Genomic DNA, 230,686 nt, shown 5'->3' with positions numbered 1-230,686 from the left:
TTAGTGCGCATTCTTTTTACGCAGTTAAAATTTATTTTGAAAATATTGACCCGATAATCTCTCCCAGCTTAACAAGTCCTAAAAATGGAAGTAAAATAATTCCTCCAATGAGCAAATAAAGCCCTACATTACTAAAAAAGCTATCTTTAGATTCTGTATAATTTCCTTTTTCTCTTTGCTTTCTTTTAAAATCAGGAATATGCTTTGTTTTCTTAAAACTGTCAGTTTCCAGTTCCTTCAGAATATTTTTTGCGTATTCCGAAAGCTGAGTTTTATCTCCCCGAAAAACAATATCTTTTAAAATAGCATTTCCGGAATTGCTTAATGAATTCCTGTACATTTCAACTGCTTCTTTCATGTCGAAATTCTGAGGTTCAGATAAGATCCAAAACTTTCCGGCTTCATCTTTAAATCCTGAATCATAGTAAATCTTAGCCAGTTTCTCTCTCAAAGAAAGATCGTCGGGAAACTCATTGATCAGATTTCGAAGTCTGTCGCAGGCTTTTTTCTTTCTTCCCGCCTTAAGATCCTGTTCAATTCTGTAAAAAATAGTTCCCATTATTTATAATTATTCATTTGTTCGTTTTGCCTTGAAGCAAAAGAACCAAAAGTTCAAGACTTGGAAATTCCGGCTAAAAATAATCTACACTCTCTAAAAATTCTAAAACTTGCGCGAATTTATTATTTGTTCTTCGGTTCTGAATTTGTGTCGCGCTTCAAACAGTAGAATTTTCTTAATGTTCGTACAGTTTATTTTCTTAACGCCTACATTTCCCAGGTCGTTTTTTACTATTAATCTTTTTTTGTCATTGCGAGGAGCGTAGCGACGAAGCAATCTTTAGCTATTTGAATAACATTTCATTAAAGTTTGGAATTACTTTTTTAGCTAAATTTAATACTTCTTGATTTTGTTCTCTAATATAAGTTTGCTTTAATATGTCTGTTAAAAAGTTATTCAAATCATCTGTTATTTTAAAGAATTCAATAATCATTTCCCCTGTTTTATCTCCATCAAATTTAATTATTGTATTATAGTATAAATCTACATTATCACTAATATGGCCACTAATATTGTTTCTAATTGTTTTCATATCCGTTTCATATCTATACTCTTTCTTAAAAATCTTAATTGAATTATTAATATTTACAAAACTTTCTTTAAGATGAATAAGAGCTTTCTCGGAAAGTATATTCAAGAATTCTCTATATTTATTAAATGTTTTAAAACTTTCAAAAATAGTTAAGTAAACATTTTTAATTACATAAATCTTCTCCCAATTATTTGAAGCATTATAAAGCATTTTGCTAGATACAGCCAAATCGAGAGTAGCAATAGCGAACAATGAAACTACATCATTTATTTTCTTTACTAAGTCAAAACCATCTAAACACATCTCAATATTATTCGTATCAAAATGTATTTTTACACAATCAATTATTTTGTTTACTTTTCTTGCTGTATCTAACACACCTGTGAAAACAGTAACAGTAGAATCTGCAGAATCATTAAAGTTTTTACCTATGATTTTCATACTAATTATTTTTGTTTCGTTTTCTTTCCTAGCCCCGATTGCAACGACATCCTTTTGTGTAGCAAAGCGGAACAAAAGATATAGTGGAAAGCGGGATTAAGCTCCTGAAAATAATGGTTATCAGTTTTTTATTTTAAAAGCAGTGCCTTTTACAGCACTACTTTTTTTATCATTTCTACAGCAGATTTTTTGTCTTCCAAAGCGTTCAGTACATCGAAAATTTTGTCGGACCAACCTGCGATAAGGTATACATCGTTTTGTCTGATATCCAAAGGCTGTCTTCCGTAACCCGCCAAGTCAAAAATATACAATTTTGCATTTGGGTGAAAACTTTTGTATTGATTCCAAGAATCTTCGAAAGAATTTCGGGTTCCGTTGCTGTTCCAAAGCTGAGTATCGGTGAAAATCATTACTTTATCCACTTTTTCGCGTCTGTTCAGCAAATCTTCGATGACCAGATAACCGTTAGTAGAGTAACCTACTTCACCTTCTCTTTTATAGAATGCATCCACGTTTCTCAGGATACCGTTTTTAGGCATCGGAACTCTTTTCCATGTGTCACCGAATATTCCTGAAACCACATTTTTGCACTGCGACTGCAACATCATCGACATTAACAGACCAATATCGTACAGCAAAACTTTAGATCTTGGAGAAACCGGCTGTTGCATTGAAGCGGAAACGTCTGCCGCGATCACCACCGAAGTATCGAATCCAAAACCTTTGATATTTTTGGCACTCACCAAAACCGCATCTTCCAATGCTTCGAGAATTGATGATAGATAGGGCGATTTCATACTCTTCAGTTCTCTGTACGCCGACAAGAATCTGAAAGGCAGCTGTTTTGAATTTCTCACGGCTTTTTCATCCGAAAGATAGCTGCAAACTTTCTGCATCGCATCCGAAGAAACGTTGGCTTCCAGAATATTTCTGAGGTTTCGCAAAGTTGCCATATAGCCCAGTTTGTTACTGAAAATCAGTTCTTCCCATTTGTTTTTGAAGGCTGCTTTTCTTTCGGCATCATCGGCAAATTTTGTCTGTCCCAAAACGGAAAGTTCAACTTCCCAAGTGTATGGAGTTTCCAAAGAATCGTTGACGATTTTGTTGAAAATTGCCTGTTGGTTTTCATCTTTTGCTTTCGGGTGAACCAAAAACAAAGCATCTTTCAAGGTTACTTCTGCTTTTCTGTTGTATTTGGCAAACTGGTATTCATCAAATTTATTGAATGATTTTACCAGACCTTTCTGAATTTGCTTTGACAGCTTGTTGAGTTTTTTAAGATCTGTTCTTTCGTTTGCCAATTGGTAATACGCCAGCAATTCTGTGATTTCATCCGCTCTCTGAATAACTCCGTCGATGGTTCTGCTTACCAAGTCTGTACCTGAAGTCTGCTTTGCCAATTCGGTTGTCAAAACCAACGGAATGGAACGCAGGTACATATCTTTTCTTGCATAAACTGCCAATTTTGCAACGAATTCCGGATCATTTTTCTGAATCAGGGACTGAATTCTTGTGAGTCTTTCATTTCCTTTTTCATAGGTTGTATTGGATAATCCTGTTGTAACAACAGCACTGTATAGTTCTTCTGCAGGTGTCATGGTATAAGCTTTTGCACCTTCGTAGTTCGTTACTACTTTATTCTCTTTTCTTAAAAAATTAAATTTCATGGTTACTGCTTTTTTGTTAAACATTTCAGAGGATTATCACTTTCTCCCTGATTTCTGATGCAAAGTAAGGATGCTATTGCGCGATGTTTTTGCGTAGTATAATTTTTTTTGAAAAAATTTTTATTTAAACACTAATTGCACGAATTCTTGCAGTAATAAAAACAGATTTTTTATTCTGAAATCTCAGAACTCGTTTTAAAATAGATTCTTCATTCCGCCTTGCTTCATTCAGAATGACAAACATAACGCTGAACCAACAACAATCGACAATTAACATTTAACAGGCAACCAATAACCAGCAACAATCAGCCAAAAGAAAAAATCTATTATGCATTTTATATAAAGGAATTAATAATGAAGAGTTTTTGGAAATACGTTTTCTAGATTTGTTTCATTAAAATTTTAAACTCATGATTAAAGGATTGTACGAAACTCATGTTCAGGTGAGTGATCTGGAAAATGCAATAAAATTCTATACTGAAATTTTAGGATTGGAATTTGCCCACCAAGAAGAAAATCGAAGAATTGCTTTTTTGTGGATCGGAAAAAACAAGGAATCCATGTTGGGATTATGGGAGCAGAAGGAACATCTGCAAACAAGGCATTTTGCTTTTACCGTCGACAAAGAAGATATTCTGAATTATTCTGTCGAATTTCTGAAAAATAAAAACCTGAAACCTTACAATTTTCTGAAAGACGGCATTGAAAAGCCGATGGTTTTTGCATGGATGCCTGCTTTAGCCATTTATTTTAATGATCCGGATGGAAATCAGCTGGAATTTATCTCGGTTTTGGAGGGTGACGGAAAACCGGAGCTGGGTGTGCTTTCTTATGAGGAGTGGATGGAGAGGAAATAAAACTGTTTTATTTTCACACAGATTTCTCAGATGTATACAAATCCGATTAAAGAAAATAGATTAAATTTCATTAAAATCAGTGTTATCTGCAAAATCAGCAAGAGAAAAAAATTATTAATTGTCTATAAAAAACAAGACAGGCTTTGTATTCACAAAACCCGTCTCTATCATAAAAGTTATTAGTTTCTATTTTGTGAAGATTTCTTTCAGTTGAGAAACAATGTTGCTGTTTCCGGAAACGGTAATATCTCCAATCTTGTCGGCGATTTTCTCCATATATTCCATTTCTTTCAGCTTCCAAAGGACTTCGTTTTCTTCCATTAATTTCGCGGTATTCAGCAAGCTTCTTGTGGAAGCGGTTTCTTCACGTCTCATGATGCTGTTTGCCTGAGCTTTTTTCTCGGCAATCAAAACCTGATTCATGATTTCCTTTATTTCTCCTGTCAAGATCACATCTCTGATTCCCGCATCGGAAGCTTTCAAACCTAAATCTTCGGCTTTGTTTCCAAGATTTTCAAGGATTTCTTTTCCTACAGAATCTTTTTTCAACAATAATTCATCCAATGTTAAAGCTCCAACGAATTCACGCAAAGCCAACTGCATCAGAATATATAATTGCTTATCATATTCTTTATTTTCCATCAACGCTTTTTCGATGTTTTCCACCTGAAAACGCACATAGAAATTAATACGCAGCATCGCTTTATCTTTGGTCAACAATTCCTGACCTGCAATTTCCATTTGCTGCATCCTCATATCTGCCGATTTTACTTCGATGGAAGTTTCGTTGTTCCAGAAGTAGTATGTTCCGGCTTCAAGAACTTTGGTTAATTTTCCGTCAATTAACAGTAATCCTCTATGCTGATTGGATACAATAAATTTTCTTACATAATTTCTCAATCTTACATTTTCCAAGAGAGTCTTCGAAATATCTTCTGTAATTTCAACTTTCATCAAATTCACTTTCTGGAACTCTCTGTCTGCGATATCTACCCAAAATGCATACTGACCTACGTTTAATACATCTTTTAAACTTCCGTTTTCATATAGCAAAATAATTTCTCCGTCTTTTACCTCTACAATTTTCAAAAAATCTTTAAGCGGTTCAGATTTTATCAAAACAGTTCCGTTTTCATGGGATCCGAACTGTGATTTTAATTCATAGTTTGGATCTACAATTTTAACTTCAACAGAAGATTCATTATTCCAGAAAGAGTAAAGACCACTTTCCAAAACCTTACTCAGTTTTCCGTCAATTAATAGCAGACCTTTATAGTGAGAAGGCACAACAAATTTTCTAATCAGGCTTTTTAATTTCATATTTTCCAAAACTGTCTTGGAAATTTCTTGTGGAATCTCAACTTTAGTCAAGTCGATTTTTTGAAACTCTCTGTCCAAGATTGCTTTCCAGAATGCATATTGACCAATATTCAAAACGTCTTTGAAAATTCCGTTTTCGTACATCAGAACAATCTCTCCTTCTTTTACTTCAACGATTTCCAATAACGATTTCAGGTTTTCATTTTTCAACAAAAGATGAAGATCAGTATCAGAATTAAACAAAGATTTCATATCATAAATCTTTACAGACTTATTTCCAAAAATCCAGAAATTACCTTCTTTCAAAATATCGATCAGATATCCGTTTTTAAAAACCAAACCTGTTTCGTATGCTTTAATTTGTACATTTTTTATCATCTTCTTACTATTTTAATGGTTACTATTTCAATTAAAAGGAAAATCCGGAATCTCTTCTTCCAAAAACGGCGGAAGGAAAGCAATTCAGAAAAATTCATCGAGTTTGGAATTTTATTTTTCAAACTCATTTTCTAAATATTCAGATTTTGGGCGTGTCCCTCGTCTTGGCTTTACCAAAAGCCCGGGTCGCTACGTCCTCTTCTACTCCTCGTTCATCGCTTGCGCTCTTCACTGCGGGGTATCCGCTACCATCGCTCACGCGGAAAACCGTCCTTTTTAGAAAATTCATTTCAAAAATTATTCATTCTTCATCTCCATTTCATTCTCAGAAAACATCTTTTCTTGCTGGCTTTTTCAAAATGTTGATTGAACAACTGAAAAAATTCCAGACTTTTCCATGAACATTTTTAATGAGAACGTTCAAACTCGCTAAAAAAAAAATAGATTTTGAGTCTATTTCATCTACATTAAAAGTGTAGTGCTCTAACCGGACTGAGCTACCTCATTTGAAGTGAGGGTGGGAGTCGAACCCACGCTTAAAATGCTATTACTCTAACCTGACTGAGTTATATTTCCCCTAAGGAAATAGAAGGATTCGAACCTCCGACCCATAGCGCATGGCAGAAGTTTTCTGGAAAACTCCTCAAACCTTCAGGTCAAGCTGAACAGAACGAAATCATGTTTCTCAACAAATTCTTCTGCAATGGTGATATACCGAAACACCCAACAAGACCTGCCTGATATTTTGACTAAAATCTGTTTTTCAAAATTTTAGTGTTGTTTCATTTTGATGATGCAAAGTAAAAGGGGTATTGCGCAATGATTTTGCGTTGTAGAAAATTTGTAATATTTTTTGTCATCGCGAACTGAAAGTGAAGCAATCTGTCTTTTTATTGAGATTGCTTTACTTCGACAGGCTCAGCACAGGCTTACTTCGCTTCTTGCAATGACAGGTATGGAAATAAGAAACTCCCTTTTTAAAAGGAAGTCGTCGTTACATTTTTAGATTACTAAATTGTTACATTAATACTGTTGCAGGCACCAATGCAAAATTTTTGCAATATTTTTAGCATCATCTACACCTCTGTGATGGGTTCCTTCAAGTGTAAGATTTAATTCGCCTAAAGCTCTTGCCATTCCGACGCTTTTACGAATCGTGGGATGCAGTTCTCCAAATAAGGTTTTCACATTGATGTGGTCATCGCTCAAAGGATAATCCACTTTGAATCTTCTTGCCTGATTTTGAAGCATATTCAGATCGTAGTTTCCGTAACTTGCCCAGGTCAGATCTTCAGAATCGTATTCTGCTCTCAGAATATCTAAAGCATCTTCTAACAAAACGCCTTCGTCATCAAGCATCTGCTGTGTAATGGAAGTCAGTTCCGTACAGAACGGACTTACTTTCGAGTATTGAGGTTTTATTAAAATTCCCTCATTTTTGGAAATTTTTCCGGTTTTTGCATCCATGATACACACTCCGATTTCTATGATTTCGCTTTCCTGTCCTCTAGGCGGTCGGTCTTCCCAACAGGTGGCTTCGAGGTCTATAATTAATATGTTGTCTGTTGTTTTCATTGTTTAAAAATTTATTGTTTGGGCTGGAAGTTTGAAGCTGGAGGCTAGAAGAGAATTACATACTGTAAAACTTCCCGCTTCCATCATCCATCTTCCTTACCAAATTATTTCCCCAAAATTTCTCTTAAAATTCTGGCGGCGTTGTAAGCATCGTCTGCTCCGCTGTGATGATTTCCTTCAAAATCCATGTTCATATAATTCAGAGCTCTTTTCAAACCCATCATTTTATGATGTCCTATATATTTTTTGAATTGAAACATCACATTGATGTAGTTTTCGGAAAAAGGATTTTCGATACCGAGATAATCACACTGTTCCATGATCTGCTCTTTATCAAAGTTTCCAAAACCTGCCCAAGTAAGCTGAACTGAATGATATTCATCTCTTATTTTTCGCAGGCTTCTTCGAAATAAATTCCTTTCTCTTCGATAAGTTGCGGAGTAATTCCTGTAAGTTCTGTACAAAATTTATTGATTTTAGATCTTTCGGGAATTATAAATGCTTCGTTTTTTGGAAATTTCCTGCGTTGTTCTGTTTAATTCGCAAATTCCTATTTCTATAATATCGGTTTTTTGGCCGGCGGGAATTCTGTCATTTTCCCAACACGTAGCTTCCAAATCGATAATTACAATTTCGTTTGTTGTTTTCATGATTTTGATTTTAGGTTGGAAGATGGGAGCAGGAAGATGGAAGTTTCACACTATGAAAATACTTCCAGCCCCCAGCTTCAGACTCCCAACTTTTTAATTTCTCGGTGCAAACGGCGGTGTCCATTTTTTCCTTTTCATGATTTCCTTTACTTCCTCGTAAGAAACCGGATAAAAATTATGGCAATCTACTCCTACATCGAAGCTCAGAGCCATTTCATCGTCGGGTAATGTTCCGTGCGAATGACCGTAAAGCTGCCAAACGCCACGGTGTGAGCCGTTCCATGTTCTCATGGCGTAATGAAAAAGGATAATTTTCTGTTTGCCGTTGCTGTTTTCAGGCTCATCAATTTTCAGTTCGTGATAATCTCTGATGGAAGCAAATCGTTTTGGATAGGTCAACGCTGCACCTTCATGGTTGCCTTTTATCAAATGAATGTTTCCATTTAATCGGTCAAGAATTTCTTTCGTGAAATCCGGTTTGCCTAAACTCATATCACCTAAATGATAAACGGTGTCATCTTTACCGATCTTCTCATTCCATCTTTTGATGAGTTCTTCGTTCATGTGTTCCAAAGACTCAAAAGGTCTTTCGGAGAATTTTATAATGTTTTCGTGACCAAAATGATGGTCTGCTGTGAAAAATATGTTTGGTTTCATTTTTTTAATTGTTTGTTTTTAACTACAATATTTCACTATTTCCTCTGTCATTCTGAACGGAGCGAAGTGGAGTGAAGAATCTCTAAAATCTTTATATGAGATTCTTTGAACTTCGTTCGCATCCTTTTAGGCTGTGTCAGAATGACAAACTTGCTGATTAAAATTGCAGTTTTAGTTTAATAATATTAATTCGTTAAGGTTTCATCACCATCCACAGATCTTTGAAATCTGGAATGTGAGTTGTAATCAATGATGAGTTGTATCCGGAACTTTCTTTTACTTCACGGGAACCCCATTCACCACGCTGTCTGTAAGGAATTACTTCTGCCCAGACTGCTTTTGACGGATCTATCGCCAATAAAGCTGCCACAGTATCATGAAGTGCCTTTTCTTTGAGTTCCACTGCTTTAAGAAATAGCTTCAATCCTTTATTTTCATTTCGAAAAGGAATCAGGATTTCTGCATCTTTCTTTGTAAAAACAGCAGCGTGACAAACATTTTTGCTGATCATCCGTCTTTCGGTTATGGGTATTGAAAGCAGCTTTTCAGCAGCCAATGGATTTCCATTCAGATTGAATGTCGCACAGGTAATTTTTCCGTCAAATTTTTCCAGTCGATGTTCTTTTGGGACAATATTGTCGCCTGCAAAACCACCCTGACAAAACCAGCGATCGAAGAAAACTCCGGTTTCCCACAATGAATGCGGATTTGTAAGTGCTGCTCCCGTCAGTAAAGTACAATCAGGAAATTGATGGAGTGTTTCAGCCATAATGTTTGCTGCCGTATCATTCGCTTCTGAATCTTCAAATTTTCCGATCCAGTCTTGGTAAAAACCCGAAACACGGCTCGCCGAAGATTTTGGAGTTCCTGCACCGACGCGGACATCTTCCCTATCCAGAATTTGCAGAACACGTTTTACAAATCCTATCTGATCTTTTCCTCCCGGATGTACGGATACGCTTGCGAGATGAACCTTGGGATGCGTTGCCAAAACAGCCAACGTCATCGAATCATCAGGATCAGCCGTTTCCATATCGAAATGAAAAGGTAATTTATTTTGCATGATTATTTTTAGTTTTTTAATTTTAATTGAATAAATAATTTTAATTAACCTCAGCTCGGGATAAGAAATAAACTTAAATACCTGATTTATAAAATCATATTAATTTATCGCAAAGAAAAACAAAAGATTTTTTTTACTTATTGAAAGTTTACAAGCTAAACAAAGGCACTTCGTTTATTTAAAAAAGACAAAAATGGTATTACTTTGATAAGTTTTACGCCTTTGTATATCTTAAAAGCTGAATTCTTAATAATTGAAACTCTTTGTTTTACCTTGCGTTTAAGAAGACTTATCACGAACTCAGGTCAATTAATTTCCCTGAAATGCTTTATAAAAAGCGGTTTCAATTTCCAGTTGATCGCTTTCGACATATCGTCTTGAAAAGTGAATAGGAACGGCTTCTTTTACTTCACATTCTTTCATGATTTTACCGGATGCAGAAGCAAAACTGTGATGGTTGATCTTTGCAAATTCCTGATCTTCATCTTTGTAAAAAGTTTCGATGTACACCATATCCGCTTCCCTGAAAACTGTTTTGATCTTTTCATAATTGTCCTCGCAGACTGCGTGATCCATGATTACGCCTAGTTTATATCCTTTGTTTCGAGTCAGAAAGTGAAATAAACCGGAGGCTTTATAAATTGTTCCTTCGATTTCAATTTCTTTGTCGGAATCGTTGTTTTCAAAAGCTTTCTTCAGTTCGCTGATCCATTTTCCTTTTTTGAATTCTAAACCGTTTTCATTAAAAGTCACTGAATCTTTTTCCCTGAATAAATACGCGATAGAATCTGTTTTGTGATCCAAAATTGCAAAATCAACATTCACATATTTGTCTTCAAAAAGGAAATTCTGAGTTTCTATCAATTCCAGATTCCAATGTGGAGGACGAATTTTGTAGACATTAATTTCTTCTTTAGAAACGATTTCTCTAATCTCATATTCAATCGCATTTTCATCAATTAAATTCCAAGTGTAAGATTTTAACCTTGCTTCAATCTGCTGATGAATATTTTTCGGTCCGCAAATCACGATTTTCTCACCACTTCCAATCTGATGTCTGAAAATTCCGTCGAAATTGGAAAAGTGATCAATGTGAGTATGACTTATGAATATCGCTGAAACCGACTGTACTTCTTTTACCGTCAGTAAACTCGCTTCACCACAATCGCACAGATAATGCTTTGCTGAATTGGGTACTTTTATTAATATACTGATGTCTTCTTTTAATAGACTTTTTATTTCTGCCTGTAACATTTTTTCTAATTTTTTTTTGATTATCCGTTATCAATCATAATACTTGATTTTAACGCTAAGCACGCAAAGATTTTTTATAAACAAACTGTTTTTAAGGTTCGCAGAGGCGTTAAAACTTAACCAAGATCGCAGAGGTTTTTATTATGACAAATTAAAGACAATCAGATTTTTTTAACAATAATTAATTATTTCTGCTGTCATTCTGAATGGAACTAAGTGGAGTGAAGAATCTCTAAAAAAATATTGTGTAGATTCTCTGAACTTCGTTCGCATCCTTTCAGGCTGTGTCAGAATGACAAACTTTCTGCATATTAGTCAGATCAGTTTATGGTTCAATTTAACACGTAAAAAGTTCCGGTAAATATATTACCGAAACTTCATCTTTATTAAACAATAAGTTCTTTTACTGATATTCTTCGTACACCAAAATCAGATTTTCTGATTTTGCACATACGATTGTCAGCAGTATGATGGAAAACAATACCCTCCATATCATTTTCGGGATTGCTCAAAAAGCTCTTGATAAATTCAAAGTCCAGACTTTCTAAACTAAGAATATTTTTGCCATGTTTTACCAATAAATGACCTTTAATATTCTCAGGATTTCCTTGTATCTTTTCACCAATGAGTTCGTAGGTTCCATCTTCCACCCTGCCCAATTCAGCCAAAGCACTGAAACCTTCCCAGAAGTATTGATCTTCTTTTTTATCAATATCACACGCTACCCAATGCGGATGATGACCTGTAATAAGATCTGCTTCCTGACACGGAATTGCGCCTGCAGGAGCTGTTTTTCCTTTTTTGGCATCGTATCTTTTGTATAATTTACCGTTGATTACTGCACATGCAGAACCATCAAACTTTTGTGTAGCAATAGCTTTCCCATCAAAAACCCAGTTGTTTTCAGGATTAATTTCGTTAATAACTCTTCCTAAATTATGTATATCTTTTTTGAATAATGTACTTATCTTTTTCATTTTTAATAGTTTTAATCACAAAAGTTTTATTCATCAGCATAACTCTCAAAACTATACTTTTGTGGAAATTAATTCTTCTTTTACGATGTCAATCACTAAAGAATTCAGTTTTTTATTGATTCTTTTCTGTTCTTCTTTCTCAATGGTTTCGAAAACTTTCGGAAAATCTTTTTCAAAATCTTCTAAAATATCCTGCGCAAAAAGACCAATGACTTTACCAACCATTTTGGGTTCAAATTCGCCAATTTTGCTGACCACGTTGTTTAACCTGTTTACTGTTGCATATTTTTGAATTTCTTCCCAGATATTATGAGCTTTTTCGCTAAAGCTGATTTGCTTTTGAACGGTTTTTTCCTGTTTTCTTACCACTTTAGATTTCTCGATCCATTTTTCATTTTTATTTTTCAAAATGACTCTTGAGCCGTTTCCAAAATATCTGGTTTTCAAAGTTTTCAAAATGGTTCCCTCACACATATTGTTATCGATTTCAGGAAGCCCAAGCCAGCCCGGAATTTTAGAATCGAAAACATTCGGAAACTTCAAAGCATCTTCCAAAGTTCCCTGAAAAAGAATTTTTGCATAGAAAAATCCGGTTTCTTCGAAAATTTCATTCACCACATCGGTATCCAGATAAGTAGTTCCGTTCAATTTAATGTCGAATGCGTAAAATTCGTTGTGAGGTGCATATTCAACACCTTTCTGCACTTTTACCGCATCTTTTATGGGTTCCACTTGTTTGTGTTTGTAACCTCCACCGAACAATTCACCGTAGATTACGACCGTCTCTACATCCGGATGAATATTTTTCACTTTTTCGAATACTTCGATGACGTTTTTTCTGTAACGTTCTAAAATCTGATGTGCGTTGAAGAATTTTTCATCCTTTTCGATGAAAGCGGTTCTCTTCCCGATTTTAATTTCCTTTCCATCGGTAAAGAAAGAGAAATTAGCACCGTGAACTTTCTCCTGCACGATGAAAACCTCATCCCCAAAACCCTGAATCCTGATCTGATCGATTACCCGGGTCTGGTAAGCGTTTTCTATTGAGTTATATGTTTTGAAAATCATTTTTTTAATTTTTAGTTTGTTTTTACTTAAACCTCACAGGTTTTGAAAACCTGTGAGGTTTCACTACTGTCTGAAAAAGACAATCCAAGCATTCAAATCGCTTCTAATTCATTATTTTTCATCTGAGTAAGGTGTCGCTGAGCATGAAGCGAAAGGAAATAAATGTACTCGTACACATTGATTTTCCCCAGTTCATTTACTGTCATTGTCGTTTTGCAGAGAAGACCTTCCCCGTTTTTCATCAGGTCTAAATAACTTAAGCATTGATGATATTGCTGAGTAATTAAACTTCTTATTTCAGTTAAATTTAATTCTCCTTTCGGCTCCATATGTTCTGGTCTTATCCATTCAAAAGCTCCATATTCACCTACTTTTTCAAACTTTTCCTGATTGAAACGGTAATTTTTTATTTCAAGATTCAAATCAAGATGCAGATAATTCCGCATTGCTTTTTTTGAGCCCTTTTCAATGAGTATCAACAGATAAAAGTTCGTGAGATAAATATGTTCTAAAATCTGCTGAACTGTCCAACCTCCATTTGAAGGTTGAAAATTCAACGTTTTATTGTCTTTATGAAACCATTTATCAACCTCATAAAAACTGAGTTTTAAATGCGTTTTTATGTCCTGAATGAATCTGAAAATATCCATTATAAATTTTTAAAGTTTTTTAAAAGGCTTTCAATATTTTCTTTTCCGACAGGATTCATGGAATGGCAATAGAACTGTGGCAAATCCAAATAATTATCCATGCAATATTCTACCAGCCATTTTGCACAATCGTAGCCTGTTTTTTCAACAAATTCCTGAGAATGGGGCTTCAAATAATGTTCATCGGCAAGATCGTGGTCAAAAGAGATCATTTCCGGAAGTCCTTTTTCCAAAATCCTGTTGACAAACTGTTTGTAATTCCGAACGATATGCCAGTCTTTTCTGAGGAAAATATCCTGCTTGGTATAATGATATGCTTCAATCGGATATCTTATATCATCCAGAAACAGTAATCTTTTTGTTATTTCCATTGCTTATTTTTTAATTCGAAAAGTAAATATTCAAAGCTTTGATAATACTTTTCACGTTTGTATTCGGATAAAATCCGGAACTGTTGATGCAGTTGATTTCAACAATCTTCCATCCTTCATCTGTGAAGCAAATATCCATTACAAAAGCTTCTTCCAGATTGAAAAGCTGAATCATTTCATTGGCGAAATTCAATCCTTCTTCTGAAACTTTTTCCTCAAAAGGAGCATGATCATTTAATTTATAATATCCTGCATCAATAATCTGTCCGCCAACAATCCAAAGTCTTGCTTCTTTTATTGTTCGTTTTGCTTCAGAAATCTGAACCAAAGAATCTTCTGTAATTCTGTTGGTTTGATTTTGCAATGCTTCAAAAGCAAAATCTTTCCATTCCGTTTCGTTGAAGACTTTTCCTGTAAAAATTTTCGCTTCATTGTAAGGTTTGATGAATTTGAGTTCATCTTTTTTCCAAATCAATTCTTCTGAAATTTTATGAACGGAAACTTTGTGATTAAGAAGGTTTTCACCATAATATTTGGAATACACTTCATACAAATGATTACCTCCGTAAAAAGAACCTGGAAACCAATCTGTATTTTGCTTTGCCAATCTTGCAATCGTCACCGAACCGTATACGAAAACATCTTTTCTGTCTGTTTCGAAGTCAATTTTTTGTGCGGTTGGAGGAATATTAATTACGCTGTAATCAATATTTAATTCGTCCAAAGCATCAAAAATTCTGTAATGATCGGGATCTAAATATATATTAGCCTGAACTAAAAAATACATGATTATTAATTTTTTAAGGTTCTTTTATTTGTTTTTTACAATACCCGCCAATTCCAGTTTTGCATCTTCAGGAAATCCTGAAAGTCCGGGAATATCGTTGTATTCTACAATTATTTTTTCTCCGTTTTCTGTTTCCAGAATATCAATGGCAATAATATCTGCATTGATATTTTCCTGTAACAGTTTTATTTTTTCTATCCATTCTTTTTCGGGCTCGATGAGTTGATATTCCTGAGTTAAAGAATTGGCTTTCCAATATTTACCTTTTCTTTTCATTGCCCAGACTTTATCATTGACAGCCAGATAACGGATATCATATTGATAATCAATAAATTTCTCTGTCGTCACATAATCCTGATGAATAAAGAGTAAATCTTTCAGTTCTTCCCATTGTTCTTCGGTTGAAACCAGACTTTTTCCATATCCACCATGATGATTTCCAACTTTAACCACGAAAGGAAACTGCATTTCCAGATTTTTCAATTGAGTTGTATTAGTTGCTACATTAAAATCAATCACAGGTAATCCAAGCTTTTTTAATCTGTTTAACATGGATAATCTGTCGTAACCTATTAATAATGTCGAAGCTGAATTCACGCATGGAATTCCTGAATATTCAATCAATTCCAAAATATTTCTGTGTTTTGCTTCAGGATTGATCGCTCCCAATCTCCAAAAAATAACATCCGGTTTGCAGACTCCATTCTCATCAATAACATACAGTTCAGCATTTTTTACGATAAATTCTGAGGTCTGAACTTTTTTCTGAACCACATCAAATCCTGCAAAATAATCCTGCCAGTATTTTTCTCCGTTGATGATTAAAATTGTTTTCATTTTTTATTTGTTATTACTTTAAACCTCACAGGTTTTGAAAACCTGTGAGGTTTCTGAAAGCTTTAAAATAAATGTAGAAAATTAAAAACTCTAATTTCCATACATCCCGCTTCCAGCTATTTCATCACACCATCATATCAGCACAATTGGAACTTGCGAAGGCGTAAGGTTTTGCTTTAAACACATACCCCATTCCCAGAATATATCCCATTGCGTCTCTTAAGGCAACATTGGATTTGAAATCCGGATCGGTGTTAATGTCTGCGTGTACCTCCATTTCCACTCCATAAGCATCCAGAACAGCGCAAATGGCGTAAGCAATTTCTACGGATTTGTTCACCTCGTTCAGCATACGTTCTTTGATACTGATAGTCTGTATTTCTCTTTCTTTTCTGATAAAGGTAAACGCTCCTTTTCCCTCACGAATAAACACTACTGCCGTAGCATAATTAATGGCATTCCCGTATACATGGGAATCTGAACCTACACAAACCTTCAGTCGGTGTCCATTTGCCTGTTCGCGGATGATGGCTTCTTCTACCAGTTGTTTGATAGAGTTTTGGAAAATTTTCCCTGTCATGTTCTGCCATACTTGTTGTTGCGTTTCCATTTTTTCTACATGTTTTTTGTTTTGTTTAAATTTTAATAATTACGTCAATTGTAAATTGTAAATTCATTGTATTGTCAATTTAAAATTCACTTGTGAAGCAAATTCACCATTGACCATTAACATTCCTGCACTCCAAACCGGACTCGAACCAATACCATCAGTTTTGGAGACTGAGATGCTGCCATTACACCATCGGAGTAGTTTTTGTTGATTCATCAGGACTCGAACCTGAACAACAAGAGTCAAAGTCTTGTGTGCTGACCAATTACACTATGAATCAGTTTTATAAGTAATGAGTAATAGGTAATTAGTAATTTTTTTTGCACATAATTCATTACTTATTGCACATTACTTATTACTGATATCTCGTGGAACAGACAGGAATCGAACCTGTACCTTTAGTTTTTCAGACTAACGTGCAGACCTGCTACACCACTCTTCCCAATTTTATAGATAATGAGTAATTGGTAATAAGTAATATTTTTTGCCTGCAATTTATTACCCATTGCTTATTACCGATTACTTATATTCTGTACGGGAAGAGGGATTCGAACCCCCAAAACCTTGAGCCTAAATCAAGTGTGTCTGCCAATTCCACCATTCCCGCGGATTTCATTAGTAATGAGTAATTGGTAATCAGTAATAAAAATTATCTTCTATAAATTTATAATTCGTATTAACCTTAAATAATTACTCATTGCTAATTACTTATTACTTATATTTTTAGGTCCGAGAAAAGCCTGCCTATATTTATAAACTATGCCTGTAATGTTTTTTTAAAGATCTTCTGCGCTCGACAAACCTTTCTCTTTCCATTTAACCTATTTCTTTGTGAATTGTCAATCGTCAATTTACTTCGTAGTCAATTCTTAAAATTCACTTGTGGAGCAAAATTCACCATTCACCTATTCACTTTTCTGTACTCTATAAGGGAATCGAACCCTTGTTTTCTGCTCGAAAGGCAGGCGTCCTGAACCGTTAGACGAATAGAGCGTTTTTGTTGTGAATTGTGAATAGTCAATTTCTTTGCAGTCAATTCTTAAAATTCACTTGCGGAGCAAAACTCACCATTCACCTTTTCACTTTCCTGTACTCTATAAGGGAATCGAACCCTTGTTTTCTGCTCGAAAGGCAGGCGTCCTGAACCGTTAGACGAATAGAGCGTTTTTGTTGTGAATCATTAATCGTCAATTTTACTTCGTAGTCAATTTTTAAGATTCACTTGCAAAGCAAAAATTCACCATTCACTTTTCTTTGACCATCTGACCAGGAGTCGAACCTGAACAACAAGAGTACATTTCCTGCATGCTGCCATTACATTATCAGCGGTTTGGTGGAAGTAGCAGGATTCGAACCTACTCAGCAATAAAGCAACAGATTTACAGTCTGCCCCGACTCTCCAGCTTCGGCGTACTTCCCTTTTTTCGTGAGTAATAAGTAATTGGTAATGAGTAATATTTTCCAACTAACTTTTTAATCTTTAATTTTTGAAGAAAAACAAAGCCTGTCTTAATTTTTAGTTTGATGTAAGAACTCCTGCGCTCGACAAACTTTTTCTTTTTCTTCGGAACTAATCTCATTTTAGTTATTTGAGATGGTTATGGGGTTGTTCATAACCATTTTTATTCTTTTTTATCTGAATTCACGAATGTTTCACATTTCAAACCCACTCAGCTTACGCAACGGTTTTGCAGACCGCCCCGACTCTTCCACTTCGGCGAACCATCGTTTTTATGAGTAATCAGTAATGAGTAATTTCCCAATATTCTGATTATTCTTTTTATTTAAATTTTCATTAAAAAATAAAGTCTGTCTTATTTTTTTGTTTGATATAAGAACTTCTGCGCTTTGACAAACTTTATTTTCTCTAAAAATTTATATTATGTCACAACTTTTTTCATCTATTTTCAGTTGAGTTAAGAAAAAGCCTGTCTATATTATATCGTGTTTTTTTGGCTAAAGATCTTCTTCTCTCGACAAGCCTTTTCTTTTTCTCTTTGAAACAATTAACTTAGTTTGAATTGTGAATAGTCAATTATCAATTCGCTTTGCTTGTCAATTTTAAAATTCACTTACGAAGTAAATTCACCATTGACTATTCACTTTTCTGTACTCCATAAGGGAATCGAACCCTTGTCGTTCGGTAGAAAGCCGAATGCACTAACCTCTATGCTAATGGAGCAAACTGTCTGGAAAGCAGGGTTCGAACCTGCGACCTCCCGCGTCCAAGGCGGGTAAACAACCACCGTTATCTTTCCAGTTTTGCAGATTCACTTTCATTTTCTTTTCCGGGAGACAGCCGGAGCAGAAGTTTTCCGTGAATCTTTGCGGTCTATGCGAGAATCGAACTCGCAGTGCCCGAGAGACAGTCGGGAAGGTTAACCATTACCTCAATAGACCTTTTGTGATTCCGAGAGGATTCGAACCTCTATATTTGGTTTAGAAGACCAACATTCTATCCTGTTGAATTACGGAACCTTTTTGTAATCCCAGAAAGATTTGAACTTTCAACCCCCGATTTAAAAGACCGGTGCTCTAACCATTTGAGCTATGAGATTATTTTTTTATGTTGTGAATGGTCAATGATCAATTGGCAATTTGCTTTGCTTGTCAATTTTAAATTCACTTGAAACAAAATTCACATTTGACTATTCACTTTTTGTAATCCCAGAAGGACTCGAACCTTCAGCCTTTGGTTTCGTAGACCAACGCTCTATCCAATTGAGCCATGAGATTGTTTTTATATTTTGTGAATGGTCAATCGTCAATTCGTCTTGCTTGTCAATTTTGAATTCACTTGAAATAAAATTCACTATTGACTATTCACTTTTTTGGGGTATCTCCGGGGATCGAACCCTGTTCTCCGGTGCCACAAACCGACGCTTTACCAAATAAGCTAGAGAAACCATACAACCATAAAAAAAGCGCCTCTTTTCGGGAGGCGCTTTATATTTCTGGACGTGTCAGTTCATTAGCTGACCCATTTATATAAGCACCTTTTTCCCACAAATTCACTATCAAGAAGAATAACACAAGCATATCTTTGCCCCATCGGTTCTGTACCGTGTTGTCCTGAATATGAATTAGATATGTTATGTAATTGTTTCATTTTATTCTTGTTGTTTTAAAAATGTTTTTTGAAAGGCTTGAAAACCTGTTGCTTTCAATTTTCGGTTGCAAAGTAAATATGATTTTTTTTAACTCGCAAATTTATTTTTCATTTAAATGTTTGAAAATCAATTCATTATGTGGTAATTTTAGAATAGAGAATTTCCGTCCGCAATACTTTGCAGATGTCTCAAATACCTAAATGACTGTCTCTCATCGGGTTACTGATCACGCTTTATTTTCTTATTAATTGTTCATTTGTTATTAAATAATTTTCATTTTTATGGTTATTTTTTTTCATTCTAAATAATTTCTGCTCTAAAAACACAAAAAACGCCTCGGTAATCGAGGCGTTTTTGCAGTATTTTGATAAAATTTTTACGGTTTTACAGTAAATAATTTTCAAAGCAAGCACATTTCGCCTCATAAGATATCATCCATTCATATCCAAACGATCCCTTTAGTACAGGGCGATCGCATAGATTTAAACTGATATGTGCTCTTTGTATTGTCATTATTTTATGGTTGCAAAGATAAATCTTTTTATTAAAAGTTTTTTATTTTGTCATTGCGAACTGAAAGTGAAGCAATCTATATGATATCATTTTTACTTTGAGATTGCTTCGTCGCCTTGCTCCTCGCAATGACAAACAAATCAATTCCTGAATATCCTGTTCCTCCCCGTCTTATATCTGGAAATATCTTTCAAAATCACTTCATCATCCGGATTGAAATGCTTCAGTTCATTGACGATTTCTGAGCGGGTTGCTACTTTTTCGGCGATGATTTCGTAGGCGATATTTCTTGTGGTCGATTGAAGTTTCGGATCTTTTTTAAATTCGTGTTTCATAGCTTCAAGATAAGTAATCTTTTTCTCCGAAGGCGTTTTCTGATAAAGTTCCTGAATCTGCTGATCGAGTTTTTTCACATCAAAAATATTGGCAAAATAATTATTGAGACAGTTAAAAGCATCACGGTCTTCTTCCCAGCCTTTCAGCAGAATTTTCTGGGCTTCTTCGGGCAATTCCATTTTTTTACGGTAAATTAAAGAACCTTTTACCATCTGATTATTGTTTACATAATCGTCCACCACCATCTGATAATAGATATTGGCATTTTTGGCATCATTCATTTTCCTGTACAGATCGCCTACTTTTTCTTTCTGTTCGAGTTCTTTGTATAAATCGATTGCTTTTTTATACTGCTTTGCTTTTTCGTAGCAGTTTGCGGCTTCCGATTTATTCTTCAGTTTTTTAAGATAAATTACTGCGGCTTCATTGTATAAACCTCCATCTTCCAGTGTTTTTGCCCCGCGATAGTAATCTTTCATCAAGTTCATGTATACTTTTGCCGCTCTTTTATAATCTTTTTCGCTGATGTATTTCTGAGCCAGTTCTTCGTATTTATTCCTGATCTTATCGAAAAGGGATGCTTCCAGATAAAAATTTCCCCCTCCGTTCCTGCCTTTTCCCGAAGAGTTGTTTTCTTTTTCCTTTTTTTCCAACTGCATGAGTACCACAAAAATGATGAACGCAACAATGGCAAAAATCACTAGAGTTCCCACCACACTCCAAAAACTCTGATGGAAAAGCTGCGCCAGAATTCCGATTATTTTGATGATGGCGAGAATGAAAAATGCCGCCATAAATTTGTCTGTAAATTTCTGTCTATTCATCCTTATCAGATTTTAAAATGGTTTCATCTTCGCTGAAAAGACGGTAAAGAAGCAATACGATGCCGATAATAAGAATCCATACGAACCAGTTGTACCCGAACATTTCGATCAGCGGATAGAAAATATACGCCAACATGGCAACCAGAATAATCATTAGGAAAATCTTGGTTCCCGCCGGAACATTTTCGCCGCCTATATTCAGTGATTTTCTATTGACGAAAAAAGAATACAGTCCTACCGCACCTGTCATGGCAACAATCAGCCAGAAAATCTCAGCAAAAGAGGTTCTTTTTTCTTCCGGATTACTTTTTTCAGCGTTCAGTGTCGAAATAGCAGGCGGAGTCTGTGGAAGTTCTTTCGTTCCGTACAGCCTTCCCAATGAATCTTCTACCAAAATGGCTTTCTTTTTCATAATGGTTTTTACAACTCCTTCATCGGCAGGTTTCCCTGAACCTGATTTTTGAATGGAATCTTTAATTTTCTCTCTGATTTTTTCTTCATTCTGAGCCAGATATTTTACAATTTTCTTTCGGTACACTCTTTTTAATGAATCGGTTGCCGCATCTGTTTTGTCATTCAGCTTAAAAATATCATTCTGAATTTTATCAAGCGGTCTTCCTCCATTCTTGAGATATTCCTGATAACTTTTTTCACCCGGTTTGCTCATGCTTAAAGAGGCACTCATATGTTCTTTCATCAGTTCTCTCCGCTTTTTTCCGTACATGGAGTCGATTTTCATATCAATATCGGTAACTCCTGATTTGTACGCCACTACGGGAGCCATCATTGTTTTATCCGGAGTCTGAACTTTACCTGAAGAAATGGATTGCGATTCTTTAGCTCCATCTTTATTAAGATTCATAAAAACCCGGGCTAAGCCGATCATTAAAAGGACAACCCAGAATACCCAACGGTAATTTCTACCGGAAGATTTTCCGTTAAAATCGTCTTCATCTTTTTTACCAAAGAGTTTTTCGAGCCATGAATTTTTAAATTTAAAAATTCCGAAACCATCACCTCTCGAAGTTCCCATAATATCCAACGGAACGCCAAGTTCTACTGCTCTGTCAGGATATTTTTCGATATATTTTAGATATTTTTCGATTTCCTTTTTATTTCCCGTCATCACCTTTTTCATGTCAAAGGGAAGGTTTTTCATCCATTCTTCTTCGGTTTGCGGTTTTTCGAGAGATTCCAGAACTTTTTCATCGTCCATTTCAACGGTAAAACTTTCGATTTTCTGAGGAATCTGAACGCCTTTCGATGGCTTTCTTACTTTATCTTCCGAGATTTCCGGATTCTGAATGATGGAGATCCAGTCGATTTCTTCATTCAATTTAACCAAACCAAATTCGGGGTGCATGATGAGATATTCCGCATCGATATTCTGCCACTCTTCAGGATTTACTTTCGGATAAAAGACCGTATTTTCAGGAATGAAAAATCTATTATCGACGCATTGAAAATAAGAATTTCTGCCAATTTCGTTCGGAGCAAGATTTTTAAACACCAAAAAACATCCGTATAAAATATTCGGTTCTGTGGAAGGAATCGGGAACGACTGAACTTCATGTAAGTCTATTCCTAATATTTCCATCTCATAAAGCCATACAAGCGGTGAAGAACCTTTGATTAAAAGTCCTTTTTTGGGGTAGTTATTTTTCGGAAAAGGTTTAATTCTAAGTTCCATATTCCCAAATTTGATCTATAAACCGTTCCATATATTCAACATACATTTCTTTCATCGTTCGCACTTTCAAAAGTGTATTCTGTGGCAGATAGTATTCTGAGCCTCCGAATTCCGTGTTGGTTGCCAACGCCAGATTTCCATATTCTGTGGAAGGAATATAAAATTCGGGGATATTTTTGTTGCTGCTTTTAAAAGTCAATATTCCGCGATTGTCCGTAATAATTTCGCTTCCGTCTGAAAAGGTAAATTTATTTTTATTCTGCTCCGCACAGATTTCCAGCGGATAATTATTTCTGTAAAACGTGATGGAATCTTCGTTATATAATTTGTTTAATTCGTTATTTGAAATGACTAGCTTTTTTTCTGTATTGATTCCGATATTGTGGAAATTATTCAGGATTTTTAATCCACTGTGGATTAATTTGTTAAGTTCAGATCCAACTCTTAAATTATTTTTATAAATTTCTTTCTCATTCACAAATGCCTCTTCAAAACTAACATTTCCATCTATAGCAATTTTATTGCTGTAAGGAATATCATCCAAATGCAGATAAAAACTTTTATTAAAGTATATAAGTTGACTTTTAATAGGTATATTTCTTCCTGTCAAATTCAGCTCAGAATATTCTTTAGTATTTAAATTTAATTTGGAAATCAGCTTTTTATCGGGTTGATACTGGCATAAAATAAAGTCTCCCTGCTTATTTTTCGCCAACGCAAACTGACCTTTTGGCTTTACGGAAATATCATCAATTAAAATTTCGCAGCCATGATGCGTTTTATACGTGTCATAATAATTGCGGTTGTAATAATTGTCTGAAAGATAGGTTCTCAGCAACTGTTTTTTATTGCTTAAAATAAAAAATTCCCCTTCATACAAAAAGGTTGCGATTTTATTGATTGGCGCAGGAAACAAAATCGGATAATTGAAAGGAACATTTGCTTTTTTGCCGTTTCCTGAAAATTTACTTTCCCTTCTCTGTCTTCGTTCCGGCGGGTTTGCCCACAGTTCCTGCAACGGAAGCATAATTTTCTGGATGTGCTTTCTTGTTCCTTTATGATATTTGTAAAAGTTCAGCTCACCGTTTGCAGAAGTCGTCACCAAAAATTTCAGGCGGTCTCTGTTTTCTTGAATGATTTTCTGAAGATTTTGATGGCTTAAGTTTTCCTGATTCGTGATGAAAAAAACTTCCAGATCTTTTTCTTTATGTTCTTTATTAAAAAACTTTTCAAGTGCGCCTGAAACTTCCAGAACCGGACTTACATGATTGAGATTTTCCACTACTTCATCCACATTATCCAGAGATATCGGGATGATATTCTGTCCCAATGCAAAAACTTTGCATTCTGAAAGTGCTTTCGGATGTTTGATGACCGCAATTGCCGATGCAAACGCCAAAACTTTCGGGGTTCCCCAGTTTTTCAGAGAAGTATCAATTAAAATAATTCTTTCAAAAATATTTTCTTCGGGCGGAATTTCTCTTTGGATAAACAACGCTTCATTGTTCGCAACACGGTTCATGAAAATGTCGTCTTCATTGGCAAATTCAGACAAAAGCATTCTGTGAAGTTCACCTTTATTCGTCATATCCGAGATTCCTCCAATCGGCTGTTCTCCGGGCGAAAGATGACGCATAGGGATTTTCAGACCGCTCCAGATCCTTTTAATTAAACTTCCGACCTGAAACGTTTTCGGCTCTTCAATGAGTTCCTGAATAAAATCTTTATCGGTTTCAACGGTGGTTTCTTCTTCCACCACTTCATCTTCCAATTCCGAAATATCTGTGAAACCTTTCATGGCATTGATGATGGATTTTCTAGTCGGAAATTTATTCTGAAGAAGCGCTAAAGTTTTAATATCTCTGTTAACCGCAATGGAAGTCAGAGGCTTTTTAACAGCAGCTTCGCCGATGATGTGAGGCTTAGTTTCAAATATTTTTAAGATTAACCCTGAATTTACCGAGGAAACCCGATTGTGACTGTCTTTAAAAATGGTCTGTAAAAGAATGATTTTATTCTGTCCCCGCTTTAAAGAACTTCCGATACTGCTCAGATTTTCTAAAAATTTAATGGCAAGATCTACATCGGATTCATTTTCAGCAAAACCATCTTTCTGTCTGTTCAGATAATAAAAAACGCCGTCTAAGTTTAAGTAGCCATCATGAAGCGCATACAAAACAAGCAATAAAGAACCGAAAGGCGGAAGACCCTGTTCTTTAAGTTCCTTAAGAATTTCCATTACGTAAGGTCTGTACGCAATTGCGCCTACATTCGGAATCGAAATAAGGTTGTTTTCATTATATCGGGTGTCGTCCGGAACATCTTCATCGGTTGTCCACTCCCAGAAATAATTGATATATGATTGGAAATATGCAATTATATCCATTCCTGTGATTTTTCGGTCAGTCGGAAAGAGCTTACGGATAATTTGCGGAAATCTTCTTTATTTAGGTAAAGAACATTTCCGTTTTCGTTCCATAAAAGCCACTGATCGCGACCTGCGTTATATTTTCTCTGTAATAAAGAGCTCATGTTTTTAAATTCAAAATCGTACCCTGTCGGTAAAAGATGCCCGTCTTTTGACCAAAATGTTTTTCCCGGAAAACTTAATAAAGGTTTTCCGATAAACAAAGCATTGTCATTAATCACCATCCAGTTGATTTTCTCCAGCTTAAATTTCGGCAGTGTGATTAAGGTTTCCCTGATTTCTTTTATTGAGCATAACAACGCTGTTGCGGGATGCTCTTCTTCGCTCGGTTTCAGTTTAATTTCAATTTTTCCATCAATTCCGAAAAAATTATTATTGAATGACGGGAAAGTTAATCGCAAAGCTTTATCAATGGGAGTCCAAAGCAAAGCCGTTCTCATTTTTTTGCTGGGAACCAAAGCGTCTTTCCGGAATAAAAGTCCGTCTCTTAATTCGTACAGCAGGAAATTCGGCAACTGTTGAATTTCAGTGGAAACTGACTGTTCATCGGTGAAACCTTTCAGCCAGATCACATCTTCCTCCAAAGCGATCTGAACATTTTTCCAGTCGCGGATGGAGCCCAGAACATCTTCCTCTGCACGCGGAATTTCTGCCCAGAATTCTTTTAGACCGTTTGAAGAATCTTTTGCCATAGACTTTCAATTTCCTGTTGAATGTACTGTTTCTGCTCCGGATTTCTGATCCACTCGCATCGCGTCTGAAGGTATCTTAGTTTATCTTTAATGACATTCTGCTCTTCAAAACTTAAAGAACCCTGATTCCATTTTTCGACTAAGATTTTTACGTCTTTCATCACTTCTTCCGGATTCGGGGTTTTGTTTTGCAATGCCTGCGGATGAGACTTCGGATGTTCATCTTTTTCAATCGTTCTGTTGATGATTCCTTCGAGAATTTCAATCTGTTCTTCGGTATCCCAAATATGTTTCAGCACCCATAAATCTGATAAAATGGCTTCGTTTCTGCCACAAATTAAAGCACTTGCCGCGATAAGGTTCTGCAATTTTACGGCTCTACGGTCGGAAATAGCAATTCCTGTATTTCGCAGACTGATGATGGTGTTTAAATAGACTTCGTAAATAGGTCTTAAATCAACAGTTTTACACAAATCCTGAAGTTCTTTTATTTCGTGGGAGAGAATTTCGGGAGTTTCTGTTTCCAGATTATTTTCCAGTTTTCTTCCTGCTAAAAGCACCTGATGAAGAAGGTCGGGATGAACATAATCTACATTAATTCTGATAAGAAAACGGTCGAACAACGCATTCAAAGCTTCGTCTTCGGGAAGAACGTTACTCGCTCCCACGAACATGAGTGCAGGAAGGTGTTTGGTTTCTTTTCCTCTTTTAAAAATCTTTTCATTTAAAGCCATCAAAAGGGAATTCAGAATGGCTGAATTGGCATTGAAGATCTCATCCAGAAAAACCATGGATGCTTCGGGCATCATTCCTTCGGTATTGGTTAATAATTCTCCTTCTTTTAATTTTCTGATATCAAAAGGACCGAAAATTTCGTTCGGCTCGGTGAAACGGGTTAATAAATATTCGAAGTTTTTTCCGTCTTTCACGGTTTTTGCCAACGTTCTTACAATGGCAGATTTTGCGGTTCCGGGAGGTCCGTACAAAAAGGCGTTTTCTCTTGCCAGAAGACAGATTCCCAATAAATCGACGACATCGTTTTTTCCGACAAAGGTTTCTTTGACGTGGTTAAGAACGGTGTTTAATTTTTCTATATTCTGAGTCATTTGTTTTTATGTTATAATTTTTGACTTCTTTTTTTAATCGCAATTGTTTTTTAACGCAAAGTCCACAAAGTTTATTTTGAATACTAACTGTTTTTAAGTTCGCAAAGGCGTTCTACTTAGCAAAGGAAACAAAGATCTTTTTAAGTTCGCAAAGGTACTTCGACAAGCTCAGTATAAACTATTCATTTAACAAAGCGAGCAAAGGTCTAAATTTATTGTTATTTTTCTTTCTTGACGAAAATTATTGTTTTTTTGAACTGTTTTTTTAACACAACGTCCACAAAGTTTTTATTTACTTTCTATATATTTTAACCATTAAGATTTATTAAGGGTTTAAGATTAGTTAAGAGAAATAAATTTCTTAAGCTTGACTTTAATTTGCTTGCAAATTCTTAATTCGTCTTAACTTCTTACCTATTCTTAATGGTTTAATTTTTTGCGTGATTTTAGGTTTTTTAACGCAAAGACCGCAAAGTTTATTTAACTACTAACTGTTTTAAGTTCGCAAAGGTACTTTGACAAGCTCAGTATAAACTATTCACTTAACGAAGGAAACAAAGTTTTTATTTACTTTCTATATATTTTAACCGTTAAGATTTATTAAGGGTTTAAGATTAGTTAAGAGAATAAATTTCTTAAGCTTGCCTATAAACTATCCACTTAACAAAGCGAGCAAAGGTTTAAATTTATTGTTATTTTTCTTCAAAGTAAAAGGTTTTAGTTTTATTTAATAAAAAATCTTAGCAGGAAAAAGTAGATAAACTGGCTTATGGTCATTGCAAGTAAAATATCAATATAAAATGATAGCGGAAACATAAAAAAAGTCAGATCATATACAAAATAAAGCACAATCAGAATACCTATACTTATAAATCCCAAATATTTCCAAAGTGATGATATTGAATTTAACAGCAAAGAAATAATCATCAGCAATAAAACAACAAAGCACAGAAAAAATACTCTTCCATACATCTGATAATTTTTTGCAACAACAGGAATCAGTTGATTATAATCTATCTTTTTCGTAATCAGTTCATAAGCAATTACTACAATCTCTCTGCAAATTTTAACAGGATTATATCCCAAAATTAAAGCTACCGAAAAAAGAACAAAAACAAGTAAAGCATGATAGATATAATTAAGTTTATTTGACCTTTTCCGGGCATTTTTTAAGATCTCTTCATCATCCAGATTCTCTTCATCTTTAAATTCTATCGAACTTCCGGGAATATATCCGAAATTGATTTTAATGCCATTCTTTAAGGTGTAACTGTATAAAGGTTTACCAAAATGCATCAACATAGAAATCCCTTTTATGTCTTTCTTCAATAAAAATTTATTGATATAGTACGGAATAACACAGAATAAAAACATATAGGAAGCAATAAGAATTCCTGTTATAAGTGCCGAGTTTATTTCCATATTCAGTTTTTATTAAAAAAATTCCACCAGCTTTTCTTTTTTGGCTTTTCTGTTTTTTCTTCTTCTTTTTCTGCCTCTGCATTTCTTTTGTTGAATGAAAAAGCAATTCTGCGGTAAGGAACAGAAATATCGAAGTAAACATTGGAACCATCATCAAGCGTCAGAACATCCATTATTTTATCTTCTCCTTTAACGAGCCTCTGCATCGTATCTTCTTTATTGAAGTGATACCTTATGAGATCTCTTTCATCAGAAATTCTCGTAACAATGTAAGGTGAATCTTCTGTACCGTCACCGGTTTTTTCGATACATTCAAAAATGATCTTTGCAATGGACATTTCAATGTTCATTGCTTTTTCGTCGCCCAGTTCTTTATAGGCGAAAAATTTAAAGATATGAACACTCGGACTGAGCAAAATATTCACATTTACATATTTTACGACTTCCTGAAATTTTCCTTCATTTAATAATTTCTGAATATTTCCTGTATCTTCGGAATAAGGATCATATTCCGGATCGTTGATTACGAGTTCTCTACATTTCAGAAAAGTTTCACTGGTAGGATCGCTTAAAAATTCAAATACTTTTTCGTAGGTTTCCATTTATTGGTTATTGTTTTTTTGTCTTTTTGAAAAAACATTGTTTTTAACACAAAGTCCACAAAGTTTTTTTATCAACTAACTGTTTTTAAGTTCACAAAGGTACTTCGACAAGCTCAGTATAAACTATTCACTTAGCAAAGTCCACAAAGTTTTTATTTACTTTCTATATATTTTAACCATTAAGATTGATTAAGGGTTTAAGATTAGTTAAGAGAAATAAATTTCTTAAGCTTGCCTTTAATTTGCTTGCAAATTCTTAATTCGTCTTAACTTCTTACCTATTCTTAATTGTTTAATTTTTTGCGGTAATTTTAGGTTTTTAACGCAAAGTCTGCAAAGTTTTTTTTAAATATTTACTGTTTTTAAGTCGCAAAGGCATTTCACTTAACAAAGTAAATAAAGATTTATAATTAATTTATTTAATAAAAAATCTTAATGATAAAAAATATAAAAACCCGCTTACGGTAATTGATATCAGTAAATCTATATAAAAGCTAATAGGCAGTTCAAAATATTTGAGACCCATTACAACATAAGATCCTAAAATCAAAAACATGACCAGTATATTGGTAAAGACCGAAAATGGGGCTAATGCCAAAAGAAATGATACAAAAACAAAATACGTCATTGCCGCAAAAAACAGATAAAAATACTTCCCATACGTTATATATTGGCTGTTTACCATTGCTTTAAATTCTGAGAAACTCTGCTTTCCCGCTATAAGATCATAAAAATTTTCTATCAAATCTGTGAAAATAGTTATCGGGTTATATCCATACATGAGGCTTACAAAGCTTCCGACTACAATAATTAAAACCATTGTGACCACCTGCAACAAAGATATATTTTTAGCAAAATTTCTGAAATATCTTTTTCCTTCAGGAGAATCTAATGAAAAATCTTCAAGATGGAATTTAAGACCATAATTAAAAGGAATATAACCAAAGTTTATTTTTACTCCGTTTTTTAGGCTGTAGGAATAAAGAGGTTTACCGAATGTTGAAAATACGTGCACTTCATCTACTTTCAGCTTTAAAAATCTGCTGCTCAAATAATAAGCAAAAATGCAGAACAGAAAACCGTAAGTCGAAAAAATGATGCCGAGAGTGAAAGCTGTATTTATTTCCATATTTAGTTTTTACTTAAAAAATTCCACCAGCTTTTCTTTTTCGGCTTTTCTGCTTTTTTTCCTTCCGATTTTTCTTTATCCAAGAGAAATTTAGACCTCTTGTAAGCATCAGTAATATCAAAATACAATTCAGAACCGTCTTCAAGAGTTAATACATCTAAATATTTATCTTCATGCTGAATTAATCTTTTCTGAAGATATTTTTTGCTTAAACGAAGCTCCAGAAGGTCATCTTCATCGGAAGCCCTGATAACAATATAAGGATTTTCTATAGTTCCGTCTCCTGTTTTTTCTATACAATTCAGAATATTATGACAGATAAATACTATACTTTCTGCGGCTTTTGTATTTCCTATCTCATTTAAAGAAATAAATTTTAAAAAATGTGCTCTTGGACTTAATAAAACATTAATGGTAACGTAATAATTCAATTTATCATATTCCTTATTTTCATATAGCTTTTTCATGATTTCCAAATCATCAGAATCAGGATCGTAATCTGGATTAGTGATAATCAATTCTCTGTGTTTTAAAAAATTTTCCTTTGTAGGATCTGCTACAAAATCAAATACAGTCTTTTCTCTCATTCTCTTAGGTTATTGTTTTTTAGTTTTTTCTAAAGAGTTTCTGGTTTATCGTTTCTTTTTAAACGCAGAATCCGTAAAATTTTAATGATCCATTGTTTTTAATTCTTTCCAAAATACATCTTTATGTAAGCCAAATTCGGCAATCAGCAGATTATTGATGTAAGGAATTTCTGCAAGCCGATAGGATTTTTTTTCTACAATTCTTTCCAGATAGAGCTTTCGGTAGGTTTTGTCCTTTAATTCTTCTTCCCAGTTGATGTCTTCGAGATCGAGATCAAATCCTACTGCTGAATAATGGAACTGTTTTAAAATATTTTCCAGCATTTTCACCAAAGGATCTTCCGGATCTGAAACCTGTAAAGCAGAAACAATCTGTGGTAAAAACCGGAGTGATAAATCTGCGGACAAGATGCCTGAAACATCTCTTTTCCCTTTGAAAGACGGAATCAGTTTATTTAAATCTTTAGCCGTATTTTCTCTTATTAAATGAAGCTGCGCGCTGTGATAGACTATTTTGGCAGCCCAGACTGCTGTTTCTGTATCGCAGACAAGTGTGTCGGATAAAAATTCAAGCCTTTCTTTCTCAAACTCAGCCTGAAAATAATCTGCGGCATCCTGCTCTTCTTTTTTGGAAATTTCATGAATATCTGAAAAAATGGTGATGCATTCTTCTTTTCGAAGCAGAAATAAAGTGTCTAAAAAAGCTGATTTTTTTTCCATCATTTAACAAAAATAAAAAATATTCTTTTCGAATTGAAAATTTTGAAGGTAAGTTGATTATAAATCTTTAATTAAAAAACCATTGTTCAAGGATTAAGAAATCACAATTTTATATCTTTGCCCTTTCAAATAAAAAATTATGAGTATCCACATCAGTGCAAAAAAAGGAGAAATTGCTAAAGTTGTTTTACAACCCGGAGATCCGCTGCGTGCGAAATACATTGCGGAAAACTTTTTGGAAGATGCTAAACTGGTAAGCCAGACCAGAGGAATTTTATATTACACCGGGTTATACAAAGGGAAAGAAATCTCTGTTGGAGCAAGCGGAATGGGCTTTCCAAGCATCGGAATTTACTCTTTTGAACTTTTTACAGAGTATGATGTAGATACGATCATCAGAATCGGAACCTGCGGTGCGTATACCACAGACCTGAAAGTGTATGACCTCCTGAATGTGGAAAATGCAGCCAGTGAAAGCACCTACGCAAAATTCGCATGGGGAATTGAAGAGGAAAGCATTTCTCATCAGGGAAATATCTTCAATACGATCAACGAAACGGCAAAAGAAATGTCTTTAACGGCAAAAGCGACGAACATCCACAGCAGCGATATTTTTTACAGAAAAGATCCTGCAATTCCAGCAATTGCTACAAAATACAACTGTCCGGCGGTAGAAATGGAAGCTTTCGGATTGTTTGCCAATGCTAAACATTTAGGAAAAAATGCGGCAACGATTCTTACGGTTTCGGATATTATTCCTACCCACGAAAATATTTCGGCAGACCAGAGAGAAAAGGCTTTGAAACCAATGATTGAGCTTGCTTTGGAAGCAGGGATTAAGAGTTTGTAATCATTATCGATCATCCAAAATAAAAAGAGTTTTACATCATCTGTAGAACTCTTTTTTTATATCCTGAAAAAATTACGGACGACTTCCGTGGTTTCATCTGCGACTTCTGCTATGCTGATTTTCTTCAGATGGGCAATCGTCTGTGCTACATACGGTAAAAAGGAAGGTTCATTTCTGCGGTTCTGCATTCTCGGCATATTTTTCGGCAGCATAAAAGGCGCATCGGTTTCAATCATCATTCGGTCGAGTGGAACGTATTTTATAACTTCTTCCAAATGTTTAAACCTGTTCTGATCGCTGATGGCTCCCGTAAATCCTAAATAAAAGCCTTTATCCAGATATATTTTGGCTTCCTGTAAAGTTCCTGTGAAACAATGTACCACGGCTTTTGGAAGTTGAGACAAATATTCATCCGTTATTTCATTAAATCTTTTGAAGGCAGATCTTTCATGAAGAAAAAGCGGTTTATTCACTTCTATGGATAATTCAAGCTGGGCGCGGTAACATTTTTCCTGAACTGGTCTTGGTGAAAAATCCCTGTCGAAATCCAGTCCACATTCTCCTACGGAAACAACGTGGTCTTGTTTTAATAATGTTTTTAATGCAGAAATGCTTTCGCTGTTGAAAGATTTTGCATCATGAGGATGAATTCCTGCCGTTGAAAACAGAATCTCGGGATAATCTTCTGCAATTTCCGCAGATTCTTGGCTTCCGCGAACGCTCGTTCCTGTAAGAATCATCTGCTCTACTCCATTGTCGAGTGCGCGGTTGATTATTTCTTCCTGTTCGTCATAAAATTGTTTATTGGTTAAGTTTATACCAATGTCGATTAATGTGTTCATTTCTTTATTAAATTTAGTTTTATTGGATATATTTCTTTTGCCTTGAAGCAAAAGAAACAAAAATTCAAGACCTGGAATCTGAATGCTAAAAATTAATAATGTTCTCTAAAAATTCTAAACTCGCGCGAATTTCACATTTGTCCTTCGGTTCTAAATATCTCCCGCGCTCAAACAGTAGAATTTTTTTGACGTTCACATGATTAATTTTCTTAACGCTTCAGCTTCCTATGTCGGCTTAATGAAATAAAATCTGCGTCATCCGCAAAATCTGCGAGAGAAAAAGATTAATCATAAAATGTTTTTAAAATTTAAAAAACAGAAACAGGCAGGAATTGAACCTGCAACTCATCTTAGAATGATGCGCTTTTCCCTTAAACTACTGCTTCCGTATGAAAATTTAAGCGTTTATAATATCTTCAATCATCATTTTTAATTCAGGAAGTGCTTTTGAACTGCTTTCCTGTACTGAAAATAATGTTTTGCTTCCTTTTAAAATATAATCAAAATACGTATCGCTCTCAGGATTGATCAGGACGATCCATTTTGCACGTATTTTTACCGTTTCCACAATGTTTACAGGCAAAGCTGTTGATCCTGAAGTTCCGACTACAAATAAAATATCTGTATGGTCTGCAATGTTGTACGCTGTATCGAAATGATAGTATTTTTCATTATAACTTTCATCAAACCACAAAGTATGGGGACGAAGCCAGTTTCCGCACTTTTTACATTTCAGATCGTCGATATCATCTGCCGTTAAATCTTCGGTATACTCTTTAAACTTAATATTTTCAGGAAAATCGAAAGGTTCGCTGCATTCTTTTGAGCAACGGACTTTCTGCTTGCTTCCATGAATTTCATAGACATTCTGCGTTCCCGATCTTTGGTGAAGCCCGTCAACATTTTGAGTAATTAGCTTAAATCTTTCACCTAAAAGTTTTTCAATTTCCGTGATCGCCAAATGTCCCGGATTAGGTTTTGCTTCGGCAATCATTTTCTTCCAGAACAGATTGTACTGCCATACTTCTTCCTGATTCTGGCTGAAATATTTATACGTCCCGAATTCTTCCGGACGGTGATATTTTGTTCCTTTAATCCAGATTCCGTCGATCGAGCGGTAAGTCGGAAGTCCGCTTTCCGCAGAAATTCCGGCTCCGGTAAGGAAAGTAATGTATCCTTGTTTTTCTTTAAGGATTGTATTTAATGTTTCTTTTAATTCTTTCATGGTTTTTAATTTTTAAGGGAAACAGGCAAGATTTGAACTCGCATTTTCTCTGGGTTTGAGATATTTTTCCATTTAAATTACTGCTTCCATTTTAGGAGTATAGTAGGATTGAACCTGCAAACTTTTAGTGAAGTCAATGTTCTTACCAATCAGAACGATGTACTCATTGTGAAATGGGCAGGATTCGAACCTGCAGCCTCTGACTTGGAAGGTCAGCGCTCTTCCCTTGAGCTACCATTTCCGTTTTGGGAGACAAGCAGGACTCGAACCCGCAACTCATTTTAGAAGAATGTATTTTTCCATTTTTATTACTATTGTCTCCATTTTGGGAGCGCAGCAGGACTTGAACCTGAATTTCCGGCACGATAAGCCGGTGTCCTTCCATTTAGACGATGCGCTCTTAGAAACGTGCGGGATTCGAACCCGCAACATCTAACTTGGAGGGTTAGAGCTCTTCCATTGAGCTACCGTTTCTGTTTGGGGAGATAAGCAGGATTTGAACCTGCATCCATTCCGTGCAGGGAATAAATTTTTCCGATTAAACTATTATCTCCGTTTTGGAAAGCGTGTGGGACTCGAACCCACGACCTCCGCCGCGACATGGCGGTATTCTTCCTGCTGAACTCACGCTTTCTATTTGGAAACTCAACAGGACTCGAACCTGTAACTTTACATAGTAGATGCAATGTTTTTCCAGTTATAACTATGAGTTTCTTTCTAAAAAGTACAGGATTCGAACCCGTGACTTTCTGGGTGTCACCAGATGCTCTTCCTCTGAGCTAACTTTTTATATTTTACCAGTCATTAATTTTATAATTTTTCAATAAAACTCCGCTGAAATAATTTCCGTTGATTCCTTCCACAATCGGATGCAGAATTCTCGCGGCTCCGTCCACAGAATCCAATGGCGGAATGTATCCCTGCTCAAACTGTTTCTTTCTTAAACTTTCCTTCGCACCTGTAGAAATCCATCCTACATCTACTGCCGTCATATAAATCTGATCTTTTTCAAATTCTTTAGCAGAAGTAAGCGTCATCATATTCAAAGCTGCTTTCGTCATATTGGTATGCGGATGAAACATTGTTTTGTTGTTATAGCTGAAAATACCTTCTGAAGATGTTACATTAACGATGAATTTTTCTTTGAAAGAAGAAGCCTTCATTAAAGGTTTTAATTCTTTGATCAGGAAATACGGCGCCATGTGATTGATTAAATTCACCTCAACCAATTCGTACATCGAAATTTCTTCCAGTGTGGAATTCCAGCTTGTTTTATCCCGATTATCCACCGGTTGTCCGAAACGCGTTAAAGCGACATTTGTTTCTTCATTCTGCGCATATTCCAGTTTACCGACCTCTGCGGAAATGGGGGTTGCGTTCGGAATCAATTTATGATTGTTTTTAAACTCAACGAGCATTTCGTTTTCACGTCTGATGATCGGAAGGTAATACTGATCGGGATATTTAATCGTCTGTGCCGCATTATTGATGAGAATATCGAGCGTTTCAAATTTCGACTGATAAAAATCTATAAATTCCTGAATTGCCTTCAAATTTCTCAGATCGAGACCATACACCCAAAGTCTGTCTTTCCATTCTTCATAATCTGCTTCCTGCTGCAAAGTTTCCAGTGCCAAAGCCGGAAAACGGGTCGTCAAAACCAAATTGGCACCATTTCTCAGGAGCTTTAAAGCGGTTGCGAAACCTACCTTTACACGTCCTCCGGTTAAGATGACATTCCGTCCCGTTAAATCTGCCGAAAGAAAACGTTTTTCATAATTTTCATCCGCACATTTTGGGCATAATCTGGTGTAAAAGGAATGGGCGTACTGATAACTCTGGTTACAGCAGTAGCAGTTTTTGGGAATCTGTAATCTGGTGAGTTGGGTATCATTTTTTTCATCATCATAAAAAGCAGAAACTCCCGCCAAAGCTTTTTTCATCAGTACCGATTCTGAATTAATTTCAAGATCGTGCGTTTTCATCTGAGAATAACTTTCCAGACGGTTTTGCTTTTTGGCGTTCTTATGAATTTTCGTGATCAACCCAGAAAAAGTTTGATTGTCCGGATTTAGAAATGGCTCATCTTTCAGGGCTTTTAATACCTTGAGACATGATTCCCATTCGTTTTGCGTAAAGTTTTGGTTAGAAAAATCCATTGCTTTTTATTTTACGCTTACAAAATTATCTGCGTAATGCGCAATGTTTTTACGTAGAGATAAAAATTTTTAAAACATTAAGTTTTTTTAAATTCTGATTATCCGTAATATGCTATAACTAAATGTTGTTTGCTGTAATCATTATTTTTTTACCACAACGTACACTAAGGTTATCCACAAAGCTCACAACTATTGTGTTCCTTGTGAAACCTTTGGTGTTCTTCGTGGTTAAAATTCAAGTATGCTAAATAACGGATATTCAATTCTAAATAGATATGTTCAGTTAAGATTAAATCATTTTGATTTTAAGGTTTATAGTAAGAGACTTAATGACATATTAAATGATTCAAAAACTTATTGTAAAGAGTTTTCATCATTAATAAAAAACTCCAGAAAGCCGATCAAATGTTTTCCGCCGTGGCTCCATCGGATTCCGTGACCTTCTTTTTCTCTGACTTCAAAAACCAGTTCGTGTTTATAATGAAAGAAAACATTCCACCATGTGGTGTGGTCGAGAATGTAATTGATTTTCTCCATCACTTTTTGCTGCTTCTGCTGATTATTTCCTTTTACTTCGCCCCAGAAATCATCATTCAGCCGACCGACGTGTTTTTCCCACGCTCGCTGTGCGATGGTAATTTCGCTGTTGAAAGGTTTTTCACAGGCTTCGATCAGTAAATTTCTTAAAGGCGGAATTGCGTTTTCATCACGAAGACTTGCCGAAGTCAACCGTTGTCCTAAAATATTCAGCCAATGTTCGAAAGGAATTTCTTGCAATTGTTTTGCTTTAACGTCATCAGGATTTTCAGATTCAAAAACAGAGATGAATAATTTAAAACTTTCATCACGGTCGATTTTAATTTCTTCATTAAAATACGGCAGATCCCAATCTAAAACCTGATTTTTAAATTTCTGAATGTTTTTCTGTAAATTTTCAAGATGTTCTTCGGCTAGAATGGCGTGATATTTTTCTTTCCATTCCGCAGAAAATAATGATGTATATTTTTGAAATGATTGCATGGTTTCTAATTTTAAACACTAATAACACGGATGTTTCTCACAAATATCACAAATAATTTATTTATGCAATTTATGTTTACCCAAACACGAATAACACTAATATTTTTCACAAATATCACAATAAATTATTCGTGCTTTGTAGTGTTAATATTTGTGCAATTTGTGTTTACTCAAACACTAATGTTTTCGCAAATAGCACAATAAATTATTTGTGATTTTTAGTGTTTTTATTTGTGCAATTTGTGTTTACTTAAACTCGAATAATACTAATGTATCCGCAAATATCACAATAAATTATTTGTGCTTTGTAGTGTTAATATTTGTGCAATTTGTGTTTACTCAAACACTAATGTTTTCGCAAATAGCACAATAAATTATTTGTGATTTTTAGTGTTTTTATTTGTGCAATTTGTGTTTACTTAAACACGAATAACACTAATGTTTTTCACAAATATCACAATAAATTATTTATGTTTTTAGTGTTAATATTTGTTCCATTTGTGTTTTATATAGCATTTGTGTTTAAATCAACACATTTTAATAACATTAGCCGAAAGGTTTGCTTCCTGAATTAAATATTCGATGAGATTGAACCAGTTTTTGCAGTGATCCAGAATCCATGCATCTGAAGAAATCACAATTTCAGCATTTTCTGCTAAAAATTTATCGGGATTAAATTCCAGTTCAACGTTCCAGTTGAGGTTATTTTCAATGGCAAAATCCAGAATGATCTGCTTGATTCTTCCGCTGTTTGACACTGGTTTGTCGAAAATCCAGATCAGCTTTTCTGCATGAGATTTATGAAAAAATGAAGCAACAAGTTCAATGGCTTCCTGCGTCTGATTTACTCTTTTATAGGTTCCGAAAACACCGGAAAGATCGCGGAAACAGCCATCTGTTCCTTCAAAAATATAAGCTCCGGAAAGAAGACTTTCCAGTAAAATCAGGACATTGAAACCATCGAGATATATTGTTTTGGCTTTTAATTCAGAAATTTCCAGCTGTTTAGATTTTCTGTTCTGAAGCTGAGTTTCTGAAGCGGAAGCGCCTCGAACTGCCTGAATCTGTCTTGTTTTAAGGCGGTAATGATTTCCCGCCAGTTCCGACGAAGCTTTTTCAGCATAATTCCGGCTTAATAAATACTGCATATCCTGCACTGCCGATTTCATTTTCTCAAGCTGTTTTGCGGAACCGAATAAGGTATCGTCGCCCGTATTTTTTCCCCGATTTCTGTTGTTCATGTTTAGATCTAAAAGTTATTTTTCAGCGTAATTATAATAATTTGCTTCAGAATCGAAGATAACAAGAACATTTTCTTTTACTCCGTAAGTTGCCGTGTCGCTTATATAATCAAAACTTTCCGGTAAAGTTTCACCATTGGTTTTTAACAGATTGTATTTGTTGTCTTTTTTAAATACTCCAATAATTTTAGCCTGATAAGCAGGAGTAATACATTCGAGTGGTGTTGAAAGAATTAAGTTGAGTTTATTATTTTCATAGGTATAATAATTCCACTTACTGTTTTCGTATAACATGACATAATTTCCTATAAATTTTGCGTGTTCAAATTTTATTTTAAGAATCTCAGTCCCATCAGGCAGATAAAGACCATATTTATTTTTCTTTTTTAAAATCAGTAAGTCCTGATTTGTACTTTTATATATCAAATCCTTTTTAGAAATAATAGAATCTACATCTGTTTTAAAAACCGGTCCTTTATTTACCTCAATCAAGTTATATTTCCCGTTTGGGCTTTTTGATATAAAATAATCGGGCGTTGCGGGCTCTCCGCAGTAAATAGAAGATTCCCGGAAAATTCCGTTTCTTACATCATATCTGGTGACCTCATCAAATACTGCATATTTTTCATAAGAAGTCAATTTAACCGGATAGGAAGATAAAGAGTAAAAAATAAATCTTCCGCTCCGATCAATCAATCCCCATCGGTTTTTATACTTTACAACGGCAGTTTTTCCGACAAAAGGATAAGCCATTTCAAATCCGTAGGGAAATATTTTTTGCCTGGTTTTACTATTATAAAAATAAAATTCACGGGAACTGTCACCAGAATAATCATATAAATTACTGACAAAAACCGTATCATTATCAGTCATCCAAACGAAATTATCCAGCAGGTAAAGATCTATTTTATCTTTAAATTCAGAAATTGAATTCTGCGAGAAAAGGCTTCCCGAAAAGAATAATAAAATGAGAACAGTATATGATATTTTCCTTTGCAAATTCATGGTTATAAGAATATTTTTTACAAATTACAAAACTGTCTCAATTAACAATACAAAGCTGAAATTATTTATACTTGTTGTTGTTACAAAAAAATCTTAAGAAAACTAAACCGAACAATAGCGGAAATACGTTTTATTTTATGCAAATCTACTCTTTTCAACTTAAGCGCACTGCTTTTTAATACAAATAAAATCAGCCATTTAAGCAGACCTCTTTTTTAAAATGACAGTTCTTCGTTATAATATCATTACAATTGCTTTCTAATCTGCATAATTTGATTAAATTTACCTCAATAAGGTATTTCGTTTTGAAATACACGATTATCCTGAAAAAAGTTTTTATGAATAAAAAAAATGCCACGATATACGATATTTCGAAGAAGCTAAATGTAAGTGTGGCAACGGTTTCCAGAGCATTGAACGATCATCCGAGAATAAGTGAGGCAACGAAGGAACTGGTAAGAAAAACTGCCAAAGAGATGAACTATAAGCAGAACAATCTTGCCAAAGCCTTAAAAAGTGGTGAAACGAAGAATGTAGGAATCATCGTACCTTTCGTAAATACCAATTTTTTCTCTTCCGTGATCCGCGGAATTGAGGAAGAACTTTCCCCTTTCGGATATCATGTCATCATCTGCCAAAGTCATGAGGATGTTAACATCGAGAAAAGACAGCTTAATACGCTGCTGAATGCACAGGTGGACGGAATTTTCATCTCGGTTTCCAAAACCACGGTAAATACAGAACATATCCAAAGTATTCTGGATACTTCCAATACACCGATTATCTTTTTCGACCGTAAAAAAGACATTTCAGGAATCAGCACTGTAACAATTGACGATTATCGCGGCGGGTATCTTGCGACAGAACATCTTATAAAAGAGGGCTATAAAAATATCTGCCATTTCGCCGGCGACCTGAATCTTGAAATTTACCAGAATCGTCTGAACGGCTACAAACAGGCTCTTACGGATCATGATTTTAAGGTGAAGGAAGAAAATATCGTGATTACGGAAAGTTCTGTGGATGCAGGAATTGATGCTATAAAAAAACTATGGGACAGAAAATCTGTTCCCGATGCCATTTTTTCGTCCAGTGATTTTGCTGCGTTGGGAGCCTGTCAGGAACTTAAAAAACGGAACATCAAAATTCCTCAGGAAGTTGCCGTTATTGGTTTTTCGAATGAGCCTTTCACCCAGTTTATGGAGCTTCCGATCAGTTCTGTAGACCAGACTCCGGTCATGATGGGGAAAATGGCAGGACAGGTTTTTATCGAAAGTGTAAAGGAAAACAGCTTTGGTGTTTCCATCGAGAAAAAAGTGGTACTGGCTCCTCAGCTTCATATCAGGAAATCTTCGAAGAGGAAGTAAAAAATGATATGATTTTCCTAAATAACCGTTCTTTCGTAAAAAATAAAGGGACTATTCATCAATCAGTAATTCCGTCTTTTTTATAACGTTTCGCAGGTGTTCTTCATGTGTATCTGCCCAATTGCCCAAAGCTGCAATTACCGGAATTAAAGTCTTCCCGAATTCTGTAAGTGAATATTCAACCTTTGGAGGAACAACCGGATAGATCATTTTGGAAACCAACTCATGATCTTCCAGCTCTTTCAGCTGAATATTCAGAACTCTTCTGGAAGCATCGGGAATTTTACGCTGCAGTTCGCTTGGGCGCTTATAACCTTCGTTAATGAACCACAGCAAACGGATTTTCCATTTCCCGTAAAGCACTTCGCCGATCAGATCCAGACCGCAATTAAGATTCAGTGGAATTTTTCTTTCTCTCATATAACAAATTTAGATGAATGTACCAAAACATACAATAGGGGAAAAATTTATCCCTATATGAATCGGTTTTCCGTACTTGTACAAACTGTTTTTATCCCTCAATTTTGTCCTATAAATCATTCTTAAAAATGGAACAATTTAATTTCAACAACGAGTTATCCGGCAGGACTGCATTGGTAACGGGAGGCACAAAAGGAGCCGGAAAAGCTATTGCAGAAAGACTTTTGCAGGCAGGTGCAACGGTTATCATCACCGCAAGAAATGCACCGGAGGAAGAAAACAGCCATCTGCATTTCATTCCTTCAGATTTAAGCAAACCGGAAGGGATACAGAAAGTAATCACGGAAGTGCTTTCAGCTTACGGAAAGCTGGATATTCTTATTAACAACCTTGGCGGTTCATCTACACCGGCAGGCGGTTTTGCCGCATTATCCGACGAAGACTGGGAGTCTACTTTTCAGGCCAATCTCTTTGCTCCTGTACGTCTGGACAGAGGATTTTTACCGCAGATGATCGAGAGAAAAAGCGGTGTTATTATCCACATCGCATCCATTCAGGGTAAACTGCCGCTTTATGATTCCACTTTGCCTTACGCAGCTGCAAAAGCAGGATTGAGAAACTACAGTAAAAGTTTATCAAACGAAGTGACTCCTAAAGGTGTTCGTGTACTGACGGTTTCTCCGGGCTGGATCAATACAACAGCATCGGAAGCATGGCTGGGTGAAATTGCAAGAAACTCAAACAGTACTGTAGAGGAAGCACAGCAAAGCGTAATGGATGCCTTTGGCGGCATTCCTTTCGGAAGACCTGCCGAACCGAAAGAAGTGGCAGAACTGGTGGGTTTTCTGGTATCACCAAGAGCCCGTTATTTAACAGGAACCGAATTTGTAATCGATGGCGGTACGATACCTACAGTTTAATCATCTAAAAAAATAATACAATGAATTTACCAAAAGTAATAACAGATCTTGTAGAGGCACAGAATAATTTCGACAGCCTTGCTTATGCCGAGTGTTTCTCTGAAACAGCAGTAGTTTTTGACGAAGGAAAAACACATACGGGAAAAAAAGAAATTCAGGAATGGATAAAAGAAGCCAATGAAAAATACCAGTCTGTAATGGCTCCTGTAGCCTATTCTGAGACCGAAGAAATCCTGAAAGCTGAGGTGTCCGGTAATTTTCCGGGCAGCCCGATTGTTTTATCCTATCATTTGAAATTGGAGGACGAACTTATTCAGTCTCTAAACATCACCGGCTGATTATTGGCAGCTGAAAAAAGTTTCAAAAAGTTCAGGCTGAAGTGTATGCTTCAGCTTTTGCGGTCTGAAAGATTTTCTAATTAAGTTTGTCTAAACTCATTTTAGATGTAACCGCGAAAAAGACAAAAGACTTTATTGGATTTATTTAAAGTATTTCAAACGTCTTCGAAGATTTTTTCTCTTTGAAGACTTTTGAACTTATATGTTCTTTTTTCCATTTAAGCAGTAAACTTAGACCCCTAAAGTGTTACAATCTTTTGCCTCTTTTTCGGTAAAAAAGTTTAGACAAGTTTACTATTTAAATCAACTGTAGTACACTAAAAATATGTGGCGCATGAATAAAAATACAGTGAGCAATTACAAAAATATAGTGAGCAATAACAAAAATATACTGCGCTGAACTAAAAATACGCTGCGCTAAAGTAAAAATGTCGAGAACTCGAATAAAAATATAGTGAGCAACAACAAAAATACAGTGAGCAATGATAAAAATATACTGCGCTGAACTAAAAATACGCTGTACTAAAGTAAAAATGCCGAGAGCCAGAATAAAAATTGAAAGAAGTATCATAAAACGGCATTGAGTATTCTAAAAAAACTTCTGTTGTAAGAAAAAAATAAAGAGCCACATCGATTATGCAATGTATTTTAATGAATAGGATGTTTAAAGTAAAAAGAGGTTGCTCCTTTAGGAGCAGAATCTGTGTAGAAATAAGAATAAATTCGTCAATCAATCCATAGGATTGATATCTTAAATACGATAAATTTTCTAAAGATAGCGTTCCTGCGGAACGCAGAATGCCTTGCGAATATGTTTTCTACACAGATAAAACTCTATAGAGTTTTCTAGCATTTTACTTTAAACAACTTTGAAAATAAAAAGATATGCGAAAAACGTTTTTATGGCAAAAATTGTCTGGAAAAAATGCAGAAAAAATTATTACAAAATAATATATTTATCGCCCCGATGTTACTGTATATTTGGTTATTTTTAACGAAATTATTTTTCGGTTTATACATTATATAATACCAGAAATCAGCCTTTAATTAAAACCATGAACGACCTCGAAACTATTATAAGCAAATTAGAGAATACTCTCAACATCAAATTTGATAAAGTAGAGAAAGAAGATGAAAATTCTTGCTATATTTCAAGCAAATTAAATTATTTATCTCTTTCAAACCTGCATTTTGAAGATTTCTCCGCACTCGAACCTGTTTTTGAAACACTTTATACACTGATATTAACAGAATGTTCTATTGCCAATGCCAACGATATGCATCGCATGAAAAAACTGGAAACCCTTGTTCTGAAAAAATGTTCAATTTCAATGGAAGAAACTTTTGATCCGGACGTATCTAAAGCTAATACAACTAAGGGGAATTTTGAAAGTATATATCTGGAAGATATGGATGTTCCGCATCCAGGATTTTTCTTACCTGTTTCCAAATATCTTCATGATATTACATTTACAGAATGTACCGTCAGCAATGTTTACGAATTAAATCTTTTTCCTTCCTTATATTACTTAAATATAAATAATAGTCAGTTTATTACGTCTGAAAACGACATTCAATATAAGCAGGATTCCATAAAAAAACTCAATTGGCTGACATTTGAAAATATGAAATTGAAAAACTTCGATTCGTATCTTCCTGTGTTGAAAGAAATAACTGTTTTAAAATTATACGACTGCGAACTGGACAGCTTAAAAAACATCAGTCAGTTTCCACATCTGAAAAGGCTTCATCTTGATCCTGAATTAAAAATCAATGATCCCAATTCTGAATATGATAATTCAAAACAGTTTAAACTTAAAGAATGCATTATTCAGTCATTTGTATCATTTTATGACTGGACTCCGGATGTGGTACAGCCTGATTTTGATGCAAAACTGCTCCTTTCTGCAGCCCCTTATCTCCGAAATCTGACAGTAGAAGGATACAAACTGATCAATACAGATTATCTGAAACATTTGCCAAAGTTAAATCAACTCAATTTTGAAAAATGCACCGTAGATCTGGAAGATTATTTATCTGTGGCACCACAAATTAAGCGGATTTATTTTAATACTTCCGAAATAAAAAATCAGTACGCTTTCAAATATTTTACAAAACTCGAAAAGATAACAGTTTCAGTAGATCGTCCTGAAGATCGAAATTTAATAGATCTTGAGAAGCTTTTGCCTTTAAAAGAAAGTTTAAAGAAAATTATTCTTTGGAATACTGAGGTCATTCAGAACATTGATCAGATAACAAATTTTACTACATTAGAAGAGCTTGATATCAGCGCTGAATCTGTAGAATTTGCACGGAAAATACTGTCTATGGAATCTCTTAAAAATCTGGACCTGAATATTTATATTAAAGAACAGGAAACTGAAATTACTGAGCCCATTATTCTGGATTTGCACCATCTGAAAAACGTGGAAAAATTACATTTGGGTACCGTTGGAGATTTTTATTTTAAAAATCAGCCAAAAAATCCAATCTGAAAAGTTTAATAAAAAAACCGCCTCATGGAAATGAGACGGCTTCCTTTCAGATTTTTAAAAGTTTCCAAACTCTCTATACATAAATGGCTCCCAACAACTAATTTGTTATTATTGCATAATTAGTTTAGATTGGTCATTGGATAGAGCCCCTTTCTCATACTTACTCAAAAGAGGGAGCAGCTTCTACATCAACCAATTATACGATAAATTATTTATTCAATTTAGATTTAATCAATTCTATTTCTTTCTTAAGACTGGAAATTTCTGAATTTTGATTTTCAATTACTTTCTGCTGATCCTGAACTGCCTTTACCAATAAAGGAGTAAGCTTTCCATAATCTACCTGCCAAGGATTTGTCTGGGCATCTTCTCCTCCTACAGTTACTGCATTAGGAAATATTTTATATAAATCCTGAGCAATAAATCCTGTTACTTTTGTCTTAGTGTTGTCTGCTTTATAGTTGTAATCTTTTACCGAAATTTTCATCAGATCAGTTATACCTACGTCTGTGTTTTTAATATTTTCTTTGAGTCTCAAATCGGAAGTTGTATTGAAAGCAACAGCTGTTGTTGATGTAGGAGTTATACTTCCCTGAACGGTTGTTCCGTTTTTCATTGCTATAAAGGCGTTGTTAATCCCCGTAGAACCGTTAGTTTTAACCAATAAGATATTGGCATTGTCATTTCTCTGGCTGTTTATCCATCCGTTTCCAATTTCAGTAACATCTTCACTACAATTTCCATCCCATGTATGCCCCGTGTAATTTCCACTGGAACTAATACCAAATGCTCCTTTTACGTTTATATCTAATGAATTTGTAGTTGTAACCGTTCTTAATCCTATAGGTCCTGATCCTACAGCAGCATTAACAAGAAATGGTTCTGCAGTTGTGTTTCCTATTTCAAATCTTGCACTACCTTGATTGTACCACAGGTAGGTTTTTTTTGCACCAGCAGCATTTAAGAAATTAACATAAGAACCTCCGCTATCTGCACCTAATTGTACTCGTTGATCTAATGAACCAGACGCATTTTCTAATCCGATTTGAGCCATTGTAGAGACATCCAGCTGTGATTGCGGATTAACCAAACCTACCCCTACATTTGCAGTAGTACCTGCATTAATTACAGTCTTGGTTCCCATTCCATTGATGTTAAATCTACTGTTGGTATTATCCCAAGAAAGATTTGATTTTACAGTGGATTCATCAGTATAAAAATCAAACCATGCTCCTCCGGAAGAATCGGCATTTGTATAAGTGTGCGCTCCCGAACCTAATCCAAAACGTGCATCTCCACCTACATGCAACTGTGTCTGTGGTGTAGCGTAACCAACTCCTACATTTGCTTTTGTATTTCCTGCATTAATTGTGGTTACAGTTCCCATACCATTGATATTAAATCTACTATTCGTATTATCCCATGCAAGATTTGATTTTACAGTAGATTCATTCGCATAAAAATCAAACCATGCTCCTCCGGAAGAGTCAGCATTTGTATAAGTGTGCGCTCCCGAACCTAATCCAAAACGTGCATCTCCGCCTACATGCAACTGTGTCTGTGGTGTAGCGTAACCAACTCCTACATTTGCTTTTGTATTTCCTGCATTAATTGTGGTTACAGTTCCCATACCATTGATATTAAATCTACTATTCGTATTATCCCATGCAAGATTTGATTTTACAGTAGATTCATTCGCATAAAAATCAAACCATGCTCCTCCGGAAGAGTCAGCATTTGTATAAGTATGAGCTCCCGATTCTATTCCAAAACGAGCATCTCCTACTACATGCATTTGAGCTGTCGGCAGTATAGTTCCCACCCCCACTTTACCTTTAGTGGTACCTGCATTAATTGCAGTAACTGTTCCCATACCATTTACGGTAAATACATTTTGAGTAGGATTCCAGTTTAAGTTAGCTTTTGGAGTTGTAGTGCTTGTTCCATCGAAAAAGTCCATCCAAGTCCATCCTGTCGCGCCGGTTCCTGAAGCTCCCAAGTCGATATGTGCAGCCGAAGGTGATCCTTCTGTAATTTTTCCTGTTCTGTAAATAGCGGTTGTTTTATTACTTCCTGCGTCTGTATTTGTTCCGGAAAGATTCCATTCTGTTGATGTAGGAGCTATATAACTTACATAATTATTTTGTGCAGCATTATAGGTCCATGTTGTGCCATCTGTATTATTTATATAAATGTTGGTAGGGTCTAGAGGCACGTTGGGATTGTAAGTTGCTCCAGAAAACGCATTCGGACTGCTAAGTCCTGATCCCAATCCTGCAACATTAATAACGTCCCCCGTTAAAGAACTGCTACTGTTGTTGGATAAAACTACCCATTTTGTTCCATCCCAGTAATAAAATCCTTTACTATAGGCGGGAGTAGTAGTTGTCTGTGTTAAATACACCAACTGACCGTTGACAGATCCAGAAGTAGCCAGTGAATTTACGCGGGGTACCAATATACCATCTGTAGCCGTAACCGAACCATTATGATTTTTAGCTCTCACATCTAATGTTGCTTCAGGAGTCGGGGTGTTAATTCCTACCTGACTAAAACTCATGGTATAAAAAAATACACCAGATAAAACAAGTAATCTATTTTTCATAGCAAGTTCTTTTAATTTGTTAGTTTGATTATACTGTAAAATCTGTTACTATTTTCAGCATATAATCTTAAATATCGTTTCTTTTTCAAGAACAAAGTTATCGTGATTTATAAATCAATATCCATGATAAATAATCAAATTCCGAAAAACAATAAAAAAAAATAAAAGAATGAAAATCATATATATACAGCAATCATTTTCGGAAATTAACAAATGAGAATGATAATCCAATTTTTATAATTTATTTGAAGTTGTTTAAACTTATTTAGAGAAAAAAAAGTTCCGAGAAAATTAGTAATTTTGGATTGCAATTAAAAAGACCTAATAATCTGGAACATTAGCAGAGATAAAATAGAGAAGTGGATTTTACCCCATTTAAGCAAAGGAAAAAGAGGGCTTTCACGAAGTTTGATCAGTGAAAATAATTCAAACCATTATAAAAACGGCTGAAAACCGGCTGTCAGTGGAGAGAAATTAGACTATTTTCGGGGAAGAAAAAATAAGCTGACAAAATTAATAAATAGAGCAAGGACGACAGTTTCAGGAATATTTGGGCTCAGCTTTTGAGTCGCAATAAAAGGTTGTTGATATGTCGTGCGTTCAACCCGACGGAGACCAAACCCATTGCAGAATGGGCGGAGAATCAACAGGGTATCAAAGCAGGAAGTCTGCGAAAACCTGCGATATGATTTTTCTTTGCGACAATCATGGTCAAATGCTTTCGGTGGGAGATCTCCTAGAAATGGCAATCATCACGATATGAAATAGAAAACATTATGGGCGAGATCATTGAAATTTTTTCCTAAGCGGAAATCTCTCATAAAGGTCTTTTTTTGAATGCAGATTTGGGATTTGACTGTGAAAATTTAAGTCAAAAATTAAAAGTGGAGGAAATAATTGGTAATATCAAAACCAATCCCCGCAACGGAAAAACAGTAGATAATAATCATTATTTTGATGAAAAATTGTACGAAAGCAGATCTAAGCAAATGCTTGGCTAGACGGCTTCAAGACTTTGCTGATAAGATTTGAAACACTAGATATTATCTAGAAGAATCTGTACTTTTTGGCATTTTCCTTAAGACTAATCAAAAAGTTAAAAGCTTAAACAACTTCCTTGCATATTCTGAAATTTATCTTCTTTTTTCAGTCCTCACTGATTTTAATATTCAAAATATGAATAGCTAACTTTTATCAATTCATCTTGATAAAAACGAAGTATAATTATAAAAAGTCCCTTTTGATTATTTTGTACTTCATAAATCCATTCATTAGTATGTTTTTTTAATAAGTTATAATCCCTGAAGAACTTCACTGCTTCTGACTTAGTTTTACCAATTAGATCTTCATAATTATTAAGAACATCTTGAACAAGATATTTTTTCTCACCTATATGAACATTCAATATGTGTTCGTCATTCTGGAATAACATGATAATATTTAAAATTTTATCAAAAAAACTCATCAATTTATATTATTTTTTTTTTACAGAAACAATATATTTTTTCTTTGCTTTCTTTAGAGCCTGTTTAATTTTTTTTCAATAAAAGTTTTATAGCCGATAATTTGACCATGTTTTCTAATGTTTCCATTAAGAACTCATAATTTCTAGACAATCTTCTGTTATTATCAAACCATGCAAATGTGCGCTCTACAATATATCTTTTATGAACAGGCTTAAAGCCTGGCTTTCTCTCGTCTGAACGCATGATAACCTTATAAGATACCCAAATTTTTCTTTACAGCCTCTATAAACTCTCCTCTGTAACCGTCATCAGCGAGAATAACTTTTACAGGACTTAAAAAAGTAAGACAGGCTTCTCATTAATAATTCCACCGTTTTACCGTCATAAACATTGGCTACATTTACCATTATTGCTAATAGAAATCCGTTTCTGTCTACCACTATATACCGTTTAATTGACTTCGTCGAATCTTCGATTTCCTTTTACTATTTTGTTCCCGTCAAATCCGTTTAATGAACGGTTATTTCCCCATTTTGCACTTTGGCTGTCCATGATCCCTAAGCTTGGGGCTCTGTTTTGACCTTTGTTTAAACGTATTTTTCCTCGTATTTGAGCTAGCAATAAATCAAAATCTTCAGCATCAGACCATTTATTGTAATAGTAGTAAACCAACTACCATTTGAGAAAATCATTAGGCATCATACGCCATTGGCAAACTGTTTTTATGACATATAATAACGCATTCCAAATCACCATAAGAGAATATTTTCTTTTTCACTCTTTCAGATTCGTCGTTTTCTTTATATTGCCATTGGCTTTCTGTTAAATCGGTTGGGTACATTTTATTTTTTTCAAATATCCAACCTCGGAAAGCCTTTTAAAAAAATTTTTCATTAAAATTTAAACATGCTCTTAGTTTTACGTTAAAAAACTTCAAGGAGTTAATATTTTACATAAGAAAAATTTTTTTCCATTTGGTAATCGTATTTCTGCTTAGGTTGAAATGATTTGCAAGCTGAGAATTATTCAGTTTATTTTTTTTCTGATAACTTAGAATTTGAAAAATTGTTTCTTCATCATATGACTTGTGAAGTTGATTTCCGTTCTCATCAAGTGAGTTGCTAGATTTAAAGATTTTTTGATTGAGATGAATAATATCTAAGGCAGATACGAATTCTTTTTTAAAGAAATAATCGTAATCCTTTTTCTTTTCGGGAAATTTTTTTTCTATCAGATCCAGATAGATTTTCTTGTAATCAGGTTTTAATTTTTCCATAAAATGTTTTTAACTTAATTTTAGAAACTATATTGTCCTTAAAAAATATAATCAGTACGTATTTTGATCCCAACCATCCGGTTTTAATAATATAGGTCCAGACATTGGCGGGATAATAGTTAAATTCCTGTCCGAAATCCTTGATCAGCTGTATTTTGTCCTTCCCTAAAAGATGTTTGTAATCATTATTTTTCATGACCTTAACTGTTTGTTGCAAAGGAAAGATTAATTTCTTTCTTCTATTTTACCGGCAATATTGTACTTACTGATCCATTTATGCAGGGTAGTCTTAGGAATTCTGTAGTCTTCAATTATCTGCTTTTGGGTTTTCTCATTATTTTCCAACAGCTCCAATATAAAACCTATTAGTTCTTTGGTGTAAATATTTTTTCTAAATTGGGGAACAAGACTTTCCTTTTTTCTGTTTTTATTTTTGTTAAGTCTTTCCTGTGGTGAAAATAATATGAGGTGCTGCGTATATACACGAAAGAAATCATAATCTAAAATTTTACACCATTTGAGTAAAATTTCACAATCAATACTTTTCGCTTTGTACATTTCATTCACTTCCTTTTCTGTGCATTGGAAGAATTTGCAGATACGCATTATTTCGATATTTTTTTCATCAACCCTTATCTTAACTAAAGAGCCGATATGTATATCTTTAAAATCAATATTCATTTATAAAACATTTAAATCTCATTCTTATAAAACAACTTATTATTCTGAATTTTAACCACTCACTAGCTTTTTGTTCTAAAGCAAATATATAAGCAATGACCAATCAAAACAGACCTTTCTGTAGTTACAATCTGATAATAAAACATAATTTTTAACAACCTGTTTTCCAATTATTTATTACTCTCAAATTCAGAAAACGATTAGAATACTGTCATTTTAAAATAAAATTAGCGGGTTGAATTCAACCCGCTAAAATAAATTTAATCATTTGCGAAATTAGAATCTATTGGAATTTTTAGTTACCAGAAGTCTGTGTAATTTTTATATATGCTTTTGTAAAACCACAAACACCATTAGTACACGTAGTTGTATTCATGTTAGATGTATTGTTGAACAAACCTAACATAATTTCAGCCTGATACATAGTTCTATCATTTGGATCTGTGTTGGTCCACGTATATCTTCTGTGTTCTATATTGGAGCCATCCGCAATACCAAAATCTCCCCAAGGATTAACAAAATCTGTTACAAGACTACCCTGTAGTGTAAAATCATTCATTCCTGAATTAGTGGTACCACACCATTTTCCTAATGCATCTGTTGGAAATGTGGCAACATTTTTAGCATAAACTAATATAGCTCCCGACCCACTATTGTTATAATATTTTGCATCATGATTCCATGTTAAGCTAGATAATGCTGTATTGGGTCTTATTTGTACACTTACATTCCCCGGGATACCATTATAGATATCCCAGACTCTTATGGAATATTTACCATCCGGTGTAGTCGCCATAATGCCATAACCTGTTCTAGGGTCATCCATTTTAACCAATGGTCCCATTACGGCAGATTCTGTAATGGTTGCCTGAGAGCTGTTTCCTACTGTTATTGTACAGCTTTGTGATGCTGTTAAAAAAGGTACGGAAGAACTATTGATAGAAATTGAAGTTTCTGTAGGAGATGAAACGGTAGGTGTTCCGCTTACATTGAAGACTAAATTTCCTGTTCCTGCCTGTAACTGACCTCCCTGCAAAGTAAATGTTAGTCCGTTCACAGTCTGTGGAGTTCCGTTAGAATAAGATCCTCCGTTTCCTCCTGCGTATGGAATTGTAAGCAATCCATTAAATGGTGTCCCTGCTGTATATGCTTTTGGGGTTAATATAGCACCTAAGCAATTTACGCTAGCGACAGATGGTGAAATCAATGTTGAGTTATCTATACTTCTCCACTCTGTACCATTCCAGTACAAATATCCTTTAGTAGAGAGTCCTGCATTAGTTCCGGTATTGTAAACTAAAAGACCTGTTTTCGGCGAAGGTATAGTAACCACATCTGTATTAGAAGTTAATGCAACTTGAGGTGTAAGCATTCCTTTATTGGCAACTGAAGACATATCCAAAATTGAAGAAGCATTTGCAGAGGTAGCTGTGCCAATAACTACAGGTTTTGTAGATAAAACGGCTGTTCCACCGGAATTGTCTACCCAAACATCAGGAGTTGTATCGCTTAGAAAAACTCCTGTGCCAGAGGAAAGGTTTACCCATGAGGAACCATCCCAATAATAAAATCCTTGTGCATAAGTAGGAGATGAAGTATCTGCTATAAGATAGACTAATTGTCCATTTACTGTTCCATTAGCAACCAGTGAATTTACTCTGGGAACAAGTAAACCGTCTTTGGCGGTTACCGCTCCTAAATGATTTTTGCCTCTTAAATCCAATGTGGCTTCTGGATTATTTGTGTTAATTCCTACCTGCGAAAACATTACGGAACTAGCAATTAGAGAGCAGTAAATAAGTATTTTTTTCATAACTCGTTTGTTTAAAGATTTTTTTATTAAAGAATTTCTAAATTGTATTTTAATGGGTTAAGTATTTGTTAACTGTGCAAAGGTATTGGAATGAACAAATCAAAATACAAAATATGCAATCATAATACGATATTAGCTAATACACTCCAATCTACTGTAAGCCAATTCTTTAAAATACTTAAATTCGGATATTGGCTACCATAACAATGAAAAAAACATTATTAAATATAAGAAACTGACAAGTAGATTATTTAAGGAACAGTAATTATTTATTTATAATTTACAGTCTTTAGAAATTATCTTCATTAATTTCTGAAAATTCTATGTGATATTTGATATATATTTCAATTTTTTAGTTAAAATAATTGAAATTGTATAAATTAAATTATTAATTGTATTTTTATTTATTAATTTAGCTACGTTTTAATTTATTTTTTAAAAAAATAACAAATCAATAAATTGTACCAATCCTGTTCTAATGAAAGAGAGAGAAATTAATGCGAAAATAAATCAGATAAAGAAAGAACTTATTTCAAAATATATTCTTTTTTTATCATTTATCTTTTTAATATTTTCTTTAATATATACATTTTTTATAAAAGACAAATTCTTAGCATATTATATCTCTATAGGATTTCTTTTTTTAATCTATACTTGGAATATCATTAGAACAAGGTTTTCCATTGAAAAAACTGTCCATAACTTTTTTATACTTTATCCTTTATATGTTTCTTATCTTATTTTAAGATACTGGGAAGTAACTATGGTAAATTTTCTATATATTATTATTATTCCTTTAGGAGCATTTGTATTTTTTGGACGTAGAGAAATAATAGCATATACTATTTATGCATTTTCTATTATTGTAATACTTTTTGTTATTGTGCATGCTTCCCTTATAGAGATAGTACATTATAAAAGACAATCATTTACAGATATTACGGATCTTATTGTTATTGTATTTAATATGCTCACCATTACATTGGCACTGTATTACAAAGATAAAATCAGAACGTTGCGTTCTATGGCAGAGATTGCTAAAGTTAAAGAAGCTATTATCGTTTCTGACATATTCGATCAAAAATCAATTGAACGTTATGAAGAGTTGTTTGCAAAAATTGAGCAGACTATAAATTTAAATGGTCATTTTAAAGATCCTGATTTCAATCTTACCGACTTGTCTTCTAAAATGAAGATTAATAACGGATATCTCTCCAAGGCTATTAGGCATAAAGGTTTTACCAATTTTAACCATTATCTGAATTACCATAGGATTGACTTTGCAAAAAAACTTATTGCAGAAGCGGATTTAAAAAAGATTACAATTATGTATATCTATTCAGAAGCAGGATTTGGCAGCCAGTCTACGTTTAACCGTGTATTTAAAAATATTGAAGGAATTACACCTTCGCAGTATATCGATAAGATTGTTAAAGAGAGCGAAAACTAAAATTTGACTATCTTTCTGAACCTCTCTATCATCTTATTAGTGGTGGCAATAGCTCAGACTTTTCTGCATTTAGGAAGCCAGAATACAGCTCCGGGGAGTAAAAGACAGAACTGTCTTTCTATTCAGGTTGACTAAACTTTTTGCATAGCCCCCAACTTTTGAGCTTGATCCGATATATTTTTGTTTATCAAACAGTTACGAACAAAAAAAGTCGCCAATTTGGCGACTTGTCAGTTGGGTGGTCCCACCTGGGCTCGAACCAGGGACCACCTGATTATGAGACGATTATATATATTTTTCAATCTTTTACATTTATTTGTATTCATCTATTTTTCAGTAATTTAATAATAAATAAAACTCTTAACCTTTTTCATTTATTATTATTGTTCTTCAATGATTAAATCTAATTGTTGCAGTAATGTTGCAGCGAAAATAATTACTCTCTCGGTACTAATGTAAACTTGCAAAATCTGCAATTTTTGCAATACTATAATAATCCATCATCAGCAAAACTCATATAGTCTTCCTTTGTAATTATGATACTATCAAACAAAGTAATATCCATAAGCTTACAGCTCTCGTTTAATTTCTTTACAATGTTCAAATCTGCTGAACTTGGTTTTAAATTTCCACTTGGATGGTTATGAACCATTATAATTCCAGTAGCCATACATTTCAGTGCTACAGACAAAATAATTCTGACATCCACTAAGCTACTTGTCATTCCTCCTTTGGATAAATTATAAATTCCTAAAACATGGCTTGAATTATTAAGCAAAATTACTTTTACTTCTTCCTGCATTTGTATTGTTTCTTCATTCCAAAACTTTCTTATAATTTGAACAGCATCAAAGCTTGTAGTAATCTTTGAACTTACCATTTTGTTAGGTTTATAAGAAACCTGGATTTCAGAAACTTCTGATATAGTATTATTCATTTTTCTTTAGTTTAATTGTTTTGTAATAGTTTATTCTGATACATCAAAACAGTGAATTTCGTATCTTTCCTTAAAATCAACATCATATATTCAGGTAATTCGATATCCTGTATCTCTTCTAATTTCTGTTTTAAAAAACCTGCGATGTTACCTGGATATAGAAATTCAACTCTCATCAACATATCTGCATTAAAATATAACAGAATATGCTTTGTTCTTTGCTCTAAAATCTTATTGACCTCGCCGAAATATTCATAAGGTTCTAATGCCAAATCATTCTCAATAAATTCATAAGGTGGAATTGAAATAAGGTCAAATTCATAATCTGCATACTCACTGTCAAGTTTAAAAATTAAGTAATCATAAATATCTTTTTTCATTAATGTAAGGGTATAAAAAAAACCACCTCTTAGGTGGCTATTAATCAATTTTAGGAATAGGAATCATAGGTATAATTATCTTCTGCATTTCCTCTTCTATTTCTTTTAGTTTTTCTGGATAAACTTTTCTCTCATAAAAAAGCATTTTAAATGCTTCATCAAAATCAATAAGGTTTTCATAATATTTTCTGTCAATACAAACTCCGAATTCTCCTATTGGCGAGTTTCCAAAATGTGGATGAATTACCTCATCTTCATCAACTGAATAATCCAAATGGTCATAATAGAAAATAGCCAGTTTGTTGTAGCCAATATCAAAGTACTTTATCAACCAATTTTTTAGAAGTACATCATTATTACTAAAAGTATTGTATTCTTCAAGTGCAATTTTACAGATAGAATCTAACTCCTGTATTTTTACACCATATTCAACTTCTTCGTAAAAGTTCGTAAAATACCTATATCTCTTAGTACAATAATCGACTTCTTGTAAACAGTCATAAGGCAAACCATTAGCTTTCCATTGCTGACATTGCTCACAAAGATTCTCGGAATAATTTTTAACTTCTTTGTATAAATCGTTGTATTCATACAGCCAAAATGCAACCTTTTGTAATGTAAAAGGATTGTCGTTAAGTTCTTTTAGATGTTCGAGAGAATTAGGTATTTTTTCTTCCATATCTTAATTAGATATTATCTGATAGAGTTTTTGATTTTTTATCAAAATACAAGTAACTTGATGAGAAAGAGATTACTAATATTAAGAGTAAAGGTAAATATTGATAAACACGTCGAGTATCATAATCTTTAATATTATTTTCAGCTTGCTCCTTTCGGAAATCATAATTTTCTGAATATCCATCATCACCATTTTCCATAACAGTACCAAGCTTTAAATCCTTTTTCTTCTCTCTAAGAATCCATTCTTTCTTATCAAGTTTCAAAAGATTCTCGTCCTCATCCTTACTTAATTCCCATGAGCTTTTTGATGTTTTCCTATCCTGGTAGAAGTAATCAACTCTGCTAAAAATAAATGTAAAACAAAAAGTTATTACACTTGCAACAAGAAGTGATTTAATAATTTTTTTCATACTAATAATAATTATTATTGATGTTTAAGGCTAATTAATCAATTAGTTACTGATAGTCATTTGGTAAAATCTCAAAATCCAAAAGCGGTTTATCATTTTTATCAACAAGGAAGTATTGAAATGTAATATTTTCATGAACAAATGACTTATTCTTAGGATTATGCTTCGCCATATTAATAACATTTTGTTTCCATTGATTCTCATAGTTCTCAATTTCATTTTTAGATATATTATTAATGTCATAATCAGTTTTGTAAAAATACTTTACTTTTTTTCCTGCTAACTCTACATTATTTAAAGTCATTCCTTCTCCTGTTTTTAGAGGTAAATCTAATTTTGTCTGTTCTACAGTCATCATGACATCATAATATTCATCTTTAACTTCACTTTCAATTATTTTGGTAATAATATTTATAGCTATTAATATTAGAATAACAGTACCAATTGTAATAAGTATTTTCTTCATTTAATTAGTTTTTTAAATTTTTTCAAATATAGTAAAGTTATCATTTGCGATAACCACAAGATTGTATTTTATCTCCACTTTTGGCTATTAATCTAAAACGTGGATAAAAAAGAGTATCAAGTTGCAATAGGTAAGCGTATAAAACAACTTAGAGAAAAGAAAAATATTTCTCAAGTTGAATTAGCGGCTTTATGTAACTTTGAAAAGTCTAATATGTCCAGGTTAGAAGCTGGGAATACCAATCCTACTGCATATACTTTGCACATTATTGCTCAGAAGTTAGAAATTGAAACCTTTGAGATTCTAAAGTTTAAAACTCTATCCGAATAAGTTTTAGCTATTTATACATATCCTTCATTCAAACCTGGATAAGGGAAATCGTGTATTTTGTTGTTTTTAAAGTAACCATGCATCTTTACTCTTCAGGTACCCTCAAGTAAGGCTGAATAAAATTTAAGATATTCCGCATCAACCTGGAGTTGAATATCATCTTTCCAGGTACAGTAAAATCTTAATGCACATTTTTTCCTTACACTATATTATATAAAAGGAAATTTTGTGCAGCTAATAAATAAAAATGTCCAAATTTTACCTGAACCTATATATGATTCTACAGTAAAATTTGGATATTTTAGGAAATTTAATCAACCATTGATAAGTTACCTGGAGCTGAATATACTTTAGAAGTAGTAAGTTCTTCTGCTCTGTAAACATATCTGTGAGATAGTGTAATGATTTCTCCCGTATCTTGAATAGTGTACTCATAAGGCTCACATTCTTCTTTTACAATTGAACCAGGAAATTCTGAGCCAATTAAAGATTTACAGGTTTCTTCATCAAATGTTGATGTAATGGTGGCTTTCTTGGAAGTGGCATAATACATTCCTGTAGTTTTGCTTAATACCATTTCAATACCTCCTGAAACTTCAAGTACAAAGAATTCTTTGTTCTCTGCTACTCTTCTTTTGTAATTGATAATTCTTACCATTGTTTTTAATTTTTGAGTTAGAAATAACACCTCAAGAATTTGAAATTAAACAGCACAAATAAACCCAGCTTTCAACTTGAATTTATAATTGTTCCTGTAAATTTTTTGTTTTCTTATAAAGGTGCGGGGAATCTTCTTTTCCTGAAGATAGGTGGGGGCTGTTTAGCAAGGGAGTTTGTGAATGAATAATTTTTTTAAAAAATTTTTTTTATCGAAAATTCTGTAAATTAGCAATAAACATAACTAATGGCTAAAATAATCAGCCCTCAGCATATAACAGGGGAAAAGGGAGTTGTCAAATTTGCTTCCTTTTGTGTCAATCATTCTCCGTATTTAATTTTTAGAGAAGAATCAAAAAATGATTTTGGTATTGATGGTGAAGTAGAATTAAGCTCAATTAATAATGATAATAAAATTGAAGCAACAGGACAAATTTTAAAGATTCAGTTGAAATCAACAGTTAATGGTGGAAGCTACATAACAGAAGACAAGCCAGATTCTTTTAAATTTATAGCAAACTCTAATGACATTGAATATTGGAATAAGCACTTACTGCCTGTAATTTTGGTTGTATATATTGAAAAAGAAGATAAGTTATTTGCTAAAACAATAGATAAGACTTTAGCATCAAGTAAGACTAATGTTAAAATTATCTTTGATAAGAAAACAAATCTATTAATTGAAAAACAATCAAATTTCAATGAAACTATTAATCAGAATTTTGTTGATAGAATTCAATTTGGAGTAAAAGAAAAAATATTTACAAATATCTTCACAATAGACTTCCCAAAGTTTATTTATAAATATGACTGCAAGTTCAAAAACAATAAAGCTATTTATGAGATTTTAAATGACGAAGGAATTGATTTTCCTAAATTTACTATCAAATCAAATTTTCTTTACACTTTCACAGATTTAAAAATAATATCACCAACTATTCTCGATAAAATTCTTAAAAATAGAAAGGCAATTGAAACTAATCTTCCTTTAAAATTTATTCAATCAAAGAAAGATCATAGAAATATCATTATAGAAATTATTAACTCCCATCTTAAAAACTTTTTTTACAAAAAGAGGATTAGCTATTATCAAGAGCACAACAGATTTTATTTCTCGCTAATAAATAAAAACCCTTTAAAAACCAAAGTTAAGTCTGAGAATAAATCAACAGAAGTTTATGAGCAAATTTCATATTCAACTAAAGGTAAGCTTTATCAAAGAAGTGTTGTAAGCAAATACTATTACTTTGATACCTTCTTTTTCAAACATATCGGTTTTCAAATAAAGTATGAATGGTTTGATAATTTTTTAGTGTTAATAATAGAACCTAAATATCATTATTCGCAGGATGGTAAAATACCACTGGACAATCCAAAAAGAATTACAAGACTCAATAATCAAATTAAAGTTTCGGAGAGAAATGCACATTATAATAACCACATTACTTCACTCACAAATTATTTAGGTGGTAATTATTGGAAATCCACTGATGGTTTTGAAGAAATCGGATTTAAAAGGAAATTTTTTGATGTAAATTTTGGAATTAGAGAACTGAACCCTAAAAAGGTTTTTGATGAAGAAACGCAACAATTATCATTATTTGACTGATGGAAATACAATACTTAAAAGAACCACTAATTGAATTTGCAGAAGATTTTTTATGTGAAGACCCCAAAAAAGGTATTGAAGCTATGGGATTTTATTCTATAAGTAATAAATCACATAAATCGCAAATACAATATTCTGTAATTGGAACTAAAAAACAAATTAGTGATTATAAAAATTGGATTGAAAAATTTAGTAAGCCGATAGAATCTACTATTAATTATAAGTTAAGCTCTTTGAAGGTTAATACTGATGATAGCGATGATGAAACCTTAGAAATTGAATCCTTTTTCGGAGAAGAGGATTTTGAAGGAAATTATATTGAAGATTTAGACAGTGGTGATATTATAAACAAGAAAGCAAATCCTGATTTTCCTGGCTTTAATTCTGATTCATGTTTTCAATGTGAGTTTCTAAATGATGGTGATGACTATGTTATTAATTCAAAAAATATTACAGAAATTTTAGACTCTGATAAAAAGCAGATTCAAAAACTCATCGATATTTCTGAATTATATACTAAATGCTACCTGGAACTAATAGAAAATTCTACAGGAAGACCTGATATAATTATAGTATTAATTGGTAAAGATGTTTTCAAGAAAATTGGAGCGTTTACATTAGGGAATGTCTTCCATAATCTACGAAGAAAAGTAAAAGCTGATATATTAGCTACAGATAAAAATATACCTATTCAGATAATATTAGAAGAGACAATTGATGGAACTAAAAAAAGTTTACAAGACTTATCAATGATTGCATGGAACTATTGTGTAGCTCAATACTATAAAACTGCAAATTGTACACCATGGACAATAAAGGATATAGATGCAGACACTTGCTATTTAGGTATAAGTTTTCACAAGATTAATGAAAATGGAAACAATCATTTGAGGTCAAGTATTGCTCAAGCATTTAATAAGGATGGTAAGGGATTAGTTTTTACTGGTAAACAATTTGAATGGAGAAGTGAAAAAACAAGAGTTAGCACTCCACACCTTAAATATGATTATGCAAAAGAACTAATCATAAACGTTCTAAATCAATATAAACTCATAAATAAGCATACGCCAAAGAGAGTTGTAATACATAAAACCTCAGATTTTTGGGATGCTTACATTAATTCTGACTATAATGAACTCGATGGTATTATAGATGGAATAAAAGAAGTACTTGGAGATAATGTTGAATATGATTTGGTTACTATCAAAAGTTCACAATTAAGACTTTTAAGAAATAGTGACTATCCTGTATTGCGGGGTACGCTTTTAAAAGTTAGTAATGAAAAAGCTTACTTATATACCAATGGATTTATTCCATATTATGATACCTATCCAGGTGCTTATGTGCCCATGCCTCTTTCTATCGAAAACATTGGGGAAACACCTATTGTGGATATTTGCAAAGAGATTTTAGCATTAACAAAGATGAATTTCAATAATTGTAGCTATTGTGATGGATTACCAATTACTATTCAATTCTCGAAAAAAGTTGGTGAAATCATACAGTACTTCCCCAAAGACATTGAAAATCCACCAAACAAATATTTTTTTTACATGTAGATTATGAAGAGATTTATTACTTATTTTGATTTATTAGGATATAGAAATTTCTTAACTAATAATGATTCTGAATTACATCATAGAGTTATTACGCAAATGTATACACAAATTGATAGTGCACTTAATGAAACAGGAAAATATAAACAACTCCCAAATGGAGTTTTTGTAAACGATTTAACCAATAAGAAAGTTTCTTTTGCTAATTATTCAGACACGATAATACTTTGGACAGAAAGTGATTCCCAAGAAGAATTTGATTCAATTTTAAATGCAACTTATGAATGTAATTGGAGAATGAATGGTTTTCATTTTCCCGTAAGAGGTGTTTTAATATATGATGAATTGTTTGATATGAACTATTCTGGTAAAGAAGGTGGATATCATATTAATACTTTTTATGGTAAAGGGCTAATTAATGCACATGATAAAGCAGAATCTCAGCAATGGGCGGGAATGTTTTTAGATAAATCCGTATTTGATAAAGTTAAACTTGACGATAATGTAAGGAATAAATGCATCGATTATTCTGTACCTTTTAAAGCTGGAAAATCAGAAGAATTCGCTTTCAGATTAGGACAAAATGTTAATGAAGAATCATTTAGAAATGTTAGTTCGCACATAGAAGAGAATTTTAAAAGACATAATAAATGGGAGGATATCCCCTCCCTTAAAGAGAAACTTCAAAATACAATAAACTTCCTCGAATATCTAATAAATAAGTAACAACTTATAGTATGAGATTATATAAATATCGAAGTAATTTTAAAAGAGATTTAAAAACATTGTCTAAAGGTCAAATTTATGCGCCGACATATGATAATTTAAATGATCCTTTTGAAGGTATTTTTAATGATAGTGAAGATAAAAGCATAATTGAAATCTTTAAACCATTTAGTAATGAAGCTGAAAAAAGCTATAATAGTGTTTTAGAACAATTATATAAATCAGGCATATACTCACTTTCTAAAAATTATGATAATGAAACTTTATGGGCATTATATGCAGATTCACATAAGGGATTTGTAATAGAATATAACTTAACTACCCTAATTTCTGATTTTAATTTTAATGCAAATATACCTTTGGTTTATGAAGTAGATATTGACTATAGAAACAAACCTGCAAAAAGTAATTTATTACTATCATCTTTAAAAAAAGAGTTTAACATCACACCTTTAATTGGAACAAAATCAAAGCCTTGGGAAGTCGAAAATGAATTTAGATTAGTATTTGAAATGAATGGTTTAATTAATATTAATTTTAATTCTATAACATCCATAATATTTGGTTTAAGAACAACTGATGAAAACATTCATAAGACAATGAAGATGTTGAAAGGTAGGGCGATAAAATATTTCAAAATGAGTAAAATGGAAAATACTTATAAATTAACAAAAGTTTCCATAAAAGATCAATTTCAAAATTTCAAAATCACACCTAAAAGAGTTACTGTAAAAGATATTGAAATACCCAATGAATATGCTTATTTAAAAAAAGAAATTTTCAAAGTACTCAAAAACATTTTACAGCTTCCTAACATTACGGGGATATATAATTTTTATTTTGATAGTGAAGCTGTAAATCCTAAAATAAAGGTTTTTGTTACAACCACATTTGAAAAGATTCCTTTAAGATATTTTCAATATAAGGTAGAAAATAATAATATAGAATTAGATATATAATTTATATGAAACTCTACATTGATTGGAATGTTCTAAATGGAATTAAAAATGGACGATTTCAAGAATTTGAAAAAATAATTAGACAATCTGAAAAGTTTGTAATTGTTTATTCCACATCTCATATTTCTGATATAGCCTCAAGTTATTCAGATGAAAAGGAAAATCCAAACATTCAATCAGATTTAGAATTTCTTGCTGAAATAACAGACTGTATGTGTGTTTTCAATAATGGAAAAGATATAGTTCTACAACAAAATGAGCCTTTTCATATATTTGAGAATGAAATTGAAAGTAAAAATTTAACTGAAGATTTTTCTTTTAATAATATTTTTAGCGTTTTGGAGGACAATGGGGAAAATGCAGAAATGGTTGCACCATTAAAGACTATGATGCAATCTTTTCCTTTAGATAACATCTTTAAAGAAGCATTTGAAAATCCTCAAAGTACTGAAATAATGGATTCTATGTTCCCGGGTTTAAAAGACAATCCTACATTTGAAGGACTTTTTAATGCAATGGGCAAAATGTTAGAAAACCTCAATGAAAAAGAAGGATATAAAGACTTAAAAACTCCTTTTAAACATTTAAATGTTAATCAAGGAAAATTAACCAATCCTAATAACAATCCTTTTGATGTTTTGAATGAGGCTTACAAAAAATTAGGTATTGAAGAGAGTCCGTTAAAAAAAGACTATTATGAGAAGGGTAAAAATGCTCCAATATGGTTTGATGATATAATCTCTGCATATATTAGTTTAGATATGCATGGTTTCCATTCTGATGAAGTTAAAGTCACAGAAACAAAAAAGAAAACATTTAAAAACACTACCCAAGATTCTTTCCACACTGCATTTGCAAGTACTTGTGATTTTTATATTACAAATGACAAAAAGAACTATCAAAAAGCAAAGGCAATTTTTAAAGAAAAAAATATTTTCACTCATGTTTTAAAAGCAGATGAGTTTATCAATTTTTATAAGGAAAATCTTGAAAAGGTTGATTTTATTGCAAGTTGGAACAAATTTGAACAAATAGCAAAGTCAGGAAAATTCTACGATATTTCAGATAAAAATAATCCTGATGATTTAAACCAAGTCCATTTTTCTACTTTCAACTATTTTGGATATTTTAATAGAATATATCTTTTCAATTCTGATGAAGATAAAAATTCAATCAGTTTTATGTTTGGTAAAGAGTTACCGACAAATTGTTTGGGTGTTTTTTACAAGGAAATTAAAGAGATGGTTAAAATTATAGTTGATTATTTAGGAACTGATAGTAATGATAAAGGATATTTTGATGAATCAGAAATTGATGAAAATAATCATTGGAATGGTAGAATTTGGGATTTTGAAAAATTTCAATATAGATTAGTCCAAGATAAAAGATACTTTCAATTTTACTATGAACTTAATATAAATAACCAGAACGATTAAATACTTATGCACTACTATAATAAAAAGTAGTGGAATAATTTTTAAACTAATAACCATAAAAATTTTTATAAACATGTCATTTAAATTACTTGCAATTCGCCCTACTGACGGATGTGGCTCAAAATTTTTAAAAAATCTTCAACCGAATAGAATTTATAAGTTTTATAATGAATATATATTTAGCTCAGATAATAAAAGGATAGATTCTTATGATAAAGACATAATCATTTATTCTGAAATAGATGAAATTGAAAATCCAAATTCAGCACTAAATGATTTTTTTGGGAAAAATATAAATGTATCAGCAATTGTTGGAAAAAATGGTAGTGGGAAAAGTACATTAATCAATTTAATAGTTTCATCACTTAATCAATTTGCATTGCAATTACAATATGATGATAAAATAAAAACCACTGCCAGTTTAAAAACAACCGGTGAGTTAGAAGCTGAAAAAGTATTTTGTGAGTTATTTTACGAAATTGATTCTATTTTTTATGTTCTCCAAGTGAAAGATAGAGAGTGTATCATTAAAGGGGTTGGTGGAGATGAAAAACAGGATTTTGATAATTTTTTCTATACGAATATTATTAACTACTCTATTTATGCATTTAATTCTTGGGAATTGGGAGATTGGATAGATGGACTTTTCCATAAAAATGATTCATACCAAATTCCGATTGTGATAAATCCTAAAAGAGAAAGTAAAGATGATGGTATGGCAGGAATCATTGACGTGAATAATGAAAATTATTTATTACAGCAAAGATTATTAGCTACAATCATTTTGAATCCAGATTATACAATAACCAATAATTTAAGAGTACATAACATAAAATTAATAACTAAAGATAATCGTTATTTCCATGCTTTTGTTCCAGGAGATAGCAGTAATTTAATAAAATTTAATGATAACGATAAAATTGAAGCATCTTATTTAGAAATATTAAAAGACAATTATGGTTTTACTTTTTCAGTTAATAATGCAACTACACCACCTTTTCTATACAGCAATTTATATGAACTTTTGAGCGAATTTAAAAATCACTTCAAAATTTCTGATATAGAAATACCTTTTTTACAAAGTAGATTAGACTTATATATACTTTATAAGATAACAAGTATTTGCGATAAATATATTTTATATAAAGATTTTATTGATGAGGGCGAAAAATATGGTAGTTTAAAAAGCTATAATATTTCATTCAATAATTTTTTAGAAAAATTTTCTGGTAGTAAAAGCCATATTGTAGTAAAATTGAAACAAGTTGTGAATTTCATAAAGAATTATGATACCATATGGCGACATTTGATTGATGAAACCAATGAAAATTTAGTTCCTATTTTTGATCTATCAAACTTTCTAATAGAAAAAACGGAAGAAGGTATTCCTTTGTTAGAGTTACTACCTCCTCCAATATTTCAAACTAAAATTATGTCTGGAAAGTCCATTGACATTCTCGAAACTATTAGTTCAGGAGAGATGCAACTTATTACTTCTATCTCTTCAATTTTATATCATCTAAGTAACCTTAACTCTGTTGAAGAAGAAAAAGGTATATTGGTAAAATACAATTACGCTAATATTATTTTAGATGAAATTGAATTATATTTTCATCCAGAATACCAGAGAAATTATATCCACCGTTTACTAAAAGATTTAAAAAGCTTTAAGTTTCCAGAAATACATGGTATTAATATTCTTATAATATCCCATTCTCCGTTTATTCTTTCAGATATACCCAAACAAAATACTTTGTTTTTAGAAGTAGATAATAATTTTAGTGTATCTAAGGAATACCCATCTGATAATACTTTTGGTGAAAATATACACGAGATTCTATCTAACGGCTTTTTCTTAGAAGAAACCATGGGAGCATTTGCAAAAAGTAAGGTCACAGAGTTTTTGGAATTTGAAAAATATAACGAAGACAATAAAACTCAATATAAAGAACGTCGAGAAGAGTTTGCAAACTTGATTGATCTAATAGGCGAAAACGTAATTCGCCAAATTCTAAAAAATCATTTAGAGGATTTAGACAATAAATATTTCGATAAAAAAGATGATCTTGAACAAATTAGTAAAGAAATTACAAGATTAGAAATACTCAAGAAAAAAATAGAAGATGCATAAATTAACTTATCCTACCAATGTCACAAAATTAGAAAATTTTAAAAAAGAGTTTCAGAATCTCATTTTGAAAAGTAGCAAAATTGATATTCCTAAAATCCAAAATTTTCTTAATTCCATCGGAGTAAGAATTGTTTTCGAAGAGCTTTTAATAACGCCTCTTGAAGATTTAATTCAGTTAATCCCATTATCAGAAACCAATATATTTGATGGCTTGTCAGATGGGGAAAAAAAAACAAAAAAGGAAGAGCTCAGATCGTATTTCAATTACTCAAAATTTCAGCAAGATGAACTCTCAAAATTTTTCAATAATTATTCGATATCATTAAATATTACTGGTTGTAACTATTGTGGAATTGATTTTATAAATGCCTATATCCCATTAGATAATGACTATAGAGATTTTGAACATTTTATGAATGAATGTACTAAAGAAGATTTAATGAAAATTCATGGCATAGGAGACGTAAATTCAGATGACATTATTAATGACTATAAAGGGAAAATTTTAAAATATTCCGATATAAATACTGGTAGTAGTAAATACATCAATAAGATATTACTTCAGCTTACAGATGCGTCAGGTATACTAAAATTTGATTTGTTCAAAAATGAAAAGAAAAATCATCTTACTTTAGATCATTTATTGCCACAAAGTGAATATCCATACTTGAGCCTAAGTTTATTCAATCTTGTGCCAAGTTGTTACAGTTGTAATTCCAAGCTTAAAAATGATAAAAAAATTTATTCGAATTTAGATGAATTATTATTCACTTCACCGACAGGCTTAAAAACAATCAGTGATATAATATTCAAGATTTACTTTAAGACAGGATTTGATAATAAAAATTTACCCAAAGAACTAAATGAATATTCTATAAAAATTGAATCTCCTTATACAGAATATTTTAAAGTTTTTAATTTACAAGGTAGATATAATTTTCATAAAAATATATCTCATGAGCTTATTTCTAAGAGACGAATCTATTCTGATTCTCAAATCAAGGAAATTTTTGATTTATTTAATGATAAAGGAAAACCTATTTCCAAGAATGAAATTAAGACCCAAATATTTGGATCTGATATTTTTACAGTAGATAGTAATAAACCATTTCAAAAGTATAAAAAAGACATTGCTAAGCAGTTAGAAATAATTCCTCTTTAGTCATGATAGCTCACTGTTATTTTTGAATCTTTATCTCTTAAATATGTTCTTTTAATATAGCCCATTTGCTGAAGGTTTCTTAATGCTTCAGCATTTTCTTCTGTATTTGGAAGCTCAAATTTTTCCTTATTCAGAACTTTAGAATAAGGATTGCCAATTAATTTAATTGATTCATTCATTAATTGATCTGATATATATTCTTTATCAAAATTAAGGTATCGAATTTTAGCATATTGCTTTAACGTAGATTTCACAATACAATTTAAAAAATACTCAGAAAAGGAATGAAACTTTTGCTCATAAAAATTTATTAAAACCTTAATCAAAAACATTTCGTCTTCTGAACTATAACTTTTATCTTGCGTTAAATGATCAAAGATTTGTTTCTTTAAAAACCCCGAAATATTGGATGTCAAAATAGTAATCCAAGTGTAAATCAATAATACCAATGAATCATATGAGTTCTTAAGTTCTTCTTCATTCTTTTCAACAAATAATTCTAAATCTTTACCATGTAACTCAGATAAATTTTTATTATTAAAAACAATTAAATCATTATCAATTAAAATATTTATTCTACTGGATTTTTCAATTACAGAAGCATCATCAAAATTCTTCGTCATGGAATGAACCAAGTTATTAAATGACTCTTCTGATATCGCAGAATTTACAAGTGAAATATTAAATCTTTCGATAGTATCAGATACAATCTCCTCCTCTTCATTTAAAAAATGATCAATACATTTATCACTTAGTATTTCAAAATTAGGTTTGAAATTTAAAAACTCAATAAGAACATCATCGATTTCTTCAGATTTAGATTTATAGTATAGTAAAACATTTTTCCAACTTGGTTCTATCTTTTTCTCAATCATTAAAGTAGACCAAAATGTACTATTTTCTATTTCTGAGATATTTGAGAGTTTAAAGTTTAATTTTTCTATCAATAAATCAACATTTTCAGGTTTAACATTAGAATTGTTAATTAAACTTACAACGACATTAATTTCTTCTTCAGTATTATTTTCAAGTTTCAATAAAACCTGCTCGACATATTCATTTATATTATTATTATTAATATTTTGTTTTAAGTATGTAACGCTTGATTGTAATAGATAAGAATAGTTTGCTGTTTTATAATCCAAATCAATATTTTGAGAATTTACTTTTTCTAAGAAGAGGTTTATATTACTTATATTTATTTTATAAAGGTTATATTCAATTACTTTTATGACTATTTCGAAAATAATATCTCCATATTTTATTTTATTGAATTTGACACCTAAGACTTTTAATTTGTCAATTAATTTTTCCTTAGTTTCTTTTTCAAAATTATTCAGTAAAAAATCATCATAGTTATTCAGAAAGGTGTTTATTTTCTTCTCCTTATTAAGAAGTTTGATTGTTTCAATATCAAGATATTTCATTATAATATCTAAAACTCTTCTTTTCTTTTCAATAGTGAATTCTTCTCTACTATATATTAAATTCCAAAATCCTTCCCATATTGATATTTTTCTTACAAATTCTATAATTGTTCCATTTAAATCGGAAAACTCAATATATTTTTCGATAAATTGAACAGATTTATCTTTTTCACTACTTAATACAACAATAAACTCATCAAGCTTGCTTGAGATATTTTCATTGTCTCTATAATTAATAAGTAGGTAATCAAGAATATAGAAATTTAGTACGGATTCCTTTTTAAAATTGTTACTACCTAATTCAGAAATAAAATTCTTTGTTTTATCAATGCTTTCATTAAAGTCTGTTATTCCATCCTGAATAATTCTTAATTTTAAGTTATTGTCTTTTTCACTTATTGATTCAGGATAAAACAACGAAACATAAGTCGAGTAATTTTCATCAACATATTTATTCGTTATTAAAACCTTTAGAAGGCTATAATGCAGGTTAGTTTCTTCATCACTAATTTCATTTAATGCCATTTTTTTAACTTCAATTTCATTTGAAAATTCTTCTTCTACAGAATCAGTTTCTAATGATGGCTTCTGTTCAATATTCAACTTTTTATAACTATTAAAGATATCATCAAAATAATTATCAATTTTAGCTCTCTCAGATTTTTGAAACAGTTGGTAGATAGACGAGTTTTTTAAATTATTAATTTCAGCTTGAATCTTATCTATAGTAATTTCGTTATTTTTTAATTTATTATTAGATTTATGTATTATTACTTGTTTTCTTTCTTTATAAGGTTTTGGTGACACTTTTGCTTCTATATCACTGAATCTTAGAAATTCTTTCCTTATGTGATAATGCGATATCGCATTCAGCTCAACCATTCTTTCAAAACTCTCAGTAGTAAGCAAATCTTTAAATTCAATCTGAGAGTCGCCCAAATAATAAATATTTGCATTCTTGCTTAAAAGTAATATCTCATATAAATATAGCTTCCGTAATTCTTGGATATTATCTTGTTGTTCGTTAAGTATTGCTTTATTTTCAATTTTTAGGTCACTGATTTTATTTTCTAAAATCGCTTTCAGCTCAGAATAAAAATGAATTTTATTCTGAAAAATTGAATAAATTACTCCTTGTTTGTTTTGCAAACATTTAAATTCATTTGGATATATATTTTTCAAGACTACTAATGAAAATAAGCTATTCCCATTGATATCAGAATTCTCGTTAAATTTAATTTTATAGTAAGTTCTGAACTCATTTATAATATTGATAAGACTTCTCATATCATTTATATATGGAGCTATATCATAGATAATATCTTCAGAAATAATGTTATTTTCGATAAAATCCTTCTTGAGTCTTTTAATAAATTGTGTACTTGAATTACTATAATCAATAATTGGTATAATTGGAATTATTAAATCGAAAAATTTTGTTTTTTCATCATTCCTACTAAATAACTCGTCTTTAACCGCATAAACAAAAGTTACTTTTTGAAGAATATCCTTTGAATTATTTATAAGTATATTTAACTCTCTTAATTTTATAAAAGTTTCTGCAGCTGATTCAAATCTATCAATATCTTCTATAAAAACGACTTGTGTTTTAGTCTTTTCAAAAAAATATATTAATTCATCGATATGTTTATTAATTATCGAAATATCATTATGTTCTTTCGGTACAAATTCTGCGTCACTAAAACTTATTTTATTGATTTTTAGTTTAAAAATTTGTCTAAACAACTTCTTCAGTATGAGAAAGAAGCCTGTCAAAAAGATAAATTTTATTAATAGATGATAATATGAAAATTCTATCTTATCAGTTAAAATTAATTTATTATATATTTTATCGAAGAATATATATAATATTGAATATATCCAAATAATGAATAAAATAGCTTTTAATAAAATAAATCTATCATTATTAATACGTTCAAATCTTGAATCCTTCAAATTTCTCTTCTTCTCAAAATACAAAATTTGTTGAACAATACTTGTCTCAATATCAATCTCCTTTTGTTCATTTTTTTCAAACTTTCCAAGACTGATATCTAATGTTTTAAACTCCGGATTATTCTTCTTGAAAAGATTAAGAATTGTGCTTTTTCCTGTGCCAAAAGAACCAGAAATTGCAATATTTTTCACATTTTGATTTAAAATTCCCCATCTTATAGACTCTAAATAAGTTTTTAGGTTATAATTATCTTCATCTTCTTTGACAATGAATGGTGTAAGGTCTTCTAAATGATTGTAATTAGGATTATTTTTAGTTAGAATTTTGTTTTTTCTTTTTCCCAAACTAAAAATTGCTTTTGACAGAGCATTAAAATAAATTTCTGTCATCTGATTTTTAAGGGAAATGTAATTCTCATTTATTTTGTTTAAAATTACTTTTAGCACAAGTTATAGTTTTTTGCAAATTACAAATTATTAGGAAATTCTGCCCTACATTTCTGTAGGACAGTTCCTCTAACTCAAAAACCAATGATAATCAGAACTACCATTGAGACTTTGTTGAATACCTTTAGTGAAATCAAAAGCATTCAAATTTCTATCTAAAAATGTATCTATATAACTGCTCTTATTAGCTTGTGTAAAGAGATTGTAGAGATTCCATAGGTTTATATCTCCAGAAATATCTCTACAGAAACTTTCATCTTCATAATAATCTTTAGTAATGGCATTAATATGACCATCAGTAAATTGGAGTAATGGTATCTTTAATTTATCTTTTTTAGGTAAATGCTGATACAGCCTTGTTCTACCCAACAATTGAGCAAATTGATGCTCAGTTAATGAGTAATCTACAAACTGTTTCATTTCTGATAAATGTTTCTCTGCATTATAATTGCTAAGTACCTGGAAAAGTTTAGATTTTAGCTCTTCATAAGAGCTAACCTTCAAATCATCAACAAACCCATCACTCCAAACACAAAGATTACAACACACTTTATTCTGAAAACCAACAAAAAATTTAAACTTTTCAAAAGTCTTTTTATTGTACAAATTCTCCTGATTATAGGCTCTAACTCCACCAATTGTCAGTGATAACTCATTACCATTAATATTATCTGTAATGGTTGGAATCTTTATGATAAAAGCCATTCTTTCATAATAGATGGTTTTCTCATGGTCTAACAAATCCTTTACATTCTTATAAATAGCACCTGGAATCCTACCTTTAATTTGATGAGAAACCCTTATTTCAGGCTTAGTGAAAGAATGATTAGGAAATACATTAGCAATGCAGTTTTGAGATATTTCTATAAATTCCTGATGACTAATAGTTTTTTCGTTATCCTTGCTGAACACAGGTATAATGCATTCATTTTTCAAATGCTGCAAATGAACCCCCTGCGTATTGGCTTCTATAAAAGGTTTGTGAGCATATTCAATTTGAGTTTGTAAAGGTTCTGAGGGTATTCGTAAGTTACCTGGAGCTGGAATATATGTATCATCTCCAGGTAACATTTCAATTATTGTGTCGCTGACTGGTCTTAAATCAAAAGCCTGCTCTAAAGTGGCAGGCTTAATGTGTCTTAGTGTGTCCATTTGTTGAATAATTTTTAGGATTGGATAGTTGTATTAAGAAACTCTTTTTCTCCTCATAATGAGGTTTAAGGTTCTCTTGATATTCGGGATATTGCTTATACAAAGCCAGTAATTCAGCAATATTATTACAGTACTGAATTTGTTGAATTATCTGCTGCTCATTAAGAATATGCTGTTGTCCAGGTGTTCCACTATTACACCAATCTAAAATTAGCTTCCCTGTCAATTCACTTATCTGAAATTCAGGTTTGCCCATGAATAAGCCAGTCCTATCTTTACTTGATACTGCAAAATGTTTAATATCAATATCAAAAACCAGAGTAAATTCATAATCCAACCCATCTCTTTGAACTGATTTCAAACCTACTTTTTCAGGAATATATTTACCATCTTTTTGATTGAGTACATAGTCTTGCTTAGTTCTCATAGTGGCAATAACATGAGCATTGGCTTGAAGAATTTTATCTACAAAGGCTTTTTGTCTCGGTGTAATCTTTGCCCAGTTAGTAAAGCTATTTCCTGCTAATTTGGAATGAAAATCTAATAGTTCATCCCATTCATGAGAAATGGAATCAATAATAATAACCTCTATTCCTGCATTTTCACAAACTTCAATAGCTTTAATATAATTCTCAGGTGTAAATGGAGGTGACATTGTCAAAACATTGTAGTTACCTAAATGAGCATATAAATCAGCACTTCCATTCTCTGTATCAATTACAGCTACTTTTGACAAGTCACCATTTGTCAGTCCTTGTGCTATAAGTAAGGAAGAATAAGTTTTTCCTGTTCCTGATGCACCTTGCAGAGCCATTTTGATTTTGGCTCTTTTTCTTTCGCTTTGCCTTAATTGCATAATATTTTTTTGTTTAATGATTAATATTTAAAATGAAAAAAGGTTAAGCCAATTTGCCTAACCTTTCCTCCGACTTTTAATAGTTAAGATTATAAATCATCTAATGTTTTTACAGCATCATCTAATACATCACTGCCAAACTCTTTCAGATAAGTCATTGTAACCTGAACATTGCTATGTCCCATCAATTCAGAAATTATATCTGTACTTGCTCCCCTATTCTTCATAATTGTTGCAAAACTATGTCTTGCAACGTAAGAAGTTAAATGAGTTTCAATTTTAGCTATCTTAGCTATCTCCCTAAGCTTATTGTTGAATCTTGAAAGTATCTTATGCTTTCTATTTTCAATCTGCAAAGGTGTCATTTCATTGTGGAGCAAAATGGGAAATACATACTCTGATTTATTTCTATTACTATAGTAATTAATAATATCCTTTGCTTTATTATTCAATTCTAAACTAAAATCTCCTTTTGTTTTTGAACGAGTATAAATGATTCTATTATTTTTAATATCAGATTTTTTCAGCTTCATCATATCAACAAAATTCATCCCTCGTGTATAAAATGAAAACATAAAATAATGATAAGCTTCCAACAATTCAGGTCTATCAGACAAATCAACATTTTTAAATTTTCTAAAATCCTCTTCCGTCAATGCTCTTTTCTTAGTTTTTATTTTTAGTTTTGAAATCAAATATTCATCAAATGGATAATCTTCTTTTGACATTATTTTCCTTTGAATTGCTTTATTAATTAACGACCTTAATTCCCTCATTTTAAATGCAATACCACCATCTATATTCCCTCTTGACCTCATATCAACTTCAAACTTTTCTAAGAACTCAGGAGTTATATCAGTAAATTTAATCTTATCATTAGAAAACTTTAAAAGTGCATTTTTAGTTTCGCTATAAGCCCTTGCATTACCAAGCCTATGAGCTGTAGTTAGTTCATCAATAATTTCATCAAAAAAAGGAATTACTAATTTTCTATTTATTTGTTTTCCTCTAAATTTATCTTCAAATTCCTCGAGAGAAAAATCTTTATCATCCAACTGAAAATCTCTAACTATATCTTCAGCTTTGACTTTAATTTTATTAAGAATCTTATTTTCAGCTTTGTAATTTTGATGTCCTTTAAGAAACTGTTCATTTTCAAAATTTGCTTTATAGCATTTTAAACCAATATTTATCTTTTTTCTTTGACGTGCTTTTATGATTTGTAAATAAACAGAGTATTGACCATTGGACATAGGTCTACTGTCAAGCACTATTTTAATACTTGTATTCATCTATTTTAATTTTAAAGTTTAGGAAAAACTGCCCAAGAAGCTGGGCAGTTAAATTAAATTGCAGAAACTGCAATAATTGCAGGTTTACACCATCTTTCTATCTCTGCGATATTCACCATGTTTGACCGGAATAATTATTTTCTTTTTTTTCCATTGGCTTAATTTATCGTCAACCGTTCTGGTTGGAATACCTAAAGTTTCACCTTTTTGTATTGCTTCCGCTCTTGTAAAAGTTGATGGTAACGAAAAAAGAAATTGCTCATCATTTTCTGATAAGAATGAATCATCAAATGAATTAAATGTTATTAATGAATGTTTTAATAATGTCTTCGTAATTCTTAAAGCTAAGATAAAATCAACATTTTCACATAGCAACTTTTTACCTTCTATAATTTTATCTAAATTTCTTAATGCAGATAAAATCATTGCAATTCTATAACAAATAAGACCATGTCTACGTAAATTAGATAAAAATGAATGAGAATGTCCGTTTATAATTGTCTCATGTAAAATCTCAAATTCTTTTGTAAAAGCTTTATTTTGTGACTCTGTAAATAAAAATTCTATTTCACAATCTAATTCTTTCAGCTTCCCATAAAAATCAAATATTACAGAAGCTTCATTTTGAAATATAGTGTTGATATCATTTGTTTTCTTTAAAAACAAATCAGATTTAAATCCAGAGATCTCATCAAAAGAATAAACAATAAACCTGGAAAACAATCCATTCTCTTTAGACTTTATTAAACTTTTGAGCTGTTGTGGTGTTCCACTTAACAATATTGATAATTTTGGTTCTTTTATATCAACAAAAATATTCTCTAATTTTCTGCTAATTGATAAAGGCTCGTGATGAAATGCCTTACGTAATACATCAGAATAATTACTCCAATCATTATTTAGCATAATACTCATTGTATCCGCTTCTGATTCTATTATAACTAAACCATTCTGTGATTTAGATAAATAGGAGTACATTTCCGCAGTTGAAATATTGGCAGGTAAAATCTTGATTTCAGGTGAAGGACAATTTTCAAAATCTCTTTCTTTCGCTTTTTTCTTTTCTTCTCTACATTCTTTCTGCTCCTGAATGCTTAATTCCAATAACCTATCGTGAATTTTCTCAATTAGAATCCTTGACTTATTCATAACGCCTTTGCCAGATGCAGCAGGCGCAATAATTATTGAATAAAGATTCGAATAAACTTTATCACTGTCATAAACCCCATAAATATTAGGTAAACAACCACTTAACACAGATAATGATGATACTAAAACTATATCTCTTTCTCTTCCTTCAAAATTATTTGTTATATTTTTCAATACAGAGGGTAATAATTTATAGACTTTATCACCAATCATTTCATTAACAATTCCATTGTTATATTTAACTTCCTCCATACCTCTACATATTAATTTTACTTTCTAAAACTTTAGGAAAAATAAAGTATCCTTTACTATCATTCTTCATTCTATCATCGTAAGGAGGGCTATTTTTACTTTTCGCTACAACAGAAAAAGTCCCATTTGAATAAAAAGCTAAGTAATTTAACAAAACATCTCCCAATTTATAATCATATTTATTACTTAAAGGAAAAATTGAAATTTCAATTTTATTTGAGAAATAGGTAACAGCAATACCACGGTTAGTTTTTCCATTTACTTCATAAAGATAGCCATTAGATACAACCTCAGTAATTGAAAGGTTTTCAATAGTTCTTAAAATTCTTTTATTAAATTCATGAAAATCAATTTTAGCCTCATGCTCTATCGAATAATTTTCTAATCTCTTATACATCTTTTCTAACTTTTAAATTGTTAAGCATTATCTCTCCTAAGGCATCTATACTTTTGCTTTCATTTTGAAGCATCCAATTATCTAAATCAGATTTCTTAAAGTACAGTTTCCCACCATTAGGTTTATGAAATGTAATTTTTGATTCAGATGTCAATTTATACAAAGAACTTTCTGATAAATCGAGATATTGAGCAGCTTCCTTTGAGCTTAAAATATCTTTTGCTACGTAATCAGGCAAAATTAAATTGCCTTTGTCTTTATTTATATTCATTTCGATTGATTTAATTAAGTCCAGGCAGCCTTTATAAATTTTGGACTTATTATTTTCGAGACAAAGGTCTATAATGCAAAAGCTAAAAATAGTTGCAGACAAAAATGAAATTTGAATAAATTTTGTTGTAGTTGAAATTCAACTATTTAGTGAAGATACTTTTTGGTCTATCAATGTAAAGTCTCATAAGATTAACATCTATTGAATTAATTTCTTCCTCAATAGAATCTATCTGAATTTCTTTAATAGTAGAATTATATGGAATTTGGCAAATATGAAGAAAGCAGCCAATGAATTGAAGAATATAATAATCAGAAAATTGTGGCTTTTCAGTTTTGAAGAATTTAAATAGTTCTTGAACTAATCTTGTTCTTATAAATTCATCACCTTTACCCTTTTTTATTTGAATGGTATCTTCTAAGATTTGTTTTTTTCTGTTATGAAAATTTTCGATATTAATGTCCAAATATTTTGTAATACCATTCATTACATCGGTAAGAACTGACTGATTTTTAAATGGAGAAATCGGAAAGTTTTTTTTATTGAAATTAAATGAAATCGAATTGAGTTCATTACTGCTATTAAAAAAGTATTCTTCTATGATATTTAGCAAGTTTCTGTATTCATTATCTTCTTTTTTAAAATCATCTAAAATAATATCATTATAGGAATCTTGGTATATTATAAAAGCATTCTGTAAATTAACACCGATATTTAATAAAAGTGTCTCAAAACTTGATATATCAAATTTAGAAATAAGAGATTTCAATAAGATTAAAGTTCTACTTGAGATGGAAACCTGTGCTATATTAGAGATTTTCAAAAAATCCCATGTCTCATTAAAATCTTTTGAATCTAATTCAACAGAGATTAAATTACTTGATTCATTTGAATATGAACCATCGCTAAATACTTTGAAAACATAAATAACCGACATAATTCAAAAATAATAAAATGTTGCAGTATTGTTGCAGTCAAAAAATAAAAAAAGCACCTACAAATCTGTAAGTGCTTGATTTAAAAAGTGGTCCCACCTGGGCTCGAACCAGGGACCACCTGATTATGAGTCAGGTGCTCTAACCAACTGAGCTATAGGACCTCAAAACTTGGTTAAATTTTGTGTTTGCAAAAATAGTAAAATTTCTTTCACTACAAAATTTTTTATTGCTTTTCTTGGCAAAGTTCTACCAGCACGCCGTTTGTGGATTTAGGATGAAGGAAGACAACTAATTTATTATCAGCACCTTCTTTCGGCTCTTCGGAAATAAATTCAAAACCTTCTTTTTTCAGTCTTTGCACTTCCTCCAGAATATTTTCCACACCAAAAGCCAGATGATGGATGCCCTCTCCCTTTTTTTCAATAAACTTTGAGATCGGGCTATCCTCTTTACTCGCCTCCAAAAGTTCAATTTTGCTTTCTCCGGCAGCATAAAAAGAAGTAACCACCCCTTCTCTTTCCACAGATTCCTGTTTATAAGATTCCTTCCCTAAGAGCTTTGCAAAAAGTTCATCAGAAACGCCTAAAGATTTTACGGCAATGCCAATATGTTCTAATTTCATAAATATTTAAATAAATTAAGTCGTAAATTTGATACAGCGACCAGATTTCAAAGTATCAATTCAAACAAAAGTACTAAATTTGCAGAAATTATGGAAAGTAACAGACAAAGAAAAGTAGCACAGATTATACAGGAAGATTTCGCAGAACTTTTCCGCAAACAGGCTTCAGAAAGCAGACAAAGCATTCTGGTAACGGTTTCGGATGTAAAAGTAACGGCGGATCTGGGTATTGCCAAAATTTATTTAAGCATATTTCCGCAGGAACACCGCAAAGCTGTGATGAAGGAAATTGAGGAGAACAAGGCACAATACAGAAACTTCATCGGTCAGAAAATGGCGAAGCAGGTTCGTGTAATCCCTAATCTTAATTTCTACTTAGACACTTCTCTTGATGACGTTGAAAAACTGGAACAAGAATTGAGAGGTGAAGGTGACAACCCTATTCTGTAGCCCTTGAAAAACATCGCATTTTATATCGCTTCCCGATACCTTTTGTCTAAAAAAGGCAGTACTGCCGTTACGTTTATTACGTGGCTGGCGGTTGGTGCGATGACGGTTGCCGTTACTGCAATGTTTGTTATTATCTCGGTTTTTTCGGGGCTTGAAGATCTCAATAAAGAATTGATTTCAAATCTCCATGCCGATCTTACCCTTAAAAGTGCTTCCGGAAAAACGCTGAAAGATTTTGATAAAATAAATTCCGTTCTCAAAAACAATAAAGAGATCAGCAATTTTTCGAGAGTTATTGAAGAAAAAGTCTACATCAGCTATAACGGAAAAGGCGATATTGCTTATCTGAGAGGGGTAGATTCTGCTTATACGAAAGTAAATCCCATCAACAAAGATGTTTTTTACGGCGCTTATCCGAGTTTCAAATATTCCAATGAAGTTTTAATGGAAAACTCTCTGGATAACAGACTTTCGATTCCTGTACCCTCGACTTCGGATTATGCAACGATTTTTATGCCGAAACCGGGAACCGGCATCATCAATAAAGAAGAAGATATTTATAACAAAAAAGACATTCTCGTCTCCGGAGTTTTTGCAGGAAAAGACCAGCTGGACAATTATATTATTGCTCCTGTTGAATTAACTGAAGAACTGTTAAACCTCCCAAAACACTCTGCCTATCAAATTGTTATTAAATTAAAAAATCCGGAAAATGCAGATTCTGTAAAACAAAAGCTGATTTCCTCTCTTGGAAAAGGTATTGAAATAAAAACCAAAGAAGAAGAAAATGCAGCATTCTGGAAGATGATTAATACAGAAAAGCTGTTTATTTATTTAATTTTTGCACTGGTTATATTCATTACCACCTTCAATTTAGCAGGTGCCATTATTATTCTTCAGCTTGATAAAAAAGAACAGGCAAAATCCCTTATTTCCTTAGGATTTCCGTTAAGTCATTTAAGACAGGTCTATTTCTATACCGGAGTTTTAATTGTTATTTTAGGAATTATTTCGGGTTTAATTTTAGGAACGGGGCTCTGCTATTTCCAGCAGTTCACAGAATTTTTTAAAGCCAACGAAACCTTACCTTTTCCGGTGAAAATAGTAGGTAAAAATTATCTTATTGTTGCCGTTACCGCATCGTTATTCGGTTTTGGAATTTCATGGGCATTTTCTAAGATCAGCAAAGATTATATTACTAAAAATTAATACATAAGCTTTCATTTTTTCGTATCTTTGCGTCCCAATTTTTAAAAATGAAACGTAAATTATTCTCTTTTTTATTGAGCTTTGTCTTGATAAGTACATTCGCTCAGATTCCTACGGGATATTACGACGGAACTGCAGGTCTTACCGGAGCTGCTTTAAAAACCAAACTGAAACAGATTATCACAAACGGTCACATCGACAACGGTTATAACGGTTTATGGACTGGTTATGCAACGACAGACCGCGATAACATCGCTATGACAGGCTATGAAAACGACAATACCATTTTAGATATATACTCTGAAAATCCAAACGGCACAGATCCTTACTCTTATACTTATCCTGGCGGGCAGTGTAGCGGAAGCAGCGGTCCGGAAGGATTATGTTACAACAGAGAGCACGTTGTTCCACAAAGTTTATTCAACAGCAATACTCCGATGCTTTCGGACATTCATTTCATCAGACCAACTGATGCTAAAGTAAACGGAATGAGATCTAACTTTCCATACGGAAAAGTGGGAACTGCATCTTTCACTTCTTTAAACGGATCAAAACTGGGAACTTCTGTTTCTCCGGGATATTCGGGGACGGTTTTTGAGCCGATTGATGCTTTTAAAGGCGATATTGCAAGAATGATCCTGTATTTCGTAACAAGATATGAATCTCAGCTTTCCGGTTTCGGAACAGGAAATATGTTGGGAGGTTCTGCATTTCCGGGATTACAAACATGGGAACTGAACCAGCTATTGGCGTGGCATAATGCAGATCCAGTTTCTGCTACTGAAATTGCAAGAAACAATGCTTCTTACAATTATCAGGGAAACAGAAATCCATACATCGATCATCCTGAATACGTTGCTCAGATTTGGGGAACTCCCGTTGTTGATACACAGGCTCCGACAGCTCCTACCAATTTGGCGACCAGCAATCCTACATCCAACACCATTTCTTTAAGCTGGACAGCTTCTACAGATAATGTTGGCGTTACAGGATATGATATTTATAAAGATGGTGTTTTATATTCTACCGTTACCGGAACAACTGCTACGGTTTCAGGATTGAACCCTTCTACAACCTATAATTTTTATGTAATTGCAAAAGACGCCGCAGGAAATGCTTCTCCGGCAAGTAATACCGCTTCGGGAACCACTCTTGCAGGCGGACAGCCGGGCGGAAGCTGCGGGACAGAAGATTTCTCAAATATTCCTGCTGCCTCTTCAACCTACGCCACCCAAACCTGGACGAATAATAATATTACATGGACTGCAACAGATGCTAGAACAGACCAGACTATCAACGGTAAGGCTATTACTGTGAGAAACGGAAATTTACTAAGCTCTGCAGTTTCAGGAGGAATCCAGAGTTTAACGGTAACTGCACAGTTAAAATTCGGAGGAAGCGACAGTTCATTAAATGTTGAAGTAAACGGAGTTCAGGTAGGAACCATTCCTTATAATGCCGCAGCTCCTACAACTACTACAATTAATAACATCAATGTGAGCGGAAATATTACGATTAAACTGATTAATCCTGTTTCCGGAAACAGAGTGGCAATTGATGATCTAAGCTGGACTTGCTTCACTTCATTAGCAACTGTAGAAACAACCAAAGATAAATCTCAGTTTACGATCTATCCTAATCCTGTAAAAAACAATGAATTATTTGTAAAAGGAGAAAACCTGAACAGAATTTCAAAAGCTCAGATCTATGATCTTTCAGGAAAACTGATCGAAACGATTGAAAATCCTTTCAAAACTTCTAACAGAATTAACCTAAAAGGATTGTCCAAAGGAAACTACATCCTGAAAACGGATTCTTATTCCGCGAAATTTATAGTGAACTAAGACAAAAAAATATTTATATGAAAGGCCGGTTTTTCCGGTCTTTTTTTATAATTTTATCCTATGGATTCCAATAAAAAATTAGGCTTGATCGGGAAAAACATTTCCTACTCTTTCTCAAAAAAATACTTTGAAGACAAATTTCAGAAACTGATGCTGAAAGGCTATTCTTACAGTATTTTCGATTTAAATGAGATCGATGAAGTAAAAAATCTGTTCTCTGCTCCGGATTTAGCAGGATTTAACGTAACAATTCCCTACAAAGAAAAAATTATTGATTATCTGGATGAACTGAGCGATGAAGCGAAGAACATCGGGGCTGTAAACTGTGTATTGATTGAAAACGGAAAGAAAACAGGTTATAATACCGATGCTTTCGGATTTGAAAAGACTTTGCTGCTTCACAAAAAACCACATCATGATTCAGCCATCATTTTAGGAAACGGAGGCGCTGCAAAAGCCGTAAAATATGTTTTGGATAAACACGGAATTCCATCGGTTACGGTTTCCCGAAGCACAGAAATTAATTATGACAATTTAGATGCTGCTACCGTTGAGAATCATAAGCTAATTATCCAGTGTACTCCGGTAGGAACTTTCCCGAATGTGGAAGACTGCCTGAATTTTCCTTTTGAAGGTCTTTCAAAAAATCATCTGATTATTGATTTAATTTACAACCCAAACTATACCAGATTCATCATCAATGCCGCTGAAAAGGGAGCCAAAACAGTGAACGGTTATTATATGCTGGAACAGCAGGCAGAAAAAGCCTGGGAAATTTGGAACTTTCAAAAAAAATAACATAAATTAGTACTATATTAGCTTTTTAGCATTATATTTAGAGGATATTTTAATGCCACTCACATAAACGATTTGCTATGACTACAGAAAACAACCTTTCTGAAAACGAGGAAAACAAGAACTCTAACGAAGTCCTTCAGGAAAAGCCATTGGAAAACACAGAAGTTCAGGATGAAAATGTTCATCATGAAGACACAGAACATGAAGAAGAACATGAGGATGTAGACATTTCTCTTGCCGATGCCTTAAAGGAAATGGAAAGAATCATCAATGCGCCCAACGCAGGTGAGGATTTCAAAAAATTCAATCAGCTGAAAGAAAAAGCAAGTCATTACATCCATGATGAAGTGGAAGATAAAAAGCATGAGTATACAGAAGCCGGAAATGCTCCTGAAAATTTCAGCTATGAGCATCCTTCTCAGGCAAAATTCTCTGCTTTGGTGAATATTTTCAGAGAAAAGCATGATGCCTACCAGAAAGGTCAGGAAGAAGAGCAGAAGAAAAATCTGGAACACCGCCAGAGTATTATCGAAAGACTTAAAAACCTTTATACCAACTCCGAACCGGGAACCAATCTTTTCAAATCGATTAGAGAAATTAAAGAAGAATGGTCTAAAGCGGGACAGGTTGCAAAATCTGAATTCAGGATTCTCAACAACAACTATTTCCACCATCTGAACCAGTTTTATCAGATGCTTGATCTGAATAAAGAATTTCTGGAGCAGGAATACAGCCACAATCTTGAAAAAAGACAACACATCATTGAACGTGCAAAGCAGCTTGAACATGAGCCTGTAATTCAGAAAGCGCTGAATGAACTTCAGTATCTTCATAAACTCTGGAAAGAAGAGGCAGAACCGGTTGCCGAAGAATTCCGTGAGAAAACGTGGGAAGAATTCAAAGAAATCTCAAACAAGATTCACGAGAGAAAATCTGAACTTTCCGCAGCCATTGAAACGGAGCAGAACGAAAATCTGGAAAAGAAAAATCAGATCATTGCTGAAATTAAGAAACTTTCTGAGCCCGGAGAAAATCCCAACCATAATTACTGGCAGAATGCGATCCGCAGAGTGGAAGAACTTCGTTCAGAATTCCTGAAAACTGGAAGTGTTCCAAGAAAGCTTTCCAACCAAAACTGGAATGAATTTAAAACAATCCTAAGAGGATTCAACACAACAAAAAACACCTATTATAAATCGTTAAAAGGTTCTCAGCAAGCCAATCTGGAAGAAAAATTAAAACTGATCCAGACTGCGAAAGACAACCAGAATAACGAAGAATGGGACATCGCCGTTCCTTTGTTCAAAAAACTTCAGGAAGACTGGAAAAAAATCGGGCATGTTCCGAAAAGCATGACGAATAAAATCTGGGACGAATTCCGTGATGCGTGTAATGCATTCTTCAACAATTACCGTGAAAAAAGCAATGCTTCTACGGATAACTGGAAAGAAAATTACAAGCAGAAAAAAGCAATTCTTGATGAACTGAAAACAATCGGGAACGAGGAAGGCAGCATCGAAAGAATTGAAGCCATCAAAACCGCATGGAACAACATCGGAAAAGTACCGAGAGATAAAATCTCCATCAACACAGAATTCAACAAAACGTTGAGAGAAAAACTGAAATTAAATAAAATCAACGAGCTTGAACTTAAAGAAGAAGGATTATCTGAAAACCAGCTTACAGACAAAGCAAGAAAAATCAAGAGCCAGATTTCTGATCTTGAAGCTGAAATCGTAAAACTGGAAAACAATCTGGCGTTCTTCAAAAACCCATCAAGAGAAAATCCTATGTTGAGAGATACTTATGATTCTATCGACGAGAAAAAAGCTCATCTGGAAACTTTAAAACAAAATCTTCACAGCATTATTGCCGGAGAATAACAATATTTAAAAAACAAAAAGAGCGGAGCAAAGCAATTTGACTTCGCTTTTTTCATTCAGTATGCAGGACGAATTTTATATTAAAAGAGCCATCGAACTCGCTGAAAAAGCGACTGGAAAAACCTATCCGAATCCTTTGGTGGGAAGTGTAATTGTGCATAACGGTAAAATTATCGGTGAAGGCTATCATCAGAAAGCGGGAGAACCTCATGCGGAAATTAATGCTATTAATTCCGTTGAAGACCCATCTTTAATTCCCGAATCCACTATTTATGTTACACTAGAACCTTGTGCGCATTACGGAAAAACGCCGCCCTGTGCTTTAAAAATCAAGGAATTAGGCTTTAAAAAAGTGGTTATCGGAGCGATGGATTCTCATGACAAAGTGAACGGAAAAGGAAAAAAAATCATTCAGGATGCAGGAATTGAAGTGGTTTCAGGCGTTCTGGAAAAAGAATGTATTGATCTTAATAAAAGATTTTACACTTACCACGAAAAGAAAAGACCTTACATCATTCTGAAATGGGCGCAGTCCGGAGACGGATTTCTGGATAAAGACTTTAAGCCAACCGCAGTTTCAAATTCTCTGGTGAATCAGTTGGTACATCAGTTGAGAGCCGATGAACACGCCATTCTGATTGGAACACAGACTGCTTTAAACGACGATCCAAGTTTAACGGTAAGAAATGTGGAAGGCGTTAATCCTGTGAGAATTTTAATTGATTTTGATCTGAAAGTTCCTCAGAATTTTAAAATTTATAACGAAGAAGCGAAAACCATCGTGATTAATTCTGTAAAAGAAGAAATTGCAGATCATGTTCATTTTATTAAAACCGAAAAAGACAATTTCCTTCAGAATCTTTTGGAAGCTCTGTATAAAGAGCAGATTCAGTCTGTAATTATTGAGGGTGGAAAATTTACTTTACAGCAGTTTATAGATGCGAGTCTCTGGGACGAAGCGATTGTTATTAAAAATGAAAGTCTTCTTCTTGAGAACGGAACCCAAGCTCCTGTTTTTGACCAGTCAAATCCTTTTAAAACTGAATTTATCAGAGATAACCGCATTGATTTTTTCCTTCCGGAAAGTATTTAAATATTTAATAATCAAAAATTTAACATAATAAATATTTTGCAATTTTTCACCATTTTTTGAAATTAATTATGTAGCTTTATGATGAACTAAAAAAAATCATCATCATGAAAAATCTGAGAAAATTATCCAAGCACGAACTCAAAAGCGTTCTCGGAGGAATCGAAAAATGTTATTATCTTCAAAACGGAACAAAAGTGTGTCCTTGCAACATCCACACGCAATATAACTGCAATGGTGTATGTATTCCGATTGGGCAGGCTTGCTTAAACCCACCTATTTCACTTTAAAAATATTATATGAAAAATCTGAAAAAACTTCAAAGAAAAGAGCTTAAAAAGCTTGTCGGCGGAATAGCACCGGTTTGTTGTTCTTATTATCCGCCAAATCTACAAAGATGCTGTAAAACACCTTCAAGTATGAGCTGTCCTCCGCCTTGGCTAGAAGGAAGCTTTCCTTGTTAATCGAATAAAGAGAACTGTAACGGTTCTCTTTTTTATTGTCCGTTTCCGGGACTTTTTCTTAAAAATATTTTACCTTTGAATAATTATTCTAACATTCGAAAAAATATTTTTCCTCATTACATATGTTCAATTTTAAGACGATAGAATCTGCAGTAGAAAATACTTTATTAAAAGAAAAGGGAAGTAAATTTCTGGGTTTTGCATTCCCGGTGAACAACGAGGAAGAACTGAAACACGCTTTGGAAAAAATCCGTGCAGAACATCCGAAGGCAACGCATCATTGTTATGCTTTCAGAATCGGACTTAACGGAGAAAATTATCGCGCAAATGACGACGGAGAACCTTCGGGAAGTGCCGGACTTCCGATTTACAACCAGTTATTGGCCAATGAAATTACCAATGTTCTGGTTATTTCTGTCCGTTACTACGGAGGAACAAAACTGGGGGTTTCCGGTTTGGTAAAAGCCTATAAAGAATCGGCAAAAATTACACTGGAAGAAGCAAATATCATTACAAAAGAACTTGAAACGACCGTTGAGATTCAGTTTAATTTTAATCAGCAGAATATCATTTTCACTTTACTGTCGAAGTATGATGCAAAAGTCCTGCAATTTGATGCGAATGAAAACTGCATAGTAACCGCTTCTCTGAAACTTTCACAAAAAGAAAGCATCTCGGAAAAGCTATCCGAGATGCAATATGTTTCATTCACATTTAAAGATTAATCTCTTCTTCCCCCCATTAGTAAGGAAGCAAAATAAAGAAGCTGTACCAGAGAGCCGATCGCAGCAACAACGTAAGTTCTCGCTGCCCATTTCAAGCTGTCTTTTACGCCTACATATTCTTCGGTAGTTACCGTTCCCGTATCGCGAAGCCATTTCATTGCCCTGTTGCTTGCATCATATTCTACAGGAAGTGTTACAAATGCGAAAAGCGTTGTTAAGGCAAACATAATCACTCCGATCGTAAGAATCAGTTTATTTCCGCTTAATGCCATGATGACAAGTCCTCCCATGATTACAAACTGCATCAGATTGGAGCTTATATTGACTACCGGAACCAATTTAGAACGGAGCTGTAACATAGAATATCCTACTTTATGCTGAACAGCATGACCGCATTCATGAGCTGCAACAGCCGCTGCCGCTGCATTCCTCTGCATATAAACCGCTTCGGAAAGATTAACTGTTTTATTTTCGGGGTTGTAATGATCTGTTAACTGTCCCGGAACCGACATTACCTGAACATCATTGATTCCGTTGTCTCTCAGCATTTTTTCCGCAACTTCCTTTCCGGAAAGTCCGTTTCTGAGGTAGACTTTAGAATACTCTTCAAACTTCGATTTCAGCCTCCAGGAGACAAACCAACTCACCGCCATCGAAACAATAATAATCAAATAATAACCATTCATCTCTGTAATCTTTAATAATATACTTTTCATCCCATATGATGTAAAAACTGTGCCAAAGTATTGTATTAATTTAGCTATATTTGTTCCATAATTTCACGAAAGAATCATGTCAGAAATTTCAGTTATTGAGGTAAAAAACAGCGATCAGCTAAAGCAATTCGTAAGATTTCCGATGGATCTGTACAAAAACAATCCGTATTATGTTCCGTCTCTTATTAATGATGAGATTAAAATATGGAACCCGAAGGAAAATCCTGCGCTGCAATACTCTGAAGCCAAACAGTTTCTTGCATATCAGAATAATAAAATCGTCGGAAGAATTGCCTTAATGATCAATCATAAGGAAGAACGCGAACTAGGGATAAGAAAAGTACGTTTTGGCTGGATTGATTTTATTGATGATGAAAAAGTCTCTCAGGCACTCATTGGAAAAGCAGTTGAATACGCCAAAGAAAAAAATATCGAAAAGATTGAAGGACCAATGGGTTTCACCAACCTTGACAAAGCCGGAATGCTGACTTTAGGCTTCGATAAACTGGCAACGATGATCGGAATTTACAATCATGATTATTATCCGAAACATCTTGAAAAACTGGGTTTAACCAAAGAAAAGGAATGGGTGGAATTTGAAATTATGTTCCCGGATTCTCTGCCGGAGAAAATTTACAAATTCAATGAATTAATTTCCCAGAAATACCATCTGAAAGTTTTAAGATTTAAATCTAAAGAAGAAATCCTTCAGTATGTGGATGCGATGTTTGATCTGCTAGATGAAACGTACAAGCACCTTTCCACCTACACTCCTATTTCGGACGAACAAAGGAAAACCTATAAAGAAAAATATTTCCCTTTAATCGATAAAGATTTCATCGTATGTATTGCCGATGAAAATGACCATCTGATTTCATTTGCTATTACAATGCCTTCCTATTCAAAAGCTTTGCAAAAATCCAAAGGCAAACTGCTTCCTTTCGGATGGTGGCATTTTTTACAGGCGGGAAAGAAAAACGACAGGGCTAATTTTTACCTGATCGGAATTCATCCCGATTATCAGAGACGCGGTGTAACTTCCATTATTTTCAAAGAAATCTGGGATATCTTCAATAAAAAAGGAGTAAAATACCTGGAAACGAATCCTGAACTGGAAGAAAACAAAAGCATTCAGCTTCTTTGGCAGGATTACAATCCCGTAAACCATAAAAGAAGGAGAACCTACGCTCTGGAAATCAAATAATTTTTCATCATCAAAAAGTAGACTTATTGTAAGTTTTAAAATATGAAACCACAACTCATCATTTTCGGAATTTTAATTGCCGGATTTATTGCATACAATTTATTTTTCCAGTTACCGGACGACAGAACCAATACGGCGGTGAATATTATCTACGCAAGTCTCCTTTTTGCCTATATTTCCTTTATGGCGTATTCTCTCATTAGAAAAATGAAAAAATAATTGTTATTTTTAATGATTCTAAATTATCCGTTTTGCCTATTTTGGAGCCACTTTTAACCTCATAAATTTCATGCTTTCTTGTTTATTCGCTAAATTTGCAAATTGAGATAATAATGCAAAAATGAATTTACCTGAAAGTTATATTCCAATCCTTATACAAGCAGGTGTTGCGATCGGTTTCGTAGCCATTTCTTTGCTTGGAGCGCATTTTTTAGGTCCGAAACAGAAAAAAGGAAATTCTGTGAAAAACCAAAGCTGGGAGTGTGGAGTCCCGGTAGAAGGAAATGCAAGAACACCGTTTTCCATTAAGTACTTTTTGACGGCGGTATTATTCGTATTATTCGATATTGAAATCGTATTTTTTTATCCGTACGCAGTAAACTTCAGAGAATTCGGAATGGAAGGATTCCTTGCCGTTCTTACATTCGTGGCAATCTTTTTCATGGCATTTTTCTATGTGTGGAAAAGAGGCGCTTTAGATTGGGATAAATAAGAAATTATAAATTTTAAATTACAAATTTTAGATGGCGATTTTCGATTAAAGTTTACATTAACAATAATTTAGAATCTAAAATTTAAAATCTAAAATCTACTAAAATGTCAGATAACAAACCAGTAATAAGAACAGATGCACCTGCTCCGGAAGGATTTGAAGGAGAAGGGTTTTTCGCAACGAAACTGAGCAGTGTAATCGGGATGGCAAGAAAATTTTCTCTTTGGCCGTTACCATTTGCAACCTCTTGTTGCGGTATTGAGTTTATGGCTACGCTGAATCCAACATACGATGCTTCCAGATTTGGTATGGAAAGAAACTCTTTCTCTCCAAGACAGGCAGATATGTTGATGGTTTGCGGAACAATATCCAAAAAATTAGGACCTGTCCTGAAAGAAGTATACACTCAGATGGCAGAACCGAAATGGGTAGTTGCAGTTGGAGCCTGCGCTTCCAGCGGTGGTATTTTTGATACATATTCTGTTTTACAGGGTATTGACAAAATTATTCCGGTAGACGTTTACGTTCCGGGATGTCCTCCGAGACCTGAACAGATTATTGAGGGCGTAATGCAGGTTCAGGCTTTGGCAGAAAGCGAAAGCATCAGAAGAAGAGATATGCCTGAATATCAGAAATTACTAGATTCTTACAATATTAGCAACTAACGGAATGACAAACGAATTTGTATTAGAAGCAATTACAAGAGAATTTCCGGAGTCTGTTATTGCAAGTTCAGAGCCTTACGGAATGCTGACGATTGAGGTAAAAAAGGAAGACCTGAAGAAAATCGTTCACTATCTGAAAGATTCATCACTGGAAATCAATTTCCTTACCGATGTGTGCGGAATCCATTACCCTGAGTTTCCGGAAAAGGAAATCGGCGTGGTTTATCACCTGCACAACATGATGACGAACTTCAGATTACGTCTGAAAATATTCATGTCCAGAGAAAACATCGAGGTAGATTCTTTAGTGGAACTGTATGCAGGAGCCAACTGGATGGAAAGAGAAACGTATGACTTCTACGGAATCAAATTTAAAGGACATCCGGATCTGAGACCTATTTTAAATATGGAAGATCTTGGTTACCACCCGATGCTGAAAGAATATCGTTTGGAAGACGGAACAAGAACGGATAAGAACGACAGCATGTTCGGAAGATAAAAAAGCGAATGGCACCAATGGCAGCAAGCCAATAGCCAGAAGCAAATAGCTAAAAGCAATCATTATGAAAGATAACTCATTATCTAATATACTCAACCAATACGAAAGTAAGGAACAGATTGACGGACAGTTATACACCCTCAATTTAGGACCTACCCACCCTGCAACGCACGGTATTTTCCAGAATATCTTAACGATGGACGGAGAAAGAATCCTTCATGCAGAGCAGACTGTGGGATATATCCACAGAGCATTTGAGAAAATTTCAGAAAGAAGAAACTACTCTCAGATCACTACCCTTACCGACCGTATGAATTACTGTTCTGCGCCGATTAACAATTTAGGTTGGCACATGACGGTTGAAAAACTAATCGGCGTTGAAGTTCCTAAACGTGTAGACTATATGCGTGTTATTTTAATGGAGCTTGCAAGGATCGGAGATCACCTGATCTGTAACGGTGTAACGGGAATGGACTCCGGAGCAATCACCGGTCTTACTTATATGTTCATCGAAAGAGAACGTATCTACGATATGTATGAGCAGATCTGCGGCGCTAGAATGACGACCAATATGGGAAGAATCGGAGGTTTTGAAAGAGATTTCACTCCAAAATTCCATGAGTTATTAAAGGATTTCCTTAAAACGTTCCCGCCAAGATTCAAAGAATTCTGTACATTATTAGAAAGAAACAGAATCTTTATGGACAGAACCATCGGAGCAGGATCTATTTCTGCAGAAAGAGCATTAAGCTATGGTTTCACAGGTCCTAATTTACGTGCAACAGGTGTGGATTATGACGTGAGAGTTGCGCAGCCTTATTCTTCTTACCAGGATTTCGACTTTATCATTCCGGTGGGAACTTCCGGAGATACCTACGACCGTTTCATGGTTCGTCAGCAGGAAATCTGGGAATCTATCAAAATCATCAAACAAGCATACGAAAACCTTCCTGAAGGACCATTCCACGCGGATGTTCCGGATTTCTATCTTCCTGAAAAGGCAGATGTTTACAAGAAAATGGAAGCACTCATTTACCATTTCAAAATTGTAATGGGAGAAACAGATGTACCTAAAGGTGAAGTTTACCATGCTGTAGAAGGCGGAAACGGAGAATTAGGTTTCTATCTGGTGAGTGATGGCGGAAGAAGCCCTTACCGACTGCATTTCAGAAGACCTTGTTTCATCTACTATCAGGCGTATCCTGAAATGATTACAGGTTCTGTAATTTCAGATGCGATCGTTACGATGTGTAGTATGAATATTATTGCGGGAGAATTAGACGCATAAAAGAAATTATAGATTTTGGGTTATAAATTTTAAATTAATCTAAACTCTTTAAATATAAATTAATATCAAAATTGATAAGATTTTTAGAACTAAGATTTTCATCTAAAATCTAAAATCTAAAATCTAAAATCTTTAAATATGAGCGAAACAATAGCTTTTAAACCGGAAAGTTTAGCACAGGTACATAAAATCATCGCAAGATATCCTGAAGGAAGACAAAAATCTGCCCTTATTCCTGTACTTCATTTGGCACAGAAAGAATTCGGAGGCTGGTTAGACGTTCCGGTAATGGATTATGTTGCAGAATTATTGAGTATCAAACCTATCGAAGTTTATGAAGTAGCTACTTTCTATACCATGTTCAACATGAAGCCGGTAGGTAAATATGTTCTGGAAGTTTGCAGAACCGGACCTTGTATGGTTTCGGGAAGTGAAAAAATCCTAGACCATATCCGTACAAAACTGAACATTAAAGACGGACAGACCACGGAAGACGGAATGTTTACTTTAAAACCTGCTGAATGTCTGGGAGCTTGTGGATATGCTCCGATGATGCAGCTTGGAAAATTTTTCCATGAAAATTTAACGATAGAAAAAGTAGACGAGATCCTTGATCTTTGCAGAGAAGGACAGATCGCTTTAGACTAACAGAAATTTTAAATTCTACATTTTAGATTTTAAATTATTCACTTAACGTTTAATCATAATTAATGCAAGAAGCCAAAAGCCTATTGCAAGAAGCAAATAACAATGAGTAAAAAACTTTTACTTAAAAACGCACATATTGAAGGCATCCGCTACTTTGAAACCTACCGTAAAAACGGCGGTTACGAAGCTGCTGAAAAGGCTTTAAAAATGACTCCTGACGAAATTCTTGAAGAAGTAAAAGCTTCAGGACTTCGTGGACGTGGTGGAGCAGGATTCCCAACAGGAATGAAATGGAGTTTCCTTGCAAAGCCGGAAGGCGTTCCGAGACACCTTGTTGTAAATGCCGATGAATCTGAACCGGGAACATTCAAAGACAGATATCTGATGGAGTTTCTTCCTCACTTACTGATCGAAGGAATGCTGATCTCATCATACTGTTTAGGTTCCAATGTTTCTTATATCTACATCCGTGGAGAATATTCATGGATTCCGGATATTCTTGAAGAAGCAATTGAAGAAGCTAAGGCAGCAGGATTTTTAGGTAAAAATATTTTAGGAACCGGTTTCGATTGCGAAATTTACGTTCAAAGAGGTGGTGGAGCATACATCTGTGGTGAAGAAACTGCATTGCTTGAATCTCTTGAAGGTAAAAGAGGAAATCCGAGACTGAAACCGCCATTCCCTGCTGTAAAAGGACTTTGGGAAAGACCAACGGTAGTAAACAACGTTGAATCTATTGCGGCCGTTGTTCCAATCATTGAAATTACAGGAGCTGAATACGCTAAAATAGGAGTGGGAAGATCTACAGGTACGAAATTAATTTCAGCTTGTGGAAACATCAACAAACCTGGAGTTTATGAAATCGACATGACTATTACGGTTGAAGAATTCATTTACTCTGAAGAATATTGCGGCGGTATTAAGGACGGAAAAAGATTAAAAGCCTGTATTCCGGGAGGAAGCTCAGTTCCGATTGTTCCTGCCAATTTATTATTAAAAACCGTAAACGGAGAACCAAGATACATGAACTATGAATCTTTGGCTGACGGTGGATTTGCTACCGGAACCATGATGGGTTCAGGAGGGTTCATCGTTTTGGATGAAGATCAGTGTATCGTAGAACATACCATGACTTTAGCGAGATTTTACAATCACGAAAGTTGCGGACAATGTACACCTTGCCGTGAAGGAACGGGATGGATGTACAAGATTTTAAAGAAAATCGAGAAAGGAGAAGGAAAAATGGAAGACATCGATCTACTTTGGGATATCCAAAGAAAAATCGAAGGAAACACAATTTGTCCGTTAGGTGATGCAGCAGCATGGCCTGTTGCAGCGGCTATTCGTCACTTCAGAGATGAATTCGAATGGCACATCAAAAACCCAGAATTGTCTCAGACACAAAATTACGGTTTAGCACATTATGCAGATCCAATTCCTGCTGTAGAGAAGAACGCTTAAGATGAAAAAGATATTGGCATTAGGTCTAATGATGTCGGGTTTTGTTTTCGGACAGGTAAAAAAAGATACATTAGAAGAAAAAGAATATAAACTGGAGGCTACTCCATACAAAGCTGAAAAGAAAGAAAAACCTTTACCCTTAAGCAAAAAAGGTCAGGTTTTCGTTTTCTACGGATGGAACAGAGCGGCTTACAGCAATTCTGACATTCATTTCTCAGGAAACGGTTATGATTTTCAGTTAAACAATGTCTCTGCGAAAGACAGACCAACAAAATTCGGAATTGTTTATTTCGATCCAAGTTGGTTTACAGTGACACAATATAATTTCAGACTTGGTTATTTTATTAAAGATAATTTAGCTTTGGTTTTAGGAATTGATCATATGAAATATGTAATGAACCAGGATCAGACGGTTGGGTTCTCAGGAAATATTTCAGATCCGAAATATGCAGCCATGGTACAGAACGGGCAGGTAAATCTTGCTGATGAAAAGTTCCTTACTTTTGAGCATACAGACGGATTAAATTATGAAAACGTAGGGCTTGAAAAATACAAAAATCTAGTTCATAAAAAGAACATTGATCTGGTATGGTCTTATGGAGCCGGAATTGGGTTTATGTTTCCGAAAAGTAATGTAAAGCTTTTTGGTAACGAGAGAAGCGACCGTTTTCACGTTGCCGGAATGGGAACCGATTTAAGATCCAGTCTTAACCTTGTATTCTGGAAAAACTGGATGCTAAGAGCAGAAGTAAAAGCCGGATACATCAATATGTGGGACATTAAAACGACATTAAATAATAAACCGGATAAAGCCAGACAGGATTTTGTTTTCGGACAGGTTCTTGCCGGAATAGGATATACATTTAATACAAAAAAGTATAATTAAAACAGAGCTTAATTGCTAAGGCAAAAGCGAAAAGCATAGAATATGAGCGAAGAGGTTAAAAAATTCAAAATAACGATAGACGGACAGACTACTGAAGTTTTGCCGGGTACTTCTATTCTGGAAGCTGCAAGACAAATCGGCGGAAAATCTGTACCTCCTGCAATGTGCTACTACAGCAAACTGGAAACCAGTGGCGGAAGATGCAGAACCTGCCTTGTGGAAGTTTCCAAAGGATCTGAAGCAGATCCGCGTCCTATGCCGAAATTGGTGGCAAGCTGCAGAACCAACGTTATGGATGGGATGGAAGTAAAAAATCTTACTTCTGAAAAAGCTCAGGAAGGAAGAAAAGCAGTTACCGAATTCCTTTTGGTAAACCACCCTTTAGACTGCCCTATCTGCGATCAGGCGGGAGAATGTCACCTTCAGGATTTAGGGTATGAACATGGAAATCTTGAAACCAGAACGGAGTTCGAAAGAAATACGTACGATGCCGATGATTTGGGTCCGCACATCAAACTGAATATGAACCGTTGTATTCTTTGTGCAAGATGTGTACTCGCTGCAAACCAGCTTACCGGAGAAAGAGAACACGGAATTTTGTTCAGAGGAGATCACGCTGAAATTTCAACCTACTTAAATAAAGCTTTGGATAATGATTTCATCGGAAACGTAATCGACGTTTGTCCTGTAGGAGCATTAACCGACAGAACAGCACGTTTTTCAAGCAGAGTATGGTTTACAAAACCGATGAACGCTACCTGCAAATGTGATAAATGTTCCGGAAAAGCTGTAGTCTGGATGAAGGGCGATGAAATCGTGAGAGTTACCGCAAGAAAAGATCAGTGGGGAGAAGTTGAAGAATTTATCTGCGACACCTGCCGTTTCGACAGAAAAGAACTTTCTGACTGGAACATTGAAGGTCCGAGACATATCGACAGACACTCAGTAATTTCATTGAACCACTACGAAAAGCCTAAAGATGAACTGAGAGTTTTAGACAATCCGATGGCAAAGGAAATCAGTGAAAAAGACGAAAAATAATACTAAATTATAAATTTTAAATTATAGATTTTAAATGAATTACAATCTATAATCTAGAATCTAAAATCTAAAATTCAGAATGGATTTACTTACATTTAAACTTATACTTGTATTTGCGCTTTTCCTGCTTTCGTTAACGATTGCAGCCTACTCTACCTGGGCAGAAAGAAAAGTAGCTTCTATCATGCAGGACAGAATTGGTCCCAACAGATCAGGACCTTTCGGATTGCTTCAGCCTTTAGCCGACGGTGGAAAGTTTTTCTTTAAAGAAGATTTTACCCCTGCCAATGCAGAAAAATTCCTTTTCGTACTGGGACCGGCTTTGGTGATGTTTATTTCATTAATCACAGGAGCAGTTATTCCTTGGGGTAAAAGTTTAAATATTGCAGGTACTTCTTACGATCTTCAGGTGGCAAACATCGATGTTGGTGTACTATTCATCATCGGAATGGCTTCCATCGGAGTCTACGGAATTATGATCGGAGGTTGGGCTTCTAACAACAAATATTCATTATTAGGAGCGATCCGTGCTTCTTCTCAGATGATTTCTTATGAATTGGCAATGGGATTGGCTTTGCTTTCTATCATTATGATGACAGGAAGTTTAGACTTAAAAGAAATTACGGAAAGCCAGACAAACGGAAAACTATGGGGATTCATTCCTTGGGTTTCGGGTCTTAACTGGAATATTTTCTATCAGCCGATTGCTTTCTTAGTATTTATTGTAGCGGCTTTGGCAGAAACCAACAGACACCCTTTCGATTTACCTGAGTGTGAATCTGAATTGGTAACAGGATATTCTACAGAGTATTCTTCCATGAAATTAGGATTGTATATGTTCGGTGAATACGTGAATATGTTTATTTCGAATGCTTTCATGGTTGTTCTGTTCTTCGGAGGTTACAATTATCCCGGAATTGAATGGGTTACTCAAAACTGGGGAGAAAATACTGCCGGAATTTTAAGTATTGTGGCGTTTTTAATTAAAACCATCATCGGAATTCTGATCTTTATGTGGATCAGATGGACACTTCCGAGATTCAGATATGACCAATTAATGCACTTAGGATGGAAAACTCTGATTCCGATGGCATTGGTCAACTTATTAATTACAGGTGCTGTAATTTTAGCATTTGGAAATTAATTAATGTATCTAAACCTTATAGGTTTTAAAAACCTATAAGGTTTGTGTATGAATAGAATATTAAAAATTAAGATAACAGGCAAGATTCGTCTAAAATCTAATGTCTAACATCTAACATCTATAATTAAATGAAACTTACGAACAGATCAAAAGTTGTTTCTAATAAAGAAATGACCCTTGCTGAAAAAATCTACTTACCTGCGATTTTTACAGGAATGGGGATTACATTTAAGCATGCTGTAAGAACCGTATTAAAAGGTGCTCCCGCAGTATACTCGTATCCGGAAGTACAGAAACCGAGAGCAGATATCTGGAGAGGTCAGCACGTTTTGAAAAGAGACGAAGAAGGCAGAGAAAGATGTACGGCTTGCGGACTTTGTGCGGTAGCATGTCCTGCAGAAGCAATTACTATGACTGCTGCTGAAAGAACCAAAGAAGAAAAGCATCTTTACAGAGAAGAAAAATATGCATCGGTATATGAAATTAATATGCTGAGATGTATTTTCTGTGGTATGTGTGAAGAAGCCTGTCCGAAATCTGCGATCTATCTTACCGACAGATTGGTGGACGTGGAAACCAACAGAGGTTCTTTCATTTACGGAAAAGATAAATTGGTGGAAAAAATAAATGAAAGGATTGACATCACTGAAAGACAATCCGAGAAACAAAAAAATGCGGTAAAATAATGGATCAGTTTTTATTTTTCTTGGTGGCGTTTTTAGCAGTGGCAAGTGCGGTTTACTTCGTTTTTGCGAGAAATCCTCTGTATGCTGTTTTGTCATTAATTGTTACGATGTTTTCTATTGCGGGCATGTACATCCTTCTGAATGCACAGTTCCTTGCGATTATCCAGATTATTGTGTATGCCGGAGCGATCATGGTATTGTTCCTTTACATTCTGATGATGCTTAACCTTAATAAACAAGACGAAAGTAAGAAGGGCAATACTTTAAAATTTGCCGGAGTTTTTACAGCAGGACTTTTGTTAATTGGAGTTTTAGGCGTTTTCAGGGGCGTTCAGCAGAAACAGATCGTTGTTGAAAATGTAGACAACGGTGTTGGTCTGACGAAAAATCTGGGAAGACTTTTGTTTAATGAATATGTTTTGCCGTTTGAGCTTGCATCCATCCTTATTCTGGCAGGTATTGTAGGTGCGGTATTAATCGGTAAAAAAGATCTATAAAATTATGGGAGAAGTAAATACATTTATACAAAGCATCCCTCTGAATTACTTCATTATTCTTTCATCAGTATTATTCTGTTTGGGAGTTTTAGGAGTATTGCTGAGGAAAAATGCAATTGTTATTTTGGGTTGTGTAGAGCTTATGCTGAATTCTGTAAACCTTTTACTGGCTGCGTTTTCTGCATACAAAGGTAACGGCGACGGACAACTTTTAGTTTTCTTCATTATGGTGGTTGCTGCTGCGGAAGTAGCGGTAGGTCTGGCAATTATTGCTATGCTGTATAGAAATACCCGTTCTGTTGATGTAAGTATATTTAATAAATTAAGAGGATAAGAATGGAAAATTTAGTGTATGCAATAATACTTTTACCACTTTTAGGTTTTCTTATAAACGGACTTTTCGGAAAAAATCTTCCAAAAATTGTTGTTGGTAGTTTAGCTACAGCAATGGTTTTTGCATCTTTCTGCATCGCAGTAAGTATTTTCATGAATTTTGATTCTGAAAGCCAGCCTGTTATTGTAAAAGCTTTTGAATGGTTCAGAATAAACGGAGTTCAGATTAATTTCGGATTCCAGATCGATCAGTTATCATTAATGATGGTGATGATCATCACAGGAATCGGATCTTTAATTCACCTCTACTCTATCGGATATATGAGCCACGATAAAGGTTTCTATAAGTTTTTTACTTATTTAAATCTATTCATATTCTCTATGTTACTATTGGTAATGGGAAGCAACTACTTAATCCTGTTCATCGGATGGGAAGGTGTAGGATTGTGTTCTTATCTACTGATCGGATTCTGGTATACCAACGAAGAGTATGGTAAAGCGGCAAGAAAAGCGTTCATCATGAACAGAATTGGTGACCTTGCTTTATTGATCGGTATTTTCATGTTAGCTTCACAGACGAATGCTGTAGATTATTTAACAATCAAAGAAAATGCAGGAAAATTTGAATTAGACGGAACGGTAATCATTTTCATTACAACGAGTTTATTTATCGGTGCTACCGGTAAATCTGCTCAGGTTCCATTATATACATGGTTACCGGATGCGATGGCGGGACCTACTCCGGTTTCAGCGTTAATTCACGCAGCTACCATGGTAACGGCAGGTATTTATTTAGTGGTAAGATCCAACTTCTTATTCACTTTGGCACCAACCGTTCAGGGAGTGATTTTATTCATCGGATTCTTAACGGCGGCTTTGGCAGGATTCTACGCATTACGTCAGAACGACATCAAAAAAGTATTGGCATATTCTACCGTTTCTCAGCTTGGATTTATGTTCATCGCTTTAGGGCTTGGAGCTTATACAACAGCGATGTTCCACGTAATGACACACGCTTTCTTCAAGGCATTATTATTCTTGGGAGCAGGTTCTGTAATCCATGCGATGAGCAACGAACAGGATATGCGTTTTATGGGAGGTCTGAAAAAATACATTCCTATCACACATGCTACATTCCTTATCGGAACATTGGCAATTTCAGGATTCCCTTTGCTTTCAGGGATGATATCTAAAGACGAAATTTTAGTGGCAGCTTTCGCTAAAAATCCGGTATACTGGGTAATTTTATTTGTTTTAGCGGCTGTTACGGCTACGTATATGTTCAGATTGTACTATCTTACTTTCCACGGGGAGTTCAGAGGTACAGAAGAACAAAAACACCACTTACACGAAAGTCCTTCGAATATGACATTACCATTGATCGTATTGGCTGTTCTTTCTGTTTTGGGTGGATTAATTAACCTTCCTCACTTCATTGGTCACGGTCATTATGCCAAATTAATGGAATGGCTGAAGCCGGTTCTTACAGAGGAAAGCTTTAAACAAATGGAAGCAACTCTTTCGGGAGTTCCGTTTGGGGCTGAAATGATACTTTTAGGAGCAACAGTTGTAATGTTCTTCTGCGTTTGGTTCCTTGTTAAAAATACTTATGTGAATAAGAAAAAACAGGCATTACCGGAACAGCAGTACACAGGATGGGAAAAACTGTCTGCTAAAAAATTATACATTGACGAAATTTACAATGCATTAATTGTAAAAACTGTTGAAGGATTAGGACGCGGAGGAAAGATGTTTGATAAAGGGATTCTTGATCGTTTTGTAGACTTCGTAGGTGAAGGCGCTGAAGACAGCGGAAAAGCTATGAAGCGTATCCAGAACGGAAATGTTGAGAATTACATCTTAATCATGTCTTTGGCTGTGGGAATTATACTGATTGTTAACTTTATATTACAATAATGTCTGGTTTATTATTAACACTATTACTATTACCTCTGGTAGGTTCGGGATTAGTTTTTGCATGGAAAGATAAATCCAGCAAATATTTGGCACTGGGAATTGCGTTGGTACAAATGCTGATTACCTTCTACATCACTGCGGATTTTGATTTTAATCCTACGGTAGACAGCGTATTACAGCACGAGATCAACTATCCTTGGTCACAATTTATGAAGAGTTCTCTCCATTTCGGAATCGATGGGATGAGTTTACTTCTTTTATTGTTAACCAATATTCTGGCGCCCATCATTATTTTATCTTCATTTAACGAAAATGTAAGCTACAGAAATACATTCTATGGTTTAATTCTGTTGATGCAGTTCGGTCTTGTAGGAGTTTTCACTTCGCTGGACGGTTTGCTCTTCTACATTTTCTGGGAAGTAACTTTGATTCCGATCTGGTTTATTGCAGGAATCTGGGGTCAGGAAAATAAAAGATTTGAATTCACTACTAAATTCTTCGTTTATACTTTCGTTGGATCATTATTCATGTTAGCAGGATTGATTTATGTATACAATCACTCTGCCTCTTTTGCGCTGACAGATTTATATAATGCCCAGTTAAACGAAACACAACAAACCGTTGTATTCTGGTTCATTTTCTTTGCTTTTGCAGTGAAATTGCCGGTTTTCCCTTTCCACACATGGCAGCCGGATACGTATACCTATTCGCCAACACAAGGTTCGATGCTTTTATCAGGGATCATGCTGAAAATGGCGATCTACGGAGTTATGCGTTATCTTTTACCGATCACTCCCCTTCCGATTGCAGGAATTTCAGGACAGATTGTGATTATCTTAGCTATTGTGGGAATTGTTCACGGGGCTTTAATCGCGATTATCCAGACTGATATGAAGAGAATTATTGCATATTCTTCTTTCTCTCACGTTGGATTAATGGTGGCAGGTATTTTTGCTTCAGCCGTAATAACCTTAAGAGGAAACTTCAATATCGAAGGTGCTGAAGGAGCTTTGGTACAGACTTTTGCTCACGGTATTAACGTTGTAGGTTTGTTCTACTGCTGCGATATTTTATACAAAAGATTTAAATCAAGAGACATCAGACAGATGGGAGGTTTGGCGAAAGTTGCTCCTAAGTTTGCCGTATTGTTCCTGATCATTATATTAGGTTCAATGGGAGTTCCATTGACCAATGGATTCATCGGGGAATTTATTCTGCTGAAATCGGTGTACGATTTTAACGGATTGGCAGCAGTAATTGCAGGTCTTACCGTAATTCTTTGTGCGGTATATCTATTGAGATTCTACGGAAAAGCAATGTTCGGACAGGGTGATGAAGCTGTTTTAAGCACAGTAAAAGATCTTTCCGCAACAGAATTCTCTGTATTGGCAAGTTTAGCGGTTTTTGTGATTGTATTTGGTATTTTCCCACAACCGATAATCGAAATGGTGAATAGTTCGTTGAAGTTTATCTACCAATCAATGGTAAGCTAATTTGATATTTTAAGAAATGAGTGTTTTAATTATTGTTTTCCTAACGGCAGTTGTTGCGTTATTTTCAGGAGTTTTTGAACAAGGGAAATTCGCAAGGTACATTGGGATTTTGGGATTAATCATCGCATTATGGGTAAGTTTCATGCCGGAATGTGCTTTCTTCGGACAGTACAAACATATGTATGACTACACCGCCAATACTGCGCTATTCACAAAAATATCAATCGTAACGACATTATTGTTATTCTTTCTGGGCGGTTTTGCATTCAGCAACCACAGAAGCCACCAGTCTGAACTGTATGCTTTAATGCTTTTCGCTCTTTGTGGCGGGATTATCCTTTTCGGATATCAGAATATGGTAACGCTGTTCTTAGGAGTTGAAATCCTTTCTATTCCTTTGTATGTAATGGCGGGAGCTAACAAAACAGATTTGAGATCCAACGAAGCTTCCATCAAGTATTTCCTTATGGGCGCATTTGCAACAGGTTTCCTATTATTCGGGATTGCATTCATCTACGGAAGTGTAGGAAGTTTCGATTTATATAAAATTCAGGATTTCGGAGTTTCAAACCCTAAAGATGTGATGTTCATCTTAGGCGTTCTTTTGATTCTTTGCGCATTGGCATTCAAGGTTGCATTAGCGCCTTTCCATATGTGGAGTCCGGATGTTTATTACGGAGCGCCTTCATTAATCACCGCTTTCATGGCGAGTGTGGTAAAAATCTCAGGATTTTTCGCATTGTTCAGATTAATGACAATAGGATTTGGCGGAGTTACCGAAAACTGGATCAATGTATTCGGAGTATTCTTAATCATTACATTGCTTTTGGCAAACGTTATGGGACTGGCTCAGACAAATGCGAAAAGAATGTTGGCATACTCTTCAGTTTCTCACGCAGGATACATCGGTTTGGTATTCTTCGGAATGACAAGTCTTTCTACTTATAATCTAGCGTTCTATTTATTTGCATACGCTTTGGCTACAGTAGGAGTTTTCATGTGTCTGATTTATGTTGAAAAACTGAAAAGAGAAACCTCTTTCGGAGCGTTCAAAGGATTGGCAAAAACAGAACCTTTATTGGCAGCTACGGCAGCGATTTCCATGCTTTCAATGGCAGGAATTCCTTTAACCGCAGGTTTCATGGGGAAATTCTCTTTATTTTCTCAGGCAATGAATTCTCAACACGGAGTTTTCCTTGTTTTGATCGCTGTTTTAGGTTCAGCCGTTTCTATTGCTTATTATTTGAGACTGATTATTTCCATGTTCTTCTTCAAAGAAAGTACATTTAAATCTTCAGAAAAAGTAACGATCACGTACAATATCGTAGGAGTATTTGTTATTGTATCCATTGTTGTTCTTGGAGTTTTCCCGGATCTGTTTGCAAGACTTTTCGGATTATAAAAAATCATATTAAAATAGAGAACCACAACCTTTAAGTTGTGGTTTTTTTTTTACCTTTACTCTAAATTTCAGTTTTTGTGTCACAGCTATATAAAAAAGACACTCCATTTCAGGTTTTTATTTCGTTCAAAAAATATTTGGATGTGTTGGAACACATTCGATACAATGACCGTTTGGAATACCGTGCCAATTATGCTGAATCTTTAATTGAGAAAACCAAAAACTTCAATGAATTCCGCAACGGATTTCAGGATGTATCTCTATTGGAAAAAAATGAAGACCTCATCAAACTTCTTCTTGCAGACCTATTCCCTACCGGACTCACCAATAACGAAATAAAAGCGGCAAGCGTTCCGATTTCCAATGTCACCTTTAATTACACGGATCGTTTTAAAGCGATTTTGAAAGATGCCGGAAAAGATTTCGAAATCGGACTGCGTGATATTGATGATGATGAATTCTATGTTTTCTGCTGCTGTCTCATTTTACAGAGTTACTTCAAAAAAGATATAAAAAGTACCATTCCTTTTTATTATGATATTCCCAATGCGCAGGGAATCATGAAGCATTATAAAATAACGGTGAATGCCGATTTTACGGAAATATTTCCCGCAGAAGGCACAAAAATTCCTTCCGATGAAATTCTGGATATTCTGCTGGAAAATTTAGACGACTTTAAACTGTGGAAGAAACATTTTCCGCCGGAATCCTGGATTTTAAAAGGATTTACCATCATTTCTCTCGTTGACTGCACCAGTGAAATTGCACTCTCTGATCTGAAATCTACTATGATTGAAGTAGATACTGAAAATTTCTCGCAGGACGAAAATCTTATTGAAATATTTAAGTCATATTTTGATATTCCGGAGCTGAATTTTGGTTTGATGCTTTACAACAAGAAAGAACAGAAACTGGAAAAAATGCCGGTCTATGAAAATATTTTTACCAATCATGTGCTGAATTTCTGGATTAATTCTATTGACGAAGACACTAGAAAAAACACCATCATCAATCTGCACTATAATCCAAAGCCCATTGTAGTTTCTAACCTCAACTATCTTGAGGAAGAGGCAAAAGCGAAACCTTCTTTCAGTATTTTGAAGGAAAATAAGATCAATAGCTTTATGGTCATTCCGATTGTGAAAGACAATGAGCTTCTGGCTATTATGGAATTCACCTCGCCGATTCCCAACAGTTTCAACGGTCTGAAATTAAAAAAAATGGAATCATTCAGCAACATGATTATCTTCTCGCTGAGCCGGTTCAGTTTTGAAAAAAATTATCAGATTGAAGCAATCATACAGCGTGAATATACAACGATTCACGACAGTGTGGTATGGAAATTCAGAAACGAGGCTGAAAAGTATTTTAACGCCTCTCTTGGTAAAAAAATGTATTCCTTAAAGGAGATTTCTTTTAAAAATCTGACACCGCTTTTCGGATTTTCAGACATCCGTTCTTCTTCGGAAAAAAGATATAATCTCATGCTCGAAGATCTCAACCAGCAGATTGAATCCCTTCATGCGATTTTTAATTTAACCAAATCGGACTCGGAAAAATTTTTACCGGATTTAGATATTTTCGAAAATGAGCTCAATAATGAAATAAAAGCTGATACCGAACAGAGATTCCAGCGATTATTAAGGGAAGAAATTCATCCTTATCTTCAGGCAAAACTGGAAATAAAGTCTTCCAGTGAAGTAAAAGCTAAGATTAAAGATTATTTTGCACAGGTTTTCCATCAGACCGATCTGTTTTACGCCAACAGAAAAAGTCTGGATGATTCTATAACACTGGTTAACCGAAAACTTGCGGATGTTCTGGATGAAGCCCAAATACAGGCACAGCAGATTTTTCCGCACTATTATGAAAGGTTTAAATCTGATGGGGTGGAGCATAATTTGTATACCGGGCAGAATATTGCTCCCGAACTGCATTACCATTCTAAAATTGTACATAAACTTCGTTACTGGCAGCTAAAGACCATCTGCAATATGGAAATTGAATTCCATAATTTTAAGAAAGATCTTCCAGTTTGTCTTGATATTGCTTCGCTGATTTTTGTGTATAACGAAAAAATAGATATCCGCTTCAGAATGGACGAAAAACGTTTTGATGTAGACGGAGCTTACAATTCTTATTACGAAATCATCAAAAAACGCCTTGATAAAGCGCACGTAAAAGATTCCACCGACAGAATTACCTGCCCCGGAAAAATAACCATCGTTTATTTTGGTATGGAAAACCAGAGAGAATATCTCGATTACATCAATAAATTACAAAAGAAAGAAGTTCTCCGGAATGATATTGAATTCTTAAAAGTAGAAGATTTGCAGGGAATTACAGGACTTTTAGCATTAAGAGTTTCATTAGCACAATAAAAAACTCATCCGATCCGGATGAGCTTTAATCTTTTTACATTCTATTTAGAGGCTTAAAAAAGCATATCCGAAAGAGAGAACAGAAATTACGATTCCTGCCATAAAAATCTTATAGGTAATGGATAAAAGCCTGTATTTTCTGTCTAAAACCTTTCCTAAAAAATACAAATCTTTCACCATAGAATCATAGATATAATCGCGGTCTTTGATGAGAACATTCATTGCATTCTGATAATCATCAAAAATCATCCTGTTGAAATTTCCGAAGAATAAAAGATTCACCTTTCTGTCGGCAACATCCTGTAAGCTGAATTTTGCTTTAGTTACATTCGGTTTTGTGGATAATATGGCAAAAATGATGGTAAGAACCGCAGATAAAAGCAGGATAAAACTCGGAATAATAAGATGTGAATTCTTAGGCGTATCCAGCTTCGGAACCAAAACAGAAAGACAAACCGAAATGATGATGGCATTTACAGAAAGAAGGATATTCGCTTTGCTGTCGGCAATATCACTCAGTCTTGTATGGTTGCTTAAAGTGACTCTGAATAAAGTATCTACACTTCTGTCGGATTTCGGTTCTTTTTCCTTTGACTTTTTGTTTTCAGAACTCTCTTCTTTATCCTCATCTTTTTCCAATTTCTTTTTAATTTTTTTGATGTTCTTCTCCTTCAAAGGCTGCCATTCTTTTTTTGCATACTCTGTATAGAACTGATGTTTATTTTTCAGCATATCCAGATTTCCGGCATTCCATTCGTCGTTAGAATAGCATCGTACATTGGTTAGCTCCCACTCTTTTCTCAATGCATCGGAAATATCGTTATAATCGTGGCTTGCAAAATGGCTGCAGTCTGCGTCTTTCACTATTTTTTCCAGAAGATTTTGCGGAACGTACGTTATTTTAGTTGCTAAAATAAGCTTGGAAACATCTTCGATATAGTTTTCGGGATAGTTTTCCTGCTGCAGAAAATCTTTCATAATCTTTACTCCTGCTTCTTCATGATTTTTGGCACACTCTATGTAACCTGTATCATGAAACCAGAGAGCCAGAATCACTTTTTCCTGATCTTCATCAGAAACCGGAGTGTTTTTGAGAATTTCTTCGGCCTTATTTACTGTAAAGGTAGTATGTATAAAATTATGATAAGAATATACTGAAGATAGTTTATCTTTGAATAAGGTTTCGACATAGTCTTTGGCTTTTTTTAAAATATTCATCATCGAAATTTTATTAATGTAAATTTATGAATTTATCCTTTAAAACTCATCTAAAAAATACTTCTGTTATTATCAGAGTAGCATTGTCTGCCGGAGTTCTCTATTCCTGCGCAACATATAACGTAAAAAAGGGTAAAAACTTATCTGAAATTAAAAATTCTGATATAAAATCTGACAGCGATTTTAAAATATTCCTCATCGGAGATGCCGGAAATGCAGATGAAGCACAGGCACAGAATACTCTGAATCTGCTGAAAAGCCAGCTGGAAAAAGCTGACAGCAATTCAATGCTGATCTTTTTGGGCGATAATATCTATCCGTCGGGAATGCCGAAAAAATCTGATAAGGATTATGCTCTGGCAAAACAAAAACTGGAAGATCAGTTATCCATTGCCAAAAACTTTAAAGGAAAAACTCTGGTGATTCCGGGCAATCATGACTGGTATAACGGACTGGATGGTCTAAAAGCACAGGAAGAACTGGTAAAAGATTATTTAAACGATAAAAAAGGATTTTTACCAAAAAATGCGTGTCCCATTGATGACATCAGCCTGACAAAAGACATCAAACTGATTGTTATAGACACAGAATGGGCTTTGGTAAACTGGGACAAATATCCGGGAATCAATAAAAACTGTGATGTTAAAACGCGGGAAGACCTTTTCACGGAGTTTAAAGATTTAATTAATAAAAATCAGGACAAAAGAATTATCGTTGCGCTTCACCACCCGATTATCAGCACCGGAACTCATGCAGGATACACTTCTGTGAAATCCAATCTTTTCCCTCTGAATAGTAAAATCCCGTTACCCGGACTTGCAAGTGTTATTAATATCGTAAGAAGTTCATCGGGTGCAAATCCGGAAGATATCAACAACCAGCATTACGCAGATTTAGCCGACAGATTAAAAAGTATTGTTCAGGAAAAGGAAAATATTATTTTTGTTTCCGGACACGATCATAATCTTCAGTACCACGAATTCAGAAACATAAGACAGATTATAAGCGGTGCCGGTTCTAAGGTAGATCCTGCAACCATTGGCGAAAAAACAGATTTTTCTTACGGAGGAAGCGGTTTTGCTGTTTTAAATATCAGAAAAGATAAAAGCTCGGATGTAGAATATTTTTCAACAAAAAATAATTCGCCGGAACTGCTTTCCCATATTAAGGTGATCGATAAGCCGAAAGAATTCGTTAACAGTTATCCGGATTCTTTCCCTCCGACAGTTATTTCTACCATTTATCCTGAAAAGTTAACGCAAAAAGGAAAGTTTTATACATGGCTTTGGGGAGAACATTACCGAAAATATTACGGAATGCTTATTGAAGCTCCAACCGCCAATCTTTCTACGCTGGACGGAGGTTATATTCCTTTCAGAGAAGGCGGCGGAAACCAGTCTAACAGTTTAAGGCTGAAAACGCAGGACGGACAGGAATTTGTGATGAGAGGTGTTAAAAAAAGTGCAATCCGTTTTCTGAATAATATGGCTTTCAAGAAAAGCACCTTCGGAAACGAGCTGGATAATACATTTCCTGAAAAGTTCCTTTTGGATTTCTATACCGCCAATCATCCGTTTACTCCATTTGCTGTCGGAAATCTGGCAGATAAAATTCATCTTTACCACAGCAATCCGAGATTGTTTTATATTCCCAGACAAAAAGCTCTGGGACATTACAATCTGAATTATGGTAATGAATTGTACATGATCGAAGAGCGTTTTTCATCTGATCCGAAAACTCTGGCATCGCTTGATGATGCAAAAGATATTCTTTCTACAGATGATGTACTGAAAAATTTAAACAAAAATTACAAATATTCTGTAGATAAAGAAACGTATATCAGGGCAAGAATTTTTGATATGCTGATCGGAGACTGGGACAGACACTCCGACCAATGGAAATGGGCAGAATATAAAGATGGAGATAAGGTAATCTACAAACCGATTGCAAGAGACAGAGATCAGGCTTTCAGTAAATATGACGGGGCTGCTTTTAAGATCATCATGAATATTCCGGCAATACGCCATATGAAAACATTTAAAGATGATATTAAAAATGTAAAATGGCTTGCTATGGAACCCTATCCTCTGGATCTGATTTTCTTAAAAAGCTCTACTAACGAAGACTGGATTGCTCAGGCAAAATACATTCAGGAACATTTATCGGATAAAGATATTGATGAAGCCTTCACCAATCTCCCGAAAGAAGTTCAGGATGAAACCATTGCAGACATTCAAAGAAAGTTAAAATCAAGAAAAACAAAACTTGAAACTTATGCTTCACAATATTACGATGTGCTGCAGGAGAAAGTTCCTTTAACGGGAACGGTAAACCCGGACAAATTTGTGATTACAAAAACGGCAAATACCGTTAATGTAAAACAATATAAACTTGATAAAAACCAAGAAAATCCGGAACTGGTTTTCGAAAAAACATATGATGATTCCAAAACAAAGGAACTCTGGATCTACGGACTTGAAGATGACGACATATACGAAGTTTCCGGAGACGGAAAACCCAAAATGAACATCCGGCTGATAGGAGGCTACAATCATGATACGTACAATGTTGCCAATGGAAGCAAAGTAAAGATTTACGATTTTAAATCGCAGAAAAACACCTACAATACAAAAGGAGCAACAAAAAATATTTCCGACGATTACGATATTAATACCTATAACTACAAACATCCGAAATATAATTTTTTTGCGGGATATCCAAATGCAGATTACACTCCGGATGACGGAGCAATTCTCGGTGTATTACTGAATTATACCGTAAATAATTTTATCCGTTCTCCGTTTACCCAAACGCACAGCCTGAAAATTAATTATTACACAGCTACAGGCGGCTTTAATGCATATTATAAAGGGATTTTCAAAAAAGCAATCGGAAGCTGGGATTTTAATCTTGATGCAGGATTTACAACACCGCGCTTCGCAGAAAATTTCTTCGGATTGTCTAATGAAAGTATTTATGATAAAAAAGAAGATGACAGAAGATTCAACAGGGCAAAGATCTCTAAAATAAATTTTGCTCCTTCTGTTTCCCAAAAAAGCTGGAATAATATTTTCAACCAGTTTCAGCTGACTTTTGAAAATAATAAAGTACAGCGGAACGGAGACCGTTTTGTAGATCTTTCGCCGGATGTAAGACCCGAAGTTTTCGATAATCAGCAGTTTGCGGGAGGAAATTATACATTTAGTTATAAAAATCAGGATAACAACGCGTTTCCTACTTTGGGAATGGAATTTAAAGTAAATGCCGACTGGAAAGCAGACCTTGCCGATACGAAGCGGAACTTTTTAATCTTAAAAGGTACCCTCTCCATCAATCACAGGTTAGACAACCGCGGCAATTTCGTACTTGCCAATTCCAGCAACGGAATGTGGATTAACAATAATAATTTTGATTTTTATCAGGCTGCAGCAATCGGTGGAAACAACGGAATGAGAGCTTTCCGAAACGACCGATTCTCAGGAAAATCCTATTTCACCAATAATTCGGAGATCCGATGGGATTTTGGCAGGGTAAGAAACAATATTGTTCCTGCCAATATGGGGCTTTTACTGGGCTATGATGTCGGAAGAGTATGGAACGATCATGAAGATTCAAAAAAATGGCATCAGTCTGTAGGAGGAGGACTATGGCTGAGCATTGTAGAAATGTTCTCCGCGAGACTGAATTATTTCTACGGAAGCGACGGAGGAAGAGTTTCAGGAGGCGTGGGAATGACTTTTTAAAATTATAAAATAAAAATCCGCAGAAAGTTTCTGCGGATTTTGTTTTATTTAAAGAGGAAATTTATAAATGTTCCCTCCTTCTTTTCCATCCTTTTCATCGGCAATTAAAACTGTTCTATCGTCAAGATATAGAATAGCTTCTTTTTGAGAATTGTGGTTCAAGGGATGTTTCTGCAATATATAGGTTTCAAAATTTTTATCAAAAAAGGAGGAAAGTACATAAACATTTTTATGAGTGAGCAATGCTACTTGATTTTTGCTGTTGATAGCAGCAGAAGTAATTGCCGCATCGCTGTATCCTCCGGAAAGTTTCAGTTTTCCGATCAGTTTTGCTTCAAAATCTCCTGCTTTGTTAGGAACCTGAAAAACTAAAAAAGTACCATCGAAACCTTTGCTTCTGTTCTTGGTGAAAAGGTAAAAATTTCCATTCATCTCTACAAAAGCCTCACAATCATACAGCCAGTTGGATTTTTTTGGCGGAAATTCCGTCTGTCCTTCGTAATGAAATGTTGTGGTCTGGATTACTTTTGTGGATTTTTGTGAGGCATCTTTTAAATCAACTTTTAAAATGGATAAATTCTGCCTGTCGTTATCATTATTACCAAAATCGCCAATGTAGATATTTCCGGCGGCATCCTTCGTAATATCTTCCCAGTCGTGGTTTTCTGCGTTTTCTACCAAAACGTCACTCGTGAAATTTCCTTTTCTGTCCAGTCCGTAAATGACGTTTTTATTTCCTTGATCTTCAATTGCCCAGATGGTATTGTTATCCTGAGACAAAGTAATACCGGAAACTTCCTTTAGTTTTTTAGGCAAAGGAAATTCCACTTTCAGATCATCGGTTTTGGGAGCTTCCTGAGCTTTGGGATTACAGCTCAGCAATAAAAATGACGATAAAACGACGATGCGCAACATATTTATTTTTTTAATTTTTTAAACTGAAAATAAGAGAACCTTATATTTTTCTCTAATTTATTAATAATCTGCTGATGATGGAGGAAAAATCCTGCCGCCAAACCAATAAGACTTCCGATAATGGTATCCAATAATCTTGCCTTCATTAAAATTTCCACATCATGATGAATTTCACTTGCTGTTTCCGCCAGAAGAATCGTTAAAGGCGTGATGAAAACCACTGCAAAACCGTAGTTTCTTACAATTAACAATTCAATAATAAACTGTAAAACGGTGATGATAACAATCATGACGATCTTTTCGGGATTAAAAAGCAGAATCACCCATGCCAAGCCAATTCCGATGAAAGTTCCCAGAATTCTGTGCATATTTCTCTGTCGCACGTGCTCAAAATTCCTTCCCTGCATAATGGCGACTGCCGCAATGGAAATCCAGTAAGTATTTTTAAATTCAAGCAAATAACCAATGATTAAAGTAAGCGCCATAAAAAACCCGATGATGGTGCTTTCCACAAATTTTGTATATCTTCTTTTGTTGAAACTTCTTCTCGGTACGGTTACCACTTCGCTTTTTTCAATAAAAACGGAGTACAGAAAAGCGAAGGAACAGGAAAGGATTGCTCCCATTGCAACCAGTCCTACTCTTGTGGGGATCATTTCCAGATCAAACTTATAGGTACTCGCCATTGCTGCGACCATGATAAAGAAAAAATTTCCCGGCGGCGGAATTTTAAAATACGAAGAAATAAAATGCGCCAGAAAAGAAATAACGGCAACCGACAGCGCGGCAAAATAAATATTAAACCCGAAAAAAGAACTTACCGTAAAAGAGAAAACAATTCCGAAAGCACAGATCGCGAGATGAATCATTCTCTGTGTAATCGGCGCCGAAGTAAAATATAAAATCGTTAAAGCACCTAAACTCGAAAGCGCGCCGTAATTCGGTTTTCCTAAAAAATATCCGATGAAAAGACAGCTTCCGATGCACAGCGCGGCAAGAAAAGGAAAATGCCATTTCCTTTCCCTCTGCTTAAACTCCAGGAGATACTGAAATCTGTTCTGCGTCGGGTTCTGTACCTTCATTTACTGTAAACGTTTAGCTTTTTCCCACAAAACATCCATTTCTTCCAGAGACAGATCGGCAAGATTCAGCTCCTGTTCCACAGCTAAAGCTTCCATTTTCTGAAACCTTGAAATGAATTTAAGATTAGTTCTTTCAAGCGCAGAATCGGGATTGATTCCTGAAATTCTGGCATAATTGATTAATGAGAAAAATACATCGCCCAATTCCTGCTCTTTTTTATCCAGATCTGTTTCCGCATGAAACTCCTGAATTTCTTCATCCACTTTTTTCCACGCATCTTCCGCATCATGAAATTCGAAACCGATTCCTTTTACCTTATCCTGAATTCTGTAGGCTTTTACCAGACTCGGCAGACTTTTCGGAACACCGCCCAGAATAGATTTGTTGCCTTCTTTCAGTTTCAGTTTTTCCCAGTTCTGTTTTACTTCCTCTTCATCTTTCACTTCCGTGTCTCCGTAAATATGAGGATGGCGGAAAATTAATTTTTCGTTCAAAGAATTAATGACATCTGCAATATCGAAACTTCCTTTCTCAGAGCCTATTTTGGCGTAAAAAACCAGATGAAGCAGCACATCTCCCAACTCTTTTTTTATTTCCTGCAGATCATTCTGCAAAATGGCATCCGAAAGTTCGTAGGTTTCTTCCAGCGTTAAATGGCGGAGCGATTCCAACGTCTGTTTCTGATCCCACGGACATTTTTCGCGCAGATCGTCCATAATGTCTAATAATCTTCCGAAAGCTTCCAGTTTTTCCTGTTTGGTATTCATAATCGAGAATTCAAGTCTTACAAATTTACGGGAAATCTTTGTGAAAGTTCTTCTGTCCTGGAATAAATGAGGATTGTCGTTGGCTTCGGCTCCGCTCAGCCAAGGCTATTGCTCGTTCCTTTGTGATTCTTGGTTTTATTCTACAGACCATTGCAGTTGGCTGAGCGGAGTCGAAGCCAACTGTTTTGCTCATCCCATTTTAATTTTCGGTTTTATTCTACTGACCACCATAGTTGGCTGAGCGGAGCCGAAGCCAACGGTTTTGCTCATCCCATTATGATTCTTCGTTTTATTTTACAGACCATTGCAGTTGGCTGAGCGGAGCCGAAGCCAACGGTTTTACTCGTTCCATTTTGATTCTTCGTTTTATTCTACAGACCATCATAGTTGGCTGAGCGGAGCCGAAGCCAACATTACAATTCATTACATTTTGCGGTTGGCTTCGGCTCCGCTCAGCCAACCGATTACGCTTAGCCAACCTTATCCCTTCATCTTTTTTTGGCAATTTTCCACAATCAGCGGGGCGGCTTCCAGTAATTTTATGAGCTGGAAGTAGGGAATAATGATCTTCTTTTCCGTGTCACAACTGAAATTTCCCAACGAGAAATAAGCTGTTGCCGACAGAAAATCATCAAAATCCTGCAAAGTGCAGACTTTAAAAGTGTTCTGAAATACGCGCAACGGATTCCGTTGTTCTTTTTCTGAAAGGCTTATTGCTGTTTTTGGAAAACTGACTTCCGATGAAATTTTAAACTTCCTTTTTTTAGCTTTTTTAGCGATCTGATGAGCGACGAGAATGAATGACCGTAACGATTGATATAAATGGAAAATTTCGACAGGTTCTTTTGCGATTCGGGTGTTTTTCTGTACTGAAGATTGTACCATTTCATTGAGGGTTTCTTTCGTTGCAGCAAGATCATTGAACTGGAAAAAGGTTTCCAGTAAATTTATGGCGGTATGTTTTCTCGTTCCTGACCAGAATTTGGCTTCGAAATCTGTTTTTTTCTTTTTCATGAGCTGTTTTTGGGTTATCGTTTTTTATGAATTTCAACAGGTTGGTTTTTAATAGGTTAGATTTTCTCAAACGCGCGAAGTTGTTTTAAAATAGTATGCTTTAAGGCGCAAAGATTTTATCTGCGATAAAATTCATCATCAACATTATAAAAGAAAATCTTTGATTTTCTCCTTGCGTCTTAAAAGAATAGGACTTTTATCAAACCTTGCGCCTTAGCGTTTTTCCAATATTTATATAGATTCTTATTATTAAATTTAAACATCATCCTTTATTGAAAATCTTTGATTTTCTTGCGCCTTAAAAGATTTGAGATTAATAAAAAAACTTTGCGCCTTAGCGTTTTTCAACAAGAATATTCTTATTTATAAAAAAGCTTAAACAAGCCCTTTAAAAAATTCTAAAATCCGTTTGTTTTGATGGCAAAACTTTGCCAAATGGAACAACAGCGCTTCCCGATCTTTGGCAAAGAAACCTTTTGCATTTTTTAAATTCCTTTCGGGATGAAAATAATTTGGAAAATTAAAAGAAAGCCAGTACTTTTAAGGGTGATTTTTAGCGTACTTCGGCTTTCCTTTTGGCGTAAAGGAATTTCGAAGGGTAAAGGTTTTTGGGTAAAACTGTACTCCGGCTTCCTGCGTTTGCGGGCAGTCCCGGTGTAGCGCTGTTGTTGGTTTTGCAGCAGAACTCCGTTTATTCGGGAGGGGCTGAAAACAGCAGGGTTGAGATCTTCTTTTTCATCATCTGTGTATTTTGAAAATTTGTACCTGAAACCTATCCAAAGACCGCATTTTTACCGATGAAAAAGTGCTGAACTTTTTGTTGTCGGTTCGGAATGCGTCTTTTCAATCGGTCTTTCGAGGCTTTTGCTAATTCGCTGATACAAATGTATAAAAAATAAATTAAACTCTACTATGGTGGAGTAAAAAAATATGAATAAAATTTTTTCATTTGAAACAACTCAGTTTGATTTTGATTTTATAGAACACGTAAAATCATTAAGAAAATCTAATAAATGGTCACAAGAAGAACTTAGTATCAGAATGGGAGTTTCAAAGACTTTTGTTGGAAATGTTGAATCTTATACACAACATCAAAAGTATTCAACCCGCCATATTTCATTACTGGCAAAAGCATTCGGCTACAAAAATATTTCCGAACTCATGGACTTCCCCACTCCACAACACGACCGAATTAAAGTAACCGTGAAGCAGGTTTACAACGAAACCGGAACAAAGGTGATGGAAAGTGAAGTGGTGGGAATTGAGGGGATTGAATAAAAAAACTCCTGAGTTTTCAGGAGTTTTTGGTTAATGTATAATGTAAACTTATTATTTCAGTTATAAAATTCTATCGTTTTTTGAGATTTTATATTCTAGCTAATAGTTTTATTTAAATCAATATTAAGTAATGCCTAATTTATCTATGATTATTTTTTTTCCGTCAATTATGAACACGAAATGTTTTTCAGAATTTTCTATCAATTCTACTTTTCCATAGTGTAATTGTCTGTGGTGGTTCGCACAAACTGTCATTAGGTTTGTCATGCTTAAAACTCCCATTTTTACTTTCGAAACAGGTTCAACGTGATGCGTTTCAATGTAGATCTCATCATTTTCCTTAATGAATGAGTTCGTTAAAGTTCCTAATGCCTCGCATACAGAGCATCTGTAATTATTTATTTTTTTTATTTTTTTTGAAATCGCTCCACGTTCAATAAAATTTGAAATACGTTGTTTTATTTCAGGCTGTTGTCCTTTCATTTTCTTTTCAAGTTTTTCAATATCTCTTATTGTGTCCGCAGTTGTATCGGCTATAATGCTAATAAAATCCTGTAAATCAAATTCTTCTTTTGTTAACATTTCCAGTAATGGGAATTTATCAACAAAATATCTCAACTTAGTATTACTTTGATTCAATGATAATGCAAGTTTTATAATATTAAAAACATTATCAGAATTTAAATAATTAAATCCTTGTTGTGAAATTTTTTTTCCTTTTGGCAATAGGTTATGAATTTGGGCAATATCATTGTTAATAACTACTGGATTTTGAAAATAAATAATATCTTCTGGAAAAGCCTTTATATTTCCGCTGTCATATTTATTATAAAGTTCGTGTTTTGAATTGCGAGTAAACCACTGACCAAAAATAGGAAAGCCATAAAAACCAATTATTGTTTTACGATTAGCATTTTTATAGTCACTACTCGTAAAAAAAACAATCTGAACATTCTGAGAATTATTTACATCAGGTGGTCTATTGAACATTGGAGTATAACCGATGTAATAACCATCATCCTCTACTGGAAATTTATCGTGTCCAAAATTCAGACTTTCATGCATATGACCATGATCTTTTACATAATCATATTTTGATGTTTTTAAATCTTCTTCAGAAGGATGATCTGCCCAATCATTGCTATTCCAAGAAATAGATGAAAGTATTCCATAATTTAATATTGTGCTTTCAGTTTGCTTTACTTCCATATTTTCTATATTGATTAACGAAATTTATTTGAGTATAAATTGGCTAGAAAAATTCTATTGTTTTACAGTCTAACCAGTAGCAAAAACTTTTATAAAAATCAAAAATTGTAATAAAAAAAAAGTGATCAAAAGTTTTACACAATATTTCTAAAACATATCATAGAACTATTGGTTATTAACGATTGGGGCTAATTCTTTTTTTAATTCTTCAAACTCTTCTTTGCTCATCATATCAATTTCTAATAGTTCTTTTGCTTCTTTCAGTTTTGCAATCGCTTCTTCTCTTGTCATTTTTCTGTTTTTCAAAAGAATTTCTCCCGACTCAATACCCAATTCGGTATCCATTACACTTAAAAATTTATTTATTCCAAAAGCTCTACCATTTATTTCTCCTAAAATCATAACTACATATAATGGTTTATTTTTACTGCCTCTATGATATGTTTTTATTTCATGCACTATGACTTTCGTATTCTTAAAACTGTTATCTGCCATGTTTTGTGCATCACCATTCATAGCTGACATAATACTTCCAAATCCAGCGGGTCTACCCAATTGTATAAATTCGTAGGTTTTCTTTGAAGTGCTTCGTGATTGTGCTATCCCTCCTCTTAATCTATTACCATAGCTGCCTGAATAAGTTCTTGTATTCGTTTCTTGAGAGGTAGGAGCACCTAATATTAAGGTATCACCTACTTTAACACTATTTTTATCATTGGTAATATATTCCTTGATTTGAGTTCCATTTTTAACGGAATTGAAAAAATTTATATCCTGAGTATTATCGTAAGTCAATAAATTAATTTGTTCTTGAGCCTGAATAGTAATTATTGATATTAGAATAGTAAAAAAAGTAATTGTTTTTTTCATAGTTATTAATTTTTATATTTATTATACTTAATGCTTTTAACATTAGACAATGCATAAGTTAATCTACAATATAAAGAAATTTAAAAGTATTTATAAGCAATCAATAAACGAATGTAATAATAAGAAATTATAAACGTTTACGGCAATCCGTATTTATACGGAATTTTTAATAAGATATTCTTCATTACATCACAAAACAACAAAAAAACCTCATCATTTCTGACGAGGTTTTATATTTTAAATTCAAGTAAATGAATTATCCTTGCTTTCTGTGGGTGCTTTTAGGAGCAGATTTTGCGGCAGAAGTTGCTTTTACTTTTGGTGCTGCTGGTTTTTCTGCTTTTGGCGCTTTTTTAGGCGCTTCTTTTTCTACGTTTACTTCTTCCGTTGCTGCTTCACCTTCCAAAGTTTCTGGCTCTGCTTTTACGAAGCTTTCCGGCGTAATGTATCCTGCTTTCTGAAGGATGTTGTACCACTGCGCCAGTTTTTTGATGTCTGAAGCATACACTCTTTCGGTATCGTAGTTCGGAAGAGAAGCCGTCATGAATTCTTTCAGTTCAGCATCTGTTGCTTTATGGTGGATCGCTTCTTTGTAATCGTAGTTTTTAGCAATATTTTCAAAAACTTCGAACAACGGAACTTCTTTATCAAAGGTAAACATCGCGATGTTATCCAATAAACTTACCTGACTGGAGTTTCCAATGCTTACTTTTTTCTTCGTGGTAACGTCTTCAATAATAAATCCGTTTCTTAATTGTGAAACTAATTTGAAAAGTCCTGGTTTTCCTGAAATTGAAATTATTTTTTCTAACAGCATAATTTTATTTTTTGTAAATTCTGCAATCGGCATTCCGCCTTTTGCTATTTAATATTTTTTTTATTTTAATTCAAACTTTATTTTGGAAATCTCATCTTGTAACCGATGCTTACATCACCCTGAGTAATTTTCGACAGTTTCCCTTTTACAAGCTTCTTTTTCAAGGCGCTTAAATGGTCTGTAAACAAAATTCCTTCTATGTGATCGTACTCATGCTGAATTACGCGGGCTCTAATATCGGAAAAAGTTTCTGTATGTTTTACAAAATTTTCGTCATAATATTCGATCACGATGGTTCCTTTTCTTTTTACATCTTCTCTTACATCCGGAATAGAAAGACATCCCTCGTTGAATTTCCACTCTTCGCCGGATTCTTCAAGAATTCTGGCATTAATAAATACTTTCTTGAATTCTGCCAGTTCATCCTTAATATCCTCATAATCTTCATCTTCTGCCAAAGGACTTACGTCGATCACAAAAAGACGGATATCCAGTCCGATCTGTGGAGCAGCCAAACCAATTCCGTTGGCGCTGTACATGGTTTCGAACATGTTGCCTATCAATTCCTGTAGTTCGGGATAATCTTTGTCTATATCCTTCCCTACTTTTCGTAAAACTGGGTCACCAAAGGCTCTTATCGGTAAAATCATCTTGTTCTTTGTTCTAAAAAATTCTGCAATATGATGGTTGCGCTTACTTTATCTATTAATCCTTTTTCCTGTCTTTTCTTTTTATTCTTTCCGCTTTGGGAGATAAAAAACGAAGCCATTTTGGAGGTAAATCTCTCGTCGAAGCGGTGTACTTTTATCATCGGAAATTCTTTCTGAAAAACTTCAATGAATTTTAAAATATCTGTTTCCACTTCGGATACATTCCCCTTTAAATCTGTCGGAAGACCGATCACCACTTCATCCACCCGATTTTCACCGAAATATTTCGTCAGAAAATCAATAATTAATGAAGTCTGCACCGTCTCCAGACCGCTCGCAATAATCTGCATATCATCCGTTGCAGCAATGCCGCAACGAGCTTTTCCGTAGTCTATTGCAAGGATTTGTCCCATAGGTTTGCAAATTTAGTAAATTTTAATGATTTTATTCCAAACACAGTTTTTTTTATAAATCAATGTTTTAATCCGCTAATTTTTTTATAATTTTAATTCTTCAAAAACAAAATTATGAAGAAACTCATCCTCGTAAGACATGCGAAAAGCGACTGGCCGGAAGAAACGGAAGACTTTGACAGACCTTTGGCAGACAAGGGTTTAGAAGAAGCAATGCATATGTCCCGATTCATGAAAAACAATAACGTAGCGATCGATTACTTTGTATCGAGCCCCGCAGTACGCGCACTGAATACGTGTAAAATTTTCAACCAGGCTTACCAGATCAGCATTAATACGAATGAGAAACTTTATAATCCTTCCGAAAGCAATTTCGAATCCGTAATCTACGATCTGGACGACAGCCACGAATCGGTTGCCTTCTTCTCTCACAACAACGGAATTTCCAATTTTGCAAATTCCATTTCCGAAGATATTTTCCATTTTCCAACCTGCGGTGTTGCCGGTTTCGAGATCGACTGCAATTCGTGGTCGGAATTCGACGGAGCCAAAAAGAAACTGCTGTTTTTCTATTCTCCCGGAAAAATTTAATTAATAGTCTGTAAAAATTCCCTCCTTTGGAGGGGTGGCGAAAATTCGAAAGAATTTTTGACGGGGTGGTTTTAGAATGTAGATAAGTGAATTTGTGAATGGCGAATTTAACCACAAAAGTCGCAAAAGATTTTAACGCATCTATAGAATATGTAAAGTTCTCAAAAGAATAAAAATCAAAGATTTTTAAAAACTAATGTGTTCTAAAATATTCGCAAAGCTTGATTAATCTAATGTGACTTATGTGTTAAAAACTTTTTGAACCTTTATAAAAAAGCCTAAATAAACTTAATCAATAATTTTGGCTAAAGCCTTTTTGCTATCCTCCGAAACAAAAAGACGGGCTAAAGCCCGTCCCTATTGATAATCACATTGAGTGATTTTTCCCAAATTATTTTCTTCTCAGATCCAGATCATCAAAATCAAAACTGAAATCTGTAACGTCTGAAATAGGTTTTAATCTTGCAGATTGAGCTTTTCCTGTTTCATCATAATCGAAAATAATATACGCATCGGCATCGTAGCTTCTGTCGTCCCATTTGATGATGAATGAATTATTGGAATACGGAAGAAGTTCCCCTTTTAAACGTGGAGAACTTTTGCAGGAAATTCTGTAGATACTTCCCTGCTGCGCAATTTCCACATCACCAAACCACTGATCGTTGTACATTCCTACAAACTGCTCCGGTTTTGGCTGTAAATTTTTATCTTTTTTAAATGTTTCAGATTTTGCAAAAGCTTCTTTTTTCTGCTTATCAAAACTTTCTTCCATTTTTTTCATCCGGTCGCCGTAGGTTTTCAGCCAGTTGCGGTCTGCAATTCCCAGATAAGAATCTTTCACGGTATTGGTAATCGTGTTGAAAGCCGCTCCCGATTGCTGGTTTGTTAAAACAACAATTCCAAGCTTCATATCCGGAATCAGCGTAAACTGCGTTACCGTTCCGATCAGTCCTCCTGTATGCTGAACTTGTTTATGACCTTTCACATCGCTTAAAAACCAGCCCATTCCGTATCCGTAGAAACTGGTATCATAAGGATTTTTTGCCGCCACACCACTCGGAATCTGTAAACTCCACAACTGCTGAACGTTTTTATCTGAAACTAATTTTTTACCATCTCTCGTTGTGAAATTATTCAACAGGAATTCTGCCCAGGTTGTCATGTCTTTAATATTACTCATAATTCCTCCGGCTGCGTTGGCTGTTTCGTTCCAGTCGTGAGGAACAGCGATAGCTTTTCCGTCTACCGGTGCATGAGCATCAATTTTGTTGGCAACGGCTTTAGCTCTGTTATAGCTTCCGAAACTGGATCTCATTCCTACAGGTTTCATAATGCGCTGTTCAATAAATTCTGCCCAGCTTAAACCTGAAACTCTGTGGATTACTTCTCCGGCTACGATAAACATGATGTTATTGTAGTCTAAAGTTGTTCTGAAAGGATTTTCAGGCTTTAAATATCTTACGTTGTGAACGATATCGTTTACCGTTAAATTTCCGCCTTCCGGAAAGAACATTAAATCTCCCTGTCCCAGACCTAATCCTGCTCTGTGTGTCACCAGATCTTTAATGGTAACATTCTGCGAAACATACGGATCGTACATCTGAAATTCAGGAATGTATTTTGAAACTCTATCGTCCCAGTTCAGTTTTCCTTCATCTGCTAAAATTGCCAAAGCGGTGCAGGTAAAACCTTTGGAATTGGAGGCGATTCCAACCAATGTATTGTCGTCCATCGGTTGTTTGGAAGTTAAAGAACGTACCCCAAAACCTTTGGAATAAATTACCTTTCCGTCTTTGATCACACCAACCGACATTCCCGGAACATCGAAAGTTTTTAACGTATTCTGGATCAATTCATCCAGTTTTTTCTCTTCAACCTGCGCATTCGCAATCCCAACCGATAAAAGAAGAAGGAAAAAAGAAAGTTTCTGCTTCATTTTTAATTTTTTTCAAATGTAGTAAATAATGCGGTTTAAACATTTCATATTATCTCTAATAACAAAAAGTCTGTTTAAACTTTTACTTAACCGAAAAAGCAACAAAAGATGAACTAAACTTTGATTTAAAGCTTTGATTATTAATTTGTATTGATTCTACGAAACAAAATACTGAAATTTAAAAAGAACTTATCTGCAAAAGATTCTTCATTTCATAATGCTTCGCAAAATTTCATTCTGAATGACAGTTCTGAACCTAAAATTATAAGTTGGTTTAAACTAATTTTAAAATCCAGCAAAGAGAAAAAATCTTTGATTTTTTTAACTTATGTGCTCTCTTTTTCCATTTAAGTAGTAAACTTAAACAACTAAAGTGTTAAATCTTTTGCATCTTTTGTGGTAAAAAAAGCTTAAACAAGTTTATATTAATGAATGTCATTACAAGCCTCAAGGAATAACAGTTATCATTAAAGATGTTTATAAATCCTAAGAAAAAATAATTTCAAATCTTATCTTTGCAGAGAATTTTAAATAATGACGAAAATCCTAATCCTTTCCGACTCTCATTCATATATCGACGACCGTATTTTAGAATATGCAGGTCAGGCGGATGAAATCTGGCATGGCGGAGATTTCGGAAGTATGGATGTCATCGAGCAGCTTGAAAAGATAAAACCGCTGAAAGGAGTTTACGGAAATATCGACAATGCGAAAATCCGTTCCGAGTTTCCGGAAGTGAGTCGTTTTATGTGCGAAAATGTAGAAGTTCTGATGATTCACATCGGTGGTTATCCCGGAAAATATACGTCTTTGGCAAAGCAGGAGATTGCTGAAAAAGCTCCGAAGCTGTTTATTTCAGGACATTCGCATATTTTGAAGGCAATGTTTGATGAAAAAAACAATCTTCTCCACCTGAATCCCGGAGCGTGCGGAAAACAGGGATGGCATAAAATGCGGACAATGATGCGCTTTGTAATCGATGATACGGAAATAAAGGATTTGGAGGTTATTGAATTGGGACCGAAGTTTTAAACACAAGTTTCACAAATTTCATCACCAATATCACGATTTAAGAATGTAGAAATTTGTGAAATTATTTGTGTCTGTTGTGTTTTATAAAAAAATTTATGAAAATAGGCGATAAAGTTTCTGTAGTAGATGAAGATTTGAGCGGGGTGGTTACTTCCGTGAAGGGAAATATCGTGGTTTTTAAAGATGAATACGGTTTTACGCATCAATATCCAAAAGAGAAACTTGTTCCGAAAATTTTGGATTTTTATGAAAATACACCCATCATAAAAAAAGCGGAGCCGAAAAAAATAATTTCCAAAGCACATCAGAAAAATCATTTGGTTCTTGATCTTCATTTTCATAATTTAGTTAAAAATCCAAATGATTATACCAGTTTTGAAAGACTTTTCATCCAAAAAGAAAGACTGGTGGAAACCATCAACTTTTGCAGAAAACATAATCTGAAAAGGCTGGAAATTGTACACGGAATCGGAGACGGAGTTTTGCAGAAAATGGTATTCGATACGTTGGAAAGCCAGACGAATGTGGATTTTTATAATAAGGAAATACTTCATCATCAATCGGGTGCGGTAATGGTAGAATTTCACTAAATTTGCAGGAATCAAATTATGAATATACTTAATTTACTTTTTACCAAAGACGGATTAATCTACCAGATTGCTAAAAATAAGAGCATTGTGGAAGAGAAATCGTATTTCGTGGATGAAGAATCTCCGGAACACTTTATTTCGGATATGCTGGATAAAGTTCTTCTTCTGCAGAGATTTGATGAGATCCATGTGATTTCCGCGCTCAATCATTTCACGCTGATGCCGGAAGGTTTTTCGGAGCATGAAGCAGGATTTGATCTTATCGCTTTCAACGCTCCTGTGGATAAAGAAAAAGAAGAACTGATGCTTTCAATTAATGAAAAGTTTAAAATTCAGTTTTATTATACATTCCCGAAGCATTTTTATAAAAAGATTAAAGAACTCGCGCTGCCTGTTCAGTTTAATTTTTCCGGTGAAAAGTTTTTAAATTCCATTAATAACAAAAACAGCAAAGAAATTCACATCAACCTGTATCATAACCAATGTGAGTTTTTCGCGATAGACAACAAAAAAATTATTTTATACAACAATCTGGATGTAAATTCTGAAGTAGATTTCCTTTATTTCGTGATGTTTACTTTAAGCAAGATCGGTTTCGGAATCAATGAAACCAATTTCTACGCGTACGGAGAAACTACTGAGAACGAAACGTTTATTTCAGAGCTTCAGAAATTCGTCAAGAATCTGAAAATTGTATTTGATAATATTCCTTCTAAAAACTTTATATTAAATTAGGTCTCAGGAAACAGACGACAGGTATTCGTTCCTAAAACCTGCAACCTCTTACCTACAATCCAACAACTAAAAAAATGTATAGAATCATATCCGGCAAATGGAAAGCCAAAAAAATCGCAGCTCCGAAGAATTTTGATGTAAGACCGACCACGGATTTTGCCAAAGAAGCACTTTTCAGTATTCTGGAAAACACCTACGATATGCAGTCGGTTTCCGTGCTGGATCTTTTTGCGGGAATCGGTTCTATTTCGTTTGAATTTGCTTCAAGAGGATGTCAGGATATTACGTCCGTAGAAATGAATCCGAAACATACTGCTTTTCTTAATTCTACCGCTTCCGAACTTGGATTCAGTCTGCAGGTGAATGTTCAGCGGGGTGATGTTTTTGACTGGCTGAAGAAATTCAGAAACAAAAAATCTTTTGAAATTGTTTTCTCCGATGCTCCTTTCGAAATGGAAGAAAAAAAGTATCAGGAAATTATTTCTCTGGTTTTAAACAACAAATACCTGAAGGAAAACGGAATTCTAGTGGTAGAACACCAAAGCCGAATGAAATTTGATCATCCGAATTTAATCGACACCCGAAAATACGGTAATGTAAGCTTCAGCTTTTTTGAACCGAATAGGGATGAAGCCTGATTTCTTGGCTCTTATAATTGGGCTTCTATTTATACCTTTTTTATTTTTATTTTTCAGAAGCCTTTTTTTCAAATTCACATCTTATAAAATAATCTTTAGAATTTGTATTGCTTTATCAATTTTAGGCATAATAGCTTTACTAATAACAGATACACCGCAGAATAAGCCAAACTTTTATCTATTCTTATTCTGCCCTATATATCAATTTATTCTTTTGCATTTCAGTTTAAATATTTTTAGAAAATACAACGAAAGAGATCCAATTGATGCTCCCAGATTTTCTTCATTTGATTATGATAATGACAGGCTTTTTTACTTTACCTATATGATGTTGAGCTTATGTTTGCCAATAGCTGTATTAGCTTATTTTTTTCATTAGTTCACAATTTCTACTTTGCTGGAATTTTGTACCGCACTTTCGCCCCATTTTGCAATTTCTTTTAAAAGAGGAAGCAGCGTTTTCCCGAAATCCGTTAAGGTGTATTCTACCATTAAAGGCGGCTTTTCTGTATACACTTTTCTGTCGATAATATGATCTTCTTCAAGCTGTTTCAACTGTAAACTTAACGTTCTTTCTGTAATTGTGGGAATTAATTTTCTTAGCTCGTTGTATCTTTTTGCTCCATCAATCAGATAAAACAAAATAACCGCTTTCCATTTTCCGCCGATAAATCTCATGGTAACTGTTGTACAGCAAGGATATTCTTTATTATCTATGGAATACATTTTTTTCATACTATCATTTTAGACCGTTATTGCAAATATATCAAACATACATTAATTTTGTAACTATAAAAAATATAGTATAAAAATTATGAGCTTTTTAGAAAAAATGAAATCGAGATATACCGTAAAAAAGTATAATCCTCAAGGTACAATAAGTGAAGAGCAGATTCAGCAGCTTAAAGAAATTCTGCATTTAAGTCCATCTTCCATTAACAGTCAGCCATGGAATTTTGTATTTGTATCGGAACCGGAAACAAAAGCAAAGCTTGCCGAAGCCTCTTATTTTAACAAAGAAAAAGTATTGGACGGAAGTCAACTTATCGTTTTTCAGGCACTTAAAAACCCTGCAGATTTTGAAAAGCAGATTGAAGAACATCTTCCGGAAGGTTCGGTAACTTACTATAAAACTTTTGTAAAACCGAAAGGAGAAGCGGAGATCAGATCGTGGCTGAAACATCAGGTTTATCTTTCATTGGGCGTTTTGCTTTCTGCGTGCGCAGATATGGGAATAGATTCTACTCCGATGGAAGGAATTGAAACTGAAAAGTATGATGCTATTTTGAAGAACGAAAAATACGAAAGTGTTTTTGCCGTAGTGATTGGCGTAAAGTCTGAAGAAGATAAAAACCAGCCGGTTCGTACCCCGAAAAGAAGACTGGAAAGACAGCAAGTAATTTTGGAAATTTAATTTATTTAAATGCAAAGATTAATATAATCCCCAAAATTATTTAAGAGAGCAAAGAGTGGCGACAAAGTCGCTTATGAAGTATGCTTTATAAAATCAATTTTCAATTGATTAATTCTTAGCTCACTAAAAATAAACTTTGAAAAATAAATCTTTGCGTTAAAGAATCTTATATAGAAAAAGCTGTTTCAGATGGAGACAGCTTTTGTTTTTTATAATACTTTTAATTCTAAATCGATGGTTTTTCCGAAGAATTTCTTCGAGATTTTTTCGAAGTTTTTCGTTAAATCCGAAAGATAGAAATGGTAATTCGGTTTCAGATTCTGCTCATTCAGCAGATGATATTTATCGAGGATAATCTTCAGGTGGTTCGCCACAATATTCGGAGAATCAATTACTCGGACACGATTTCCGTAATATTGCTTGATTTCATCAATCAGCAACGGATAATGCGTACAACCCAAAATTAAGGTCTCAATATTCTTTAATTTACTGTTGCTTAAGTAATTGTAGATAATCGCATGCGTAATCGGGTGATTTTTAAAACCTTCCTCAATAGCAGGAACCAATAAAGGTGTTGCCAGTTCATCCACCTTGATCCATTTATTGTGCTTTCTGATGCTTTTTTTATACAACCCTGAATTCACAGTAGCTTTCGTTGCAATGACACCCACATTATTATGGATTTCATAGGAAACTTTTTCTGCAACCGGATTAATTACGTCAATCACAGGAACTTTTCCTGCAACAGACTGCATCACTTCATTCAGCGCATTTGCCGTTGCCGTATTGCAGGCAATAACAATCGCTTTACAGTTTTGCTCCAACAGAAAATTGGTGATCTTTGTAGAATATTCGATAATCGCTTCCTTCGATTTTTCACCATACGGAAGATGTTTGGTGTCACCAAAATAGATCAGATCTTCATTCGGAAGAAGTCTTTTTATCTCTTTGGCAACTGTAAGTCCGCCCACTCCGCTATCGAAAATTCCGATAGGCTGCTTCGGGGAAAGATGCGAATAATCCTGCTTTTTAGTTTTCAAAATTGAGCTGAAATTTTATACAAAAATAGTGAAATTGTTGGATGCAGAAGATGGATGTTACAAGTTTTTCACAAACCGTTCTTCCGACTCCCGACTTTAGATTTCCATCTTAGACGATGAACAGATCCGAAGCAATTCCGTCTGCCATAAACCAGTGTTTTTCCGGAATTTTAAGGTGGTTATTTTCTGTTACCAGAATTCCTTCTTCCAGCTTTGATTTGATTTCATTCTGAAAATGTTCTAAAATGCTATCATTAAATTTCTCCTTTAAGCTTCCCAGATCAACGCCCCACATTGTTCGTAAGCCAATCATAATCATTTCATTAAACTGATCGTTTTGCGAGAGAAATTCTTCTTCTTTAGCCAGAAGATTTGAGTTTAATTTTTTGATATACTGCTGATTGTTCGCGACATTCCAGCCTCTGACATCAAAACCGTTATAAGAATGTGCAGAAGGACCAATTCCCAGATATTCTTTATATTTCCAGTAGGAAGAATTGTGTCTTGAGTAAAATCTGGGTTTGGCAAAATTCGAAACTTCATAATGCTCAAAACCATTATCTTTCAGAAAATCCGATAAGTAGTAAAATTCTCTGTTTTGTTCTTCTTCCTTCGGGCTTTTTACTTTCCCTTTTGAGATCCAGTTTTCTAAAGCCGTTTTCGGCTCAACCGTTAAAGCATAAGAAGAAATGTGCGGAACTTCAAGTGCAATGGTTTTATTTAAATTCTCTTTCCAGATTTCCAGATTGGAAGTTGGCGAACCGTAAATTAAATCAATGCTTAAATTTTCAAAACCAAAATCCTGCGCTCTTTTGATGGAATCTTCGGCTTCGTTTGCAGTGTGTGTCCGATTCATTAATTTCAGATCTTCTTCAAAAAAACTTTGGGTTCCGACTGATAATCTGTTTATCGGAGATTCCGACAGTCCTTTCAGAAAGTTCTTATCCAGATCATCGGGATTCGCTTCTAGAGTGATTTCAATATCCTTTTCAAAAGTAAAATGTTTTAATACCTCATCAATTAAAGATTTAATTTCATCCGGCGAAAGAATGGAAGGCGTTCCGCCTCCAAAATACAGTGACTGTAAGTTTTTGTTTTGCAACTCATCTTTGCGGAGAAAGATTTCTTTCTTCATCGCAGCCAGCATTTCATCCTTAAAATTTAAAGATGTTGAAAAGTGGAAATTGCAATAGCAGCACTTTTGCTTGCAAAACGGAATGTGAATGTAAATCATAAAAAAAGCCCTGAAAAAATTCAGAGCTCAAATTTATTTAAATTAAATCAATTAATATCTATAACCTCTGTGGTTAATGAAGTTATCAAAGTTATATCCTAACCCGATCATGAAGCTGTTTCCTCCATATTCCTGAATATCAGACAAACCTAAGTTGTAAGTAGCTCCAATCATGAATTTGTTGAATCTTACTTTTACAACCGGAGCGATTTGTAATTGCTGGCTGTCGAATCTGTTTTGAACAGATCTGTAGCTTACCCCGAAAGAGAATGCATTGATGTCGTTAAAGAACGTTGCCATTAAGTTATAATCAATCGTTCTTGTAGAGTTTGTGTTCAGGTTAATTAAAGCTGAAGGTGTGAAATAGATGTTATCACCTACATGCCAGTCATATCCTAAGTTTAAGAAAAACTTGATTGGAGAAGGCTCACGTCCGTTTACGATCGCTTCATCGTTGGTAAGTGCGATATCGTTAACTGAAACTCCTGCGAAAATATTTCTGTAGGTAGCCTGTGCTCCGAAGTTTGCATATGCCATGAAAATATTACTTTCACTTCCCTGCAATAATGGATCTGAAGCATCCTGTGTGTTAATTTTTGAATAATCAAAATTCATGTTGTAGAAGCTAACGCTTGTACCGAAAGAGAACTGATCTTTTCTGTCTCCGTCGCTGCTAAGAGGAATAAAATATGAAGCACCTGCTGTAATACCACCTGCAGAAATAGGGCCGTTGCTGTCTCTGAATACAGATAAACCTGCTCCTACTCTATCAAAAATGTTCGCGTTAATCCCTACCGACTGAACGTTTGGAGACTCACTGAACTTCGAAAATTGCTGCTGATAGTTAAGATTAAGCTGCACATAGTCGGTCTTTCCGTATTGTGCCGGGTTGAACAAAAACTCACCGTCTAAAAGATACTGTTGATAGTACGGTAAAGTTTCTTGTGCTTTGTATGCATTTGACAAAAGAGCTAAACATACGATAGCATATAGTTTTCTCATAACAAATCTTGATTTCAATTCAACAAATATAAAAAAATTCTCAATATATTTTTAGTTTTCTAAATAATTTCTCCATTTTTTTACAGCATCCGCCATATCTTTCGGCATTGGGCTTTCAAAATATAATTCCTTCTTGGTAGTGGGATGTATAAATCCTAAAGTATGGGCATGAAGCGCATGTCTGGGTAAAATCTCAAAGACATTTTTTATAAACTGCTTATACTTAGGAAGATTCACTCCACGGAGAGGGGTATGCCCTTCATATCTTTCATCATTGAATAAAGTATGACCAATATGTTTGAAATGCGCTCTGATCTGGTGGGTTCTTCCGGTTTCAAGCTTACATTCTACCCAGGTCATGTATTTAAATCTTTCTAAAACCTTGTAATGCGTTACCGCATGCTTTCCCTGGCTTCCGTCTTCATACGTATGCATCTGCATCCTGTTTTTCGGGTGACGACCGATATGACCTCTTATTGTGCCTTCATCATCCTGTACATTTCCCCAAACGAATGCCCAATACAATCTTTTGGTTTTTCTGTCGAAAAATTGTTTTGCCAGAAAGCTCAGTGCATATTCATTTTTTGCAATCACCAATAATCCGGAAGTGTCTTTATCAATTCTGTGCACCAGTCCAACCCTGTCAAGATCGGATTTTTCGCCATTCTGTTCAAAATGATACGCCAAAGCATTCACCAAAGTGCCGTCCCAGTTTCCGAATCCCGGGTGTACTACCATTCCCGGATCTTTATCTACAACGATAAGATCGTCATCTTCGTATACAATATTGATGGGAATATTTTGCGGAATGATAACATTTTCCCGTGGAGGGTGCGCCAGAAGCACCGAAACCTGATCTCCCGGTTTTACGCGATAATTCTGTTTTACCGCAACACCGTTCACAATAACATTTCCCGCTCTGCAGGTCTGTGAAATTTTATTTCTGGAAGAATTCTGACGGAAAATCAATAAAAACTTGTCGATCCTCAACGGTTCCTGACTTTTGTCTACCGTGATGTTAAGGTGTTCATACAGTCCTTTATTTTCTTCATCAATATCAAGATTATCGATACTGTTCTGATCTAATAATTCTTCGTCCAAAAAATCTTCGTTATCTTCTGCCATTGTTTTATCTTTTATACAAAAGGCTTCAACATAATGAAAGTTGAAGCCTGTATTTTTTATAATATTTATCGTTTTATTCTATAACCATCTTTTTAGCTTTAGGCTTTTCTGCAGGTTTTGCAGGAGTTGCTGCAGATTTATTGCTGCTCGCTGGCTGGTTATTACCAGAACTACTACCTGTATTAGAAGTAGTAGTCTTTGGTTTATTTTCAGTTACCGGTTTCGTTGATTTTACCGTGGTTTTAGAAGCATCTGTTTTTGCTGCATCTGTAGACGGTTTAGGGGTTTCCCTTTTCGGAGTTACAGGCGGCGGAGGAATATCCTGTGACGGTTCCTGACGAACTGGCATTTCCTGATACTGGATTGGAGGCAGAGCAGTGTCTACTTTCATTCTGTAGGTAGAATTCAGCTGTTCTATTTTTGCACTCAATTCAGCCAGTGTTTTCTTACTTGCCCAAAGATCAATCTGCATTCCCTGATCCCGGACATCTCCGGCTGCAGGATCCTGATAATAGATAACATCAGATTCATCTTTGCTTCCGTCTTCGTGGTCCACAAGACCCACTTCAAACATACTTCTCGCAATAACCTGTCTCGCTTCCTTCACTGTTAATCCCACTACATTAGGAATCGCTATATTTCGTAATGGTCCTGAACCAATAACTACATCCACCACAGAGAATCTCGCCAGTTTAGTTTTTGGTTTTACTTCATTTCCGTTATATAAAATTCGGATAACCGCATCTTTCTGAATGCTTGGCTCGAAGATGGTGTCTCCAACTTTCAGACCTACCTGTTCCAAACGCTGGAAAGCAAGACCTGAATATTTATTGATTACATCCGGAACTTCAACTTTAGCCCAGGTTCTTGGATTTACTCTTAACTGGATCGCTCTTCCGTCTTTTACACGGGAACCCGGAACCGGATACACCTGTAACACCTGAAAAGGTCTGTATTTGGGATCATAGTTAAAACTGTCCACTTCATATTCCAATCCCGAATCATCCAATATTTTGATGGCTTCCTGTACAGATTTATTAACGATATTTGGAACGGGAATTTCCTGACCATGATTGGTATGATATTCTAACCAACGAAACGTAAGCCAAACCAACCCCACAAAAACACCGATGGCTACGACTAAGTTCAGTAAAACTTTCCAATTGAAAAGTGATTTAAGCATACTTAAAATGACTATAATTAGACAGCAAATATAATTAATAATTTTAGAATGTGCTTTTAATTTAACACATTTCACTTTTGATTTTAAAATTTCAGGATTTACGTTTACGCGTTGTATAAAATCATTAAATTTGCCTTAACTGATACTAAACAAAAATGAGCAAAAAACAAGTTGCCGTAGTGATGGGAGGCTATTCAGACGAATATGTTGTATCATTGAAAAGCGGACAATTAATCTATGATTCTTTAGACAGAAATCTTTACGATGTATATAAAGTAGTTATCCTGAAAGATGAATGGTATTTTTTAGGCGAAAATGAGCAGAAATTTCCTGTAAACAAAGGAGATTTTTCTGTGACTTTACATGAAAATGAAACATTGAAATTTGATGTCTGCTTCAATATCATCCACGGAACACCGGGCGAAAACGGAATTCTTCAGGCGTACTGGGACGCGATCGGACAGAAATATACGGGATGTGATTTTTATCAGAGTGCTTTAACATTCAATAAAAAAGATACTTTAGCGGTTCTTTCAAAATACGGAATTCCTTCTGCGAAGAGTGTTTATCTAAGAAAAGGAGAAGAAATTAAGGTTGATGAAATTATAGAAACTCTTGGCTTGCCTGTTTTTGTGAAACCCAATCAGTCGGGATCATCTTTGGGGATTTCTAAAGTAAAAGAAAAGGCTGAATTCCTTGCTGCCACTGAAATTGCTTTCAAAGAAGATGACGAAATATTAATTGAAAGTTTTCTTGACGGAATGGAAGTTTCTGTGGGTGTGATCGATTATAAAGGAGAAACAATTGTTCTGGGAATTACAGAAATCGTTCCTACCAACGAATTTTTTGACTATGAAGCCAAATACGAAGGAGCTTCTGAGGAAATTACACCAGCAAGAATCGACGATGAAACAAGAATCCGCGTAGAGGAAATTGCAAAAAGAGCCTACAATTCTCTTGGGATGAGTGGTTTCTCAAGAAGTGAATATATTCTGATGAACGGAATTCCTTATATGCTGGAAATGAATACGAACCCCGGATTTTCTCCTGCAAGTATTCTTCCGCAGCAAGCAAAAATCTACGGAATTTCCATCACAGATCTTTGCGGAAACGAGGTTGAAAAAGCTTTACAAAAAAATTAAAAGGCTGAAAGATGAAGGATAGAAGCCGGCAGTTTATCTCTCTATATTTCTCACCTCATCTTTCATAATTTATAACTATAATTTATCACGCATGAAAATTGCTGTTTTTCCGGGGTCATTCGATCCGATTACTTTAGGACATTACGATATCATTGAGAGAGCGGCACCGCTTTTTGATAAACTGATTATTGCTATCGGGCAGAATTCTCAGAAAAAATATATGTTTCCGCTAGAGAAAAGAATGGAATTCATCCAAAACTCAGTTGCAGAATTCCCAAACGTGGAAGTAGATTATTTTGAAGGTTTGACTGTTGATTACTGCTTCGAAAAAAATGCACAGTATATCATTAGAGGTTTAAGAAATCCTGCGGATTTTGAGTTTGAAAAAGCGATTGCTCACACCAACAGAACTTTAGCGCACAAAAAACTGGAAACGGTATTTTTATTGACCTCTTCCGGAAAGTCTTTCATCAGCAGCAGCATTGTAAGAGAAATCATCAATCACGGCGGAGAATATGAGCTGTTGGTTCCGGATTCGGTGAGAGTGCAATTATAAGTAATGAGTAATGGGTAATTAGTAATGAGTAATTTTTACAACTATGGATTTTAATCAGTTATTTAGAGATCGAACTAAAGATTTTTCGATTTCCATTATTAAATCGTTATCACCATTACCATATTCTGATGATCTTTCAGTAATCAGAAAACAAATTATAAGATCAGCAACTTCTGTAGCTGCTAATTACAGAGCAGTTGCGAGAGCAAGATCCGAAAAGGAAAGATTTGCTAAAATCTGCATTGTTGTAGAAGAAATTGATGAAACTCAATTCTGGTTAGAAATAATTGATGAGCTGGAATATTTAGATTCCGGAAAAATCTCACATTTAAGATCAGAATGTGATGAATTAGTAAAAGTAATGACTGCTTATAAATTTAAATTATCTCAAAATACAACACTGTAATCATATTACTTATTACCGATTACTCATTACCTATAACACATGCACGAACAGTTTAATTTTGCCATAGAAGTTTTGGGAACGATATCATTTTCGATGTCGGGAAGTTTTGCGGCAATGCAGAAACGGCTCGATCCTTTCGGTGTTCTGATTATTGCTTTTGTAACTTCTGTCGGCGGTGGAACCGTGAGAGATCTTCTGCTTGATATTCCGGTTTTCTGGATGCATGATTTACTTACGTGCGCATTGATTATTCTGACCAGTATTTTCACCATGATTTTTAAATCTTTTGAAAAAAACTTTCGGGTTACTTTATTTATTTTTGACAGTTTCGGGCTGGGATTGTTTACGATTATTGGCGTTCAGAAGGGTTTAAATGCAGATATTCATCCATTAATCTGTATCGGATTGGGAACAATTACAGGTTGTTTCGGTGGAATTATCAGGGATATATTGCTCAACAGAATTCCTTTAATTTTCAGGAAAGAAATTTATGCAACCGCTTGTATTGTGGGAGGTTCAGCTTTTTTACTGCTGACAAAATTTACGACTTTAACGTATACTATCGTTCAGATTTTCACCATTCTATTAATTGTTTCCATAAGAACTTTAGCCGTGAAATATCATTGGCAAATCCCGAAATTTTACGGGTATGAGAATAACTCTGAGATGTAACTGCCGATTTATTTGGCTGAAGCCGTCAACTTTGCACCCATAAGCCGGGCTAAATCCCGTCCCTATTGATAACAAAAAAGCACCTAAAAAATTTAGATGCTTTTATTTTTGATCAGGTTATTCATTAAAAGAATTTCCCTCTGTTTCTCATATTCGGGTTATGCATATGTTTCTGCATCGTTGGCATTTTCAATTGCTCCTTCATCATTTTAATCTGGTCGGTCATCATTCCTGCACTGTCTAATCGTTTTGCTTCGTCCAGAAGTTTTTGTCCTTCCTGTTTTCTTCCTTTAGAAATTGCTGCTGCAGCAAGATTTAAAGTTGCCATAGCTCTGTCATGCTTCATGTTAAGACCATACTCCAAAGCTTTTTTCATGAAAGGTTCCACTTTTGTAGGATGATCCTGAGCTTGTGTTAATCCCATTAAATAGTGGAAATATCCATACTGCGTTTTATGAAGTTGTTTTTTGTAATCTGTGATATTTTTAAGCCACTCTCCTGCTTTTTCCATATTCTGCTTTCTCAACTGCCAGAAAGCCAAAAGAATATATTCATTTTTAAAGAAAAGCAGAATAGGTGCTGCAGCCAAAAGGAACACAACGATTCCCCAGCCTAAGTTTCTCGTAAAGAACATCATATACAGTCCTAAAAGAATAAGAACCGCTGCAACTGCAATTTTTATATATTTATTCATTATTAAATTTTAGAAGTGCAAAGATAAGAAATTTAAGATTCAAAGTTTAAGGTTCAGCGTCTAAAGTTTCGTATTAAATCCTGAACTGAGAACTTTAAACATTAAATTCTTTCAAACGTTTGAAAACAGAAATCATACTGATTTTTTTCGTCTTTCTCATGGCAGATTTCGTCTGTTTTTTTCCAGATCTTCGGATCGATTTTTGGAAAAAAAGTATCGGCTTGAAGATCAGCTTTTACCAAAGTTACTTCCAGTTTATCAACAATATCCATCGTCTGTTCATAAATTTTTCCGCCTCCGATGATGAAAACTTCTTCATCTATCTTTTTAGCAAATTTTACGGCTTCTTTAATGCTTCCGACGATTAAAATCCCTTCTTCGAACCAGTCGGTTTTTCTGGACACAACAATATTGGTACGGTTGGGAAGCGGTTTCCCGATACTTTCATATGTCTTTCTCCCCATGATCACCGGATGTCCCGAAGTAATCTCTTTAAAATGTTTCAGATCTTTAGGAAGATGCCAAAGCAACTGATTTTCAAAACCAATTTCGTTCTTCTCTCCCATTGCCACCACAATTGTTGTCATTCAAATAAATTTTTACAAAATTAGCACATAATTTGTATATTTGGTTAGCACAAAACATATTAAAAAAATTCAAACTATGAAAAATAAAGGTTGTCTGAGCGCAGGAACTATTGGTATCGCTCTACTTATTATTGTCGCAGTTATTTTCTTCTGGGGCAAAAGTGGCTACAACAGCTTTGTAGACAAGGAACAGACGGTTAATGCAAAATGGTCTAACGTAGAAACTGTTTATCAGAAAAGAGCAAATCTTATCCCGAATCTTGAAAGAACGGTAAAATCTTATTCCAAATTCGAGCAGGAAACCTTAACGAAAGTTGTTGAGGCACGTTCTAAAGCAACTTCTATCAATATTGATCCTACCAATATGACTGAGCAGGATATTGCTAAATTTCAGGCTGCACAGGGAGAATTATCCGGAGCTTTAAGCAGATTGATGGCAGTGGTGGAATCTTATCCTAATTTAAAAGCAGATCAGCAATACATTAATTTCCAGAGAGAGTATATCGCGATAGAAAACAGCATCAGAACAGAAACTGTTTACTACAATGATGCAGCAAAAGATTATAATGTATCCATAAAGCAATTCCCGAATAATATTCTGGCGAATTTCACCAACTTTAAAGAAAAACCTTTGTTCAAAGCGGAAGCAGGAGCAGAAAAGGCACCTGAAGTATTCTCGGAATAATGGCAACCAGTTTCTTAACAAATCAGCAGATAGCTTCCCTCGTGGAAGCTATTCAGTCAGCAGAAGAAAATTCTACCGGCGAGATCAGGGTGCATATCGATTCCAATACGGATGAAGACAATGCAGAAATAGCTTTCAAAGTTTTTGAAGAGTTATGCCTGAATAAAACCAAAGAAAGAAATGCGGTGCTTTTTCATGTCAATTTCGAACAGAAATATCTTACCATCATCGGAGATACCGGAATTCATGCAAAAGTAAGCCAGTCTTACTGGGATCATCTGCACGACTATATTACGTCTGAATTTGCCAAAGGAAATTATTATCAGGCTTTAAAAAGCGGAATTCTGGAAACCGGACTGGAACTAAAAAAATATTTTCCTGTAACGGGAGAAAATCACAACGAACTTCCTAATGAAATTACGTTCTCTTAAAATAGTTTTTTCATTTTTGCTGTTATGCTTTTACACTTTTGTATCGGCACAATATACCATTCCTCCAAAACCAGACGTTCTGTATCCCGTTTATGACGATGCCAATCTTCTGAAGAAGGAGGAAAAAGATGCGCTTAATAAAAAACTGATCGCATTTGCAGACTCTACCTCAACAGAGATTGAAGTGGTTATTATTCCGTCTACAAAAGGAGAAGACATTAATTTTCTGGCAACCATGTTTGGTGAAAAATGGGGAATCGGAAAAAAAGATGTCGACAACGGAATCGTTTTCCTTATTGCAACCGAAGACCACACCATGTCTATCCAGCAGGGAAGAGCGGTGGAACAATATCTTACCGCATCTGTTGCCGGACAGATATTGGACTATATTGTGACTCCTCATTTTAAGCAAGGCGAATGGTACGAAGGCATTAATGGCGGGACATCGGCAATTATGGAAGCGGTTCAGGGGAAATTTAAACCTTTGAACAACCGTGAAAGCGGAAATGGAGACGGAAGTATTTTTAAAATTATCATCATTGCATTTGTTATCTTCATTATTATTGCCATCCTATTCGGAAACAAAGGAGGAGGAAAAGGCGGCGGAAATTATGACGACGACGATGTAATACTTTCCAGAAGAGGTCGCAGAAATTATCCGGGTGGATTTTTCCCTTTTCCGGGCAGCTTTGGCGGCGGTGGATTTGGTGGTGGAAGTTCCGGAGGCGGAGGCGGCGGTTTTGGAGGCTTCGGCGGAGGCGGAAGTTTCGGAGGCGGCGGTGCTTCAGGAGGTTGGTAGAATTTTAGTTTCTGTTTTAAATTTCTCAGTTTTTAAATTGAAATAAACAAATACAATAAATAATCGGTCATTTTGATCGATTTTTTTATTTATCAGCTTTTTAAAATTTTAATACGTTAAAAATCAAACTCATTTATTCCATTTATATCATTAAAAACATCCTTTTTACTATTAAAAAATTATTAAACTGCTACAAAACCCTCCTTTACTTCAAAAATTTTTCATTATATTTACGTAAAACAGGTTTATGAAGAAGACGTTGGTAGTTTTTGCGCATCCTTATTTAGAGCATTCCAACTCGAATGCAGAGCTCATTAATTTCTATGTCCGTCATCAGCATTTTACCCTTCGGGATATTTATGAAGAATATCCTAATTTTCATATTGCCGCTTTCAGGGAAAGAAAAAGAATAAAAAATTACGATCGTTTTATTTTCCAGTTTCCGCTCATCTGGTTCGGAATGCCGCCTTTGTTAAAACTCTGGATCGATGAAGTTTTCGACCGCGACTGGCTTAAAGAAGATCATCACAATCCTTTGGAAGGTAAAGAAGTTTACATTCTGGTAACCACAGGCGGAAAAGAAAGATCGTTCAGCAAGGAAGGAACGTATAAGTTTACGGTAGAGGAACTCATCAGCGGACTTATCGTCTCTCTGAATGTTTTTAAAGCGAACATTAAGAATATCAAAATCGTTTACGAAGCCAACAAACTCTCAAAAAAAGAAATTATCGTACACAAACAGCAGTTTGTAGAACTTCTCAACCAATAAAAATTTATGGAAACAAGCTTAGCAATGAACACTCTTATTTTCTTAGGCGTAGCCATCATTATGGTTCCGCTGGCTAGAAAATTCGGGCTGAGTTCTGTCATCGGGTATATTGCAGGCGGAATTATTATTGGACCTTATGTTTTAAAATTAACGGGAAAAGATGTTAACGACATTATGCACGCCAGTGAATTTGGAGTTATCATGCTTTTATTTTTAGTCGGTCTGGAGCTGGAACCCCGAAAATTCTGGGATATGCGGAAGAAGATTGTCGGACTCGGCTTAACGCAGATGCTTTTAACGATTTCCCTCCTATTTCTCGTATTTATCTGGACAGGCTGGAAGATTGATAAAGCCATTGCTATCGCCATGTGTTTCGCTTTGTCTTCCACAGCAATCGTGCTGCAGACTTTACAGGAAAAAAACAACTTAAAAACCTTAGCCGGAGAAGCATCTTTTTCCACTTTACTGTTTCAGGATATTGCGGTGATTCCTATTTTAGCAATCCTTCCGTTAATTGCCAATTACAAATCCAGACATCACGATAACGAAATTCAGGTGCTCATACAGACTCTTCCGGAATGGATGCAGTTCGCGACCGTTATTTTGGGAGTGGTTATTTTAATTTTACTGGGGCGGTATGTTTTTGTTCCTTTTTTAAGATATGTCTCGAAATCCGGAATGTCGGAGCTTTTAACAGCCTCTTCCCTATTTTTGGTCATCGGAGTTTCAGAACTGATGGTTGCTATTGGTTTGTCTCCCGCTTTAGGAGCTTTCCTTGCAGGAGTCATGTTAGCCAACAGCGAATTCCGCCACGAACTGGAAGCACAGATTGATCCATTCAAAGGATTATTGCTTGCCGTATTTTTTGTAAGTGTAGGTTCCACGATGAATTTTAACGTCATTCAGAAAGATCCTACTTTTATTTTCACCACCGTTTTTGCAGTTTTAGCCATAAAATTCCTTGTTTTATTTCTTATCGGAAAGTTTTTCAAAATAGATACCCCACAAAGCCTGTTTTATGCTTTTGCGCTTTCGCAGGTGGGAGAATTTGCTTTTGTCCTCATTAATTATGCTTCAAGTCTTTATCTTCTGCCTTCGGAACTCAATGCGCAGATGATGGCTGTAACGGCAATAACCATGTGCATCACGCCGTTTCTATTAATTATTAATGATAAACTTATTACTCCGAGATTCATAAAAGAAGTTCCTGATCCCGATAATGATTTTAATATTCTGGACGGTAATATTCAGCAAAAGAAAATCATCATCGTAGGATTCGGACATTTCGGAAGTACGGTCGGAAGACTTTTAAAAGCGAATAAAATTCCGGCAACGGTTTTAGACCGGGATTCTGACCGTGTAAAATTATTGAGAAGTTACGGTTTTAAGGTGTATTATGGCGATGCTACCAAAATCCCCACATTACGGGCAGCAGGAATTGAAGATGCCGAAATTCTGGTGCTGTGTCTTGATGATCCCGATGACAATAAATTTGTTGCCGATATTGTAAGAGAAAATTATCCACAGGTAAAAATCTTTGTGCGTGCCAAAAACAGAATAGATTCTTATGAATATTTAAACAGCGGAATTCATAATATCTACCGTGAAACTCTGGGAACCGCAGTAGATATGGCAGTCGACGTTCTTCATGCAACCGGAATGCGGAAATACGCAGCAAGACGTCTCGGACAGAGATTTATGACCATCGATAAAGCTTCGATCCGAAAATTGGCAAAATCGGATCATGATGATGAAATTCATCTTTTTACCACAAAAGAAATCCTCCTGCGAGAGGAGGAATTACTGGCGTATGATAATCTTAATTTTGATAATCAGCAATGGGAAGATTCTTCTAATGATGAAGAGGATGAAGATGAAAATTAATAGCTTACATTTGATTTAAATAAACTAATCAGTGATCATTTTAACGCTATCTCCACAAAGATTTTTATCTCAAACGTTTAATTTTCCGTTCGCAATGGCATTTCACTCAGCAAAGCATTACATTACTGAATCGATACGCTTCCGCCACTGCTTTCGTTTTTGGTAATATTGGTAACGTTTCCTTTTTTATACACATTCACGCTTCCGCCGGAAGATGCTTCTGCATTAATGGAAGAAGAAGCACTGATGTCTACGCTCGCTCCGCTGGATGAATCTGTTTTCAGATTCTGAACTATAACATCTTTGGCAGAAACACTGCTTCCTGATGAAGCACTGATCTCAGCATTTTTAGCTTTACCGGAAAGATCCAGACTTGCCGCAGATGAAGCATCTACATCAAGATCTACCGCCCAGATTTTTCCGTCGAAATTTCCGCTGCTGTCTATGGAAATAGTAAATTTATTCGCCTCAAGATCTCCGGAAACAGCTCCTGAACTGGAAACCTCAACTTCCATTTTATCCTGTACAAATTTATCCTTCACTTTTATGCTTGCCGCAGAATTGGCATTTAATTTTGAAAAATCTTTTGTGTAAATTCTTGCAGAAACATTATGGGAATCCATCACACGGATTCCTGATTTATAATGAATATGAAGTTCTCCTCCACTGTTATCTACCAGAACCTCATCGATAATATTTTTCGGAGCAGAAATTACTACCTTTTCAAAATCTGCTTTTATCACTTCAGCTTCGATTGCCTGTGAAACTTCGATTTCATCAAAATCACCCGTCACTTCTTTATGGCTCATCGGTCCGTTGTCTTTCGTTACTACTTTTTCCACCCAGTTTTTCTGTTCGTTGCCGTTATAATGTCGGTCATTTTTATCGCAAGAAGCCAGAAGTGCTATCGCCGAAAAAAGAAAAATAGTCTGTGATCTCATGTTTATTATTTTATGAATTAAGTTTTAAGTATCTTTATACCTTTATTAACAACTAATTTATGAAAAATATTACATCGGTATTATTAATTTCTGCATTAGCATTCAACCAATCATGTACAACAATGAAAAACACCGATAGCCAACAGGAAGTTCCAGCTCCGGACGCATCGCTTTCATCGAATCCTTTCATGAAAAGAAGCAAACTTCAATATGAAGCTCCTGAATTTGATAAAATTAGGAATGAACATTTTAAGCCCGCTTTTGATTTCGGTCTGAAACAGCATGACGCTGAAATTTTAAAAATCGCCAACAATTCTGAAGCACCAACGTTTGAAAACACCATCGTAGCTCTGGAAAAAAGCGGTGAAGTTCTGAAAAGAGCTCAAATCATATTTTCAAATCTTACCAGCGCCAATACAAATCCGACTTTACAGGCTCTTGATGAAGAATATGCACCGATCTTTGCTGCCCATTCTGATAAAATGTATCTGAATGAAAATCTTTACAAAAGAATAAAAGCGATCTCTGAAAACGGTTTAGACGCTGAAAGCAAAAGGTTATTACAATATTACAAACAGAATTTCGAAATTGCAGGAGCCAATCTTTCTTCTGCGGATAAAGAAAAACTAAAGCAGATCAATCAGGAACTGGCTTCATTGTCTACACAATATTCCAACAAATTGCTTGAAGCGAGAAAGCAAGGAGGCGTTTTCTTTACAGATGTGAAGGAACTGGACGGACTTTCCGCCGATGAAATTGCTGCGGCAGCTTCTGATGCCAAAAATGCAGGAAAACCGGGACAGTATCTTTTAGCATTACAAAACACAACACAACAACCTCTTTTACAGAATCTTAAAAACAGAGCAACAAGAGAAAAACTCTTCAAAGCATCATGGACAAGAGCTGAAAAAGGGGATGGAAATGATACAAGGGAAACCATTGAAAAATTAGCGAAATTAAGACTGAAAAAAGCTCAGGTTTTAGGTAAAAAAAGCTTCGCAGAATGGAAATTGCAGGATCAGATGGCAAAAACACCGGAAGCTGCAACAAAATTAATGAACCAGATTGCGACTCCCGCGGTAGAAACGGCAAGACGTGAGGCAAAAGACATTCAGGATCTGATCGATCAGCAGAAAGGAGGTTTCAAGGTTGAACCATGGGACTGGAATTTTTACGCTGAACAGGTAAGAAAGGCAAAATTTGATCTTGATGAAAGTGAAATAAAGCCTTATTTTGAAATTACAACCGTTTTGGAGAAGGGCGTGTTCTTCGCTGCGGAAAAATTCTATGGATTAACTTTCAAAAAGAGAACGGATCTTCCGGTTTATCATCCGGATGTGGTTACGTATGAAGTTTTCGATCATGACGGAAAATCCATTGCCATTTATTATCTGGATTTCTACACGAGGGATTCTAAAAACGGAGGAGCATGGATGAACAATTTTGTAGAGCAGTCTTATTTACTGGGAACAAAACCTGTAATTGTAAACTGCTACAATTATCAGAAACCGGCTCCCGGAAAACCTTCTTTGATCAGTTATGATGATGTTTCCACTATTTTCCATGAATTCGGACATTCTATTCACGGGATGTTTGCCAGTCAGAAATATCCTTCGCTTTCCGGAACAAACGTACCGAGAGATTTCGTGGAATTCCCTTCACAGATCAACGAACACTGGGCTTTAGATCCGGTCGTTTTAAAGAACTACGCTTTACATTACGAAACAAAACAGCCCATTCCGCAAACTTTGGTTGATAAAATTAAAAAAGCGGCAACTTTCAATCAGGGTTACATGACCACGGAACTGGTTTCTGCGGCAGAGCTTGATATGGATTGGCATACGGTGACGAATGAAAATCAGTTAATTCCAGTTTTAGATTTCGAAAAAGAGTCTTTAGCGAAGCACGGATTTACTTTGGCAACAGTTCCTCCAAGATATCATACGCCTTATTTTGCACACATTTGGGGCGGTGGTTATTCTGCAGGATATTATGCTTATTTATGGTCTGAAACTCTGGATAACGATGCCTGGGAATGGATTTCTAAAAATGGAGGATTGACAAGAGAAAACGGAGACCGTTTCAGAAAATACATTCTGTCTGTAGGAAATTCTGTTGACTTGAATCAGGCATTCAGAGATTTTACAGGACACGATCCGGATATTAAGCCTTTATTGAGAAACAGAGGTTTTATTAAATAAATTTTTAAAAGCATTCAATTTTTGGATGCTTTTTTTGATTCAAACACTAATGACACAAATATTTTTCACTAATAACACAATTAAATATTTCGCGGATTTCGCAAATGACCCAGATTTTAAAATTATAAAAGATAAAAATTCTTGAATTCGTGGCTAGCAAAAAGTGTAAATTTGTTTCTTAAAATTTAAAGCAATGAACTGTCCCTGCTGTTCCGGAAAGACGTACGAAGAATGCTGTAAACCTTATCATACAAAAGAAAAATTTGCTCCGACTGCAGAAGCATTGATGCGTTCAAGATTTTCAGCGTTTGCGATTCCGAACGGAAAATATTTGATGGAAACCACTTCGCCGAGTAAAAGGCAGTTTCACAATACGAAAGACTTACAGGAATGGGGAGAAATTAATGAGTGGACAAAACTGGAAATTGTAAATAAACCTTCTATGAATAAAGTGGAATTCAAAGCTTTTTACACTGATGAAAACGGAGAAAACCATGTTCATCACGAATTATCTACTTTTAAAATGATCCAGAACCGCTGGTTTTATGTGAGCGGTGAATTTCTTGATTAGATTAAAAAATTTCCCACTAATTTCACAGATTATTGATTCCCAAAATGAAAAATTTTTATGATTACCCGCTATTAAACATACTGTTTTTTTAACGCAAAGGACTCGCAAAGATTCTTTATATACTAACTGTTTTTAAGTTCGCAAAGGCGTTTCACTCAGCAAAGAACTCAAAGCTTTTTCCAATTATGACAAATTACGGATAATCATAAAAATCTTTGATTTTCAGCTTAGGTTTTCTAAAATATTTCCAAAGATTTGAACTGAAAACTTATGTGTAAAAAAAATGTCCAGCATTTCTGCCGAACATTCATATTTTATTGAAAAATTCTTAGTGAGCTTCGTTTCCGTCTACTCCGTGAGCGTGACCGTGAGACAACTCTTCTTCCGTTGCAGGACGTGTGTTTAAGATTTCAACCTGGAAATCTAACGTTTTCCCAGCCATCGGGTGATTAAGATCTGCTACTACAGCTTCCGGAGTTACCTCAACCACAATTGCCTGAAAGTTATTCCCCTGATTGTCGGATAATGGTAAAATTGCTCCTACAGGCGGAATTCCTGCTTCCTGGAACATATCGATCGGCAACTGAGCGATTGCATCAGGCTGTCTTTCACCATAAGCTTCTTCAGGCTTAATCGTAAAATCAGCTTTATCTCCAGCCTGTAAGCCGTGGATATTCTGTTCAAATTTTGGAATCATCATTCCTACTCCATACAAAAATGTAAGTGGATTTTCTGCTGTTGTTTCTTCTACAAGAATTTTACTTCCATCCGGCTCAATAGTATGTAGGATATACTTTACAGCTACAACGTGATTGTTTTCGATTGTCATATTTTATTCTTTTTTCGTGATTTCTTTCACGATTAACGGCACAAAGATACTGTTTTTGAAATCATTGACCGAAGAAATATTTATCTGTCTTTTTTTCTTTCGTTACGCTTTTTTTCTCTCTGTACAAAAAGATATAAACTTTCTACTTTCGATCTTGCCCAGTCGGTTTTTCTTAAAAATTTCAAAGATGAATTAATACTCGGATTGTCTGTGAAACATCGGATGTTGATCTTTTCACCAAGCTTTTCAAATCCGTTATAATATTCCACCAATTCTTCAAGAATGGCATCTAGTCTTTTTCCGTGAAGGGGATCTTTAGATTGTTGTTCCATGCTGTAAAAGTAGAGAATTTGTATCGGATGACAAACAGATGACTTTTAGACAAAATAAAAAAACGCCCACTGTTTTAATAATTTTCGACAAATTATAAATCAAATTTAATAATTTCGTTCAATGAAAAAGCTTTTACCACACATTATCCTCATTCCTCTACTTCTCACAATCCCGATTGTTTCTTCTCCGGATTTTGACGGGACACTGTCTGTTTTCAGGGTTCCTCCTTTTCAAAGGGAGTTTATTCGTTTTGTGCTGGTGATTATCTTTTTTTATGTAAATCTTAACATTTTTCTTCCGAAATTTTACCGGCAGAAAAAACATATCGCTTTTCTACTCTCTAGTTCGATATCTTTCGGTGTAATGGTGTTTTTACCTTATTATATATCATCAGGAAATAATTTTACGAGTGTTCCCTCTCAAATGCATAAGGAACCACAAGAAATGCCACCTAAAAATAATTTATTTCCGCAGCCACCAATGGATGGAAGACCTCCTTTTGATAATTCCGGTCCCAAACGAAATGACAGTTCTTACCTTCAGATAATTTTTGCTTCACTGCTGCCATTTCTTTTTTCGTTCTTATCCTCATTCTTTATTTATAGAAGTAATGAGAAAGAGGAACTGGAAAAATTAAAGGCAAAAGCTGAACTGTTGAATTTAAAATATCAGCTGCAGCCTCATTTTCTGTTCAATATTTTGAATTCTATCTATTCTCTGGCTTTATTAAAATCTGACGATACGCCTGAAGGAGTTTTAAAACTTTCTAATGTAATGCGTTATGTGGTGCAGGAAAGCAGTAAAGATTTTGTTGAATTAAGTCAGGAAATCGAATACATAAAAGATTATATTTCGCTTCAGCTGATAAGAACAGACAGCAGTTTAGATTTTTCCTATACGGAGATTGGAGAAACGCAGGGATTGAAAATTGCGCCTTTTATTTTGGTTAATTTTATCGAAAATGCATTTAAATACGGTTTTAATGCGGAAAAAAATTCTAAAATTTATGTAAAAGCTGTAGTTCAGGAAGGTACTTTAAATTTTAATGTATTCAATAATATTGTGAACGAAAACATAACGGATGAAAACAGCCTGAAAGTGGGACTGAAAAATACGATTGAACATCTGCAGCAGATTTATGGAGAAAAACAGACTCTCATAATAAATAATGACAGAAAAACGTACGAAGTGGATTTAAAAATAAATTTAGTCTGAAAAGTATTATGATAAAAGCAATTGCACTGGATGATGAGATTCTCGCGCTTAAAATTATTGAGAATTATGCCGGAAAAATTGAAAATCTTTCTCTGGAAAAAACTTTCAATATACAAAGCGAAGCACAGAAGCACCTCAACAAATATCCTGTTGATCTGATTTTTCTGGATATCGAAATGCCTTCCAGAAACGGAATGGATTTTTATAAAAGTATTTCTCAAAATATAAAGGTTATTTTCACCACTGCTTATTCTGAATATGCAGTGGATGCTTTCAGTATCAATGCGATAGATTATTTATTAAAACCTTTTTCTTTTGATCGATTTAAAGCGGCTGTGGATAAAGTAAAAGTGAATAATGAATCTGCTGATGTAAAATATCTTTCCATCCGTGCAGATTATAAACTTCATAAAATTAATTTTGATGATATTATTTTGATCGAAGGTTTAGACGATTACATTCAGATTCATCTTGCAGATCATTCCAAGATTACCGCACGTTCTTCTATGAAAAATATTCTGGAAAAACTTTCAGAAAAAGACTTTATACGAGTTCACCGCTCTTATATTGTTCCCATAAACCTGATTAAAACAATTGTAAACCGGAATATCCACATTGGGGAATTTATCATTCCGATTGGGGAAACATATAAAGATACAGTGATGAAACTGGTAAATAAATGATTTTATTCATCTTAAACTACCCCTCCAAAGGAGGTAATTTCTATTCGGCAAATTTTTGCTATTCCTTTCATATTATTCTTAATATTTCTTAAAAAAAATTCATTTACCGACACATTTTTACTGTTTACCTCATAAATTTCATAAGCTTTTTTTTTCAAAATATATTTGATACAGAAATTGATAATTGAATCAATACCATTCAAATAGTAACCTTTAAAAAAACATATTATGAAAACAATAGACAGAAAAGGGTTTTTAAAAACTCTTGGTTTGGCAGGTGTTACTGCGGTAGCAGCTCCTATTTTGATACATTGCGGAAGTGATGACGATATCGCGGATACCACAACGAGCTCATCTTCAGGTTCAGGTTCTTCTTCCGGATCATCTTCAACAGGATGTTCTGTTACCAATTCCGAGACTGAAGGTCCTTTTCCTACCAAATCACCTTCTACACTTGTACAGACTAATATTGTAGGAGACAGAACTGGTGTTCCGTTCACGATTACAATTACCGTTCAGAATACCAATGCAAGCTGTGCCAATCTTCAGGGAGCTATTGTTGATATCTGGCATTGTGATAAAGAAGGAAATTATTCTGAATATGGAGGAACAGCGATGCAGTCTGCCAATTATACGTCATACCATTTCCTTAGAGGAAGGCAGACAACCGATGCCAACGGAAAAGTTTCTTTCACAAGTATATTTCCGGGATGGTACAGCGGAAGAGCCACTCACATTCATGTTCATATTTATAATTCTGCAGGGCAATCTCTTCTGGTAACGCAGATTGCATTTCCGGAAGGAAATGACAGCGCAGTGGTTCAGGTAGCTTCAAGTACAGGATATAAAGGAATGAACGGATATACTTATAATGCAAGTGATAATGTATTCAGCGACGGAACATCTAATGAAATGTCTACGATTACAGGAAGTGTAAGCGCGGGATATGCTCTTACCCATACGATAAAAGTTTCGGCTTAGTAAAAATAAAACAGAGGTTGTTTACTATTAGTTTATTAGTTTTCCACAAAAAGCACAGATTTACGCGGGTGTGAAGTGATTAGATGTGTTTATCTGTGCAGTGTGGAATTCCTCAAAAAAATTCAATCAAAATGTTAGTTCAAAGTCCATCCAGAATTTTTAAATCTGATCTTTCCGTCTGGAGGAAAGAAAACTCATATGTTCTGAACGAGATGACTCCCGATGAACAGTCAGGATTGCACAAAATAACAGAAGTTGTTTTCGAGGAAAACGGAACATTTGATTTTAAATATCAAAAAAGTTCTACTGTTCTCATCATTGTGCTCTTCGGCGAAATTTACATTAACGATTTTGAGAAACCTCTTTCTCCAGAAAATATTTTTACTTTAAAGTCTGAAGAAGGTAATATGCTGAACATTAGAAATAACAAATCGGATGAGAAAGCCGACATTCTGATTTTTGAACTAAAAAGTATTAAAAAAGATAATTTCTTCAGCATTGAAAATCTGAATATAGACCGTAGAAATCATTTGATACAGATTTCTGAAAAACTGGAATATCCCAATTTCATAGGATTGTATGAAGGAAGAAAAGAAGAGGAATATGCTCTTCATCACAAGGGAAAATCAATTTTCGGAATGGTGATTAACGGTGCTTTTGAATTTCAGAACAGACTTTTAGAAACCAGAGACGCGATCATCATTTCTGAAATCGAAACTCTGGAATTTGAAGCATTAAGTGAAAATGCCCTTTTACTTTTCCTTGAAGTTTAATTTAAAATAAAAACTAAATACATGGACAGAAAAAATTTTTTAAAAAACTCATTCGGACTGGCAGGAATAGCTGTTGCTGCGCCTGTTCTTCTCCGATCGGAAATTTTTCATGAGGAAATGCTGCCCGAAAAATCTTCTCAAAATGTTTTAACCTGCAGTGTAACCAATTCAGAAACAGAGGGTCCTTTTCCTACACATACTCCGTCGAGTCTGGTACAAACCAATATTGTGGGAGACAGAACCGGAGTTGCCTTTACGATGAATATTTATATAAAAAATACCAACGGAAACTGCGCTGCCTATCAAGGAGTTCTGGTAGACGTTTGGCATTGTGATAAAGACGGAAACTATTCCGAATACGGAGGTACAGCAATGCAGGCTGCAAATTACACCAACAATCATTTTCTTCGCGGAAGACAGACCACGGATGCAAACGGACTTGTAAGTTTCACGAGCATATTTCCGGGATGGTATCAGAGCAGAGCCACCCACATTCATGTTCATATTTACAAAGCAGACGGAACTTCTCTTCTGGTTACTCAGATTGCTTTTCCGGAAGGAACAAGCAGTGCTGTTTATAATGTGAATGTCAACGGAACTTCATACGGCTATACAAAAGGAATGACAGGATATACTTATAATGCCAGTGACAATGTATTTTCAGACGGAACCAGCAATGAGATGAGTACGATAACAGGCTCTTTATCAGCAGGATATATTTTAACTCATACCATTTATGTAGCAGGAGCCGTTTTAGGAACTCAGGAAGCAACAAACACCAAAAATTTTAATGTGGGACAGAATTATCCAAATCCTTTCAGAGAAGAGACTATTTTCCCGATTACTCTTAACGAAAGATCAACAGTAAGTATTGAACTGTTTGATGTAAGCGGAAAAAAACTTTTCAGTGTCATCGACAAGCAAAAACTTGCATCCGGAAGTCAGCAGATCAAAATGACCAAAAACCAATTAAAATCCGGAATGTATATCGCAAAAATTACGATTGATAATACGAAAGGAACGTTTACAGAGAATCTTAAAGTTCTTGTAAACTGATCCACTTATTGAGTATTAGATATTTTTCATATCAATTTTGTTTAGGATCAGGGCAGAATTATTAAAAGCTGCCCTGTTTTATTAAAATTTAAAATGATGAAGGCTAAAATAAAACTTGCATTCAGGATTGTAATTGATCAGAATTCTGAAATTGTCTGGGATAGATACATCTTTGAAGACACGTATTTTGAATATAAAATTCAACATCAGGTTTTCGATGATAAAGAAAACCCGGTAAAGAATTACTGGGAATTGCTGAGAAAAAATCCTCATGCAGAAAGAATTCCATTTTTACTGAGTTCAGCAGTGGTGAACTATGTTGCCCAGCTTAACGGTGAGATCAGAAGTCTTCCGGATGTTTTGGGAAATACTTTTTTCCCGATTGAAAATTTCAAACTGGATCTTATCAGTTCCAATGTGGAAGATCCTTCAAAGCATAAAATAGGTTTGACTTTTTACACCCCTGAATTATTGCTGATTGATATTATCGACAATAAGTATCTTTTAAGCAAAAACACTTCAGGAGACTCTTTTGAAACGTTTATGTTTGCTTTTCATCCACAGGTTGCAATAGCTTCTTATACAGCTTTATAATTTATATTGATTAATTTCTAAACAACAGGACGTTGTTTCATTTTTACAGATGATTTTTATTAAAGAGAAACCTCCGCTGAAATTCAGCGAAGGTTTTGTTTTAAAGATCTTTGACAAGTGGTTTTACTTCTTTGCCAAACAGTTCGATAGATTTCATCATAAGATCATGCTCCGGAGCTCCCACATCCATGTGTCCGATAAATCTTGTAATGCCGAAAATTTCTTTCAGGTAAGCAATTTTATCTGCCACTTCTTTAGGATTACCGATGAACAACGCTCCTTCTTTGCTTCTTCCGCCGTCATACTGCATTTTGGTGTAAGGAGCCCAACCTCTGGAAGAACCGATTCTGTCCATCTGCGATTTATAATTGTGGAAATACCCTTCAATCACTTCAGGATCATCACTTACAAAAGTATGCGAATGAACGGCGATCTGCATTTTGGAAACATCATGACCTGCTTTTTTATATTCCTGTTTGTAGAATTCAATTAAATTTCTGAATTGTACCGGCATTCCTCCAATAATTGCCACCACTAAAGGCATTCCCAATTCCGCGGCACTTAAAACCGACTGCGGAGTTCCGCCGACTGCTCTCCAGATGGGCAGTTTTCCGTCATTTTTTGCTCTCGGATAAACGGTTTGATTCTGCATAGGTGCACGAAGTTTTCCTTTCCAGGTTACATTTTCCTGAGAATTGATTTTGAGCAGTAAGTCTAATTTTTCATCAAAAAGTTCCTCATAATCGTTTAAAGAATATCCATATAAGGGAAATGATTCAATGAAACTTCCTCTTCCAACGAAAATTTCAGCACGACCGTCTGAAATTAAATCCAGAGTCGAGAAATCTTCATATACTTTTACAGGTTCTGATGAACTTAAAACCGTAACACCACTCGCTAATTTTATATTTTTTGTAATACCTGCCGCTGCAGCCAGAACGATTTCCGGAGAAGAAACCGCATAATCGGGACGGTGATGTTCTCCCATGGCAAAAACATCAATTCCCACCTCATCCATGAATTTTATCTGCTCCAGAATTTCACGAATCTTTACACCTGCATCTTTATATTTTCCTGTTGTCTGGTCGAAAGCAAGATCGCCAAACATTCCTATTCCTAATTCCATATTGTTGATTTTATAGTACAAATTTACGGCAACCGAAAATCAGATGCATTGATGTTTGATAAGAATAGATTCTAAATAATTCTAAACAAAAAAATCCAGTCTATATTTACACTGGATTTTACTATTTACTTTTTCAGATTTTGGTCAAAATAATCCGTTACTTTCTGCATAAGATGTACTCTGTCTTTGCCGATCACGTTGTGCGGATGTCCCGGATATACAAAATAATCTAACTGAACACCATTATCAACCGCAGATTTAATAAATTTAACCGAATGCTGCCAAACCACAACATCATCCTGCGCTCCGTGAATCATTAATAATTTTCCTTTCAGATTCTGAACTTTATCCAGAAGATTGGCTGTTGCATAACCTTGTGGATTTTCCTGCGGAGTATCCATGTATCTTTCGCCATACATAATTTCGTACATACTCCAGTCGATTACGGGTCCTCCTGCAACGCCCACTTTGAAAACATCCGGCTTACGAAGCATGAAACTTGTTGTCATAAATCCTCCGAAGCTCCATCCATGAATTCCCATTCTTTCGGAATCTACGTAAGGAAGAGATTTTAAATACTCTACTCCTTTCATCTGGTCGTTCATTTCTGTGGTTCCCAGATTTCTGAAAACTGCCTGCTCGAATTTCAACCCACGGTTAGAAGAACCTCTTCCGTCCATCGTGAATATGATGTATCCGTTTTGAGCCATGTATTCGTACCAAAGATTTCCGGATGCCGGGAAAGAATTGGTTACTAATTGTAAATGCGGACCGTTGTATAAATAAACGATCACCGGATATTTTTTATTTTGATCAAAATTGGTCGGAAGAATCATTTTGCCATACAAAATTGTTCCGTCGTCGGCTTTTAAATTGATATTTTTAATTTCCGGACGCTGATAATTTTTCAGGGTATTTTCAGCGGTCAGAAGATTGTTTGTTTTTAAAGTATTCGTATTAATGATGTTGGCAACTCTTGGTGTATCGGCGTTGCTGTAGACATCATACAGGAAATTTCCGTCACTGCTTAACACTCCGGAATGAACTCCTTCTGCGTTATCCATTCTCTGCATTTTGAAATTTGTCCAGTTGATTCTGTACAAATGCTTTTCCAACGGAGTTTCTTTGGTGGATGTAAAATAGATTTCATTTTTCTTTTCATTGAAACCTAAAATATCCGTTACCAGCCAATCTCCTTTTGTAATCTGTGCAACAAGTCCTTTTTCCAGACTGTAATGGAATAAATGGTTGTATCCTGTTCTCTGGCTCTGCCAGATGAAATCTGTAGTGGAATTCGGGAAGAACGTTAAAGGATGTTGAGGTTCCACATATTTATCACTGGTTTCTTCGAATAAAGTTTTCACTAAATTTCCTGTCGAAGCATCATATTGATTCATTTTCAGGTAATTCTGCCCTCTGTTCAGAACGCCTACAAAAATATATTTTGAATCCGGACTCCAGGTAACAGTCGTTAAATACTGATCTTTTTCGCCTGCAATATTTAAGAAGGTTGTGTTCTGAGTTTTAATGTTGAAAACTCCCAGCGTTACCTGATGAGACGTTTTCCCCGCCATCGGATATTTAATGTTATGATTTACAGCAGGTGTTACAGACCAGTCGATAATCGGATAATCTGCAACCATCTTCTGATCCATTCTGTAGAATGCCACGCTCTCTGAATTTGGAGCCGGGAAAATTCCGGTATCAATTCCGAATTCGTTTCGGTGAACATTGGAAGCTCCATTCAGAATATTTTCATCGGTATCATTGGTTACTGCAATGGTTTTTCCGTTTTTATTAACAAATAAATTATTCTTTACCGTAAATGCAAAAGTCTGGTTATCCCCAAAAATCTTCATATTGGCAGCATTTTCGTCCAAAGCAACAGAATTTTTTGTTTTCCAGTCGCTGCCGGATTTTTCTACCCATACCATTTTTCCGCCGGAATTGAAATATCCCTGAGAATTGCTGATGAATTTAATCTGTGGAACTGCTTTGAATTTATTGTCTGCTAAATTCTTATTCAGTTGAGATAAAGAAACCAGCGTATCCTGTTTGTTGGTTTTCAGATCTGTGATTAAATATCCGCCCTTTACCGCCTGAATATAAGATTTTCCATCTGCAGACCATGAAAACTGCGAGATATTTTTAACGGCTAAATTGGTTCTCATCCCGTTTACTGCCTCCGCCATTGTAAATTTTTGGGTCTGCGCCACTGCGCTGCTTCCCAAAACCAGCATCCATAAAGATAATTTATATAATTTCATTGTATAAAATTGAATCCTTCAAAAATAAGAAATAAATATCAATGGTTAAGGAGTGTTAAAGCAAAATGGGAGTTTGGTTTTTTGTTGGTTGTTGATGGCAGTTTTCGGTTTTTTATTTTGAATTTATTTGAAGTAATTTCAATCTTACTAAATGATAAACTGAGAATTCTGTTTTTATTGGAGCCTGCTTCATTCTTATCACTTGTTAGGATTTTAACGCAAAATACGCAAAGGGATTATTTTAAATGATTTGGCGGATTTTCGTTCGCAACGGCGTTTCACTAAGCAAATGAGCAGTATGTCTTTTGTTCTGTAATACTACTATTAAAAGCATTTTCAAATCTTATTAAATCATAAACTGAGAATTCTTTTTTTATTGGAACCTGCTTCGTTATAAGCATTGGTTGGAATTTTAACGCAAAATACGCAAAGGGATTTTATTTTAAGGATTTTGCGGATTTTCGGGCGCAACGGCATTTCGACAAGCTCAGCATAAACTAAACTTGTCTAAACTTTTTTACCGCAAAAGATTGTAACACTTTAGGAGTTTAAGTTTGATACTTAAATGGAAAAAAGAGCACATAAGTTTAAAAAAAATCAAAGATTTTTTCTCTTTGCAGACTTTAGACTTTTGAAATACTTTGAATAAATCCAATAAAGACTTTTGTGTACGATTTTTTGAGATTGCTTTGCCGCTTCAGAACTACATTCACTGACCTTCAGTTTGTGCGTAATGACGGGTAATGAATAACCGGCTTTAATCCTAGCCGTGATTGCAGCATTTGTCTGAGCTCATTTCATTAGTTTCGGCGCGGCAAAGCCGCGCCGAAACTAATGAAATAGCGAGTGCGGAAAGCGCGATAAAGCTCCTTGATTGAGTTGGAGAGTTTTTAAGTTGGGGAGTTGGAGGGTTTGAGCGTGTGAGTGTTTAAGATTTTGAGTGTATGAGAATTTAAAGTTGTTTTGTTTTTTCTTAAAAAATATTTTGGGTTTTCTCGTTCATTGAAATGACAGGATTATGAAAAATACAGCGAAAAGCATTTCTTATCCTACGTCAATGATTTGCACTTCTCTTTTGATCTAAATTTGCAGTATAATTAACAACAAAAAATATTAATACAATGGCAACAAAATGGAACCTAGACCCTGCTCACAGTGAAATTACTTTTAAAGTAAAACATATGATGATCTCTAATATTAAAGGAAACTTTACAGATTTTACGGCTGAAATCGATGCGGAAGACGATACTTTTGCGAATGCTAAAACAACGGCAACTATTCAGACAGCATCCATCTCTACGCACAATACAGACAGAGATAACCATTTAAGATCGGCTGAATTCTTTAACGCTGAAGCCAATCCAACAATTACTTTCGAATCTTCTGCTTTGAACAATGAAGTAACAGGAAATTTAACGATTAACGGAATTACAAAGCCTGTAACGCTTGATGTGGATTTCAACGGAATTAATGTTGATCCGTGGGGAAATACGAAGGCTGGTTTCTCTTTCGAAGGGAAAATCAACAGAAAAGATTTCGGACTGAACTGGAATGCTGCGCTTGAAGCGGGAGGTGTAATGGTAAGCGAAGAAGTAAAAATCGCCGGAGAATTACAGTTTGTAAAACAAGCATAAAACATAAAAAATCAAGGTAAAAGAGCAAAGGAAAGTTATATTACCTTTGCTCTTTTCTGTTTTCGAGAATAAAAGAAATGAACCTCAACGATTTACAAAATATCAGCGAAAATTTTAATAATACCGAGAAAATGCCTGTTCTTTTTCTGGGACACGGTTCGCCAATGAATGCTATTGAAGAAAACCAGTTTGTACAGGGTTTTCGAAGAGCTGCGGCTGAAATTCCGAAACCGAACGCTATTCTCTGTATTTCGGCACACTGGTTTACACAGGGAACGAAAGTAACGGCAATGGAAATACCGAGAACGATTCATGATTTTGGAGGTTTTCCGCAGGCTTTGTTTGATGTACAGTATCCGGCTCCGGGAAATCCTGAACTGGCAAAAGAAACTGTAGAATTGCTTGCTCCGGTTGTGGTGGAAGAAGATCATAATTGGGGACTGGATCATGGAGCATGGTCGGTGATTAAACATATGTATCCGAATGCAGATATTCCTGTTATTCAGATGAGTATTGATTATACAAAATCTCCGCAATATCATTTTGATTTAGCTAAGAGACTCAATAAGCTCCGCGAAAAAGGAATTTTAATTATCGGAAGCGGAAATATTGTTCATAATTTGAGACTGATCGACTGGAGAAACATCAATACCGTCGGAGCCGGCTGGGATTGGGCGATTGAAGCCAGAGAGAAAACCAACAACTGGCTTTTGGACGGAAATTTCCGGAACATCATCGATTACCAGAAACAAGGAACTTCGCTGCTATATGCAGTTCCTTCTCCGGATCACTATCTTCCTCTGATCTATACTTTAGGACTGAAGGAGAAATCTGAAAGCCTCAGTTTATTTAATGATGAATTAATTGGAGGATCTCTGAGTATGACGAGCGTGAGAATAGGATAAAAAAAACGGAAGATAATTTTTCTTCCGCTTTCTTTTTTATTAAGGGTAATGCTGTTATTACAATCTTTGGATACCAACAACATGAGGTTGTCCGTTAATCGGAGCATAAATTTCTACAATAGCTTCCCAAACTACCTCAGAAGGCGGCATTGAAGCAAGACATTTGTAACGGTAGTTTGTTCCGTTTACCAATTGTGTAGATACCGATTGAGGATTATAGTGTACGCCTACAAATCCTTGCATTGCTTCATTAAATACTTTTTTATCTTCCGGTGTTAAAGGATGATAAGCTGTCCAGCCTCCTACTAATTCTTTTGTTTCCATGATTAATTATATTTTGTGTTCCTACTCTTTTGGCTTTTCGGATTTCGCCCCGTTTGAATGGTTTCTGGTCTCCAGGATTATTAAGTTTTGTTTGTGATCACACTTCAAAGTTACCACGTTTAAAATAAATATGTTAGCGTAGATTTACTCATTTTTTTAACTAAGTAGAAATACTTAATAGAATGATTCAGGAGAAATAAAAAAAGGAATATTGTTAATTAACAATACTCCCTTTTCTCTATTTTTGTTTGAATTTTTACTGAACTGCCTGTAACACATTGATATTTCCGTATCCGTAATCTGAGTTCGGAGTCGGATAATAGGTTGCAGACTGTCTCATTTTATTAATGACCTGATCTCTCGTCCATGAAGGATTTTTAGCCCAGACCAACGCCGCAATTCCTGCGGTGGAAGCCGTTGCTACGGAAGATCCTCCCACATAATCTGTTTGTCCGTTATAGTAACTCAGTACCGGAATATTGCTTCCCGAAGTTCTTTCCATCTGATAAGTAAAATCAATTTCGTTTCCTGAGTGGCAGACATCGCATTTCTGATTTGAAGTATTTTCTTTCACTCCTGTTATCGCTTGTGTTTCAGGCATCCATGCAGGAAAAATTACACCTACAAAATTGGTAAAACTGGTAGAAGTTCCACCTGCGCAGAAAATTAATTTTCCTTTTGAATACGCGTATTTTACCCCATCTTCAATTTTTCCGACAGAAAAGATATGTCCCATCGACATTGAAATAATTTTTACACTGTTATTATTTCCCAGTTCTGTAAAGGCAATTTTCACTCCGTTTTGCTCATGATATCCGTCCAGAACTACATTGGAAGCTGCTCTGTACGTTACCAGATTGGCATTGTAAGCCACACCAACCGGCTGTCCCTGATTATTTCTCGGAGCGGCGGCGGCAGAAGCCATGCTTGTTCCGTGTCCGCATTTGTCGGCAGAACCGTCGTATCCTGTACTCCACGGCCAGACTGAATCTACATACACTCCATTTTTGCTGATGGTTCTTCCTGTAGAAAGTCCGTTATTAAAGCTGCTTCCTAACAAAGACTGCTCCGGAGAAACACCGCTATCTATCACTCCTATCGTTACTCCAGCTCCTGTACTGTAACTCCATGCATTAATGATATTGTGTTTCGTGAATGACCATGGTGCTTTTGCATTAGGAGAAACGGTAGTATAATCTACGGCATTCAAAGCGGTAGATTCAAATCCGCATCCTGAAGAGCTGCTGCTGGATTTTGCAGTTGCCCCGAATTGTTTTTCGTTTTCAAAATAACGGTAATCTGCAGGTTCCAGATAACGGATGTTTTTCATTTTTCTGAGTGCAATCACCGTCTCCTGCTTCTCGATGGCAACATCAATCTGATTTAAATATTGATCCGAAGACAGTAAAATTCTGTCGGTCTTTCCTTCATATTTTTTAATCAGGTCTAAAATTTCGTTTTCAATGGCTTTGTTGTCTGCATCCAGACTTCTGTCGAAAGAAGAGCCAAATCCGATGGAAGCAATTTTATTTCCCTGAAAAATCCCGCTCCACAGAAAATGATCGGAAGATTCATTCCATGAAAATCTACCTTTTGTTTTGATGGTTTCGTTGATTTTTTCGTTGATCTGCTTTGCCGTTAAAGGATCTTTCTGAGTGATTTCTGTACTGGCAACATTGTTTTGAAGGTCGTCTCTGTTACATGAAGTAAAAACAAAGAACAACAATAAAAGGTAAAAAACATTTTTTCTCATATAAATACTATTTGATTGGTAAAACCAAGATATTAATTTACAATGAATTACCGAGCAACAGAATTTAAAAATTTATTATGCTTGAAATAATATTTCAAATTAAGTTACAAAACTTTTTCATAACAGACACTTTTATCAATTCCGATGTACTGTCCATAATTTGGAATTCTGGTGTAACCGCTCTTTTCATAAACGAACAATGCCTCATTCTGCTCGCGTGAGCTTTCCAGCACTGCTTTTGTATAATTAAATTCTTTTGCCCAGATTTCCAGTTCTTTAACGATGGCTGTTGCTAAACCTCTCTTTCTGAAATCAGGATTGGTGTACATTCTTTTAATTTCAACTGTTTCTTCGTTAAATTTTTTGAATGCTCCACAAGCTGCAGGAATTTCATCTATATAAATGACAATACAGTTTTTGATCATATCAATCTTGTTAAACTGATCGTAAAAACCATGATGTTCCCCATTACGAATGGCTAAATCCGCATCCAAAAGCTTTACTAAATTTTGAAAATCTTTATTGGAAGAATCTGTTCTTTTAATTGTCATGGCAATGGTTTTAGGCTAAATTAAAGATTTTGTTTTTAATTTTTAATACTTTTACAGTGGTGATGTTTTTTTTGAACACAAATGACATTAATATTTCACAATTCAACACAAATATTTTTTTTAAATCTTAAAAATAAAAAAGACTTCCATTTCCGGAAGTCTTTGTGTTATTTACTTATCTGATGAAGGCATTGGCGGTGGTGGAGATTGTAAATATCCTGAACTTTCTAAGTCAGCATTAACCGTTTGCATTACGCTCATCCCCCAATTTTTACTTTCATTTTGAATTTCAGTTATCATATCAAATGAATTTTGAATGAGTTTTTTACCTACTTCTGTTTTATAAAAAGCTAGTAATTCTTCAATTTCCTTTTCACTAAATCGACTGTCATATATGTTAATCACTTTATTCAAAAGATCATCAATATTAACTTTTCTTTCAATACTTTTCCAAGCGCTTTCAGGAACATGATTATATTTTTTCTTATAATCAGCAATAATATTTTTCTCGACTTCTTTATAAATAGGAAAAGTTCCATTTAAAGAAATAAGTTCTTTAATCTTATCTTGCTTTGTTTGTGAATAAGAATTTATACAAAACAAAATCATTGGTAATAAAATAATTTTTCTCATTTGTTTTTTTAAAATTAATTAACTATAAATTTTCTTTCATTTATCAATTCTGCGATTGCAAGCATGTCTTGTCCAATCAATCTGTCATCTTCAAGCTTAGCTACTTTTGAACGGAGAATTGCGAAGTTTTCTTCAATAATTTTTGAACATTTTGCTGGTCTTCGGAATTCTAAACCTTGTGCCGCAAACATAAGTTCAACCGCTAAAATATTGACCAAATTTCCAAGAACCTGATTGAATTTCCTTCCGGAAATACTTCCCATCGAAACATGATCTTCCTGTCCTAAACTCGTCGGAATAGAATCCGCAGAAGCCGGAAAACATAATGTTTTATTTTCCGTAACCAACGCAGCAGAAGTATACTGAGGAATCATAAATCCTGAATTTAAACCTGAACTTTCCGTTAGCAATCTTGGTAAGCCGTATTTTCCTTCCAGCAACAAGTAACTTCTTCTATCTGAAATATTTCCCAGTTCAGCAGCAGCTAAAGTTGCATAATCCAAAGGTAAAGCCATTAATTGTCCGTGGAAATTTCCTCCGGAAATAGATTCGTCCGCGCTTAAAACGATTGGATTATCCGTTACCGAATTCAGTTCTGTTTCTGCCATCATTTTCAGATGTTCGAATGCATTTCTGCTTGCTCCGTGAACCTGCGGAACACATCTCATAGAATACGGATCCTGAACACGGTCGCAGTATTCGTGTGCTTTAAGATTTTCAGAACTTTTTAAAAATTTAAGCATTCTTGCCGCTACTTTTTTACTTCCTTCAAACGGACGGATCTCATGCAGTTCTTTTTTAAACGGACTGGCTGAACCTCTGTATGCTTCAATACTCATTGCCGCCGTCATATCCGCAAGATCAAGCAAATATTCAAATTTTTCTAATCCTTTAATCGCATGAGCAAGAATAAACTGCGTTCCGTTGATTAATCCCAATCCTTCTTTCGGTCCTAAAACCAAAGGTTCGAGATTATTTTTTTCTAAAATTTCGGCTGTTTCAAAAATTTCATTTCCAACCCAAACTTTTCCCAGCCCTAAAAGCGGTAAAACAAGATGCGCCAAAGGAGCCAAGTCTCCCGAAGCTCCTACAGAACCCTGCTCCGGAACTACCGGAATAATATCTTTTTCCAGCATCAGGATCAATCTTTCGATCACTTCCAGAGAAACTCCGGAAAAACCTTTTGACAATGCATGAACTTTCGCTATCATCATAATTTTAGAAAGTTCTTTATCAATTGGTTTTCCTACACCTACCGCATGGGAAATAATTAAATTATATTGCAACTGCGCAGTTTCATCCGCCGATATTTTTGTATCGCAAAGAGGTCCGAAACCAGTATTGATTCCATAAACGCATCGGTCTGATTCTACAATCTGCTGTACATTTTTCTGGGATTTTAAAATCTGTTCTTTAGCGGTTTTGTTTAATTTAGCTTTATTTGGAGTTTTGCAGATCTCCAAAACATCATGGAAACTGAAAACATCTACACCGTATATCATTCTCAAAATTTTGTCTTAAAATTACGCATTTGGCAACGATTGGAAAAACTAAATTTCAACAGCATATATTTTTCTGAAAATAAGTGAATTAATTTGCTATTTTTACCGCAGAAATATAAAAATTAACATCCCCATGAAACTTAAAACTTTAGTGTTTACGCTGTTTTTGGTAAGCACAGCATCTTTCGCACAGAAAGTAAAATACTCCAAAGAAGAAATTAAAAAAATGGAACAGTACCTTTTTAACGAAGGTTTTAACGCTCCCTCTGTAAAAAAAACTTCTACCGTAATATTAAAGGACGGAACAACACACAAAGGTTTCTGCAGCAAAACATATACGAAAAAAGGTCAGATTTTCGAGGTTACCCTGAAAGACAGCATTTCTAAAAAGCCATCGGTATTTGTTGCCGATAACATCAGCGAAATGTATCTGTATCCGAATGAGGCGGAAAAAGTCGGGAAAGTTTTTAAATACATGGGAAACATCAGAAATTATCAGACCAAGAAATTAAAAAACTCAACCACAAAAGACCGCATTCATTTTGTAAATCAGAATGTTTCCCTTAAAAATAAGAAGGAAGACAAAGAATTCTTAATGCAGGTCATCAATCCGGATTTTGATGATATTATTTCCGTATATCATGATCCGAGAGCAAAAGAAACCGGCGGATTTTCGGTGATGGGTTCTCCGCAGTTGGGAGGCGGCGTTACAAAATCCTACTACGTAAAAAAAGGAGACAAAGTGATGTGGCTTCATAAAGATGATTTCGAAGACAATTATGATTTTCTTTTTGGCGACAATCCTGAGTTTATGAAAAAATATCCTAAGAATTCTGTGGAATGGGATTATTTCAGCTTTTTAGTGTATCAGTATACAGAAATGACCCAAAGCTAAATTTTTAAGTACAAAAGAATAAATCGTTATAAAGAAACTGTTTAATTACAATCAATTTTAACAAACATTATAAAGCTGCAGTATTTCTGCGGCTTTTTTTATGCTTCTAAATTCCGTAGTTTTGTTATATGAATCCTTCTTTAGAATTACAACTCAAAACTTTACCTTCCGAGCCCGGTGTTTATCGTTATTATGACAAAAATGATCAGCTTTTGTATGTAGGAAAGGCTAAAAATCTGAAAAAAAGGGTTCTCTCGTATTTCAACAAAAATCTTTCAGGGTACCGCATCAAAATCATGGTGGGAAAAATCCAGCGGCTGGAAACAACGATCGTTAACAGCGAATATGATGCACTTTTACTGGAAAATAATTTAATTAAGGAACATCAGCCGTTTTATAATGTCATGCTGAAGGATGACAAGACGTATCCGTGGATCTGTATTAAAAATGAAGATTTTCCGAGAATTTTTCTTACCCGTTCCAAAATTAAAGACGGTTCCGAATATTACGGACCTTACGCAAAAGTGCGTCCTGCAAAGATTCTTCTTGATACAATAAAGCATATTTACAAATTAAGAACCTGCAATCTCAATTTAGCTCCGAGTAAAATTGATGAAGGAAAATACAAGGTCTGTCTGGAATATCACATCAAAAACTGTGAAGGCCCCTGCGAAGGGCTGGAAAGCAAAGAAGATTATGATGAAAAAATAGATGCCATCCGCGGAATTATTAAAGGAGATTTCCGTAAAGCGAAAGAATATCTGGTGAACCAGATGATGAAATATGCAACAAATCTTCAGTTTGAAAATGCACAGATCATCAAGGAAAGAATTGATGCGCTTGAAGATTATCAGACTAAAAACACGGTGGTGAATCCGAGTATTGATGATGTGGATGTTTTTGGAATGACAAGTGACGAAACGGCTGCTTACGTTAATTTCTTTAAAATAAGGAACGGAAATATTATCCAGAGTTACACTACTGAGATCAAAAAAATCCTTGAGGAAAGCGACGAAGACATTATGGAGCAGGCTTTGGTGGAAATCCGTCAGAAATTCGATTCCCATTCAAAGGAAGTGCTTCTGCCTTTTCATCTGTCTATTGAAATTCCGAATGTAAAACTGATCGTTCCGAAAGTGGGCGATAAAAAACGAATCGTTGAGCTTTCCGAAAAGAATGCGAAAGAATACCGTTTAGAAAAATTAAAACAGGTTCAGATCGTTGATCCGGAAAGGCATACGAACCGAATTATGTCTGAAATGCAGAAATTGCTGAGAATGCCTGTTGAACCACGACACATCGAAGGTTTTGATAACTCAAATATTCAGGGGACAAATCCTGTTTCTGCGTGTGTTGTTTTTAAAGACGGAAAACCAAGCAAAGCCGATTACAGAATTTTTCATCCGAAAACGGTGGAAGGTCCCAACGATTTTGCTACAATGGAGGAAGTGATCTACCGCCGCTACAAAAGAATGCTGGATGAAGGGGAAGATCTGCCTCAATTGATTTTAATTGACGGTGGAAAAGGTCAGTTATCTTCTGCGGTAAAAAGTCTGAGACTTTTGGGATTATACGGAAAAATTACCATTGTAGGCATTGCAAAACGTCTGGAAGAGATTTTCTTTCCGGAAGATCCTATTCCTTTATATTTGGATAAAAAGTCTGAAACGCTGAAGATTTTGCAGCGTGTGAGAGACGAAGCACACCGATTTGGGGTGAAACATCACAGAACCAGAAGAAAAAATTCTACGATAAAATCTGAACTGGAAGAAATTCCGGGAGTTGGGGAAAAAACAATTGAATTATTGCTTTCAAAATTAAAATCAGTCAAGAGAATTAAGGAATCTAATCTTGAGACATTGGAGGAGATTTTAGGGAAAAGCAAAGCTAAAATAATTTATGATTTTTTCAACGAATAGAGATAAACATAAAATAAATTATAATTAATAAATAATTTTATGAAAATAATTTTTATAATATTTGTTAATTTAAATATTTTTTATAAATTAGATCAGGTTAACAATCACTTAACTCAAAAACTTCTTCATATTTAAATTTACAAAAAAAGTCCTCGTTATGAGGACTTTTGATTTTATGTATTATTGCTGTTACTTCTTATAAAATATTTCTTTGCTATAATCTCCGCCGGAAACAGGCATTTCAATCACGATATTTCCATTTTCGTAATAACCTAAAGTGGATTCTCCGTTTTGAAGTTTTACTCTGAAAACATCGCTTTTCGTTGTAGCCTTGAAAGTCGCAAACGGCGAAGAGCTGTTAGAATTCACCAGAATAAACTGAGAATTATCGATCTGGATCTTCTGAAGGTCTGTTTTTCCATTGCTGAATTTCAACGCCGTATTGTCTACAAATGAAGATGAGTTATTGGCAACAGTCTGTGCAGAAGTTGTGGTTACGGCTTCCTGAACTTTTGCCGGAGAAGTTTGCGCTACAGGATTAGCAGGAGAAATAGACACAAAAGTCTGTTTCAGTGCATCCTGATAACCTTCTTTGTATTCCTTAATGTTGGAAGCTCCTTTTGCAGATGAAACCACCTTATCGTTACAGTCTTTAAACTGAACCAAAACTTTGTTTCGTAAAAAACCACTGTCGTTGATGATATCTGCCATCAGAACATTGCACGGATTACTTTGCGCTTCAGCTGGCCATTGTAACTTATCCGAAGGAATTACTGTATAATTTTTACTTCTTAAAGTTTTTGTAAGCATTTCTCCCAAACCAAAATCTTCTTTAAATGTTGTAAATTTTGAAGGAAGAGAGATATATTTATAATCCGAAACCTTTTGTCCGAAAGCAAACATCGAACTGGCTGTTAATATGATAAGCGATATTTTTTTCATTTAATTTTAAATTTAATCGTTTCTGAACTGCCCGATATCCAGTTTCAGGGAAAAGAAATTGGAATAGAAATTAGATCCTCCGATTCCGGAATTGGTAATTGCATAATCCAGCGTAAGACCTCGGTATCTGATCCCGATTCCTGCACTTGGCTGGAAAGAAACTTTTCTTCTGAGATCCTCAATATCTGTAATCGACTGGAATCTGTTAACTCCCAATCTCACGAAAATCATTTTTTGGTAACCTAATTCTGCTCCTGCATATGGCGTTAAACTGGCAAAATCGGTAGAAACCAATGCGGCAGTTTTTGCGAAGTCTACGTTAATTCCCGCTTCTGGCAAAACGTAAACACTGCTGTTGATTTCAAACATTTTGCTTACGCCTGCATTTAATTTAGGCATCGTAAGTTCCATTTTATCTTTTGGCGCAGGGTTGAATTCTTCTCCGTTAACCACTGTGGAAAGTTCTTTCTGGTTGACGCTCCAGAAGTTCACGGTAGTGGTTGCATCTCTCAGCATCCCTCCCAGTTTCCAGCCGTTGTCCATTTTATAAATAGCTCCCACATCGAAACCGAAACCATATCCGTTGGCGAATTTCCCTACATTTCTGTAAACGATTTTAGCGTTAATCCCCACATCAAGCTTCTGATTTCCTCCCGGGTTGAATGCATAAGAAAGAATTGCGGCGTAATCGGACTGAGAGAATTTAGTGATTTTATCATAATCAATATTTCCTTCGGTGTCGATTAACTGTGTGGTATTTAATATATTATCTACTCCTAATCTTACAACAGAAACTCCGAAAACTCCCGTTTCCAGAACTTTGGCGTAAGCAAGGTAATCGTATTTTGCGATAGATTCGAAATATTCGGCGTGCATTGCTGCGCCCTGCCAGTCTTTTTCCACGCCCATTAATCCTGCGGGATTCCACATCGGAGAATAGACATCATCCTGATTGGAGATTACTGCGCCTCCCATCGCAAGACCTCTTGCTCCGGCTCCGATGTTCAGAAATTCGTTGGAATATTTTCTGATGATCTGGGATTGCGATATCCCGAAAACCAGAGAGAATGCAAGTAAAAAATATTTTTTCATCATATCAATTGATGCTTAATTTAAAGTTTTTTGTTTTTTAGCTTTTATCAATCCGTTAGCAATGATTGCCAGTATCATAACTCCTGAAGCGATGTAAAAAATCGGGCTCATGTGTTCTGATTCCCCAAAGATAAAAAAAGCTAGTATAATTCCGTAAACCGGTTCTAAATTAACTGTTAAAATTAATGTAAAAGGCGAAATATATTTCATGAGATTCACCGATTCCAACATCGGAAAAGCTGTGAAAACACTTGCCAGTACACCTATTAACGCAATATCGCGGTAACTTATTTCATTTATCGAAAAAAATTGTCCTGAGAAGAGATAGAATATTAATAAAATAAACCATCCTGAGAATATTTCATAAAAAATAATGTTTCCTGAGCTTGTTTTTCCAAACATCTTTCCGTTGAAAACCGAAAAAACGGTTCCGAAAATGGCACACAACACTCCGTAAAATATTCCTTCTTTGTACTGAAATTCTGTTTTAAATATTAATAAAATACAGGCGACAATTACCACTCCCATCACGACTTCCGAAATATCAATCTTTCTTTTGAAAATCAAAGGTTCCAGAATGGATGCAAATAAGGTGGATAAAGACAGACAGCTTAATGCAATGGAAACATTGGAAATTTTAATGGAGTAAAAAAAGCAGTACCAGTGAAGTGCCATCGAAAAGCCGATTGCAGCCAGCTGGAAAAATACTTTCTTCGAAACTTTAATGCTGTCTTTTTTAAAAACACGGATGTACACAAAAAGACAGATCGCCGCAAACAGCATTCTGTAAAAAACCAGAATGTCTGCATTTGCATGAATCAGCTTTCCCAAGATTGCCGTAAATCCCCACAAAAACACTATCAAATGCAATCTGAAAAGAGCCAATTTATGCATACCCTACCTTCTTATACTATTTTTGCAAAAATACAAATAGGTTTTACATTTCGTGTAATAATTTTCCAGTAAAACATTTTGATTTTGTAATAAAATTTAAACCATAAATCATTGTAAGAGAAAAAGGTTTGCGGTTCCTATTTAACATAAAATAAAAAAAACCCTGAAAATTTATTCAACTTTCAGGGCCTTCAAATAATAAACTATTAAAAAAATAAACTAGGAACTTAGAGGAAGTAAAGATTTCACTCTCACTTTCTCTATTGTAAAGTTAGCAAATTACGAACCATAAAAAATATATTTTTTGTTAAATATTTCATAAAATTCTGAAAACCAATTTATTAAACATTTGTTTACATCCATTTTCATTCCATGTAAAAAATAGTATCTTTAAACGGAAAAAATTGAAATTTTTATGGACATTGAATTCAACAAAAGAGAAGATCAGAACAGATTAAAATTATCCGAAATCAATCGCTTATTGACAGAAATTAAAAAGGGAGGTGGTGAAAAGAGGCTGCAGAAGCTTCGTGAAGAGGGAAAAATGACGGCAAGAGAAAGAATTGACTATCTTCTTGATAAGGATTCTGATTCCATAGAAATTGGTGCTTTTGCCGGATATGAAATGTACGAGGAGCACGGAGGCTGCCCAAGCGGGGGTGTTGTTGTGGTGATTGGGTATGTTTCTAAAAGACAATGCATCATTGTGGCAAATGATGCTTCTGTAAAAGCGGGAGCGTGGTTTCCGATCACGGGTAAGAAAAACCTGAGAGCTCAGGAAATTGCCATGGAAAACAGACTTCCGATTATTTATCTGGTGGATTCTGCGGGAGTTTATTTACCGATGCAGGATGAGATTTTCCCTGATAAGGAGATGTTTGGTAGAATTTTCAGAAATAATGCTAAAATGAGTGCTGCAGGAATTATTCAGATTTCTGCTGTGATGGGAAGCTGTGTTGCAGGTGGCGCTTATCTTCCGATTATGAGTGATGAAGCGATGATTGTTGAGGGAACGGGTTCTATTTTCCTTGCAGGAAGTTATCTGGTAAAAGCAGCAATCGGGGAAAGTATTGATAATGAAACTCTGGGAGGGGCCACTACACATTGTTCGATTTCGGGAGTTACAGATTACAAGGCTAAAGATGATAAGGATGCGCTGAACAGAATTAAGAATATCATGAAGTCTTTAGGAAGTACTGAAAAGGCAGGTTTTGACAGAATTGAAAGTGCTCAGCCGAAAGAAAAGACTGAAAATATTTTTGGGATCATGCCTGTTTCAAGAGCGGATCAGTATGATACCTACGATATTATAAAATGTCTTGTAGACAATTCTGAGTACGAAGAATATAAGCCTGATTACGGGAAAAGTATTATCTGTGCGACTGCCAGAATCGACGGCTGGTCTGTAGGAATTGTAGCGAACCAGAGAAAGCTTGTAAAAAGCGGAAAAGGGGAAATGCAGTTCGGAGGGGTAATTTATTCTGATTCTGCGGATAAGGCTACCCGATTTATTGCGAACTGTAACCAGAGAAAAATTCCTTTGGTGTTTTTACAGGATGTCACCGGTTTTATGGTGGGTTCTAAATCTGAACACGGAGGAATTATTAAGGATGGCGCAAAAATGGTAAATGCTGTTTCTAATTCTGTAGTTCCTAAGTTCACGATTATTACCGGAAATTCTTACGGAGCCGGAAATTATGCGATGTGCGGAAAGGCTTATGATCCAAGGTTAATTGTTGCGTGGCCATGGGCAGATCTTGCGGTAATGGGCGGTGCACAGGCGGCAAAAGTTTTGGCACAGATTCAGGAATCAACATTGAAAAAACAAGGAAAAGAAATTTCTGAGGAAGAACATAAAGAAATTCTGGATTCTATTTCAGCAAAATATAAGAAACAGACGGAAGCAACATATGCAGCAGCAAGGCTGTGGACGGATGCAATTATTAATCCTGTAGATACCAGAAAATGGATTTCTATGGGAATTGAAGCGGCGAACCATTCTCCGATTACTGAGAAGTTTAATCTGGGAGTTATACAGGTTTGATGATTAATTAATTACAATTGTAATTTGTATGCATGAATAGATTAATCTGCCAGAATTCTTTTTAACAGAAAAATGTTAAACAGCTTTCAACAAGATTAATTAGCCTGTCCGTTTAATAGAAATCAACTTATAATTTTTAGCTTTTTATTAATAGAATATCGATTCATTTAGCGATTTATCTATTTTGAAGGAAAGTGAGTTACGACATTTATTAAACGGGCATTCAAAATAATTTTATTATAAAAACACAAATAGTTATTATGCATTACAGAAGTCCACATTTTTCTTATCATGAAGCGAAAGGAATTTTAATAAGATTAAAAAGGCTTTTCAATATATATGCTCTCAGCCTTTGTATTGTGTTTATTTTTAACACTATACTTGTTTATACTTATGGTTTATACTTTTTAACCTCCATTCTGCTTACTTGTACAGCATTCATTTTATATTTAGTTCTTTCGAAAGCTATTTATTATTCACTCACATTCATGTATATTGCTTATGCTCTGTTTTCAGTGATCATATTTTATGTAAGCTCTTATGTGGGAATTAAATCCGGTATAGATCTGTACTATGTGAGCTTAATACTCTGTATTCCATATTCTGTTAATCTCAAGCTGCAATCCAGAAAAATGATGCCTATTTTCATTTTCATCTGCATTGAACTTTTAATTAATTTTTGTACAGACCATCGTCTTTTTTACAATCGTTCTTTGCCACAGGGACTGCAATCTAAAATATTTAAAATAAGTATTCTATTCAATATTTTAAACACGATTATCAGTACTATATTAATGCTTAATATTAAAAATTTTGTTCTCAAATTATATAAAACGAAAATAAAAACTGAGTCGAAATTACAGGAATTTGTAAATAAAAATAATGTTTCTCCTGATGATCTGTACGATTTAAATAATCTTGCCAAAGAAAACAGTTCTTTGTTTTTTCTGAAATTTTCTCAAACTTTTCCTTTTTTTATTCAAAAAATTAAGAAAAACTATCCTTCGCTAACTCACAATGAAATCATGGTATGTGCTTATCTGAAGCTTAATTATTCAACAAAAGAGATTGCTATCTATTCAAACTCGAGCTTAAGATCTATTGAGAATAAGAAGTACAGAATCAGAAAAAAAATAGAATTAGAATCTAAGGAGGATCTTGCTCTTTTTATTTCGAATTTCTAATTATAACTGTCCATAACTCTTTGGTATTTTTTGCAATATCAGGATTTAATGATTTTTATCCATCTAAAGCTATCATTTAAAGAATTGCTCTAAAACAAGCTGATTATACGAAGGATAAAGATAACCGAAGTCTTCAATGTTATCTTTTTTGATTGAATATCAGCGGTTGTATCTGTGTCTAATCTCAAAATTATTATTCGACAATTTCTACACACTTAGTTGTCTTCTTCAGGGTAATCTGTGAGTTATTTAAAGTCCGTGAAATATTTAAATCTTGATGTATTTTGAGATGGTTACCCAATCTTTTCCGTATTTGAATAAGTTTTGGCTAAAGCCCATTGTTTCTTAATTACTAAAATGAACTAAAGCCCAATCCTATTGATATTTTGTATTGTTTTTTCATCGAACTCATGTTCATTAAAATTCAGCTTTAAAAATTCAAATACTTCATAATACTGTCTCTTCTTTTTTATTGAAGAAACAGATAAAAATTGGGTCATCTATTTAAAAATGATTTTCGAATCATATTACTTCGTTTTCGTGTCGCTTTTCAATATACTTCATTGTACTTATTTAACATTTTGCCTACTCAAAAATAAATATAATTTACTCAAAAAATAAGTAAACCTATATTACATAAAAACATAATACACTGTAATTCAAAAATTTAAAATTCAAAAAAAATCACAAAGTAGATGTAAGTATATGGAATTTTCTCATCACAGGTTCATCTCTTTTATCTTTGAAACAGATGTTTAAAAAAACGCAGCCATACATTTTTCTTTATATTATGAATACAGAAAACAGCATATTATCAATTACAAAATAAAAGTAAAAGAGGTATAAAAACATCTATTATCATAGTATTAATTATAAAAGTATAAACCATTTATATTCTTTATTAAGTCAACACAGGCATCATTAAACACTAATTATTTTAATAAAATTTATAAACGCAGGCATGAAAAAAATGATATTTAAAAATGATATAAAGTATTTGTATACATTTATATTGTTAGCATTATTTATTCCGGGCAATATATTTGCTCAGGCGACATTAGAGTTTACTTCCGGAGCGGGGAACCCTACAGGTAGTGGTCCAACAGTTACTAATCAGGTTATTACCCTTCAAAAAAATACCGATAATCCTACAGGTAATACTTTTACAACATTTACGCCTACTACAACTGCTACATTTTCTTTAACAAATCAGGTACAAACAATGACTCCATCGCCGAATGTTGGAGTTGTGTTTGGCGGAACTAGCAATACAGCAGGATCATCTTTAGGCTCTTTTTCTCTATTTCCACTTATTAATTCCGTAGGATCTACAGGCAATACTAATTTCACTTCTGCAAATTCTAGCGCAGGTAGCGGGATAGAGGTTTCCGCAAATAGAAATATCACTGTTTATGTTTCAACATATCCCCTGCTTCAGGCTAATGCCCCACTTCCCTCAACTACATCTGTTAAATACAGATATGCAGATTTAGTAATTAATTTTAATAATCCCGTTAATAATCCAATAATCCATTTTGGAGGTTGTGGAGGAGGAACAGCAGGCGCTAGCGGAAGTTATTTATTACTTTCAGCAGAATTTGAACTTATGGATGCCGGCTTAACTTTAACAAGATTATCCGGATCTACAGAATTTACAGTTCCTACTCCATCCACCATTATAAATGGATCCAGTCAGTATAGTTCCGTTACGGGTTCTGGAGGTATGAGCGGATCAGTAAAAGTAAATGGGGAAAACATATCTTCTGTAACTTTTAGAATTTATTTAAGTGCTCAAGATAATTTATCTACAGCCGGATTACCTGCTGATTGGAATGCGGGTAATGGTTCTAATTTTCATACCGGAGATTTATTCACTATTGGTGTATCTGTGGGTGCTTGTAATGCAGGATTTACTGCTCCGGTATTAAGTGCAACCTCTATATCCAATTCCTGCCCTGCGACAACAGTAGATCTTAATTCTATACATACAGGCACAGTACCTAGTGGATCCAGTTTAGTTTGGTTTACCGATAATGCCCATACTGGGACAGCCTATGCTACACCTGCTGCTGCTGCTGCTGGTACCTATTACGCTTTCTATTACGATGCAGCCAATAATTGCTATAGCCCCGTATCTACACCTGTTATAGTAACCATTTCTACTTGCTCCGCAGCTTGTTATAAGCCAGCTGTTACATCAGGGACTGTACTTGATACTAAATTTGGTATTACGGCACTTGGCAGAGCGGGAGCAAATAATAGCAACTGGCCAATGGTAAGAAAAGGTGCATGGATTGCTCTGGAAGCCAAAACTAAAGGATTCGTTGTAAACAGATTGACAGCAGCACAAATAGCGGCAATACCTACTGCAAACTGCGTAGAGGGAATGATGGTATATGACACAACTAACAGCTGCCTGAAAATATATACCACTACTGATAATGGTGGTACATATAGCTGGCAATGTTTTAACACACAGACTTGTCCTGATGCAATTCCTATCGGAGCAGTTACAGGTATTAATTGTAATGGTGCTACGAATAATGGTATTCTTGTTTCCGGAACTACTGCTTCTGGCGTGAACTCTGTAATATCTTATACAGGAGGCAATGGTGCCGCTTATAGCGGACAGGTATTGGCTTCCACCGGTGTGACCGGACTTACTGCCACTTTAGCTGCAGGAAACTTTGCTTCAGGATCTGGAACGTTAACTTACGTTATTACAGGTACACCAAATAGTTCAGGCACTGCAAGTTTTACCATTAATATTGGTGGGCAGTCCTGTGTTTTAACAAGAACTGTTGCTGCCTCTGCAATAAACGTAAGAATAGCTCAATACGGACCATTTACCATCGGAAGTGCGGATCATCCTAATTTTAAACTTCAGCTTCTTAATACATCTAATTATGGACCTTCGGGAACATACACAGGAGCTTCAGGCTTTACCTTTACAGATATAACATCTACTCTTGGTACTCAAACGGCAGCACAGCTTAAAAGTAATTATGATATTATCAATACCGGATATCTTGCAATGACAGTTGCTCAGGCTCAAACTATTAAAGATTTTGTAAATCTCGGAGGTGTAGCAATTGTATTTTTAGACTCAACATCAAAAGACTTTTCATCCATATTCAATATTTTTGGACATACAGGAACTTCAGGAGATGGACAACAGCTAGCCACAGCTTCTTCTACAGAAAGTCTTAGCAGCTACTTTGGCAATACTTTAGGCGTGGCACTTTCAGGTTCAGATACTATGGGTAGAGTAATTTCATCACAGCTTCCTGCCGGCAGCAGAATTATAGCTACAGAAAATACAGGTGGGGGAATAGCAGTCTGGACAGTAGGAGGATATAACGGGAAAGTGATTTTTGTATGGGATGAAGGACTTTTCCGAAATCCTATCTCAGGAGCAAATATTGATACTGATCAGGAAAAATTTGTACATAATCTTATGGCTTACGCTATTGACAAAGCCAGAGGACTTTAAATGCAATTAATAAAAAAGATACATCTGTTAAACACAAGTGAGGAAGAGATCCTATTGCGGTAGAAATATCCTGCCGCAAAGGGTCTCAATAAAAACAATAATTTTTATACAAATGAAAAAGACCATATTATTCACATCATTATTTACCTCTTTACTTTCTTTTTCACAGGTAGCAATAGGTAAATCTAATATCACAAACCTATCTGTTTCTTTAGAATTTGGTAACGGAAACAGGGGCATATTACTCCCTTGGGTAACATCTGTCTCTAGTGTTACCGGTGCTGTAGATGGCACTATCATTTATGACATTACAGATAAAAAAATAAAATATTTAAAAGCTGGATCCTGGTTTGATCTTACGATAGATAATACAGGTATTGTTGACACTTCTCTGCAAAACACACTTACCGATGTATCTTCTGCCAAAACCTCGATAGGTACAAATGCAGCAACAGATTCTACACCTGGTATCCTGGTTCTTACCGACACAAATAAAGCAATGGTTTTACCAAAAGTTTCCAGCCCTCATCTTAATATCATTAGCCCATCTTCAGGAATGATGGTATATGATACAACAGCCCATCAGCTTGCCGTATTTAACGGTACGGTATGGAGCTTTTGGAAACCATAATCTTTCAATATTATATTATCAGTAGCCTTCAGCATAATCAATTGTTGTTATCTGTAAAGATTTTCTGCACTGCAATTTGGCTGGAGGCTTATTAAAAAATCCCCATAATAGATTGGCTCTTAATCATGGGGATTTTTTAATACATATTATTATGAAAAGAACACGCCCGTTCTGAATCTTTCCTTATTCAGTTTTTTATTCACAGCCAATCCCCAAAGAATAAATTCTTTTAAAAATAAAAGATCTTCAGGCTGTGTATTAGGTTGATATTTCTCAATGATATCGTCCAGCGGAGTGATTCGATTTAGATTTTTCGCGTAGACTTCGTCCGGAGATTCGTCGGTAATTTCTAAAAATCCGTCATCCTGTAAAAACCAATCGGTGATCTGGCTGAATGGTCCGTCTACATTCTTTTTCTCCAGTTTTTCTATTTTGGGGAAATACGTGGTAAACAAAGTTTTTACCGCATTATCTATTAAAAGTTGCGCCACAGATTCTGCTCCCTCCTGCTCTCCTTCATACACCAATTCTACCTTTCCTGTAATTGCTGGAATGACGCCAACAAAATCGCTCAGCCTTACTGAAGTCTTTTCTTCTCCGGTCAACAAGGCTCTGCGTTCTGCGGTACTTAACAAATTCTCGAATGCCGTGATGCTCATACGCGCACTTACACCACTTTTTGCATCTACATATTCACTTTCACGGGCTTCAAAACCAATTTGTTCCAGAAGATCTTTAGCCAAAGCCGGGACATACACTCCTTCTTTCTGTCGGCTGTCCAGACTGGATTCATATTTTGTAATTTCTTTCGCAATATTGATATTTTCAGGATAATGTGTTAAAATCTGCGATCCGATACGGTCTTTCAGAGGAGTAACAATACTTCCTCTGTTGGTATAGTCTTCAGGATTTGCCGTAAAAACAAACTGAATATCCAAAGGCATTCTCACTTTAAATCCACGAATCTGAACATCGCCTTCCTGTAAAATATTAAACAGGGAAACCTGAATTCTCGCCTGTAGATCCGGCAACTCGTTAATTACAAAAATACAGCGGTTCGCTCTCGGAATCATTCCAAAATGGATCACGCGGTCGTCTGCGTAAGAAAGTTTAAGATTAGCGGCTTTGATAGGATCTACATCACCAATAAGATCGGCAACGGTAACATCCGGAGTAGCCAGTTTTTCGAAAAATCTTTCATCGCGGTGAAGCCATTCAATGGGTGTATTATCGCCTTCTTTTTCAATTAATTCTTTTGCAAACCGTGAAATCGGGCTAAAAGGATCATCATTAATCTCGCTTCCGTCCACATAAGGAATCCATTCATCCAACAAGCTTGTCATCATTCTTGCCAGTCTTGTTTTGGCCTGACCTCGCAATCCTAATAAATTGATGTTATGCTTACTTAGAATGGCATGCTCCAATTGAGGAATTACCGTGTTTTCGTATCCGAAGATTCCCTCAAATACAGATTCTTTATTTCTAATTTTAGTTTTTAAGTTATCCCGTAATTCGTCTTTAATATGTTTTGATGTATAACCTGATGCTTTCAATGCACCAAGCGTTTTTATTTCTGGCTTTGCAGTCATTGTATTTAAATCTAATTGATAATTTTTATTGAGTTATAAATTTCTAACGGATTCTCTTTTTGCGGTTGGTTTCATAATCTTCAAAAATCATGTTCCCCAAACCATTCAGACCGGTGTAAAAAGCTTTTCCATGATTGGCTTCTGTAAATTCGCGTACAAAATGCTGTAAATAAGAATCCTGAGCAATCATGAAAGTAGTAATCGGGATATGGAGTCTTCTTGCCTGAGCTGCCATATTATAACACTTCTGAACAACATAATCATCCAGTCCGTAAGAATTCATATAATAAGTACCATCCGGTTCGCGCACACAGCTTGGCTTTCCGTCGGTAATCATAAAAATCTGTTTGTTGGTATTTCTTTTTCTCCGAAGAATATCCATTGCTAGCTGAAGCCCCGCAACGGTATTGGTATGATAAGGCCCCACCTGCAGATAAGGAAGTTCCTGAATTTTTACAGACCATGCATCATCCCCGAAAACAATAATATCTAAAATATCTTTCGGATAACGTGTTGTGATTAATTCAGCGAGTGCCATCGCCACTTTTTTAGCCGGCGTAATACGGTCTTCACCATACAGAATCATACTGTGGCTGATGTCTATCATTAAAACAGTGCTCATTTGTGACTGATGTATGCTGTCTTCAACAATCAGATCATTTTCCGTAAGATGAAAATCTCCGATACCATTATTGATTTGTGCATTCTTTAAACTCTCCGTAATAGAAATTTTTTCTACAGCATCTCCGAAATTATAATTTCTGAATTCTCCGGTTGAGTCTTCACCTGCTCCGCTTTTATTCGTTTTATGATTTCCGTTTCCGCTCTTTTCAAGATTTCCGAATATTTGTTTAAGTGCCTGTTTACGAATATTCTGTTCCATTTTTGCACTTAAGGTAACTCCATTACCACTACCATCAGGATTAATTTCTTCCCTAATATATCCTTTCTTCTTAAGATCTTCAATAAAATCTTCTATTATGTATTCAGGAGTGGTTAATTGGTATTCTTCATCAAGCATTCGAAGCCAGTCAATTGCTTCATCAAAATCACCTGAAGTATGCGTCAGTAAATCCGTAAAAATTTCCAGCAATCGTTCAAATACAGATCGTTCCGGTTCCTGATAAGTATTAAACCTAAAACCTCTTACAATATGCTCTTTCATATTATAAATTTACGATATAAATCAAAAAGCCTTAAGAGATTTAGTCTATTTTACTTTTTAAGAATAAAAATAATTGAATTAAAGAAAAGTTATCCACCACTTTAAGTAAAACGTTTTTGGTATGCGAAATATTTATTCATGAGCTTATTCCCGCTATCCACTGTATCTTTTTGGTTTCTATTGGAGCTAAGTAATGAGCAATGAGCAATGAGCAATGAGCAATGAGCAATGAGTAATGAATAATGAATAATGAATAATGAATAATGAAAGATAATTGATGAATGATGATTGATTATATCCTGGGGTTTCTTTACTTTTTACTTTTACTTTTTACTTTCACTTGTTCTTGTTTTTTTACTTGGCTCTTTTCCCTTTTTACTTTTTCCTTTTCACTTGGCTCTTTGGTTCTTCCCTGAAGTTATTCTTTGAGTTATGGGCATAAAAAAAGTCTCATAGAATTTAATCTATGAGACTTTTAAATAAAAACTGGCGGCGACCTACTCTCCCGCTTTCGCAGTACCATCGGCGCTGGTGGGCTTAACTTCTGTGTTCGGAATGGGAACAGGTGAGCCCCACCGCTAAAACCACCCTAAAGGTTGTATATAGCTGTTGGCTATTGGCTTATTGCCATTGGCCATTCGCTTTTTATCGGTAAATTTCATCACAAAGGCAAAACCAGTGTTGCACTTATAAATACTTAAGCTAAGTTATGATAAGCATGATTGCTCATTACCTATTACTCATTACTTATGAATAGGCTATAAATCTACGGGTAATTAGTACTACTCGGCTATGCTGTTACCAACTTTACACCTGTAGCCTATCAACGTGGTCATCTCCCACGACCCTTAAAAGATGTCTCATCTTGAGGCGAGTTTCGCACTTATATGCTTTCAGTGCTTATCTCTTCCAAACATAGCTACTCAGCGGTGCACCTGGCGGTACAACTGATACACCAGAGGTTTGTTCAATTCGGTCCTCTCGTACTAGAATCAAGCCCTCTCAAACATCTAACGCCCGCAATAGATAGAGACCGAACTGTCTCACGACGTTCTGAACCCAGCTCGCGTGCCACTTTAATGGGCGAACAGCCCAACCCTTGGGACCTTCTCCAGCCCCAGGATGTGACGAGCCGACATCGAGGTGCCGAACCTCCCCGTCGATGTGAGCTCTTGGGGGAGACTAGCCTGTTATCCCCGGAGTACCTTTTATCCTATGAGCGATGGCCCTTCCATACGGAACCACCGGATCACTATGTCCTGCTTTCGCACCTGATCGACTTGTTGGTCTCACAGTCAAGCACCCTTATGCCATTACACTCTACGCACGGTTACCAAGCGTGCTGAGGGTACCTTTGAAAGCCTCCGTTACTCTTTTGGAGGCGACCACCCCAGTCAAACTACCCACCACGCAATGTCCTTCCCTAAAGAAGTTAGGCTCCAAGTAAGTAAAGGGTGGTATTTCAACGTCGGCTCCACAAACACTAGCGTGCCTGCTTCAAAGCCTCCCACCTATCCTACACATTACTTACTCAAAGTCAATACGAAGTTATAGTAAAGGTTCACAGGGTCTTTTCGTCCCATTGCGGGTAATCGGCATCTTCACCGATACTACAATTTCACCGAGCTCGTGGCTGAGACAGTGCCCAGATCGTTACACCATTCGTGCAGGTCGGAACTTACCCGACAAGGAATTTCGCTACCTTAGGACCGTTATAGTTACGGCCGCCGTTTACTGGGGCTTCAGTCAAACGCTTCGCTTACGCTAACGCCCTTCCTTAACCTTCCAGCACCGGGCAGGTGTCAGACCCTATACAGCATCTTTCGATTTAGCAGAGTCCTGTGTTTTTGATAAACAGTCGCCTGGGCCTCTTCACTGCGGCCAGCATTGCTGCTGGCGTCTCTTCTTCCGAAGTTACGAGACTATTTTGCCTAGTTCCTTAGCCACGACTCACTCGAGCACCTTAGGATTCTCTCCTCGACTACCTGTGTCGGTTTTGGTACGGGTTGCTTCACTTCGGCTTTTCTTGGATCCGATTACACTATAACAGCTTCGCCCGAAGGCTAGGCCTTGACACTTCCGTCCGTCTTCTATAGCTACATCGAACCGTCCCCTTTTTAGTGTGAGCAAGTATGGGAATATTAACCCATTGTCCATCCACTACCCCTTTCGGGTTCGCGTTAGGTCCCGACTAACCCTCAGCTGATTAGCATGGCTGAGGAAACCTTAGTCTTTCGGTGAGGGGGTTTCTCGCCCCCTTTATCGTTACTTATGCCTACATTTTCTTTTCTATAAGCTCCACAATACCTCACGATACTGCTTCGGCGCCGATAGAATGCTCTCCTACCAGATATAATTAATTATAAATCCATAGCTTCGGTATTCTGTTTATGCCCGATTATTATCCATGCCGGACCGCTCGACTAGTGAGCTGTTACGCACTCTTTAAATGAATGGCTGCTTCCAAGCCAACATCCTAGCTGTCAATGCAGTCCAACCGCGTTGCTTCAACTTAACAGAAATTTGGGGACCTTAGCTGTTGGTCTGGGTTCTTTCCCTCTCGGACATGGACCTTAGCACCCATGCCCTCACTGCCGTAGAACATTTATTAGCATTCGGAGTTTGTCAGGAATTGGTAGGCGGTGAAACCCCCGCATCCAATCAGTAGCTCTACCTCTAATAAACTTATATACGACGCTGCACCTAAATGCATTTCGGAGAGTACGAGCTATCTCCCAGTTTGATTGGCCTTTCACCCCTACCCACAGGTCATCCGAAGACTTTTCAACGTCAACCGGTTCGGTCCTCCACTTTGTGTTACCAAAGCTTCAACCTGCCCATGGGTAGATCACAAGGTTTCGCGTCTAATCCTACTAACTATGCGCCCTATTCAGACTCGCTTTCGCTCCGGCTCCGTAACTTAATTACTTAACCTCGCTAGTAAAATTAACTCGTAGGCTCATTATGCAAAAGGCACGCCGTCACAGAATTAATCTGCTCCGACCGCTTGTAGGCGTACGGTTTCAGGTTCTATTTCACCCTTCTATTCGAAGTGCTTTTCACCTTTCCTTCACAGTACTTGTTCACTATCGGTCTTTCAGGAGTATTTAGCCTTGGAGGATGGTCCCCCCATATTCAGACAGGATTTCACGTGTCCCGCCCTACTCATTTATCATCTATGTATGCCTTTCATATACGGGGCTATCACCCTCTATGGCTGTTCTTTCCAGAACATTCTATTAAACATATAAAGACTTTTGGGCTAATCCGCTTTCGCTCGCCACTACTTACGGAATCTCTTCGATTTCTTTTCCTCCGGGTACTTAGATGTTTCAGTTCTCCGGGTTTGCTCCTCTTACGAGGTAATACATCTTCAATGTATTGGGTTGCCCCATTCGGACATCTGCGGATCAATTCGTGTGTGCCAATCCCCGCAGCTTTTCGCAGCTTACCACGTCCTTCGTCGCCTCTGAAAGCCTAGGCATCCGCCATACGCCCTTAACGATTTCTTTCCTATTTTTAGGTTACTCAAGCACTTATAAGTGCTCGGTTTTCTCTTTGTGATGTCTTTACCGTTAATGTCAATGATCTTAATTCTACTTCTGATCTAATTCGCAAATATTGTTTTTGGCTCTATCTGCTTTTTTAAAATTAAACCATCTATGATGGTGGAGAATAAGGGAGTCGAACCCTTGACCTCCTGCGTGCAAGGCAGGCGCTCTAGCCAGCTGAGCTAATTCCCCCTCTAGGTGCTGTTGGCTTCTTGCTAATTGCTGTTGACTTTTTTGCCATCAGCCATAAGCGATTTGCCAGCCGCCTTAATTAGTAGTCTCGGGCAGGCTCGAACTGCCGACCTCTACATTATCAGTGTAGCGCTCTAACCAGCTGAGCTACGAGACTTTGTATGAGTAATGGGTGATGAGTTATAAGTAATATACTTTTTCCCATTCTTCATTTCTCAATCTCTTTCCCTTTTACTAATTTCTAGTGGGTGTGTATTATGATATATCAACCAAATAAAAAACTAAAGCTTTACTTTAAGTAAGTACTTTGTACTTGCGTACTAATTTTGTTTTTCGTCTTTAAGACGCTCTAAAATGAGATGTTCCAGCCGCACCTTCCGGTACGGCTACCTTGTTACGACTTAGCCCTAGTTACCTGTTTTACCCTAGGCAGCTCCTGTTACGGTCACCGACTTCAGGTACCCCAGACTTCCATGGCTTGACGGGCGGTGTGTACAAGGCCCGGGAACGTATTCACCGCGCCATGGCTGATGCGCGATTACTAGCGATTCCAGCTTCATAGAGTCGAGTTGCAGACTCCAATCCGAACTGAGACCGGCTTTCGAGATTTGCATCACATCGCTGTGTAGCTGCCCTCTGTACCGGCCATTGTATTACGTGTGTGGCCCAAGACGTAAGGGCCGTGATGATTTGACGTCATCCCCACCTTCCTCTCTACTTGCGTAGGCAGTCTCACTAGAGTCCCCAACTGAATGATGGCAACTAGTGACAGGGGTTGCGCTCGTTGCAGGACTTAACCTAACACCTCACGGCACGAGCTGACGACAACCATGCAGCACCTTGAAAATTGCCCGAAGGAGGATCTATTTCTAAATCTGTCAATTCCCATTTAAGTCTTGGTAAGGTTCCTCGCGTATCATCGAATTAAACCACATAATCCACCGCTTGTGCGGGCCCCCGTCAATTCCTTTGAGTTTCAAACTTGCGTTCGTACTCCCCAGGTGGCTAACTTATCACTTTCGCTTAGTCTCTGAATCCGAAAACCCAAAAACGAGTTAGCATCGTTTACAGCGTGGACTACCAGGGTATCTAATCCTGTTCGCTCCCCACGCTTTCGTCCATCAGCGTCAGTTAAGACATAGTAACCTGCCTTCGCAATTGGTGTTCTAAGTAATATCTATGCATTTCACCGCTACACTACTTATTCCAGCTACTTCTACCTTACTCAAGACCTGCAGTATCAATGGCAGTTTCATAGTTAAGCTATGAGATTTCACCACTGACTTACAGATCCGCCTACGGACCCTTTAAACCCAATAAATCCGGATAACGCTTGCACCCTCCGTATTACCGCGGCTGCTGGCACGGAGTTAGCCGGTGCTTATTCGTACAGTACCTTCAGCTTTCCACACGTGGAAAGGTTTATCCCTGTACAAAAGAAGTTTACAACCCATAGGGCCGTCGTCCTTCACGCGGGATGGCTGGATCAGGCTCTCACCCATTGTCCAATATTCCTCACTGCTGCCTCCCGTAGGAGTCTGGTCCGTGTCTCAGTACCAGTGTGGGGGATCACCCTCTCAGGCCCCCTAAAGATCATTGACTTGGTGAGCCGTTACCTCACCAACTATCTAATCTTGCGCGTGCCCATCTCTATCCACCGGAGTTTTCAATAACAAGTGATGCCACTCATTATATTATGGGGTATTAATCTCCCTTTCGAAAGGCTATCCCCCAGATAAAGGCAGGTTGCACACGTGTTCCGCACCCGTGCGCCGCTCTCAAGATTCCGAAGAATCTCTACCGCTCGGCTTGCATGTGTTAGGCCTCCCGCTAGCGTTCATCCTGAGCCAGGATCAAACTCTCCATTGTATGTTTGTCTGACTCACTCAAAGTTTTGACGCTTTAGTTTTTCCTTACTTGGTTGTTATATTGTATGTCAATGATCTTCATTTCTTCCGCTTCCTACAAAACTCAGTATCTGTCGTTTTCGTTTCGTATTTGCGAGTGCAAAAGTAATAACTTATTTTGATTTGACCAAATGTTTTTCAAGAAAATTTTAAAGTTTTTTCTGTAACCTTAACCCCTCTCTAAACACTCAATCTATACTCTCCTGCGCTCCCCCGTTTAGGGACTGCAAAGATACAAATCTTTTTCATTCCCGCAAATCTTATTTTATATTTTTTAAAAAAAAGTTTAAAATAAAAGCCGCTTCAATCTGTAGCTTTAAAAAGACTTTTACCGTCTTCCCTCAGGATTCATTAAGTAATATTGCTTAGCTAAAAGCTCTTCTGCGCTTACTGATTCTCTATCGTTTTTCAGTGGGGCAAAGATAGGGGCTTTATTCCTTACAATCCAACTTTTGTTAACATAAATTTCATCTTTAATTCATATTTAATCCTAAAGCACTGAGTGACTGGGAGAATAATTTCTGTAATTTTAAACCATTGTTTGGTTTGCCGATGGAAAAAGCGGAAGAAGAGAAGTAAAAAAAGTCTTTTTCAACAAAGCAATTGGATTATTGAAGAGGAAAAATTCAATTCCTGAAAAGATCATGTCGTTCTGCTCAGCAACAACAGCGTCTTTTTTATTTAAAAAAAGTTTATTAAATAAAGAATAATTGAGCTAATTCAGTTTTTAAAGTTATGTATGTAGTTTTATTTTAAGAAGCATTCCTATATAAAATCATTCATATCATCATTTTACATAGTATCAAACAGATATAAGAAACGCAGTTACATAAACTTTTTAAGTAACTCATTTGATAAGAAGAAGAATTTTAATAAGGAAACATAGGAATATTGGGAAAAAGGAAGGTTTAGCGTATTTCTTATTGAAACCGGATACAGCAACTTGCTCCGTCTTGCCGTAGAATAAAATTTTTGAGTTATTATGAAGTTAAGAATAATAATGTCATTTATTTTTGAAGTTTTTCTTAACAAAATAATTCCGAATGGTACAAAATACAATGTCTAAGTTCAGACCATCATATTGATTAGTTCGATAATATTATTATCCGGCAAAATCATACTTAAAAGAAAAATGTAAATCCAAAAAATTGGCAGTCTAAAATTATTAAAGAGTTATACAAATTGCTTTAAATAATGTTACCTGATCCAGAATATTTTTAAATAAATACTTTTATTCAAATTTTAGAATATATGTCTGTCTGTACTTTTATTGAAAGTTGGTACTATGAATGAAAAGATCACAATAGTTTTAAAATCTTTGATTTTTATTCTTTGGACGGCTAAGATCATTCTGGAAATTTGCTGTATTATTATCTTTTATATCTTTTGTGTTAATTCTGAATTAGTTTAAACATTATAACAAATATGGTAAAACGTATAAATGTTAAGAATAAAAATAATTAATCAAAAACTGAAAATATAAAAAAGCCATGATGAATACCTATAGGTGAAGTTCTTTCTATTCATGAACTTTTCCCGCTATCCACTGTATCTTTTGGGTTGCGGACTCCGCTTAGCTCCGCCCGCAACCCAAAAGGATTGTGTTTCTATCGTGGCTGAGTAATGAGTAATGAGTAATGAGTAATGAGTAATGAGTAATGAGTAATGAGTAATGAAAGATAATTGATAATTGATGAATGATGATTGACTATATCCTGGGGTTTCTTTCCTTATTACTTTTTACTTCTTCCTTTTTCCTTTTAACTTTTGACTAGTCCTGAAAAAGGTTAACTAGTTTTATATCACAAATATACTTAAATCAGAGTAGGAATTTTCCTATTCTGATTTTGTTTTTTATAGGTTTTTAATTTCACATTATTTTTCATGTGTACTTGGTTTGGAATATTATAATGTAAAGAAAAATGCGGTCTTAAATTGTTATAGCAATAAATTGCTTGTTCAAGCTGTTGGGAAAGATTTTTAAAATTTTCAAAAGTATCAATCAATCCAAATTCATGTTTCAGAATACCATTCACTCTCTCTGCTATAGCATTTTCATAAGGATCCGAATTTTCGGTCATACTGATAAGCATATCACTTTTCTTGAGTGTTTCAGTATATTCTTTACTGCAATACTGCAACCCTCTGTCTGAATGATGAATGAGTGAATGCTTGTACAGTCGATTCTGTATGGCTTGCTTTAATGCTTTCAACGTAGAGTTGGTCTGTAAATTATCACTCAATTCGTATCCTACAATTTTCTTAGAATAGGCATCGGTAATCAGATGAAGATAATAATTCTTCTCTTTGGTCTTGAGATAAGTAATATCTGCAACCCAAACTTTCTCCGAACATTTCAATTCTTTTCCTTTGATAATATTGGGATATTTTTTCATCCAATGTCTGGAATTGGTTGTTTTAAAATAGCTGTGCCTTCTGGGAATTAAAAGATAATTTGATCTCAAAATGCTAAACAACTGATCCCTTCCTACATGAATTTCTTCCTTTTCAAAATCATTCTTAAGTAAAACATAAAGTTTTCTAGTACCTATTTTAGGCATCTTTTTACGAATTGATACAACAAATTCTATAACTCTTGTTTCATGATCTGTAGAAACAGGCTGTTTTTGTCTCTTGTAATAAGCTTGCTTACTGTAGCCAAACAATCGGCAGATATTCTCTGTTGAAAGAGTCGTATTTACCTTTATTTCCTGGATTGATTGGAACCAGACTTTTTTACAATCTCAACCTTAAGCTCACGCTCTGCAATTTCTATAAATTTCCTGAACACTTTGAGTTCTTCTTCCTTTTTGGCCAATGCTGCTTCAAGCTCTTTAATCTTCTGTTTCTGTGGATCTTTCATGGGTCTGCCTTTACTTAATTGTTTTTCATAAGTAAAGTTACCATATTTCATTAACCATCTGGGAATGCAGGAATTACCCCTGATATTATAGCGGGTTTGTAATTGTGATTTTGTATATAATCCCCGCTCATATTCGGAGACAACTTGTCTTTTAAATGCTTCACTGTATTCTTGAACAGGGGCGGATACTTTTTTTAATCTCATTAGGATGACTGGTTTTTTGGTATTTAGTAGTCAACCTTTTTCAGGACAAGACATTTATTCTTTTTTCCCTGACTCTTACTTAGGGGTATTATCTGGGGTATGGGCATAAAAAAAGTCTCATAGAATAAATTCTATGAGACTTTTAAATAAAAACTGGCGGCGACCTACTCTCCCGCTTTCGCAGTACCATCGGCGCTGGTGGGCTTAACTTCTGTGTTCGGAATGGGAACAGGTGAGCCCCACCGCTAAAACCACCCTAAAGGTTGTATATAGCTGTTGGCTATTGGCTTATTGCCATTGGCCATTCGCTTTTTATCGGTAAATTTCATCACAAAGGCAAAACCAGTGTTGCACTTATAAATACTTAAGCTAAGTTATGATAAGCATGATTGCTCATTACCTATTACTCATTACTTATGAATAGGCTATAAATCTACGGGTAATTAGTACTACTCGGCTATGCTGTTACCAACTTTACACCTGTAGCCTATCAACGTGGTCATCTCCCACGACCCTTAAAAGATGTCTCATCTTGAGGCGAGTTTCGCACTTATATGCTTTCAGTGCTTATCTCTTCCAAACATAGCTACTCAGCGGTGCACCTGGCGGTACAACTGATACACCAGAGGTTTGTTCAATTCGGTCCTCTCGTACTAGAATCAAGCCCTCTCAAACATCTAACGCCCGCAATAGATAGAGACCGAACTGTCTCACGACGTTCTGAACCCAGCTCGCGTGCCACTTTAATGGGCGAACAGCCCAACCCTTGGGACCTTCTCCAGCCCCAGGATGTGACGAGCCGACATCGAGGTGCCGAACCTCCCCGTCGATGTGAGCTCTTGGGGGAGACTAGCCTGTTATCCCCGGAGTACCTTTTATCCTATGAGCGATGGCCCTTCCATACGGAACCACCGGATCACTATGTCCTGCTTTCGCACCTGATCGACTTGTTGGTCTCACAGTCAAGCACCCTTATGCCATTACACTCTACGCACGGTTACCAAGCGTGCTGAGGGTACCTTTGAAAGCCTCCGTTACTCTTTTGGAGGCGACCACCCCAGTCAAACTACCCACCACGCAATGTCCTTCCCTAAAGAAGTTAGGCTCCAAGTAAGTAAAGGGTGGTATTTCAACGTCGGCTCCACAAACACTAGCGTGCCTGCTTCAAAGCCTCCCACCTATCCTACACATTACTTACTCAAAGTCAATACGAAGTTATAGTAAAGGTTCACAGGGTCTTTTCGTCCCATTGCGGGTAATCGGCATCTTCACCGATACTACAATTTCACCGAGCTCGTGGCTGAGACAGTGCCCAGATCGTTACACCATTCGTGCAGGTCGGAACTTACCCGACAAGGAATTTCGCTACCTTAGGACCGTTATAGTTACGGCCGCCGTTTACTGGGGCTTCAGTCAAACGCTTCGCTTACGCTAACGCCCTTCCTTAACCTTCCAGCACCGGGCAGGTGTCAGACCCTATACAGCATCTTTCGATTTAGCAGAGTCCTGTGTTTTTGATAAACAGTCGCCTGGGCCTCTTCACTGCGGCCAGCATTGCTGCTGGCGTCTCTTCTTCCGAAGTTACGAGACTATTTTGCCTAGTTCCTTAGCCACGACTCACTCGAGCACCTTAGGATTCTCTCCTCGACTACCTGTGTCGGTTTTGGTACGGGTTGCTTCACTTCGGCTTTTCTTGGATCCGATTACACTATAACAGCTTCGCCCGAAGGCTAGGCCTTGACACTTCCGTCCGTCTTCTATAGCTACATCGAACCGTCCCCTTTTTAGTGTGAGCAAGTATGGGAATATTAACCCATTGTCCATCCACTACCCCTTTCGGGTTCGCGTTAGGTCCCGACTAACCCTCAGCTGATTAGCATGGCTGAGGAAACCTTAGTCTTTCGGTGAGGGGGTTTCTCGCCCCCTTTATCGTTACTTATGCCTACATTTTCTTTTCTATAAGCTCCACAATACCTCACGATACTGCTTCGGCGCCGATAGAATGCTCTCCTACCAGATATAATTAATTATAAATCCATAGCTTCGGTATTCTGTTTATGCCCGATTATTATCCATGCCGGACCGCTCGACTAGTGAGCTGTTACGCACTCTTTAAATGAATGGCTGCTTCCAAGCCAACATCCTAGCTGTCAATGCAGTCCAACCGCGTTGCTTCAACTTAACAGAAATTTGGGGACCTTAGCTGTTGGTCTGGGTTCTTTCCCTCTCGGACATGGACCTTAGCACCCATGCCCTCACTGCCGTAGAACATTTATTAGCATTCGGAGTTTGTCAGGAATTGGTAGGCGGTGAAACCCCCGCATCCAATCAGTAGCTCTACCTCTAATAAACTTATATACGACGCTGCACCTAAATGCATTTCGGAGAGTACGAGCTATCTCCCAGTTTGATTGGCCTTTCACCCCTACCCACAGGTCATCCGAAGACTTTTCAACGTCAACCGGTTCGGTCCTCCACTTTGTGTTACCAAAGCTTCAACCTGCCCATGGGTAGATCACAAGGTTTCGCGTCTAATCCTACTAACTATGCGCCCTATTCAGACTCGCTTTCGCTCCGGCTCCGTAACTTAATTACTTAACCTCGCTAGTAAAATTAACTCGTAGGCTCATTATGCAAAAGGCACGCCGTCACAGAATTAATCTGCTCCGACCGCTTGTAGGCGTACGGTTTCAGGTTCTATTTCACCCTTCTATTCGAAGTGCTTTTCACCTTTCCTTCACAGTACTTGTTCACTATCGGTCTTTCAGGAGTATTTAGCCTTGGAGGATGGTCCCCCCATATTCAGACAGGATTTCACGTGTCCCGCCCTACTCATTTATCATCTATGTATGCCTTTCATATACGGGGCTATCACCCTCTATGGCTGTTCTTTCCAGAACATTCTATTAAACATATAAAGACTTTTGGGCTAATCCGCTTTCGCTCGCCACTACTTACGGAATCTCTTCGATTTCTTTTCCTCCGGGTACTTAGATGTTTCAGTTCTCCGGGTTTGCTCCTCTTACGAGGTAATACATCTTCAATGTATTGGGTTGCCCCATTCGGACATCTGCGGATCAATTCGTGTGTGCCAATCCCCGCAGCTTTTCGCAGCTTACCACGTCCTTCGTCGCCTCTGAAAGCCTAGGCATCCGCCATACGCCCTTAACGATTTCTTTCCTATTTTTAGGTTACTCAAGCACTTATAAGTGCTCGGTTTTCTCTTTGTGATGTCTTTACCGTTAATGTCAATGATCTTAATTCTACTTCTGATCTAATTCGCAAATATTGTTTTTGGCTCTATCTGCTTTTTTAAAATTAAACCATCTATGATGGTGGAGAATAAGGGAGTCGAACCCTTGACCTCCTGCGTGCAAGGCAGGCGCTCTAGCCAGCTGAGCTAATTCCCCCTCTAGGTGCTGTTGGCTTCTTGCTAATTGCTGTTGACTTTTTTGCCATCAGCCATAAGCGATTTGCCAGCCGCCTTAATTAGTAGTCTCGGGCAGGCTCGAACTGCCGACCTCTACATTATCAGTGTAGCGCTCTAACCAGCTGAGCTACGAGACTTTGTATGAGTAATGGGTGATGAGTTATAAGTAATATACTTTTTCCCATTCTTCATTTCTCAATCTCTTTCCCTTTTACTAATTTCTAGTGGGTGTGTATTATGATATATCAACCAAATAAAAAACTAAAGCTTTACTTTAAGTAAGTACTTTGTACTTGCGTACTAATTTTGTTTTTCGTCTTTAAGACGCTCTAAAATGAGATGTTCCAGCCGCACCTTCCGGTACGGCTACCTTGTTACGACTTAGCCCTAGTTACCTGTTTTACCCTAGGCAGCTCCTGTTACGGTCACCGACTTCAGGTACCCCAGACTTCCATGGCTTGACGGGCGGTGTGTACAAGGCCCGGGAACGTATTCACCGCGCCATGGCTGATGCGCGATTACTAGCGATTCCAGCTTCATAGAGTCGAGTTGCAGACTCCAATCCGAACTGAGACCGGCTTTCGAGATTTGCATCACATCGCTGTGTAGCTGCCCTCTGTACCGGCCATTGTATTACGTGTGTGGCCCAAGACGTAAGGGCCGTGATGATTTGACGTCATCCCCACCTTCCTCTCTACTTGCGTAGGCAGTCTCACTAGAGTCCCCAACTGAATGATGGCAACTAGTGACAGGGGTTGCGCTCGTTGCAGGACTTAACCTAACACCTCACGGCACGAGCTGACGACAACCATGCAGCACCTTGAAAATTGCCCGAAGGAGGATCTATTTCTAAATCTGTCAATTCCCATTTAAGTCTTGGTAAGGTTCCTCGCGTATCATCGAATTAAACCACATAATCCACCGCTTGTGCGGGCCCCCGTCAATTCCTTTGAGTTTCAAACTTGCGTTCGTACTCCCCAGGTGGCTAACTTATCACTTTCGCTTAGTCTCTGAATCCGAAAACCCAAAAACGAGTTAGCATCGTTTACAGCGTGGACTACCAGGGTATCTAATCCTGTTCGCTCCCCACGCTTTCGTCCATCAGCGTCAGTTAAGACATAGTAACCTGCCTTCGCAATTGGTGTTCTAAGTAATATCTATGCATTTCACCGCTACACTACTTATTCCAGCTACTTCTACCTTACTCAAGACCTGCAGTATCAATGGCAGTTTCATAGTTAAGCTATGAGATTTCACCACTGACTTACAGATCCGCCTACGGACCCTTTAAACCCAATAAATCCGGATAACGCTTGCACCCTCCGTATTACCGCGGCTGCTGGCACGGAGTTAGCCGGTGCTTATTCGTACAGTACCTTCAGCTTTCCACACGTGGAAAGGTTTATCCCTGTACAAAAGAAGTTTACAACCCATAGGGCCGTCGTCCTTCACGCGGGATGGCTGGATCAGGCTCTCACCCATTGTCCAATATTCCTCACTGCTGCCTCCCGTAGGAGTCTGGTCCGTGTCTCAGTACCAGTGTGGGGGATCACCCTCTCAGGCCCCCTAAAGATCATTGACTTGGTGAGCCGTTACCTCACCAACTATCTAATCTTGCGCGTGCCCATCTCTATCCACCGGAGTTTTCAATAACAAGTGATGCCACTCATTATATTATGGGGTATTAATCTCCCTTTCGAAAGGCTATCCCCCAGATAAAGGCAGGTTGCACACGTGTTCCGCACCCGTGCGCCGCTCTCAAGATTCCGAAGAATCTCTACCGCTCGGCTTGCATGTGTTAGGCCTCCCGCTAGCGTTCATCCTGAGCCAGGATCAAACTCTCCATTGTATGTTTGTCTGACTCACTCAAAGTTTTGACGCTTTAGTTTTTCCTTACTTGGTTGTTATATTGTATGTCAATGATCTTCATTTCTTCCGCTTCCTACAAAACTTAGTATCTGTCGTTTTCGTTTCGTATTTGCGAGTGCAAAAGTAATAACTTATTTTGATTTGACCAAATGTTTTTCAAGAAAATTTTAAAGTTTTTTCTGTAACCTTAACCCCTCTCTAAACACTCAATCTATACTCTCCTGCGCTCCCCCGTTTAGGGACTGCAAAGATACAAATCTTTTTTATTCCCGCAAATCTTATTTTATATTTTTTAAAAAAAGTTTAAAATAAAACCCGCTTTAATCTGTAGCTTTAAAAAGACTTTTACCGTCCTCTCTCAGGATTAATTAAGTAATATTGCTTAGCTAAAAGCTCTTCTGCGCTTACTGATCTTCTATCGTTTTTCAGTGGGGCAAAGATAGAGACTTTAACCCTCCGCTTCCAAATATATTTAACATAATATTTAAGCCATACACACGATTGTGGGTAACTTCAGGCGATAAAACACTGGTTTATTTATCTTTATAAGGATATCCATAGTTTTCCACATTAAACGATTTGATATTTTTGATTTTGAAAAACCGTTGGACGAATAATGAAATCATGGAAAAAAGAAGGAAATATTGCGTTCTGCGGGAAGATTTTGTTGGATTGAGGGGAAAATGGATGGATTTGAGGATGCAAGTATGGAAAGGAGGAAATTTGCGGGTGAAAAAAGGAGTTAAAGAGGAAAGGTTCATTGAAAAAGTTAAGTATTGACTTTTGAGATCATCTCTTTTCTTTATTATATATGTATTTAAAATCCAGTATAAGTTCAGCACCTCTTGAGGCACCTACAAACGAAAGGTTTGTCGGCATTTCAATAAGGTTTCCGAAATTCTTAGCCTCGATAGGAACGGCATCCTTTTGGGTTGCGGGCGGAGCGAAGCGGAGCACGTAACCCAAAAGATAAAGTGGATAGCGGGAAATAGCTTCTTATAAAGAAAGGAGTTTTTGAAGGGGAGAAAGTTCTAAAACTAAGGTGATATTTTTTAAGATCGACTTGTTACTTTAAACAACCTTTTTTTAGGGGCAATTAAAGAAATCGCTTAGCTAAAATTTTATAAAAATAGTATCCTATTAAGCAGCCCAACGTGTCGGCAACAATATCTAAAGTTTCCATTGACCTTCCCAATCCCATTTCTTCCTGAAGTATCTCGGTAAGAAATGCATAAAGCAAAATGATCTGAATGAAGTAGTAAAAACGGATTTTTGGAAAAGCAGCAATAAAAAGGAAACCTAATGCTGCAAAGATGCTTAGATGCAAAATCTTGTCTATACCGCTGAACATAAACCAATATTCGTGGTTTTCTTCACCGGGCTTGAGGAGCATATAAGTAAGAAATGCCCAATAAATGGGCAATATCTTACTGAATATTTTTGAAATCTTATCCAATGATTGACTGGTATTCTTCCGCAGAAAGTAATTCTGAATGATCTGCACCTTCAGCAACTTCTAATTTGATGATCCATCCGTTCCCATAAGGATCTGAATTTAATAATTCCGGCTGATCCTCCAATTCTGAGTTGAATTCGATCACTTTTCCTGAGATTGGCAAGAATAAATCTGAAACTGTTTTTACAGCTTCTACACTTCCGAAAACCGCACCTCCTTCAAGATCATCATCTACAGTGTCTACATCTACGTAAACGATATCTCCCAATTCTCCCTGTGCGAAGTCTGTAATACCGATTGTAGCAACGTTTCCTTCAATCTTGATCCATTCGTGATCTTTCGTGTACTTTAATTCTGATGGTGTGTTCATTTTTAATTTTTTATTTGTACAAATGTATTCAAAATTCCAGAAGGTTCAAATATCGGATATAAAAAATGTCCCTCAAAAACTGAGAGACATTTAAATTTATTTTCGTTCTAATTAGAAACCTCCTGAGTTTCCGAATGTAAACGTTGCAGAAATACCTGCTCTGATCGTTGACAACGGGAACGCGGTAGAGATTTTGTATTTAGAAGTCATCTGCTCATAGAATACTCTAAGGTTAAGGTTTTCAGAGACATTATAATCTGCTGATACTTTAATATTCATCAGTCTCTGTCCTCCGGTAATCTGAGAATCATCAAGCAGAATATTCGTAATACTGGTTTTACTGTCTCTCAGTGAAAAATCTCCTCTGATATTAAGGTCGCTTCCCTTTGCTTTTCCTCTTCCTCTCACGTTCGTCATTCCCAGTCTGAAGTTTCTGATGATATATCCTACTCTTACAACATATTCGCTGTTTGAATCCTCTGTTAAAGTATGGTTGACCAATCCCAGTAACAATGTTCTTAATCTGTTATACTGAATACCCAACTGGATATTGTTTCTCATCGTCATATCTACTCCAATCAGCGGCGAGAAGTTTTCTACGTAACCTACCTGAGCAAAAGTGAACGGATTGATATAATCATCATTAATATCTCTCTGCGTTGCATTGTAAGAATTAAGACTGTTGAAGTAATCTATACTCGACTGAATTCCTGTTGCTGTATAAGTTGCCTGATAAGAATGCAAAAGATCAAACTTGGAGAACTGTCCGTTAATGATCGGGATATTTCTCAATCCTGAGTAAGTGATCTTCCAGTTTGGAATCGGAAGCCCTGCCTTTTTAGGGTTTTTCATTTCTTTTACCGTTTTACCTTCAACTGCAGCCCGGAACGCAGGAATTAAAATGTATGCGTTTGAAATTCCGTATCCGTCTTTAAATCCGTTCGGTTCTAAAGCTCCCTGCATTTGCTGAGATAAAGCCTGTGCATTCTGTCTGATTGCCTGATAAATTGCCGCTCCGTCTTTGAATGCCGTTTTCAGTAAAACAACCGAATTGGAGTATGTTACCAAATCATTCGCAAATGTATAATTCGGATTGGCAACTCCTGTGTTCGGATCTCTGTAATTGAATCCTGTATGGGTAAAGTTGCGGTTGTAATTATGCAATGCGTTAATATCAATCCGAAGATCATTCATTGGTATTATCTGCAAATTGGCTCTTAACTCGCGCGTTGACATCCTCACATAAGGATCTGTCATAAATTGAGAATCACTCACCCATCCGTTTTCCATTACCGTTCTTCTGATATCCGCCTGCGAACCAAAAAGGAATCCGATGGTAGGACCTCCCAAAGTCTGTCCGTAACCATACCAGTTCGGAGCAGAAAGCAGCCCCGGAAGAACGGTTCCGTTATTTTCAGAGTAATTGATATCCAACTGCTTCATAGATGTTAATAAATAAGCCATGCTCTGAAGCGGCGTAAGTCTGGATTTAAACTTATATTTTTTATAAGCATATCTTTTCTTCTCCCACTGTTGGGTGTAGGCATTATTTAAAGAATCTATTTCCTGTTTACGCTTCTGAAGTTTCGTTGAAATATTTTTGAAATATTTAAACTGTCCAAAGAACTTCGTAAAATCTGCCGTCCCAGTTGCCTGAATAACATTGGTATTCTGCCCTACCGAACCTAAACTTCCATCCGGACTCGACAGCAATACGGTAGATCTTGCATTCCAGTTGTAGGTAAATCCGTATCCTAATTCTGCATCGATGAAATCCAGATAAGGAAGATACTGGAATGGTAATTTATAATTCAGCTGAACTCTGTGATTGTACAGTACCGGTCTTCCTGCTCTGAAAACATTTCCAAAGATAGAACTGTTGTCCATTGAGTTTACATCTACATTATCATTCAATGTTCTGGTAGCCGAGTTGATTTCCAGTTTTAAAGATTTAGTAAAATTAAATCCTAAACCATACTGCCATCCGAAATAGAAGTTTCTGTTTTTAATAGCAGCAAAGTCATCACCATAATTCCCTGTAAGAATCGCATCAATATTTCTGAACTGCAATTCGTTGTAATTTCTGTCGATTTCAGTTCTGAAAGAGAATCTTGTAGGAATAGGATTAAAGTTAAATTCTTTTACCCATCTTAAATATTTCGTAGACTTCGCGGTATCGCTTATCATTTTATTGAACGGACGGATTACCCAAGGTTTGAATGTGTAGTTGTAATCCACATACCCTCTGAGATATTGTCTGTAATTTTTCTTGGTATAAATATCTCTATAATAATCGTCGTTGTAAACCGCCGTTACCGATACGTTTTCGATATCGTAGAACTTAGGTTTCCTGTTCGGATTCATTCTTTCTTTATGCATATTCACAACACCTATGCTTCTTTGCTGCGTAAAGGTTCTTGCTACTTTTTTAAGCTGTTCCTTGTTAGCTGCTTTCTTAAACTCAACATCCGTATCCAGAGGATTGTACTTCGGATCTTCAATAGTCTGCGAGTAAGAATAATTCACAGGAATTTTAACTCCGCTTTTTTCAGGCAAAAACTTATCTACATTTACGGCTGTATTGATGCTGAATGCAGACTGAGTAGACTGATGTCTTTCTGCAGGTTTAGAATCGATGTTTCCAAATCCTACTGAAGTATAAGAAGCACTTGTATTCACGGTTGCAAAGTCTCCAAGGTTGAAGTTTAAGCTGGCGTTTCCTGCATATCCTCCGTCGTTTTCTATTTCGGAAAGACGGATTTCGTTTACCCAAAGAATCCTGTCGATTGAGACAGCTGTGGAAGTTCCTCTTTCAAAACCATTTCTGATACCTATCATAATGGTCGTGATGTTTCCTAAACTTGGTCGACCTTTAATGTAAAGACTTTTAAAAGTATTCCCCGGATCAAAAACCTCATCTTTTAATCTTTGTACAATTTGTGTCGGATGATTTTTATCTCTTCTTATTTTAGCATCAACAAAATCCTGAATATTTAAATCCACATCATTTTCCATTGGCCAGATTTCCATAGGTGTTGTAGCGGTAGATGGTGTAACGAAGAGTGAAGATTCATATTCATAATAGTTATCTGTGGCATCACTACCTAAACGGATGAAGAATTTGGTTTCTTTATTAAAACCGAATACTCTTTTACCAGGATCCTGAGCGTGTACAAAAAGTTTCAGCTTCTTGTATCTTCTCATATCCAGAGAAGTATTTTTAAATACCCCTCTCGCTTCAGACGGAGCAAGGGATGTCGCTTTTAAATATAAAGAAGCTTCATTCTGTCTTTGTGCCCCTGCATTACCACTTAAAATCTGTCTGTCGATTCCCGGAGGCAGAACGTAAGGCGGCTGATTCAGTGCATTTTCTTCAATATTTACACTTCCCACCTCAAAGTTATCGTTATTTGTAGTGAGTGTCCCTTCATCCGTAGCTCCTGAATTTCCCGTATTGGCAATATTTTTAGGATATTTTCTCCAGTCTGATCTCACCAGATCCATCGTTCCGAATCTTAACGTTGAAGTCTGATCGAAACCTGTTAATAATAATCTTGCAAATCTTACATTATTCAAAATAGAAGGGTCTGCATTACCGGCAGTTGTAACATATTTTGATACTGGAATTCTGAATAAATACCATTTTACCTGAGAAGTCTGCCCGTTCTGGAATGATGCCTGAACTGTTTTAACATCTACTATATTATTCTGTCCTAAAGTTAAGCTTCCAGGAGTTAAGCTTACCTCATACTGGTTATAGCTTTCCGTCTGATCCAAGTTGTAATCTTTATTAATATCTTCCGCATCCGGAGTCTGTGAAGAAACTTCCAAAGAGTTGCTTTGAGAGTTTCCTTCCGGACCTCTGAAATATTTGTATCGCTGAACCAGAGATGACGCCTGAGTTCCTGTGAACTTGTCTGACATATAAAACACAAAATCATCTACTGCAGGGTCGGAAACATTGGTAACCGGATTGATAAATGTATTTCCAAACAATGCTGCTTCCTGATCCGAACTTAAACCGTCATATCCCAAATCCTGAGCCTTTCTGTCTGCTCCTTCACTTGAGAAAGCGTAAAGAATCGGTGGCTGCTTCGGTTGGGTTCCCCAGTTTGATGCCGTAGTTGTAGACGGAGCCGAAGGAGTTGGCAATCCATTTTCGTACTGCATCTGTCCGTCTTTAAGTATATCTTCAGAAACATTTCCTAAATGCAGTAAAAGTTTTGGATTGGTACCCAAAGTATTTCCGTCTGCATAAGGATCCATCATCCAGAATTCAACATATTCGATGTTTGAATTTACGAAATTGGAAACGCTGATCGGTCTCATGATTCCCGCCCATCTCTGTGCTGTTGTTTCCGTATTAGGGTTCGAGTTGTAAGGACCTTTTTCTGCAGGATAATACGAAATATCAAAAGTATTGGTATACGTCTGTTCTCCTGCCACAAAATCTCTGTTGTTGAAAATTTCCGAGAACTGTACCCTTCTTGAAGCATGATTGGAAACCGACTGCGGAGTGATTCCTGCGGGAGCTTTTCCTCCTACTCCATAAAATCTAGGATCAATGTTATACCATGATAACAACCCTCTACCGTAACCTTCTGTTCTGTCATTATTTTTTCCGGCTCCTGTAAATAACGGATCAGACTGGTTCTTTTCAGGCTTTGAAGCCAAGCTCCATGCTGTAGGTTCTTTTAATGTAATTTTCGATGTGGTCTGTTCAAAATCATCAATATAAGACTGGTCGTTAATTCCTTTATTTAAACCGGGAAGTAAATAGGCTGCCTCCATTTTGAAATTCAAATTGGATGGTGCTTCAGTGTTTACAAGAGGGATCTTGTCTGTTAGTCTTGTAAGGAACGGAAGTTTATTGTTGTACATCAAGTTGATCCCTGCCATAGTATTGTTCACGGCTTCCTGACCATAATTTACCTTTTGGGTAAGTGGCGATTCGGAGTAATTTACAACGGTTCCTCCCAAGATAAAGTTTTCATTAAATCTTCTTTCCAGATTCAATCCCATAAATCTTTTTCTCTGGGTATTGAATGTTAACTGGTTCTCCAGTGAAATATTAATTGCCTGTCCGGATTGTTTTACCTGCTCATTGATGATGGTAACTGTTCCCAACATATAATCTACGGTGTAGTCTATCCCTTCGGTAAGCTGAACTCCGTTTGCGGAAACTTTTACCGAACCTTGAGGAACATTAACTGCTCCCAGAGAAATTCCCTGTCCCTGAACACCTTTGTAACGACCTTCAATGGTGTAACGCTGCGCCAGATTGCTTGATGTAGCCACTTGCTTTTGCTGGCTGTAAAGATCCGAGAACACATACTGAGGATCGTTAGTTCCTATTACATTCTGAATATAACTACCAAAAGGCTGAACTTTGGTGAAGATTACTCTTCCGGTTTCCGGTCTTATGGTAATTCCGTTAACAAAGTCAAAAACACCGTCTCCTGTTGAACTTCCGTTGTTCTGTAAATCTCCGTTGGCGTTTAGTCTGTCCCAGTTTAATAATTTGATTAAAGGAACACTGCTCACCTGTGGATTATTGGCAACCGGAAGATAATTAACCTTACCTCCGGATTGTGGATCTCTGTATAAAACATTCAGGATAAATCCATCCTTATTCACCTGTCCCGCATCTAAAGAATAGATGTTCTTCATCATCAGATTCCACATCGGAGAAGTGGTTTTTACCGTTGTATTCGGCTTCAGAAGTTTTGCCATTAAAACCGTACTTTCTTCAGAGAATTCCCCGACTTTATATACCTGATTGCTTCCATTCACCGTATAGGAGAAGGAAACTGCCAAAAGCTGATTATCATTAAGTTTCTGGTTTAATGAAATGTATCCTAACTGTGGCTGTAAGGTATATTCATTGGTATTTAATCTTCTTGCTTTTTTATTAAAGATAAAGTGTTCACCATCCTGATAAACTTCTGTTGTTCCTGTCGCAACCGGAAGATTCTGTCCATTGATTGCATTATATGTTGTACTTGCATCTCTTAAACCCGGTAATCCGTTGATTGTGGAATACAGGTTGAAACCCGGCTGGTTATTATCCGGAAGAATTCCCGGAGCATCTCCTAAATCTCTGATTCCGACAATACTTTTCTGGTACTGTAAATTGCTGTTTCCCTGATCCAAAACCCACACTTCCAGTCTTGTAATGCTGATCTTGGAATTGATCTGAGGATAGTTTAATAAAGCTCCGTCATATTTATCCAGGAAATAATGTCCCAAGAAATAGTGCTGGTTGTCTTCATAATCAATTGCATTTAATTTAAATGTATTCATTACGCCACCGCCTTGTACCGTAATATTTCTGGCTTCACCCTGCTGTTGGGAAAGTACCACTGTCCCGAAGGTTTTACCCAGCTGAAACTCTGTTTTAACCCCGAATAAAGATTGAGAACCACGGATCAGACTGGTTGAAAGCGGCATATTAACGTTACCGAATTCTACTCTTTTAATGATTTTATCTTCTCCCCCTGCACTTGGTTTATCTACATCCTGCAGACCTTTCTGCTGAAGATCTTTCCAGCTTCCTTTAGCCTGCCAGACAAGATTCATTCTGTTTTCAAAAGCAAAACCACTCTGGGTATCGTAATTGGCTTTTAGCTGAAGGTTCTCCCCGACTTTCCCCAATAATCCGAGCTGAATTCTCTGGTCGATATCAAATGTAAAACTCTTTCTGTTCTGTGGTAAGATTAATGGATTATCAATCTTCTGATAGAGTCCGGCAAAATCGAAAGAAGCATATCCGGTAGGAATGATTTCAATTTTATTACTTCCGAAAATGGTTTCGAAAAGCCTGTTATTAATTTGCAATGAAGGAATTAAACCTTTTCTAGCTGCATCACTTTTATCTTTCCGGAACATCAGACTATAGCGGTCTGACTTCTCTTTATAGTAAGCTTTCGTCTGAGCCTCCATCATAAACTCCTTGTAATCTTCAGGAGACATCGCAGTCGGTTGTCCGGTTATCGTATTTCCTACCTTTGGATATACGAAATACATTCCTGTTTTTATATCATAGTAGGCTTCATACTGTGTAGGATCTGCCAACTGATAATCTTTTTTGATAATTGCGGTATCGCTTACTTTTGCTGTAGCCCGCCTCTGTGCAAACGTAAATGTTGACACAAGTAAAAACGACAGGAACAGAATTATATTGAAATATTTATTATTCGCCACCAAATGTTAAATGTTTTTTAAAATTTGTTTTACCAACTCTTCTACTGAAATATCAGAATCCTGCTTCATGATTTTATCTGCAAGCTTCTCACTCATTCGCTTCGGAATGCCCAAAACTTCTAATGCAGATAACGATTCTTCCTTGATTTTATTATTTGCAAACGTGGAAATATTTTCTTCCGGATTGCTGTATTTCTGCACTTTATCCTTAAGATCTACAATAATTCTTTCAGCTGTTTTTGCACCGATTCCTTTCGCTTTCTGAATGAGTGCGCTGTTTTTTGATAATATTGCCGAAGCAATCTCATCAAGACTTAAAGTGGATAGTAAAATAAGTGCTGAAACCGCTCCTACTCCATTAACGCTTATTAACAGATTGAACATTTCTTTTTCTGAACGAGTGTTAAATCCAAATAATAAATGGGCGTCTTCCCGAATAATCTGCTGAATAAAAAGAAAGGTTTCTTTATTAGTTGTGAGGGTCTGTGAAGTCATTAAACTGATACCTACATAGTAACCAACTCCTTGTACGTTGATTACTGCGTAGGTAGGCGTAAGTTCCTGAACAATGCCTTGAAGTGAAAATATCATTATTAATTTTTATAACTCCCAAATATAGTAATTTAAACTAAGTTATGTTTTCATTTCACGCGCGAATGATTTTTAACTTAATTTTTAACTATAATTTTAACAATTGCTTCCAAAAACAAAAGACTCCGAAATCCGGAGTCTTTTAATTATTTCAAATATTGTTAACTTTCTGTTTACTTTTTATCTTTTTTCTCTCTTCTCTGGGCATCCAGAACTGCAATGGTGGCAAGGTTTACAATCTCATCTACGCTGGAACGCATCTGTAGAACGTGAACCGGCTGTTTCAGCCCCATCAGAATTGGTCCGATTACCTGTGCTACCTTCATTCCTCTGATGATCTTGTAGGATAAGTTGGCACTTTCAAGATTCGGGAAAATGAATGTATTGGCAGGCGTTGTTCCTAATTTTGAGAACGGATAATCACTTAAATGATCTGAATTCATCGCAAAATCCGGCTGAATTTCTCCGTCCACGACCATTTTCGGATATTTTTCGTGAAGGATGCTTACTGCTTTAGCTACTTTTTTTGAAGTTTCGGAGATGGCTGCAAAGTTTTCAAATCCAAGCATGGCGATTCTCGGTTCGATGGCAAAAGATTTTACGGTGAATTCTGCCATTTTAGCAATATTTACCAGATCTTCTGCTGTAGGATTCTGATTGATGGATGTATCTGCGAAGAAAATAGGTTTCTTTTCAGACAGGATCATCATCATTGCTGCTACTTTATCAACCCCTTTATCTTTTTCAATTACTTCTAAAACAGGTCTTAAAACAGAAGTATAGTTTTTAGAGAAACCAACGATTAATCCATCAGTATCGCCATGTTTCAGCATCAAAGGACCGAAATAATCTCTCTGGCGAACGAATCTTTTTGCTTTGTATTCGTTCATTCCTTTTCTCTGGCGAAGCTTCCAAAGTGTTTCTCTGTATTTTTTTCTGTTTTCTTTCTGGTCGTCGTCGCTCGGATCAATAATCGGAATATCAAGATTGATCCCGAAATGTTCCATCTGCTCTTTGATGTATTTTTTATTTCCTAACAGACTCGGATACGCAATTCCCTCTTCATATAAGATCTGTGCAGCTTTCAGAACATTGTATTCTTCTGCGTTTCCTAAAGTAATTCTCTTCGGATTGGCTTTTGCACGGTTCTGCATCATTCTTACCAGCTTCTCGTCTCTTCCCATTCTGTCGAGAAGGCTGTTTTCGTATTCTTCGAAGTTTGTAATTGTTTTTCTGGCAATACCGCTTTCTACGGCAGCTTTCGCTACAGCACTTGAAACTTTCGTAATTAAACGGTTATCAAACGGTTTCGGAATAAAATATTCTCTTCCGAACTGCAGATTCTGAATATTATACGCTAAAATTACTGCTTCCGGAACAGGCTCTTTCGCTAAATCTGCAATGGCATGAACAGCCGCCAGTTTCATTGCTTCATTAATTCCTTTTGCCTGAACATCCAATGCTCCACGGAAAATGTAAGGGAAACCGAGAACGTTATTAACCTGATTAGGATAATCGCTTCTTCCTGTTGCCATAATGACATCTTTACGGGTTTCAATTGCTACATTATAGGCAATTTCCGGATCCGGATTTGCCAATGCGAAAACGATAGGATTTTCGTTCATGCTACGCAACATTTCCGGTGTCATTACATTTCCTTTTGATAATCCCACGAAAACATCTGAACCTTTTACGGCATCTTCCAATGTTTCGATGTCTGTATGAGCAACAAAATCGATTTTTTCGGGAGTAAGGTTTTCTCTTTTATGGTTGATTACTCCTTTGCTGTCGCACATTAAGACATTTTCTCTTTTCAAACCAAGAGAAATATAAAGATTGGTACATGCAATAGCTGCTGCTCCTGCTCCGTTCACCACCATTTTTACTTCTTCAATCTTTTTATTGGCAATCTGAAGCGAGTTGATTAATGCTGCTGCGGAAATAATTGCCGTTCCGTGCTGATCGTCGTGCATCAAAGGAATATCCAGCTCTTCTTTCAGTCTCTGTTCGATATAAAACGCTTCCGGAGCTTTAATATCTTCAAGGTTGATTCCTCCAAATGTAGGAGCAATCCCTTTTACAATTTCTATGAATTTATCAGGATCTTTTTCGTTGATTTCAATATCGAAAACGTTAATGTCCGCAAAAATTTTGAACAAAAGACCTTTCCCTTCCATTACCGGCTTCGAAGCTTCTGCACCGATATCTCCCAAACCAAGAACTGCGGTACCGTTTGAAATAACAGCTACCAGATTTCCTTTTCCGGTGTAGTCGTACACCGTTTCCGGCTTATCATGGATTTCCATACAAGGAACTGCAACCCCCGGAGAATACGCCAATGACAAATCTCTCTGAGATGAGTGTGGTTTTGAAGGGATCACTTCGATCTTACCTTTAGGTTCGGCTTTATGATAATCTAAAGCCGCCTGATTAAAGTTCTTTTCGTCGCGGTGGGTTTTACTTGACATATAATGAATTTTGTTGTTTTTAATTATAATATATATTGTATGTGGTAGCTTACCAGACTTTCGATAGGCTTCTGAACAATCTGTCCCACAGTAAGATTAAGCTCTGCCGCTGCAGAACGTAAAATATCTTCGTAATAATAGGCTATTGACCCGATGAAATTGATCTCAGCATCCCTGGATTCCATATAAGGCAGAACCTGATAATCAAAAAAGCTAAGCATTTCATCATGAACCATTTTCTTTAAATACGGATGATCTTTTCTTTCTACCACAAATTTGTTGAAATCTGCCAAATACGCATTCGGTCTTGAAGTGTGATACATATTTTTCAGGGCTTCTTCTACGGTCAGCTTATACGTTTCTTCAAACTCCGATGACAGATCTGCGGGAAGTTTCTGCATAAAGAATCTTCTTACCAGTTGTTTTCCGATTGCGCTTCCGCTCCCTTCGTCTCCTACAAGAAATCCGAGAGAAGGCAACTGAATCTTAATGGTTTCTCCGTTAAAATAGCAAGAATTGGAACCCGTTCCCAAAATACAGACAATTGCGGGTTTTCCTCTGTAAGCCGCATAAGCTGCTGCTGTAAGATCTTCCTTAACAATAATTTCTGCACCGATAAATACTTTACCCAGTTCTTCTATAATGATATCACAATTTTGCTGAACACCACATCCGGAACCATAAAAATAAATTTTCGTGACCGAATTTTTAACGGTGCTAAGACTTGTATTTTTTTCAATTTCTGGAACAATAAGTTCTTTGTTGATGAAGTTTGGGTTGAAGCCAATGGTTTCTGTTTTCAGAAAGACCTTTTTAAAATCGTCCAAAATTACCCAGTCGGATTTTGTAGAACCACTATCAACAATAGCAATCATATTTTACATTTTAGTTTAAGGATGCTAAATTATGAATTTATCTTGTAAGATGACGGATTCTGAACATGACATATGTGTTATTTATAGTATAGCAAATCTGTACTCTTTTTTGTACAAACTAAAATGAACATAGAACCCAGAACAAACAAAAAGAGAGCCCACTAATTGGTAAAGCTCTCTTTCAGTAATTTTTTTCCAGATGCATTGTTATTGTTTTATGTCTGTTGTCTTTTTATCGTTAAACCGGATCAGCCAATCCTCAATTTCATCTTCCAGATAAGAGGTCTGAAGAATCATGGCATTGATGAAGTCATCGGGTACAGGTTCGTCTGTTGCATTTTCAAGATTCCATAGTTCATTAGACATATTTTCATACTCGGAATAGACACGTTTGAAGCGTGAATTTTCTCTTTCAAGAGCTTCAATATTTTGCTGCTGAAGCTGGAATTTTCTGTATTTGTTTTGACGTTTCATACAAATATTATTAAAATGTGATCGTAAAATTTTTTGATCGTATGCTTCTAATCGCGCATTACAAGATAGAAAAAACCATCAACACAAATAGTTGAAAATGAATTTATTATCAGGTCAGGTTTACATTATTCTGAAAATTAAATTTAGAAATAATTTTGAATCTAAAAAAATATTTAACATCTTTTTTTATCGGTTTAACATATAATTATAAATTTGCATATCATAAAAATCGGATGAGAGATTTAATACTACGTCAGAAACAGGTTTTGTTCTTCATCATTGCAGGAGGACTCAGTGCGGTTGTGGAAATCGGGAGTTTTAAACTCTTCAGCACTTCCCTTCCTCAGTTTTTTCCTCGCGAAACCAATTTCCACGGGATACATTATCCGCTAAGTAATATTTTTTCCACAAGCTGCGGAATCATCAGCAATTATTTCCTGAGTATCTGGTTTGTTTTTGAAAGAGGAAAGCACTCGAAAAGAAAAGAATTCGCTTACTTTATGATGGTTTCTTTTATTTCGACTTTACTAAGTCTCGGTTTTTTCCAGATTTTCTACAGTTATATATTTAAGGATAATATAGATTTGATTATTTATACGCTAAGTCCGGAAATGATCAGTAAAATTGCGGCTATTCTTCTGGTTTCGGTTTTAAATTATTCCATCAAGAAAAAAGTAATCTTTAACGGATAGGCTGTGACGAAAGTTTTAAATTACCTCTGGAGATTCTGGATGCTGATTTTAGCATTTGTCTTCACCATCCTTTTCGGAATTCCTGTTTATATTTTATCATTTAATAAAAAGCATTATAAATATGCTTACCGGTTTGTACGGTGGTGGAGTTACTGTATTTTTTTCGGGATGGGGCTTCGATATGATCTGACAAGACTTTCTGATCAGAAACTGGACAAAAATCAACAGTACGTTTTCATATCCAATCACACTTCAATTATGGATATTATGCTCATGTGCATTTTATGTGCAGATCACCCTATTTGTTTTGTAGGAAAAAAAGAACTGGTAAAAATTCCGATTTTCGGTACTATATATAAAAGAATCTGTGTAATGGTAGACCGTAAAAGTGCAAGAAGCCGAGCCGATGTCTACCGTAGATGTGCCGAAAAAATGGAAGAAGGAAACAGCATTGTTATTTTTCCTGAAGGCGGTGTTCCGGATGATACTTCTATTATTCTGGATGAATTCAAGGATGGTGCATTTACACTTTCTTCAAAACACAACTCTCCTATCGTCGTTTTTACTTTCATCGGATTAAAGGAAATTTTCCCATTTGACAATTCAAAAGGTTATCCCGGAAAAGCAAAAGTATATTATAACGGTGTCTTAGATCCGTCAGATTCACCAAGAGATCTTAAATTATCTTCTTTTGAGACAATAAAAAAAACACTCTTACAACACTATAATTAATAGAAATAATATATATTTGTTTTCAGAAATTTTCAACAAATATGTCAAATTATTCTAAACAAACTAATTGGGGACAATTTATCCCATTGGTTACTGTATTTTTTTTCTGGGGATTTGTGGCGGCAAGTAATGACATTTTGATCCCGGTTTTTCAAAAAGCCTTTAATTTATCTCAAACCGAAAGTATGCTTGTACAGATATGCTTCTATGTGGCATATACAGTCGGCTCTTTAATTTATATGCTGATCTCTGCGGGATTAAAGCAGGATTTGGTAAATAAAATTGGTTATAAAAACGGTCTTATAGTAGGACTGCTTATTTCCGCCGCGGGAACTTTACTGTTCTATCCGGCTGCTAATACGCATTCTTTCCCTTTAATGATTTCCGGATTATTTATTGTGGGATTAGGCTTTTCGCTACAGCAGATTGTAGCCAATCCTTTAGCGATTGAAGTCGGACCTTCTGAAACAGGTTCTCAAAGATTAACAATGGCAGGAGGAATTAATAATCTCGGGACAACGATCGGTCCACTCATTGTATCTTTTGCTATTTTCGGATCTGCAGCAGCAGCGAATAATGATGTAAGTGTTGAAAGTGTAAAAGTTCCTTATCTTATTCTGGGGGTAGCTTTTGTTTTGGTTGCGATCATGCTTAAATTTTCTTCGCTTCCCGCTATAACACCTACGAATACAGAAACTAAAGATGATATGGTAAAAGGAGACCACAGAAAATCTGCTTTTCAATATCCTCAGTTAATTTTAGGTATGATTGCTATTTTCGTTTATGTAGGCGTAGAAGTTTCTACCGCTTCTAACCTTCCTGCCTATATGGAAAAAAGTTTAAATTTTGAAACGAAAGACGTGGCACCTTATATTTCTTTATATTGGGCTTCTTTGATGATTGGTCGTTGGACAGGTGCGGTTGAAGCTTTTGATGTAAGTGCAGGTTTCAAAAAAATCTTACGATTTTTAGCTCCTTATCTTGCATTTGGTGTATTCTTATTGGTAAATGCCATTGCAAAGCACGATCTGTCTCATTTCTATGTTTACGGATTGATTATTATTGCGATGATTATCTGCGATATTATGAGTAAAGGAAATCCGGCAAGAATGCTTTTGATCTTCTCGGTTGCAGGAATCACTGCATTACTTATAGGAATGTTTACTTCCGGAATGGTTTCCGTATACGCTTTTACAAGTGTAGGTTTATTCTGCTCTACGCTTTGGCCGTGTATTTTTGCTCTTGCAATCAATGGGCTTGGAAAACACACCAACCAAGGTTCAGGCTTCCTGATCATGATGATTATGGGAGGAGGAATTGTAAGTTTCATTCAGGGGTATGTTGCCGATATGACGAATATTCACTTCAGCTATATTGTAGGTGTAATCTGTTTTGCTTATCTTGCTTTCTATGCAGTAAGAGTAAGCGGAATATTGAAATCTCAGGGAATTGATCTTGACAAAATCACGAAAGGAAGTGGTCACTAAGAAAACAGAAATACGATATAAAAAAAGGTTTTGGGCAGGTTTATTACTTGCCCAATTTCTTTTGTTTTATGCCTTCTCGAAATCTGCAATTATGATTTCTTTTTTTGAAAATTTATTTGAAATCCAGAAAGCAGTTCATCAGATTATCTTTTCGTGGATACCTTTTTCCTTTGGAGATGTGCTTTATATTTTGCTGGGAATTTTTCTTTTGTATTGTATTATTACATCATTTAAAAAGAAACGCAGAAATTCTTCTTTATTAAAAATGTTAGTGAGCATAAACATCTTCTATTTTTGTTACCAGATATTTTGGGGGATGCTGTACTTTCAGACTCCCATTATTGAGAAGCTTTCCAGCAAGAAAGAGCCGACTGTTGAAAAAGCCAAATTACTTTCGTTAAAATATCTTGCGCTATGTAAGGAAACCCGAGAGCTCACTTCCCAAGATAAAAACGGAATATTTATCATAAAAGATTTAAAAGCTGTTCAGGAAGAAATTCTTTATCAGCAGACAAAGCTTCCGAAAAGCATTTCAGATAAAAGGGCTTGTGAAATTAATTCATTTAAGCCGAGCTTATTTAAAAACATCATGAATTTTACCGGAATTCTGGGATATTACAATCCGTTCACAGCGGAAGCACAATATAACTCACAATTACCTCCCAGTTTAATTCCTTTTACTTCTGCTCATGAAAGTTCACATCAGCTTGGCTTCGCAAGAGAACAGGAAGCTAATTTTGTGGGATATCTTATCGGAATTCATTCGGAAAATACAGATCTTCGGTACAGCACAGAATATTTCACTTTAAAAAGCCTGCTGAATTTTATAGCAGATAAAGATCCTGAATTTGTAAAATCTGTTCTTAAGAATTATTCTCCTTCCATGAAAAAAGACAGAGCTTATGAAAAGGCTTTTGTCTTAAAACATCAGGGATTGCTGGACGACTTTTTCGGCTTTACAAATAATCTTTTCCTTAAAAGCAATCAACAGGAAGGATCAGTTACCTACTCCTATTTTATTGATCTTCTGCTGAATTATGAAGAGATCCGAAAAATAAAAGAATCGTATCAGGCGATACGATTCTAAAAACACAAATGATGAAAAAAAATTTATTACCTTGACTTGTTCCCTCATTCAAGGCGATGTAAAAGTACGATATTTTTCAGAAATACAAAAGTAATTTTACTTTTTTTAAAAACTTTATGAAAACTTTATGAATTTTTAAGTTTTTATGAGTTTATATAAAATTGTTTGGATTCAGAATAAATTTCTATAGAACACACAAAATTTTAATTTAATATTCTTTAAATTTTCCTTTATTAATCAAGATTTAAACTTTTTAATCTTAAAAATAGATGATATTTGATGTTATTTTACTAACAACACTTTCTTTTATCACTTTAAAAAGCAATTCAAAAAATAAAAAAAATTGAGAAGTATCTTTTGCTTCTCAACTTTTAACTATATACAATCAGAAAATATCTTTAAATTATTTCTGAGATTTTAAAATCTCATTTTCTTTTTTAAGTAATTCTATATCTCTTTTAAGCAGAGAAATATAATCCTCTAAGTTTTCTAGAACAGAATTCAGTATATTATAGTTTGACTTATGATTTCCAAAACTATTGTTAAAGCTTGAATTATCATTAAAAACAATTTCTGAAAACTCAGATTCTTTAATATCATCAACAGAAACATCCAGAGCTTTTGCCAGTTTCTCCCATTCGTCATCATAAATTTTCGATTTCCCATTTTCTTTACGCGAATAGCTGGAAGGATCTGTAGATAATATTTTTGCTATGGTTTGTTGAGATAGTTTTCTTTGTTTTCTAAGGTCTTTTAGTTTTTGTTGTATCATCACTCTGTGTTTATTTTGCAAATTTATAAAAAACCAAACGCAAAATTTGCAAAAAAATTGCAAGAAAATTGCAATTTTTATCCATTCGTCGTGAGATATTTTTTCATAGTTTTGAAAATCAATATTGATAAAGCGCTTTAAAAAAACTCATTTATATATGTACAGATATAGATGAAAACTGATCAGTAAAACCCTATGTCAGGGATTGTATGGCAAAATAAATTATTTAATTAAAAGTAAAGCACTCTTATTATGAAAAAATTAGAAAAATTAGTTGAAAAAAGTCTTTCAACTTCGAAAATGGCTTTTGTAAAAGCAGGTGATCAATGTACAGGTGGAGGTGCAACGAATTTTGCTCAACCACACTTATGTAGATCAATTAATACTTCATGGTCATCAGATTCTATAGATGGAAACGGAATGACAACATATACAGGATTTAAAGTAACCATGACTGAATGGGAAGAAAGCTGTCCGCCCTCATCAGACTTTAATTAATTTTGAAATCTAATAACGACCGCCTCTATCAGGCGGTCACTTTTAAAATCATGAAAAATATTATATTTAAAAAAATCTTTTTAGTAATTGCCCTACTATTATTAATTCCCAAATTAATTGCACAAGGAAATTTAAAATATAACACACATGTAAACCGAGCAGAAAATTCTATATTAGAAAAAGACTATGCTTTAGCTTTAATAGAATATAATAACCTAAGTTCTGAATTTAACAATCTTTATGGAAAAGATATATATAACGCATTGATTTGTGCAAATAAAGAAAAAAATTGGGAACAAGTTTTTTTATGGGCAAAATTATTTCTGTCTAAGGGAGCTGAAATAAATTTTTTTAATCAAAAAAAATTCGAAGAACTAAAGAAAACAAATCATTGGAAAAAAATTTTAAAATTAAATATTAAAAACAATATCAATGTTAAATTAAAAAAGAAAATTGATTCGTTAGTAAATATTGATCAAGGAGAATTTGTTCAATTAAAAGAAAAAAATATACCTGACATATATGATTTTACTGCTAATATTGATAAAGTTCTATTCAAATTAGACAAAGAATATAAAGGTATAACAGAAGATAATGTAGGTCTTAATATTACTAATGATACAATTTTTTCATTTTTGCCTACTTATAGTGTGTTACTGAGACACAGTTATCAATCAAAGAGAGAAAACAGTTATTTTAATTATCAGAAGCAAAATTTTAATCTTGAAAAAGATTTATTCTTCACAATTAACAGTTTTGATTTAATGCCAATAATATTGTATAAAAAAGAAACTTACTTTCTAAAAGAAGAATTTTTATCAACTGAAAAAGTTGAGCTATTAAACTATATACAAAAGGCAAAAAAAATATTAAATAAACCAAACTCTGATTTTATATTATATTATCCATGTTCAGAGATTGCTTCTTTTGCAAATAAAGAAAGTGAATTACAATTTAAAACAATTCTTGATAATTTTTATTATAAATAATGAGTATACTTATTGTTTCTGTACAAAATGATTATACAACCAATAAAGTACTGCATTGGTTTCAGTATTATAATATCCCTTTCAAAAGAATAAATATTGATGACACTATTGATATTATAGAAGAATTTGCAAAACTAAATTTTCAAGAATTTACAGGATACTGGTATAGAAGAGGAAATTTAATAAATTTTAATAATCATGATAATATAGATATAGAGATAAAAAAATATTTAAAAGAAAATAATAGAAAGATTATTGAATATTTTGAATATAAAATGATGAAGAAAAAGAATTTAAATTCTTTTTTTAATAGTGATCTAAACAAGTTAATAGTTTTAAAAATAGCAGAAGAATTACAGTTATCAATACCAAAATTTCAGTTATTAAAAAATACTAAATCCATTGATAAGTTTAAGAAAATTTATAAAACAATTGATAAAGATGGAAATATATTTGATTATAAAAATCAATGCGTATTTAATGTTTTAACACAAGAACATAGAGAAAATATAGATTATGATTTTTCTCCTACTCTTTTCCAAGATAAAATAGAAAAAAAACATGAAATAAGAATTTTTTTTATTGATGACAGCTTCTATTGTGCAGCAATATTATCTCAAAGAAACTCAGAAACAAGTATTGATTTCAGAACTATTGGAGAGCAAGAAAGAAATAGAATAATACCTTACTCACTACCTTCAACTATTCAAATAAAATTAAGGCAATTAATGGCAAAATTAAAAATGAACTCAGGAGTAATTGATATGATTGTCACATCTTTAAATGAATATATTTTTTTGGAAGTGAATCCTGTAGGTCATTTTGGTCTAATATCTTATCATTGCAATTATGGAATTGAAAAAAAAATCGCAAAATTTTATAAAAATGAAAAAAAATAATGAATTTGAAATTTTTGTTACTTTAAATAAAAATAAATTACCATTATATTTTAAAGATTTTCAAAAGTATGATCTGAGAAAAAATATTAAAAACAATTTCATAATAGAAAAAGTTTTTACTAACGATCAATTGCAAACAAAAACATATAAATTAGAAAAATTCTATAAACCCATATGCAGATTTTATTGAAATGACGTATTTTAAGACTTATGAAAATTGTATAATAACATTCGGAATTACAAGATCATTAATTTCAGATCTTCAATTTGGAAACTCGGAATTCATTCCAAACTCAATGGCAGAAATTATTCAAAAGCTGAACAATAACTTATCAATTGAATCACTATTGAAGGAATATGATAAAGATGATATGGATACAATAAAGGAATATCTTCAGTTTTTAGAAAAAAAAAATTTTGGACAATATTGTGATTCTCATGATATATTGTGCTTCTCACCTTTAGAAAAAAAGTTTTACTTTCCTGAAGAAATTTCGAATGTGATAATTGAATGTGGTCAAAATCTGACATTATTATATGATTTTTTATCACAAAATAGTTCTTTTTATTGTAAAAATCTATGCTTAGTTTTTTATGAATGTTTAGAAGAGAAAGATTTTTTGCAACTAAAAGAGATAATAACTGATTCAAACTTTCTTAACCTAGAAATTGTTGTAAAATACAATTCTCACTTAAATGAAGAATTTATTCGTATACTAGGTTTTGAATTTGCTAAACTAAGTAAATTACATATCCATAGTGCACCTTTTAACAAAGAAGTTTTATGGGAAGGTACAAATTTGATTGATATTATTTTCTCCATGCAAATTATTAATACTTTTAAAGCATGTGGTATTGTTAAAATGGAACATTTTGGAGCAAATATTCAAAAATATACAGAATCTTTCAATCACAACTCCTGCCTTCACAAAAAAATCTCCATAGATTCGGAAGGTAACATTAGAAATTGTCCTTCCATGCCACAAAATTTTGGTAATATTAAAGATACGACTTTAGAAAAGGCATTAGCTCATCCTGATTTCAAAAAATATTGGAATCTCACCAAAGACAAAATAGAAGTCTGCAAAGATTGTGAATTTAGATATATCTGTACAGATTGCAGAGCTTATACAGAAAGAACGCATACAGACGAAGAAGGATTAGACATATCAAAACCATTAAAATGTGGTTATAATCCTCATACAGGAGAATGGCAAGAATGGAGTACAAATCCATTAAAAGAAAAAGCAATAAATTATTATAAAATGGAAGAGCTAATTAAGAAATGAAAAATGTAATTATGAAAATTATAGAACAATTTTCCTTGTGATTATATCAACTATTTTTCGTTCTAACCAGCAGACACAGGCAAATAACCAGTGTCTTAATTTAATTGGAAATCCTAACAGTGGAACTAGATGTTCTTATGATTGTGGTTGCGATGGATATGGACATTAAAAAATATAGGAAGAGTTTATTACTCTTCCTTTTACTTCTATTAGTATTTGTAAATTGTCAAAAAAAGGACACTAAAAATATTAATAAGGTTGAAAATGCATTACGAATAGATACACTGAATTTAATTACAAATGTTTCATTTTATGATACAGGAACATTTGCTCTAAATACTCTTGTAAATAATAGAAATTTCAATTTTTCAATTTCTGGAACTAAAAAAAATGTAAGAGAAAGTAAAGAAATAGCACTAACAAAACCAACAGTGTTTGAATCCTATGCTCTGGTTAACGGAAAAACAAGAGTTCAAAGATATTTGGTTTTTAGTAAAAATGATACTTTAACATTTGAATTTCGTAAAAATGGATCCGTTTATACAGGAAATAAGAAAAATGCTATTCTGAATACCTTAATATCGGATAATACTATTTATTCTATTGAAGAACCGGATAATTCTGTTAATTACATACAGTCGCTTAAAAAAAAATATGACAATAATTTAGCTATAATTAAGCAAGATTCTATTAATTATACTGATTTTCAATACAAGACGATCAATGATTATTTAGAAATATATTTCTACAATAAACTTTTTAATGTAGATTTTTCAAAAATTACAAATCAGAAAGTAATTGAAGAACTAGACAAATACTTTGATATAGTTAATAGCAATATTTTAATATTAAACAGACTTAATGCCGTACAAAATAAAAGTTTAATAATAAATTTATTACGGTATATATCATTTAAAAATAAAAATCATCATTTGATTGATAACTTACAATTTCTTGATAAAAAATTATTTAAAACAGAGGCTTTAGATGGTTTTCTTTTGGATTACATGGAAAATGATAATACTTTAAGTAAGAATGATATTGATATTATGAAAAAGTATATCCGAGAAAGCAGCCTCAAAAAAGCCACTGAGAAAAGCAAAGGGAAAGTTCTGTCTAAAAATATACTAAACTCCACTATTAAAGATGCAAAACTAAACGAAGTTGCCATTAAAAATATATTGTCAGTAAAAAATGAAAAATTAATATTAGTGGACTTATGGGCTACATGGTGTGTGCCATGTCTTAAAGAAATACCTAATTGGAAAATAGCACAAAAAAAATATAGTGATAAAATAAAATTCATTCGTATTAGTATAGATAACGATCAAAAAAAATGGAGCGTGTTCCTAAAAAAGGATACAAATGATGAGTCCAATTATATTATCAGCAACTCTAGTCATCCTTTTATAAAATACTTTGAAATCAGCTCAATTCCAAGGTTTCTTTTATTCAATAATAATTTTGAGGTAATTTCAGATGACTTTGACAGACCAAGTGACAATAATTTTGACATTAAGCTTAAAGCAATTTTAGATGAAAATTAATTCTATAATAACGTTTATTTTCTTTCTATCGTTACTATCATGTGAAAAACATGCAAAAACAACCATAATCAAAGGTAATATTCCTAATTTACCAGATGGAACATTATATATATTCAAAGAATCCATGCTAAATAAATTAGATAGCATACCTACATCTAATGGGAAATTTGAGTTAAAATATAAGAACCAATCAAATATTCCAGAATATATTGGAATATTTCACATTGATAAAAAAAACGTGAAACGAGTTTTCGGGTTTCCAACTAATGTTCCTAAATGGGGATCTTCTGTTTTTATGACTGATCCTTTAATTGAAGTTTACGGAAGTATTGCAGAATATAAGCCTACCAATATAATGCCTCCTAAAGATGTCATATTTGTTTACAGCCCAAAATTAAAAATAGGAGAACAAACAACTGCTTTTTTTAATTCGGGTGATCCCATATTTAATTTTGATGATGCAACCCCATCAATCATTAATATTATAGAAAATAAAGTAAAACAATACCCATTTTCATATTATTTATTAGATAAAATTAATGAGAATAAAAATAGTTTTGCTCCAGAACAGGTTGACAAATTTTTAAAACTCTTCAAAGGAGAAATTACTCAAAGTACAACTTTTAAAAATTTATCCTCCTACAACAAAAAAAGATACACCGAGAAAAATACATCGCTTCCATCATTGGAAAATATCAGCGGTGAGAAATCTGCTATTTTGGATTCAAAATACAAAAAGCATCTGGTTGTTTTCTGGGCAAGTTGGTGCGGACCTTGCAGAGAGGAAATCCCTCTTTTGAACAAAATGTACAGTAAAAAAGATGAATCATTAGAATTTATTTCCATCTCAATTGATGAAGATAAAAATGCTTGGAAAAAAGCGCTCAATGAAGAAAAAATGGATTGGAAGCAATTCATCATCAATGGAAAAGATCCAAACTACGAAAAAATTCAGATGCATTTCAGATTAAATGGTGCGATTCCATATACTGTTCTTCTTGATAACAATTCTAAGATTTTAAAATCTACTGTCGGTCTATCCTCAGAGAAAGATTTGCTGGATTTTATCAATGATAAGAAGTAAAAAGATTCAAATTCATTATAAAATCGAATATAATATACTCACAAGCAATAAAATAAACATAAATCACGTTAAAATGAAAAAAGTATTTGTTTTTTTCAAACATCTGCTTATTTTTAATGAAAAATATTAATATGCTATTGGACAAACTCATTAACTATCTAAAACTCGACAAACAGGAGTTCCTTTTTCAGTTCAACTCACACCCAAATTATCCTTCTGCTCTGGCTTTCAGCGACACGTTAAATTTCATGGGCGTACGTAATGATGCTTACGAATTAGATAAAGAATATTGGGATGAACTTCCTGAAGAGTTTATTACGATAGTAGATAATTCGTTTTCGCTTGTTAAAAAAAACGGCACACAATATTCTATTTACTCAGATAAAGCAAAGACGTTAAATAAAGAAGAACTGCATAAAAAATCGACAGACTTTGTTTTACTTTTTGAAAAAGATAAAGTGGAGCAAAAAACCGTGACGAGCTATAAACCTTTTATTTATGCTATTTTTGCGGTCGTTCTAATTTATTCCGCAATTAATTTAGCATGGTATGAAGCAGTGTTCAACGTTTTATCGCTGGTTGGAGTTTATATTTCTTTAGAACTTTTTAACCAGAAATTTGGAAATACTTCTACCGTTATCGGAAGTATTTGTGGCGATACCGCAGGAAATCAGGCTGTAAATTCATGCAACAAAATCATTACTCAGGATAAAACAAGTATTTTAGGGCTTAAGTTTTCAGATTTTTCTCTGATCTATTTTGTCGGTCTTACTATTTTAGGATTATTTCTTCCTGTAACTTCACTTCTTATTAAAGGTTTTACATTTGCTTCTGTTATTGCAATCGGCTATTCATTGTATGTTCAGGGCTTTGTTGAAAAAACTTTCTGCCGTGTATGTCTTTTAATTATTTCTGTTTTAACAGCTCAGATCTTAATCAGTGTTTTACTTTTTCCGCTTATATCATTTGATCTGAAAACAGCTTTGCTTGGTATTATTTTGTGGATTGCTTTGTTTTCAATGGTGTTATACCTGAACAACACGCTTGAAGAAAAAGAAACACTACAAAAATCAAACGCAAAAAATTTAAGATTCAAAAGAAATTATGAACTTTTCAAAAGAGAACTTTTAGAAAACGAAAAAGTAACATTTTCTGATAATGAGACATTTTTTGTAGGAAGTAAAGATGCCAAACTGCACTTATCGATTGTTTCAAATCCATACTGTGGATTTTGTAAAGATGCTCACAAAATTGTAGAGAATTTACTTACAAAATATCCAAATGATATTTCTGTACAAATGAGATTTAATTATTCTCCGGATAAACAGAATGAGAAATTCACCAATCTGATTTCAGATTTCATGTATACCTACAGAAACAAATCATCGCATGAGTTTCTGCATCTTATAGAATATTGGTTTGAAAATAAAGATGAAAACAAAGTAAGACAAAAAGCAGGAATTACTTCCACTCAGGAAGACCTGGCTCCGCTTGTAGAAATGTCTGAAGAAAACAGAAATGCAGGATTAAATTTTACACCAATCATTTTGATCAACGGCTATCAGTTTCCGGATAAATATGATCGTGAAGATATTTACTATTTTATTGATGAATTATCTGAAGACGAAGAAATATAATTAATAATTAATTTTCGTAATACAAAATTCACTAATTTAGGAAAAATTTAAAGCGGAATCCGAAAAGCTTAAAAAGAGTAGGAAATCTACAAATTATTAATACTATGAAAAATCTAAAGAAACTTTCAAGAGAAAATCTTAAATCTGTAAAAGGAGGATATACACAAGAACATACAAAGTTTTGTAACTCCAGAGGGCTTACTCCATGTTTAAGCGGAACTGATGACTTTGGATGTCGTGTTGACGGGCAATGCGTCACTTTTTAAAAAATCAATTAAAATATAAAATATTATGAAAAATCTAAAAAAACTTTCAAGAGAAAATTTAAAATCCGTAAAAGGAGGTGTAAAAGAAGGGTGTCCTGGACCAAAATCACCATATTATCGTCCATATGCTACACAAGCAGAGTGTGAAGCAGCCACAGGAAAAACCTGCTCATATTCAGAAGATAGTTATTGCTTTCCTGCCGGATGGAATGCTGATCTTTAAAAATTAAAAATTTAATTTTTTGAAAGAAAATAGTTGTCGTCTTACCGGCGGCAACTTATTTATAAATAAAAACGTCAATCATTGAAATCTTTTCCTTTCTATCGCCAACCAGATTCTAAAGACTGCGGTCCTACCTGCCTTCGTATTGTAAGCAAACATTATGGCAAAAGTATATCTTTACAACAAATCCGTAACCTCTCTGAAACAACAAGGGAAGGAAGCAGTTTACTTGGATTGAGTGATGCGGCGGAAGACCTTGGTTTCCGCTCTTTGGGAGTTCAGATTAATTTCGAATCTTTAGCGGAGGAAGTTCCTCTTCCGTGTATTGTCCACTGGAATAAAAATCACTTCGTGGTTGTTTATAAAATAGACAAAAACAACAAAGTTTATGTTTCCGATCCGGGCTATGGACTGATTACTTATACCAGAGAAGAATTCATCAAGTTATGGATCGGTGAAAATGCCAATGAAAAAACAGAAGAAGGCATTGTTCTTATTTTAGAAACAACTCCTGCTTTTTTTCAGACAGAATTTGATGATCAGGAAAGTAAAGCCAGTTTTTCTTTTCTTTCAAAATATGTATTAAAGTATAAATCGCTGGTTATCCAGCTCGCAGTAGGTCTTTTGGCAGGAAGTTTACTTTCTCTGATTTTCCCTTTCCTTACCCAGAGTATTGTCGATGTTGGTATTCAGAATCAGGATCTTAATTTCATTTATCTTGTTCTTTTAGCACAGGTGATGCTTTTTATGGGAAGAATGGGAATTGAAATGATTCGAAGCTGGATTTTGCTTCATCTTTCAGCAAGGATTAATATTTCTATTATTTCCGATTTCTTTATCAAACTCATGAAGCTTCCGATCAGTTTCTTCGATACAAGAATGACGGGAGATATCATGCAGAGAATTAATGACCATCACAGAATCGAGCAGCTTCTCACAAGTTCTTCGCTGAACACTCTGTTTTCATTAGTCAATCTTATTATTTTCAGTATTGTACTGTTATTTTATGATTATAGGCTGTTTATCGTTTATCTTATCGGAGCAGCGGCTTACATCGGATGGATCAGTTTTTTCCTGAGCAAAAGAAAAGAACTCGATTACAAAAGATTTTCACAGGTTTCTCAGGAACAGAGTAAAGTGATTGAGCTGATCAACGGGATGCAGGAAATTAAAATGCATAATGCCGAGAAACAGAAAAGATGGGACTGGGAATTTCTTCAGGTTAAATTATTCAAGCTGAGAATAAAGTCTTTGTCTTTAGAACAATGGCAGTCCGTAGGAGGAAACTTCATTAATCAGATGAAAGATATTTTTGTGAGTTTCCTTTCTGCAAAATTAGTGCTTGACGGAAATCTTACCTTAGGTATGATGCTTTCTGTTCAGTATATCATCGGGCAGTTAAACAGTCCATTGCTTCAGCTGATCGATTTCATTAAACAATTTCAGGATGCTAAAATTTCTTTGGAAAGATTGGGTGAAATTCATGATAAGGATGATGAGGAGAATAAGGAAGAGCAATATTCCCACGAAATTCCGGAGAAAGACATTCTGGTGGAAAATGTTTCATTCAGATACACAGGTTCAGATGTTCCCGTGTTTGAAAATCTTACACTCAGCATTCCCTTTCAGAAAACGACGGCCATTGTTGGAGCCAGCGGAAGTGGAAAAACAACGCTTTTAAAACTTTTAATGAAATTCTACGAACCTTCTCAGGGAGAAATTCGATTGGGGAATACAAAACTTAACAATATTTCTCCGAGATTCTGGAGAGACCATTGCGGAGTGGTGATGCAGGAAGGCTATGTTTTTAATGATACTATTGCCAATAATATTGCTGTTGGGGAAGATTATGTAGATAAGCAAAAATTGAGGAGATCCGTAGAAATTGCCAACATTAAAGAATTCATAGAAGAGTTACCTTTAAGCTACAACACAAAAATCGGAAATGAAGGTTTGGGAGTAAGTGGCGGACAAAAGCAGAGACTTTTCATTGCAAGAGCGGTTTATAAATCTCCTGATTATATTTTATTCGATGAAGCAACTTCGGCTTTGGATGCAAACAATGAAAAAGTAATCATGGAAAATCTCGAACAGTTCTTCAAAGGAAAAACAGCTGTTGTTATCGCCCATAGACTTTCCACCGTAAAACATGCCGATAAAATCATTGTTTTAGATAAAGGAAAAGTGGTGGAAGAAGGAAACCATGCAGAATTGGTTGCTCTGAGAGGAGAATATTACCGATTAGTGAAGAATCAGTTAGAACTTGGAAATTAAATTTTAGGTATACAGCGAAATCCGAAAAGCTTACAGAGTAGGAGTAAATAACAAAAATCAATTTATTTTATGAAAAACATGAAGAAGTTAACAAGAGAGCATCTTAAAAATGTAAAAGGAGCTGGTGGTCCCACATATCCGGACGACTCTATTTATTATTGCCACTGTGGCGGAACCGGATGGTATATTGTAGAGGAAAAATCATGTATGGATATTAACGGGAATTATTATCCGCCGATTTGCCAATAATTCAATTTAAATCACATTCAAAATTACTATGAAAAATCTAAAAAAATTAACACGTAAAGATCTAAAAAATCTGAAAGGAAGCGGAGGTGGATTTTCGGGTGAAGGTTTAGGCGGTAGAGATTGTGGAGATTATTTCCCACAAGATCCTCCGATGCCGGGAGAGCCTTATAACTGCGGATGCAATTATCTTGCGTGGTGCGAAAAAATGTCTGCCTGTGTACACATGAACTTTTATAGTGCAGAAAATTGTCATCTTTAATACAAATTAAAACAAATTTTATTATGAAAAATCTGAAAAAATTAACAAGAAAAGATTTAAAAGATCTAAAAGGTGGAGGATTAAATGATTGCGGAGCATATTTCCCGCCAGAACCACCACTTCCGGGAGAACCGTATGATTGTGGCTGCAACCTTATGTGGTGCGCAAAAAGAAGTGCATGTATTCATCAGAATATGTACTCTCCGCAAATCTGCGAATAATTTGAAAATTTTAGATTTCAACTTAAATCTAATGTATAACAATAGCAATCTTCTTAACGGAAGATTGCTTATATTAAAGTATGGAAAAAGACATTTTAGATAATATTGAGCTTCGTTCTGAAAGTGTTCAGGATATTCTTACCCAGCCTCCTCATTGGATGATCCGATGGGGAAATACCATTATATTTTTAATATTGGTACTGATACTAATCATGAGTTATATTATAAAATATCCGGAATTCATTCCTGCGCCAATTATTGTGACTTCACAAAATCCACCTGAAAAATTAGAAGCCAGAACCAATTCTAAAATCGAAAAAATATTCATCAAAGATCATCAGGAAGTTAAAAAAGATCAGGTATTGATGGTCATGCAGTCTTCTGCAAACTACAAAGATGTTCTTGCATTAAAAAAAATAATCGATTCTTTATCTCCGGATCAACTATCATCGTTTCCACTAACCGAAACCTCCCATTTCAAACTGGGAGAACTTCAGGGAGATTATAATGGTTTTGCAAAAGCATTTCAGGATGAAGCCTTATTTACAAGATTGCAGCCATATGCGCCGGAAAATCTAGCCGCCAATCAAAGCCTATCCGAATACAGGGTAAGAATTGCTACTACCAAACAGCAAAAAAATCTTGAGCAGGCTAAATATGAGCTAACCAAAAAAAACTACATCCGTTCTCAGGAATTATTCAACCAGGGAGTTATCTCTTCCATGGAACTTGAAAATGAAAAAATAAAATACATACAGGCGCAACAGAATTTAGAAAACATCAATATTTCTCTTTCACAGATGGAAGAAGGAATTTCTAATTTAAATAAAACAAAAAGCGGAACTGCCATTAATACAGAGAAAGACAAGATCACCTACTCTACCCAGACTTTACAGTTGTTTGAACAGTTGAGAAAATCCCTGAAACAATGGGAACAAAACTATCTTCTTATTTCGAATACAGACGGTATTGCAAGTTTTCAGCAGTTTTTCGGCGAAAACCAGTTTATTAAAGCCGGAGATGCCGTTCTCTCCATTCTTCCTAAAAACAGGGAAAGATTAGTCGGCAGAATGTCTGTTCCGGCTACCAACTCAGGTAAGATTGCTTCGGGTGAAAAGGTTTTAATTAAGCTCGATAATTACCGTTATCAGGAATATGGAATCGTGGAAGGAAAAGTGCAGAATATCTCTCTTTCTCCCGATAAAGAAGGAAATTATTATGTAGATGTACTTCTCCCGAAAGGATTAAAGACCAGTTATAACAAAAATTTAGTTTTTGATAAAGAGTTAAAAGGAAATGCCGAGATTGTCACTCAGGATTTGAGGTTAATCGAACGCTTTTTCTATCAAATGAGAAAATTGCTAGGATATCAAAGCTAATACAGAATATAGAAACCGAAACGTAGTTGTTTCGGTTTATTTTTGCAGTCAGTTATATACAACTGGCTTTTTTTATAGATAAAAAAGTTCGACAATCATAAAATAAAAAGGTTTCAGAAATATCATGAAACCTTTTATTCATCTGTAGCGAAGACGGGAATTGAACCCGTGACCTCAGGGTTATGAATCCTGCGCTCTAACCAACTGAGCTACCTCGCCGTTTTGGTGGTGCAAATATACAAAAATATTCACTACCTCCAAATTTATTTTAACTTAAAATATTCCAAAACATCACCAACATGCTCTGGTTTACTGATTATCTTATTGTTAGCATCTAAAATAAAATATGTCGGAGTTGCATGAACATTATATGTATCTACATAACTGCTGTTCCATCCTTTCAATTCGGAGTCATTTATCCATGGAAATGCTGCAATCTTTTTAGAATAAGAATCTTTATCTACATCCAGAGACAAACCTACAACCTGAACGTTTTTAGTCTTTAAATCGTTATATTTAGCCAATAATTGAGGAAGTTCACTCTCACAGTGAGAACATGTGGAAGACCAGAAAATAACGACCTTTTTATCAGCCTTTACATCCTGTAAAGATTTAGCGGTAGTATTTACGGGTGAATTGAACTTATAATTAGGGAAAACTGCTCCCATCTCAACATTTGCGTTAGATTTCAAAGTTGAAGCCAGTCTGTCTGTTATGGTGCATTTAAGATTTTTAGCCAGATTGAGATATTTATCCTTGAAATCCTGCATATCATACACATCAAAAATATCAATTAACTCAGAAAGCACGGTCTGCCCGCGAGGAGTTTCTACTTTTAATCTGTCTAAAAGTTTATCTACAGATGCAGTAACATTGGTATTTCCACCTGAATTCAGATAACTTACTAAAACCGGTCTAAGTAATGAGGAAGTTTCCAGCATATCATTAGACTTATCTAAAAAATTAATGATTTCGTCCTGAGCAACTTTTTTAGATGCATCATTAGACAAAAATTTGCTGTAATTTGTATTATAGTAATAAATGAATGGATGCTGTGTCTGATCTATTCCCGAAGAATTTCCCGAAAGTCTGTTTATTTCAGTCTTTAATGCCTTTCCAAACTCTGTATTGTCTTTATAATATTCTTTGATCTGAGCTAAAGCAGGCAGAATAAGTTCCTTTTTTTGTGAACCTTCCTGAAGTTTACTCATAAGATCATTCGCTTCATCAAGATAAACAATATCTTTTATTTTATTAGCCTGCGTTTCAAGCTTAACACTTACATTTTTATTTTCTGAAATGAAATTGAAAGTATTATTGGAGTTGGGAAAATAAACTTTCATCATTCCCATATAATTTTTGGGATATTTAAAAGTCCATACATTATTTTTACTTTGTTCTTTGGTTACAATAATATCCTTAGAACCATTTAAAGTATATAAAATTGCGTCTTGATCTTTAAAATCGGCAGGAGCCTGAATGGAGACAGTAAACTGAGCCTGTAATGAAAATGCAGCTGCTAAAGCTGATATTGTAAAAATTTTTTTCATAACGTAAAAATAAAAAAACTCTCTGAGTAATCAGAGAGTTTAATATTATTTTAATAAAATTTTATGCTTTCTTAGCTGTATATCTTCTAGTAAAAAATGCTATAAATAAAACAGCAATAATTCCTAATGCATACACATACATGTCTATTGGCGAAGCAGTAGCACCCGGTCCTACTGTACCACTACCTCCTGTTGGATTAGGAGGCTGCGCCATGACAAACATTGCAGCAAACAGAAAAAAGATAGACACTAGTTTATTAATAGTTTTCATATTCAATTATTTTAAGATTTTCGTGTTAACAATATCTCCTTTATCCGAAACAATTTTAACCACGTAAGAATTTTTGATTTGCTGATCTAATTCAATCACAAAATCTCTGGTTGTTTCCACCGCCTTTTTAGAGATTACTAATTTACCACTCATATCATAAACTTCGATATCTGCTTTTTTCCAGTTTGGATCGAATCTAACAATGTAGTTCGTGATTGCAGGATTGTAAATAACAACAGTTCTGGATGGAGATTTCGTTTCGGTTGTTGCTAAAACTACATTTGGTTCTCCATAGTAAAGGTCATACTCTGCGTTTGTAGCGCTAGTAACGCCTCCTTGTATTGCTTGTTGTAAAGTACCATTAGCAGCTTTATAGTAGAAACCAATTCCGGTAGATAAGGCATGAGTTCCATCAGCTACTAGCTGTGCATTTTCTCTAATTTCAAACTTATAAGACTTAATCGTATTAAGGTCGTAATTTACTAACTTAATATTCTTGCCTTTGAAATTAAATTCGTTTGCCTCGTTTATATAAAGCCAGTACTGACCTGTATAGTTATTATCATATCCTCCGTTAACATCTTCTTCAAATGTTCCTAAAATAGCACCGGAAGACAAAGTAACCTGAGTTAATGCATTGGTAGAATGCCCAGTTGTACCGTTAGGATAAACCACGTAGTAAGTACGTGCTACCTCATTTCCATTTGCATCAAGACCAATCACACCTAATTGTTTTACTGTTCCGCTGCTGTTCTTGTTGGCTGCAACGCTATAGTTTGTACTTGCAGCTCTCGAATAGTAATTAAACCTTCTAAGATTAGCAAAATTGAAAGTATCTGCGCTAGTATTGTCCAATAGCTTAATTACAAATGTTCCCATAGGTCTTACCACAGTGTAATCTACATCACCTGTAGGAACTCCTGATGGATATGTAATAAATTTATATGAACTGGAACCTGTACCACCTGAACCACCTGTAGAACTCGCAGTCTGTACTCCCGACACTTCTAGTCTTACCCCCTGAATTTTTGTAAGATTTATTCCGTCTCCCACTGTAGCACCTTCGTTAACTGCAATTTGAGACAAATCTATATTAGTAAGGAACGGATTGGAAAACTGATAAATATTTCTTCCGTAGTTACCCTGCCAAGCAGTACCACCGCTCCCAATATGGAAACCATCCTGAAGATATGTATAATATTTTTCGTTATACATATTCGTAGCACTTCCTCCGGTACCAAAATTAATACCGTTACCCGCGTTTTGTAAAGTAACCGTAGTTCCAATATCCGTTAAAGGTCTACCTTTAAGTGTTCTTGTCGTATTGCTTACATCCAATCCCAATCCGCCAAGCATATAATATGCTGTTCCCGGATTCGCAACACCAAGTTTTGTAGTTATATCTACATTCATTGAAACTACTGTTGGATTGCTGTATGCAAGAATCTCGTTTTTAGAATATCGAGCATTGGTAAATGTTTTACCTAATTCTGCGCTAAGAGTAGAAGCAGTTTTGTCATAAAACGGTAAACCGATCTGTTGATAAGTTCCATGATTTACGGCTCTATATTCCTGATCCACAATACCCGTAATATTGGTTTGAGGAATACCGGAAATAAAAAGCTGTCCGTAAGTATAGGCCGGTGTAGCAGAAGAACTGTTCGTATTATAAGTTGCATAAGCGGTAGGCTCATTAAGCTTATTAACAAAATTACCGCCACCATTTGCCTCAGTTTTATTTACATTTGAAGCATCAATAGTTTTAAAAGAATCAGTAGATGTCCCGTCAACCATAAAGTTACCGTGATTTTCTACAATTCCAGATCCCTTCATCTGTAGGCCACCGCCACTGTAAACAAGTGTACCTTTACTTACATACGTAGTAGCAGCATCATCTACGTGTACTAGAACATTCTGCGCCTGAACAGAATTAATAGCTGCTAATAAACCAATAGCAAATAAACTTTTTCTCATTGTATATAAATATTTGTGTGTTAATACAATATCTCAAATGCAAAGTTATGTTTTTTTTACTAAAAAACAAAAATATTTTATGTATTAACAAAAATATTATCTTCCGTTAATATTATTTCTTTTTCTTCCCCTATAGAAAACATATAATCCTCAAGCACTTTTTCCGTAGTTCCTCTCAGCCCTCTTGCTCCTAAACCTTTTTCAATAGTTTCTTCAACAATTTTTTCAATGGCTCCGTCTGTAAATTTCAGATCTGTTCCGTCCATTTTAAAAAGCTCAATAAACTGGTTCACAATAGAATTTTTAGGTTCTTTCATAATTCTTACCATGGTTTCTTTCGTAAGTTTATCCAGGTAAGTAATGATCGGGAATCTTCCCAAAAGCTCAGGAATTAATCCGAAAGACCGAAGGTCAATGGCATTAATATTCGTTAATATATACTCGTCTTCATCCGTTTTATTGATTTTTTCTGAACTGAAACCAATTGCCTGTTTGTTCATTCTTCTTTCGATGATCTCTTTGATCCCGTCGAAGGCTCCACCCGCGATAAACAAAATATTCTGTGTATTTACCTGAATATATTTCTGATCGGGATGTTTTCTTCCTCCCTGTGGCGGAACATTTACGATACTTCCTTCCAGTAATTTAAGTAATCCCTGTTGAACTCCTTCTCCGGAAACGTCTCTTGTAATACTCGGATTATCAGATTTTCTGGCGATTTTATCAATTTCATCAATAAAAACAATTCCTTTTTCCGCTTTTTCCACATCATAATCGGCAACCATTAAAAGCCTTGAAAGGATACTTTCCACATCTTCGCCTACATAACCGGCTTCCGTTAAAATCGTAGCATCCACGATACAGAAAGGAACATTCAGTTCTCTGGCAATAGTTTTTGCCAGTAATGTTTTTCCGGTTCCAGTTTCACCAATCATGATGATGTTCGATTTTTCCAGCTCTACTTCTCTGTTTTCGTCCTGAGCGTGAAGTAATCTTTTGTAGTGATTGTACACGGCAATCGACAATTGCTTTTTTGCCTGATCCTGCCCGATTACGTACTGATCGAGAAATTCTTTAATCTCTTTCGGTTTCTTAAGTTCGTTTATATTTTCTGCCGGAGCATATCCTGATTTTGAACTGCTGTCCTTCACGATTGCATGAGCCTGCTCGATACAATTCTCGCAAATAAAGCCGTTTTGACCTGAAATCAGCATCTGCACTTCATTTCTCTTTCTTCCGCAGAAAGAACATTGGTTTGAATTCATTTTTTAGATCTAAATATATAAGGTATAGATTAAAGAAACTCGTAAAAATCTGCTTTACGAGTTCCTTTATTTTTAAGAATTAATTATTGAGTTCTGAATTTCGGTATATTCTTCACCCGTAAGTTTTAATCGCTCATTTTTAAAATTCATATCTTCCACAGTATTGAGCGGGATAAGATGAATATGTGCATGAGGAACTTCTAATCCTACAACAGCCACCCCAACTCTCACACAAGGTATTGCTTTTTTAATTTTTTTGGCAACTTCCTGAGAAAAACCCCAAAGGTTTTTGTATTCTTCGCTGTCCAGATCAAAAATTAAATCAACTTCTTTCTTGGGAACAACCAATGTGTGTCCTTTTACTAAAGGCATTGCATCCAGAAACGCAATAAAGTTTTCATCTTCGGCAATTTTATAAGAGGGAATATCGCCATTGATGATTTTTGTGAATATTGTGCTCATTTTAATTTAAAAATGTTAAAGATTAGAAAATTAAACAACAGTTATTTACAGGGTAATATCCAATACTTCAAAAGAAAGTTTGTTTCCGTTTGGTAACGTGATATCTGCGGTTTCTCCTACCGCTTTTCCAAGCAGTCCTTTTGCAATCGGCGTGTTTACTGAGATCTTTCCGGATTTCAGGTCGCTTTCGTTATCCGGAACCAAAGTAAATACCTGCTCCTGATTGGTTGCATTATTTTTAAGTCTTACCGTTGTAAGAATTGAAACTTTTGAAGTATCCAGCTGACTTTCGTCTATGATTTTTGAAGTGGAGATCACATCTTTCAGCTTAGAAATCCTCATTTCAAGCATTCCCTGAGCTTCTTTTGCCGCATCATATTCTGCATTTTCCGACAAATCTCCTTTGTCTCTTGCTTCTGCGATCTGCTGAGTAATTTTTGGTCTCTCTACAGTTTCCAACTGTTCCAGCTCAGCTTTCATTTTCTCTAATCCCTCCTTTGTAACATAGCTTGCCATAATTTTCAAAATTTAGTTTTAGTATAAAAAAATAATCCGACATTTGCCGGACAATGTTTTCGTGTAATAATCGTTTAATTTTTACAAATATATAAAAATTTAAATTGAAATGAAAAAAACTTTTTCAATATTATCTATCATCACATTATTGATTTTCAGTAATTTATCTATACATTCCTGCGGAAGCCGTGAAGACACCGTAAGTTGCTTTCCAAGTAATCCGATCAATGTTACACTAAATCTGAACCTTCCTGCTTACTACGCACTGAATCAGGTTGGTGGCTGGGTTTACATCAATGAGCAGCAATCCGGAACGAAGGGGCTAATCGTAGTAAGAGCATCCGACAATTCTTTTAAAGCCTACGACAGAAACGCGCCTCACATCTGTCCCGACAGCAATACCACTCTGGAAGTTCAGGACAACATCAGAATTGTCTGCCCTAAAGACAATGCCCAATGGATATTGTTAACCGGACAACCCACTGCGGTAGCCAATGTACAGCCGAAAACGTATCTTTACAATTATGATCCTTCAGGGAAAATTTTAAATATTTATTATTAAAAATGAAAGTTGTCATACAAAGAGTTTCAGAATCCAGCGTAAAAGTGGATGGAAAAGTGGTCGGGGAAATAGGACACGGTTTAATGCTTCTGGTAGGAATTGATGAAAATGATGAAAAAAGCGATGCAGACTGGCTTGTACAGAAAATTTTAAACCTCAGAATTTTCGGGGATGAAGAAGGGAAACTCAATCTTTCTGTTCAGGATATTCAGGGAGAGATATTATGCATCAGTCAGTTTACCCTTATTGCCGATTACAAAAAAGGAAACCGTCCTTCTTTCATTAAAGCCGCAAAACCGGATAAAGCGATTCCCTTATTTGATTATTTTAAAGAAGAAATTTCAAAATCCGGACTGAAAACCGAAAGCGGAATCTTCGGAGCAGACATGAAAGTTTCGTTAATTAATGACGGACCGGTAACTATTGTGATGGATTCCGTTACAAAAGCTTAAATTCGCAGAAAATATATTTACAATCAACAATGAAAAAAACGTTATTTACCTTAGTTCTTTTAACAGGAGTAAATTTTGCATTCGCTCAGAAATCTTATACAGACGAGCAGAAAGCGTCTTATTACATCGGTCTTGATATTGCTGAAAACATGAAGAAGCAGGGCTTTCCGGCAGATCCTGAATTATTGACACAAGGTTTTAAAGATGCTTTCGGAGATAAGCCAAGTTTATTCCCGAAAGAAGAAATGGGAGCCTTTTTGCAGGGCTTTATGCAGAAGCAGAACGAAAAAAAGCAGGCTGAAGCAAAAGTAAAAGCAGATGAAAACAAAAAGAAAGGAGCCGAGTTTTTAGCTAAAAATAAACTGAACAAAAACATTAAAACCACGGCAAGCGGTTTACAGTATGAAGTTCTTAAAGAGGGGGATGGTAAAGCAAAGCCTACAGCTTCAAGCACAGCTAATGTAAAATACACCGGGAAATTAATGGACGGAACGGTTTTCGATTCTACAGATAAAAACGGAGGACAGCCTATTGA

The 230,686-nt window shown here is 35.2% G+C and carries 207 protein-coding genes, 29 tRNA genes and 6 rRNA genes (1 of these 242 only partly in view); 99 read left to right on the top strand and 143 right to left on the bottom strand.

The window, feature by feature from the left end; genetic code table 11:
* Positions 1-31: 31 nt before the first annotated feature.
* The 3 genes from KKI44_RS18435 to KKI44_RS18425 all read right to left on the bottom strand — a co-directional run bounded on the left by KKI44_RS18435 (position 32) and on the right by KKI44_RS18425 (position 3,199).
* Entirely contained in the window at positions 32-559 is a 528-nt protein-coding gene (locus tag KKI44_RS18435) for a DUF6584 family protein (RefSeq protein WP_214588636.1), read from the bottom strand.
* A gap of 283 nt (positions 560-842) precedes the next feature.
* Positions 843-1,532, bottom strand: a complete 690-nt coding sequence (locus KKI44_RS18430) for a hypothetical protein (RefSeq protein WP_214588635.1) — start codon at positions 1,530-1,532, stop codon at positions 843-845.
* Between the two features lie 149 nt (positions 1,533-1,681).
* Entirely contained in the window at positions 1,682-3,199 is a 1,518-nt protein-coding gene (locus KKI44_RS18425) for a TROVE domain-containing protein (RefSeq protein ID WP_214588634.1), read from the bottom strand.
* A 410-nt stretch (positions 3,200-3,609) separates the two neighbouring features.
* On the opposite strand from KKI44_RS18425, the gene KKI44_RS18420 reads away from it, so the two are divergent.
* Positions 3,610-4,056 carry a VOC family protein gene (locus tag KKI44_RS18420; protein ID WP_214588633.1) on the top strand — a complete coding sequence of 149 codons (447 nt, stop codon included), beginning with the start codon at positions 3,610-3,612 and terminating at the stop codon, positions 4,054-4,056.
* A 186-nt stretch (positions 4,057-4,242) separates the two neighbouring features.
* Here the strand turns inward: KKI44_RS18420 and KKI44_RS18415 are convergent, their stop codons facing one another.
* The 38 genes from KKI44_RS18415 to KKI44_RS18230 form a co-directional block, all read right to left on the bottom strand.
* A complete protein-coding gene (locus tag KKI44_RS18415) occupies positions 4,243-5,754 on the bottom strand; it encodes a slipin family protein (RefSeq protein ID WP_250902098.1) in 1,512 nt (503 codons plus the stop codon).
* Between the two features lie 1,023 nt (positions 5,755-6,777).
* Positions 6,778-7,329, bottom strand: a complete 552-nt coding sequence (locus KKI44_RS18410; RefSeq protein ID WP_214588632.1) for a 3'-5' exonuclease — start codon at positions 7,327-7,329, stop codon at positions 6,778-6,780.
* Positions 7,330-7,433: 104 nt separating this feature from the next.
* Positions 7,434-7,793 carry a hypothetical protein gene (locus KKI44_RS18405; RefSeq protein ID WP_214588631.1) on the bottom strand — a complete coding sequence of 120 codons (360 nt, stop codon included), beginning with the start codon at positions 7,791-7,793 and terminating at the stop codon, positions 7,434-7,436.
* Between the two features lie 12 nt (positions 7,794-7,805).
* The gene (locus tag KKI44_RS18400) at positions 7,806-7,979 is read right to left on the bottom strand and encodes a hypothetical protein (RefSeq protein WP_214588630.1); all 174 of its coding nucleotides are present in this window, start codon (positions 7,977-7,979) and stop codon (positions 7,806-7,808) included.
* A gap of 93 nt (positions 7,980-8,072) precedes the next feature.
* Positions 8,073-8,636, bottom strand: a complete 564-nt coding sequence (locus tag KKI44_RS18395) for a metallophosphoesterase family protein (protein ID WP_214588629.1) — start codon at positions 8,634-8,636, stop codon at positions 8,073-8,075.
* A gap of 193 nt (positions 8,637-8,829) precedes the next feature.
* Entirely contained in the window at positions 8,830-9,699 is an 870-nt protein-coding gene (locus KKI44_RS18390) for a nucleoside hydrolase (protein WP_214588628.1), read from the bottom strand.
* Positions 9,700-10,008: 309 nt separating this feature from the next.
* Complete coding sequence (locus KKI44_RS18385; RefSeq protein WP_214588627.1) at positions 10,009-10,953, bottom strand: peptidase; 945 nt, start codon at positions 10,951-10,953, stop codon at positions 10,009-10,011.
* Positions 10,954-11,339: 386 nt separating this feature from the next.
* On the bottom strand, positions 11,340-11,930 hold the full coding sequence (locus tag KKI44_RS18380) for a DUF5565 family protein (protein WP_214588626.1): 591 nt from the start codon (positions 11,928-11,930) through the stop codon (positions 11,340-11,342).
* 51 nt (positions 11,931-11,981) lie between these two features.
* A complete protein-coding gene (locus KKI44_RS18375; RefSeq protein WP_214588625.1) occupies positions 11,982-12,998 on the bottom strand; it encodes an RNA ligase, Rnl2 family in 1,017 nt (338 codons plus the stop codon).
* A gap of 92 nt (positions 12,999-13,090) precedes the next feature.
* On the bottom strand, positions 13,091-13,648 hold the full coding sequence (locus KKI44_RS18370) for a DinB family protein (RefSeq protein WP_214588624.1): 558 nt from the start codon (positions 13,646-13,648) through the stop codon (positions 13,091-13,093).
* The gene (locus tag KKI44_RS18365) at positions 13,648-14,019 is read right to left on the bottom strand and encodes a cyclic-phosphate processing receiver domain-containing protein (protein WP_214588623.1); all 372 of its coding nucleotides are present in this window, start codon (positions 14,017-14,019) and stop codon (positions 13,648-13,650) included. Before KKI44_RS18365 ends, KKI44_RS18370 begins: the two co-directional genes overlap by 1 nt.
* 10 nt (positions 14,020-14,029) lie before the next feature.
* Positions 14,030-14,806, bottom strand: coding sequence for an ATP-grasp domain-containing protein (locus KKI44_RS18360; protein ID WP_214588622.1), 777 nt, complete (start codon positions 14,804-14,806; stop codon positions 14,030-14,032).
* 24 nt (positions 14,807-14,830) lie between these two features.
* Positions 14,831-15,643: a RimK family alpha-L-glutamate ligase gene (locus tag KKI44_RS18355; RefSeq protein WP_214588621.1), complete on the bottom strand. Its 813-nt coding sequence runs from the start codon at positions 15,641-15,643 to the stop codon at positions 14,831-14,833.
* Positions 15,644-15,767: 124 nt separating this feature from the next.
* A complete protein-coding gene (locus tag KKI44_RS18350; RefSeq protein WP_214588620.1) occupies positions 15,768-16,253 on the bottom strand; it encodes a ribonuclease H-like YkuK family protein in 486 nt (161 codons plus the stop codon).
* Positions 16,254-16,381: 128 nt separating this feature from the next.
* A tRNA-Trp gene (locus tag KKI44_RS18345) sits at positions 16,382-16,452 on the bottom strand.
* 8 nt (positions 16,453-16,460) lie between these two features.
* A tRNA-Gln gene (locus KKI44_RS18340) sits at positions 16,461-16,533 on the bottom strand.
* Positions 16,534-16,622: 89 nt separating this feature from the next.
* Positions 16,623-16,695, bottom strand: a tRNA-Phe gene (locus tag KKI44_RS18335).
* Positions 16,696-16,786: 91 nt separating this feature from the next.
* A tRNA-Leu gene (locus KKI44_RS18330) sits at positions 16,787-16,860 on the bottom strand.
* 313 nt (positions 16,861-17,173) lie between these two features.
* Positions 17,174-17,246 (bottom strand) — tRNA-Glu (locus tag KKI44_RS18325).
* Between the two features lie 97 nt (positions 17,247-17,343).
* Positions 17,344-17,416 (bottom strand) — tRNA-Glu (locus tag KKI44_RS18320).
* A 168-nt stretch (positions 17,417-17,584) separates the two neighbouring features.
* Positions 17,585-17,671, bottom strand: a tRNA-Tyr gene (locus KKI44_RS18315).
* 692 nt (positions 17,672-18,363) lie between these two features.
* Positions 18,364-18,435, bottom strand: a tRNA-Glu gene (locus tag KKI44_RS18310).
* A gap of 6 nt (positions 18,436-18,441) precedes the next feature.
* A tRNA-Pro gene (locus KKI44_RS18305) sits at positions 18,442-18,513 on the bottom strand.
* A 68-nt stretch (positions 18,514-18,581) separates the two neighbouring features.
* Positions 18,582-18,653, bottom strand: a tRNA-Asp gene (locus KKI44_RS18300).
* Positions 18,654-18,658: 5 nt separating this feature from the next.
* Positions 18,659-18,731 (bottom strand) — tRNA-Arg (locus tag KKI44_RS18295).
* 6 nt (positions 18,732-18,737) lie between these two features.
* Positions 18,738-18,811: transfer RNA gene (locus KKI44_RS18290), tRNA-Lys, on the bottom strand.
* 104 nt (positions 18,812-18,915) lie between these two features.
* Positions 18,916-18,989 (bottom strand) — tRNA-Arg (locus tag KKI44_RS18285).
* 96 nt (positions 18,990-19,085) lie between these two features.
* Positions 19,086-19,159: transfer RNA gene (locus KKI44_RS18280), tRNA-His, on the bottom strand.
* Positions 19,160-20,016: 857 nt separating this feature from the next.
* Complete coding sequence (locus tag KKI44_RS18275) at positions 20,017-21,036, bottom strand: tetratricopeptide repeat protein (RefSeq protein WP_214588619.1); 1,020 nt, start codon at positions 21,034-21,036, stop codon at positions 20,017-20,019.
* Entirely contained in the window at positions 21,029-22,726 is a 1,698-nt protein-coding gene (locus KKI44_RS18270) for an APC family permease (RefSeq protein WP_214588618.1), read from the bottom strand. The genes KKI44_RS18275 and KKI44_RS18270 overlap by 8 nt, the downstream gene beginning before the upstream one ends.
* Positions 22,716-25,112, bottom strand: a complete 2,397-nt coding sequence (locus tag KKI44_RS18265) for a hypothetical protein (protein ID WP_214588617.1) — start codon at positions 25,110-25,112, stop codon at positions 22,716-22,718. The genes KKI44_RS18270 and KKI44_RS18265 overlap by 11 nt, the downstream gene beginning before the upstream one ends.
* Positions 25,103-25,846, bottom strand: a complete 744-nt coding sequence (locus tag KKI44_RS18260; protein WP_214588616.1) for a hypothetical protein — start codon at positions 25,844-25,846, stop codon at positions 25,103-25,105. The genes KKI44_RS18265 and KKI44_RS18260 overlap by 10 nt, the downstream gene beginning before the upstream one ends.
* Positions 25,819-26,952, bottom strand: coding sequence for an AAA family ATPase (locus tag KKI44_RS18255; RefSeq protein WP_214588615.1), 1,134 nt, complete (start codon positions 26,950-26,952; stop codon positions 25,819-25,821). The genes KKI44_RS18260 and KKI44_RS18255 overlap by 28 nt, the downstream gene beginning before the upstream one ends.
* Positions 26,953-27,675: 723 nt before the next feature.
* On the bottom strand, positions 27,676-28,374 hold the full coding sequence (locus tag KKI44_RS18250) for a hypothetical protein (protein ID WP_214588614.1): 699 nt from the start codon (positions 28,372-28,374) through the stop codon (positions 27,676-27,678).
* A gap of 2 nt (positions 28,375-28,376) precedes the next feature.
* Positions 28,377-28,976, bottom strand: a complete 600-nt coding sequence (locus KKI44_RS18245) for a DUF4919 domain-containing protein (protein ID WP_214588613.1) — start codon at positions 28,974-28,976, stop codon at positions 28,377-28,379.
* 415 nt (positions 28,977-29,391) lie between these two features.
* Positions 29,392-30,105, bottom strand: a complete 714-nt coding sequence (locus tag KKI44_RS18240; protein ID WP_214588612.1) for a hypothetical protein — start codon at positions 30,103-30,105, stop codon at positions 29,392-29,394.
* Positions 30,106-30,107: 2 nt separating this feature from the next.
* The gene (locus KKI44_RS18235; protein WP_214588611.1) at positions 30,108-30,692 is read right to left on the bottom strand and encodes a DUF4919 domain-containing protein; all 585 of its coding nucleotides are present in this window, start codon (positions 30,690-30,692) and stop codon (positions 30,108-30,110) included.
* An 81-nt stretch (positions 30,693-30,773) separates the two neighbouring features.
* Positions 30,774-31,412 (bottom strand): hypothetical protein, encoded by a 639-nt coding sequence (locus KKI44_RS18230; protein ID WP_214588610.1) that lies wholly within the window; start codon positions 31,410-31,412, stop codon positions 30,774-30,776.
* Positions 31,413-31,551: 139 nt separating this feature from the next.
* Between KKI44_RS18230 and deoD the strand changes: the two genes are divergently transcribed.
* Entirely contained in the window at positions 31,552-32,262 is a 711-nt protein-coding gene (gene deoD, locus KKI44_RS18225) for a purine-nucleoside phosphorylase (protein WP_087708910.1), read from the top strand.
* A 56-nt stretch (positions 32,263-32,318) separates the two neighbouring features.
* Here the strand turns inward: deoD and KKI44_RS18220 are convergent, their stop codons facing one another.
* From KKI44_RS18220 to KKI44_RS18150, 15 genes are all read right to left on the bottom strand, one after another.
* Positions 32,319-33,104: a TatD family hydrolase gene (locus KKI44_RS18220; RefSeq protein ID WP_214588609.1), complete on the bottom strand. Its 786-nt coding sequence runs from the start codon at positions 33,102-33,104 to the stop codon at positions 32,319-32,321.
* Between the two features lie 317 nt (positions 33,105-33,421).
* Positions 33,422-33,490 (bottom strand) — tRNA-Arg (locus tag KKI44_RS18215).
* An 11-nt stretch (positions 33,491-33,501) separates the two neighbouring features.
* The gene (locus KKI44_RS18210; RefSeq protein ID WP_214588608.1) at positions 33,502-34,329 is read right to left on the bottom strand and encodes an SIR2 family NAD-dependent protein deacylase; all 828 of its coding nucleotides are present in this window, start codon (positions 34,327-34,329) and stop codon (positions 33,502-33,504) included.
* 17 nt (positions 34,330-34,346) lie between these two features.
* Positions 34,347-34,416, bottom strand: a tRNA-Val gene (locus tag KKI44_RS18205).
* 82 nt (positions 34,417-34,498) lie between these two features.
* Positions 34,499-34,570, bottom strand: a tRNA-Gly gene (locus KKI44_RS18200).
* A gap of 7 nt (positions 34,571-34,577) precedes the next feature.
* Positions 34,578-34,650 (bottom strand) — tRNA-Arg (locus tag KKI44_RS18195).
* A 7-nt stretch (positions 34,651-34,657) separates the two neighbouring features.
* A tRNA-Asp gene (locus KKI44_RS18190) sits at positions 34,658-34,729 on the bottom strand.
* 1 nt (position 34,730) lies between these two features.
* Positions 34,731-34,804, bottom strand: a tRNA-Gly gene (locus KKI44_RS18185).
* A 3-nt stretch (positions 34,805-34,807) separates the two neighbouring features.
* A tRNA-Ala gene (locus tag KKI44_RS18180) sits at positions 34,808-34,882 on the bottom strand.
* Positions 34,883-34,891: 9 nt separating this feature from the next.
* Positions 34,892-34,962, bottom strand: a tRNA-Asp gene (locus tag KKI44_RS18175).
* Positions 34,963-35,047: 85 nt separating this feature from the next.
* Positions 35,048-35,118 (bottom strand) — tRNA-OTHER (locus KKI44_RS18170).
* A 5-nt stretch (positions 35,119-35,123) separates the two neighbouring features.
* Complete coding sequence (locus KKI44_RS18165) at positions 35,124-36,488, bottom strand: SDR family NAD(P)-dependent oxidoreductase (RefSeq protein WP_214588607.1); 1,365 nt, start codon at positions 36,486-36,488, stop codon at positions 35,124-35,126.
* Positions 36,489-36,842: 354 nt separating this feature from the next.
* A complete protein-coding gene (locus KKI44_RS18160) occupies positions 36,843-37,508 on the bottom strand; it encodes a hypothetical protein (protein ID WP_214588606.1) in 666 nt (221 codons plus the stop codon).
* 527 nt (positions 37,509-38,035) lie between these two features.
* The gene (locus tag KKI44_RS18155; protein WP_214588605.1) at positions 38,036-38,749 is read right to left on the bottom strand and encodes a DUF434 domain-containing protein; all 714 of its coding nucleotides are present in this window, start codon (positions 38,747-38,749) and stop codon (positions 38,036-38,038) included.
* 15 nt (positions 38,750-38,764) lie between these two features.
* Positions 38,765-39,754: a hypothetical protein gene (locus tag KKI44_RS18150; protein WP_214588604.1), complete on the bottom strand. Its 990-nt coding sequence runs from the start codon at positions 39,752-39,754 to the stop codon at positions 38,765-38,767.
* Positions 39,755-40,092: 338 nt separating this feature from the next.
* On the opposite strand from KKI44_RS18150, the gene KKI44_RS18145 reads away from it, so the two are divergent.
* Entirely contained in the window at positions 40,093-41,121 is a 1,029-nt protein-coding gene (locus KKI44_RS18145; RefSeq protein WP_214588603.1) for a LacI family DNA-binding transcriptional regulator, read from the top strand.
* A gap of 51 nt (positions 41,122-41,172) precedes the next feature.
* Here the strand turns inward: KKI44_RS18145 and KKI44_RS18140 are convergent, their stop codons facing one another.
* Entirely contained in the window at positions 41,173-41,541 is a 369-nt protein-coding gene (locus tag KKI44_RS18140) for a winged helix-turn-helix transcriptional regulator (RefSeq protein ID WP_214588602.1), read from the bottom strand.
* Between the two features lie 128 nt (positions 41,542-41,669).
* Here KKI44_RS18140 and KKI44_RS18135 point away from each other — a divergent pair, with 128 nt between their 5' ends.
* From KKI44_RS18135 to KKI44_RS18125, 3 genes are all read left to right on the top strand, one after another.
* The gene (locus KKI44_RS18135) at positions 41,670-42,461 is read left to right on the top strand and encodes an SDR family oxidoreductase (RefSeq protein WP_214588601.1); all 792 of its coding nucleotides are present in this window, start codon (positions 41,670-41,672) and stop codon (positions 42,459-42,461) included.
* A gap of 20 nt (positions 42,462-42,481) precedes the next feature.
* Positions 42,482-42,799, top strand: a complete 318-nt coding sequence (locus KKI44_RS18130) for a nuclear transport factor 2 family protein (RefSeq protein WP_214588600.1) — start codon at positions 42,482-42,484, stop codon at positions 42,797-42,799.
* A gap of 1,055 nt (positions 42,800-43,854) precedes the next feature.
* Positions 43,855-45,294, top strand: a complete 1,440-nt coding sequence (locus KKI44_RS18125) for a hypothetical protein (RefSeq protein ID WP_214588599.1) — start codon at positions 43,855-43,857, stop codon at positions 45,292-45,294.
* 208 nt (positions 45,295-45,502) lie between these two features.
* Here the strand turns inward: KKI44_RS18125 and KKI44_RS18120 are convergent, their stop codons facing one another.
* On the bottom strand, positions 45,503-47,899 hold the full coding sequence (locus tag KKI44_RS18120) for a tail fiber domain-containing protein (protein WP_214588598.1): 2,397 nt from the start codon (positions 47,897-47,899) through the stop codon (positions 45,503-45,505).
* Between the two features lie 589 nt (positions 47,900-48,488).
* On the opposite strand from KKI44_RS18120, the gene KKI44_RS22755 reads away from it, so the two are divergent.
* Positions 48,489-48,662: a hypothetical protein gene (locus KKI44_RS22755; protein ID WP_250902097.1), complete on the top strand. Its 174-nt coding sequence runs from the start codon at positions 48,489-48,491 to the stop codon at positions 48,660-48,662.
* Between the two features lie 399 nt (positions 48,663-49,061).
* Here the strand turns inward: KKI44_RS22755 and KKI44_RS18110 are convergent, their stop codons facing one another.
* The 8 genes from KKI44_RS18110 to KKI44_RS18085 all read right to left on the bottom strand — a co-directional run bounded on the left by KKI44_RS18110 (position 49,062) and on the right by KKI44_RS18085 (position 53,135).
* On the bottom strand, positions 49,062-49,364 hold the full coding sequence (locus KKI44_RS18110; RefSeq protein ID WP_214588597.1) for a hypothetical protein: 303 nt from the start codon (positions 49,362-49,364) through the stop codon (positions 49,062-49,064).
* A gap of 64 nt (positions 49,365-49,428) precedes the next feature.
* Positions 49,429-49,608 carry a transposase gene (locus KKI44_RS22750; RefSeq protein ID WP_250902096.1) on the bottom strand — a complete coding sequence of 60 codons (180 nt, stop codon included), beginning with the start codon at positions 49,606-49,608 and terminating at the stop codon, positions 49,429-49,431.
* Positions 49,609-49,815: 207 nt separating this feature from the next.
* A complete protein-coding gene (locus tag KKI44_RS22745; RefSeq protein WP_250902095.1) occupies positions 49,816-50,037 on the bottom strand; it encodes a hypothetical protein in 222 nt (73 codons plus the stop codon).
* Positions 50,038-50,056: 19 nt separating this feature from the next.
* Entirely contained in the window at positions 50,057-50,206 is a 150-nt protein-coding gene (locus KKI44_RS22740; RefSeq protein ID WP_250902094.1) for a hypothetical protein, read from the bottom strand.
* A gap of 108 nt (positions 50,207-50,314) precedes the next feature.
* Positions 50,315-50,641, bottom strand: a complete 327-nt coding sequence (locus tag KKI44_RS18100) for a helix-turn-helix domain-containing protein (RefSeq protein ID WP_214588596.1) — start codon at positions 50,639-50,641, stop codon at positions 50,315-50,317.
* On the bottom strand, positions 50,622-50,837 hold the full coding sequence (locus KKI44_RS18095) for a hypothetical protein (RefSeq protein WP_214588595.1): 216 nt from the start codon (positions 50,835-50,837) through the stop codon (positions 50,622-50,624). Before KKI44_RS18095 ends, KKI44_RS18100 begins: the two co-directional genes overlap by 20 nt.
* Before the next feature lie 29 nt (positions 50,838-50,866).
* Positions 50,867-51,322 (bottom strand): transposase, encoded by a 456-nt coding sequence (locus KKI44_RS18090; RefSeq protein ID WP_250902093.1) that lies wholly within the window; start codon positions 51,320-51,322, stop codon positions 50,867-50,869.
* A 295-nt stretch (positions 51,323-51,617) separates the two neighbouring features.
* Positions 51,618-53,135 carry a hypothetical protein gene (locus tag KKI44_RS18085; RefSeq protein ID WP_214588594.1) on the bottom strand — a complete coding sequence of 506 codons (1,518 nt, stop codon included), beginning with the start codon at positions 53,133-53,135 and terminating at the stop codon, positions 51,618-51,620.
* A gap of 478 nt (positions 53,136-53,613) precedes the next feature.
* Between KKI44_RS18085 and KKI44_RS18080 the strand changes: the two genes are divergently transcribed.
* Entirely contained in the window at positions 53,614-54,585 is a 972-nt protein-coding gene (locus KKI44_RS18080) for a helix-turn-helix domain-containing protein (RefSeq protein ID WP_214588593.1), read from the top strand.
* A 3-nt stretch (positions 54,586-54,588) separates the two neighbouring features.
* Complete coding sequence (locus KKI44_RS22810) at positions 54,589-54,720, top strand: hypothetical protein (RefSeq protein ID WP_262899423.1); 132 nt, start codon at positions 54,589-54,591, stop codon at positions 54,718-54,720.
* A gap of 352 nt (positions 54,721-55,072) precedes the next feature.
* Here the strand turns inward: KKI44_RS22810 and KKI44_RS18075 are convergent, their stop codons facing one another.
* The 5 genes from KKI44_RS18075 to KKI44_RS18055 are packed head-to-tail and all read right to left on the bottom strand — an operon-like array spanning position 55,073 to position 57,459.
* On the bottom strand, positions 55,073-55,522 hold the full coding sequence (locus KKI44_RS18075; RefSeq protein ID WP_214588592.1) for a RadC family protein: 450 nt from the start codon (positions 55,520-55,522) through the stop codon (positions 55,073-55,075).
* An 11-nt stretch (positions 55,523-55,533) separates the two neighbouring features.
* Positions 55,534-55,902, bottom strand: a complete 369-nt coding sequence (locus tag KKI44_RS18070; RefSeq protein WP_214588591.1) for a hypothetical protein — start codon at positions 55,900-55,902, stop codon at positions 55,534-55,536.
* A 40-nt stretch (positions 55,903-55,942) separates the two neighbouring features.
* Positions 55,943-56,581, bottom strand: coding sequence for a hypothetical protein (locus tag KKI44_RS18065; RefSeq protein WP_214588590.1), 639 nt, complete (start codon positions 56,579-56,581; stop codon positions 55,943-55,945).
* Positions 56,582-56,588: 7 nt separating this feature from the next.
* Positions 56,589-56,993 (bottom strand): hypothetical protein, encoded by a 405-nt coding sequence (locus KKI44_RS18060; RefSeq protein WP_214588589.1) that lies wholly within the window; start codon positions 56,991-56,993, stop codon positions 56,589-56,591.
* Between the two features lie 46 nt (positions 56,994-57,039).
* Positions 57,040-57,459, bottom strand: a complete 420-nt coding sequence (locus tag KKI44_RS18055; protein ID WP_214588588.1) for a hypothetical protein — start codon at positions 57,457-57,459, stop codon at positions 57,040-57,042.
* 99 nt (positions 57,460-57,558) lie between these two features.
* Between KKI44_RS18055 and KKI44_RS18050 the strand changes: the two genes are divergently transcribed.
* Complete coding sequence (locus KKI44_RS18050) at positions 57,559-57,789, top strand: helix-turn-helix domain-containing protein (protein ID WP_214588587.1); 231 nt, start codon at positions 57,559-57,561, stop codon at positions 57,787-57,789.
* Positions 57,790-58,099: 310 nt separating this feature from the next.
* Here the strand turns inward: KKI44_RS18050 and KKI44_RS18045 are convergent, their stop codons facing one another.
* A complete protein-coding gene (locus tag KKI44_RS18045; RefSeq protein ID WP_214588586.1) occupies positions 58,100-58,447 on the bottom strand; it encodes a hypothetical protein in 348 nt (115 codons plus the stop codon).
* A 246-nt stretch (positions 58,448-58,693) separates the two neighbouring features.
* Here KKI44_RS18045 and KKI44_RS18040 point away from each other — a divergent pair, with 246 nt between their 5' ends.
* The 7 genes from KKI44_RS18040 (at position 58,694) to KKI44_RS18010 (ending at position 68,025) form a co-directional block, all read left to right on the top strand.
* A complete protein-coding gene (locus tag KKI44_RS18040) occupies positions 58,694-60,055 on the top strand; it encodes a DUF4365 domain-containing protein (RefSeq protein ID WP_214588585.1) in 1,362 nt (453 codons plus the stop codon).
* Entirely contained in the window at positions 60,055-61,614 is a 1,560-nt protein-coding gene (locus tag KKI44_RS18035; protein WP_214588584.1) for an argonaute/piwi family protein, read from the top strand. Before KKI44_RS18040 ends, KKI44_RS18035 begins: the two co-directional genes overlap by 1 nt.
* A 3-nt stretch (positions 61,615-61,617) precedes the next feature.
* Positions 61,618-62,337, top strand: a complete 720-nt coding sequence (locus tag KKI44_RS18030) for a hypothetical protein (RefSeq protein ID WP_159746113.1) — start codon at positions 61,618-61,620, stop codon at positions 62,335-62,337.
* Positions 62,338-62,348: 11 nt separating this feature from the next.
* Entirely contained in the window at positions 62,349-63,296 is a 948-nt protein-coding gene (locus KKI44_RS18025) for a DUF2971 domain-containing protein (RefSeq protein ID WP_214588583.1), read from the top strand.
* A 5-nt stretch (positions 63,297-63,301) separates the two neighbouring features.
* On the top strand, positions 63,302-64,732 hold the full coding sequence (locus tag KKI44_RS18020) for a hypothetical protein (protein ID WP_214588582.1): 1,431 nt from the start codon (positions 63,302-63,304) through the stop codon (positions 64,730-64,732).
* A 73-nt stretch (positions 64,733-64,805) separates the two neighbouring features.
* Positions 64,806-66,863, top strand: coding sequence for an AAA family ATPase (locus KKI44_RS18015; RefSeq protein WP_214588581.1), 2,058 nt, complete (start codon positions 64,806-64,808; stop codon positions 66,861-66,863).
* The gene (locus KKI44_RS18010) at positions 66,856-68,025 is read left to right on the top strand and encodes an HNH endonuclease (RefSeq protein WP_214588580.1); all 1,170 of its coding nucleotides are present in this window, start codon (positions 66,856-66,858) and stop codon (positions 68,023-68,025) included. Before KKI44_RS18015 ends, KKI44_RS18010 begins: the two co-directional genes overlap by 8 nt.
* Here KKI44_RS18010 and KKI44_RS18005 read toward each other — a convergent pair.
* From KKI44_RS18005 to mce, 10 genes are all read right to left on the bottom strand, one after another.
* Positions 68,022-71,798 carry a hypothetical protein gene (locus KKI44_RS18005; protein ID WP_214588579.1) on the bottom strand — a complete coding sequence of 1,259 codons (3,777 nt, stop codon included), beginning with the start codon at positions 71,796-71,798 and terminating at the stop codon, positions 68,022-68,024. The two genes, KKI44_RS18010 and KKI44_RS18005, sit on opposite strands and share 4 nt — an antisense overlap.
* A 126-nt stretch (positions 71,799-71,924) precedes the next feature.
* Positions 71,925-73,007, bottom strand: a complete 1,083-nt coding sequence (locus KKI44_RS18000; protein ID WP_214588578.1) for a DUF3871 family protein — start codon at positions 73,005-73,007, stop codon at positions 71,925-71,927.
* Complete coding sequence (locus tag KKI44_RS17995) at positions 72,985-73,863, bottom strand: ATP-binding protein (RefSeq protein ID WP_159745781.1); 879 nt, start codon at positions 73,861-73,863, stop codon at positions 72,985-72,987. Before KKI44_RS17995 ends, KKI44_RS18000 begins: the two co-directional genes overlap by 23 nt.
* Positions 73,864-73,952: 89 nt before the next feature.
* Positions 73,953-75,155 (bottom strand): site-specific integrase, encoded by a 1,203-nt coding sequence (locus tag KKI44_RS17990; protein ID WP_159745783.1) that lies wholly within the window; start codon positions 75,153-75,155, stop codon positions 73,953-73,955.
* 84 nt (positions 75,156-75,239) lie between these two features.
* Complete coding sequence (locus KKI44_RS17985) at positions 75,240-76,556, bottom strand: DUF3987 domain-containing protein (protein ID WP_214588577.1); 1,317 nt, start codon at positions 76,554-76,556, stop codon at positions 75,240-75,242.
* Positions 76,557-76,560: 4 nt separating this feature from the next.
* Complete coding sequence (locus KKI44_RS17980; protein WP_159745787.1) at positions 76,561-76,953, bottom strand: hypothetical protein; 393 nt, start codon at positions 76,951-76,953, stop codon at positions 76,561-76,563.
* A complete protein-coding gene (locus tag KKI44_RS17975; RefSeq protein WP_159745789.1) occupies positions 76,946-77,224 on the bottom strand; it encodes a helix-turn-helix domain-containing protein in 279 nt (92 codons plus the stop codon). The genes KKI44_RS17980 and KKI44_RS17975 overlap by 8 nt, the downstream gene beginning before the upstream one ends.
* A gap of 142 nt (positions 77,225-77,366) precedes the next feature.
* Positions 77,367-78,161 carry a hypothetical protein gene (locus tag KKI44_RS17970; RefSeq protein ID WP_159745791.1) on the bottom strand — a complete coding sequence of 265 codons (795 nt, stop codon included), beginning with the start codon at positions 78,159-78,161 and terminating at the stop codon, positions 77,367-77,369.
* Between the two features lie 88 nt (positions 78,162-78,249).
* Positions 78,250-78,323: transfer RNA gene (locus tag KKI44_RS17965), tRNA-Ile, on the bottom strand.
* Between the two features lie 62 nt (positions 78,324-78,385).
* On the bottom strand, positions 78,386-78,784 hold the full coding sequence (mce, locus tag KKI44_RS17960; RefSeq protein ID WP_087705849.1) for a methylmalonyl-CoA epimerase: 399 nt from the start codon (positions 78,782-78,784) through the stop codon (positions 78,386-78,388).
* Between the two features lie 90 nt (positions 78,785-78,874).
* Between mce and rbfA the strand changes: the two genes are divergently transcribed.
* The 9 genes from rbfA to KKI44_RS17920 all read left to right on the top strand — a co-directional run bounded on the left by rbfA (position 78,875) and on the right by KKI44_RS17920 (position 87,247).
* Positions 78,875-79,234 carry a 30S ribosome-binding factor RbfA gene (gene rbfA / locus KKI44_RS17955; protein WP_214588576.1) on the top strand — a complete coding sequence of 120 codons (360 nt, stop codon included), beginning with the start codon at positions 78,875-78,877 and terminating at the stop codon, positions 79,232-79,234.
* A gap of 3 nt (positions 79,235-79,237) precedes the next feature.
* Positions 79,238-80,443 carry an ABC transporter permease gene (locus KKI44_RS17950; RefSeq protein WP_214588575.1) on the top strand — a complete coding sequence of 402 codons (1,206 nt, stop codon included), beginning with the start codon at positions 79,238-79,240 and terminating at the stop codon, positions 80,441-80,443.
* 47 nt (positions 80,444-80,490) lie between these two features.
* Positions 80,491-82,287, top strand: coding sequence for an endonuclease (locus tag KKI44_RS17945; RefSeq protein WP_214588574.1), 1,797 nt, complete (start codon positions 80,491-80,493; stop codon positions 82,285-82,287).
* 60 nt (positions 82,288-82,347) lie between these two features.
* A complete protein-coding gene (locus KKI44_RS17940; RefSeq protein WP_214588573.1) occupies positions 82,348-83,085 on the top strand; it encodes a shikimate dehydrogenase family protein in 738 nt (245 codons plus the stop codon).
* A 77-nt stretch (positions 83,086-83,162) separates the two neighbouring features.
* A complete protein-coding gene (locus KKI44_RS17935) occupies positions 83,163-84,968 on the top strand; it encodes a DUF349 domain-containing protein (RefSeq protein WP_214588572.1) in 1,806 nt (601 codons plus the stop codon).
* Between the two features lie 61 nt (positions 84,969-85,029).
* On the top strand, positions 85,030-86,061 hold the full coding sequence (gene ribD, locus KKI44_RS17930; RefSeq protein WP_214588571.1) for a bifunctional diaminohydroxyphosphoribosylaminopyrimidine deaminase/5-amino-6-(5-phosphoribosylamino)uracil reductase RibD: 1,032 nt from the start codon (positions 85,030-85,032) through the stop codon (positions 86,059-86,061).
* 104 nt (positions 86,062-86,165) lie between these two features.
* Positions 86,166-86,348 (top strand): bacteriocin-like protein, encoded by a 183-nt coding sequence (locus KKI44_RS17925; protein WP_214588570.1) that lies wholly within the window; start codon positions 86,166-86,168, stop codon positions 86,346-86,348.
* 9 nt (positions 86,349-86,357) lie between these two features.
* Positions 86,358-86,522 carry a bacteriocin-like protein gene (locus tag KKI44_RS22870; RefSeq protein WP_336731300.1) on the top strand — a complete coding sequence of 55 codons (165 nt, stop codon included), beginning with the start codon at positions 86,358-86,360 and terminating at the stop codon, positions 86,520-86,522.
* A 122-nt stretch (positions 86,523-86,644) separates the two neighbouring features.
* Positions 86,645-87,247: an IMPACT family protein gene (locus KKI44_RS17920; protein WP_214588569.1), complete on the top strand. Its 603-nt coding sequence runs from the start codon at positions 86,645-86,647 to the stop codon at positions 87,245-87,247.
* Here the strand turns inward: KKI44_RS17920 and KKI44_RS17915 are convergent.
* Positions 87,244-87,933 carry a zinc metallopeptidase gene (locus KKI44_RS17915; protein ID WP_214591185.1) on the bottom strand — a complete coding sequence of 230 codons (690 nt, stop codon included), beginning with the start codon at positions 87,931-87,933 and terminating at the stop codon, positions 87,244-87,246. The genes KKI44_RS17920 and KKI44_RS17915 overlap by 4 nt on opposite strands.
* Positions 87,934-88,039: 106 nt before the next feature.
* Between KKI44_RS17915 and KKI44_RS17910 the strand changes: the two genes are divergently transcribed.
* From KKI44_RS17910 to KKI44_RS17825, 18 genes are all read left to right on the top strand, one after another.
* Positions 88,040-89,167 carry a GNAT family N-acetyltransferase gene (locus KKI44_RS17910; protein ID WP_214588568.1) on the top strand — a complete coding sequence of 376 codons (1,128 nt, stop codon included), beginning with the start codon at positions 88,040-88,042 and terminating at the stop codon, positions 89,165-89,167.
* 42 nt (positions 89,168-89,209) lie between these two features.
* Positions 89,210-89,386 (top strand): hypothetical protein, encoded by a 177-nt coding sequence (locus KKI44_RS17905; RefSeq protein WP_175608814.1) that lies wholly within the window; start codon positions 89,210-89,212, stop codon positions 89,384-89,386.
* Positions 89,387-89,507: 121 nt separating this feature from the next.
* Entirely contained in the window at positions 89,508-89,879 is a 372-nt protein-coding gene (locus tag KKI44_RS17900; RefSeq protein WP_027380112.1) for an NADH-quinone oxidoreductase subunit A, read from the top strand.
* Positions 89,880-89,983: 104 nt separating this feature from the next.
* Positions 89,984-90,544: an NADH-quinone oxidoreductase subunit B gene (locus KKI44_RS17895; RefSeq protein ID WP_047397471.1), complete on the top strand. Its 561-nt coding sequence runs from the start codon at positions 89,984-89,986 to the stop codon at positions 90,542-90,544.
* A gap of 4 nt (positions 90,545-90,548) precedes the next feature.
* The gene (locus KKI44_RS17890; protein ID WP_076393017.1) at positions 90,549-91,043 is read left to right on the top strand and encodes an NADH-quinone oxidoreductase subunit C; all 495 of its coding nucleotides are present in this window, start codon (positions 90,549-90,551) and stop codon (positions 91,041-91,043) included.
* Between the two features lie 64 nt (positions 91,044-91,107).
* Positions 91,108-92,331, top strand: coding sequence for an NADH dehydrogenase (quinone) subunit D (gene nuoD, locus KKI44_RS17885; protein ID WP_076393019.1), 1,224 nt, complete (start codon positions 91,108-91,110; stop codon positions 92,329-92,331).
* Between the two features lie 138 nt (positions 92,332-92,469).
* Entirely contained in the window at positions 92,470-92,979 is a 510-nt protein-coding gene (nuoE, locus tag KKI44_RS17880; protein ID WP_076393021.1) for a complex I 24 kDa subunit family protein, read from the top strand.
* Between the two features lie 102 nt (positions 92,980-93,081).
* Positions 93,082-94,440, top strand: coding sequence for an NADH-quinone oxidoreductase subunit NuoF (gene nuoF / locus KKI44_RS17875; RefSeq protein ID WP_076393023.1), 1,359 nt, complete (start codon positions 93,082-93,084; stop codon positions 94,438-94,440).
* A 1-nt stretch (position 94,441) separates the two neighbouring features.
* Positions 94,442-95,326, top strand: a complete 885-nt coding sequence (locus KKI44_RS17870; protein WP_116098510.1) for a hypothetical protein — start codon at positions 94,442-94,444, stop codon at positions 95,324-95,326.
* Between the two features lie 42 nt (positions 95,327-95,368).
* On the top strand, positions 95,369-96,367 hold the full coding sequence (locus KKI44_RS17865; protein ID WP_076393025.1) for a 2Fe-2S iron-sulfur cluster-binding protein: 999 nt from the start codon (positions 95,369-95,371) through the stop codon (positions 96,365-96,367).
* 79 nt (positions 96,368-96,446) lie between these two features.
* The gene (gene nuoH / locus KKI44_RS17860; protein WP_087705823.1) at positions 96,447-97,511 is read left to right on the top strand and encodes an NADH-quinone oxidoreductase subunit NuoH; all 1,065 of its coding nucleotides are present in this window, start codon (positions 96,447-96,449) and stop codon (positions 97,509-97,511) included.
* Between the two features lie 128 nt (positions 97,512-97,639).
* A complete protein-coding gene (locus tag KKI44_RS17855; protein ID WP_029298761.1) occupies positions 97,640-98,197 on the top strand; it encodes a NuoI/complex I 23 kDa subunit family protein in 558 nt (185 codons plus the stop codon).
* The gene (locus tag KKI44_RS17850) at positions 98,197-98,694 is read left to right on the top strand and encodes an NADH-quinone oxidoreductase subunit J (protein ID WP_214588567.1); all 498 of its coding nucleotides are present in this window, start codon (positions 98,197-98,199) and stop codon (positions 98,692-98,694) included. The genes KKI44_RS17855 and KKI44_RS17850 overlap by 1 nt, the downstream gene beginning before the upstream one ends.
* 4 nt (positions 98,695-98,698) lie before the next feature.
* The gene (gene nuoK / locus KKI44_RS17845) at positions 98,699-99,028 is read left to right on the top strand and encodes an NADH-quinone oxidoreductase subunit NuoK (RefSeq protein ID WP_027380123.1); all 330 of its coding nucleotides are present in this window, start codon (positions 98,699-98,701) and stop codon (positions 99,026-99,028) included.
* 2 nt (positions 99,029-99,030) lie between these two features.
* Positions 99,031-100,944 (top strand): NADH-quinone oxidoreductase subunit L, encoded by a 1,914-nt coding sequence (nuoL, locus tag KKI44_RS17840; protein ID WP_214588566.1) that lies wholly within the window; start codon positions 99,031-99,033, stop codon positions 100,942-100,944.
* Positions 100,944-102,437: a NuoM family protein gene (locus KKI44_RS17835; RefSeq protein WP_214588565.1), complete on the top strand. Its 1,494-nt coding sequence runs from the start codon at positions 100,944-100,946 to the stop codon at positions 102,435-102,437. Before nuoL ends, KKI44_RS17835 begins: the two co-directional genes overlap by 1 nt.
* A gap of 16 nt (positions 102,438-102,453) precedes the next feature.
* The gene (locus tag KKI44_RS17830; RefSeq protein ID WP_214588564.1) at positions 102,454-103,839 is read left to right on the top strand and encodes an NADH-quinone oxidoreductase subunit N; all 1,386 of its coding nucleotides are present in this window, start codon (positions 102,454-102,456) and stop codon (positions 103,837-103,839) included.
* 77 nt (positions 103,840-103,916) lie between these two features.
* Positions 103,917-106,220 carry a GAF domain-containing protein gene (locus tag KKI44_RS17825; protein ID WP_214588563.1) on the top strand — a complete coding sequence of 768 codons (2,304 nt, stop codon included), beginning with the start codon at positions 103,917-103,919 and terminating at the stop codon, positions 106,218-106,220.
* A gap of 45 nt (positions 106,221-106,265) precedes the next feature.
* On the opposite strand, the gene KKI44_RS17820 is transcribed toward KKI44_RS17825, so the two are convergent.
* Positions 106,266-107,438, bottom strand: coding sequence for a Pycsar system effector family protein (locus tag KKI44_RS17820; RefSeq protein WP_214591184.1), 1,173 nt, complete (start codon positions 107,436-107,438; stop codon positions 106,266-106,268).
* A 26-nt stretch (positions 107,439-107,464) separates the two neighbouring features.
* On the opposite strand from KKI44_RS17820, the gene KKI44_RS17815 reads away from it, so the two are divergent.
* Positions 107,465-111,181 (top strand): metallophosphoesterase, encoded by a 3,717-nt coding sequence (locus KKI44_RS17815; protein WP_214588562.1) that lies wholly within the window; start codon positions 107,465-107,467, stop codon positions 111,179-111,181.
* Between the two features lie 48 nt (positions 111,182-111,229).
* Here the strand turns inward: KKI44_RS17815 and KKI44_RS17810 are convergent, their stop codons facing one another.
* From KKI44_RS17810 to KKI44_RS17795, 4 genes are all read right to left on the bottom strand, one after another.
* Entirely contained in the window at positions 111,230-112,096 is an 867-nt protein-coding gene (locus tag KKI44_RS17810) for a hypothetical protein (RefSeq protein ID WP_214588561.1), read from the bottom strand.
* Positions 112,097-112,098: 2 nt separating this feature from the next.
* Positions 112,099-113,178 (bottom strand): FUSC family protein, encoded by a 1,080-nt coding sequence (locus KKI44_RS17805; protein WP_214588560.1) that lies wholly within the window; start codon positions 113,176-113,178, stop codon positions 112,099-112,101.
* A complete protein-coding gene (gene mazG / locus KKI44_RS17800; RefSeq protein ID WP_214588559.1) occupies positions 113,179-113,946 on the bottom strand; it encodes a nucleoside triphosphate pyrophosphohydrolase in 768 nt (255 codons plus the stop codon). It lies immediately after the preceding gene.
* A 480-nt stretch (positions 113,947-114,426) separates the two neighbouring features.
* The gene (locus tag KKI44_RS17795) at positions 114,427-114,960 is read right to left on the bottom strand and encodes a hypothetical protein (protein ID WP_214588558.1); all 534 of its coding nucleotides are present in this window, start codon (positions 114,958-114,960) and stop codon (positions 114,427-114,429) included.
* A 930-nt stretch (positions 114,961-115,890) separates the two neighbouring features.
* Between KKI44_RS17795 and KKI44_RS17790 the strand changes: the two genes are divergently transcribed.
* Positions 115,891-116,238, top strand: coding sequence for a helix-turn-helix domain-containing protein (locus KKI44_RS17790; RefSeq protein WP_214588557.1), 348 nt, complete (start codon positions 115,891-115,893; stop codon positions 116,236-116,238).
* Between the two features lie 123 nt (positions 116,239-116,361).
* Here KKI44_RS17790 and KKI44_RS17785 read toward each other — a convergent pair whose 3' ends face one another.
* The 5 genes from KKI44_RS17785 to ruvX all read right to left on the bottom strand — a co-directional run bounded on the left by KKI44_RS17785 (position 116,362) and on the right by ruvX (position 120,197).
* Positions 116,362-117,447, bottom strand: a complete 1,086-nt coding sequence (locus tag KKI44_RS17785) for a hypothetical protein (protein ID WP_214588556.1) — start codon at positions 117,445-117,447, stop codon at positions 116,362-116,364.
* A 165-nt stretch (positions 117,448-117,612) separates the two neighbouring features.
* Positions 117,613-118,317, bottom strand: a complete 705-nt coding sequence (locus KKI44_RS17780) for a hypothetical protein (RefSeq protein WP_214588555.1) — start codon at positions 118,315-118,317, stop codon at positions 117,613-117,615.
* 256 nt (positions 118,318-118,573) lie between these two features.
* On the bottom strand, positions 118,574-119,134 hold the full coding sequence (locus tag KKI44_RS17775; RefSeq protein WP_076393145.1) for a DUF5606 domain-containing protein: 561 nt from the start codon (positions 119,132-119,134) through the stop codon (positions 118,574-118,576).
* Positions 119,135-119,211: 77 nt separating this feature from the next.
* Positions 119,212-119,784 carry a peptide deformylase gene (gene def, locus KKI44_RS17770; RefSeq protein ID WP_087705801.1) on the bottom strand — a complete coding sequence of 191 codons (573 nt, stop codon included), beginning with the start codon at positions 119,782-119,784 and terminating at the stop codon, positions 119,212-119,214.
* Complete coding sequence (ruvX, locus tag KKI44_RS17765; protein WP_116098477.1) at positions 119,781-120,197, bottom strand: Holliday junction resolvase RuvX; 417 nt, start codon at positions 120,195-120,197, stop codon at positions 119,781-119,783. The genes def and ruvX overlap by 4 nt, the downstream gene beginning before the upstream one ends.
* A gap of 114 nt (positions 120,198-120,311) precedes the next feature.
* On the opposite strand from ruvX, the gene KKI44_RS17760 reads away from it, so the two are divergent.
* Positions 120,312-120,788, top strand: coding sequence for a SixA phosphatase family protein (locus KKI44_RS17760; protein ID WP_214588554.1), 477 nt, complete (start codon positions 120,312-120,314; stop codon positions 120,786-120,788).
* 391 nt (positions 120,789-121,179) lie between these two features.
* On the opposite strand, the gene KKI44_RS17755 is transcribed toward KKI44_RS17760, so the two are convergent.
* Complete coding sequence (locus KKI44_RS17755; protein ID WP_214588553.1) at positions 121,180-122,724, bottom strand: serine hydrolase; 1,545 nt, start codon at positions 122,722-122,724, stop codon at positions 121,180-121,182.
* A 534-nt stretch (positions 122,725-123,258) separates the two neighbouring features.
* Here KKI44_RS17755 and KKI44_RS17750 point away from each other — a divergent pair.
* The 4 genes from KKI44_RS17750 to KKI44_RS17735 all read left to right on the top strand — a co-directional run bounded on the left by KKI44_RS17750 (position 123,259) and on the right by KKI44_RS17735 (position 125,719).
* Positions 123,259-123,756, top strand: coding sequence for a metallophosphoesterase family protein (locus KKI44_RS17750; RefSeq protein ID WP_214588552.1), 498 nt, complete (start codon positions 123,259-123,261; stop codon positions 123,754-123,756).
* Positions 123,757-123,851: 95 nt separating this feature from the next.
* Positions 123,852-124,346 (top strand): Smr/MutS family protein, encoded by a 495-nt coding sequence (locus KKI44_RS17745; protein WP_214588551.1) that lies wholly within the window; start codon positions 123,852-123,854, stop codon positions 124,344-124,346.
* 18 nt (positions 124,347-124,364) lie between these two features.
* Positions 124,365-125,081, top strand: coding sequence for a DUF3822 family protein (locus KKI44_RS17740; protein ID WP_214588550.1), 717 nt, complete (start codon positions 124,365-124,367; stop codon positions 125,079-125,081).
* Positions 125,082-125,155: 74 nt separating this feature from the next.
* Positions 125,156-125,719 carry an RsmD family RNA methyltransferase gene (locus KKI44_RS17735; protein WP_214588549.1) on the top strand — a complete coding sequence of 188 codons (564 nt, stop codon included), beginning with the start codon at positions 125,156-125,158 and terminating at the stop codon, positions 125,717-125,719.
* Positions 125,720-126,094: 375 nt separating this feature from the next.
* Here the strand turns inward: KKI44_RS17735 and KKI44_RS17730 are convergent, their stop codons facing one another.
* Positions 126,095-126,445 carry a winged helix-turn-helix transcriptional regulator gene (locus tag KKI44_RS17730; protein ID WP_076393147.1) on the bottom strand — a complete coding sequence of 117 codons (351 nt, stop codon included), beginning with the start codon at positions 126,443-126,445 and terminating at the stop codon, positions 126,095-126,097.
* Between the two features lie 88 nt (positions 126,446-126,533).
* Here KKI44_RS17730 and KKI44_RS17725 point away from each other — a divergent pair, with 88 nt between their 5' ends.
* Positions 126,534-127,133 (top strand): nitroreductase family protein, encoded by a 600-nt coding sequence (locus KKI44_RS17725; RefSeq protein ID WP_214588548.1) that lies wholly within the window; start codon positions 126,534-126,536, stop codon positions 127,131-127,133.
* Positions 127,134-127,342: 209 nt separating this feature from the next.
* On the opposite strand, the gene murI is transcribed toward KKI44_RS17725, so the two are convergent.
* The 5 genes from murI to KKI44_RS17700 form a co-directional block, all read right to left on the bottom strand.
* The gene (murI, locus tag KKI44_RS17720) at positions 127,343-128,173 is read right to left on the bottom strand and encodes a glutamate racemase (RefSeq protein ID WP_214588547.1); all 831 of its coding nucleotides are present in this window, start codon (positions 128,171-128,173) and stop codon (positions 127,343-127,345) included.
* A 109-nt stretch (positions 128,174-128,282) separates the two neighbouring features.
* Positions 128,283-129,407 carry a radical SAM family heme chaperone HemW gene (gene hemW, locus KKI44_RS17715; protein ID WP_214588546.1) on the bottom strand — a complete coding sequence of 375 codons (1,125 nt, stop codon included), beginning with the start codon at positions 129,405-129,407 and terminating at the stop codon, positions 128,283-128,285.
* A 51-nt stretch (positions 129,408-129,458) separates the two neighbouring features.
* Complete coding sequence (locus tag KKI44_RS17710) at positions 129,459-130,409, bottom strand: type IX secretion system membrane protein PorP/SprF (protein ID WP_214588545.1); 951 nt, start codon at positions 130,407-130,409, stop codon at positions 129,459-129,461.
* Between the two features lie 51 nt (positions 130,410-130,460).
* Positions 130,461-131,534 (bottom strand): RluA family pseudouridine synthase, encoded by a 1,074-nt coding sequence (locus tag KKI44_RS17705; protein ID WP_214588544.1) that lies wholly within the window; start codon positions 131,532-131,534, stop codon positions 130,461-130,463.
* 73 nt (positions 131,535-131,607) lie between these two features.
* Positions 131,608-132,717 (bottom strand): PASTA domain-containing protein, encoded by a 1,110-nt coding sequence (locus KKI44_RS17700; RefSeq protein ID WP_214588543.1) that lies wholly within the window; start codon positions 132,715-132,717, stop codon positions 131,608-131,610.
* Between the two features lie 155 nt (positions 132,718-132,872).
* On the opposite strand from KKI44_RS17700, the gene KKI44_RS17695 reads away from it, so the two are divergent.
* The 4 genes from KKI44_RS17695 (at position 132,873) to KKI44_RS17680 (ending at position 135,493) form a co-directional block, all read left to right on the top strand.
* Entirely contained in the window at positions 132,873-133,859 is a 987-nt protein-coding gene (locus KKI44_RS17695; protein WP_214588542.1) for a D-alanine--D-alanine ligase, read from the top strand.
* 91 nt (positions 133,860-133,950) lie between these two features.
* Positions 133,951-134,415: a pantetheine-phosphate adenylyltransferase gene (gene coaD, locus KKI44_RS17690; RefSeq protein ID WP_076393087.1), complete on the top strand. Its 465-nt coding sequence runs from the start codon at positions 133,951-133,953 to the stop codon at positions 134,413-134,415.
* A gap of 43 nt (positions 134,416-134,458) precedes the next feature.
* Entirely contained in the window at positions 134,459-134,821 is a 363-nt protein-coding gene (locus KKI44_RS17685) for a four helix bundle protein (protein ID WP_214588541.1), read from the top strand.
* Positions 134,822-134,860: 39 nt separating this feature from the next.
* Positions 134,861-135,493, top strand: coding sequence for a trimeric intracellular cation channel family protein (locus tag KKI44_RS17680; protein ID WP_076393091.1), 633 nt, complete (start codon positions 134,861-134,863; stop codon positions 135,491-135,493).
* Between the two features lie 124 nt (positions 135,494-135,617).
* Here KKI44_RS17680 and KKI44_RS17675 read toward each other — a convergent pair whose 3' ends face one another.
* Both KKI44_RS17675 and KKI44_RS17670 read right to left on the bottom strand, forming a co-directional pair.
* Positions 135,618-136,187: a DUF2892 domain-containing protein gene (locus KKI44_RS17675; protein WP_214588540.1), complete on the bottom strand. Its 570-nt coding sequence runs from the start codon at positions 136,185-136,187 to the stop codon at positions 135,618-135,620.
* A 101-nt stretch (positions 136,188-136,288) separates the two neighbouring features.
* Positions 136,289-136,774, bottom strand: a complete 486-nt coding sequence (locus KKI44_RS17670; RefSeq protein WP_214588539.1) for a dihydrofolate reductase — start codon at positions 136,772-136,774, stop codon at positions 136,289-136,291.
* Between the two features lie 76 nt (positions 136,775-136,850).
* Here KKI44_RS17670 and KKI44_RS17665 point away from each other — a divergent pair, with 76 nt between their 5' ends.
* From KKI44_RS17665 to KKI44_RS17645, 5 genes are all read left to right on the top strand, one after another.
* Complete coding sequence (locus KKI44_RS17665) at positions 136,851-137,459, top strand: LemA family protein (RefSeq protein ID WP_214588538.1); 609 nt, start codon at positions 136,851-136,853, stop codon at positions 137,457-137,459.
* Complete coding sequence (locus KKI44_RS17660) at positions 137,459-137,890, top strand: TPM domain-containing protein (RefSeq protein ID WP_214588537.1); 432 nt, start codon at positions 137,459-137,461, stop codon at positions 137,888-137,890. The genes KKI44_RS17665 and KKI44_RS17660 overlap by 1 nt, the downstream gene beginning before the upstream one ends.
* Positions 137,871-138,689: a TPM domain-containing protein gene (locus KKI44_RS17655; protein ID WP_214588536.1), complete on the top strand. Its 819-nt coding sequence runs from the start codon at positions 137,871-137,873 to the stop codon at positions 138,687-138,689. Before KKI44_RS17660 ends, KKI44_RS17655 begins: the two co-directional genes overlap by 20 nt.
* A 247-nt stretch (positions 138,690-138,936) precedes the next feature.
* On the top strand, positions 138,937-139,458 hold the full coding sequence (locus tag KKI44_RS17650; RefSeq protein WP_214588535.1) for an NAD(P)H-dependent oxidoreductase: 522 nt from the start codon (positions 138,937-138,939) through the stop codon (positions 139,456-139,458).
* Between the two features lie 6 nt (positions 139,459-139,464).
* Positions 139,465-141,342 carry a monovalent cation:proton antiporter-2 (CPA2) family protein gene (locus tag KKI44_RS17645; RefSeq protein ID WP_214588534.1) on the top strand — a complete coding sequence of 626 codons (1,878 nt, stop codon included), beginning with the start codon at positions 139,465-139,467 and terminating at the stop codon, positions 141,340-141,342.
* Positions 141,343-141,464: 122 nt separating this feature from the next.
* On the opposite strand, the gene KKI44_RS17640 is transcribed toward KKI44_RS17645, so the two are convergent.
* A complete protein-coding gene (locus tag KKI44_RS17640) occupies positions 141,465-142,283 on the bottom strand; it encodes a head GIN domain-containing protein (RefSeq protein WP_214588533.1) in 819 nt (272 codons plus the stop codon).
* Between the two features lie 59 nt (positions 142,284-142,342).
* On the opposite strand from KKI44_RS17640, the gene KKI44_RS17635 reads away from it, so the two are divergent.
* On the top strand, positions 142,343-144,484 hold the full coding sequence (locus KKI44_RS17635) for a M3 family metallopeptidase (protein WP_214588532.1): 2,142 nt from the start codon (positions 142,343-142,345) through the stop codon (positions 144,482-144,484).
* Between the two features lie 193 nt (positions 144,485-144,677).
* Complete coding sequence (locus KKI44_RS17630) at positions 144,678-145,055, top strand: YchJ family protein (RefSeq protein WP_214588531.1); 378 nt, start codon at positions 144,678-144,680, stop codon at positions 145,053-145,055.
* 328 nt (positions 145,056-145,383) lie between these two features.
* Here KKI44_RS17630 and KKI44_RS17625 read toward each other — a convergent pair whose 3' ends face one another.
* Positions 145,384-145,884 (bottom strand): peptidylprolyl isomerase, encoded by a 501-nt coding sequence (locus tag KKI44_RS17625; RefSeq protein ID WP_087711621.1) that lies wholly within the window; start codon positions 145,882-145,884, stop codon positions 145,384-145,386.
* An 80-nt stretch (positions 145,885-145,964) separates the two neighbouring features.
* Entirely contained in the window at positions 145,965-146,216 is a 252-nt protein-coding gene (locus tag KKI44_RS17620; RefSeq protein ID WP_214588530.1) for a VF530 family DNA-binding protein, read from the bottom strand.
* Between the two features lie 121 nt (positions 146,217-146,337).
* Here KKI44_RS17620 and KKI44_RS17615 point away from each other — a divergent pair, with 121 nt between their 5' ends.
* The 6 genes from KKI44_RS17615 to KKI44_RS17590 all read left to right on the top strand — a co-directional run bounded on the left by KKI44_RS17615 (position 146,338) and on the right by KKI44_RS17590 (position 151,519).
* Positions 146,338-147,432 carry a sensor histidine kinase gene (locus tag KKI44_RS17615; protein ID WP_214588529.1) on the top strand — a complete coding sequence of 365 codons (1,095 nt, stop codon included), beginning with the start codon at positions 146,338-146,340 and terminating at the stop codon, positions 147,430-147,432.
* Between the two features lie 8 nt (positions 147,433-147,440).
* Positions 147,441-148,115: a LytR/AlgR family response regulator transcription factor gene (locus tag KKI44_RS17610; RefSeq protein ID WP_214588528.1), complete on the top strand. Its 675-nt coding sequence runs from the start codon at positions 147,441-147,443 to the stop codon at positions 148,113-148,115.
* A gap of 228 nt (positions 148,116-148,343) precedes the next feature.
* The gene (locus tag KKI44_RS17605) at positions 148,344-149,096 is read left to right on the top strand and encodes an intradiol ring-cleavage dioxygenase (protein ID WP_250902092.1); all 753 of its coding nucleotides are present in this window, start codon (positions 148,344-148,346) and stop codon (positions 149,094-149,096) included.
* Positions 149,097-149,227: 131 nt separating this feature from the next.
* The gene (locus KKI44_RS17600; protein WP_214588527.1) at positions 149,228-149,869 is read left to right on the top strand and encodes a hypothetical protein; all 642 of its coding nucleotides are present in this window, start codon (positions 149,228-149,230) and stop codon (positions 149,867-149,869) included.
* Positions 149,870-149,890: 21 nt separating this feature from the next.
* Entirely contained in the window at positions 149,891-150,925 is a 1,035-nt protein-coding gene (locus KKI44_RS17595) for a T9SS type A sorting domain-containing protein (RefSeq protein ID WP_214588526.1), read from the top strand.
* A 93-nt stretch (positions 150,926-151,018) separates the two neighbouring features.
* Positions 151,019-151,519: a hypothetical protein gene (locus KKI44_RS17590; protein ID WP_214588525.1), complete on the top strand. Its 501-nt coding sequence runs from the start codon at positions 151,019-151,021 to the stop codon at positions 151,517-151,519.
* Positions 151,520-151,619: 100 nt separating this feature from the next.
* Here KKI44_RS17590 and KKI44_RS17585 read toward each other — a convergent pair whose 3' ends face one another.
* Positions 151,620-152,645 carry an LLM class flavin-dependent oxidoreductase gene (locus KKI44_RS17585; RefSeq protein ID WP_214588524.1) on the bottom strand — a complete coding sequence of 342 codons (1,026 nt, stop codon included), beginning with the start codon at positions 152,643-152,645 and terminating at the stop codon, positions 151,620-151,622.
* 125 nt (positions 152,646-152,770) lie between these two features.
* A complete protein-coding gene (locus KKI44_RS17580; RefSeq protein WP_214588523.1) occupies positions 152,771-154,912 on the bottom strand; it encodes a S9 family peptidase in 2,142 nt (713 codons plus the stop codon).
* Positions 154,913-156,033: 1,121 nt separating this feature from the next.
* Between KKI44_RS17580 and KKI44_RS17575 the strand changes: the two genes are divergently transcribed.
* Both KKI44_RS17575 and ygiD read left to right on the top strand, forming a co-directional pair.
* Positions 156,034-156,546 (top strand): YceI family protein, encoded by a 513-nt coding sequence (locus KKI44_RS17575; protein WP_214588522.1) that lies wholly within the window; start codon positions 156,034-156,036, stop codon positions 156,544-156,546.
* A gap of 77 nt (positions 156,547-156,623) precedes the next feature.
* Positions 156,624-157,451 carry a 4,5-DOPA dioxygenase extradiol gene (gene ygiD, locus KKI44_RS17570; RefSeq protein ID WP_214588521.1) on the top strand — a complete coding sequence of 276 codons (828 nt, stop codon included), beginning with the start codon at positions 156,624-156,626 and terminating at the stop codon, positions 157,449-157,451.
* Positions 157,452-157,508: 57 nt separating this feature from the next.
* Here ygiD and KKI44_RS17565 read toward each other — a convergent pair whose 3' ends face one another.
* The 5 genes from KKI44_RS17565 to hutH form a co-directional block, all read right to left on the bottom strand.
* Positions 157,509-157,775, bottom strand: a complete 267-nt coding sequence (locus KKI44_RS17565) for a hypothetical protein (protein WP_214588520.1) — start codon at positions 157,773-157,775, stop codon at positions 157,509-157,511.
* A gap of 256 nt (positions 157,776-158,031) precedes the next feature.
* Positions 158,032-159,528, bottom strand: coding sequence for a S8 family peptidase (locus tag KKI44_RS17560; protein WP_214588519.1), 1,497 nt, complete (start codon positions 159,526-159,528; stop codon positions 158,032-158,034).
* A 104-nt stretch (positions 159,529-159,632) separates the two neighbouring features.
* The gene (locus KKI44_RS17555) at positions 159,633-160,079 is read right to left on the bottom strand and encodes a GNAT family N-acetyltransferase (protein WP_214588518.1); all 447 of its coding nucleotides are present in this window, start codon (positions 160,077-160,079) and stop codon (positions 159,633-159,635) included.
* Positions 160,080-160,250: 171 nt separating this feature from the next.
* Positions 160,251-160,712: a DUF2059 domain-containing protein gene (locus tag KKI44_RS17550; protein ID WP_214588517.1), complete on the bottom strand. Its 462-nt coding sequence runs from the start codon at positions 160,710-160,712 to the stop codon at positions 160,251-160,253.
* 14 nt (positions 160,713-160,726) lie between these two features.
* Positions 160,727-162,214 carry a histidine ammonia-lyase gene (gene hutH, locus KKI44_RS17545; protein ID WP_214588516.1) on the bottom strand — a complete coding sequence of 496 codons (1,488 nt, stop codon included), beginning with the start codon at positions 162,212-162,214 and terminating at the stop codon, positions 160,727-160,729.
* Positions 162,215-162,347: 133 nt separating this feature from the next.
* Here hutH and KKI44_RS17540 point away from each other — a divergent pair, with 133 nt between their 5' ends.
* Both KKI44_RS17540 and uvrC read left to right on the top strand, forming a co-directional pair.
* The gene (locus KKI44_RS17540; RefSeq protein ID WP_214588515.1) at positions 162,348-163,109 is read left to right on the top strand and encodes a hypothetical protein; all 762 of its coding nucleotides are present in this window, start codon (positions 162,348-162,350) and stop codon (positions 163,107-163,109) included.
* A 128-nt stretch (positions 163,110-163,237) separates the two neighbouring features.
* Positions 163,238-165,028, top strand: a complete 1,791-nt coding sequence (gene uvrC / locus KKI44_RS17535; protein ID WP_214588514.1) for an excinuclease ABC subunit UvrC — start codon at positions 163,238-163,240, stop codon at positions 165,026-165,028.
* A 189-nt stretch (positions 165,029-165,217) separates the two neighbouring features.
* Here uvrC and KKI44_RS17530 read toward each other — a convergent pair whose 3' ends face one another.
* Genes KKI44_RS17530 through KKI44_RS17520 form a run of 3 tightly spaced genes read right to left on the bottom strand, consistent with a single transcriptional unit; the run spans position 165,218 to position 167,956 of the window.
* Entirely contained in the window at positions 165,218-165,970 is a 753-nt protein-coding gene (locus KKI44_RS17530; RefSeq protein ID WP_214588513.1) for a hypothetical protein, read from the bottom strand.
* Between the two features lie 12 nt (positions 165,971-165,982).
* The gene (locus KKI44_RS17525; protein ID WP_076396673.1) at positions 165,983-167,065 is read right to left on the bottom strand and encodes a PorV/PorQ family protein; all 1,083 of its coding nucleotides are present in this window, start codon (positions 167,063-167,065) and stop codon (positions 165,983-165,985) included.
* Between the two features lie 12 nt (positions 167,066-167,077).
* Positions 167,078-167,956: a DMT family transporter gene (locus KKI44_RS17520; protein ID WP_214588512.1), complete on the bottom strand. Its 879-nt coding sequence runs from the start codon at positions 167,954-167,956 to the stop codon at positions 167,078-167,080.
* A 415-nt stretch (positions 167,957-168,371) separates the two neighbouring features.
* Here KKI44_RS17520 and KKI44_RS17515 point away from each other — a divergent pair, with 415 nt between their 5' ends.
* The 4 genes from KKI44_RS17515 (at position 168,372) to KKI44_RS17500 (ending at position 175,308) form a co-directional block, all read left to right on the top strand.
* Positions 168,372-170,000 (top strand): acyl-CoA carboxylase subunit beta, encoded by a 1,629-nt coding sequence (locus KKI44_RS17515; RefSeq protein ID WP_214588511.1) that lies wholly within the window; start codon positions 168,372-168,374, stop codon positions 169,998-170,000.
* Positions 170,001-170,488: 488 nt separating this feature from the next.
* On the top strand, positions 170,489-171,184 hold the full coding sequence (locus KKI44_RS17510; RefSeq protein ID WP_214588510.1) for a helix-turn-helix transcriptional regulator: 696 nt from the start codon (positions 170,489-170,491) through the stop codon (positions 171,182-171,184).
* Between the two features lie 961 nt (positions 171,185-172,145).
* Positions 172,146-174,677: a hypothetical protein gene (locus tag KKI44_RS17505; protein WP_214588509.1), complete on the top strand. Its 2,532-nt coding sequence runs from the start codon at positions 172,146-172,148 to the stop codon at positions 174,675-174,677.
* A 112-nt stretch (positions 174,678-174,789) separates the two neighbouring features.
* Positions 174,790-175,308 (top strand): hypothetical protein, encoded by a 519-nt coding sequence (locus KKI44_RS17500; protein WP_214588508.1) that lies wholly within the window; start codon positions 174,790-174,792, stop codon positions 175,306-175,308.
* Between the two features lie 149 nt (positions 175,309-175,457).
* Here the strand turns inward: KKI44_RS17500 and KKI44_RS17495 are convergent, their stop codons facing one another.
* The 13 genes from KKI44_RS17495 to KKI44_RS17435 form a co-directional block, all read right to left on the bottom strand.
* A complete protein-coding gene (locus tag KKI44_RS17495; RefSeq protein WP_214588506.1) occupies positions 175,458-176,897 on the bottom strand; it encodes an AAA family ATPase in 1,440 nt (479 codons plus the stop codon).
* A gap of 43 nt (positions 176,898-176,940) precedes the next feature.
* A complete protein-coding gene (locus KKI44_RS17490; RefSeq protein WP_214588505.1) occupies positions 176,941-178,062 on the bottom strand; it encodes a vWA domain-containing protein in 1,122 nt (373 codons plus the stop codon).
* Between the two features lie 484 nt (positions 178,063-178,546).
* A 5S ribosomal RNA gene (rrf, locus tag KKI44_RS17485) occupies positions 178,547-178,654 on the bottom strand.
* Positions 178,655-178,818: 164 nt separating this feature from the next.
* A 23S ribosomal RNA gene (locus KKI44_RS17480) occupies positions 178,819-181,574 on the bottom strand.
* A gap of 154 nt (positions 181,575-181,728) precedes the next feature.
* Positions 181,729-181,805: transfer RNA gene (locus tag KKI44_RS17475), tRNA-Ala, on the bottom strand.
* Positions 181,806-181,888: 83 nt separating this feature from the next.
* Positions 181,889-181,962: transfer RNA gene (locus KKI44_RS17470), tRNA-Ile, on the bottom strand.
* Between the two features lie 195 nt (positions 181,963-182,157).
* A 16S ribosomal RNA gene (locus KKI44_RS17465) occupies positions 182,158-183,674 on the bottom strand.
* Together the 16S, 23S and 5S rRNA genes with 2 tRNA genes alongside form the textbook arrangement of a ribosomal RNA operon.
* Before the next feature lie 1,852 nt (positions 183,675-185,526).
* Positions 185,527-186,779 (bottom strand): IS3 family transposase gene (locus KKI44_RS17460; RefSeq protein ID WP_214588504.1). Its coding sequence is split into 2 segments (ribosomal slippage): positions 185,527-186,452 and positions 186,452-186,779, totalling 1,254 coding nucleotides; the frame shifts between segments, so codons are not numbered across the junction.
* Between the two features lie 151 nt (positions 186,780-186,930).
* A 5S ribosomal RNA gene (gene rrf, locus KKI44_RS17455) occupies positions 186,931-187,038 on the bottom strand.
* A gap of 164 nt (positions 187,039-187,202) precedes the next feature.
* A 23S ribosomal RNA gene (locus KKI44_RS17450) occupies positions 187,203-189,958 on the bottom strand.
* A 154-nt stretch (positions 189,959-190,112) separates the two neighbouring features.
* Positions 190,113-190,189, bottom strand: a tRNA-Ala gene (locus tag KKI44_RS17445).
* Positions 190,190-190,272: 83 nt separating this feature from the next.
* Positions 190,273-190,346: transfer RNA gene (locus KKI44_RS17440), tRNA-Ile, on the bottom strand.
* A 195-nt stretch (positions 190,347-190,541) separates the two neighbouring features.
* Positions 190,542-192,058 (bottom strand): 16S ribosomal RNA (locus tag KKI44_RS17435).
* Positions 192,059-192,702: 644 nt separating this feature from the next.
* On the opposite strand from KKI44_RS17435, the gene KKI44_RS17430 reads away from it, so the two are divergent.
* On the top strand, positions 192,703-192,858 hold the full coding sequence (locus KKI44_RS17430; RefSeq protein WP_214588503.1) for a hypothetical protein: 156 nt from the start codon (positions 192,703-192,705) through the stop codon (positions 192,856-192,858).
* A gap of 316 nt (positions 192,859-193,174) precedes the next feature.
* Here the strand turns inward: KKI44_RS17430 and KKI44_RS17425 are convergent, their stop codons facing one another.
* From KKI44_RS17425 to KKI44_RS17395, 7 genes are all read right to left on the bottom strand, one after another.
* Positions 193,175-193,534, bottom strand: a complete 360-nt coding sequence (locus tag KKI44_RS17425) for a VanZ family protein (protein WP_250902091.1) — start codon at positions 193,532-193,534, stop codon at positions 193,175-193,177.
* A complete protein-coding gene (gcvH, locus tag KKI44_RS17420) occupies positions 193,527-193,904 on the bottom strand; it encodes a glycine cleavage system protein GcvH (protein ID WP_214588502.1) in 378 nt (125 codons plus the stop codon). Before gcvH ends, KKI44_RS17425 begins: the two co-directional genes overlap by 8 nt.
* A 111-nt stretch (positions 193,905-194,015) precedes the next feature.
* Positions 194,016-201,107: a cell surface protein SprA gene (gene sprA / locus KKI44_RS17415; RefSeq protein ID WP_214588501.1), complete on the bottom strand. Its 7,092-nt coding sequence runs from the start codon at positions 201,105-201,107 to the stop codon at positions 194,016-194,018.
* A 6-nt stretch (positions 201,108-201,113) separates the two neighbouring features.
* Entirely contained in the window at positions 201,114-201,698 is a 585-nt protein-coding gene (ruvA, locus tag KKI44_RS17410; protein ID WP_214588500.1) for a Holliday junction branch migration protein RuvA, read from the bottom strand.
* Between the two features lie 173 nt (positions 201,699-201,871).
* Positions 201,872-204,166: an NADP-dependent malic enzyme gene (locus KKI44_RS17405; RefSeq protein ID WP_214588499.1), complete on the bottom strand. Its 2,295-nt coding sequence runs from the start codon at positions 204,164-204,166 to the stop codon at positions 201,872-201,874.
* 23 nt (positions 204,167-204,189) lie between these two features.
* Positions 204,190-205,041 carry an ATPase gene (locus KKI44_RS17400; protein WP_214588498.1) on the bottom strand — a complete coding sequence of 284 codons (852 nt, stop codon included), beginning with the start codon at positions 205,039-205,041 and terminating at the stop codon, positions 204,190-204,192.
* A gap of 207 nt (positions 205,042-205,248) precedes the next feature.
* Positions 205,249-205,515, bottom strand: a complete 267-nt coding sequence (locus KKI44_RS17395) for a hypothetical protein (RefSeq protein WP_076395243.1) — start codon at positions 205,513-205,515, stop codon at positions 205,249-205,251.
* A gap of 233 nt (positions 205,516-205,748) precedes the next feature.
* On the opposite strand from KKI44_RS17395, the gene KKI44_RS17390 reads away from it, so the two are divergent.
* From KKI44_RS17390 to KKI44_RS17375, 4 genes are all read left to right on the top strand, one after another.
* Positions 205,749-206,207, top strand: coding sequence for a GtrA family protein (locus KKI44_RS17390; protein ID WP_087710613.1), 459 nt, complete (start codon positions 205,749-205,751; stop codon positions 206,205-206,207).
* A gap of 3 nt (positions 206,208-206,210) precedes the next feature.
* A complete protein-coding gene (locus KKI44_RS17385) occupies positions 206,211-206,939 on the top strand; it encodes a lysophospholipid acyltransferase family protein (RefSeq protein WP_250902089.1) in 729 nt (242 codons plus the stop codon).
* A gap of 41 nt (positions 206,940-206,980) precedes the next feature.
* Entirely contained in the window at positions 206,981-208,426 is a 1,446-nt protein-coding gene (locus KKI44_RS17380) for a sugar MFS transporter (protein WP_214588497.1), read from the top strand.
* A 91-nt stretch (positions 208,427-208,517) separates the two neighbouring features.
* On the top strand, positions 208,518-209,513 hold the full coding sequence (locus KKI44_RS17375; protein WP_214588496.1) for a DUF3810 domain-containing protein: 996 nt from the start codon (positions 208,518-208,520) through the stop codon (positions 209,511-209,513).
* A 403-nt stretch (positions 209,514-209,916) separates the two neighbouring features.
* On the opposite strand, the gene KKI44_RS17370 is transcribed toward KKI44_RS17375, so the two are convergent.
* A complete protein-coding gene (locus KKI44_RS17370; RefSeq protein ID WP_214588495.1) occupies positions 209,917-210,285 on the bottom strand; it encodes a helix-turn-helix transcriptional regulator in 369 nt (122 codons plus the stop codon).
* Positions 210,286-210,537: 252 nt separating this feature from the next.
* Here KKI44_RS17370 and KKI44_RS17365 point away from each other — a divergent pair, with 252 nt between their 5' ends.
* The 14 genes from KKI44_RS17365 to KKI44_RS17300 all read left to right on the top strand — a co-directional run bounded on the left by KKI44_RS17365 (position 210,538) and on the right by KKI44_RS17300 (position 223,099).
* Positions 210,538-210,783: a hypothetical protein gene (locus KKI44_RS17365; RefSeq protein WP_214588494.1), complete on the top strand. Its 246-nt coding sequence runs from the start codon at positions 210,538-210,540 to the stop codon at positions 210,781-210,783.
* Positions 210,784-210,833: 50 nt separating this feature from the next.
* Positions 210,834-211,772: a hypothetical protein gene (locus KKI44_RS17360; RefSeq protein ID WP_214588493.1), complete on the top strand. Its 939-nt coding sequence runs from the start codon at positions 210,834-210,836 to the stop codon at positions 211,770-211,772.
* Entirely contained in the window at positions 211,772-212,671 is a 900-nt protein-coding gene (gwsG, locus tag KKI44_RS17355; RefSeq protein WP_214588492.1) for a grasp-with-spasm system ATP-grasp peptide maturase, read from the top strand. The genes KKI44_RS17360 and gwsG overlap by 1 nt, the downstream gene beginning before the upstream one ends.
* Before the next feature lie 191 nt (positions 212,672-212,862).
* A complete protein-coding gene (gene gwsS / locus KKI44_RS17350; protein ID WP_214588491.1) occupies positions 212,863-213,960 on the top strand; it encodes a grasp-with-spasm system SPASM domain peptide maturase in 1,098 nt (365 codons plus the stop codon).
* 119 nt (positions 213,961-214,079) lie between these two features.
* Complete coding sequence (locus KKI44_RS17345; RefSeq protein ID WP_250902088.1) at positions 214,080-215,507, top strand: TlpA family protein disulfide reductase; 1,428 nt, start codon at positions 214,080-214,082, stop codon at positions 215,505-215,507.
* Positions 215,497-216,591 (top strand): TlpA disulfide reductase family protein, encoded by a 1,095-nt coding sequence (locus KKI44_RS17340; RefSeq protein ID WP_214588490.1) that lies wholly within the window; start codon positions 215,497-215,499, stop codon positions 216,589-216,591. The genes KKI44_RS17345 and KKI44_RS17340 overlap by 11 nt, the downstream gene beginning before the upstream one ends.
* Before the next feature lie 116 nt (positions 216,592-216,707).
* Complete coding sequence (locus tag KKI44_RS17335; protein ID WP_250902087.1) at positions 216,708-218,228, top strand: thioredoxin domain-containing protein; 1,521 nt, start codon at positions 216,708-216,710, stop codon at positions 218,226-218,228.
* A gap of 104 nt (positions 218,229-218,332) precedes the next feature.
* A complete protein-coding gene (locus KKI44_RS17330; RefSeq protein ID WP_214588489.1) occupies positions 218,333-218,494 on the top strand; it encodes a bacteriocin-like protein in 162 nt (53 codons plus the stop codon).
* A gap of 25 nt (positions 218,495-218,519) precedes the next feature.
* Positions 218,520-218,717 (top strand): bacteriocin-like protein, encoded by a 198-nt coding sequence (locus tag KKI44_RS17325; RefSeq protein ID WP_214588488.1) that lies wholly within the window; start codon positions 218,520-218,522, stop codon positions 218,715-218,717.
* Positions 218,718-218,798: 81 nt separating this feature from the next.
* Positions 218,799-220,991, top strand: a complete 2,193-nt coding sequence (locus tag KKI44_RS17320) for a peptidase domain-containing ABC transporter (protein ID WP_214588487.1) — start codon at positions 218,799-218,801, stop codon at positions 220,989-220,991.
* Between the two features lie 78 nt (positions 220,992-221,069).
* Positions 221,070-221,240 carry a hypothetical protein gene (locus KKI44_RS17315; RefSeq protein WP_214588486.1) on the top strand — a complete coding sequence of 57 codons (171 nt, stop codon included), beginning with the start codon at positions 221,070-221,072 and terminating at the stop codon, positions 221,238-221,240.
* A 28-nt stretch (positions 221,241-221,268) separates the two neighbouring features.
* Positions 221,269-221,499 (top strand): bacteriocin-like protein, encoded by a 231-nt coding sequence (locus KKI44_RS17310; protein ID WP_214588485.1) that lies wholly within the window; start codon positions 221,269-221,271, stop codon positions 221,497-221,499.
* Positions 221,500-221,522: 23 nt separating this feature from the next.
* Positions 221,523-221,720, top strand: coding sequence for a bacteriocin-like protein (locus KKI44_RS17305; protein WP_214588484.1), 198 nt, complete (start codon positions 221,523-221,525; stop codon positions 221,718-221,720).
* 80 nt (positions 221,721-221,800) lie between these two features.
* A complete protein-coding gene (locus KKI44_RS17300; protein WP_214588483.1) occupies positions 221,801-223,099 on the top strand; it encodes an HlyD family secretion protein in 1,299 nt (432 codons plus the stop codon).
* A 145-nt stretch (positions 223,100-223,244) separates the two neighbouring features.
* On the opposite strand, the gene KKI44_RS17295 is transcribed toward KKI44_RS17300, so the two are convergent.
* The 7 genes from KKI44_RS17295 to greA form a co-directional block, all read right to left on the bottom strand.
* Positions 223,245-223,318 (bottom strand) — tRNA-Met (locus tag KKI44_RS17295).
* Positions 223,319-223,362: 44 nt separating this feature from the next.
* Positions 223,363-224,649: a TlpA family protein disulfide reductase gene (locus tag KKI44_RS17290; RefSeq protein WP_214588482.1), complete on the bottom strand. Its 1,287-nt coding sequence runs from the start codon at positions 224,647-224,649 to the stop codon at positions 223,363-223,365.
* Between the two features lie 61 nt (positions 224,650-224,710).
* Entirely contained in the window at positions 224,711-224,920 is a 210-nt protein-coding gene (locus tag KKI44_RS17285) for a signal peptidase (protein WP_214588481.1), read from the bottom strand.
* A 6-nt stretch (positions 224,921-224,926) separates the two neighbouring features.
* Positions 224,927-226,894: a T9SS type A sorting domain-containing protein gene (locus KKI44_RS17280; RefSeq protein ID WP_214588480.1), complete on the bottom strand. Its 1,968-nt coding sequence runs from the start codon at positions 226,892-226,894 to the stop codon at positions 224,927-224,929.
* Between the two features lie 77 nt (positions 226,895-226,971).
* A complete protein-coding gene (gene clpX, locus KKI44_RS17275; protein WP_214588479.1) occupies positions 226,972-228,159 on the bottom strand; it encodes an ATP-dependent Clp protease ATP-binding subunit ClpX in 1,188 nt (395 codons plus the stop codon).
* Between the two features lie 72 nt (positions 228,160-228,231).
* Positions 228,232-228,621, bottom strand: a complete 390-nt coding sequence (locus KKI44_RS17270) for an HIT family protein (RefSeq protein WP_214588478.1) — start codon at positions 228,619-228,621, stop codon at positions 228,232-228,234.
* 45 nt (positions 228,622-228,666) lie between these two features.
* Positions 228,667-229,137, bottom strand: a complete 471-nt coding sequence (gene greA / locus KKI44_RS17265) for a transcription elongation factor GreA (RefSeq protein WP_076395207.1) — start codon at positions 229,135-229,137, stop codon at positions 228,667-228,669.
* Between the two features lie 109 nt (positions 229,138-229,246).
* Between greA and KKI44_RS17260 the strand changes: the two genes are divergently transcribed.
* The 3 genes in view from KKI44_RS17260 to KKI44_RS17250 are tightly spaced (at most 29 nt apart) and all read left to right on the top strand, a layout consistent with a single transcriptional unit that may run on beyond the window.
* The gene (locus KKI44_RS17260) at positions 229,247-229,699 is read left to right on the top strand and encodes a hypothetical protein (protein ID WP_214588477.1); all 453 of its coding nucleotides are present in this window, start codon (positions 229,247-229,249) and stop codon (positions 229,697-229,699) included.
* 2 nt (positions 229,700-229,701) lie between these two features.
* A complete protein-coding gene (gene dtd / locus KKI44_RS17255) occupies positions 229,702-230,151 on the top strand; it encodes a D-aminoacyl-tRNA deacylase (RefSeq protein WP_214588476.1) in 450 nt (149 codons plus the stop codon).
* 29 nt (positions 230,152-230,180) lie between these two features.
* Positions 230,181-230,686, top strand: partial view of an FKBP-type peptidyl-prolyl cis-trans isomerase gene (locus KKI44_RS17250; RefSeq protein WP_214588475.1) — the 5' portion only. The gene runs 178 nt beyond the window's last position; 506 of the gene's 684 nt are visible here — the first part of the coding sequence; it begins with the start codon at positions 230,181-230,183; its stop codon lies beyond the right edge, outside the window.

The sequence above is a fragment of the Chryseobacterium sp. ZHDP1 genome, assembly GCF_018603435.1.
GTDB lineage: Bacteria > Bacteroidota > Bacteroidia > Flavobacteriales > Weeksellaceae > Chryseobacterium > Chryseobacterium indicum.
This window is presented reverse-complemented; position numbering and strand designations above follow the sequence as displayed.

Coding starts and splice junctions, on each gene's coding strand:
- KKI44_RS17740 (WP_214588550.1), top strand. CDS start 124,365: ATGAATATACTTAATTTACTTTTTACCAAAGACGGATTAATCTACCAG.
- KKI44_RS17360 (WP_214588493.1), top strand. CDS start 210,834: ATGAAAAATATTATATTTAAAAAAATCTTTTTAGTAATTGCCCTACTA.
- KKI44_RS18235 (WP_214588611.1), bottom strand. CDS start 30,692: ATGAGAGAAAAGACTGTATTTGATTTTGTAGCAGATCCTACAAAGGAA.
- KKI44_RS18010 (WP_214588580.1), top strand. CDS start 66,856: ATGCATAAATTAACTTATCCTACCAATGTCACAAAATTAGAAAATTTT.
- nuoF (WP_076393023.1), top strand. CDS start 93,082: ATGAGTAAAAAACTTTTACTTAAAAACGCACATATTGAAGGCATCCGC.
- KKI44_RS18430 (WP_214588635.1), bottom strand. CDS start 1,532: ATGAAAATCATAGGTAAAAACTTTAATGATTCTGCAGATTCTACTGTT.
- KKI44_RS17985 (WP_214588577.1), bottom strand. CDS start 76,556: ATGGAGGAAGTTAAATATAACAATGGAATTGTTAATGAAATGATTGGT.
- KKI44_RS17610 (WP_214588528.1), top strand. CDS start 147,441: ATGATAAAAGCAATTGCACTGGATGATGAGATTCTCGCGCTTAAAATT.
- KKI44_RS18270 (WP_214588618.1), bottom strand. CDS start 22,726: ATGGAACTTAGAATTAAACCTTTTCCGAAAAATAACTACCCCAAAAAA.
- gwsG (WP_214588492.1), top strand. CDS start 211,772: ATGAGTATACTTATTGTTTCTGTACAAAATGATTATACAACCAATAAA.
- KKI44_RS17820 (WP_214591184.1), bottom strand. CDS start 107,438: ATGAATATTTTAAAAAAAGCCAAAGACTATGTCGAAACCTTATTCAAA.
- KKI44_RS17640 (WP_214588533.1), bottom strand. CDS start 142,283: ATGAGATCACAGACTATTTTTCTTTTTTCGGCGATAGCACTTCTGGCT.
- KKI44_RS17565 (WP_214588520.1), bottom strand. CDS start 157,775: ATGGAAACAAAAGAATTAGTAGGAGGCTGGACAGCTTATCATCCTTTA.
- KKI44_RS18395 (WP_214588629.1), bottom strand. CDS start 8,636: ATGAAACCAAACATATTTTTCACAGCAGACCATCATTTTGGTCACGAA.
- KKI44_RS17700 (WP_214588543.1), bottom strand. CDS start 132,717: ATGCTTAAATCACTTTTCAATTGGAAAGTTTTACTGAACTTAGTCGTA.
- KKI44_RS22755 (WP_250902097.1), top strand. CDS start 48,489: ATGTCGTGCGTTCAACCCGACGGAGACCAAACCCATTGCAGAATGGGC.
- KKI44_RS18265 (WP_214588617.1), bottom strand. CDS start 25,112: ATGGATATAATTGCATATTTCCAATCATATATCAATTATTTCTGGGAG.
- KKI44_RS17280 (WP_214588480.1), bottom strand. CDS start 226,894: ATGAGAAAAAGTTTATTTGCTATTGGTTTATTAGCAGCTATTAATTCT.
- KKI44_RS17495 (WP_214588506.1), bottom strand. CDS start 176,897: ATGACTGCAAAGCCAGAAATAAAAACGCTTGGTGCATTGAAAGCATCA.
- KKI44_RS18120 (WP_214588598.1), bottom strand. CDS start 47,899: ATGAAAAATAGATTACTTGTTTTATCTGGTGTATTTTTTTATACCATG.
- KKI44_RS18425 (WP_214588634.1), bottom strand. CDS start 3,199: ATGAAATTTAATTTTTTAAGAAAAGAGAATAAAGTAGTAACGAACTAC.
- KKI44_RS17540 (WP_214588515.1), top strand. CDS start 162,348: ATGAAACTTAAAACTTTAGTGTTTACGCTGTTTTTGGTAAGCACAGCA.
- KKI44_RS17605 (WP_250902092.1), top strand. CDS start 148,344: ATGAAAACAATAGACAGAAAAGGGTTTTTAAAAACTCTTGGTTTGGCA.
- hemW (WP_214588546.1), bottom strand. CDS start 129,407: ATGATTTACATTCACATTCCGTTTTGCAAGCAAAAGTGCTGCTATTGC.
- KKI44_RS18230 (WP_214588610.1), bottom strand. CDS start 31,412: ATGGAAAAAAAATCAGCTTTTTTAGACACTTTATTTCTGCTTCGAAAA.
- KKI44_RS17750 (WP_214588552.1), top strand. CDS start 123,259: ATGACGAAAATCCTAATCCTTTCCGACTCTCATTCATATATCGACGAC.
- KKI44_RS17925 (WP_214588570.1), top strand. CDS start 86,166: ATGAAAAATCTGAGAAAATTATCCAAGCACGAACTCAAAAGCGTTCTC.
- KKI44_RS17335 (WP_250902087.1), top strand. CDS start 216,708: ATGAAAAATATTAATATGCTATTGGACAAACTCATTAACTATCTAAAA.
- KKI44_RS17555 (WP_214588518.1), bottom strand. CDS start 160,079: ATGACAATTAAAAGAACAGATTCTTCCAATAAAGATTTTCAAAATTTA.
- KKI44_RS17810 (WP_214588561.1), bottom strand. CDS start 112,096: ATGTTGCGCATCGTCGTTTTATCGTCATTTTTATTGCTGAGCTGTAAT.
- KKI44_RS18075 (WP_214588592.1), bottom strand. CDS start 55,522: ATGAATAATACTATATCAGAAGTTTCTGAAATCCAGGTTTCTTATAAA.
- clpX (WP_214588479.1), bottom strand. CDS start 228,159: ATGAATTCAAACCAATGTTCTTTCTGCGGAAGAAAGAGAAATGAAGTG.
- KKI44_RS17805 (WP_214588560.1), bottom strand. CDS start 113,178: ATGAAGGTACAGAACCCGACGCAGAACAGATTTCAGTATCTCCTGGAG.
- KKI44_RS17430 (WP_214588503.1), top strand. CDS start 192,703: ATGGAAAAAAGAAGGAAATATTGCGTTCTGCGGGAAGATTTTGTTGGA.
- KKI44_RS17705 (WP_214588544.1), bottom strand. CDS start 131,534: ATGGCAGAAGATAACGAAGATTTTTTGGACGAAGAATTATTAGATCAG.
- KKI44_RS17675 (WP_214588540.1), bottom strand. CDS start 136,187: ATGAATAAATATATAAAAATTGCAGTTGCAGCGGTTCTTATTCTTTTA.
- KKI44_RS17635 (WP_214588532.1), top strand. CDS start 142,343: ATGAAAAATATTACATCGGTATTATTAATTTCTGCATTAGCATTCAAC.
- hutH (WP_214588516.1), bottom strand. CDS start 162,214: ATGATATACGGTGTAGATGTTTTCAGTTTCCATGATGTTTTGGAGATC.
- KKI44_RS17400 (WP_214588498.1), bottom strand. CDS start 205,041: ATGATTGCTATTGTTGATAGTGGTTCTACAAAATCCGACTGGGTAATT.
- KKI44_RS17330 (WP_214588489.1), top strand. CDS start 218,333: ATGAAAAATCTAAAGAAACTTTCAAGAGAAAATCTTAAATCTGTAAAA.
- KKI44_RS18025 (WP_214588583.1), top strand. CDS start 62,349: ATGAGATTATATAAATATCGAAGTAATTTTAAAAGAGATTTAAAAACA.
- KKI44_RS17285 (WP_214588481.1), bottom strand. CDS start 224,920: ATGAAAACTATTAATAAACTAGTGTCTATCTTTTTTCTGTTTGCTGCA.
- KKI44_RS17560 (WP_214588519.1), bottom strand. CDS start 159,528: ATGAGAAAAAATGTTTTTTACCTTTTATTGTTGTTCTTTGTTTTTACT.
- KKI44_RS17575 (WP_214588522.1), top strand. CDS start 156,034: ATGGCAACAAAATGGAACCTAGACCCTGCTCACAGTGAAATTACTTTT.
- KKI44_RS17830 (WP_214588564.1), top strand. CDS start 102,454: ATGAGTGTTTTAATTATTGTTTTCCTAACGGCAGTTGTTGCGTTATTT.
- KKI44_RS17835 (WP_214588565.1), top strand. CDS start 100,944: ATGTCTGGTTTATTATTAACACTATTACTATTACCTCTGGTAGGTTCG.
- KKI44_RS17660 (WP_214588537.1), top strand. CDS start 137,459: ATGGCAACCAGTTTCTTAACAAATCAGCAGATAGCTTCCCTCGTGGAA.
- KKI44_RS17780 (WP_214588555.1), bottom strand. CDS start 118,317: ATGAAAAAAACAATTACTTTTTTTACTATTCTAATATCAATAATTACT.
- KKI44_RS17290 (WP_214588482.1), bottom strand. CDS start 224,649: ATGAAAAAAATTTTTACAATATCAGCTTTAGCAGCTGCATTTTCATTA.
- KKI44_RS18055 (WP_214588588.1), bottom strand. CDS start 57,459: ATGAAGAAAATACTTATTACAATTGGTACTGTTATTCTAATATTAATA.
- KKI44_RS18255 (WP_214588615.1), bottom strand. CDS start 26,952: ATGACTCAGAATATAGAAAAATTAAACACCGTTCTTAACCACGTCAAA.
- mazG (WP_214588559.1), bottom strand. CDS start 113,946: ATGAATACCAAACAGGAAAAACTGGAAGCTTTCGGAAGATTATTAGAC.
- KKI44_RS17310 (WP_214588485.1), top strand. CDS start 221,269: ATGAAAAATCTAAAAAAATTAACACGTAAAGATCTAAAAAATCTGAAA.
- KKI44_RS18240 (WP_214588612.1), bottom strand. CDS start 30,105: ATGGAAATAAATACAGCTTTCACTCTCGGCATCATTTTTTCGACTTAC.
- nuoH (WP_087705823.1), top strand. CDS start 96,447: ATGGATTTACTTACATTTAAACTTATACTTGTATTTGCGCTTTTCCTG.
- KKI44_RS17725 (WP_214588548.1), top strand. CDS start 126,534: ATGAGCTTTTTAGAAAAAATGAAATCGAGATATACCGTAAAAAAGTAT.
- KKI44_RS17500 (WP_214588508.1), top strand. CDS start 174,790: ATGAAAAAGACCATATTATTCACATCATTATTTACCTCTTTACTTTCT.
- KKI44_RS18045 (WP_214588586.1), bottom strand. CDS start 58,447: ATGGTAAGAATTATCAATTACAAAAGAAGAGTAGCAGAGAACAAAGAA.
- KKI44_RS17665 (WP_214588538.1), top strand. CDS start 136,851: ATGAAAAATAAAGGTTGTCTGAGCGCAGGAACTATTGGTATCGCTCTA.
- KKI44_RS17315 (WP_214588486.1), top strand. CDS start 221,070: ATGAAGAAGTTAACAAGAGAGCATCTTAAAAATGTAAAAGGAGCTGGT.
- KKI44_RS17620 (WP_214588530.1), bottom strand. CDS start 146,216: ATGGAACAACAATCTAAAGATCCCCTTCACGGAAAAAGACTAGATGCC.
- coaD (WP_076393087.1), top strand. CDS start 133,951: ATGAAAATTGCTGTTTTTCCGGGGTCATTCGATCCGATTACTTTAGGA.
- KKI44_RS18040 (WP_214588585.1), top strand. CDS start 58,694: ATGGCTAAAATAATCAGCCCTCAGCATATAACAGGGGAAAAGGGAGTT.
- KKI44_RS18005 (WP_214588579.1), bottom strand. CDS start 71,798: ATGACAGAAATTTATTTTAATGCTCTGTCAAAAGCAATTTTTAGTTTG.
- uvrC (WP_214588514.1), top strand. CDS start 163,238: ATGAATCCTTCTTTAGAATTACAACTCAAAACTTTACCTTCCGAGCCC.
- KKI44_RS18100 (WP_214588596.1), bottom strand. CDS start 50,641: ATGGAAAAATTAAAACCTGATTACAAGAAAATCTATCTGGATCTGATA.
- KKI44_RS17870 (WP_116098510.1), top strand. CDS start 94,442: ATGAAAAAGATATTGGCATTAGGTCTAATGATGTCGGGTTTTGTTTTC.
- KKI44_RS18355 (WP_214588621.1), bottom strand. CDS start 15,643: ATGAAAACAATTTTAATCATCAACGGAGAAAAATACTGGCAGGATTAT.
- ygiD (WP_214588521.1), top strand. CDS start 156,624: ATGAACCTCAACGATTTACAAAATATCAGCGAAAATTTTAATAATACC.
- KKI44_RS17745 (WP_214588551.1), top strand. CDS start 123,852: ATGAAAATAGGCGATAAAGTTTCTGTAGTAGATGAAGATTTGAGCGGG.
- KKI44_RS17325 (WP_214588488.1), top strand. CDS start 218,520: ATGAAAAATCTAAAAAAACTTTCAAGAGAAAATTTAAAATCCGTAAAA.
- KKI44_RS17785 (WP_214588556.1), bottom strand. CDS start 117,447: ATGGAAGTAAAGCAAACTGAAAGCACAATATTAAATTATGGAATACTT.
- KKI44_RS18275 (WP_214588619.1), bottom strand. CDS start 21,036: ATGAATAGACAGAAATTTACAGACAAATTTATGGCGGCATTTTTCATT.
- KKI44_RS17505 (WP_214588509.1), top strand. CDS start 172,146: ATGAAAAAAATGATATTTAAAAATGATATAAAGTATTTGTATACATTT.
- KKI44_RS18250 (WP_214588614.1), bottom strand. CDS start 28,374: ATGGAAATAAACTCGGCACTTATAACAGGAATTCTTATTGCTTCCTAT.
- KKI44_RS22740 (WP_250902094.1), bottom strand. CDS start 50,206: ATGTACCCAACCGATTTAACAGAAAGCCAATGGCAATATAAAGAAAAC.
- KKI44_RS17990 (WP_159745783.1), bottom strand. CDS start 75,155: ATGAATACAAGTATTAAAATAGTGCTTGACAGTAGACCTATGTCCAAT.
- KKI44_RS18080 (WP_214588593.1), top strand. CDS start 53,614: ATGAAAGAGAGAGAAATTAATGCGAAAATAAATCAGATAAAGAAAGAA.
- KKI44_RS17530 (WP_214588513.1), bottom strand. CDS start 165,970: ATGAAAAAAATATCGCTTATCATATTAACAGCCAGTTCGATGTTTGCT.
- KKI44_RS18125 (WP_214588599.1), top strand. CDS start 43,855: ATGAACGACCTCGAAACTATTATAAGCAAATTAGAGAATACTCTCAAC.
- KKI44_RS17630 (WP_214588531.1), top strand. CDS start 144,678: ATGAACTGTCCCTGCTGTTCCGGAAAGACGTACGAAGAATGCTGTAAA.
- KKI44_RS17920 (WP_214588569.1), top strand. CDS start 86,645: ATGTTCAATTTTAAGACGATAGAATCTGCAGTAGAAAATACTTTATTA.
- KKI44_RS18385 (WP_214588627.1), bottom strand. CDS start 10,953: ATGTTACAGGCAGAAATAAAAAGTCTATTAAAAGAAGACATCAGTATA.
- KKI44_RS18260 (WP_214588616.1), bottom strand. CDS start 25,846: ATGGCAAAAGATTCTTCAAACGGTCTAAAAGAATTCTGGGCAGAAATT.
- KKI44_RS18085 (WP_214588594.1), bottom strand. CDS start 53,135: ATGAAAAAAATACTTATTTACTGCTCTCTAATTGCTAGTTCCGTAATG.
- KKI44_RS17850 (WP_214588567.1), top strand. CDS start 98,197: ATGGATCAGTTTTTATTTTTCTTGGTGGCGTTTTTAGCAGTGGCAAGT.
- KKI44_RS17625 (WP_087711621.1), bottom strand. CDS start 145,884: ATGACAATCGAAAACAATCACGTTGTAGCTGTAAAGTATATCCTACAT.
- KKI44_RS17975 (WP_159745789.1), bottom strand. CDS start 77,224: ATGAATATAAATAAAGACAAAGGCAATTTAATTTTGCCTGATTACGTA.
- KKI44_RS17390 (WP_087710613.1), top strand. CDS start 205,749: ATGAGAGATTTAATACTACGTCAGAAACAGGTTTTGTTCTTCATCATT.
- KKI44_RS18220 (WP_214588609.1), bottom strand. CDS start 33,104: ATGAACACATTAATCGACATTGGTATAAACTTAACCAATAAACAATTT.
- KKI44_RS17695 (WP_214588542.1), top strand. CDS start 132,873: ATGAGCAAAAAACAAGTTGCCGTAGTGATGGGAGGCTATTCAGACGAA.
- KKI44_RS17510 (WP_214588510.1), top strand. CDS start 170,489: ATGTATATTGCTTATGCTCTGTTTTCAGTGATCATATTTTATGTAAGC.
- KKI44_RS22750 (WP_250902096.1), bottom strand. CDS start 49,608: ATGCGTTCAGACGAGAGAAAGCCAGGCTTTAAGCCTGTTCATAAAAGA.
- KKI44_RS17680 (WP_076393091.1), top strand. CDS start 134,861: ATGCACGAACAGTTTAATTTTGCCATAGAAGTTTTGGGAACGATATCA.
- KKI44_RS17735 (WP_214588549.1), top strand. CDS start 125,156: ATGTATAGAATCATATCCGGCAAATGGAAAGCCAAAAAAATCGCAGCT.
- KKI44_RS17970 (WP_159745791.1), bottom strand. CDS start 78,161: ATGTCGGTTATTTATGTTTTCAAAGTATTTAGCGATGGTTCATATTCA.
- KKI44_RS18435 (WP_214588636.1), bottom strand. CDS start 559: ATGGGAACTATTTTTTACAGAATTGAACAGGATCTTAAGGCGGGAAGA.
- KKI44_RS17515 (WP_214588511.1), top strand. CDS start 168,372: ATGGACATTGAATTCAACAAAAGAGAAGATCAGAACAGATTAAAATTA.
- KKI44_RS18015 (WP_214588581.1), top strand. CDS start 64,806: ATGTCATTTAAATTACTTGCAATTCGCCCTACTGACGGATGTGGCTCA.
- KKI44_RS17685 (WP_214588541.1), top strand. CDS start 134,459: ATGGATTTTAATCAGTTATTTAGAGATCGAACTAAAGATTTTTCGATT.
- KKI44_RS17855 (WP_029298761.1), top strand. CDS start 97,640: ATGAAACTTACGAACAGATCAAAAGTTGTTTCTAATAAAGAAATGACC.
- KKI44_RS18410 (WP_214588632.1), bottom strand. CDS start 7,329: ATGAAAACAACAGACAACATATTAATTATAGACCTCGAAGCCACCTGT.
- ruvX (WP_116098477.1), bottom strand. CDS start 120,197: ATGGGACAAATCCTTGCAATAGACTACGGAAAAGCTCGTTGCGGCATT.
- KKI44_RS18145 (WP_214588603.1), top strand. CDS start 40,093: ATGAATAAAAAAAATGCCACGATATACGATATTTCGAAGAAGCTAAAT.
- KKI44_RS17940 (WP_214588573.1), top strand. CDS start 82,348: ATGGATTCCAATAAAAAATTAGGCTTGATCGGGAAAAACATTTCCTAC.
- KKI44_RS17980 (WP_159745787.1), bottom strand. CDS start 76,953: ATGTATAAGAGATTAGAAAATTATTCGATAGAGCATGAGGCTAAAATT.
- KKI44_RS22870 (WP_336731300.1), top strand. CDS start 86,358: ATGAAAAATCTGAAAAAACTTCAAAGAAAAGAGCTTAAAAAGCTTGTC.
- KKI44_RS18380 (WP_214588626.1), bottom strand. CDS start 11,930: ATGAAAAAGATAAGTACATTATTCAAAAAAGATATACATAATTTAGGA.
- KKI44_RS17645 (WP_214588534.1), top strand. CDS start 139,465: ATGGAAACAAGCTTAGCAATGAACACTCTTATTTTCTTAGGCGTAGCC.
- KKI44_RS17760 (WP_214588554.1), top strand. CDS start 120,312: ATGAAGAAACTCATCCTCGTAAGACATGCGAAAAGCGACTGGCCGGAA.
- KKI44_RS17795 (WP_214588558.1), bottom strand. CDS start 114,960: ATGAAAAAGAAAAAAACAGATTTCGAAGCCAAATTCTGGTCAGGAACG.
- KKI44_RS17890 (WP_076393017.1), top strand. CDS start 90,549: ATGACAAACGAATTTGTATTAGAAGCAATTACAAGAGAATTTCCGGAG.
- KKI44_RS18130 (WP_214588600.1), top strand. CDS start 42,482: ATGAATTTACCAAAAGTAATAACAGATCTTGTAGAGGCACAGAATAAT.
- KKI44_RS17710 (WP_214588545.1), bottom strand. CDS start 130,409: ATGAGAAAACTATATGCTATCGTATGTTTAGCTCTTTTGTCAAATGCA.
- KKI44_RS18420 (WP_214588633.1), top strand. CDS start 3,610: ATGATTAAAGGATTGTACGAAACTCATGTTCAGGTGAGTGATCTGGAA.
- KKI44_RS17910 (WP_214588568.1), top strand. CDS start 88,040: ATGTCAGAAATTTCAGTTATTGAGGTAAAAAACAGCGATCAGCTAAAG.
- KKI44_RS17490 (WP_214588505.1), bottom strand. CDS start 178,062: ATGAAAGAGCATATTGTAAGAGGTTTTAGGTTTAATACTTATCAGGAA.
- gwsS (WP_214588491.1), top strand. CDS start 212,863: ATGACGTATTTTAAGACTTATGAAAATTGTATAATAACATTCGGAATT.
- KKI44_RS18375 (WP_214588625.1), bottom strand. CDS start 12,998: ATGATTTTCAAAACATATAACTCAATAGAAAACGCTTACCAGACCCGG.
- KKI44_RS17580 (WP_214588523.1), bottom strand. CDS start 154,912: ATGAAATTATATAAATTATCTTTATGGATGCTGGTTTTGGGAAGCAGC.
- KKI44_RS17615 (WP_214588529.1), top strand. CDS start 146,338: ATGAAAAAGCTTTTACCACACATTATCCTCATTCCTCTACTTCTCACA.
- KKI44_RS18245 (WP_214588613.1), bottom strand. CDS start 28,976: ATGGAAACCTACGAAAAAGTATTTGAATTTTTAAGCGATCCTACCAGT.
- KKI44_RS17260 (WP_214588477.1), top strand. CDS start 229,247: ATGAAAAAAACTTTTTCAATATTATCTATCATCACATTATTGATTTTC.
- KKI44_RS18210 (WP_214588608.1), bottom strand. CDS start 34,329: ATGAAAGAATTAAAAGAAACATTAAATACAATCCTTAAAGAAAAACAA.
- KKI44_RS17995 (WP_159745781.1), bottom strand. CDS start 73,863: ATGCAATTAAGGCAAAGCGAAAGAAAAAGAGCCAAAATCAAAATGGCT.
- KKI44_RS18110 (WP_214588597.1), bottom strand. CDS start 49,364: ATGAGTTTTTTTGATAAAATTTTAAATATTATCATGTTATTCCAGAAT.
- KKI44_RS17815 (WP_214588562.1), top strand. CDS start 107,465: ATGAATTTATCCTTTAAAACTCATCTAAAAAATACTTCTGTTATTATC.
- KKI44_RS17375 (WP_214588496.1), top strand. CDS start 208,518: ATGATTTCTTTTTTTGAAAATTTATTTGAAATCCAGAAAGCAGTTCAT.
- dtd (WP_214588476.1), top strand. CDS start 229,702: ATGAAAGTTGTCATACAAAGAGTTTCAGAATCCAGCGTAAAAGTGGAT.
- KKI44_RS17730 (WP_076393147.1), bottom strand. CDS start 126,445: ATGTATTCCATAGATAATAAAGAATATCCTTGCTGTACAACAGTTACC.
- KKI44_RS17340 (WP_214588490.1), top strand. CDS start 215,497: ATGAAAATTAATTCTATAATAACGTTTATTTTCTTTCTATCGTTACTA.
- gcvH (WP_214588502.1), bottom strand. CDS start 193,904: ATGAACACACCATCAGAATTAAAGTACACGAAAGATCACGAATGGATC.
- KKI44_RS17305 (WP_214588484.1), top strand. CDS start 221,523: ATGAAAAATCTGAAAAAATTAACAAGAAAAGATTTAAAAGATCTAAAA.
- KKI44_RS17755 (WP_214588553.1), bottom strand. CDS start 122,724: ATGAAGCAGAAACTTTCTTTTTTCCTTCTTCTTTTATCGGTTGGGATT.
- nuoD (WP_076393019.1), top strand. CDS start 91,108: ATGAAAGATAACTCATTATCTAATATACTCAACCAATACGAAAGTAAG.
- deoD (WP_087708910.1), top strand. CDS start 31,552: ATGAGTATCCACATCAGTGCAAAAAAAGGAGAAATTGCTAAAGTTGTT.
- def (WP_087705801.1), bottom strand. CDS start 119,784: ATGATTTTACCGATAAGAGCCTTTGGTGACCCAGTTTTACGAAAAGTA.
- KKI44_RS18155 (WP_214588605.1), bottom strand. CDS start 38,749: ATGAACAACAGAAATCGGGGAAAAAATACGGGCGACGATACCTTATTC.
- KKI44_RS17365 (WP_214588494.1), top strand. CDS start 210,538: ATGAAAAAATTAGAAAAATTAGTTGAAAAAAGTCTTTCAACTTCGAAA.
- KKI44_RS18370 (WP_214588624.1), bottom strand. CDS start 13,648: ATGGATATTTTCAGATTCATTCAGGACATAAAAACGCATTTAAAACTC.
- KKI44_RS17270 (WP_214588478.1), bottom strand. CDS start 228,621: ATGAGCACAATATTCACAAAAATCATCAATGGCGATATTCCCTCTTAT.
- KKI44_RS17595 (WP_214588526.1), top strand. CDS start 149,891: ATGGACAGAAAAAATTTTTTAAAAAACTCATTCGGACTGGCAGGAATA.
- KKI44_RS17935 (WP_214588572.1), top strand. CDS start 83,163: ATGACTACAGAAAACAACCTTTCTGAAAACGAGGAAAACAAGAACTCT.
- KKI44_RS17650 (WP_214588535.1), top strand. CDS start 138,937: ATGAAGAAGACGTTGGTAGTTTTTGCGCATCCTTATTTAGAGCATTCC.
- KKI44_RS17790 (WP_214588557.1), top strand. CDS start 115,891: ATGAATAAAATTTTTTCATTTGAAACAACTCAGTTTGATTTTGATTTT.
- KKI44_RS18390 (WP_214588628.1), bottom strand. CDS start 9,699: ATGCAAAATAAATTACCTTTTCATTTCGATATGGAAACGGCTGATCCT.
- KKI44_RS17670 (WP_214588539.1), bottom strand. CDS start 136,774: ATGACAACAATTGTGGTGGCAATGGGAGAGAAGAACGAAATTGGTTTT.
- KKI44_RS17395 (WP_076395243.1), bottom strand. CDS start 205,515: ATGAAACGTCAAAACAAATACAGAAAATTCCAGCTTCAGCAGCAAAAT.
- KKI44_RS18140 (WP_214588602.1), bottom strand. CDS start 41,541: ATGAGAGAAAGAAAAATTCCACTGAATCTTAATTGCGGTCTGGATCTG.
- KKI44_RS17895 (WP_047397471.1), top strand. CDS start 89,984: ATGTCAGATAACAAACCAGTAATAAGAACAGATGCACCTGCTCCGGAA.
- KKI44_RS18065 (WP_214588590.1), bottom strand. CDS start 56,581: ATGGAAGAAAAAATACCTAATTCTCTCGAACATCTAAAAGAACTTAAC.
- KKI44_RS17550 (WP_214588517.1), bottom strand. CDS start 160,712: ATGAGAAAAATTATTTTATTACCAATGATTTTGTTTTGTATAAATTCT.
- KKI44_RS18415 (WP_250902098.1), bottom strand. CDS start 5,754: ATGATAAAAAATGTACAAATTAAAGCATACGAAACAGGTTTGGTTTTT.
- mce (WP_087705849.1), bottom strand. CDS start 78,784: ATGAAATTAGAACATATTGGCATTGCCGTAAAATCTTTAGGCGTTTCT.
- KKI44_RS18070 (WP_214588591.1), bottom strand. CDS start 55,902: ATGAAAAAAGATATTTATGATTACTTAATTTTTAAACTTGACAGTGAG.
- KKI44_RS17370 (WP_214588495.1), bottom strand. CDS start 210,285: ATGATACAACAAAAACTAAAAGACCTTAGAAAACAAAGAAAACTATCT.
- KKI44_RS17905 (WP_175608814.1), top strand. CDS start 89,210: ATGAAACCACAACTCATCATTTTCGGAATTTTAATTGCCGGATTTATT.
- KKI44_RS18365 (WP_214588623.1), bottom strand. CDS start 14,019: ATGGAAATAACAAAAAGATTACTGTTTCTGGATGATATAAGATATCCG.
- ruvA (WP_214588500.1), bottom strand. CDS start 201,698: ATGATATTTTCACTTCAAGGCATTGTTCAGGAACTTACGCCTACCTAC.
- KKI44_RS17380 (WP_214588497.1), top strand. CDS start 206,981: ATGTCAAATTATTCTAAACAAACTAATTGGGGACAATTTATCCCATTG.
- KKI44_RS18165 (WP_214588607.1), bottom strand. CDS start 36,488: ATGGATTTTTCTAACCAAAACTTTACGCAAAACGAATGGGAATCATGT.
- KKI44_RS17915 (WP_214591185.1), bottom strand. CDS start 87,933: ATGAATGGTTATTATTTGATTATTATTGTTTCGATGGCGGTGAGTTGG.
- KKI44_RS18400 (WP_214588630.1), bottom strand. CDS start 7,979: ATGAAAACAACAAACGAAATTGTAATTATCGATTTGGAAGCTACGTGT.
- KKI44_RS18060 (WP_214588589.1), bottom strand. CDS start 56,993: ATGAAAAAAATTATTAAATCACTTCTTGTTGCAAGTGTAATAACTTTT.
- KKI44_RS17405 (WP_214588499.1), bottom strand. CDS start 204,166: ATGTCAAGTAAAACCCACCGCGACGAAAAGAACTTTAATCAGGCGGCT.
- KKI44_RS18135 (WP_214588601.1), top strand. CDS start 41,670: ATGGAACAATTTAATTTCAACAACGAGTTATCCGGCAGGACTGCATTG.
- KKI44_RS17900 (WP_027380112.1), top strand. CDS start 89,508: ATGAATTTACCTGAAAGTTATATTCCAATCCTTATACAAGCAGGTGTT.
- KKI44_RS17585 (WP_214588524.1), bottom strand. CDS start 152,645: ATGGAATTAGGAATAGGAATGTTTGGCGATCTTGCTTTCGACCAGACA.
- KKI44_RS18020 (WP_214588582.1), top strand. CDS start 63,302: ATGAAACTCTACATTGATTGGAATGTTCTAAATGGAATTAAAAATGGA.
- KKI44_RS17775 (WP_076393145.1), bottom strand. CDS start 119,134: ATGCTGTTAGAAAAAATAATTTCAATTTCAGGAAAACCAGGACTTTTC.
- ribD (WP_214588571.1), top strand. CDS start 85,030: ATGCAGGACGAATTTTATATTAAAAGAGCCATCGAACTCGCTGAAAAA.
- KKI44_RS18360 (WP_214588622.1), bottom strand. CDS start 14,806: ATGTATTTTTTAGTTCAGGCTAATATATATTTAGATCCCGATCATTAC.
- nuoE (WP_076393021.1), top strand. CDS start 92,470: ATGAGCGAAACAATAGCTTTTAAACCGGAAAGTTTAGCACAGGTACAT.
- rbfA (WP_214588576.1), top strand. CDS start 78,875: ATGGAAAGTAACAGACAAAGAAAAGTAGCACAGATTATACAGGAAGAT.
- KKI44_RS18150 (WP_214588604.1), bottom strand. CDS start 39,754: ATGAATTTGCAAAGGAAAATATCATATACTGTTCTCATTTTATTATTC.
- nuoK (WP_027380123.1), top strand. CDS start 98,699: ATGGGAGAAGTAAATACATTTATACAAAGCATCCCTCTGAATTACTTC.
- KKI44_RS17525 (WP_076396673.1), bottom strand. CDS start 167,065: ATGATGAAAAAATATTTTTTACTTGCATTCTCTCTGGTTTTCGGGATA.
- KKI44_RS17600 (WP_214588527.1), top strand. CDS start 149,228: ATGTTAGTTCAAAGTCCATCCAGAATTTTTAAATCTGATCTTTCCGTC.
- KKI44_RS17300 (WP_214588483.1), top strand. CDS start 221,801: ATGGAAAAAGACATTTTAGATAATATTGAGCTTCGTTCTGAAAGTGTT.
- KKI44_RS18095 (WP_214588595.1), bottom strand. CDS start 50,837: ATGAAAAATAATGATTACAAACATCTTTTAGGGAAGGACAAAATACAG.
- KKI44_RS17520 (WP_214588512.1), bottom strand. CDS start 167,956: ATGCATAAATTGGCTCTTTTCAGATTGCATTTGATAGTGTTTTTGTGG.
- KKI44_RS17865 (WP_076393025.1), top strand. CDS start 95,369: ATGAGCGAAGAGGTTAAAAAATTCAAAATAACGATAGACGGACAGACT.
- KKI44_RS18350 (WP_214588620.1), bottom strand. CDS start 16,253: ATGGAAACGCAACAACAAGTATGGCAGAACATGACAGGGAAAATTTTC.
- KKI44_RS17945 (WP_214588574.1), top strand. CDS start 80,491: ATGAAACGTAAATTATTCTCTTTTTTATTGAGCTTTGTCTTGATAAGT.
- KKI44_RS18090 (WP_250902093.1), bottom strand. CDS start 51,322: ATGAATATTGATTTTAAAGATATACATATCGGCTCTTTAGTTAAGATA.
- KKI44_RS18035 (WP_214588584.1), top strand. CDS start 60,055: ATGGAAATACAATACTTAAAAGAACCACTAATTGAATTTGCAGAAGAT.
- KKI44_RS18000 (WP_214588578.1), bottom strand. CDS start 73,007: ATGGACACACTAAGACACATTAAGCCTGCCACTTTAGAGCAGGCTTTT.
- KKI44_RS18160 (WP_214588606.1), bottom strand. CDS start 37,508: ATGCAATCATTTCAAAAATATACATCATTATTTTCTGCGGAATGGAAA.
- KKI44_RS18030 (WP_159746113.1), top strand. CDS start 61,618: ATGAAGAGATTTATTACTTATTTTGATTTATTAGGATATAGAAATTTC.
- greA (WP_076395207.1), bottom strand. CDS start 229,137: ATGGCAAGCTATGTTACAAAGGAGGGATTAGAGAAAATGAAAGCTGAG.
- nuoL (WP_214588566.1), top strand. CDS start 99,031: ATGGAAAATTTAGTGTATGCAATAATACTTTTACCACTTTTAGGTTTT.
- KKI44_RS17655 (WP_214588536.1), top strand. CDS start 137,871: ATGAAATTACGTTCTCTTAAAATAGTTTTTTCATTTTTGCTGTTATGC.
- KKI44_RS17590 (WP_214588525.1), top strand. CDS start 151,019: ATGATGAAGGCTAAAATAAAACTTGCATTCAGGATTGTAATTGATCAG.